Source organism: Meiothermus sp. Pnk-1, assembly GCF_003226535.1.
GTDB lineage: Bacteria > Deinococcota > Deinococci > Deinococcales > Thermaceae > Allomeiothermus.
In genome coordinates this window covers 219346-445472 of sequence record NZ_QKOB01000001.1, presented here as the reverse complement: position 1 = coordinate 445472, position 226127 = coordinate 219346, and the positions used below count along the sequence as shown (strand labels likewise).

Below are 226127 nucleotides of genomic sequence, written 5' to 3'. Positions count from 1 at the left end.
CAACGAGTATTACGTGCGGGTAGCCACCGTGGAGCCGGGTGGCGAGATCCTCACCCTGGACCTTTCCGTAGAGGACAACCACACCTACCTGGCCAATGGCCTGGTAAGCCACAACACCCGCCGCGGGGCTGGGATGGCCACCCTTTCCATCGACCATCCCGACCTCCTCGACTTCCTCACCGCCAAGGACCTCGACCGCGAGGCCGCCGAGGGGGACATCTCCACCTTCAACATCTCCATCCTGGTCACCGAGGCCTTCTGGAACACCCTCCAGGCCGACGGCCTGTGGAGCGTGGAGCCGGTGGAGGTGCCCGGCAAGTACTACCCCGTGCCGGTGGAAGGGGAGTACACGGGCGTCATCCCCGACCTTCCCGAGCGCGAGGCGGATGGGGCGCGGCCCATCCCCGTCTACGAGGGTAAGGTCCCGGCCAAGTGGCTGTGGCACGAGATTGCCTGGCACGCCTGGGCCACCGGTGAGCCGGGCCTGATCTTCGTCGACCGCATCAACGAGCTTTCAGCCTTGAAGAACCTAGGGGAAAGGTACGTGATAAAAAGCACAAACCCGTGCGGCGAAATTCCCCTCACCGTGGGCGAGCCCTGCGACCTGGGGGCGATCAACCTGGCCGCTTACGTCGAGGGCGGCCGGTTCGACTTGGCCGAGTTCCGCAAGGACGTGCATACCTGCGTGCGCTTCCTGGATAACGTCCTCGACGTGAATGTTTTCGCCCTCGAGGACAACCGCGTCGCCAGCCAGACCCTGCGCCGCCTCGGCCTGGGGGTGATGGGCCTGGCCGACGCGCTGATCAAGCTGGGTCTGCCCTACTCCTCGGAGGCTGGGCGCCAGGCGGTGGCCGAGATCATGAACGCCCTGCGCGAGGAGGCCATCAAAGCTTCCGAGCAGCTTGGCGAGGAGCGGGGGGTGTTCCCCCTCTACCGCGAGAACCCCGCGGCCTTCGAGGCGCTGGGCATCCACCCGCGCCGCAACGTGGCGGTGCTCACCGTGGCCCCCACCGGCACCACCAGCATGCTGATGGGTGTCTCCAGCGGCATCGAGCCGGTGTTCTCCCCCTTCATGTGGCGGCGCATCGGCGGGCAGTACAAGGCCCTGCTGCACCCGCTGTTCGTCGAACTGATGGAGCAGCACCCCGCCCGCGAGGCCTTCGCCACCCCGGAGGGCAAGTGGGACTGGGACAAGCTCGTCGAGGCCATCCAGGCCAACCACGGCAGCGTGAAGGGCATCAAAGGCATCCCCGAAGCCATCCAGGCCGTCTTCGAAGGTGCTCACGACGTGCCGCCCTTGGACCACGTGCGTATGCAGGGGGTGGTGCAGCGGGCCTTCGACGCCGAAGGCTACGCGTCCAACTCGTTGTCAAAAACTATCAACCTGCCCAACGAGGCCACGGTGGAGGACGTGGAGGCCGCCTACACCGAGGCCTACCTCACCGGCTGCAAGGGCATCACCGTCTACCGCGACGGCAGCCGTGAGCTCCAGGTGCTCTCGGTGAGCAAAAGCGAAAAGAAAGAGGCCAAAGAGGATACCCATACCGTGGTACAGCCTGCGCTTCTCGAGCCTCCTACCCCGCCCTCCCAGCCCAAACCCGGCCAACCCGTCTTCGAACGCACCGGACGTCTGGTCGGCTATACCGACATGGTCAAGCTCACCGCCGCCGACGGCACCCGCCGGGGATTCTTGGTGACGGTAAACATGCAAGGCGAGCACCCGGTGGAAGTGATCCTGACCAGCGGCAAGGCAGGCGACGAGGCCAATGCCGATAGCGAAGCTTTGGGCCGCATCGTCTCGATTGCTCTGCAATACGGCGTGCCCGCCGAAGCCCTGATCAAGACCCTGCGCGGCATCAACGGCGGCCTCTATGGCAACTACCAGGGCCGCTTCGTGACCTCCAAGGCCGATCTGATCGCGGTGGCCCTGGAGACGCTTTTTTCTCCGGCACCCTCCCCCTCCAAGGAAGAGAAGCAGGCCGTGGCTGCCCCTTTTGTCCAAACCGCCCAACACCTCGACGGCGACAACTTTTCCATCCACATCCCAGCTCAGCCCAAGGCCAAGGCGGGCACCTGCCCGGAGTGCGGAGAAGCGAATTTGGTGCGAGAAGAGGGCTGTGTAAAGTGCTATAGCTGCGGGTATAGCAAATGCGGGTGAGGTAAGCCAGCGCCTAAACCCCCAGGCCAAGGCTTGGGGGTTTTTCCTGTGCTGGTGGCGGGGGGGAGGGCTCGAGCTCGCTTTCTGGTTGGCCTTACCACGGGGGCTTGCTGGCACCCCACTACAATTGGGCCATGCGAGCGACATTCCGAGAACTTTGGAAAAATCCCTGGGTCCGCGCCGCCGTTTATCTGGGAATCGGCCTGTTAATGCTCTATTTGCTCCTCCATCTGCTGAGTCAGGCCCGCGCGGCGATCGTCACCCTGGCCCTCGGCTTCGGCTTCGCCTACCTGGCTAGCCCGATAGTGCGCTGGTTCGAGCGGCGCAAGCTACCCCGCTGGCTGGGGGTTTTGGCGGTGTACGCGGGGCTTCTGGTCTTCCTGGCGCTGGCTTCGGCCTTGCTGGCGGAGATGGTGGGGCGCTTCTCGCAGATAGTGGGCAAACTCCCCGCTACCATGGGTATGGCCTTACAGTGGCTGCACGATACCCCGGCCAACCTAGGGGCCATTCCCCTGCCGGAGGAGGTGCGCTCGTTGCTCTCCGAGTTCGGGTTGAACCTGCAACGCATCCTCGAGGGGTTTGGCCAAAGCCTCTTGGGCACCCTACAAAACCTCCTCTCGCAAGGCGGGCGGCTGGTCGATTTTCTCATCGGTCTGGTAGGTGGGGTAGCCCAGGCGTTGGTGGCGCTGGTAATTTCCATTTATCTGCTCTACGATCTACCCAGGATCGCTAGCGCGCTGTTGCGCCTCGTTCCCAAACCCTACCAATCCCGCACCCTGGAAATCGCCCGTAAAGCCGACGTGGCCTTCGGGGGTTATATCCGGGGCCAGCTGCAGGTAGCGTTCTGGGTGGGGCTCACCATAGGGGTGGGCCTCGCCCTGGTAGGAGTCCCGCTGGCGGGGGGGCTGGGCTTGCTGGCGGGGGTATTCAACCTCATCCCCTATGTGGGGGTGATCGTCTCCACGGTCCCAGCCTTGCTTCTAGCCGCTACGGTAGGCTGGCCGACGGTGCTGCTCACGTTGCTGGTAGTGTGGCTGACCAACCAGCTCGAAGGGCACCTGCTCTCTCCGCGCATCCTGGGTTCGACCACCAACTTGCATCCGGTTACGGTGATCGCGGCGATCCTGATAGGAGCCAGCCTATTCGGCCTGCTGGGGGCCTTGCTGATGGTGCCCACAGCGGCCTTTGCCAAAATCCTGATCCAAGACTACTACCTCAAAAGCCGCCTATACGAGGAAGGGTAAAAAGTAGCGCCAGGTAAATTTCCTGCATGGTGTCGTACGTCGAACGCAATACGCAAAACGCCAGACGCTAAACGCGGGGGACGATCCCCTACGGGACGGGCGGTGCCCGTACACCCGAGGTAGATTCCCTTTGGGACGGGCTACGCCCGTACACCTTGGGGACGATCCCCTTCGTATGACGTATGACCTCCTCTAGCCGAGAAGGGTAGGCAAATCTTGCTACCAGAGCCCATCGGGAAGGGCTAGCGCAGCCTTAGGCTACCTTACGCACGTCGCTGCCATCAGGGTTGAGGAGGATGACTTCAGGTAGGCGCACGCCTTTGGCAACGGCCGCGGGTAGGCCCTCGAGCCGCTTCAGCACATCGAAGGGGACGAACTTATGCTCGCCGGTGATATAGACCTTGGGGTAGCGGTAGAGTTCCCGCCCTACCCCCCATTGGGTCGCGGCCCGTTTCATGGCCCCGGAGATGCCCCCTTTCACCGGCTCGATGTCGGAGACGCTGGAACCGTCCCACTTCCAAATCCACTCGCCGCTCTCATCTCTGACCCCAATGCCGCACAGCCAGGCCATGCCCTCACCGCTGCCTATTTCCTTGAGGGCGTTCTGCCAGCCAAACGGTCCAAAGGCTGCGTCAAAGCGGCCCATCACCGCGCGGTTGTCGATGTAGGGAGCAATCAGGGTCTTACCGCTCTTGACAGCCTGCACCTTCCACTCAATCTCGTCAGGGCGGAGGGGGGAGGTCAGGATCTCGAGGGGGTTCTTGGCCACATTTTCTGTTTCAGACATATTCATGCCATTATTTTACTACAAAAACTAATAACCGCCTAGCTGCCCTGACCCGGGAGCAGCCTTGATGTTCGCTGTGGACTAGAGCACCAAAAAAGCCCGCAGAAGATCTGCGGGCTCGAGGCTAGCAGCTTGGTTATTGCTCGAAAGTGCGGGCGTAGTTAGCTTGGTCAAGGCGCTTTTGAGCGCCGCGCGAGGCCCAGCCGATCTCCCAGGAGTTCCAGCCCGGGTAGCCATAGCCGCCCGAGTAGGTCGAGGCGACGTAGTTCACCAGGCCCTCACGCACCACGAAGGCGTTGGAGCGGAAATACAGCGGAATGGCGGCCACGTCCTTGGCCCAGATCTCCTGGGCTTGTCCGTAGAGCTGTTTGCGCTTGGCGGCGTCGAACTCCACCTTGCCCTGCGAAACCAGCCGGTCGTACTCGTCGTTGTGCCAGCCCGCCATGTTCTGGCCGGTGTAGTTGTTGTCTTTGGTAGGGGCGAAGATCGCGCCGGTGTTGGCATCTTTGTACTGGTAGCCGCTGCCGTCTTCGGCCAAACTAAAGTTCCAGGCAAACATGAATAGGCCGGTCCAGCGCCCTTCGGAGGCCCGCTGGCTGTAGTCATCGGCGAAGACCACGGCTGAAGGCGCATTGTTGATGCGTACCGCAATGCCCACCTGCTTGAGGTTGTTGGCGATGAACTGCTGCACCCGCTCGCGCACCGCGTTGCCGGCGGTGGTCACGAACTCGATCTCGAAGCGCTTACCGTTACGCACCAGGATGCCGTCGGGACCGGGCTTCCAGCCCAGGTCGGCCAACAGTTGCTTGGCCTTGGCGGGATTGTAGGGGTACTTGGTGACATTGGGGTTGTACAGGGGGTTCGCCGGCACCATCCAGGCGTTCGCCACCGGTTGCAGCCCGTTGAAGAGCGCCTTGACCAGCTCGTCGCGGTTGATCGCGTAGAGGATGGCCTGACGGGTCCGAGGGTCGTCGAGGCCCAAGTCCTTCACCTGCTGCACGTTATCAAACTGGTTGACCTCGATGTGCTCGAAGACCGGTCCAGGTACAAACCAGATATTGAAACGGCCCTTGGCGCGGCTGGCGAGCTGGGGCGAGCGAGCCTGATCGAAGGAGAGCGCGACTGAGGAGGTCGCGTCGATGCTCCCGCCTAGGATCGAGACCAAAAGGGTATTGGTGTTCTGGATGAAACGGTAGGTGACCCGCTGGACGTACTTGTCCGCCCCACCCGGCACCGAGACCGCGGTGAAGTTGGGGTTGCGCTGCATCTGCACGCTATTTCCGGGAACCCAGCGGGTGACCCGGAAAGGCCCCATCCAGGGCATCTTGCCCGCATTGATGGCCTGCGGGGTGGAGAAGCTATTGAAAAAAGCCCGGTAAAGGTCGCTGATCTTCTCAGCGTCCTTATCCACGTTGAGCTTCTTGGCCTGCGCCAGGGTCTTCTCCCACTCCGCGCGCATGGCGTGAGCGGGGGCGTAGCCTATAGGGGCTCCGATCAGGTCGGTAAAGTACGCAGGCTCAAAGGTAACCGTGAAGTTGCGATCGTCGGCCACCTGGAGGCTCACCCGCTCCCAGTAATCGGGCACCGGGGTAGGCATCCCGGGGGCCTTGCCCATCTCGTAATAGAGCTTGATGTCATCGGTGGTAAAGGGTTTGCCATCCGACCACTTGAGCCCATCTTTGAGGGTCAGGCGGATGGAAACCTTGCGCTTGCCCTTCCCAAGGTCGCTAAAGGTAATCCGCCCGTTCTGGGGGGTGGGCACTTCGGTCACCAGCACCGCCTGGTTATCGCTCTCCTCGTTGATCACGATCAAGGGAGGCAATAGGTAGTTCTGGATCTCGGTCTTGATGCTCTGGGTAGAGATTACGTTGAGCACATCCCCGCCTAGCACCTTGGGCTCTTGCGAAGCCCCCACTACCAAGCTGTTGTCCTGGGGACCGGCCAAAGCCATGGCCCCGAACGCGGCAGCCACGGCGAGGTACTGGATGGACTTCATCTACCAAACCTCCTCGTTGCCCTAAATCGGCCCTTCATCGAGTAGCACAGCGCCGATGGGCTGATTCTTAACAGTGACAGAGCGAGCTCGGCTCGTCATCGTTTGGGAGATGGGGGAACCATCCTCCGTTGAGGGGAAAGCGGCGCTCCACCTTTTGGTGGATACCTTCAGCTTCGGCAACGGGAGCCACAAAGCCCTTACTCTTTTCAGGATAGTCTCAGCCCTGCAACAGGGCGAACTCAGGCGGCCTCCCTAGGCTAGGGGACAGAGGCTAAACCCGTCCAGGGTTTAGCCCAAACCTCAACAAGGAGAACCACATGAAGCACACCCTGACCCGATGGATTCTCGCCAGCGTAGCAGCAGTGGGGATCAGCTCTTCCGCCTTGGCCGCAAACGCTCTAGACCCAGCCCGCCTTAAGTTTGGGGTCGACCTCGCCTTATCTCCCGCCTTTGGAGCTGGAATCGTCGCAGGGGCCTCCTATAACTACCTCGCCAACCTGGCGACCGGGGTGAACCTGGGGGCTCGAGCCAGCCTTGATCTGGCCTTCGCCGGAACCGCGGTGGGCCAACTGAGCGCAGCGCCGGTCGCCACGTTTGACATCACCAACGGGGGAATTTTTGTAGGGCCCTCCATCGGTATCGGCTTCGGGGGCGGGGCAGCCTCTTTTGGGTTTGGCGTGCTGGGGGGCATCGAGTACAACGTAAGCCCGGAGTTGATGCTCTACGGGCAGACCTCCCTTAACATCGCCCCCGGCTTTGCCGGGAACCTGGTAGCCGGTGCCGACTTCGAGATCAGCAGCCCGGTCTCGGTATTCGGCGAGGCACGGGTGGTCTTTGGCGGTACAACCTCGGCCTTCGGCCTGGCGGCGGGCATCAACTACCGGCTGTAAGCCCTCCGCTGAGCGCTACCCCCGGCCAGGCGGCCGGGGGTGTGTTATCTACGATGAAGCTCCCTCTTAAGCCCCCATCATCCGCTTGCGTCCCATATCCCAGAGCTTCTGCACGAAAGCCAAGACCGGGTGGGTCCACTCCCCCATCACGGTGCCTTCGCGTAACGCCGCCAGGAGATCTGCGGGGGTGTGGATCGGGCGCTGGGGGGCTTGCACCCAAGCTGCCCCGACTTGGGCTAGGGTATGAGCATCAGAACCTGCGCTCTTAGGCAAACCCCGCTCGTCCGCCCATTGGGCGGCGGCACGGTTCCAAGTAGGGCGGGAGATGCGGGCGTTGAAGCTCTCTACGATGTCGATTTGTCCTGCGATGCGCTCGAGCGCCGAGGGCGTAAGCCGGTAGCGCTTGAGCGGATCGAATCCGTGAGGCAGCAGCACCAGCCCGCCCTGGGCCTTGATGCGCTCTACGGTTTCTTCTGCGCTCAAGCCTGCCGGGATCTTCTCGCGGAGGAACAGCCCGATGATCTCGCCGTCGCGGCTCGAGACCTCCTCCCCCACGATCACCGTGAGTTCGCTTCCTAAGGTCATCTCGCGCAGTCGCTGGGCTCCCCAAATTTCGTTATGGTCGGTAATGGCCTGTACGGTAATGCCCCGGGCCTTACAGCGCCCAGGGAAAGCCGCCAACGGGGTACGGCAATCCGCCGAAGCCTCGCTGTGGCAGTGGAGGTCTATGCGCATCATCCCCTCCCGCACCATCCCCACCGCCGCTACTTCTTCGGCGGTGGGTTCAGGAGGGAGCTTCGGCTGATCCATGCGCTCACCTCAGGTAGCCTGGGGAGTGGCCCCAGGCGGAAGCTTTCCGAGCTGCGCCGGGGTCTCCTCCGGGGGCTGGACCCCAGCGGGTAACCAAAGCTCGAGCGCTGCAGGCCGGAGCTCGAGTTCCACCAGCGCGGGACGTTCCGCCGTGCGGATCTCGGCGTCCAGGTGGAAGGGTGAACCGTCCCACTCAAGCTGCAAGCGCTTACACCGATGTACGGTCACATTGGGTAGCTCCTCCAACCGGTTTTGGAGTAGACCGGAGAGATAACGGGTAAGGCCTACCCGACCATCCTCGCGGATCAGCACCACATCGAACCAGCCGTCGCAAGGACTGGCCTCGGGGGCCAGGCGCAGCCGGGGCCCCAGCGCCGGGGTATTCATCACCTCCAACAAGAGCACCGCTGGTTCATCCACTTCTTCGCCGTCGAGGGATATCCGCAAAGGGCAAGGCTGGAAGCTCGAAACGGCCTGGACGAAAGACGTAAGGGCGCGAAGTGGGCTTTTCCCGGCCTCGGGGTCATAAGCAGCCATAGTGGCGGCGAAGAGGCCCCAGCCAGCCCCTTCCAAAAAGAAGTCTTCCCCCCAGGGTCCACGCACCCATCCCAAGTCATAGGTTTTGCGCTGCGGTTCCGCCAACCCGCCAATCAGCTCGGCGGGGCTCCCCACCAACCCTAAGGCCCCGCCGATGTTGTTAGCGGTGCCCATCGGCAGGATGGCCAGCGGGACGCCCCGCCCGGCCAGCCGCCCCGCCACGGCCCGCACCGTGCCATCTCCACCCGCTACCACCACCAAGTCGCCGGGGTCCAAAAGCGCCCGCTCTAGATCCTCCGGGCTCTCGGTAGGTACGTGCTGGGCTGCATACCCAGCCCCGATCAACAACGCCTCGAGCTCGGCGCTCGAGATGGCCCCCGCCCCTCCGGCGTTAGGGTTATGGATCAGGGTAGCCTTGAGCGGTCTTTTTTTTTCACCAACTCCGACTCGAGCGGGTTAGGGGTGGAGGAGGCGGTGGGGGGAGCGGGTGCGTCGGTGTCGGAAGAGGCATCCAGTTCAGCCTCCGGGTCGGGCGGAACAGCTTCGTGCGCAGGCCAGCTCGCGATGATCTGGCGCAGGTTCTCCAGGTCCTGCTCGAGCATCTTTTGCGGATTCTTGAACAAGCTGGCGAACGCCTCTCCCACTGCCCCACCGGGTGGGGTGTATTCGACATAAACTTCTATACGGGTTTGCTCTCCCTCCGGCTCGACGCGGATGTGGCCCTGGGTTTTTATCGAGCCCTCCACCGATTGCCAGGCCAACTCCCGGGCCGGGTTCATGACCGTGGTCACCGCCTTCCAAGTGACCGGGATGCCCAGCGGGCCACGCAAACGCCACTCAGAGGTGCGATCCCCTAGCATGGTCACCTTTTCTACATGCGACATGAACTGGTCAAAGTTTTGGTAATTAGAGATGTAACTCCAAACTGTGCCGACGTCGGCAGGAACTACCGTGGTAGCCTCGGCCTTGTACATCCATTCCTCCTCGTGCTTTACTCCAGCATTTTAGCTCCCTTGAGGGGAGCCAATGCTACACGCCGCAAGCGGGCTAAAGTATCCGCACTGCCCGCAGGATAAAGATCAGTACGATCGCCCCTAACACCCCCCAGAGGATGCCGATGAGGCTGAAGCTACCCGCCGCCGCCGCGCCACCGATTCCTAACACATCCGCAAATAGCCAACGACCCAACGCCGAACCTACGATACCGATAACGATATTGGCCAAAGCGCCTTGTCGGGCGTCCGTGCCCATGATCAAGCTGGCCAGCCAGCCGATGAGCGCACCCACCAAAATGGCAACAATCCAGTCCATATCCTACCTCCTTTTAGCGACGCTTGACGGTCGCTTAGCCATCACGCTAAGGAGGGGCTTTGAACCCCCCCTGTGGCTTGGCTGAGCCGGTGCTGAGTGGCCACAACCGACGACTGGGTCGAAATCTCGAGCGCGGTAGATCATCTAGTAAAGCCGTTTCGAAAAGTGGTTTGCGTTTCGTTGGCGGGTTATATATAACAAACATATGCAGCGCATCCTGGTGATCGATGACGACCCGAGCGTGGGAAACTTTCTCAAGCGCGGTCTGTCCTACGAGGGCTTCGCGGTGGAGGTGGCCGAGTCGGGGGAAGTGGGGCTTTCCAAAGCCCGTGAAAGATACCCCGATTTGGTGATCTTGGACGTGATGATGCCGGGAATCGATGGCCTCGAGGTCCTGAAGCGCCTACGCAGCGCCGACGAAAAACTGCCGGTGATCATGCTTACCGCCAAGGATGCCCCCGGGGACCAGATCAAAGGCCTCGACACCGGAGCCGATGACTACGTGATCAAGCCGATTAGCTTCGAGGTATTGTTAGCCCGTATCCGCAGCCTTTTGCGCCGCCATAAAGCCGAGGCTCCTAGCGTACTGCGCTTTGCCGATTTGGAGATGAACACCGAGGCTTTCACAGTACGGCGTGGCCCGCGGGATATCACCCTCACCAGCCTGGAGTTTCGGCTTTTGCAAACCTTCATGGAAAACCCGGACCGGGTGATGCATAAACACCTTTTATTGGATAAAGTTTGGGGAACCGACTTTTTCGGCGACGCCAACGTGGTGGAAGTCTATGTGAAACAGCTCCGCCAGAAACTCGAGGCTGGCGGAGAGCCCCGCCTAATTCAGACCATCCGCGGAGCTGGTTACGTGTTGCGCGAAAAGTAGCCAACCCTTGACTACCGCCTCCAGGGGCATCCCCGACCCACGTCCAGGGTCGAATGCCGAACGAGGCGGACGTGGTGCGGCATCAGCGGGACGCGGCGGCCTTGCGGCGGCGGGTTTCCCAACCCTTCTTGGCCGCCTCGCTACGGGTTCGGGAGACCTCGCCCTTGGATTTTGGGTCACCTGCTGGGGAGCTCGAGCGGGCGCTGCGGCCCCGCCCCGCCCCCGACTTCTTACCGCCTCCATCCTGCTTGTTCACCGTGGCCCAGGCGATCTGCTCGGCTCGGCCCTCGCTCACCCCACGTTCGCGGTAGCTTTCCTCGATGTGCTGCGCCTTACGCTTTTGTTTGTCGGTGTAGGCAGACTTATCCCCGCGCGGCATACCAAACCTCCTTTTCTTTTTCGCAACTAAGGTATCCCTCGTACCTGAGGCCTGACTGACCGAAGGCTGAGCCCGAGGTGTCGAGCTTCGGTTCGTCCTTGCGCGTACAACCTGGGCGCGAGCCCCTGATCTTGTAGGGCTCGGCCAAAACTGCACCCGGTAACGCTCGGGGTGGCAGCGGAAATCCACCCCCAGTGCAGCTTGGCCTAGCCCGTGCGGCTCATCTGAAGCCGGGTTATGCCGTCGGCGGCGCTGGCAGCGGCTCGGTACGGGTGCTGCCCTCGAGGTGAGTCTGCAAGTCCTGGAGGATCAGCTTTAGGTTTTTATCGGGTTCCACGAACGCGCTAGCCCACCAGTCGGCGAGCTTTTGGGCCAGGCCGGAGCCCAGATCTCCGGCAGCCCGTACCTCCAGGGCGACCCGGGTGCCTTCGTCGGTCTCCGCAAACTCCACCCGGCCCGTGGCCTCAGCGGTATGGGCAGAGCCTTCTACGGTGGCAAACTCGAGGCAACGCTGCGGCTCCAGCCGGGTAGCCTTCAGCACGAACACCAAATCTAGGTCCTGGGCTCCGCGGTAGACAAAACGCCAACCTCCGTCCTGGCGCACCACCTGTTTGAAGTTGGAGGACCACAAGGGCCACTCGTGGAAACGGGTGAAAGTATCCCAGACGACCCCTAGCGGGGCTCGAATCAAGACGCTGACTTTGCTCTGAAGTTTCATCTAACCTCCTCTAGGCCCCCGCCACGACCGGGAGCGCCCGAGGGTTGGCTTGGGCCTCCACCCACAAAGCGACCGGAGTGCCTTGAAGATGGGGTTTGCAGGCCACCCAGCCGGATACCTCGAGGTCGTGAGGGGGGCAAACTCCAGCCGGTGCGGGGGCTCGAGGCAGGTCACGCGAAGATCGGGACCCCGCTCGCCCCGGCAAATCAAGCACCAACCTGCCACACCGCGGCGAACCCCGCGGCAACCTCCAGCCCGGGTGGGCCAGCGCTGGAAATCCCTAAAGAACTCCCAGACCCGCTCCAGGGAGGCCGGAATCCACAGCCCCACTTCGTTCTGGATCTTCAAGACACACCCATGGGATCGGAATTGGCTCCGCATAGTCAGCAGGTGGACCGAGCGGGCTGATGCTGGGCTTTGAGGCGGTGGTATTCGGGGTCTTCGATCACCCGCAGGTAGGCCTGGTAGAACATCTGCCCGATCTCCGGCTTGACCCGGTAGGCCAGGTAGGGCCGCAGCGAAAAGCGCCGCTCGCGAAAGCGGCGCGGGGGGTCGCCGCTAGGCGTACGAACCCAGCCCAGCTGCAAACATTTGCAAGCCAGCGCCATGAAGCGAAAGTCGCCCTCGGCCCTGGCCACCCGGTAAAGCTCGAGAAAAACCTCGATGGCCTGCTGGGCAAACACCCGGTCGCAGAAAGGCCAACGCAAGAGAAGTTGTCCCATCTCCAGGGTACGCTCGACCTGCTCCTCGAGGGAGGGATAAAAGCGGTAGGCAGAGGCGAGCGAGAAGGGTTGTAGCATATGGGTCTCCTGGAAGCTCACAAAGGGATGGCCCACTCCTCAGAGGCGAGGTTCCTCGCCGCGCACAGGCAACGCGGAGGTAAGGCCCGTGGCGAGGTTATCTAGCCGCTCAAGAAGCTGTTGGGTGCGCTGCTCCTGGCGCTCGAGCGCCGAGCGTAGCTCCTCCAGGTGGCGCAGGTAGCGGGCGGCCTCGGCTTTAGCCTGGTTGACCTGCCAGCTCGCCACCAAGGCGAAAATAGCCCCTACCGCCAAGATGGCCAACAACCCTACCAACCGCGTAGGAAACACATAGTCACCCCAAAAGAACAGGTCGGCGGTGCCGGGGCGCAACAAGGTAGCCCAGTTGGCCGCGGCGAAAGTCGCCACCAGCACCACCAGGATCCAAAAGATTACCCATTGCCCACGCATCGTATTCTCCTTGGCCTAAAGCGCTTACAGGCGTACCTGGACATCCCTGCTCCTGTACCCTAGGCCGGAGCACTGACCAGCGCTTGAGGTCTGCCTGAGGCTTGGCTGAAAGCCGAAGCTCACCATCCCGCCCAGGGTTTATCGAACAGGACCGCTTTGGGGGCAGTTTTTTAGAGCCGGACGTGACAACGGATGTCTCATGTTATATGGCGTACGTCGTACGCTGTACGCAATACGCGACTTAGGTCATACGTCGTACGTCGTACGCAAAACGCTAAACGCGGAGGACGATCCCCTGTCGGGACGAGCAAAGCTCGTACACCTAGGGGACGGTCCCCTATCTGGACGGAGCAAGCTCCGTACACCCGAGGGACCGATCCCCTTCGTATGACGTTTGACGTACGACGTCTGAGTCAGCACCCATCAAGTTACCAGCGCACTTAGCCACGCCGGGTGTAGATCTTCGCCGAAGAGGCCGGGAGGGAATCGCTGAGCTGGGCACCGCTAACCTCGAGGTCGTAGCCGAAAGTTAGCTCGCGCCAGGCCCCGTCGGGAAAGGGCAGGGTGAGGTTTTGGTCGGTGTCGCGCAGGTTCGCCACCACGATTACCCCGTCGCCGCGCCGGTAGGCGATCACCCCGGCCTGGGTGTCCAGGTGAAGAGGCTCGAGCTCCTCGCTCCTCAGCTCGGGGATCTCGCGCCGCAGCCGAGCCAAAAAGGCGTAGTGCTCCTTGAGGTGTAGGCCGTAGTCGCCCTCCAGCAGTTCCCACTGCAATGGCCGGACCTCCAGGTCGCGCGGGCGGTGCCCGCCGAACTCCTGGCCTTGGTGGAGCATGGGGTTGCCCACCGCGGTAAAGAGCAAGGTGGCCCCCAGCTTGTTTTTGCGAAAGGCCTTATCACCGGTGATCCCGGCTTCGGCCAGGACTTGCATGAGGGTGTATTCGTCGTGGGACTCGAGGTAGTTGACCACCCGCGCAGGCGAGACATAGCCGTGGTTGCGCGGCTGCAGGGCCTCGAGCAGCGCAGCCGGTTCGCCTATCTCGCATAAGGCGGGCACCACCTGCAGCTCAAAGGCTTGATGCCAAGCCCCATCGGCGGGGCCAGTGGGGGTCGCGATGGCCGGGTTTTCCGGGAGATGCTCGGCCACCACGTAAAAAGGCTTACCTCCAGCTTTGTCCTTGCACAGGTCGCGCACGGCCTGGATGAACTCGAAGTTGTCCAGCACTGCGGTGGCGTCGAGCCGATAACCGTCGATATGGTACTCCTGTACCCAATAGGCCGCTACCTCGAGGCCGAAGCGGAACGCAGGCCGTACCCCCAAGGTATCGTCGAAGCGCTCATAGTCGAACTTAGCCCCGTAAGAAGGTTCTCCCCCACGGGGGTCACGATACCAGTAGTAGAAGTCGATGTGGTTGAGCGGGGCCTCGGGGTCGGAGTGGTTGAAGACCATGTCCAAGATGACCCGCATCCCTCTGGCGTGGCACTCGTCCACCAAGCGCTTGAAATCCTCAGGGGTGCCGTAGCCGGGCTCGAGGGCGAAGAAGTGGCGGGGTAGGTAACCCCAGGAGCGTTCTCCCGGGAAAGCCTGGATTGGCATCAGTTCTACCGCGTTCACTCCCAGGTCGCGCAGGTAGTCGAGCCTGTGTAGCAAGCCCTGGAAAGTGCCCGGCCTATCCCCCTCCCAGGCGAACTCACCCACATGCAGCTCGTAGATGACCAGCTCGTCGTCCTGGGGCAGTGGCACCGGGTCGTGCTGCCAGGGGTAATCGGGGGCGGTGGTCAGGTCTCGACCATCGCGGAGGATAATCACCGAAGCTTCGCCGTTCTGGGGGTCTATCCTTCGGGCCTGAGGATCGGTGACCTCCACCACCCGGCCTTCCATGAAGGGAGATAGGGACTTTAGGCGGAACTTGTAGCTGTGTTGCCCGTCCGGTAAATCCACCTCAGCCCGCCAGGTGCCGCTTTCGTCCTTGTACATCGCGGTCGGCTCCTCACTCCACGAGCCGACCAACTCAACTTTTTCCAGATACGGTGCGAACAGTCTGAATTCCATGGTCTCCCCCGGAGCCACCCCTACAGCTCAATTCTAGCCTGGGGCTGTGGCCCCCTCGAGCCGCTCCTGCCACCGCGCTAGCTCCTCGGCCAAAGGGCGGTACACGGGGCGCCCCTGGGGGCTGGGATATCCCAAAAGCCCCGCCCGACAGCATCGCTTATCGTCCCAAGCGGGGTAATCGGTCACCGGGTAGAGGCAGATGCCTTCCACCGGGATCCCGGCCTGGATTGCGGCCTGCACCTCGCCCGCCACGTAGGCCAGCCAGGGAGCCCGCGCTTCCCCTTCGGCGCCGGTCTCCGCCACGAACAAAGGCCGCCGGTAGCGCCTGTAGACCTCGCCCAAGATCTCCCGAAAGGGCCGGTAGAGGGCGTCGCCGGGGCGCAGGGGGCGCAGCGCCTCCCCCTTCTCGACGTGGATCCACTGGTTAGCCGGGTAAAAGTTGAGCCCCAACACGTCCAAGAAGCGCTCGTGTCCGCCCAGCTCGGGGCATAGCCGCCCGGCAATCATATCCCAAGCCTGGAACATCGAGCGGCGGTAGGCTTCGGCTGCCGGGGCATCCCAGGGGCGCTCGGGGGCCGGGGCGATGTGGATGACCGGCTCCGGGCTCACGATGCGGGCCTGGGGGAGCACCTCCCACACTGCCTGGGTCGCGGCGATAAAAGCCCGCACCAGTTGGCGCTTGAGTTCATCCCCTCGGCCCACCGCGAAGGGGTTGAACACTCCCTCGTCCCCGCCCGCCCAGGCCAGGAAGGAGATCTCGTTAACCGGGCTCAGCATCACCGGCCCCCTGGACTCCCGCGCCAGCAAAAGGGCGAAGGCTCGAGCCAGCCCGGCGAAGTGCTCCACGAAAGCCGGAGAGAACACCTCCAGAAAATCCGGCCAGCCGTAGTGGAACAGATCCCAGATGACCTGGGTGCGGGTTTCGCGGGCAGCCTGGACCACCGGCAGCTCCGCGCTGAAGTCGTAGACCCCCGGCTCCCGCTCGACGCGGTGCCAGCGGATACCGCTGCGTACGGTGCGGATTCCCAGGCCGTGCAGCTGGCGGAAATCCGCGGCGGCCTGGCGGTCGTGGCCAGTCTCGGCCAAAAGATCGCGCCGTTCGCCTTCTCGAGTACGGAACGAAGAACACTCGAAACCGCCCAAGAAAAAACTGGCAAACAAGGAACGTGACCTGATCATGAGCGCACCTAACTCCTGAAACCTCGAGCGAGGCCTGAGGGTCCGCTTAGGATGGAACGGTAGCCAAATCTTCTTGCAGCTCGAGCTTGATCTTTCCGAAGGTCGCCAGGGCTTGCCCCACGATCTGGTCCATGTTGTAGTACTGGTACGTGGCCAGCCGCCCCACGAAGCGCACCTTGGTCTCGCGCCTGGCCTCCTCCTCGTACCTCTTGTAGATGGCCTTGGGTTCGCTGGCGGGGATCGGGTAGTAGGGGTCGCCCTCGGCGCGGGGGTATTCGTAGACGATGCTGGTGAATTCGTGGCGCTGCCCGGTGAGGTGCTTGAACTCGGTGATGCGGGTGTAGGGCTGCTCGTTGGGGTAGTTGACCGTGCCTACCGGTTGGAACCACTCCTGCGGCAGGGTTTGGTGGACGAACTCCAGGCTACGGTAGGGCAGCCTGCCGTGTTTAAAATTGTAAAAAGCGTCGATCGGGCCGGTGTAGATCATCCGCCGCCAGGGAACCAGGTTCACGATCTCGCGGTAATCGGTGCCTAGCAGAACCTTGATGTTCGGGTGGCGCAACATGTTCTCGAACATCCGGGTGTAGCCGTAGAGGGGCATGGCCTGGTACTTGTCGGTGAAGTAGCGATCGTCGCGGTTGGTGCGGGTGGGCACTCGGGCGGTCACGGTGGCGTCGAGCTGAGAGGGGTCCAAGCCCCACTGTTTGCGGGTGTAACCGCGGAAGAACTTCTCGTAAAGTTCGCGCCCAACCTTGGCGACGACCACGTCCTCGCTGGTGAGGATGCGCTCTTTCTTCTCGGCCCGGCGGGCGAACCAGCCCTCGAGCTCCTCCGAGGTGAGGTTTAGATTGTAGAGCTTGTTCACCGTATCGAGGTTGATGGGGATGGGCACCAGTTGCCCATCCACGCTGGCCAGAACCCGATGCTCGTAGGGCCGCCACTTGGTGAAGCGCGAGAGGTACTCGAAGATCTCCCGCGAGTTGGTGTGAAAGATGTGCGGCCCGTAGGGGTGGATCAGGATGCCCTGCTCGTTATAGGTGTCGTAGGCGTTGCCGCCGATGTGGTGGCGCTTGTCCACCACCAGCACCTTGAGCCCCAGCTCGCTGGCGATCCGCTCGGCCAGCACGCTCCCTGCATATCCTGCTCCAACGATGAGGTAGTCGAACATCAGCTTCCTCCTCTCAGTGCGGTTAGGGTTTACGGGCCCCTGTATGCGGCGAAAGAAGCGTCTCGGCGGTCAGCGAGATCCCTACCGGGGCCTGGGCGGTGCGCTGGGGGATCGGGCTGGCTTTGGGGAGGTCGGCCAGTTGCTTACGCTCGAGCGCCTCTTCGATGAGCTGTTCCATCTTGGTCCAGGTATGGTCCCAGGACATCGCCGCTAAGAAGGCGTCGGCCCGGCGTTGGCGATGGGTATGGTCTTCCAGCAAAGCCCGCCTTATGGCCTCGGCAAAGCCCTCGGCGTCGTCAGCGATGTAGACCAGGTCTTTTTCGCCATAAGGCCGCACCACGTCGCGGATCGGCGTGGAGACCACCGGCTTGCCCGCGGCGAGGTACTCTGGGGTCTTGGTAGGAGAGATAAAGCGGGTAGAGTCGTTGAGCGCGAAGGGCAACATCGCCACGTCCCAGTGGGCCAGGTAGTAGGGCAACTCAGCGTAGCTCTTCATGCCCAAGAAGTGCAGGTTTGCGAGCCGCGGCATCTCGGCAGGGTCCACTTTGGCGAAAGGCCCCACCATCACGAACTCACAGCCGGGGAGCCGCCGGGCTACCGCCTCGAGCAACCCGGTGTCCATGCGCTCGTCGATGACCCCGTAAAAACCCACCCGCGGGCGGCCCAGCGGGACCAGGTCGGGGGGCTCGGGCAGGGGATGGCGGGCTTGGGCGAAGTGGGCTACGTCCACCGCGGAGGGGAAACAGTGGCAGTTGGGGTGTTGCCGCCGCTTGGCTTCGTAGAGGCTCTGACCGCCGGTGAACACCACATCGGCCCAGCGGAAAAGCTGCTGCTCGCGCTCGCGCAACACCGGCGGGGCGAAGCGGAAGTTGGCCAGCTCGTCCATGCAGTCGTAGACCGTGGCCTTGGGCTCGAGCCCGCGCAGGTAGGGCAGGAACATCGGGCTATACAACCACAGCACGAAATCGTGAACCCCCAGCTCCTCCAAAAAATCCTTCACCAGCGCGTGCAGCGAGCTACCTACTCGATCCTCGCCGAGGCCTGCCGGCAGGTGAGGGGTGGCCACGTGGACCCCCCCGTCTCGGTAGGTCTCCAGGCGGGGCTCGCTTTCGCTGCCAAAGATCGGCTCTTCTACGAACACCACCCGGTGGCGCTGGGCCGCGCGGCCCATAAGGTGCTGGGGGCGCTGGTAGACGAAGTTCCAACGAAGATGGGAGAAACAGACGATATCGTAGCTGCTTTGGGCTTGGCTCATCCGGTATTCCTTTCTGTATAGGGGTGGCCGCGGGAGACCCTAAGGCGTCACCCGGTAGGGGGTTTACTGCCGAGCTGAACTGGGTACTTGGAAACTATTCACCCGGGGGTGAAGGATCTTGCCTTTGCCACGCTGCCTAGGATGCCTCCGGCGCTTGACCCTTTCCTGAGTTGCGTCTGAGAGCTAGCTGAATACTGTACTGAACGGTAAAAAACGGGAGGCCAGGCCAGCCTCCCGCTGCTCGAGCGGAGATTTTCTGGTTTGGTTACATGTTTACCGCCAGCCTCGAGGGGACCGCCACCGGAAGGTGGGGGGCGGGCTTGGGGGCCTTGGGGCAGCCGTAAGAAGCCCCCTCGCTCTCCAGGAAGCGCGGCATTCGTTCCACATCCACCACCACGTCCTTGCCGGTGCGCTGGATCACCCCCTCGCCCTCGAGTTCAGCGAGGCTCAAGCTTACCGTCTCACGCCGCACCCCCAGCAAGAGCGCCAGGTCGTACTGGGTGAAGGGCATCCGGATGTAAAGCCCTTTGCCGCTGGGCTGGCCCTCCTCGAGCGCATAGAGGTAGATAATGCGGGCCAGCCGGGCGGGAACCCGGGTGGACTGGTTGAGAAAGCGCAGGTTGCTCTCCTCCTCGATCTGGTCGGCCAGCAGGTGCAAGAAGCAGCGGGTGAGCTCGAGCTCGCGCTCTATCAGGCTCTGTACGAGCTCGAAGGGCCACACTGTGATCTCGCCGGGGGCGATGGCTACTACCTCGGGGGCGGCATCGCGGGGGTGAGTGAGGGTCTCCAGGCCGATAAAAGATCCTTTGCGCCGCACCGCCATCAGCTGCTCATCGCCGTACTCGGTAAAGCGCATCAGCTTGAACCAGCCCCGGTGTACATAGGCCACCATCGGTTCGCCCATCGGGCTAGCGACCTCACCGGTGCGCAAGGTTTTGCTCCGCCCCTGGGTTCTCAGGGTCTCCCGGGCGCTGGGCAAGAGGCACTCCAGCAGGCGCTGGATATCAATCGTGTAGGAACTCCAGATTTGTGCGGTGGGGTTCCAGGAGCTCTGCGGTTTCATGGGGTTTAGGCTAGAGCGGGCGTCTGACCTCAAACTGACGCGAAGCTGAGGCGGGGCTGAGCCAGGGGGTCGGGCCCCATCCCATGCGGGAAGCGATGCCCTCACTTCTCCCAGGTGCTGAAAAGGCCGAGGGCCGCCAGCCCCATAACCAGGGTGGCCAGCCAGCCCAGGATCCTGAGCCGGGGCGAGAGGGTGAACTCGCCCATCACTTTAGGGCTCGAGCTTAGCAGCATCATCAGTACCATCACCGGCACCGCCACCAGCCCGTTGATCACCGCCGACCAGATCAGAGCTTCGATGGGGTTGATGGGGGTGTAGTTGATCGCCAGCCCGACCAGGGTGGCCAAGGCGATGAGGCCATAAAAACCTTTGGCCTCGAGGGGTTTGCGCTCGAGGCCGGTGGGCCAGCGCAAGGCTTCGCCTAGCCCGTAAGCAGCGGAGCCGGCCAGCACCGGCACCGCCAAGAGCCCGGTTCCGATCACACCCGCCGCGAAGAGAAACTTGGCGAAAGGCCCGGCGACCGGCTCGAGCGCCGCCGCGGCCTCAGCAGCCGAGCGGATCTCGGTCTTTCCGGCGGCGTGCAGGGTGGCGGCGGTGGTGAGCATGATGAACCAAGCGATCAGGTTGGAGACCCCCATGCCCAAGTAGGTGTCGGCCTTGATCCGCCAGAACTGCGCCGGCGCCTGCCGTGGGGCGTGCTTGAGGGGTTGCTCGGCGGGCGCTTGGCGCAACTCCTCGACCTCGGTGGAGGCCTGCCAGAAGAACAGGTAGGGGCTGATGGTGGTTCCCAGCACCGCCACGATCATGGCCAGATAGCCAGGATTCCAGCGCAGCGAGGGCAGCAACGCGTTTTTGAGGGCCTCCCCCCAAGGAACCTGCGCGGTGAAGGCCGCCGCCACGTAGACGAACAGCGCCAGGGTAAGCCACTTGAGTATCCCCGCGTAGCGGCGGTAGGAGACGAAAACCTCCAAGACTAGCGAGACTAAGGCCAAGGCGGCGGTATAAAGCAGCGCTGGACCGCCCAGCAGGAGCTTAGCCGCCGCGCCCATCGCGCCCAGGTCGGCCCCGATGTTGATGGTATTGGCGACGAGCAAGAGCCCCACCACCGGGTACAAGAGCCAGGGGGGGTAGAAGCGGCGCAGGTTCCCGGCGATCCCCCGCCCGGTCACCCGCCCGATCCGGGCGGCGATCTCCTGGATGGCCCCCATCAGCGGATAGGTGAAGAGCAGGGTCCACAACAGCCCGTAGCCAAACGCTGCCCCCGCTTGCGAGTAGGTGGCGATCCCGCTGGGGTCATCGTCGGAGGCCCCGGTGACCAGGCCCGGCCCCAGGGCGTTGAGAAGATTTTGGGGCTTGTTTTCCTTGGCTTCCACGTGCTGGGCCATCCTTTCCGCCAGGCTCGAGCGCAGCCTGCTCCCCTTGGCTGAAGAGGGATTGAGCCGTGGCTGAGCCGGGGCTGAAGGGATGGCCTGTGTAATCGCCCTAACACGCCCCTGATAATCCCGCCGCAAGATCTTACTAGGGTAACGTTCGCACAATTCCGGGGACCAGGCACTGGAAAGGCAGGGTGGCGCGATGTTGATGCGAGGTATGCGACCTCCGGTGTTTAAAGTCAAGGATTGTCAAGGCCGGTGGTTGGACCTGTGGGAGCACTTGGGCTTTAAGCGGATGCTGATTGTATTCGAGCCGGACCTCAACTATCTCAAGCGGTTCCAAGCTCACCTGCTGAGCCTGGCCGAGCGGGACTGGTTGGTGATCGTGGTGCTTTCCCCGGGAAGCCCCCTGAGGCTCGAGGGAGCGCTCAGGGAGAGGGTATGCGTGCTGGTGGATCATGATGGTACCTTGCGGCTGCGTTACCAAGCCGCGCCGGGAACCAGCTACGCGGTGGAAAAGAACGGCCGCGTCAAGCAGATTTGGTCCTCTCCGCCTACCCCGGCGGATATCCTCGAGTGTTCCGCTTAGGACGGCCCAAGCCCTCTTGAAGGAGCCCGCATCGCTTCTCGGGCCAGCTCGAGGGTTTGCCTCCCGCCCGAGGAAGGCCACTCAGCCAGAGTTCAAAAATGCCACAGGCCACGGTCAGTTTCCTCTCCTAGGGTGAGCGCAGAAAGGGGGAAGCACATGTACAAAGCCGAAGCTAGCATCAAGGTGCCTGCTGACCAACAGCGGGTTTGGGAGTACATCTCCAATTACGAAAACTTCGACCAGTTTATGTCCCACGTGGAGAAAGTGGAGATGGAGGATGGCCGCACCTCGGTGTGGCGCCTGCGCGGCCCGCTGGGCATCCCGGTCACCTGGAAGGCGGTGACCACCCGCATCGAACCTCCTCGTCACCTGGGTTGGCAGAGCTTGGAGGGATCGCTTAAGACCCAGGGCTATATCCAGGTCGTGCCGGAGGGTGACGGCTCGAGGGTAACCGTGCACGTCGAGTACACCCCCCCGGGTGGAGCCATAGGGGAAGCGTTCGCCAGCCTCTTCAAAGACCCCCAGAAAATGCTCGAGCAGGATTTGGAAAAGCTGGGGGAGATCATCTCTGGCTGGCCCACCGAGGCCTCGCCTGGCCCCTCGGTTACCCGCAAAGACTAGGCGGAATCTTCACTTTTCGGCACGAGCTCTCCGGGGGCGGTACGCCACAACCCGCGTCTGACGTACGGCGTAAGTAAAGTTCAGGGCCCCACTTACCAGAGCCCCGAGGCTCTGGTAAGTTGCTTGTACCGAAGGTCGTAGGGCGCGAAACGCGCGGGCTCGCCCTCTGCTGGCGATCACCAAGCCCCTAAGCTCAGCCGGAACTCAGAAGCCGATCAGGACGGCTTCAGCGCTCTCGGAGAGGCTTAGTCTACGAGGAGTGCCCATGAATAAACTCGCGAACCCGGTGTGGTCGGTGCACGAGGCGTCCATTGGGCGGCACGAAGGCAGGGAGAGGCTGGTTTTCGAGCCCCCTGACCCTAGCCTGCCCGAGGCCGAGCAGCGGCGGCAGCTAGCCCGCTCCCTCTCGCAGCAGCTCGCCGGGAGCGTCCGGCTCCAGGCCCGGACCCAGCGGCTTTGCGTTTTGCTGCATGGCCTGTCAGGGCAGCCCGAGGGACGGGCGGTGGAACGGCTGGTGCGGGTGCTGGAAGTGATCGGCAAGCGGCGTAAGCTCGAGCTGGAAAAGCTAGTGCAGCAGATGAGCCTGCTCTTGGGTCCGACCTTCGTGCCGGTGCTCAGGGAGCCGGCCCTGAATCCCACCGCCCCCTCGGCTCACCCGCTGGCCTTGCTGGGCGAGGCCCAGGATCTGCTCCATGAATACCAGGATCAACAAAAGCTAGCGCAGTGCAGCGCTTGGCAGAGCGAAGCTTACGCCGCGGAGGATCTCGCCAGGTGGCTGTATGAGTGCTGCCAGCGGCTCCAGCAGGACACCTACTTCCTCGAGTCCGCCTTGAGCAAGACCCGCGCCGCGCTCGAGGCCGAGCACAAAGTACGGGCGGCCTACTGACCGCCCGTACTCTTTGCCGATCCATCAGCGGCGAGCTTTTTGGGCCGCATCTTTGCTGGCCTCCTCGTGGGCTTTGGCCTTAGCCCGATCTACGGCGGCCTTGCCCTTCTCGATCACCTTCTCTACCGGGTTATCGGTGGTCTCGGCCTTGCCCTCGTGGATCTCTGCCCGCACCCGGTCAGCCACCTCATTAACCTTGGAGCGGACGGCCTTTACGGCTTCTTTGATCTTGTCTGCCATGGCTCACCTCCAGCAGGAAGTGTAGAGGCGTTGCCTAAAGTTTGGCTGTAAAGCGCCTGAGTTCAAGCTGAGGGGGGTTTTGTAGGGAGGCGGGCCCTCGAGCCCCGACGGTGCGCATAGACCTGGGTAAATTCAGCCCCTAAGAGGACGATCTGTGCGGAGTAGTAAATCCACAGCAACAAAACCACCAGCGACCCGGCTGCCCCGTACACCGAGGCGGTGACGCTGTTGCCGAGATAAAAGCCGATAGCAAAGCGCCCTAGATCAAAAAGAAGCGCGGTGACCAGGGCCCCGATCCAAACGTCTCGCCAGGCGATGAACGTATCGGGCAGGAACTTGTAGATCAGCGCGAACAGCAAGGTAATGATTCCCAGCGAGACCACGAAGTCCAGCCCACGCCACAACCAGCCTGTCCCCAGTACCCCTGTCACGCTGTTGCCGATGGCGCTCAGCAAGGCGTTAGCCACCAGCGAGACCAGGAGCAAAAACCCCACCGCCAGGATCATGCCAAAGGAGATCAGGCGCAGCCGGATTTGCTGCCAGAAGCTCAGCGGCTTGGGTTTCACCTTCCAGATCAGGTTCAGGGCCTGTTGCAGATGGAGGAATACCCCGGTAGCTCCCACAAACAAGGTCATCAGGCCCACCGCCGTGGCCACCACCCCGGTGCCCCGCTTGTTGGCGGCCTCGAGCATATTGCTGATGAGGTCGGCCCCCTCTGCCCCCAACAGCTTGCGCAGTTCCTCGAGGAGGTAGCGCCGGGCCTCGCCCTGATCGTAGACGAGACCTAGCACGGCGAGCACGATGACCAAAAGCGGCGCCAGCGAGAACACCGCAAAGTAGGCCAGTGCCGCGGCCTGGGAGGGAATATTGTCGCTGCGCCAGTCTTGCAGGGTTTGCCGGAGCAAGCTCCACATGCGCTACCCACACAACCACCCCATTCTGAGGAGGTCCTGACCCCTAGCTGAGCCAAACTGCCTACTCCTCCCACAGCTTGCGCTCGATCTCGCTGTTCTCTCGGTGCAGCTTGAGGATTTGCTCGTTGCCTTGCACTTTTCTCTTCTCGATGAGCCGGGCGGTGGCGCTCTCGAGGTAGCTGAGCCGGAGCAGTTCAGCGGCGCTCATGCCGTCACGGGTGTTTTTGACCCGGCGCTTTCTGCGGAAATCGGCAGCGCTCATCTTGAGCACGCTGCGGTTAGAGAGCGAGCTTACCTGCCGGAAAATATCTCCCTGTCCGCCATGCTTGGCTATAGTAGCCATGAAGCGTTTCCGCGACTCGATGCTCTCCAGCCGCGCCGAGAGCCAGCGGCGGTGCTCGGCTGATGGGCTACGTTCGGCAATCTCGGCGGCAAGTCCGACATCGCCCTCCAGATAGCGGCGGAAGAGGTCGCGGGCTTTGCTCCGCAAACGCTGCGCCTGTGGAGTCTCTAAGGCGAAAACTAGCTGGACAAACTCGGCGTAGGAGAAGGCTGGCTCGCGCCCGTGGCCAAAGTCATGTTGGCCCATCGGCAAGCTATGTTCGCGCACCAGCAGGTCAAGCTGTTTGAGATCGGGCTTTAGCCCCAGCGCGGCCAGGCTATCGAGGGCGCTCAGGCGACCGTCTGGGCTGGTGCGGATGCTGGCCGGGCCTAACCGGATGGCGCTTTTGGGGTTTTCGACAAGCGCGTTTTTCACAAAATCATTGTGCCAAATTATGATGAAAACATAATGACTCGCTTTACTTTCTGCCTTGCCGGGGTCCACTCATGCCAATCCCAGCCCAGACTCAGCCCACCATCAGGGTGGCTGCTTAGCCTCTTGAACAGGAGGTAAACGATGGCCAACCGTATAGAGGACAAACTTGCCGAGGCGAAAGAGGCCGCCGAGGGAGCGGTGGACCGGGTAAAGCATGAAGCAAAGCGGGCGCTGGATGACTCCGGGGCTGCTGACGATCTCCAGGCCTTGAAAGACGATCTGCGCTCGCTGCGCGAGGACGTGCGTAGCCTGATGGAAAGCCTCAAGGGGGCGGCCTCTTCCAAAGCCAAAGAGCTCGGTCATGCCCTCAAGGAGACCGGGGATCAGCTTGGCAGCCAGGTCAAAGACGCACTGGATGCGGCGCGCGAGAAGGGGGAGCGGGCGGCTTCGGATCTCGAGTCCCGGGTTCAAGAACGCCCCCTGCTGAGTCTGCTGGTGGCTTTTGGGTTGGGGCTGGTGTTGTCGCGGATCCTCGACCGTCGGTAGACCATGTCCGCGCTGGCCGATGTCGTCATCGGGGTCGTCGAGTTGCTCGAAGCCGAGGCCCATAGGCTTCGTACCAGCGTCAAGGGCCTGTTGCTAGCGGTCTTTCTGGTCCTGGCAGCGGGCCTTTTGATGTTGGGGGCAGTGGGCTGGTTGGTAGCGGCCGCCTACCTTCAGCTTCTGACCTGGTTGCCCCCTGCCGGGGCTGCTGCGCTGATCGGGGTGGTGACCCTGCTTATAGCGGGAGGGATCCTGTGGTACGCGATGCGTCTCAGATGAGGGCCAAACCCCGCCCGAGCGCTGATCAGGAGGTTGAAGCCGCCAAAGAGCGGTTGAGGTTGGCTTTCCAGCGGGCGGGGGAGGAGCTGGGCCAAACCGCTGACCAGCTACAAGGTAAGCTTCTCCAGACCGCCGACGGGCTCAAAGAGCGGGTACAGGATACGGTGCACCAGCTGCAAGCCCAAGTGACCAGCCTTCCGCGAGAGGTGGGGGCCCAACTTGGTGAGGTCGTACACAAGCCCATCCAAGCGGTGCGCGAGCGGCCGCTCGAGGCGCTCGGGGTGGCCCTTTTAGCAGGCTTTATCGTGGGGCGGCTGGGAAGCGGAGGAGCCAAGCCCACCCCCGCCAACGAGGACACAGAGGCGTACGGGGAAGCTACAGGGTATATTCCCACCCCCACCGCGCCGCACTTGAAGAAGCCCTCGAGCAGCCTCGGTAGATGGATCGAGGCTTTAGGGCTGGGCGCTTTGGGCAAGGCGGCGATGGATATCATCCGGGAAGAATATCTGACCCCGGAAAACCTTCGCCACTGGATGAATGAATTGCTCTCCCGGCGCAAGCCATGAGGGTGCAGATTTTGGCCGTCATAGCGCTCGCTGTGACCTTGGCGGTCAACTATTTGCCAACCCTCGGCCCCTCGCCGGGCGCTGACAGCTTCGGTTGTTTATGCCCGCGGGGCTTGCCGGATGTCTTCTGGGCCGTTGCCCGGGGAAGATAGCTTACCCCGCCGATTCCCTAGCCTAGATCGCTCGAGTGGGCTTATTTCTTCCAACCGCCAGATCGTAGTTCTGCGCGGCGGTTTTTCAGGCACGCCGGCTAAGCCAGTGGGTCTTTGCCGGCTGGGTTTTGGCGCTAGCCGCGCTTGGATTTTGTCGGCTTGGAGCTTGCAGGGTATCCTAAGCCTCGAGCTTAGGCTTTTCTTCTTTTTGGCCCTGTCCGGCGGCCACCACCTGAGCAACCTGCTCATCTGACACTTCGGGGCGGTTGAGCGAGGTTAGATACACCTCTTCGTAAAGCGCCTTGAGGATAATTGCAATGGGCACGGTGAGGAAAATCCCGGCAAAACCCAAAAAGGTGCCGAAGACCAGTACCCCCAGCAGCATAGAGGCCGGATGCAGCTCTATGGTGCGCCCCAGGATCATCGGGGAGAGCACGCTGTTATCGAGCTGTTCGGAGATCAGCAGCACTACAATAGCTAGCGCCGCCATCCCCCAGTGGCCATCGGCAACGGCGGTCAATACCGGAAGGCTAATCCCAATCCAGGGCCCTAGGAAGGGAATGGGGTTGGTAAATCCCGCTACCAATCCAAACAGCAGGGCGTTTTCAAAGCCGACCAGTTTGAGTCCGATCCCTACCAACGCCCCCTTGATGGCCGAGGTGATCAGGATGGCAAAGAGCCACTTGCCGAGTTGGGATCCGATACGAATCAGGGTTTTTTCCAGGAGTGGACGGTTACGCGGGGGGATGCCGCTCAAGAGCCCTTTAACAATAGGCTCGGGGCTCATCAGCAAGAACAGCACCACGATCAGTAGGGCCGCAGCGGAGGCGATTAGGCCAACCAGGGAAGAGGCAAAGGTGAGCACCCCTCCCAAGAGGCCCTCATTCCCAACGAACTTGCCAAGATCCGGCTTAGGTAGGTTATGGCTGAGCGGGGCCAAGAGCGGGTGTTCCTCAGCCAGCGAGCGGAAGTTGTGTTGCAGGGTGCTGAGAAGCTTGGGCAGGGTCTCGGAGAAATGGGCACCCTGGGCGATAAATAGCGGCAGTATAATCGCTAGAAATCCCATCACAATCAGCAGTATGCCCGCTACTACGAGCAAAGCCCCCCATTTGCGTGGGATGCGCCAGCGGCTTTCCAGGGCTACCACGATGGGATTCAAGCCCATGGCCAGTACCGACGCCAGCAGGATAAAGATGAGGGGGCCAGCGACCTCACCGGCCACCCGGCTGAGGAAAATCAGGAAAAAGACCAGAAAGACTACGTTGAAAAGCACCCGTTGCAGCGAGCGGGCATCGAGCTCGATTGGAACTTTGGCCTCAGGCTGTGAGGGTTCCCTGGGCATCTACGGCCTCCTGGGAAATCGGCGATGTGGAACGTACCCCTTGATCGTAACGATCGGTCCCCCCGGTCTGCCATCAGCCCTGCCCCGCCCATGGAGCTTGGGGCAGATCGGGTTCTGCTGGGCCAGTGCCGAAGCGCCCGAAGCCAATCCAAGAGGGCACCCCCTTGGCTTTGTTCGAATTCCTCCCGATCATACGCTTCCTTTTCACGGCATTTCGGGCCGTATGCGTGCCCTTTGGAATAACCCTGTAAGGTCAGCGCGACCAACGTACCCGTACTAAGGCTGACCACCTCGGCTGACAAAGCCCTGAGCCATAGCTGAGCCCAAGCTGAGCTACCCTTAGGGGCTACGACGTCACAGCCCTACCTTCGGGATGTGGGGTCGCCCACACCCCAGAGCGGCCAACCCCCTACCCTGGCAGATGGACCGGGTCGGTACCGGAAATGAGGTGTTGGATGTCCGTGTTGTACTACATCGCTGGCATTTTGGTCTTCATATGGCTGCTGGGGCTGATCCTCAAAATCGGCGGAACTCTGATCTACTGGGCGCTTATCGCCGGGGTGGTACTCTTTATCGTCGGGCTATTTACCGGTCGCCGCCAGGTTTAGGATCGCCCACCCCAACGTCTAGGCTTTTTGGAGCGCACATCGCAAGCGCAGCGCCCAGGAGATCCGCACACTGGGGGGTCCAAGCCCCGCCCAGCAAGCGGCCTCGCTTTCGTTTAAAAGCCCGGGGTGTATGCTGCGCATATACGTATGGGCACCTCCGTAGCCGCAAAACGCATGGTCAACCCCAATTTCATCAGCGAGATCATCGAGAATGACCTCAAAACCGGGCGCTATAGCCAGATCGTAACCCGCTTTCCCCCCGAGCCCAATGGGTTCGCCCACCTGGGCCACGCCATCGCTAGCTACATCGACTTCGGCCTCGCCCACGACTACGGCGGGGTGTGCCGGCTGCGCTTCGACGATACCAATCCCGAGACCGAAAGCCAGGAGTACGTGGACTCGATCGTAGAGGATATGCGCTGGCTGGGCTGGGAGTGGGACCGGATCAGCTTCGCCTCGGACTACTTCGAACAGCTCTACGAGATGGCCGTTCGCCTCATCAAGATGGGCAAGGCCTACGTAGACAGCGTTTCCCCCGAGGAGATGGCCCGGCTGCGCGGCAGTGTGGACAAGCCCGGCACGCCCAGCCCCTACCGCGAGCGCAGCGTGGAGGAGAACCTCGAGCTCTTCGAGCGCATGCGCGCGGGGGAGTTCCCCAATGGGGCCCACGTGCTCAGGGCCAAGATCGACCTTTCGAGCCCCAACATGAAGCTGCGCGACCCGGTGCTTTACCGCATCGTCCACGCCGAGCATTACCGCACCGGCAGGAAGTGGTGCATCTACCCCTCCTACGATTTTGCCCAAGCCACCTCCGACGCCCTCGACGGCGTGACCCACAGCCTGTGCTCTTTAGAGTTCGTGGACAACCGGGCCATCTACGACTGGCTGATGGACCACCTCTGGGGTCACCCCCCTCTGGACAAGACTCCACGCCCTCACCAGTACGAGTTCGGGCGGCGCAGCCTCGAGTACACCGTGGTCTCCAAGCGCAAGCTGAAGAAGCTCGTCGCAGGTGGCTACGTGCGCGGCTGGGACGACCCGCGCATGCCCACCCTGGCCGGGCAGCGCCGCCGGGGCGTGACCCCCGAGGCCATCCGCAGCTTTGCCTCGCAGGTGGGCATCTCGCGTACCAACCGCACCGTGGACATCGGTCTGCTCGAGCACGCTATCCGTGACGACCTCAACCACCGTGCCCCGCGGGTGATGGCCGTGGCTCGCCCCCTGAAGGTGGTGCTGGAGAACCTGCCCGAGGGTTACGAGCAGACCCTGCACCTGGCCTACTGGCCTCACGACGTAGTGCAGGAGTCGCCCGACGGCCTGGTGGCCCTGCCCGGCGGGCGGCGGGTCAGGCCCGAGGAGGCCACCCGGCCCGTACCTTTTACCCGCGAGCTCTACATCGAGCAAGATGATTTCGCCGTGGATCCGCCCCCTGGCTTCAAGCGGCTTACCCACGGCGGGACGGTGCGGCTGCGCGGCGCGGGGGTCATCCGCTGCGAGCGTTTCATCACCAGCGAAACCGGAGAGGTCGTCGAACTGCGCTGCACACTGCTGGACGAGGGCGCCAGCGCCAAGGGGGTGATCCACTGGGTCAGCGCCTCACGCGCCCTGCCGGCAGAGTTCCGGCTCTACGACCGGCTCTTCAGCGTGCCCCACCCCGAAGCCGAGGCCAAGGAGCAGGAGGAGGAAGAGGAAACCCACGAAGACCGGGATTTCCTCCGCTTTGTCAACCCGCGTAGCCTCGAGGTCACCCACGGCTACGTCGAGCCCAGCATAGCGGGCGACCCCGCCGACACCCGCTACCAGTTCGAGCGCAGCGGCTATTTCTGGCGCGACCCGGTGGACTCGAGGCCCGAGGCGCTGGTGTTCAACCGCATCGTGACCCTGAAGGACACCTGGGGCAAAGAGGCTGAACGCAAGACGCCAGACGCAAAACGCAAGACGCCAGACGCCCGGCGCCAAGCGCCAAGCGCCGAAGGCCAGAAAGAGCTGCCGGACCTCACCGCCGAGCAGCAGGACAGGCTCGAGCGCCTCAAATCCCAGGGCGTGGGGGAGGCCGAAGCCCTGGTGCTGGCCCGCGACGAAAAGCTCGCGGCTTACCTGTCCGAAGCCGCCCGGCATGGCGAGGTTTCGGCGCTGGCCAGTTGGGTAGTCAACGACCTGGGCGCGCCCATCCGCGAGGAGCGGATCCGGATTGCCCCGGCTGCCCTAGCGAGGTTGGTGCGCTTGCTCGAGGACGGCACCATCAACACCCGCATCGCCAAGGATGTGCTGGCCGAGGCCCAGCAGAGCGGGGCCGACCCGGTAGAGATCGTCGAAGCCAAAGGCCTACGCCAGGTTTCTGAGGCAGGGGCGCTCGAGCCGATCCTGGAGCGCCTGATGGCTGAGTACCCCGACAAGGTGGCGGCGTATCGAAGCGGAAAAACCGGGCTGATGGGCTTCTTCGTAGGCCAGGTGATGCGCGCAACCCAGGGGCGGGCCAACCCGCAGCTCGTGCAGGAGTTGGTGGCGAAAAAGCTGGGCCGGTAGCATAGGATGGCTATGGTCGAGGTTCAAGGCCGCTACGTGACCTTCATTCCCCCCGCCCAGGCCCGTTTTCTCATCGGCGACTTTACCGACTGGGACAAAAAACCCATACCGATCTCGAAGCCGATCACGCTCGAGTTCCCCGCTGGGGCCTACCTCGAGTACGCCTTCATGGATGCATCGGGGCAGCCCTTCCCCGACCCGGACAATGCCCATAAGGCGCAGAACCCTTGGTGGACGTACCCCCGAGCCATAGAGCTACCGGGTTTCCAATTCGAAGCCCCTCCCCTACCGCACGGCGAGGGCAAGGGGGTACACCGCCACCGGCTCGAGTCCAAGGTGTACCAAAGCCCCAGGCGTTACTACGTCTACGAACCCTCCCGCGCACCATCGGCCACCCTATATGTGCAGGACGGGGTAGCCTACTACCGCACGGCCCAGTTTGCCGATGTGGCCGAGGCTCTATGCCAGCGGGGCGAGATCCAGCCGGTGCGGATGGTATTTGTCGAGCCGGAAGACCGCGCCCGCGAGTACACCTTTGACGAACGCTACGAGAGGTTTTTGCTCGAGGAGATACTCCCTGCGGTGGAAGCCCAGTACGGCCCAACCCCCGAGCGAGCCCTGTGGGGCGCCTCGCTGGGGGGGCTGGTCTCGGCCTGGATCGCTTGGCGCAACCCCGACAAGTTCCAAAAAGTCGGTACCCAGTCGGCCTGCCTTACCGCCGAGCCGGGAAGTGAGAACCGCTACACCGCCCCCGAATGGCTTACTGGGCGGTACGCCCAATCCGAGCGCTTGCCGCTACGCTTTTATTGCGAAACCGGGCAGATCGAGTGGCTGTTGGCCCCAAACCGGCGCTTCGCGGCTATGCTGGCCGACAAGGGGTACCCCCACGCCTACCACGAGCGCAAGAGCGGACACAACTGGATGACCTGGCGGCAGGGGCTGGCTCCGGGGCTGCGCTTCTTGTTCGGATATTAGGCGACGAGGTCGCTTTTTTCTCGTATAGTGAGGCGCTATGGACTTGGCGGTGGCCATCCCTATCCTCCTCACCATCGTTGCGCTCGAGGCCTTGCTGTCTGCCGACAACGCCATGGTGCTGGCGGTGATCGTGCGACCTCTCCCCGTGCAGCAGCGGCCTCGGGCGATGTTCTGGGGTTTGATCGGAGCGCTTTTCCTGCGGGCGGTGGCCATCGCATTGGCGGTGTACCTGATCCGGCTGTGGTGGGTGGAGGTGCTGGGAGGGCTGTACCTGATGTACCTGACCCTCAACCATTTCCTCCGACTCAGGCCAAAGGCGGAGGAGGCCGGGCCAACTTCGGCACCCCTAGCGGCAGGGTTTTGGCCGGTGGTGCTGCAACTCAACCTGGTCAACCTGGCTTTTTCCATTGACTCGATCTTGGTAGTGGTGGCGGTGACCCGAGAGTACCTGTTGGTGGTAGGGGGGGCTTTCATCGGAATGGCCCTGATCTGGTTGGCCGCAAGCTGGCTGGTGCGGCTTTTGGACCGCTACCCGGCGATGGAGTCGGTGGCCTTTTTGCTGGTGGGCTGGGCTGGGCTCAAACTGGCCCTGGAGGGCTGGGACGGCTTTGTTGAGCAGATTGCCCACCACGGAGAGTGGGGGATTCACCTCAGTCAAGCTTTTTTCCTAGGGGTCACCGGGATCCTCTTTCTCCTAGGGAGCTTTTATGCTATCGGCAAGGGTGCCTCCGACCCCGAGAAGCCTTCAAAATAGGAAAGGACCAACACGGCGCCAAGCCTGTCTTTTGTCACCTCAAGGAGAGCCTTACCTGTGGAACTCACCGAAGCGATCTTAGCCATCTTGGTCATCGTGGCGCTCGAGGCCATCCTCTCCGTAGATAACGCTATGGTGCTGGCGGTGATGGTGCGGCCCCTGCCCGAGCAGCTGCGGCAGCGGGCTTTGCTGTATGGGCTGATCGGAGCCTATGGGCTGCGGGGGCTAGCGCTGTTGTTCGCCACGGTAATTATCCAGATCTGGTGGATCCAGCTCTTGGGTGGGCTTTACCTGATCTACCTGGCGTTCAACCACTTCCGCAAGCTCCCAAACCCCCAAGCGCCGCCCGATACCCCTGCAGCAGTCCAGGCCGCAGCAACGTCGTTTTGGCGCATTGTGGTGATGATCAACGTGATAGACCTGGCCTTCGCGGTGGACTCGGTGCTGGTAGTGATCGCTTTCAGCGAAAACTTCTGGGTGATCTTCACCGGAGTAGCGGTGGGCATCTTGCTCATCCGTCTGGCCGCCGGGTGGATGGTGCAGGTGATGGAGCGCTACCCCAGGCTCGAACAGGTGGCCTATGCGGTGGTAGGTTGGGCTGGGCTTAAGCTGAGCCTAGAGGGTTGGGATCACGGCAGCGAAGCCTGGCTGCAGCGCCCTGAGCTGGCGCTACACCTGCCGCAAGAGCTCTTTTTGGGCGTGACTCTGGCCATCTTGGTGTTGGGTGGTCTCTGGGCGCTGCGCTATGCGGCGCCGCCCAAGGGCTAGTGCACGGGGGAGTTTCGGAGCCTCAGGGTGTACGAAAAAGACGACTTACGTCGTACGCAATACGCAAAACGCCAGACGCTAAACGCGGGGGTTTTTTCCGTACACCTAGGGGACGATCCCCTATCGGGACGGAGCAAGCTCCGTGCACCTGGGGGACGACCCCTTCGTATGACGTATGACGTATGACGTATGACGTTTGACGTTTGACGTACGACGTAGGACCTTACGCCTGCCCCATCAGCACCCGCCACACGGCCTCCGGGTAGGCCCGGTGCTCCTCGGCTAGGATGCGGGCGGAGAGGGTTTCCTCGGTATCGTCAGGGAACACCGGAACCCGGCGCTGGAGGACGATCGGGCCGGTGTCCATCCCGGTGTCCACGAAGTGCACTGTACAGCCTGACTCCTGGACGCCGGCCTCGAGGGCCTGTTTTTGCGCACGTAGGCCAGGAAAATTCGGCAAGAGCGAGGGGTGGATGTTGAGGATCCGGCCCATCCAGGGTTCCACGAACGCTGGAGACAACAACCGCATGAAGCCCGCCAACAACACCAGATCCACGCGCCTTTCAGCCAGGAGGTGCAAGGCCGCCCGCTCGAACTGCTCCCGCCCACCTTTGGGCCAGGGGATGTGCACGGCTTCGACCCCGGCCCGCACCGCCTTTTCCAGCGCCTTCGCCTCGGCCTTGTCGGAGACCACCAGCACGATATGCCCCAAGGGGTTCTCGGGGGGGAAAGCCTCGAGCAAGGCCTCCAGGTTAGACCCCCGCCCCGAGGCGAAGACCGCGATCCGGGCTGGGCGACCTAAGGGAAAGCCGCTCATCGCAGCGCTTCGGGGTGATGCTTCTGCCAGTAGCGCGAAAGGCCCGCCACGCTCATCCAAGCCGGGTCGGCCTTCTCGTAATCGGCCAGGCCCTCCTCGTCGAGCCCGTAGCGCTCGAGGTCGCCCCCCAGCATCCGCTCGAAAAGGGGAACTATCTGCTCCTGACTAAGTCCCTGCCGCAGCTTGTCTTTGATCCACTCGGCGTACTCGAGCAGCTTGGCCTCGAGCCGGTCGAGGTGCTCCCACGCGTCGGTGTACTCGCCGAAGTGGGTGAGGTAGAGCCGAGCGGGGTTCAGGCCGCGGAGGCGGGCGATGGACTGCCGCCACCGCTCGACGTGGATATCCGGCGGTGGGCAGGGCGGCAGCACCGGTCCCTGCCCGATCCGCACACCCCCCACGTCCCCGGTGAACACCGCATCCCCCACCCGGTAGGCGAAGTGGTGAGGGGCATGGCCGGGGGTCTCGAGGGCTTGGATCTCGAGCGGGCCGAACTTTACCGTCTGGCCATCCTCGAGCACTACCACCTGCTCGGGCGCGATCGGTTCGGCCCGGCCCCACAAAGGCTCGGTCTGATCCCCGTAGATGCGGGTGGCGCTGGCCCAAAGCTTGCTGGGATCGATGAGGTGGGGGGCTCCTAGGGGGTGCACGTAGATCTTGGCCCCGTGCCGGGCGAAGTGCCATGCCGCCCCGGCGTGATCGAGGTGAATGTGGGTCACGAAGACCCGCCGCACCTCGGCGGGCTCATAACCGAGGCGGGCTAAGCCTTCTACCAGGCGGGGGTAGCAGGAATCCGGGCCGGTCTCTATGATCACCGGGCCGTCGGAGCCCTCGAGCACGTACGAAGCGATGGTGCGCGGCCTGCCGTAGCGCAGATCGATGAGCTGAACCATGACCGGATTCTACCCGTAAGCATCACACGATGCGGGTGTGTAGGGTTCCCACCCCCTCGATCGCCACCTCTACCCGGTCCCCCCGCTGCAGGGGTCCCACCCCTTCGGGGGTTCCGGTGATGAGCACGTCCCCGGGTTCCAGCGTCATGAACTCCGAGACATAGGCCAGCACCTTCGCCACCGGGAAGATCATCAGGCTGGTGTGGGCCTCCTGGCGCAGCTCCCCGTTGACGTAGGTGCGCAACACGGTATTTTGGGGATCCAGGTGGGTCTCGATCCAAGGTCCCAGGGGCAGAAACTTGTCGGCAGCCTTGGCCCGCACCCATTGCAAGTCGGTCTTTTGACGGTCCCGGGCGGTGAGATCGAGGGCGCAGGTATAGCCCAGCACACCCTCCAGGGCCTCGGCCTCGGAAACGTTTTTCATCCGCCGCCCGATGATCGCCGCTAGCTCGCCCTCATAGTGCAGGTTTTCGGTGAAGTGGGGGTAGGGCACCGCCTCGTCGGGGTCAGCCAGGGTATTGGGCCCTTTGAGAAAGATGCCCGGCTCCTTGGGCAGATCCCCAAAGTCGTTTCCCATCTCCCGGATGTGGTCGAGGTAGTTCCGCCCTACACAGACGATCTTGCTGGGGGTGGCAGGGGCCCGCAGGCGGACGCTTTGCAGTTCGAATTGCCGCCCGGTGGGGTTGCCCCCGGGCCCATCGGTCTCGATTACGTGCTCACCCTCGAGCACCCCCCAATTTCCCTGGTCAAAGCGCACGATCCGCATGGCCCGAGTATACCGAAGGCGGCTAGCCCTCTTCCAGCTCGAGGCTCAGCGCCTCCCAACGGGCGTATCGGGCCTCGAGTTCGGACTCGAGCCGGGTTTGCTCTTGGGCGATCTCGGCGTACTCCCGATGCCCCAGCCCCGGCGTGTTGGCCCGCAGGTGGAGGGCCTGGAGGCTGGCCTCGAGTTCGGCGATCACGGCCTCTAACCCCTCGCGTTCACGCTCCTTGTGCCAACGCCCTTTGACCTTTCTGGAACTATCCCGGCCCGGTTCAGGGGGCTTGGGCTTTGCGGGCTCGGTCGCCGGTCGCTCCAGGCGGGCCAGCAAAGCGCTGGGCGTGTCGGGGTAGTCGGTGAAAACCCCCTCCCGCAGATGCCAAGTGCGGCCCACCAGCCGGTCGAGGAAAAACAGATCGTGCGAGACCAGGATCAAGGTTCCCTCGTAACGCCCCAGGGCTTCTTCCAAAGCTTCCACGGTCTCGAGGTCGAGGTGGTTGGTGGGCTCGTCCAGCACCAGCAGGTTGGCCTCCTGCAAGGAGAGTGAAAGCAAGGCCAGCCGGGCTCGCTCCCCGCCGGAGAGGTGGGCGATTTTCTTGTACTGGGCTTCAAAGGGAAAGCGCCAGGCCCCCAGCGCAGCGTGGGCCTCTTCCCCCAACATCCGGTAGAGGGTTTCGTAGAGGGTGAGGTTGGGGTCGAAACCGGAGAGTTGCTGGTCGTAGTAGCCGACCTTGACCCCCACCCCGGTACGCACCCGCCCCGCCGGGTCATCCGAGGGGAGTAGGCCCAGCAGCACCTTGAGCAGGGTGGTCTTGCCCGCCCCGTTAGGGCCGATCAAGGCGATGCGCTCGCGGCGGCGGACCACCAGGCTCTCCAGGCGGAAGAGCCTCCGCCCGGCGAGGCTTTTCTCCAGACAGAGCGCCTCGAGCACCCGCTCCGGGCTCGGCAGGGAAGTAAAGCGCATCCCCAAGGCCTTGGTGTCGCGCTCGGGGGGCGCGGCCCGGGTCTCGAGGAACTTCTCGTAGCGCTTCTCCACCGCGAGCTTGCGCACGGCGTGCTTCTCGGAGGAGTGCGCCCAGGCTTTGGCCTGCTCGAGGATGGCCTTGAGCCTTTTCTCCTCGTCCAGCCAGGCTTGGTAGCGGCGCTGCTCCTCCTCGCGCTCGAGCTGGCGCTTTTGCCGGAAGGCCGAGTAGTTGCCCTCGTAAAGCCGCAGCTTGCCATCCTTGAGGAACGCTACTTTTTGGGCCAGCTTGTCGAGGAAGTGCCGATCGTGGGAGACCAGCACCAAGGCCCCGCCGTAGCCGCGTAGGTACTCGGCCAGCCACGCGCGCATCTCCAGGTCAAGGTGGTTGGTGGGTTCGTCCAAAAGCAGGGCATCGGCCCCAGAGAGCAAAACCGCCCCCAACGCCAGGCGGCGGGCTTCCCCGCCCGACAACACCCTGGCCTCCTCTTTCTCTCGCCCGGCGAAGTTCAACCCCTTCAGCACGGCTTCGTAGCGCGAGCGGCGGGTATACCCTCCCAAGGCCTCGAAGCGGGCGTGGAGTTCCTCCCAGCGGTGGTAGGTTTCCGGATCGGCCAAACCCTGCTCGAGCGCGGCCAGTTCTCTCTCGAGCCACTCTAGCCGCGCGAAGCCAGATTTGAGCACGGCGGCGATGGTCACCCCTGGTCCATACTGAGGGTCTTGCGGAAGCAGCGCCAGATAGGCGTCCTGAACACGGTGAATACGGCCCGCGCTGGGCTCGAGTTCCCCCGCAAAGAGCCGGAGCAAGGTGGTCTTCCCTGCCCCGTTGGCCCCCACCAAAGCCACCCGTTCGCCCAGGCGAAGCTCGAGCGAGGCTTTATCTAGCAGGTCACGCCCACCCAGGTGGTATTCGAGGTTTTCCGCGTAGAGTACCCGCACAAACAGTAGTGTACCCGCTATCCGGAGCGCGCCATGCGCAATCCCCGCACCCCCACCAACACGCTAATGGCCAAGAGGGTCCAAAAGCTGGGCTGAGGCCACAAGGCGAATAAACCAAAGACATAGCCCACCCCTGCCCCTACCGGAATCGGGTACCAGCTACCGCGGTGCTTGCGCCAGTAAAGCCGCCAGTAGATCCCCGCCACCGCCAACCCGAGGGTGATGGCCAGCGCGGTCAAGCCAGGGTGAAGCCACAGGAAAAACCCCACGGTGGGGGCGATCCCGCCGCCGCCGCGAAAACGAAAGTAAAGCGGCCAGAGGTGCCCTGCCACTAGCGCTGCTCCCATCAGCCCTGGGGTCCAGGGACTGGAGGCGAAATGGGTTAGGTAGCCGGCCCCGACCCCCTTGGCGATGTCGGCCAGGGCAACAGAAAATCCCCAGATAGGCCCCAACTGGCGGAATGTCCCTGAAGCCCCGGGTGTGTCGCGCTCGGCCAGGTCGATGCCGCGCAATCTCCCCGCGATGATTCCAAACACCAGCGAGCCAATTAGATACGCCCCTAGCACCAGCAAGCAGTCCAAGGCCTTTCTCCCTATAAAGATTTTAGCCTCAAAAAACCATGCCCCCAATAGGCTGCGGCCTAGGGTAAAATCGTTGGAAGGTCCAAGGCGTTGTGCAACCCGAGGGTCCTGCTGAGCGTATATCCCTGTGAGAGGGCGGAGGTCAAGGTGGTACGTAAACGCAAGCCCACCATTCACGAGGTGGCCCGTATGGCCGAAGTGGGCATCGGCACGGTGAGCCGGGTGCTTAACAACCATCCCTCGGTGCGGGAAGAGACCCGCTCGAGGGTGCTGGCGGCGATGGAAAACCTGGGCTATAGCCCCAACCCCCACGCCCGGCGGGTAGCGGGGGGCAAGAGCTATACGGTCTCGATCATGCTGCCCTTCGTGGCCACCGAGTTCTACACCCGGCTTTTGGAAGGCATCGAGGGGGTGCTTTTGGAGGAGCGCTACGACGTGGCGGTTTTCCCGCTGCTCTCGCAAAGCCGGCTCGAGCGCTACCTCAAAAGCCACACCCTGGCCTATCAGACCGACGGGCTGATCATGGCCTCGTTCGACCTCTCGGAGTTGTATCCGGGCGGCCAGCTCCCCACCGACCGTCCGGTGGTGCTGGTGGACGCCAAAAGCCCTCGCTATGACTCGGTGTATATGGACAACCGGCTGGGGGGTCGCCTGGCAGCGGAGTACCTGGCGCGCTTCCCCGGAGGGCTTTACGCCATCAAGGTCGAGGAGGAGATCGACCTGGCCCTCTCCCAGACGGTATTCGCCGAGCGGCTCGAGGGGTTTTGCGCCGCCGCCGCCGAGGCCGGGCGGCCCTTGAGGCGTGAGCAGGTGTTCAAGACGCGCTTTTCCGCCGAGGGAGGCCGGTTGGCCTTGCAGCACTTCATGGCCCAGGCCGAGCCACCTTACAACATCTTCGCCGGGGCGGACCTGATCGCGTTGGGGGTGCTCGAGGAGGCCGAAGCCCACAGCCTGCGCATCGGCCAGGAGGTGCGGGTGCTGGGCTTCGACGGGCAGCCCTGGACCGCCACCCGGGGGCTCTCGAGCCTCACCCAGCCGGTGGAAGCGATGGGCGCCCAGGCGGCCCGGATGCTGATGGAGCGCATCCACGGCTACCGGGGTACGCCCAGGGCCGTCCGCTTCGAGCCAACGCTGCTCGAGCGGGCCTCAACCGGCCTTCCCACCCCGGCCTATATTCCATAAAACTACCATTGGCGCTCTAGATGTCCGCTAGGAGAGGATGATCCTTCGTTTAGTTTTTGCATGTGCACCGGTACCCAAGCGCTTTAGGATCCCCTGCGGTTGTTCCTGTAACCCAAGTTCCAAGCCTCACATGAGGCAGGTGTTAGGATTGGGCTGATGAAATGGGTTCGCGATCCCGCCCTGCTGCCCATCGTAGAAAAGGTCGAGGCCGGAGAGCGGCTCTCCTTCGACGAGGGCATGGTGCTCTACCGCACCCCGGATATCCCTAGCCTGATGCGCCTGGCGAACCTGGTGCGCGAGCGTAAACACGGCCAGGACACCTACTTCGTGCACTCCTTGCGCTTTTCGCAGACCAACATCTGTTACGTGGGCTGCACCTTCTGCGCCTTCCAGCGCCGCTTCGGTGAGGAAGGGGCCTGGGACTGGGAGGTGGACGAGGCCATCGAGTGGGTGCGGAGCAAGTACCAGCCCGGCCTCACCGAGATCCATATCTCCTCCGGCCACCACCCCAAGAAGCCCTTTAGCTATTACCTGGAGCTGGTCGCGGCGCTCAAGAAGAACTTCCCCGGCGTTCAGGTCAAAGCCTGGACCGCCGCGGAGATCCACCACTTCAGCAAAATCGCCAAGATGGGTTACCGGGAGGTGCTCACCGCGCTCAAAGAGGCGGGGCTGGATGCGATGCCGGGGGGTGGGGCGGAGATCTTCGCCGAGCGGGTACGCCGGCAGATCGCCCGGGCCAAGGTGAGGGCGGAAGGCTGGCTCGAGGTACACCGCATCGCCCACGAACTGGGTATCCCCACCAACGCCACCATGCTCTACGGGCACATCGAGACCCTGGAGGAGCGCCTCGACCACATGACCCGCCTGCGCGAGTTGCAGGATGAGTCGCTGGCCAAAGGGGCTAAGGGCTTCATGAGCTTTATCCCGCTGGCTTTTCAGCCCGACGGCAACCGCCTCGCGGATCAGCTCGGCAAACACGAGTTCACCACCGGCCTCGACGACCTGCGCAACCTGGCCGTGGCCCGCGTCTACCTCGACAACATCCCCCACATCAAGGGCTACTGGGCCACCCTGACCCCCGAGGTGAGCCAAGTCTCGCTAGACTGGGGCGTGACCGACGTGGACGGCACCCTGATCGAAGAGCGCATCGTCCACGCGGCGGGAAGCCCGACCCCGCAGGGCCTCACCAAAGAGGCGCTAGCGGCTTTCATCCAGGCGGCGGGCCGTACCCCTATCGAGCGCGACGCGGTCTACAACGTGGTCAAGGTCTGGGCCCCACCCGCTCCGCTCATGTCCCATCAACGGGCGATGCTCTCGCGGCCCTCCAGCCGGGGTTAAATGTCCTCCCTGGAAAGAAAAGGGGGTGTAAGATGAATTACGTCCTGGGGGTCCCCCGCTACGCCAACACCGCCCCGCTGTACCACTTCTTGCAGGAGGGGGAAGGGCTGCGGTTTCGCTACGGCGTGCCCACCGAGCTGAACCAATGGCTGCTCGAGGGCAGCGTTGACCTCTCCTTGGTCTCGTCGTACTTCTATCTGGCCAACGCCCACCGGCTCAAACCCTTGCCGGATTTCTCCATCGCCGACCTGGGGCCGGTGTACTCGGTGAATCTGTTCCACAAGGTTCCCTGGGGCCAGCTCAAGCGGATCGCGCTGACCACCGAGAGCGCGACCTCGGTGGAGCTGCTGCGATGGCTGCTCGAGGCAGAAGGAATACGCCCCGAGTACACCCCACAAGCGGGGGGGCTCGAGCTTCTAGACGACTACGACGGGGTGCTCCTGATCGGGGACCGGGCGATTCAAACTTACGCCGGACTACTTCCTGCCCTGCCCGAGTCAGTACACCGAGTTCCCTGGCAGGTGGGTGGGGTGCAGGTCACGGACCTTTCCATGAAGTGGTACCAGCGTACCCGGTTGCCCTTCGTATTCGCCGTCTGGGCCACCCGCAAGGATGAACCCCCGCCCCCGGCGGTGGTGCGCAAGCTGCGGGCCGCCCGGCAGAAGGGGCTGGGTAATCTGGAGACCGTTTCGCAGGCCGAGGCCCGACGGCTCGGCGTTCCCCAGCCTTTGATGCAGCACTATTTGTGGAATTTCCGCTACCAGCTCGAGGCCCCCGACCGCCTGGGGCTGCAAGCCTTTGCGCAGGCTGTCGGCCTAGCCTACCCGGACGATTACTGGGACATCTAAGCCCATAACGCGGTGGGTCATCCCCTACCGGTAGAGAAGCGAGAAGGGCAGCCCAAGGGCTGCCCTTCGACCACCATCCGCCTCAACGCTGTTGGACCTGAGGGGTGACTTGAAGGGTGATCTCCTTGCCCTCCCGCCAGAGCTTCAGGGTCACCGGCTGACCAAGCTTGGAGTTGAGCACCGCCCGCAGGTCAAAGATGTCCTGGATCGGCTGGCCGTCAGCTTCGATGATCACGTCCCCGTTGATGCCTAGGTCTATGGTCTCCCCGGTTTGCAACTGCAAGGTGACGCTGCGGGTCGCCGCCCGCAGGCCGGCCTTGGCGGCTGGGCTGTTCGGCTCTACGCTCATGACCATCAAGCCCTGCTCCGGCAGGCGGTTACGCTGGATGATGCTGTCGGGGTAGTCGCTCAGCGTGGCCACCGTGACCCCCAGGCGCGGCTGGCGACGGGAGATCTCGGCAGCGGTAAGCTTTTTCCCCGCCTTCAGATCAGGGAGGTACTGCTTGGCCAAGTTGATGGGGATAGCGAAACCAACCCCGGCGAACTGCCCCTCGCCGGTAACCGCCCCGGAAGGGCTCAGGATGGCGGTGTTGATCCCGATGACCTCACCCCTCGAGTTGAGCAGCGGCCCCCCTGAGTTGCCAGGGTTGATGGCGGCGTCGGTCTGGATGATGGTGGGCACCAAGCCCGAGGAGTCGCCTACCGCCCCGGCCACCGCACCGCGGTTCTGCCGTACCGCCGATACCACCCCTTCGGTCACGGTGAACTCTAGGCCGAAAGGGTTGCCCATGGCGATGGCCTTTTGTCCTACGCGTACCTGATCGGAGTTGCCCAGGACGAGCGGGACCAGGCGTTGCGGCGGCACGCCCTGCACCCGGATCAGGGCCAAATCCAGCGGTTCAGCGGTACCGACCACGGTGGCCTTGTACTGCTTGGGGTCGTTGTGGAAGCGAACCGTGATCTGGGTGTTGCTGCCTTGAACGACATGGAAGTTCGTGAGGATATACCCTTCCTTGTCGATGACGAAACCCGAACCCAGACCCTCCCGCGGTTGAGGCTGACCGAAGAAAAAGTCAAAGCCGGGAAAGGGAGAGCGTTGCGCTTGGGTCTGCGGAACCGAGCGCACCGCCACATACACCACCCCGTCCCCAAAACGCTGCACCAAATCCACGGTGTTGCGCTCGTTCTCGAGCAGGGCGCGTTGGTCCTGGGCTGTCTGGGTCTGCGCCTGAACCTGAGGGGTCTCGGTCTGGCTGCTGCTGATCCCCCACCACAGCACCCCGCCCGAAAGGGCGGCTACCGCGATCACAGCTACCGAGGATGCTTTTAGCGACATCTCTAACCTCCTAGCCTTCAGTCTGAGAGTTTGGAGTTAACCCCGCATGAAGGGGCTAACAAAAGCTTAGGGCCGGTCTGTGGAGTTCTCATGAAGGCCCTTAGCTGAAGACCACCGTTTTGTTCCCGTGAACGATGATGCGCTCTTCCAGGTGCCAGCGCACCGCGCGGGCCAGAACCTGGCGCTCGAGGTCCCTCCCTAAGGCCACCAAATCCTCGACCGAGTGGCGGTGTGAAACCCGCACCACATCCTGTTCGATAATCGGCCCCTGATCCAGTTCGTCGGTCACGTAGTGGGCGGTAGCCCCGATGAGTTTGACCCCCCGCTCGTAGGCCTGACGGTAGGGAGAAGCCCCCACGAAGGCCGGAAGAAAGGAGTGGTGGATGTTGATGATCCGGTTGGGGTAGCGGGCGACGAAGCCAGGAGAGAGGATCTGCATGTAGCGGGCCAGCACTATCAGATCGGCCTGGCCCTCGAGCAGGTCCAGAATTCTCGCCTCCGCCTGCGCCTTGTCCTCCTTGCTCACGGGAACGTAATGGTAGGGCAGGCCAAAGGCTTCCACCGCCGGCCTGAGGTCAGGATGGTTGGAGATGACCATGCTGACCTCAGCGGGCAGCTCGCCCCGGCTCCAGCGCCACAGCACCTCCAGCAGGGCATGATCGTACTTGGAGACCAAAAGGGCCATCTTCTTGCGCTCGGCGGCGTAGGCGAATCGCCACGCCATCGCAAAGCGCTCGGCCACGGTCTCGGCAAAAGCCCGCTCGAGCACCCCGCGCGAGACGTCAAGGTGGGGGGTCTGGAATTCGAGGCGCATAAAGAACGTGCCTCCCTCGGGGTCGGTAGAGTGCTGCTGCAGATCGGTGATGTTGGCCCCGTGGTTGAAGAGGAAGGCCGACACCGCCGCCACAATGCCGGGGCGGTCGGGGCAGGTGATGAGGAGTCGGGCTAGGGTATCGTAGCTCATTCCTCCAAGCCTAGCATTTAAGCGCCCCCCTAATCGCCCCTGTGGGCGGGATCGCCTAGCCGGGCTAGCGCCCGAGCACTCCGCCGCCCAAAGCGCCGGGCCAGCTCGAGCTCGCTCAGGACCAGGGCGGTAGGCCGTCCATGAGGGCAGACCCAAGGCAGCTCACAAGCGGCCAGGCTGTCCAGAAGGGCCTGGGCTGAGGCCTGGGAGAGGGAGTGCCCGGCCTTGATCGCGGGCAAGCAGGCCAGCCGGGCCAGCACAGCGCGCCAAGCTTCGCCGAACCCGCCGCCCCCCAGAGCCCCTCTGACCACCTCAGCCACCAGGCCGGGATAGCCCGCCAGAAAGGCCGGAACGGCGCGCACCCGATAACGCCCAGGGCCGAAGGGCTCGAGGATCAGTCCCGCCCGCTCGAGCTCGCTCGAGCGCTCGAGGTAGCTCACCTCCTCGTCCGGGCTCAAGGTGAGCAGCTCGGGGTGGGCGAGTTCGACGGGGGCCTCCTCGCGGTAGCGCTGCGAGAGCTCCTCGTAGATCACCCGCTCGTGGGCGGCGTGCTGGTCCACCACATATAGCCGGTCGTCGGCCTCGGCCAAGAGATACAGCTCGCGAAAGACCCCTAGGTAGCGAAGCTTCGGGAAAGCGCCCGAAGCCGGGGCCGGGCCCAGGAGGGGGCGGGGCTCGGGGAGGGCCCGGGCTAGCGGGTGGGACGCCAGCAAGCCCTGTACGGCTCGAGCCATAACCTCGAGCACCGGCTCCGGGCGCAACAGCCGGGGGCGGGACTTGTCCGGGGCGGTGTTAACCAGCACCTCCTCGGGCGGAAGCTCCAGGTTCACGACGCCCACCGGGTACTGCCCCGCCGGAAGGAGTTCGCGGTACGCCTCCAGAAGGGCTCTGGCAAGCGCCTCCGGCCACTCTACGGGCCGTCCATTGATGGCCAGGAAGAGCCGGTCCCGCCGGGGGCGCGAGAGCTCGGGGCGAGAGAGCAGCCCCGAGAGCTGGTAGGGGGGCTGGGTGAACTCCAGGCGGAGCAAGCGGTTGGCGGTCACGCTGCCCCACACCAGCCGGGCCGCCTCGGCAAAGCCCCCGCCCGCATAGGCAAGCCTCTCTTCTCCGTCCACGATGAGCTTGAGCCAAAGCCCGGGATGGTGAAGCAGGTAGCGGGAGAGAAGATGAGTTACCTTGCGGGCCTCCTGAGCAGGGGCCTCGAGGCTTTGCCGCCGCGCCGGAAGGTGTTCGAATAGGCCCCTCACCTCCACCCGCGTTCCCGCCGGGGCGGGGTGTTCGCAAAGGGAAAGCTGCTCGCCAAACGCCTCCAGGGTCGCCCCACCGAGTTGACCCGAGGGTCTGGAGGTAATCTTGAGCCGACCGGCCTGGCGAATCGCATACAGCCCCTCGCCACGAAAACCCAGGGTGGCGATGCGGGCCAAGTCGAAGAGTTTGCTGCTGGCGTGGGCTTCCACGGCTAGGGACAGCTCGTCTTTGGGGATGCCCGCGCCGTTGTCAAGGAGGGCGATGCGGGAGAGGCCGCCCTCCTCGAGCTCGACCTGGATCCGGGTAGCCCCGGCGTCCAAGGCGTTCTCCAGCAGCTCCCGTACCACGTCGGCGACCCCGGTGACCACTTCACCGGCGGCGATCTCGCGCACGAGTTCGGGGGGCAACTTGCGAATCATGGCCGCTTCGAGTCCTTGGGCGAGAGCCAAAACACCAAGGGCAGAGCGAGCACGCACGCCCCATAGAAGGCCCAGCAGCACAGGGCCAGAATCGGCGGGCGTTCGGGCTCAGTTGCGTGAAGTCTCCCCCAGTCCATGTGGCCCTTAGTCCGCGGCTTCCCAGACCGCCAGCGGGCGCAGCCTCTCCCGCAGTTGCTGGAGCTTGAGCAAAGCCTCCAGGGGGGTGAGGCGGGTGAGGTCGAGGGCCAGCAATTCCTCGACCAGGGCCTGGCCCAGGTCGTCGCGGCGGGCCTCGAGCCCCACCAAGAGTTGCCCAGCCCGCCTCAAAACCTCGGCCGGCAACCCGGCCAGGCGGGCCACCTCGAGGCCATAGCTCTTGGAGGCCGCCCCCGGCAGCACCTGGTGGTAGAAGGTGAGCCCTCCGGCCTCCTCACGCGCCGCCACGTGATAGTTGCGGGCCGCGGGGAGGGTATCGGGGAGGGCGGTGAGTTCAAAGTAATGGGTGGCGAAGAGGGTCAGGGCCTTCACGTTGTCGTGCAGGTACTCGCTGGCCGCCCAGGCCAGGCTGAGCCCGTCGTAGGTGCTGGTGCCCCGCCCGATCTCATCGAGCAGCACCAGGCTCCTGGCGGTGGCCCCTTGGAGGATCTGGGCGAGCTCTTCCATCTCCACCATGAAGGTGCTGCGTCCTCCGGCGATGTCGTCGGCAGCCCCGATGCGGGTGTAGATGCGGTCGAATAGGGGTAGGATGGCCTCCTCGGCCGGCACAAAAGAGCCGATCTGGCCCAAGAGAGCAATGAGCGCGGTCTGGCGCAGGTAGGTAGACTTACCGCTCATGTTGGGGCCGGTGAGGATCAGCAGCCGAGCCTCGGGACCCATCTCAAGGTCGTTGGCGATAAAGCCCCCCTCCAACTGCTGCTCCACCACCGGATGCCGCCCCGCGCGGATGGAAAGGCGGTTGGGATGGAAGCGGGGCCGAACATAGCCACGGCACGCCGCCACCTCGGCCAGCGCCGCATACACATCCAGTTCGGCCAACACCAAAGCGGCTTCGCGAACCTCCTCCGCCTGACGGCTCACCTCCAGCCGAAGTTCCTGGAAGACCTCGTATTCGCGTTTGCGCGCGGCCTCCTCGGCCAGCAAGATCTCCCGCTCCTTTTCGCGCAGGTCAGGCCGGGTATAGCGCTGGCGGTCCTTGAGGGTGGCGACGATGCGCCAATCCGGGGGCACCTGAGCATAGTAGGGGCGGGTGACCTCGAGGTAGTAGCCGAATACCTGGTTGTAGCCCACCTTGAGGCTTTGGATGCCAGTGCGCTCACGCTCGGTAGCCTCGAGCCTGGCGATCCAAGCCCGAGCCGCCTCGGCCCGCTCCCGGTGCGCATCCAGGGTGGCATCGAAGCCGTCCTTGATCAACCCCCCCTCGGTCAGCTTGAGCGGGGGCTCCTCGACCAGGGCAGTGCTGATGCGCTCCGCCACCTCATCCAACCGCGGCAGGCGTTCTCCCAGCCCCCGCAGGGCCTCGGAGGCCAGCAGCTGGCTTTTTAGCTCGGGCAAAAGCCCCAGGCTACGGGCCAGAGCGGCCAGATCGCGGGCGCTGGAGCGGCCTGCGGCCATCCTGGCCGCAAGGCGCTCGAGGTCGTGGATGCGGTATAGCAGCCGCCGCACCCCCTCGCGCAGCACGCCGTCGCGCACCAGGGCCTCCACCGCGTCGAGTCGGGCCTGGATGGGGCCTTCGTCGAGGAGGGGTTGGCGCAGCCAGGCCCGCAGAAGCCTGCGCCCCGGCGCGGTACGGGTTAGGCCCAGCACCCCCATCAGGGTGCGCTCCTCGGCTGGCACGGCCGAGCCGACCGGGCTGGGATCATAGACCTCGAGGGTGCGCAAGGTGGCCTCGGAGAGCTGCATATAGCTGCCGGGGTCATAGCGCACGAACGAGCGCACCTGGGGCAAGGCTCCATCCTGGGTGGCGCGGGCATAGGCCAGCACCGCCCCAGCCGCGCGCTCCAGGGCCAGGTGGTTAAGCCCAGGGGGGATGGCCCCAAACTGCTGTACCAAAGCGGAACGCGCCACGTCCGGCTCGAATCCCGCCGAGGAGAGCATCAGGGGGAAGCGGCGCTGGAACTCCTCACGAAACGCGGTGTGGGTGTAGAGCTCCGGGGCCAGCAACACCTCGGCGGGGCGGTTGCGGAAAAGTTCATCGTACAGGGCGCTCTTGCTATAGAGCACCACCCCGCGAAACTCGCCCGTGGATACCTCTAAAAACACCACCCCGTACCCCTCTCCGGTGGCGATGGCGGCCAGGTAGTTGGCGTCGGGGCGGAGCAGGTTTTCCCGGGTGAGGGTGCCGGGGGTAAGGAGCTGAGTGACCTCGCGCTTGACCAACCCCTCGGCGGCTTCTACCGGCTCGGTCTGCTCAGCCAGCGCGACCCGAAATCCCAGCTTGAGCAAGCGCTCGAGGTGGCCGTCGGCGGAGCGGATGGGGATGCCCGCCATAGGGGTGGTGAAGTCCTTGCTGGTCTTGTGGGTAAGGGCGATGCCTAAGGCACGGGAAAGCCGCTCGGCGTCCTCGCCGAAGGCCTCATAAAAGTCACCGACCTGAAACAGCAAGAGGTAGTCTGGGTAGGCGTCTCGCAGCTCAACATACTGCTGGAGCAACGGCGGCAACGGACCGCTGCCTTGGCCCTTGAGGGTCATAGGGCCATCATACCTGAGCCCCCGAGCTACGATGGGGACATGAGGGTATTCACAGCCAGCGAGACCACTCAACTCCTCCCTTACCTGCCCCTGGCTCGGGCCATCGAAGCGGTCCTGGGCGACCAGAGGGCCGGGTTGGTGCAAGCTCCCGGACGGCTGGTCATGCCGCTGGCCGGCGGGGGCACCCTCCTTTTGATGCCCGCCACCGATTCCCAGGTGACCGTGACCAAGCTGGTCACCGTCCACCCTGGCCAAACCCCCAGCGTGCGGGCCGAGGTCTGGGTGATACGCACCCCCTCCGGCGAACGGGTGGCGCTGCTGGAGGGCTCGGTGGTCACCGCCAGGCGCACCGCGGCGGTCTCGTTGTTGGCTGCGCACAAGCTGGCCCCTAACCCTCGAGGCCCTTTGTTGATCGTAGGCGCAGGGGTCCAGGCCCGGTCGCACCTGGAAGCCTTTCATCAAGGGCTGGGGGTGAACGAAGTGTATGTCTATTCGCGTACCCCCGAACGTTCACGAGCCCTAGCCGAATACGCCCAGAGCTTAGGCATCACGGCTCGAACGATCGAAAATCCCCTGGGGGTGGTAGAGCAGGTGAGCCTGATCGTCACCGCCACCACCAGCCCTACCCCGGTGCTCCCGGACGAGGTGCAGGAGGAGGCTTTCGTAGCCGCAGTAGGAGCTTACCGGCCTGACATGGCCGAGTTGCCCGCTTCGCTGGTTCGGCGGGCCCGCCTCTTCGTGGACACGCTCGAGGGAGCTCGCAGCGAGGCCGGAGACCTGATCCAAGCCGGGATAGACTGGAGCCAAGTACGGTCCCTCAGCGACGTGCTGGAGGAGGCTCCGCCCTCCGCAGGCCCGGTGGTATTCAAAAGCGTGGGCCACGCCCTGTGGGACCTGGCCGCCTGCCGACTGGCCCTAGAGCAGCTCTAAGGAAGGAGCTGGAAAGCGATCTCTGGGGTCTCAGTGGAGTAGAGGGTATTGATCGCCACCACCCCTACCCGCACCACCCCACGCAGGGGGGCGAGCTGATCCATAAAGCTCAACAAGGCCTCCGGGGGAATGCTACCTTGGGCCAGCTTCTCGGGAACCCAGCCCGCCTGCGCCAGCTTATCCTCGGCTTCGCGCTTCAGCCGTTCGAGGCGGCGACGAATGTCCGCTGAGTTGGCCGGGAGGCTAAGCGCGCTGACCGACAGCACCTCCCCGGGCGCAAAAAGCCGCTCTCTGGCCCGGAACTCTACCCGCGCCAACACCTTCCCATCAGCGCTCACCCCCGCCGGCCGGACCAAGAGCAATCCCTGGCGGGCGGGATCACCAAATACCGGGTTCTCTACCACCAGCACCCCTCGCAACCCTAGCCGACGGGCCCGCAGATCAGCCCGCCGCACGGCCTCCTCCAGGGCTTGCTTCTCCTGCCCCGGCACCAGCTGCTGCTCGGCCAGCAGGATCTCCCCCACCAAGTTGCTGAGACCGCTTTGCAAGCGGGAGCGGCTCTCCTCGAGGCCTTTGACGATCTGCTGCAACTCCGCCACGCGGGAGCGCAGGTTCATCTCCTCTTGACGGGCAGCCTCGAGTTGCTCGGCGAGCTGATTGCGGGCGGCGTCCAGGTTTTTCCGGTCCTTGGTTTGGCTGGCTAAAAAGGCCACATCCCCTTCCAGCCGCCGCTTCTCCTGATCGAGCCAGCGGGTACGCTCTTGCAAAGCCACAAGCTTGGCCTCAGCGCTTTTGCGAACCTGCTCAAGCGCAGCCAACTTGGTTCGCGAGGCCTTGGCCTGGGCCTGGAGAGCTTTTTGGGTGGCCTCGAGCCGGGTGCGCTGTTCGGCCAGGATCTGCACCGCCCGGACCGCCTGGTCGAGGGCCGCCTTCTGGGTGCTGAGGTTGTCTCTGAGCTGCGCGATCTCGCTTTTCAGACGGTCCCGCTCAGCCTGCGCCGCCTCGACGCTCTGCCGGGCCTCGACCAACTCGCGGTTAGCCGATTGCAGACGGTTTTCTGCTCGGGTTAGGGTCTCCTCTAGCCGGGCGCGGTCCCGGGCTAATTCCTGCCGGGCCATATCCACCCGCAGCACCTCATTTTTAAGGGTAGATATCTGCGCGTGCAGTTCCTCCAGCTGCCCCCCTAGGCGTTTCACTTCCTCGCGCAAGCGGTTGCGCTCATAACGCACCTGCTCGGCTTGCAGGATGGTCTCCCGGGCATCCCTTACCAACAGCATGAAAGCAGCAAAAGCTCCCAAGGCGATCAAGACCCCGGTCAGCATCGCTACCAAGGTCGCGGTGGTCCTGGGGCGCAGCCCAAAAAATCGCCAGTGGCGCTTGCCCACCCGTTTCGCCACGAGATCGCCCGTATAGGCCACCAAGGCGGAGACCGCCACAAGCAGGGCAAGGATGAGCCAGAAGGTCATAAGCGCAACTTTCAAAGCTCGTACTCATCCCCCAAGTAGTGGGTGCGCACCCCGGAGTCGCGGGCAAACTCCTGGGCGCTGCCCTCAAACTGTACCTGGCCGTCGTACATCAGATATACCCGATCGGCGATGGCTAGGGTTTCCCGCACCGAGTGGTCGGTGATGAAAATGCCCACCCCTCGCCTCGAGCGTAGCTCCTCGATGAGCCGCTGGATGTCGTGCACGTTCTTGGGGTCTACCCCGGTGAAGGGCTCATCCAGCAGGATGAAGTCGGGGTTGGTGCACAGCGCCCGGGCGATCTCCAGCCGACGGCGCTCCCCACCCGAGAGGGTGTAGGCGTACTTGTCTTTGAGGTGGAGGATGCCCAGCTCCGCCAGGAGTTCACGGGCTCGCTCGCCCCGCTCGGATTTGGAGATGGGTTGGAACTCGAGCACCGCCAGCAAGTTCTCCAGGGCCGTCATGCGACGGAACGCCGAGGGTTCTTGAGGCAGATAGCCCAACCCCAGCCGGGCCCGGCGGTACATGGGCAACCGGGTCACGTCCTGATCCTTGAGCAAGATGCTCCCCCCATTAGGCCGGATAAACCCTACCATCATGTAGAAGGTGGTAGTTTTGCCTGCTCCGTTGGGGCCAAAAAGCGCCACGATCTCTCCACGGGAGAGCTCTAGGCTGACCCCCCGCACCACCTCGCGTCGCCCGTAGCGCTTGACCAGGTTCCGCGTTTGCAGGCGCGCCTGGGTGGGGGTAACTAAGGGCGCGGGAGGATGAGAAACACCTTCGGGTACGGTTTCCATTGCTTCTAGCGTACCATTGGCACTTAAGCCGAGGTGAGAATACGAACCGGGCCGGAAGATCCCCAGCCACCCGGCCCGGGCCCTCTGCTAATCTAGTAAGGCTATGGTGGTTACCCGCATCGCCCCCTCCCCAACCGGCGACCCTCACGTGGGCACGGCTTACCAGGCGCTGTTCAACTACGTCTTCGCCAAACAGAACGGAGGGAAGTTTATCGTGCGGATTGAGGACACCGACCGCACCCGCTATAACCCCACCTCACAACAGCGCATTTTGGAGATGCTTGAGTGGATCGGGCTTTCTCCCGACGAATCCCCCATCAAAGGCGGTCCCAACGGCCCCTATATCCAGTCCGAGCGCCTGCCCATCTACCAGCGGTACGCCCAGATACTCCTGGACTCAGGGGCCGCTTACCGGGCTTTCGATACCCCCGAGGAGCTGGCCGCCATGCGCGAGGAAGCCCGCAAGGCAGGCAAGCAGGAACAAGGGTACAACCGACGCTACCGCGACTACCCCAAGGAGGAGTCCGACCGCCGCGCAGCAGCAGGAGAACCCTTCGTCATCCGGCTCAAGGTGCCGCTCGAGGGCAAGACCGTCGTCCACGATCTGCTACGCGGCCCGATAGAGTTTGAGAATAGCCAGCTCGACGACAAGGTGATTCTGAAAGCTGACGGCTACCCCACCTACCACCTCGCGGCTATGGTGGATGACCATCTGATGGGCGTCACCCACGTCATCCGGGCCGAGGAGTGGCTCACCAGCACCCCTTTCCACGTGCTACTCCTGCGGGCCTTCGGCTGGGAGGAGCCGGTATGGTGCCACACCCCCCTCCTGCGCAACCCCGACAAGTCCAAGCTCTCCAAGCGCAAGTCCGATACCAGCGTGGACAGCTACAAAGCGCAGGGCTTCCTGCCCGAGGCCCTGCTCAACTACCTGGGCATGATGGCCTGGAGCATGCCCGACGGGCGTGAGATCTTCAGCGTGCAGGACATGATCCAGCACTTCCGCCTGGAAGACATCCGCCTTGGAGCCCCGGTATTCGACCTCGAAAAGCTCAAGTGGCTCAACGGCAAGTACATCCGCGAGGTGCTCACGCTGGACGAGCTGGCCCTTCGGGTTCAGCCCTTTCTCGAGCGCGCCGGGCTCAGTTGGCCTTCGGAAACCTATTTGAAGCAGGTGCTCGAGGCCATGCGGGCCCGCTTCGAGACCCTGCAGGAGTTCGTGGAAAAATCGCGCTACTTCTTCACCGAGGATTACCCCTTCGACGACAAGGCCAGGGCCAAGCTCGAGGAGGCCCGCCCTCTGCTCCCCGAACTGCGCGCACGCCTCGCTAGCCTCCCTGCGATGGCCCAGGAACACGCCGAGCCCGCGTTGCGGGAGCTTGCCGCCGAGAAGGGGGTCAAGGCCGGGGCGGTGATGCAACCCCTGCGGGCGGCCCTCACCGGGATGCTCGAGAGCCCCGGGATGTTTGAGGTGCTGTACCTTTTGGGCAAGGAGCGGGTGCTTAGCCGGTTAGACAGGGCCATAAATACCTAGCTAAGCGCCCGTCGCGCGGTGGACCAGACCAATCGCGCCACCAGACCGCCAGCGGTTAGACTTGAACTATGAGCTGGTTGCAACGGCTTCGCGAGGGCCTCAGCAAAACCCGCGAGAATATTGCCAAATCGGTCCCCTGGAACCGCGACCCCGAGGAGGTGCTGGAGGAGCTCGAGTATGCTCTGATCTCCGCCGACGTGGGGGTGGAGGCCACTCAGGAGGTCATCGAGGAGGTGCGCGCTTCGGGCAAGAAAGACTTGCGCGAAGCCCTGAAGCAAGCCCTGGTGGTACAGCTCGAGCCCGACTTGCTGCGGGCCAAGCTGCGCAAGGTGGGGCTTTTCAACCGGGGAAACATCCAGAAGACTACCATCGAACCCGCGGGAAAGGTGATCCTGATGGTGGGGGTGAACGGCGTGGGCAAGACCACCACCATCGCCAAGCTGGGGCAGTACTACCAAAGCCGTGGCAAAAAGGTGATGTTCTGCGCCGGGGACACCTTCCGGGCAGCAGGGGGGGCGCAGCTTGGCATCTGGGGGGATCGCCTCGGGGTCCCGGTAATCCAGGGGCCAGAGGGCTCCGACCCCGCCGCCTTGGCCTACGACGCGGCCATGGCCCGCAAAGCCCGGGGAATGGACCTCCTGCTGGTAGATACCGCCGGGCGGCTCCACACCAAGCACAACCTGATGGAAGAGCTGGTCAAGGTCAAGCGTTCCATCGCCAAGGCCGACCCTGGTGAGCCCGGTGAGGTCTGGCTGGTGCTGGATGCGGTAACCGGACAAAACGGGCTCGAGCAGGCCAAGCGATTCAATGAGGCGGTAGGGCTTACCGGGGTCATCGTCACCAAGCTGGATGGCACCGCCAAGGGCGGGGTATTGGTGTCCATCGTGCGCGAGCTGGGCGTTCCCATCAAGTTCATCGGGGTGGGCGAGGCCGCCAGCGACCTTCAGCCCTTCGACTCGGGGGAGTTCGTCGAGGCGCTCTTGGGCTGAGGGCGATGATTGACCTGCCCTCCCTCTACCGACCCCTGGCCGCCGAAGCCGGGGCGGTGAGGGGCGTGCGCTACCTGCTCCAACCGGAGTTTCCGCTATTGCTGGCAAACGCCGCTTTCGACTTCGATCCTGCGGCCGTGGAAGAGTTGGACAGGCGGTTTGCCTCCACCGGGGCTCCCCTAGCCTTCATCCTCCCTGAAGATCATCCCCGGCTCGAGGAGGTGCGAGGGGCGGGGTTCATTCCCCAGGAAGCCTTTGAGCTGTGCACAACCCAGCCCAGCGCCCGGGCTACCTGGGCCGAGCACGTGCCCTGGTCGGAGGCTTGGACGCTGAGCAGGATCCTCACCGAGGCCTACGGCGCCCCCCAGTGGCGCTACCCCTTCGCGCAAGCTTTGGGAAAGGCCCTCCGCAAAGGAGCTGGCCAAGCTTTCATCGCCTACTTGTACCATCAGCCCGCAGGAGCGGCGATCGTTCACCAGGGGGTCGGTCTTTTGCTAGGGGTCGAACCCAAACAGCGAGGAAAGGGGATCGGGGATAGCCTCACCGGGCGGATCCATCCCGCGCGCTTTTTGCGCTTAGGTACCACGGCTACCGAGTTCCCCGGCGAGGTGCTCACAACTTACCGCCGTCACACCAGGCATGCGTAAAATACCGGCATGACCGCGGAGCAATCCTCCAACACGGCGCGCAATAACCTGCTACTGGCCTTCGCTTGGCTGGTAGCTTTAGTCGCTACCTTGGGAAGCCTGTACTATTCAGAAATCCGCCTCTTCTTGCCCTGCGAACTCTGCTGGTACCAGCGCATCTTCATGTACCCGCTGGCGGTGATCTTGGGCATCGCCGCCTGGCGGGGCGACTACAACGTGCGCCTGTACGCCTTGCCGCTTGCGGGGATCGGCTGGCTGGTGAGCCTGCGCCACAACCTCGAGCAGCGCTTCCCCGACCATTTCCCCGCCGCCTGCAAGGGCCCCATCTCCTGCACCAATGAGTACATCCCTAGCTTTCCCATTCCCTTGCAAGCCTTTATCGCCTTTACCCTCATCATCTTGGCCCTATTGCTGATCCGCAGCCCGAAGCGATAAACTTGCCCCTAACCTGGAAAATTATTCTTCGCTGGCTTCCAGGTTAGGGAGGTAGGTATGTGCGCACCTTACGTGATGGAGCAGGTGAGGCAAGCCCTCTCCAGGCGTGGCTTCTTGGGCATGGCAGCGGGCCTCGCTGCAACGGCGGCCATCTCGGCTCGAGCCCAGACCCAAGTGCAAGGGCGCAGTTTCAGCCACGTAGCCGACCTGACCCATGTCTACGGCCCGGACTTCCCGATGTTTCCCGGAGCCGCCCAGATGAAGATTGACCTCTTGGTAACCGTTAAAAACAACGGGTTTTACAAGAATACCCTCACCCTCGACGAGCACACCGGCACCCACATGGACGCCCCGGCCCACTTCGCCGAGGGAGGGCCCACTGCCGAGCTGCTACCGGTGAGCCGGTTCGTCGCCCCGTTGGCGGTGATCAACATCCAGGCCAAAGCCGAGCGCGACGCAGATGCCGAGGTAACCCCGGACGACCTTCTAGCCTGGGAGCGCCGGAACGGACGGCTGCCGGCTGGGGCCTTCGTGGCCATGTACTCCGGCTGGGAATCCCGGGTGGGCGATCCCAAGCGCTATATCAACCTGGATGCTGCCGGCGTGCAGCACTATCCCGGTTTCAGCCCTGCTGCAGCGGAATTCCTGGTGCGGGAGCGGGAAGTCGTGGGCATTGGAGTAGATACCCTTTCCCTGGATTTCGGGGCTTCCAAGGATTTCAAAACCCATCTCACGGTGCTCCCGGCTGGCAAATACGGCCTGGAGAACCTGGCCAATCTGGGCAATGTCCCTCCCAGCGGGGCTACCATCATCGTAGGCGGACCTAAACACAAAGGGGCTTCGGGTGGGCCCGCGCGGGTGATGGCCGTCTGGTAAACCCCGCGGGCGGCTAAAAGTGCGCCGGTAGCTTGGCGCCCAACGCAGTCCCGCGCAAATCCTGCCCTCGGGGCTATCCCCCTGCTTGGTGGTGGGGGGTCGCAAGCTCGAGCGGCCCCTCGACCTAGAAAGTTTACGAACGAAGCCCCCTGGCCTCGCGAGCCCGATCTGCCAAGCGGTACAGCTTAGCCTTGTCGAGCGGGAGCTTCCCCCCCAACACCAGCCCGCGTTCGTCTTCCCAGTGGGCGTGCCAATGCAGCATCGCCCCCGGCACCCGCAACGCGATATGCTTCATCTCGGCATGGCGCGGGGAAACCGAGGCGATCAAGAACGGTTCGCCAGCCTCGTCTGACAGGGAAGCCACCATAATCGTGGTAGGCACCTCATACGGGCGCTCCATGCGGTAGATGAAGTCGGGAAAGTCGGACTCTTTCTCGAAGCGCACGCCTTTCTCCGCAGCGTACTCGCGCATCCACTCGAGCAGCTGAACCCAAGACTTATACAGCATCTCGTCGTGGTGATGGCGGGTCGGGTGAGCGACACTCATGTGAATAGTCTAGCAGGGAAAGGATGTTTAGCGATCGGTGATGGGCGACCGGCGTAAGTTCGACCTACTTCCTCCCCCGATTGGGCGTTATGTGGTTGCCGGAGCCCTGAGATTCCTCTAGGATTAAGCGTTATGCGCCTGGCGGATTTGCCCCCCTTGCCCGAGGCTCCGGGGGTTTACCAATGGTGGAAGGGAGAAGAGGTCATCTACGTGGGCAAGGCTAAAAACCTTAAAGCCCGGGTGGGCAGCTACTTCCACGGCGAGGGTAAAGCCCTTGCCATCTCGAGCGAGGCCGACCGTCTCGAGTTCATCGTCACCCGCGACGAGGTAGAAGCCCTCCTGCTCGAGGCCAACCTGATCAAGCGGCACCGCCCGCGCTACAACGTCCTGATGAAGGACGATAAGCACTACCCCTTCCTCAAGTTGACCCATGAACCCTATCCGATGCTGCTCATCGTACGCCGGGTGGAGGGCGACGGGGCCCGCTACTGGGGGCCTTTTCCCGATGGGGGGGCGGTGCGGCGGATCAAACGCCTCATCGACCGCATCTTTCCCATCCGCAAAAACTCTGGATTCCCCCTCAAAAAAAGGCGCTCCCCCTGTCTCAACTACTCGATGGGTCGCTGTATGGCCCCCTGCATCGGCCAGGCCGACCCGGCGGCCTACCGGGAGATGGTGCGGCAAGTCGAGCAGGTGCTAGACGGCAAGGTGGGCGAGCTGCTGGGGGACCTCGAGGGCAAGATGCGCCAAGCCGCCCGCAACCAGGACTTTGAACGGGCCGCCGAGATCCGCGATCAGATCGAGTCCTTGCGCTCATTCTTCGGCACCGCCCAGCAAGCCTACGACCCCGAGTTAGGCGACCTAGACTTTTTGGGGTTGGCCCGGGCCGGGCGCTACGCCATCGTGCAGCTTTACCAGGTGCGCGGTGGGCAGATGCTAGGCCGCAACAGCCGCTTCATCGAGGGCGTAGACGGGGCCAGCGACCAGGAACTTCTGTGGGCGTTTCTGCGCGACTACTACCTCGAGGCTACCCCTCTCCCCCCGCTGGTGCTGCTGCCCAGCGAGGTCGAGGACATGGGCGCTCTGTCACAGTTTCTCAGCAGCCGAGCGGGGAGAAAGGTCGAGGTGCGGGTTCCCCAGCGCGGCGACAAAACCCGGCTCCTGGAGCTGGCCGAGAAGAACGCCCGCACCGCCCTCGAGGCCGAGATGCGCCTGCTCGAGCGCAAGGGAGATCATCCCGGCCTGGCTGCCCTCAAGGACGTACTGGGCCTCTCCGCCCGGCCCTACCGCATCGAAGGGTACGACATCAGCAACCTCTTTGGAGAAAGCCCGGTGGCCTCGATCACGGTCTTCGAGGGGGGCCGGCCCAAAAAGGCCGAGTACCGGCGGATGAAGATCAAGACCGATTCGCAAAGCCCCGATGATTACTTCGCCATGGAACAAGCCATCTACCGGCGCTTTACCGGCTCGCTCTCGACGAGCATGGCCGTGCCGGACCTGCTGCTCATCGACGGGGGCTTGGGACAGGTGCGGGCCGCACAGAAGGGGCTCGAGCGGGCCGGAATGCATATCCCGCTGGTGGGCTTGGCCAAACGCGAGGAGACCCTGATCCTGCCCAACGGGAAATCCATCGAGCTCCCCCTCACCCACCCAGCCTTGCAACTGCTCATCTTTCAGCGCGACGAGACCCACAACAACGGCCTCCAGTTCCACCGCAAGCTAAGGAGCCAAAAAGCCCTCAAAAGCGTCTTCGACGACATCCCCGGCATCGGTCCCAAGCGCAAGGAAGCCTTGCTGGCGCAGTTCTCTACGCTCGAGGAACTCAAGGCGATGGACGCGGAGCGGCTGGCCAAGCTGCCGGGGATGGACAAGCGCAGCGCCGAGGCTGTACTGAGGGCGCTCAACCAGGTCGGATAAGCATTGGGTTCAGTACCCGTGCTCAACTACGTTCAAAAGCGGCTCCCCGGCCAGGTAACGCCGGACTTGCTCCCGCACCAGCGCGTAGGCCCGCTCAAAAAGCCGGGGCGAGGCCCCGGCAATGTGCGGGGTAATGAACACCTCCGGCAAAGCCCATAGCGGGTGGCCTTCCGGCAGCGGTTCGGGGTCGGTCACGTCGAGGGCCGCCCGAATGCGCCGCGCGGTGAGGGCTTCGATAAGGGCCGGGGTATCCACCAACCCACCCCGCCCGGCGTTGACGAGCAGGGCGCCCGGCTTCATCCGGTCCAGGAAATCCCGTCCCACGACGCCCTTGGTCTCACTGGTGAGGGGCAATAACAGCACCACGCTGTCGGCTTGGGGGAGTAGGTGGGGGAGGGCCGAGAGGTCATAGACGCCCTCGCGGGGGGTTCTGGCCACGCGCAGCAGGCGCACCCCAAAACCTTCCAGACGCTTTTCCACCGCTTGCCCAATCGAGCCGTAGCCGAGGATGAGCACGGTAGAGCCCTCCAGGTCTCCCACAGCCTGCGCTTTCCATAAGCCCTCCCTTTGCAAGTCGCGGAAGTCGGGGAAGCGCTTGGCAAGGGCCAGCAGCGCAGCCACCACCCACTCCGCCACCGGGGTATCGTGGACCCCGCTGCCGTTGCAGAGGGTGACGCCTCGGGGGATGAGCGGAAGAATCCAATCCACCCCCGCCGAGATGGTCTGAACCACCCGCAGCCGGGGCAGCCGGGGGATCAGCTCGGCAATCCGGCTTTGGCTATATCCGGCCACCAAAAACTCGGCCTCGAGCGCCCGGGGCGGCAGATCGCCCTCTTGGCCCACATACACCACCTCCACCGAGCCGGGCAGGGTTCCCAGGTGCTTTGCCGCCCGCTCAGGCACAAGCAAAACCAGCGAATCCGGCCTCATAGCTTGCGCTCCCGCTCCTCACACGCCTGCTGCTCCTGTGCCAGCCACTCCTCGCGGGTAATCTCCATCAGCACGTCCTCCAGGCGGGGGGCGCCAAAGTTGAAGCCCAGCCGTACCCCTGCCGGAACCACCGCGACGGTACGGAAGCCGGCTTTTTGGAAGGCGCGCTGGGCGCGCAGGTTGTGGCGGAAGGTTTTGAGCTTGACGCGGCTCAGGCCCAACCGGGTGAAGGCGTACTCGAGCACCGCCCGCACGGCCTCGGTGCCGTACCCCTTCCCCCAGCGGTCCTTGGCCCCGATCAGGATACCCAAGGTGGCCTCGCTGCGGCTCATCTCGTACAGCTCGACGGTGCCCAACCACTCCCCCCGCTCGTCGAGGATGCCGTAGCCGACCCGATCCCCCCGGCTCACTTCGCCCATCACCACCCGCTTGAACAACCACAGGGGCATCTTGATCGGCTTGCTGCCGTTCCACTCGGCGATCTCCGGGTCACGAAAACACTCGTAAAAACGCCGCCACTCCTCTTCGGTGAGCCCCTCCGTGAAGGGCTTGAGCAACACCCTGCCGCAGGAGGGCCAGTCCTTGACCATGCCCTTAGCTTAATGCCAAAGGCAAAACATCGAACGCTATGGGGCACACAGGGCGTTCGCAAACGCTGGGCGTTTAAGGGTAGAGCCCGCGCAGCGCTCGAGCCTCCAGCACCCGGGTGGCCGCCACGATATAGGCGGCGGTGCGCAGCGAGACCTTTTTGTCTTGGGCCACCTGCCAGATCGCCTCGAAGGCCTGGCGCATGATACGCTCGAGCTTCTGGTTGATCTCGGCCTCGGTCCAGAAGTAGGAGTTGAAATCCTGCACCCACTCAAAGTACGAGACCGTGACCCCACCGGCGTTGGCCACTACATCCGGCACCACCAGGATGCCGCGTTCGTTCAGGATGTCATCAGCCGCCGGGGTGGTGGGGCCGTTGGCCCCTTCGGCGATGATCTTGGCCTGAATCTTCCAAGCGTTGTGTTCGGTGATCTGCTTCTCGAGCGCCGCCGGGACGAGGAATTCGGTAGGCACCTCGAAAAGTTCGGCGCTTGGGATGGCTTCCGCCTTGGGGTAGCCGCGCACCCCCCCATGTAGCGAGACCCACTTGAGCACATCATAAGGATCGATTCCTGCATCGTTGCGCACCGCTCCGGTCACGTCGGAGAGGGCCACCACCTTAGCCCCGGCGTCGTAGAAGATGCGGGCCGCCGCGTTCCCTACATTGCCGAAGCCCTGCACCACCACCCGGCTCCCCTCCACCGGCAGTCCAATCTTCTCCGCCGCCGCGGCCGCGGTTACGAACACCCCGCGCCCCGTGGCGTCCTGGCGGCCCAGGGAACCGCCTACCGAGATCGGCTTGCCCGTGACCACGCCGGGGGCAGTGCGGCCCACGTTCATGGAGTAGGTGTCCATCATCCAGGCCATCTCGCGTGGCCCGGTGCCCATGTCGGGGGCCGGGATGTCTTTATCAGGCCCGATGATGATGCCGATCTCAGAGGTGTAGCGCCGGGTCAGGCGCTCGATTTCGGCAGGGGAAAGCTTGCGCGGGTCCACCCGGATCCCGCCCTTACCCCCACCATAGGGCAGGTTCACCGCCGCATTCTTGATGGTCATCCAGGCCGCCAGGGCCATCACCTCGGAGAGGGTCACGTCGGGGTGGTAGCGCACCCCACCCTTAGCCGGGCCCCGCGCGGTGTTGTGATGTACGCGGTAGCCCTCAAAGTAGGCTACGCTGCCGTCGTCGAGGTGGATGGGCACGTCCACGATCAAGCAGCGTTTGGGCCGCTTGAGGTGGTCCACCAGCACCGCCAGCTTGCCCAAGTAGGGCGTCACCCGATCCACCTGCTCGAGGTAGATCTCCCAAGGGCCGATGTTCTCGCTCGATAGATAGGAAAGGGGTTCGCTCTTCATGGTGACTCCAAAACTTGCCTCACGGGTACACGCCCCGCAGGCGGCTGGCTTCGTTTACCCGTTCGACGGCGACGCTGTACGCCCCCAAGCGCAGGTCGCCGCCTAACCTCTCGCTGCGCTCCAAAACACTCTCCAAGGCCACCACTGCCGACTCGCGCAGACGCTCGCGCACCTCGGACTCTTCCCAGAAGAACATGGTGAGGTCCTGCACCCACTCCAAGTAGCTGGCTACCAGGCCACCGCCTCCGGCCAGGATGTCCGGCACCACGGGAATCCCCCGTCCTCGCAGGATGGCTTCGGCCTCGGGGGTGACCGCCCCGTTAGCCCCTTCGACGATAACCTTGGCCTTTACGTGGGCGGCATTCCCCGCATGAATGCTCATCTCTATAGCCGCCGGCACCAAGTAGTCTACCGGCAAGGCCAGGAGTTCGTCGTTGCTGATGGAGCGTCCTAGCTCCAGGGTAGCGGGGGGCTCGATGCCGGTTTGCCCTAGGGGCCAAGCGGCCAGCGCGGCTATATCGAGGCCATCTGGGTTGTACACGCCACCCCGACTAGTAGTGACCGCCACTACCTTGAGCCCGGCCCGAACCGCCGCCATCGCCACAGCCTGGCCAACCTGTCCAAACCCCTGGAGGGCCAGCGTGGCCCCCTGAAGTGGCCAGCCCTGGCGCCGGGCTAGCTCGGCGAGCAAAATCACCAGCCCCTGCCCTCCGGCGTCGTCTATGACCAAAGTACCCCCAAGGGTGGCGGGCTTGCCGGTGACCACTCCCGGCACGGTCTGACCGGTGTTCATGGAATAGGTATCCATGAACCAGGCCATCACCTGGGCGTCGGTACCCACATCGGGGCCCAGCACGTCCTCCTCCGGGCCGATCAGCTCGACCAGCTCGGAGGCATACCGCCGGCTGAGGCGCTCGAGCTCCCGGCGGGAGAGGGCACGGGGGTTCACGATAATCCCTCCCGCCGAGCCACCGAAGGGAAGGTTGTACACCGCCGCCTTGAGGGTCATCAGGGCGGCCAAGCCCGCGGTCTGCCCCATACTGACCCCGGGGTGATAACGCACCCCGCCGCAAGCGGTGCCCTTGCTGATGTTGTGGACCACCCGGTAGCCGGTGAAGAAGCTCACCTTGCCATCGTCCATCTTGACCGGCAAGGACACCTCTACGGTTCTTCGGGGGTGGGTAAGGTACTCGACGGTCTCGGGGTGGATCCGGCTCACCCGCAGGGTGCGCTCGAGGCGCTCCAGGAAGTGATCCCACAACCCGGATTCACCGGGGGGACGGTAAGCATTTCTCAGCATGGCATCACCGCAGGGCATTATATCCCCGGGCTTGCCTGGCGGGTGCGGAGCGGTGCTTGATCCGGTCGCCTGCCCCTGACAGGCTCCCTCAGGCCAGGCGCGAGGCCTCCCGCTTGGCTAGGACCTCGAGGGCTTCTCGGCTGGGGCTAGGCGGCAGCAGCGCAAGGGCAGCAATGGCTCGCTCTACCCGCTCCTGGATGGCCCGCACCACCTCCCGATCGGCCCCCGAAGCCACCGCCAGCTTGCGCAAGGTCTCGATGTCCTCGGGGTTCACCCCTCGGCGGTGGACGATCTCTAGGGTCTGCTGCGGATAGATGTCCAGCAACCGTAGGGTGATGGCAGTGAGTTTACCCTCACGCACATCGCCGCCGACGGGTTTGCCCAGAGTTTCCGGCGTCCCCATGAGGTCTAGATAGTCGTCGCGCATCTGGAAAGCCTGTCCATAGAAAAGGCCAAAGTCCGCCAGGGCCCGCCGCCACTCCTCCGGGGCATCGCCCAGCACCGCCGCCCCCTCGCAGGCCAGGCGCATCAGCGAGGCGGTCTTGCCGGTGATGATGCGTTCGTAGGCCTCCCAAGAGTACTCGCCCAGGGCGGCGATCTGGAACTGGAGCACCTCTCCTTCGGCCAGTTCGCGGGCCACCTCGGAGAACATGTACACCAGTTCCATCCGCCCAGTCCTGGAAAGCAGATACAGGAGCCTGGAGAGCAGATAATCTCCGGCCAGCACCGAGACGGCGTTGCCGTACTTGCGAAAAGCAGCCACGTGACCGCGGCGGGTCTCGGCGTCATCTACCAGGTCGTCGTGAAGAAGCGCCGTAGAGTGCAACAGCTCCACCGCCAGGGCCAATTCCATCTCGTAGGGAACCCCCCCAAGCGCACGCGAGGCCAAGAAGGCGAGCCGGGGCCGAATCCGCTTGCCCCCTGCCGTCACCAGGTCGTCCTCGATCAGGCGGATAAACTCCACATCCGAGTACACCAGCTCGCGCAGGCGCTCCTCGAATGGGGCCAGGAGGGGCTCGAGGTCGCTGGTGACAGCCTTCACACTCATCGCCCCAAGTATACCCCAGGCGGCCTGAAAGACCGTGGCCTGGGGCGAGAGATCAGTAAACCGGCTGAGGCTCGGGCAAAATAATGGTTCTAGAATTGCCGGTTAGGCCTTTTACCAAAAACGATTCGATCTTGATGCTCCCTCGTTGTGGTGGGGTGGTCCCAAAGTTGATAGTTGTGCTCAAGGAGTAAGGGCCGCAATTTTTGGTGGAGCTGGTCGGACAAGCCTCCGCAATGGCAATCCCTGCAGGTAGCTGATCTCCCCCCACCAGGTTGATGGCGACGACCGTACCACCCGGGGAACCCGGAAGGGTATAGGCATCTATGGTGAGGTTGAGGGCATAGGTAGTGGTTTGTTGCCCCGTAGTTGTGTCGGTAACGGTATTGGAGGTCAAATCCGACCGAGAAATGCCCAACTCAACCGTTGGAATGGAGGTTTCCCAGCGGAAGTTGTTGCATCCGACCAGGGCCAGAGCGGTTACGACGGCCCCTAGCATCAACCACTTTTTCATCCAACCATCTCCTCTCGCCATTTGGGATTCAAGGCAAAAAAGCTCAACCTCGACAAACCGGCCAGAAAGTCTACGTTCTCCACCGCCACGTCTTTGGGCACCTCCAGCACCACCGGGGCGAAGTTGAGGATCCCCCTGATGCCAGATTCTACTAGCTGATCCGCCACACTCTGGGCCATTTGACCCGGCACGGCGATGAGGCCGAGTTCAATGTGGCGCTCGGCTACGGCACGCGGCAATTCTTCCATCCCCTGCACCGGGATCCCGCCGAAGCTAAGGTGGTGCTTGGCCGGGTCAATATCGAAAAATCCCTTGAGTTCGAAGGTCGAACTAAAACCGGGATAATCGGCCAGCGCCTGACCGATGCGGCCCATGCCCACGATGCAAAGCCCCCAGCGGCGGTTGAGCCCCAGGATCTGGCGCAGCTCGCGGCGCAAAACCTGGACTGTGTAGCCCACTCCTCGCGTGCCGTAGCTGCCGAAGTAGGAGAGGTCCTTACGCACCTGAAAAGCCGTGACCTGGGCTTCCTCGGCCAGCTGCTCGCTCGAGGTGCGGTTGACGCCCGCCGCCTCCAGGTCTTCCAGAATACGCAAATACGTCACCAAGCGCGAAATCGCAGCACTAGGAACCTTAGCCATCAGCGAACCTCCAACGGAGACAGGCCCAACCCGCGCAGGTCAGATTTGGTCAGCTCGAGCCGGTCCTCGCTCACAGGCCCTACCCGGACCCGAATCAACTCGCCCTCGCGGGCCAGCACCACCGGGTAACCGGCGGCTTTAAGTTGTGACACCAGCGCCTCGGCGCTGGCGCTGTTGCGAAAAGCCCCCACCTGTAAATAACGGCCAGGGTTGGTCGGCGAAGATGGGGCGGCGCTGGTCGGGGTAGCCCCTCGGTAAACCCGCGTCTCGTACTGGGATAGCTCCTGAGCCACCGCTCGAGCCCGCTCCTCGCTGGGGAACGGTCCCAGCACGACCCGAGTCACGCTACCCGCGGGCTCCAGCTGTACCGCATAACCCTGGGCGCGCAACGAGTCGGCCAGGCGGTTAGCATTCACGGCATCGGAGAAAGCCCCCACCGCTACCCGCCAGCCCCCAGTAGCCGGGGCAGGGCGCGGGGTCGGGGTGGCCGCAGGGCTGGGTCTGGCCGGAGCGGGCTGGGTCGGCGCGGGCGCGGGGGTGGGCGAAGGGGTTTCGCTAGGGGCCTTCGGCAACACCGGAATAACCTGGACCGGAGGATTGACGGCGGCGGGAGCCTGGGAGGGAGGCTGTGAAGCTGGGGGAGGGGTCTGGACAGGAGTAGCCTGAGCCGGGCTGGCCGGCGGTCGGGCGAAGGGGTTCACCCCGGTTAGAAACAGCACCACCCCAGCCACCACCAGCGCAAACAGCACGAAGATCAGCGCATCGAGCCAATTATCTCGCAACCAACCCATAGTTTTCCCCTATGTGCGTCTCGGCAAGGCGCCCAGCGGGAGAGAGGCTACCCCTCTGATCCAGCCTGCGTTGCTCTGCAAAGCAAACACCTTGAGATTTCATCGTAATAAACTTCCCTTGGCCCAGCTTAACCGAGTTTAACGGACAAACGTGAGGACGAATGCACCTTAAACCCGCATCCGCAGGGGTTACGGGTGGGTTTTGCCAACCTCAGGAACGGCGCTGGCGCCGATGCCACCTAACCCCGGGCCTCAGGTCGTCCCGGACCGCCCAATTCCTGGCTCTGGGCATCAGCGCAACAAGGCTCGAGCCGGTTCGTAGCCGAGCTCGAGCGAACGCTGCCAGGCTCGCTTGGCCTCGTTCTCTCGCGCCAAAGAGCGCAACGCCCAACCTAAGTTGTACCAAGCCAGCGCGTTGCGGGCGTCCTGGCTGACCACCTGGCGCAGCACCCGCTCGGCGTCGGAGTAGCGGCCCGCCGCCAGGTAGGCCGCTCCCAGGTTGACCGCCACATTCGCATCGTTGGCCTGCAAACTTTGGGCGCGCTCGAGCGAGGCGATGGCCCCGCCGTAATCCTTGAGCGCGTACTGGCTGAGGCCCAGGTAGAGCCAGGCCGTGGCGCTGTCCGCCTTGAGTTGGGTGGCCTGGGTCAACGCCTCCTGGGCTTCGTTATAGCGGCCTTGCTGGTAGGCGGCTTTGCCTTGAATCAGCAGCGCCTCGAACTTGTCGGCACCCTGAGACAACCGCGCCGCCAAGGCCGCGAACCGGGCTGCGTCGGCAGGGCGCTTGACCTGGTCGTACGCCGAGGCCAGGGCCAGGAGTACCTTGGGTTCCTCGGGAACCTGGTTGTACGCGGCCTGCAAAGGGCCTAGGGCCTGCTGGGGCTGAGCCGCCTGCAGGCGCAGAAGACCCAGGTTAAACTGGGCCTGCCACAGCTTGGGGTCGAGCTGGACGGCTTGCCGTAACGCGGCCTCACGGGCTGCGCCGGTGGAGAGTTCGGCCTTCTTGAACAGCAGCAAAGCCTTCTGGCGCGGATCCTGGACAGCCTCGAGGCTGCGGTCGAGTTCACGCACCGCCCGATCCCGCAACTCTTGAGCTACGTAGATGTCCACCAGCAGGGTGGTGGCGATGACGTTGCCCCGGTCGGCGCTTAGGATTTTGTAAAGGTAGGGGATGGCCTCAAGCGGCCTGCCGGAGCGGGTGAGGCTATCGGCGAGCTGCAGGTTGACCTCCTGATCGTTAGGGAGCTTTTGAACGGCGCTCTCCAGGGCGCTGGCCGCTTCGGCGTACTTTTGCTGATCGCGGAGGGATTTGGCCAAGCCCAAGTAGGCAGGCCGCAGCGACGCGGGCGCAAGCCCAGCCTGCTCTCCGATCTGCACAGCGCGGGCAAAAGCCTGGGAGGCCTCAGCGTCCTGGCCCAAACGGTCCAGGGTCACGCCCAGATTGAACCAGCCGTCATAGCGCTCGGGGGCTAGCACGGTGAGCTGCTGGAACTCGAAACGCGCCCCCCGCAGATCACCCTTGCGGTAGAGGGCTAAACCGAGTCCGAAATGGGCGGGGTAGTTGCTATAGTCCTGGGCGATGACCAGCTCGAAGCCCCGGACCGCCTCGTCCAGACGGTTCGCCTCGAGGTCGGCCTGGGCTTTCTGCAGCGCCGGGTTGGCCGGTTGGGTCTGCTGCGGTGGAGTTTGTTCTGGTTGGGGTTGCGCCGGTGGGGCTGGTTGCTGGGTCAGCCCTACGGAGAGGGCTACACATGCTGCGACCCAGTATCGTTTCATATCGTGTCCTCCACGGATATCCTCATTTCAGCTCTCGCTCTCAAACGCCTTCCGTGTCCATGCTAACATGCGCTTTCCCTGCTTTCGGTGATATTTGACAGAAGCCACCCGGCTTTGCTAGATTAGCGGTTGCCTTCTGGGCGAAGGCGCGACGCGGGGTGGAGCAGTCTGGTAGCTCGTCGGGCTCATAACCCGAAGGTCGAAGGTTCAAATCCTTCCCCCGCAACCAGCAAGGGGGGTTAGGGGTTTCCCTAATCCCCTAGTTTTTCGATTCTGCCCAGCGCCTCTTCGGGCCGCCTCGCGCCAAGGGCGAACAAAGCCACCCGCAGTTCCCACAGGAAGTCTTCGATCCAGGCGGCTACCGCTTCTGGCCCCTCGAGCGCAGGCCGGAGTAGCGGCCGGGCCACCGCCACCACCCGCGCCCCCAGGGCCAAGGCTTTGGCAGCATCGCTGCCGCTACGGATGCCACCCGAAGCCACTAGGGGCAGGCGGGGCAGCACCTCCCGGCACTCGGTCAAGGCCTGGGCGGTCGGCAAACCCACCTCGACCAATTCGGGGTGGAGCACCCTGCCGTAGCGCACGTACTGCTCAACCTTGGCCCAGCTGGTACCCCCCGCTCCGGCCACGTCCAAAGCCGCGATGGGCAACCCCTGGAGCCGCTGGGCCACCTCGCGCCCGATCCCGTGCCCCACTTCCTTGAGCAGCACGGGAAAGTCCAGCTGTGGAAGTATGGCCTCGAGCTTTTCCAGCAGCCCGGAAAAATCGGTGTCGCCGTGCTGGGCAGCTTCTTGTAAAGGGTTGGTGTGCAGGGCCAAGGCGTCGGCCCCCACCAGCGAGACGGCCTGCTCGAGGTGTCCCGGCCCATATCCCTTGTTGAGCTGCACCAACCCCAGGTTGCCCACCAGCAAAGCGCTCGGGGCTACCTCTCGCACCTGGAAGCTGGAGAGGGCCCGGGGGTTCTCGAGCATCACCCGCTGGCTTCCTAGCATCATCCCCACCCCCAAGCGCTCCGCCGCCTGGGCCAAAGCCCGGTTGATCTGCCCACCCCGCTCTTCACCCCCGGTCATAGCGCCGATCAGAAAGGGGGCACGGAGCGTTTTACCCAAAAACTCGGTGCTGAGGTCTACCTCCTCTAAGGCGAGTTCAGGAAGGGCGCGGTAGCGCAGCCGATAGCGCTCGAGCCCGGTGCGCACCCGCTCGAAATCCACCGGCTCGTTCAGGCAGACCTCGAGGTGTTTGCGCTTGCGCTCAGGGATCTCCACGTTCACCCTGTCAGTCTATCTACAAGTCCGGGTTAGGATTTGAAGCATGGAGAGCGAAGCGCGAACCCTAGAACTGGTCTTTCCCGAACACGCCAACCCCGGCGGGAACGCCTTCGGCGGGTTTGTCCTGGGCCTGATGGACAAGGTGGGGTCGTATGCCGCCATCCGGCGGTCCCACAAGCGCTGCGTGACGGTGCGGGTGGGCGAGGTGGTCTTCGAGGTACCGATCAGGGTGGGAGACCTGCTCGAGGTGATCGCCCGGGTGGTGCGGGTCGGGCGCACCTCCATCACCGTAGAGGTCGAGGTGTACCGGGAGAACCTGAAAGAGCCCAAAATGCTCGCCACCCGGGGCAACCTGACCTACGTGGCGGTGGACGAGCAGGGCAAACCAACCCCGGTAGATCAGTAGCTCGTGAGCCACAAGGGCCCCCGCGGGGCCAGGGTCAGCAAGGGCCTGGGGGTAGGATCGCCCCCAATCGGCTTTAGCCCGGCGGGAAACACCGCCAGGGCCTGCTCGAGCACCAGCTGGGCGAAGTGCATTCCCAGACAGATGCGCTCCCCGCCCCCGAAGGGCAGGTAGCCCCACGCAGGGATCTTCCCCGCGAAGCGCCCAGGGTCGAAGCGAAGGGGCTCTGGCCAGAGGTCGGGATGGCGGTGGGTGAGGTAAGGGCTGTAGAGGACCAGCCATCCTGAGGGAAACTCCTGCCCGCCGAAGGCAAAAACTCGCCGTGCGACCCGGCTGCCGACGTACCCCGGGGGAAAGAGCCGCAGGGTTTCCTTGAGGAGCAGAGGAACCCCCTGCGGGGTATGCCATTCGGGATAGTTGGCCGCATACCACAAGGCCCAAGCCAGGGTGTGGGCGGTGGTGTCGTATCCCGCCGCCAGGCCGATCAACACCTCCTCTAGGGGCAGGTGGGCAGCTATTCCATGCCCTTCGGCCTGCATTTGGGCAACCCTTCGGCGCATTCGGGAGAAAAGCAGGGGGCGAGGAAGCAGCGCGGCGGGAAAGGGGCGCTTCAGCGGGGCAAGAAAGGCCGCGAGTTCCAGCGGGGGAAGCTGCGAGGCAAAATACGCCGCGTTCAGGCTAGCCTGTACCACCTGCGCAGCCCAGCTCCCCGCTTCGAAATCGCCTCGAGGACGGATCGCTTCGATGACCGCGCGAAGCCTATCCGCCAAGCCCCGGACCGCCCCGGCGTGGAACTCCCGGTTGAGCACGGTCTTCCTGGGGCGGTGCTGGGGGGCGTCGGTGGTGATGATCCCCCCGTTCAAGTAAGGGCTGAGGCTGGAAAAACTCCCTCGAGAGCGAAAGGTCTCCAAGTCCGAGAGCAGCATGCGGTTCCACTCTGGAGTAAATCCCACCACTGCTTTTCGCCCTAGCCGTAAAGCGAACGGAGAACCTAAAGCGGCCCCCTCGGTGAGCAGCCTGAGCGGCTCCCCGGCCCAACGGGGCAGATGGCCAAAGCGGGTGGGATACCCACGGGGTTCAGGAAGCGGCACGCTACCTCCCTTCTCCCCCATTACGCAACAGCCACGCCGCTCCGTTCCAACCCGAAAGCATCGCCAGGGGCACCCCTCCGCCGGGATGGGCGGTCCCTCCCACCTGAACCAGATTTTGCAGCTTCCCCAGCCGCCAACCTGGGCGGAGGGCTCCCAGCAAGCCGTGGGGGGCCTTACCGTAGAGAGCCCCCTGATAGGCAGTAAAAGCGTAGTCATGAGGACTCAGGGCCTTCCAGTCGCGAACCGGGAGGGGGTGAATGGCCTGTAGCCTCCTCAGCAGGAAGCGCGCGTACTCCTCGAGGCTCACCCCCTTGAGCCGCCTCAGGTTGGGTGCATTCACCAGCAAGAACGCCGCCTCCCCATCGGTGTACAGGTAAAGGGTGGGGTCTTGGGAAAGGTAGCCGGCCTCGAGTTCGCGCCACTCCGAGCGGTAATCCGCCGAGAAATAGATGCGGTGGGCGAGCGGCTGGGCTTCAGAGAGCCTCATCAGGAGGGCCATGGCGGAGGTGCCCAGTTCGTAAGGGGGAACCGGCCAACCGAGCATCCCCAGCGTGAAGTGGCGGTCCACCGCCGAGACGAAGACATCCGCAAAGTAGCGGGCGTCCTTGGCACGGGCGGCCACCACCTGATGTTTTCGCAGCTCCAAGCCCCCCACGCACACCCCGAACTCGAAGCGCACCCCCCGAAGGAGCGCAAGGCGATACAGCGCATCGGCCAGCGCCCGCATCCCCCCCTCGAGGTGATAGACCCCCAGCCCTAGCTCCACCCAGGCGATGTTGTGCAGCACCGCCGGAGCCCGGTACGGGTTAGCCCCCAAGTAGGTGGCAAAGCGCAGGAAAAAAGGCGTGAGGTACGGCCCCGAAGCGACCAGCCGGGGCAGGGGGTCGAGCGGATGGGCCGCGAGGCCGTGCCGTAGACCGTACCCCAAGATGGCCGAAAGCGTCGGCGGCGGGCCCTGGATAAAGGCGGTCCGGACCCCCTCATAGAGCTGGCGGGCCTTCTCCAGCAGGTGGCGGTAGCGGTGGGCCTCTTCCCGAGAAAGCTGGACCAGGGTGGCCTCGAGGTCGCGCTGAGGAGCGAAGGTGCGCCCATCCGGCCAGACGTAGCGGGTAAGCGGCGAAACCGGTCGCAGCTCGGGCGCTTCGGCCCCCAGAGCTTGAAAGATCATCCAGGGAACCTCAGGCAGGGTGAGGACGGTGGGGCCGGTAGGCCCCCCGTTCCAGCCGACGGCTTTGCCGCCGGGGGCTTCCTGTTTGTCCAGCACGGTGACCTCGAGCCCCGCCAAGCGCAGCCGCAGCGCCGCGGCCAGCCCGGCAAACCCCGCCCCAATCACCACCGCCTTCATCGGGTGTATCTTCTCCCCTTCCAGGTATACGTTTTGCGCCAAGCCCGCAGATAAATCGGCAAGCTCATTAGGGGGGCGAGGGGAACCAGTACCGCCTCCCAGAGCTCCCGCCCGGTTTTGCGGTTGACCAACAGGCGCTCAAGCATCCCCAGCCCCCCCACCAAAAGCCAGCGGGTATCTACGAACGACAGCAGCCAAGGCGCGGTGTAGGCGAACAGGTGAAACAGGGCGGAAAGGGCCAACAAAAAGGGGTTCTCGCCGTGAAAAGCCCCCAGGTTCTTGCCGAAGCCCTCCAAGATTTCCGCATAGCTGCGGTACATCCGCACCTCGAGCAAATCGCCGCCCAGGGCGACGCGAAGGGGCTGTCTGGCCTGTTTGACCCGCTGAGCTAGGCGCACGTCCTCGAGCACCTCTTCCCGCACCGCCCGGTGCCCTCCACAGGCTTGGTAGGCCGAGCGGGTGAACGCCATCACCTGACCGCTGGCCGCCGAGGCCAAAGGAAAGCGGGTCCGCACCAGCGGGTACGGCAGCAGCGTCAGCAGCACCACGTCGATGAGCGGCACCAGCACCCGCTCGGCCAGGCTGCCCACCTGCTGACGGGGGTAGACGCTGAGGAGGCCCGGGGCGCGCTCGAGCTGGGCCAACACCGCCTCCAAAGCCCCCGGCCTCCAGATCACATCCGCATCGGTAAATATGAGCACCTCCCCCGAAGCCGCCTGGGCCAGCTGGTGACAGGCCCAGCTCTTGCCTTTCCAGCCCTCGGGCAGCTCCTGGCCCCGCAGCAGCCGAAAGCGGGGGTCCTGCCCGGCGAGCCGGCAGGCGACCGCGGCGGTGGGGTCGCTGGAGCGGTCATCGAGCAAAAGGATTTCCTGGGCGGGCTGGGCCAGCAGCCGCGGCAGGGTTTGGGGGAGGTTATGCGCCTCGTTGCGGGCCGGAAGCAAGATCGAGACCCGGGCCTTCCCACGGGGAACCGAAGGCCGCAACCGGGGGAAACTCCCCAGGTTGACCAGCAGCACGGCGAGCCTGAGCCCCACCGCCACCAAAGCAGCGTACAGCAGGCTCATCGCCCCCCCATGAGCCGGGCCAGGGCCAGCCCCCAAAAAGCCATGCGCTCGTGGGTGCTTTTTCGCCCCGGCAATACCAGCCGAAAACCCGGCAGCGGCTCCTCTGGCGGGGCCGTCGAGAGCTGCCCATCCAGATCGGATAGCATCCGGTTTAGGCTACGCTCGAGCCCCCCCGGCTCAGCCCCCAGCGGTTCGCCAAACACCACGTACGCCTCGGGCAACTCCTGGCCGCGCAGCACCACCCGCACCGCCACCGGCAAAAGCGGGACCCCCGCCCTTTCGGCCAACCAAACCGCCCCCCGCTGTAGTGGCCCCACCCTCCCGGGAGGACGGAGTTCGCCCTCCGGGAAGATGATCAGGGCCTCCTTTCGCCGCAGGGCATAGAGGGCTTGGCGCACTCGGGAGGCCTCGAGCGCTCCCAAGCTGCGAAAAAAGCCAAACTCACCCAAGCGCCGATCGCTCACCACAATCCGAAACCGCACCCGCCAGCGGTCGAGGAGCACCGGAAGCACATAGGCATCCCACCAGGAGTGGTGGTTGGCGGCCAGCACCCAAGGCCCCGCCGGGGGTTCGCCCCGCACCCAGACCCCCCGCAACCCTCGGCGCACGGCGCGCCGAAACAGCGCGGCCAATAGGCCAGCGAGGAGGACTTCCCGGGGGCGTTGGCGAAAGGCGGCGCTCAAGGGACAACCTCCCGACCATCACGCGAGAACCAGGTAGCCCGGCGCACCCCCCGCCAGGCCAGCGCGTTCATGGCCACCCCACACACCAAAGCGGCGGGCCAAAGCCCAAACAGCGCCAAGCCCATAGGCAGAAACAGCCCTTCGAGGCGGTAAGCCCAGGCCAACCCCGATTCGTGCGGCAGCTCCGGCGCGAGGTTCCGGTAGATCCAGGACAAAAAGGCCCCCATAGCGAACCAGGAGAGGTAGTTCTGCAGCGGCGCCCCATACCACAGCGGATGGGGATCCTGCCAGACCCAGTACCCCTGGGAGGGCATCAGGGCCTCGAGGCCCAGGTCCCAGGCCACGACCAGCCAGCCCGTGAGCCAGGGGCGCCCCCCGGCCAGCACGTGCGCCGCCAGCACCATGCCGAACCACCCCAGCAGGACGATGAGGGGGACGCCCAGCAGGGTGGGGGGCGGCGCAGAGGCGTAGCTGTAGAGGCCAAAGGGAAAGCCGCTGCGGCTCCCCAGCAGTTCTACCCCCAGCCCCAGAACAAAGGCCGCTCCGCCCATCAGCAAGATGCGTGGCCCCACCTTTTCCCAGGCCCACAGGACGGCGGCCAAGGTGACCAGGCTCATCTGGAGGAGGCTCATCAGAGCGAAGCCTTCGGGCCAGAGCGGAACCGGGACGCGCACCAAGGCGGAAAGGGCCAACGGCACCATCCACAACCGGGTTCGCCGCAACAACCGGGAAAGGCGGGCTCGAGCTTCCCGGTTCTCCATCAACCAGACCGCCTGGGCCAGGAATGCCCCTAGCAGACCGGCCAGCGCCAAGGCTGAAGGGGGCAAGGCCAGGAGGGATGTGGCCCCACCCCCGACCAGCAGGGCCAGCGCAATCGTCCAACCGATCTGGACCCGAGCCGTCCACAGCAGGTCTCCGCCCCAAAACGCCAGCAAGGCCAACAGCGATCCGAAGAGGGCCAGGGAACCGGCCAGCACCCGCTCCGAGCCGCCCACCCACAGCACCGCCCCCACCAGCGCCAGCCCTAGCCAAACACCCCCCCCCAACCAGCGCAGCCTGGAAGGCCCCGGCGCCGCCAGACCTACACCGGCCCAGCACCGCAAAAACCAGGGGGGCAAAGCCACCAGCAGGGCTAGTAGAAGCCAGCTCATGCGTACTTCAGGCTACGCCGCGGGCAAGCCTTAGAAATAGCTCGCCTCACAAATCCTCGGGGCGCCGCCGGGCCCTGAGCCTCGAGGTCAGCACATCCCAGCCCGAGGCGAGAAAAGCCGGGATGTCAACGGCCGACATGAGCTTGAGGTCGTCCATTAGCGAGGTCTCCTCATCGAGGAAACGCAGCACCTGGGCCGCCGGGCACCTTTGGAACAGGCGGCTAAAAAAGCGCTTGCCCTCTACCCGCCCCCGGCTCAGGGCATTGAGGAAGAGGCTATCCATCCAGCGATGGCGGTCAAAGCCGGGCTTGCCTGCCAGGGGCTGTCCGTAGCGGACCAGGCTCGCGGCGATCTGCCGCGAGTGGCGCTGAATGCGCTGAAAGGTATACCCGGTAGAGGCCTTGGCCCGCCCACCTGCTATGCCGATGCGGATGATGCGGGAGTCACCGGCAGAGACCACCGGTACATCGGTCATTGGGATGATGCCAAATTCCTCGTGCTGAACTGTGTATTCCCGGATATGTAGCAGGCGCTCGAGGTAGTCCTTGAGCCCCAGGTCGTACTCTTCAGGCTGGAGAAGTGTGGGCGAGAACAGGGTGTACTCGACCAAGGCCGTCCGCTCGTCGTAGGGCAGCACGTAGGCAAAGCGCACCGCTCCTCGCTGCTCGAGGCGAAAGTCCATCAGGGTGGCCGCGGTGGGATCAAACGCCGGGGAGGCAGCGCACACCACCCATCCCTTGAAGTGCTGCAGCAGGTAATGGTAGCCAGGTAGCCGAGGGATGGAGCGGTGGATACTGTCGAAGATCCACCTGGCCTCGTACGGCCGCCCCTCTACCCAAACCCGCCCCTCCTCCACCCGGTCTACCTCACCGTAAAGCCGGGTAATCTGCGGCTGGGTCTCGAGCCAGCGGTCCATGAAGGCATAGAAATCGATGCCGCGGATCATCTTGTAGCGGTAGGGCGAAAGGTTCAAGCGCGCGGAGATCCCCTCGCCGTGGAACCAGACCCTCGACCAGCGGCGGAAAACCAGCCCTTCGAAAGGCCCCTCCCCTACTTCCCAAAAGCACCAGGTGCGGTCGTTGCGGCGCTTGCGCTCGCGGTCGATGAGCAGCACGCGCTTGTCCCGCAGCCCGGCCTGGACCAAGTGGTAGGCCAGGCTGAGCCCGGCAGCCCCCGCCCCGGCGATGATGTAGTCATAGCTATCGTTCATCGGTCTTCCATAGCCGCCTCACCCCCCTACCCTGCGGCGGCTCAAATCCCTGAGGATAATCCGCGCCGCGTTCCGCCCGCTAGCCCCCATGATCCCCCCGCCGGGGTGGGTGCTGGCCCCGCACAGGTAGAGGCTTTTGAGCGTGGGCCATCTGTAGTTGGCCGCCCCCAGCCAAGGGCGCAGCATGAACATCTGGTCGAGGCTCATCTCCAGGTGCATCACGTTCCCGCTCGGCATGGCAAACTCGGACTCGAGCCAGGCCGGAGTCTGCAGGAGTTCGCCCACGATCTTGCTGCGGATGTCCGGATCCCAGCGCTCGAAGCTGCGAAGGATCGCCTCTCGCACCTCCTGCGCGCGTTCCTCCCAGGTCCCCCGGGCCAGCCGGTAGGGGTAGTACTGCGCCCACAGCCATAGCACCTCCCCACCGGGCGGGGCCAGGCTGGGGTCCACCGCGCTGAAGCTCATGGCGACGAGGGGGGGGTTGGAGGTGGGTTCGCCCGCCAGGTACTCCCCGTACGCGCGGTAAAGCTCGCGCTCACCCCCGATCAGAAGCCCCAGCCCGATCCGGGCCTCGTCCCCCGCATGGGTCCGGTAGCGCAGCTTTTCCTTGAGGGCTAGCCGCAAGATCGCACCGAATCCGTTGCCAACCCGCACCCTTCGCGCCTCCTCCGGGACGTAGGCCGCAGGGAGCATCTGCGCGGTTTTGAGCACGTGGCTTCCGGCCAGCACCGCTCCGCCCAGGATGCGCTCGCCGCCCGCTTGAATGCCGACGGCTTTGCCGTTTTCGATCAGGATCTGTTCCACCGGGGTGGAGAGGTGCACCTCGCCGCCGTGGGCCTCGATCAGCCGCACCAGGGCTTGGGCGAGTTCGCCCGAGCCCCCCCGCGGGCGGGCCACCCCGCCCACGTGGTAAAGCGGGTGCCATAGCAGAAAGGGGGCCGAAAGGGGGTCGCTAGGGGGCGGGCCGGACTGGGCCGCCATCCAGACCAGGGGGGCGCGGACCCGCTCCTCGCGGAAATACTCGGCGGCGACCTCGCCGTAGGGCCTTAGGATCCGCGGCAGGCGACGCTGCCAGTCTTTGCCGAGCCCGGAACCCCACACCATCTTGCGCCCTAGCTCGAGGGGGCTCGGCACGCTCAAGAAAGCCTCCTTGACCGCCGTGCTGAAGGGCAGCCAGTCGCCAATGAAGCGCCGGTAGGCCTCGCCCTGCCCGGGAAATCGCCCCTCGAGCTCGTGGGCGGTGCGCTCCGCGTCGCGCCAGACAAACCAGCTCCCCTCGCCATCCGAGGCGTGAAAAAGGGGGTCCAGCTCGAGGTACTCCAGCCCGTAGCGAGGCAGCTCGAGCTCCTCCACGATGGGGGTCAGGCGGATGAGGATGTGGGCGCTGCCGCCCAAGTCGAAGCGGTAACCGGGCACCATCTCCACGGTCGAGACCGCTCCTCCCGCCAGCGCTCGCCGTTCGAACACCCCTACCTTATACCCCGCTCGGGCCACGTAGGCAGCGGCGACCAGGGCGTTGTGTCCGGCTCCGATAACCACGAGGTCAAACAATCTCGCCGCCTCCCCCACCAGCGTAGGGTAAAAACGCCGCTACGACGAGCCGGTCCGCATCCAAAGCGCCCGCGGGACCAGCAACAGCCGCTCATAGGCGCGCAGCGAGGCCCGGCCCGAGAGGTTGTTCCATCCTGAACGCTCGAGCTTGTCCAGAATGCCCTCGTATTGCAAGGCGGCCAGGGCGATGGCGGCCCGGCCCTGGCGCAGATAGGGAAGCCCCTTCAACCCCTCGCGGTACAGCCTTCGCGCCGCCGCGGCCAACTCCTGCATCAAGCCGATGTAGGGTTGGCGAATACGGCCGCTGTAGAGGTCTTCCAGGCTCACCCCATGACGGTCCATGAGATCGGCAGGGAGGTATACCCGCCCTATGGCTAAGTCTTCTCCCACGTCGCGCAAGCAGTTGGTCAGCTGCATCGCTTGGCCCAGCTTGACGGCGGCCTCCTCCGCCCCTCCTGCTCCCGGCCACACCCCGGCGATGGGGGCGATCATGCGGCCCACTGTCCCCGCCACCCGGTAGCAGTAGAGCAAAAGCTCCTCCAGGTTTTGCGGTCGCATAGGCCGGAGGTCGTCCAAAAACCCTCGGTGCATATCGGCGAAGGCGGCTTGGGGAATGGGCCAGCGCTCGAAGGCCCAGGCCAACCCCTTCTCCCACTCCTCTTGGGGCTGCGCCCGGTAGGCCCGTTCGATCCCCTCCCACCAACGCTCGAGCTCGCCCTCGGGATCAGAGGATTCATCCACCGCGTCGTCCCCGGTGCGGCAGGCGGCGTAGACCGCCCAAACACCCTTGCGGGCGGCTCCCCGGAACAGGAGGCTACCGTAGTAGAAAGTGGCGGAGTGGTGACGGATAGTCGCCGCTATAGCCTTCCAATCCGGTTCCATATTGGGGTCTCCTTACCAAAGACTGTAGCTAGACCGCCTCCACAACCTTAGCTCCGCTCACAAAGCCAACCCCGCCTTCCCGCCAGGCTCTTCCCCTCAGCCCAAATTTTTCCAGGATGGCCTGCACTTCTGCGCTGCTGGAAAACCGCAGCCCACTCAACTCCAAGAGCCTCTGCAGGGGACTTTGGCCAGCGTGGGCGAACATCACAAAGTAGCGCCCTCCCGGCTTCAGTACCCGCGCCATCTCGGCGGCGACTCGCTCAGGCTGCGGAAACTCATTCCAGCTCCCTCCCACCGCTACCCCGTCGCAGCTTTGGGGAGGCAGCGGCAGGCTCTCTGCCCACGCCCGCATGGGTACAAACCCCGGCAGACCCCGCGCTTTACGCACCGCCACCCGCAACATGGCGGAAGAGAGATCCACGGCATATACCCTAGCTGCTCCGCGGCACAACAAAGCCCGGGCGTAGAGCCCGGTGGAGGTTCCCAGATCCGCGAAGACGCCACCCCGTACGGGCTCGAGGGCCGCAACCAGCTGGGCGAATTCCTCCTCTAAGGGGAACCTCCGCCCCGATAGCAAGGTAAGCGCTCGCGCCCGCCACAGCTCGTATCCCCAGGCCACAGGGGGGAGCAGGTTGGTGGCCACCGCTAGGCTAAGGCGGGGCCGGGGCGGGGACTCAGGGAGGGACATCTCCACCCATCTCACCATGTTGTTCAATTTTTGTAAAGGTGCGACCCATTTTATTGACAAAACCTAGACAGTAAGCTAAGCTAAACCTCGAGCGGAGCGGTAGGATGCGACGGGATTTAGGGGTCTACACCATCGCCGAAGTCGAGGAGCGCACCGGGCTGAGTTCCGCCCTGCTGCGCCAATGGGAGCGGCGCTACGGCTTCCCCCAGCCCGAGCGCTCCCCCGGCGGCCACCGCCTGTACTCCGAAGCCGACCTGGCCGCGCTGCGGCAGATCAAGGCTTGGATCGGCGAGGGAATTGCCCCCTCCCAGGCAGTACGCCGCTACCTGGACAGCCTGACCCAGGAGGGTCCGCGGGCCCCTGAAACCCTTTCGGCCGAGCTCGAGGAGGCCCTGGTGCGCGCCGATACCGAGTCCGCCGAGCGCGTTATGGCCGAGGCACACCGGCTCTACCCGCTCGAGACCGTAGTGCTGCAGATCATCTCCCCCACCCTGCAGAGGATCGGGGACGGCTGGCACCTAGGAAGGATTACTACCGCCCAAGAACACCTGGCCAGCACCTATCTACGAGGGCGGCTACAAGAGCTTCTGCGCCTCATGGGGGGCTCGCTGGGGCCTGGGGTGGTGGTCTCTACCCTCCCCGGGGAGCAGCACGAGCTGGGCAGCTTGGTCACTGCCCTCTTTTTGCGCCGGGCGGGATATACCGTGCACTACCTGGGTCCCAACACCCCTCTTGGCGACCTCAAAAGCTTCGTGGAAAGGACTGGAGCCAAGGCCGCGGTTCTCTCGGCCATGCAACCTATCAGCCTTGAATCGCTCCCCCGCGGGGCCTTAGAGGGCCTTGCCCCGGTGGTGGTGGTCGGAGGCCGGGCGGCCAAGAACCACCCCGAGTTGGTCGAGCGACTGGGGGGACGATACCTGGGCAACGATCCCCGGCTGCTGGCGGAAACTTTGGGCCCGCTATTGAAGGAGATGGGCGTATGGTAAAGCTGTACCCAAGCTACCCGAGCATTTTCCTCGCCGAATCCATAGTCCGGCTCGATGCCCGACCGGTCTGTGGTGGGGCGGTTTTTCGCAGGGAGGAGGCTCTATGAAAAAGGTACGCCGCAAGGAGGTCATCTACCGGGCAGGTGACCGCGCCGAAGCCCTCTACCACCTAGAGCGGGGACTGGTACGGATCGTAGAGATCCTGCCCGATGGTCGCCAGCTCACCCTCAGGCATGTCCTGCCCGGGGACTACTTTGGCGAGGAAGCCCTCTCCAATACCCACTACCGCTACACCGCCGAAGCCCTCACCGACGCGGGCGCCGTGGGTATTGACGTAGCCAGCCTGTCCGCCGAGGACTTGCGGGCGGTGGCGGGTAACCTGGCCACCCAGATGGCCCAGGTGCAGGCTTACGAAACCCACCTACAGTGGGGCGAACTGCGCAGCCGGATCTGCCGCTACCTGATCTACCTCGCCGAGACGGCCGCTTGTGGCCGGGACGAGCGGGGTACTTACATCACCGCCTCGCACGAGGAGATAGCCGACGCCACCGCCTCCACCCGCGAGTCGGTATCCAAGCTGCTCTCCGATTTGCGCCGGGAGGGCCTTTTGGATACCGGCTACCGCAAAATCTACCTGATGGACCGGCATTCCCTCGAGCTGGAGGCCGACACCCCGATGCTCGAGGCGGTATGAGGCGGAAGGCCCAAGCGCTCATGCCGGCAGGCGGGTGAGGGCCTCCGATAGGGTGTGGATATGCGCGTCTTGGTCGTCGGGGGAACCGGCTTTGTGGGAAGCCATCTGACCCGCTGCCTCCTGCGGCATGGTCACCAGGTTCAGGTCATGTCGAGGCGGGCTACCGGCGCAACCGAGGGCGTGCGCCACGTCCAGGGCAACGCGGCCACGGGCGAGGGGTTGGCGGCGGCCATGCAGGGCGTTGCGGCGGTGATCTATCTGGTCGCCATCATTCGCGAGCGAGGCGACCAGACCTTTCAGCAAGCCATCGTGGAGGGGACCCGCAATACGCTCGAGGCCGCCCGCGCCGCTGGAATCCGGCGCTACTTGCACATGTCCGCCCTGGGGACCACCCGAGGGAGCGGGAGCCGCTACTTCGAGGCCAAGGCCGAGGCCGAGGGGCTGGTGCGCGCCTCCGGACTGGAGTGGACCATCTTCCGGCCCAGCCTGATCTTCGGCCAGGGAGACGACTTCTTCGGCGGGGTACTCCGGGGCTTGATCCAAGGGGGCGTTCACAAGGGGCTATGGTACCCGCCCGCTCCGGTGATTCCCCTCATCGGGGATGGATGCTTTCCTTTCCGCCCAGTCTGGGTCGGGGATGTGACGGAAGCTTTCGCCCAGGCGCTAGAAAAACCTCAGACCATCGGCCAGACCTACGCGCTGGTGGGCCCCCAGGAGTACACCTTCCGCGAGCTGATCTTGCTGGTGCGGGATGCGCTGGGATCGCGCAAACCCCTTCTGCCCATCCCCTTGTCTTTGATGGACTTCGCAGTGCCCTTGCTCTCGCGCATCCCCGGTTTTCCCCTCACCCTCGACCAATACCGAATGCTCAAAATGGGCAACACCGCCGATCCCACAGCCATGCGAAAAGATTTCGATCTGGAGTGGCGCAGCCTCGAGCACGAGTTGCCCACAATCCTCGCGAAGGATCAAAGTGCGCCCGCCTGAATACCCTCTTACCAACTGGTTGGTAAGTGCTTAGCCTAGGCTACGATGCCCCATCTTGCGAATGCTAGGCTTAGGTCGTGTTCAAAGCGGCTCCCCGTTATGCCTATGTCCACCGTATGGACCTCCCCCCCCTGGAGCGCCTTGTCGAAGCCTCTCCGCTGACGCGACAGCTGTTGCAGCAAGTCTGGGAAGAGCTCTCGCCGCGCATCAAGGCCCTCTGCCCCGAACGCCACCAGGCCCTATGCCAGGCCTTTGCCCTGCGGGATCTACCGCTCGAGGTGCTCGCCTCGTACTTTTTGCGCGAAGCACGGCGGGCTCTAGAAAGACTCCCGGCGGAAAAAGCCCCCCGCTGAACCCTTGGCCCCACCGGCCTTCCCCTTCACCCCGGCTCTGGGCGTTGGCCCAAGGCCCGGGCGTATATCCCGCGCCAAATACGGGCCTCGGCCAGGTGAGGTCCTGGATGATCCACCGCGTCTAGCCGAGGCCCGCTTACAGGGCTACCATGCCCTGGGCTGATGTAATCTATGCCCTGTGCCCGAACTACCCGAAGTCGAGACCACCCGGCGCATCCTCGAACCCTATCTGCTGGGGCAGACCATCCGACAGCTCAGCCACTCCGACCCCGCCCGCTACCGCCACACCGAACTGGCCCATGGACGGAGGGTGCTCGGCACCGCCCGGCGCGGCAAGTACATCCTCTGGCAGCTCGAGGGTGGGCTCGAGGCGGTCATTCACCTGGGCATGACCGGCGGCTTTCGTTTTGAGCCCCACAGCCATACCCGGCTGACCGTCGAGCTGTCCGGGCGGAGCCTGTACTACACCGATCCGCGCCGCTTTGGAAAGTGGTGGGTGGTAGAAGCCGGAAACTACCGGGGGATAGATCTACTGGGCCGGATGGGGCCCGAACCGCTCTCTGAAGCGTTCACCCTCTCGCGGTTTCAACAAGCCCTGGCCAGAACCCGCCGCCGGATCAAGGAAGTCCTGCTAGGGCAAGAAGCCGTGGCCGGCATCGGAAATATCTATGCCGACGAGTCCTTGTGGCAAAGCAGAATCCACCCTGAGCGCCCGGCCAACACCCTCAGCCCCGCCGAGGTCAAGCGGCTTCATAGAGCTATCCGAGACGTGATAGGCCGGGCCGTGGCAGCCGGGGGTTCTACCCTCTCCGACAATTCCTATCAACAACCCACCGGTGAACCCGGTTACTTCCAGCTCGAGCATAACGCCTATGGCCGAGCGGGGGAGCGTTGCAAACGCTCCGGTTGCACGGGAAAAATCATCCGAATCGTGGTGGGAGGCCGGGGAAGCCACCTTTGCCCCAACTGTCAGCGCTTGGCCCGTGCCCCTTGAGTTGACCGGCGGCGAGTAGTAGACTACTGGTGTCAATCTCTCCTGTGTCGGAGGGTGGGTGCAAGCCCACCCTCTGTTCATGCGAGGAGATGCGGAAGGCGGGTGAAGGCAAGTGGATCTGATGGCAGTAGCCCAAGATTTGCTAGGGCCGATGGGCTACGACGTGTTGGAGGTAAGCCTCAAAGGCGCAGGGAATAACAAAGTCCTCACGGTGCGCCTCGAGCGCAAAGACGAGGTGCCGATCTCGGTGGAGGAACTCGAGCGGGCCAGCCGGGTGCTCGAAGGCGAGCTAGACCGGCTCGACTTGATCCAAGGCACCTATCGGCTCGAGGTGGAGTCTCCCGGCCCGGACCGGCCCCTCCTCACCCCTCGCCACTTCGAACGCTTTGCCGGGCTCAAGGCCAAGGTACGCAGCCCGAAGGGCAACTTCACCGGGCGGATCGAAGAGGTCGGCCAGGACAGCGTGACTTTCCTGGTGGACAAAGAACTCCGCACCCTCAAGATCGGAGAGTTCAAGGCCAATCTGGCCGAGTGGCCAGAAACCCCAAGGTGAAACCTCTCAAGCGCCGTCCGCTACATCTATAGCCCGGCGCTTTTGAGTTCGGCGTGAGACCTAGCACAAAGGAGGAAGCGTGAACAAGGATTTCGTAGAAGCTTTGCAGCAGGTCGCCCTCGAGCGGGGGGTGACGGCTGAGGAACTGATCACCGCCTTCGAGGAATCGTTGCGGCTGGCTTACCTGCGACAAAAGGGGTACAAACCCAAGGACGTGGAGGAGGGGCTGGGGCCGGTGGTCGAGGTGCACCTGGACCCCCAGGGTGGGGGGCTCGAGGTGTTGGAGATCAAGACCGTAGTAGAAAAGGTCGAAGACCCCGCCAAGGAGATCTCGCTGGCAGACGCCCTGGCCTACGATGCTGAGGTGCAGCTCGGCGAGGAGATGGAATTCCCGGTAGATCCCGAAGAGTTCTCCCGCATCGCCGTGCAGATCGCCAAACAGGTGCTCACCCAGCGCCTCAAGGAGGCGGAGCGCAACCGGGTACATAGCGAGTACAAAGACAAAGAGGGCGAGGTCGTCACCGGCCAAGTTACCCGGGTGGACAATCGCGGCAACGTCTACGTGGACCTAGGCCGCGGCGAAGCCCTGATGCCCCCTAAGGAACAGATCCCCTCCGAGCGGTATCACCCCGGCCAGCGGGTCAAGGTCTACCTCAAGCAGGTGCAGCGCTCGTCCAAGGGGCCCAGCCTGATCGTCAGCCGGGCCAACGAGGAGCTTCTCAGGTACCTTTTGCGCCAGGAAGTCCCCGAGATCAACGAGGGAATCGTAGAGGTCAAAGCCGTGGCCCGCGAGCCTGGCAGCCGCAGCAAGGTCGCGGTGACGAGCCATAACCCTAACGTGGACCCTATCGGGGCCTGCATCGGGCACAAGGGCCAGCGCATTCAGGCGGTTTCGGCGGAGTTGGGCCGCGAGCGGGTAGATATCATCCAGTGGTCATCCAACCCTCGCGAGTTTATCCGCAACGCCCTCTCTCCTGCTCAGGTGGGCAGCATCGAGACCGATAGCGAGGCTAAGCGGGCCAAGGTGGTGGTCTCCAAAGACCAGCACTCCCTCGCCATCGGCAAGGCCGGGCAGAATGTGCGGCTGGCCAGCAAGCTCACCGGCTACGAGATCGATTTCGAAGAGGCCGAAGAGATCACCGACCTCGACACGGCGCTAGCCAAAGCCGCCAGCAAAGAAGAGCGCTCCTCGATCAGCCAAGACGCCAAGAGCCGCTTCGAGAGCCTGTTCGCCGACGAAGGAAAAGACGAGGAGCGGTGATGCCATACGCCTTACGCCCTACGCCTCGCGCTTGGCTTTGGTTGAGCCCGGTGCATGGCGCAAGGCGTGTGGCATCGGGCGGGAGGCGTTCATGCCGGTAAAACATGTTCCCCAGCGCATGTGCGTAGCCTGTCGTACCCGCAGGCCCAAGCGCGAGCTGCTGCGCATCGTGCTCACCGAGCAGGGAGCGGTGATCGACCCCAGCGGCAGGAGGCCGGGCCGGGGGGCCTATGTCTGCCCAGATAAGCCCGAGTGCTGGGCCGAGAAAAAGCTCCGCCGCTTTGCCGGGGCGGGAGCTGGGGTGCTCTCCCAGGCGCTCCAGACGTTGCTTGGATCGCAAGAAACCGGGGCAAACCCGAGCGACCTCACCGCGCGGGAGGCCCGGGGCGGATAGACTACAGCCAAGTCGACGGCGTGAAGCGCTTTGTGCAGAGCGCCCAGGGTTTTAGGAGGTTTGGATGGCGAAAGTTCGTATTTATCAGCTCGCTAAAGAGCTGGGCATGGAAAACGCGGAACTCCTCGAGATCCTCGACGAGATGGGGGTGAGCTACAAGTCTCACGCCAGCACCCTCGAGGACGAGACCGCCCAAGCCGTCAAGGAGATCATCGCCGAGCAACGCGGGCTCGAGGAGCAACGGCGGCGAGAAGAAGAAGCCAGGCGGGCCGAGGAAGCCCGCAAGGCCCTGCCCCACCGCCCCCCCGTGGTGGTCATCATGGGTCACGTGGACCACGGCAAGACCACCTTGCTCGACTATCTGCGCAAAAGCCGCATCGCCGAGCGGGAAGCAGGCGGGATCACCCAGCACGTGGGGGCGTTCGAGGTCAAGACCGCGGCACGGGGTGGAGCCGATAGCGGGACGGTGGTCTTCATCGACACCCCCGGCCACGAGGCCTTCACCAGCATCCGCGCGCGGGGAGCCCGGGTAGCCGACATCGCAGTCATCGTAATCGCCGCCGATGATGGCATTATGCCCCAGACCAAGGAGGCCATCGCCCACGCCAAGGCCGCCGGGGCGAAGATCATCTTCGCCGCCAACAAAATGGACTTGCCCCAGGCCAACCTGGACAAGGTCTACCAGGACCTCATGCGCGAGCAGTTCGTGCCGGAAGCTTACGGCGGCGACGCCATCGTGGTGCCGATCAGCGCCAAGACCGGCCAGGGGGTGGCCGACCTGCTGGAGATGATCCTGCTGGTCGCGGAGCTCGAGGACCTGCGCGCCGATCCTGAGGCCGAGCCCAAGGGGGTGATCCTCGAAGCTCGGGTGGACAAGCAAGCCGGGGTGCTGGCCAACCTGCTAGTGCAGGAGGGGACCTTCCGGGTAGGGGATTACCTGGTGGCGGGCGAGGTCTGGGGCAAGATCCGGGCCATGCGCGACTCCGACGATAAGCAGCGCAAGGAGGCCCCTCCCGGAAGCGCCGTACAGGTGCTGGGCTTCAGCGAACTGCCGCACGCCGGGGAGGTAGCCCACTGGGTTCCCGACCAAATAGCCGCCAAGGAGATCGCCGAGGAGCGCATCCTCGAGCGCAAAGCCCGCGAGGCCGGGGCCGAGGCCGCTCCCCGGGTGCGCAACATAGCCGACCTGCTGCGCAGCATGAAGGAGGCCGAGCAAAAGGAGATCCACCTCATCCTACGCGCCGATACCCAGGGCTCTTTGGAAGCCATCCAGCAAATTCTGGCGAAGGAGTCCACCGACGAGGTCAAGATCAACGTGATGTTTGCCGCGGTGGGCGCCCCGGCGGAATCGGATGTGCTGTTGGCGAGCACCGCGGGCGCTGCGATTCTCACCTTCGGGGTCAACCCAGCGGGTTCGGTGAAGAAGATGGCCGAGCAAAAGGGCGTCCCGCTACAGAGTTTTCGCATCATCTACGAACTCATCGACGAGGTGCGCAAGATGGTGCGCAACCAAAAGGAACCGGTCTTCAAGGAAGAAGTGCTGGGGACGGCCGAGGTACGGGCGGTGTTCAAGCTCAGCCGGGGCATCATCGCGGGTTGCCTGGTCACCTCGGGCAAGATCCTCCGCAATGCCGATATCCGCGTTCTGCGCAAGGGTAAGGAGATCTGGAAAGGCAAGATCGCCAGCCTCAAGCGCCTCAAGGACGACGTGCGCGAGGTGGCCCAGGGCTTCGAATGCGGCATCCAGCTCGAGGGGTTCACCGAATTCCAGGAAGGCGATGTCTTTGAGGCTAGCCAGCAGGTCGAGATCGTGCAGGGCTAGAGCTTGCTAACACCGTCGCGACCGGTGGAGACGCGCGGCCTAAGCACGGTGTAATCTGGTTTACGATCATGCGCAGCCTCGAGCGCCTGCTCACGGCCCTGGCCCTGATGCTCCTGACCCTGGGGCCGGGGCCCGCCCTCGCTCATCCCGGCCCGACCCGCAAAGAGAAGGTGGGGGCTTGGTCGGTCACCCCGCCGCCCCAACTCGGCGAAGCGAGCGGCAAGCTGGCCGGGCTGCAATCGGCGGGGGCGATCCCTGCCTTGAGCGAAAGCGCGCGACAGGCGGCGGCTTTGGTGCTGGCCCTCGCCCCTGCCCAGTCGGCTCGGGGGTTTTTCGCTTCCAGGCTCTACCTGCATTACTGCCACCTACAGCTAGAAGGGGGCTAATCACCCGTAGCGTACCGTCGGCGGTCGTTGATGGCGATCAGCTTCTAGCTTTTGGAGGTAAACGTGTCGCGCAAATGGGTAACCGGAATTTTCTTACTCTTGCTGTTTTTGGCTTCTTTGCTCGTGCTATGGAAGCCCTGGGCTCCGGGTGAGCCCAAGATCAAGCTAGGCCTGGACTTGCAAGGGGGTCTACGCATCGTCCTCGAGCCCACCACCCCCTCGTTCACCCGCCAAGACCTGGACGTGGCCCGCACGGTGATCGAAAACCGGGTGAACGCCCTCGGGGTGGCGGAGCCTTTGGTGCAGATCCAAGGCAACCGCCGCATCGTGGTGGAGCTGCCGGGGCTGTCCAAGGCGGACGAGGACCGGGCCATCCGGCTCATCGGCCAGACCGCGGTGCTGGAGTTCCGCATCCTCAATGAGAACGCCCAGGGGCTCACCGTCGCCGATATCAACCAGCAGAAACGGGCCAACCCCAACCTGGATACCAAGCCGCTCGAACAGCAGCTGTTCAAACAGAGCGATTTAGGCCCGGTGCTACTTACCGGTAAAGACCTGGCCAACGCCCAGGCCACCTTCGACCAGTTCGGTCGCCCTCAGGTCTCGCTCACCTTCACCGGCGAAGGGGCCAAGAAGTTTGAGGAGGTCACGCGGCAAAACATAGGCCGCCGGCTGGCGGTGGTGCTCGACGGCAAGGTCTTCACCGCCCCCACCATCCGCAGCGCCATCAGCGGCGGCCAGGCGGTGATCGAGGGGCTCTCGGGGCTCGAGGAGGCCAGTGAGATCGCCCTGGTGCTGCGCTCTGGCTCGCTACCGATCAGCCTGCGCGAAGCCGAGACCCGCGCCATCGGGCCCACGCTGGGCCAGGATGCTATCCGCTCAGGCATCTACGCGGGCATCGTCGGAACGGCGCTGATCTTCGTGCTGATCTTCGCCTACTACGGCTTCTGGTTGGGGCTGGTGGCAGCCTTGGGCCTGATCTATACCAGCGTGCTGATCCTGGGCATCATCTCTGGGCTCAGCGCCACCCTGACCTTACCGGGCATCGCCGGCCTGATCCTGACCCTGGGCGCGGCTGTAGACGGCAACGTGCTCTCCTTCGAGCGCATCAAGGAGGAGCTCAAGCACGGCAAGCGGTTCCGCCAGGCCATTCCCGGGGGTTTCCAGCACTCGATCATCACCATCTTGGACGTGAACGCCTGCCACCTCCTGGCGGCGGCGGCTTTGTACCAGTATTCTACCGGCCCGGTCAAGGGCTTTGCGGTGATGCTGGCGGTGGGCGTGGTGGCCTCGGTGTTCTCCAACCTGGTGTTCAGCCGGTGGCTCTTGGACCGCATCGCCGAGCGCCGCGAGGTCAAACCGCTGTACTGGGTCTGGGGCTCGCGCTTCCAGTTCATGAAGTGGGCCCGGTACATCACCACGTTTAGCCTGATCCTCGCCGCCATCGGTGGCGGCATCGCCCTGGTCAAAGGCTTCAACCTCGGCATCGACTTCACCGGGGGCACGGCCTTTACCGTGCGCACCGGAGACAAGACCACCACCGAGGATATCCGCAGCTTCCTCAACCAAGCGGGTATCCCCGGGGCTGCCGGAAACGAGGCCATCATCACCGCCCTCGCCACCCAGCAAGGCCGGGAGTACACCGTGCGGGTGCGACAGCTCACCGAGGAGAACCGCATCCAGCTCGAGCGCCTCTTCCAACAGCGCCTCTCCGCCCAGGTATTGCAGTCCGAAACGGTAGGCCCCTCGGTCGGGTCGGAGCTGAAGCGCAACACCATCTACGCGGTGCTGATCGGGCTGGCGCTGATCCTGGTCTACGTGGCCTTCCGCTTTGACTGGATGTTCGGCCTCGCCAGCATCATCGCGGTGGCCCACGACGTGGCCATCGTGGCCGGGATGTATAGCCTGTTCAGGCTCGAGTTCACCATCCCCACGGTGGCGGCCCTGCTCACCATCATCGGCTACTCCCTCAACGACTCGATCATCATCTCCGACCGGATTCGCGAGAACCTCAAAGATCCGCAGAACCGGGGCAAGAGCTACCGGGAGATCTTCGACTTGGCCATCAACCAGACCCTCTCCCGCACCGTCATGACCACCCTCACCACCTTGCTCCCGGTGATCGCCTTGCTGTTCTTAGGCGGCTCGGTGCTGCGCGACTTCTCGTTGGCCATCACGGTGGGAATCTTCGTAGGCACCTACTCCTCGATCTACGTGGTCTCGGCCCTGGTGGTGGCCTGGAAAACCCGCCAAGCCCAGCGGCAACAACCAGCCAAGGCCCGCTAGGAAGCCCCCTCTCCACCACCCCTCCCCCGGCGGGAGGGGTTTTGGTTTACGCGTCGGGCGCCCTCCCCCACACCTCGGGGGCAGATAACGCCCAGGCAGGGTACTCTTCCCCTTGCAGAAACCGGCCTGCGTACAGCTCGGCGAGCTTGGCATAGCGCTCGCCCGAGGTTTTCGCCAGCTCGTACAAAAGAGCGGTGGCGGCCACGTCCGCAAGGGTTCTGAGGGAAGCCTTGGCCAGCCACTGGGCCTCTTCCGGGCTGGCCTGGCGCAGCCGGCCCAAAGCCTTCCCAAGGACAGCCAAGGCGGCTTGGCCCGAGGGGGTTCCCACCTGCCCAAGGGTGGAGGCCACCTCGTCCAGGAAGGGCTCGAGCACCCCCTTGCGGATCACCTCCAGGGTGTCGAGGGCCTGTACGTTGGCCGGACCCTCCCAGATGGGGGTGATGAGGGCCTCGCGCGCCAGCCGGGCGATAGCGAAATCCTCGACGAAGCCTACCCCACCGAAGAGTTCCATGGCCAGCTGGGTGCAATGCGTACCGTGCTCGGCGGTGCGGGCCTTGGCCAGGTGGGTAAGCAAACGGGCGTAATGGTAGCGGGGCGAATAGGGCGGGCGCTCCTGCCAAACCCCCTCCCAAGCCTGCACCGCGCGAAAGGTGAGGGCCAGCCCCCCGGCGATGCGCACAGCCAAATCGGTGAGGTCACGGCGGATCAGCGGGTGCGCCTCTAAACTCTTGCCAAAGGCTTTGCGCCGCTTTGCGCGGGCCAGGGCCTCGAGCTGGGCCTTGCGGGCCAGCCCCATGGCTCCGGCGGCGTTGGCCAGGCGCGAGAGGGTGAGCACCTCGAGGGTGTAATAAATCCCCTCCTCGGCCTTTCCGATCAGGTATGCCTCGCTGCCAGTCAGCTCGACCTCGCCGGAGGGTACCGCCCGCGTGGCCAGCTTCTGCTTCAACCGCCGCACCCGGTAGTTGAGCCTCCCCGCCCGATCCAACCGGGGCAGCAAAAACAGCGCCAGCCCCTTGGGCCCCGCCGGGGCTCCCTCGGGCCGAGCCGATACCAGCGCGTAATCGGTGAGGCCCGCCCCGCTGGCAAAGTACTTTTCCCCATCCAGGCGCCATACCTCACCGTCTGGGCGAGCTTGGGTCAGGTTCGCCCCCAAGTCGCTGCCGCCCTGCACCTCGGTCATCCAGGTAGCCCCCCAGGCCCGGCCGGAAAGCAATTCTTCCTTCCACGGCGAAAACTGGGGGGCATATTTATGAATGGTGTAAATTACGCAGTTGGTGATGGTCAGAATACAGTATAGGCCGGGGTCGGCCAGCAGATACCCCTGGGCGAAGTGGTGATGCCAGCTCCCCCCTTGGTAAGGGGGAGCATTCACCGTAGCCAGCTCGCCGAGGAGCGCCTCCTGGGCCGGAGATAGCCGCGCCCGGTCGATGCGGCTGCCGTCCAGGTCGTGCATGACCAGCACCGGCGGAGCTTCCCGGTCCACGTGGTCGGCCACCCGGTAAGCCGCTCCGCCCGCCAACTCCCCAAAGCGCCGCAGATCCTCGCGCCAGGTGTCGGCTTGGGGGCAAAAGTGCCGCAGCACAGGCCATAGATCGGGGTCTAGGTCAAAGTGGTTGCCGCCCAAGATGTACGACTGAAACCGCATCGTGGCCTCCCGCTTGGCCTCGAGTATACCCGCTGGCGCTTACAAGCGGTCGCTGGAGCGGGCCAGTTCCCGCAGCTGCTGGGCCAACTCTGGGGTAAGGTCCCCGGGGGCATAGCGCCAGCTCCAATTGCCGCCCAGCTTGCTGGGAAAGTTCATGCGCGCCTCAGGGCCCAGCCGCAGCACGTCTTGCAAGGGCAGGATCACCAGCTTGGCCCTCGAGCGGAAGCCCAGCTCGGCCAGCGCCCAGGGGGCATCCTCGGGCTTTTGGATCTTCAAGCCATGCCGCTCGAGGTACTTGTCCATGAACGCGAGCTCTTCCTTGGGGGCGGTCTGGTACCACCCGATGGTGGTGTCGTTGTCGTGGGTACCGGTGTAGACGACCACGTTCCCGGACTCGGGGTAGTTGTGGGGCAAAAACGGGTTGGTCTCGTCAGAGAAAGCGAACTGAAGGATTTTCATGCCCGGGAAGCCATGGGAATCGCGGAGTTCCTCCACCTCCGGGGTGATGACTCCTAAATCCTCCGCGATGATCGCCGCATCGCCCAAGGCCAGGCGCACCGCCTGAAACAGTTCCTTCCCCGGAGCCTTGACCCAGCGCCCCTTGACCGCGGTGGCCTCGCCAAAGGGAACTTCCCAGTAGGCCTCAAAGCCGCGGAAGTGGTCGATGCGCACCAGGTCACAGGCCTCGAGCGCCTTCTGGATGCGCCGGATCCACCAAGCAAACCCCTCCGCCTGCATCACCTCCCAGCGGTAGAGCGGGTTGCCCCACAGCTGGCCGGTCTCGGAGAAATAGTCGGGCGGGACCCCCGCCACCACGGTCGGAAGCCCTTGGGGGTCTAAGTGGAAGTACTGCGGGCTTGCCCATACGTCGGCAGAGTCGTAAGCCACGAAGATAGGCATGTCCCCGATCAGCTTGATCCCCCGGGCACGGGCGTAGTCGTGCAGGGCGCTCCACTGCTGGTAGAACACCCACTGGGTCCACGCGTGAAAACCAAGCTCATCGGCGTACTCCTGGCGGGCCTGCTCGAGCGCCGCCGCCTCACGGCTGCGCAGGGGGGCGGTCCACTCGTTCCAGGGCTTGCCGCCGAACTTGTGTTTGAGGGTCATGAAAAGGGCGTAGTCCTCGAGCCAGCCTCCCTCCTGCTGGCGGTAGCGGGCAAAAGCCTCGAGCTCCTCCGGTTTACCCCGCTCCACAAAACCGTCGTAGGCCCGCCGCAGCAAGTCCCAACGGGTGGTGTACAACCAGCCGTAGTCCACCCTTTCGGCGGGGTAAGCCGGGGGCTCCTGAGGCTCGAGCCAGCCCTGCTCGATGAGGGTATCGGGGTCGATCAGGTAGGGGTTTCCGGCGAAGGCCGAGAAGGACTGGTAGGGGGAATCGCCGTAACCGGTCGGGCCCAGGGGCAACACCTGCCACCAATGGGCCCCGGCAGAGGCCAACCAGTCCACGAAGCGCCGGGCTTCGTTACCCAAGGTGCCGATCCCCCAACGGCCAGGGAGGCTCGTCGGGTGCAGCAGGATCCCAAATGAACGGGGTAGGTCCATGGCTTTAGCTTACCGTCTAACTGGAAGCGTTTCTATACGCCGTCGCCCCCGAGCCTGGGATCTTGTTGCCCCGTTCATCGTAGCGGTAAAACCCCCGCCCGCTCTTGCGCCCCAGAAGGCCCGCTTGCACCATCTTGCGCAGGAGGGGTGAGGGGCGGTACTTGTCGTCGCCCAAGCCCTGGTGCAGCACTTCCATGATCGAAAGACAGGTGTCCAGCCCGATAAAGTCGGCCAGGGTCAGAGGTCCCATGGGATGGTTCATGCCGAGCTTCATCACCTGATCGATAGCCTCTGGGGTAGCTACCCCTTCCATCACGCACTGGATGGCCTCGTTGAGCATGGGCAATAGCACCCGGTTGGAGACAAAGCCGGGAAAGTCATTGACCTCCACCGGGGTTTTGCCCATCCGGCGGGCGATCTCCATCACAATCCGGGCGGTCTCGTCGGAGGTCAGGAAGCCGCGGATCACCTCGACCAGCTCCATCAGCGGAACCGGGTTCATAAAATGCATCCCGATGAAGCGCTCGGGACGCTGGGTATAGGCGGCGAGCTTGGTGATAGGGATGGAGGAGGTGTTGGAGGCCAGGATAGCTCCCGGCTTGACGATCCGGTCGAGTTCCTGGAAGAGTTCGGCCTTGAGCGCTTCGTTCTCCACGATGGCCTCGACCACCAAGTCGCAATCCTCAAAGGCCTCGAGGGTGAGGGTCGCCTTCAGGTTGGCCAGGGCCGAATCGTGCTGCTCTTGGGTCAATCTCCCCTTTTCCAAAAGCTTCCCCAGCGAGCGCTGGATCCCCGCCAAACCCCGCTCCAAAAAACGCTGCTCCACATCCCGCAGCACTACCTCGTACCCGGCCTGGGCCGCGACCTGCGCAATCCCTGAGCCCATCTGTCCCGCGCCGACAACGCCGATTTTGCGAATTTCCATACACCGCTATTCTACGCCTGTTTGAGGGAGTGTCTTTGCGCGGTGGAGACCTTGCCCAAGGTATTCACCACCACCACCCCGGCCAAGGCCATGACCCCTCCAATTATGCTCAAGGAGGTAGGAACCTCCCCTAACCAAAAGTAAGCGATGGCGGCGGCGATCACCGGGTTGACGTAGAGAAAGCTGGTCACCTGGCTGGCCGGGGCCCGCGAGAGGGCGTAGGTCCAAGTGAGGTAGGCCAGCGCACCCGGAAACACCCCCAGGTAGATGACGCTCAGGGTAGCGTTGGCTTTCGCCGTATGGAGTTCCTGCCAAAAGCCAGGCAGAAAGATCAACATCGGAAAAGTTCCAGCCCAGAGGGTGTAGGCGGTGAAGTGCAGGGGGTTATATTTCCTCAGCAGCAGTCTTTGAAAGACGAAGTATACCGAGGTGGAAAATGCGGCCAGCAGGATCAGCAGCGCCCCTGGAGCTAGCTTCAAGCGCCCTTCCTGCCCCAGCGCGATCAGGGCGACCCCGGTAAAAGCGATTGCGATCCCCAGCCAGCCCCAGGGGGAGATGCGCTCTTTGGCAAAGCGGGAAGAGAGGAGCGCAGTGAACACCGGGCCGCAGGCGATGAGCAAGGCCGCTGGGCCAGAGGCTACGGTGACCTCGCCGTAGTTGAGCGCGGTATGGTAAAGGAATATCCCCAGCAGGCCTAGGCCGAAGATGGCGGGCCAGTCTTTGCGCTCGGGCAGGGGCATCCGCACCACCAAGGCATACCCCGCGAGCATGATCGAGGCCACCAAAAAGCGCAACAGGGTGAGGTGGCCAGGGGAGTAACCCTCGAGCCCGGCGCGGATGGCGGGAAAGGCCGAGGCCCAGGGGATCAGGGTGAGCAGCGTAGCGATCAAGGCTCTTGCGTCCACCCAAGGATTTTACGCCCTACGACGGGGGGCCCGGCTATCCGCTTTTCGCTGCTTAGGGTGCAGTGACGTAAGCACGAGGAGTGGCCGCGCTCGGCTCCAGGTCCAGGGGGATCCGAAAAGCGTAGTCGATCCAATCCCCTTGCCGGCGGCCTACCCAGAGCGACCCCAAACCAGCGGGCAGCGGAAGTTCGAGCGTGGCAGGACCATCCACGCTACGCCAAAAGCGAGGCTCTTTCCCCACGGCCAGGGCGTACTGGCCTGCAGGCAGCACCAACTGCAGCCGGTAACCGAAGACTTGGGCTTTCTCCTGGCGAACTTCGAAGTCAAAGCCCGGCTGCCCCGGTGCAACTTCCAGCCAGCGCGACCCACTGCGCCATCCAAAGCGCGGGTTGGTCCCCGGAGGAAGCTCGAGCGTGGTATCAAAGCGACGGCCGAGTTCGGCGTATAGATTCCCCTCTATAAACACCCCCACCGAAGCGAGCGCCTCGCCCCGCAGCGAGAGGGAATTTTCCTCCACCCAAGACGCCTGGCGGGTAAAGCGCAGGGAAAAGGGCCGGGCCAAAAAGTTCTGCACCACCACCACCCGGTTACCTTGCCGCACCAAGCCCACTCCCAGGTGGGTGTAACTGGGCTTGAGCAGGTTATCGCGGTGGTGGGGGCTATTCATCCAGCCCCGTACGGCCTCGGCCGGGATTTTGGCATCAGGGTAGTTCTCGTATAGGGCCAGGTTTTCCCCCACCTCTACCTCCGCCAGTCCGGCCTTGCGTAACCGATCGGCAGCGCTTTCCCCCTCGGGGTTGAGGTGGGCGAAGTAGCCCCGCCGCAGCATGTCCAAGCCGTGCGCACGGGCCACCTGAGCAGCCGAGTTGTCCCACTCCAGGGGCCTTAAACCCTGGGCCACGCGCTCCTGGTTGGTACGGGCCAGCACCTCCAGCTCGAGCGCGCTAGGGGCGCTCTGGGCTAGGGCAAGAGAGAAGAGCATCCACGCCCAAATCCATCGCACGTGCCTTATTCTCCAACTTTGACGGGCGACCCCCGGTGAGATTTGAAGCCCTCTACTGCGGTACCATCCGGTACAAGAATCCCCGGCTGAAGGGTTTGGCCTCGAGCAGGGCATTGACCTGCCCAGGCGTGATGGCCTCGACCTTGCGGGCCATCTCCGAAAGCGGTTCATACACCCCGCTGTACTGGTAGCTCAGACCCAGGCTGAACAGCCGGTTCATGGGGGTCTCCCCGGCAAAAACGATTCCCGTAGCGAGCTTGTTCTTGGCCCGGCGTACCTCTTCTGCGCTCACCCCATGGACCTCGAGCCGGTTCAGTTCCTCGCGTAAGACATCCACCACCTGGGCCTCGTTCTGCGGATCGGTCTGGGCGTAAATGTAAAAAAGCCCGGCCCGGTCGGAGTCATCGTGGCCAGCGCTGGCCGATTCCACCAAGCCCCGGTGGGTAAGCGCCCAGTAGAGGCGGCTATTCCCCTCCTCCCCCAAAAGGCTCGCCAGCACCGCCGCAGCGTAGCGACGCTCATCCTGGGCAGAGAAGCCGGGGGCTAGCAGGGCTATGTAGGTCTGGGTGGCTTTGGGGTAGGACTCGCGGACATCCCCGGGCAAGGCCTCAAACGGGGGATACTCCCGATGGACGGCGTAGGGTTGCCAGTCAGCGGTGAGCTGCGCGACCCGCTCGAGCGCGGCCTCCCAATCCACCCTTCCGGCCATCGCCAGCACCATGTTCGTCGGGGCGTAGCGGCGGGCGTGGTAGGCGATCATCTGCTCGCGGGTCATGGCGGTGATGGACCCAGGCGTGCCGAGCACGCTGTTGCCCAACGGATGGGTGCGGAAGAACCTGGAGCGGGCATAGTCGAAGAGCATCGCATTGGGGCGGTCGGCGTAGAGGGCGATCTCCTCGAGGATTACCCTCTTTTCGGTATCGAAGTCCTCCTGGCGCAAAGCCGGGCGCATGAGGTCGGTAAACAGCTCTAGCAGCCGCCCGCCGAACTCAGGCAGCACTGCCCCGTAGTAGACCGTGTTCTCCTCCGAGGTGAAGGCGTTGTACTGCGCCCCCATGCGGTCAAACTCGAGGTTGACCTCTAAGGCATCGCGGCGGGCCGTCCCCTTGAAGACCATGTGCTCGAGAAAGTGCGAAATCCCCGACTCTTGGGGAGTCTCGTCGCGGCTGCCGGTCTTGACGAAGTACCCCAGGGCCAGGCTCTTGGCTTCGGGGTTGACCTCGGCGATCACGGTGAGGCCGTTGGACAGGGTAGCCTCTTTGAATTCCAGGGCTGTGGCGGTTTGGGTCATGAGCTCCTCACAAATGCGGCGCTAGGCGCTTTGGGCTTGATGTTTGGTCAGGTTAGGCCCCAGCATCCCCACCCAAGGGTTTTGGTAGGGGTGCTCGGCCAAGAAGCGGTTGATACGCTCCAAATCCACGGCGGCGATCTCGGCCTCGATCTCGGAGAGCGGGCGGATCCGGCCCAACATGAAAAGATCGCGGGCCATGCTACTTACCCGGCTGCGGGCGGACTCCTCCTGCATCACCAGGGCCGTGCGCAGGCCGATCTTGGCCCGCTCGAGCTCCTCCATGCTGACCCCTTGCTGCATGCGCTCGATCTCGGCCCGGAGGACTTCCAGGGTAACCGAGGCGCGTTCGGGGGTAGTTCCGGCGTAGGCGAGCAAATAGCTGAACCCCTTCACCCCTTGAGGGCTAGCCGAGACCGAGTAGACCAGGCCGCGCTTCTCGCGCACCTCGGTGAATAGCCTCGAGCCCATCCCCCCCGAGAGCACCTCGGCGGCCAGGCGGGCCGAGTAAAACTCGGGGTGAGCGGGCCCCACATCCGGGTAGATGAGGCCGATCTGCACCTGAGCGGTATCTTGCTCAAGGCAAAGCGTCCGCGGCACGGTCAACACCGGCTCAGGGGCAGCCGGCGTCTTTCCACCCCACGCGCCCAGATACCGCTCTACCGCAGCGCGCACCTCGGCAAAGCTCACCCCACCCGCCACCGCCAAGATCGAGCCTTTGGCCCCGTAGCGGTTTTCGAAGTCTCGCCGCAGCGCCTCGGCGGTCGCCGAGATGAGCCCCTCTTTGCTCCCCCCCGCGTAGCGCCCGTGGGTACTGGCGAACACCGCCCGGCGCAGCGCCGCCCCCATCTTGCGCGGGGGCTGGTCCTCCAGGGCGGCCAGCTCCTGCAGGGCCACCTGGCGCACCGGCTCGAGCAAAGCTTCCTCGAAACGCGGCTTTTGCAGTATCAGGGCGTAGAGTTCCAACACCGAACCGAGGTGCTCGGGCAAGAACGAAGCCGCGAAGGTGGTGTACTCGAGCCCCACCCCGCTCCCCCGGCGCACCCCGAGTTCGTCGAAGGCCTCCGCCAGCGCCCGGGCATCGAGGTCTCCGGCCCCTTTCCAAAGCCAGCCCTCGAGCAGATTGGCCGCACCTTCTAGCTCTTGGGGATCGGTGGTAGCCCCCACCGGAACCAACAATTGAAGGGCTATTCCAGGGTTCCAAGGCTGCTCCTCGACCGCGAGGGTGAGGCCGTTGGCTAGGGTTTCCACTTGGGCAAAAGCCATACCTCCCGAGTATACGGATTGCCTCGAGCGGGCATTGTATACGCAAGCCCATCCCCATTGGCCTAGTAAGCAACCCGACCATCACCCGGGAAAAAGGTCTTGCAGCTCGAGCCGCACCCGGTCCGCCTCGAGCTTGAGTTCTACCGCCGATGAACCCTCGGCGGGATCGGGGTAGGCCACCAGGTGCTCGAGCCGACGGCGCACCTCCAGGGGATATCGGGTAGTATCGCTGGCCCAGAGCGTGCGCAAATGGGCCTGAAACACGTCGGCGGGGAGCCTATCCGCGATGAACTCTTCGAGCAGCTCGAGGTAGGGGGTCAGGCGGGTGGGATGAAACATCCCCCTCAGCATAGCCGTCCCGTGGCATGATGGAGTTGTGGCGGCCACGCGGGATGAACTCAAAGAACGCCTGCTCAGACCACTTCGGCGAGAACTCGCCGACGGAGCGCGAGACCGGGTGGTGGCGGGAGGGCTGGAGAGGCTAGCACAAAACTTGGCCGGAGCGTTCCCCGAGGTCAGGAGGCTGCTCACAGGCTACCGGGACCTCTCGCCAGAAGAACGGCTGGGGCGGCTGCACAAGGCAATCGCCCTGCTCGACGGGCAACCCCCGGTCCCCGCCCACGAGCCCGCTTTCCCAGCGCAGCTCGCTGCTGCCCTCCAGCCCAAGCCCCCGCCAGAAGGGCTTACGCTCGACTCCCCGGTGGAATCCATCGCCCTTGGGCTCGGGGGCAAGAAAAAAATGAGCGAATTGGGCATCCGCACGCTGCGCGATCTTTTGCACAACTATCCCCGCCGCTATGAGGACCGCCGCGCCCTGGTGAGCATCCGTGACGTGCAAGCAGGGGAAAAAGCCACCGTGGTGGCTAAGGTGCTCGCCAAGGAAATGGTCAAGACCCCGCGCAAGGGCATCACCCTGGTGCAGGTGCGGCTAATGGACGCTTGGGGCTGGAGGTTCACCGCGGTGTGGTTCAACCAGCCGTGGGTGCTGAAGTCCATTCAAGAGGGCTCGAGCGTGATCATCTCGGGCAAGGTGCAAAAGCGCGGCAGCCAGATCAGCCTGCTGGTCGAGTACTTCGAGAACGAAGAGGGGGAATCGCTCTCCACCGGGCGAATCGTGCCGGTGTACCCGGCCAAGGAGGGAATCGGCCAGGCCTTCCTTAGGCGCTCGGTGTGGCGGGGGCTCGAGGCCTTCCCCTTCCTGTCCGATCCCTTGGAGCCGTACCTCAACACGCCCCCCCTGGACCTTCCCCCTTTGCGCTGGTCGCTCCAGCAAGCCCATTTCCCTGACTCGGAGGAAAGCTTGGCGCGGGCGCTCGAGCGCCTGAAGTTTGACGAGTATGTGCTGCTCGAGCTAAAGGTCATGATCCAGTCGGGCGGATCGGGGCTATTGGGGCGTGTGTTCCGGGTCGAACCGGAAATGATCCAGAAGTTCCGCTCTTCCCTCCCCTTCCAGCTCACCCGGGCCCAAGAGCGCGTTTTGGGCGAGATCTTAGCCGATATGCAATCCGAGCGGCAGATGGCCAGGCTGGTGCAGGGCGACGTGGGCTCGGGGAAGACCGCAGTAGCAGCTGCGGCCCTGTACGTAGCCGCTCAGAACGGAGCCCAGGGCGCCCTGATGGCCCCCACCGAGATCCTGGCCAAACAGCACTACGCGAACCTGCAAAAATACCTCTTCCCCTTAGGGGTGACGGTGGACTTGCTGGTGGGCTCGATGAGCGCCGGGGAAAAGCGCGAAGCCCTGGAACGCCTCCGTTCGGCGCACACCGATGTGGTGGTGGGAACCCACGCGCTTATCCAGGAGGGGGTGGAGTTCAAGGACTTGGGTCTGGCGGTCATCGACGAAGAGCACCGCTTCGGGGTGATGCAGCGGCGCAAGCTGCTCAAAAGCCGCCCGGACGTGCTGGTGATGTCGGCTACGCCGATCCCGCGCTCGCTGGCCCTGACCATGTACGGCGACCTCGAGGTCTCACAGATCGATGAACTTCCGCCGGGCCGCACCCCGGTCAAAACCAAGGTGCTCCCCCATAAGCTACGCCACCAGGCCTACGCCTTCGCCCGGCAGGAGATCGCCAAGGGGCATCAGGTCTTCGTGGTCACGCCGATGATCGAAGAAGGCGATTCGGAGGCCACTGCCGAGCTCCAGGCCGCCACCCGGCTCGCCCAGGAGCTGCAAGCACTCCTGCCCGATGTACGGATCGACCTCCTCCACGGCAAGATGCGCCCTGAGGAAAAAGACGCAGTGATGGAGCGCTTCCGCTACCGGCACTTCGACCTGCTGGTCTCCACCACGGTGATCGAGGTGGGGGTGGACATCCCTCAGGCCACGGTGATGGTCATCGAGAACGCCGAGCGTTTCGGGCTGTCCCAGCTCCACCAGCTGCGCGGGCGGGTGGGGCGGGGCGGCCTCGAGGCCTACTGCATCCTCATCGCAGGCGAGACCAGCAAAAAAACCATGAGCCGCCTGCGGGTAATCGAGGAGAGCACCGATGGCTTTTACATCGCCGAGAAAGACCTGGAACTGCGCGGCCCCGGCGAGCTGCGCGGGGTGCGCCAGTCGGGGATGCCCGACCTCAAGCTGGGCGACCTCGCTTCCGATAGCGAGATCATCGAGCGGGCGCGGGAGTTGGCCAAACGCATCCTCGAGGCCGACCCTTACCTGGAACATCCCAAGCACACCCTGTTGAAGCGCGAACTCCAGGCCCGGGCAGAGGCCATCGGGTTTAGGGAAGTGATCTAGCCGCATACCCAGGTCTTGGCGTGTAGAGCAGGGCTTTCCGGCTGTAACGCTGGGGTAACGCCCCTTTGGCTACTCTAAGTTGGCCCTACCAGTAGGATGAGCGTAGCCACGCTCAAGGGCAATCTCCCCAAGAGACCGCTCTGGACGCCTCCCCGGAGCGGTCTCTTGACACCCGACTGACCACTCCCGGCTAGGCTGAAGCCATGGAGGTCTTGTTGCTGCTGCTGATCAGCCTGGTGCTGATCGTACCGATCGCCGGGCTGTGGCGGGCAGGGCTGCGCTCAGGCGAGGCCACCGAGGTAGACGAATGGGCCTGGGACTGACCCTTTTCCTGTTGGCCGTGCTGCTGGCCCTGCTTTTCTGGGTCGCCACTCCACGGGCCCCACGGGGCTAGATTCCCCCCGGGCCGGACAAGTCCCAGCAGCAGATGGCCTAGCGGAAACTCTAACAAGCAGCGCGTACACTAAGGGCGTGCAACCCCTCCCCCATCCCGCCGTGCCCGCCTGGGCCTCCAGCGGGGCGGTTTTGCGGGCCAGGGCTTTGCAGGAGTATCTGGCCGACCTCGAGCGAACGCTCAAAACCTACCAACCCATCCCGGCGGTCACGGTGATGGTGCTGGGCGAAGCGGATTGGCGCGCCCGCACCCGCCACCCCTATGGTTTTCCCTTTCAGCGCACCAGCCTCAAGGAGGGGCTTTACCTGTTCATCCCCGCCCGCTACCCCGAACGCTTGGTCTGGCGGCTGCGCGAGGCGTTGGTGCCCGCCGTCAAACGGACGAGGCCACTCCCCGGACGGGTGGAGCACTTCCTGGATCTCAACTTAGGGCATGAGTACGCCCACGCGGTGCAAGTAGCCTGGGGCCTACGTACCCGGGTGCGCTGGGTGGACGAATTCGTCGCCAACTATTTGTATCTGCTGGCCCTCTGTCAAGCCCGCCCCGAGTTATACGAACAGGCGGTGGCCTGGGGAGCCTTGATCGCCGGGCTGACCCCGCAGAAACCCAGCCTGGGCGGTTATGGCCGCAAACCGCACAACCTCTCCGATCAGCTGTGGTTCCAGGGGCAGTTCACCACCCAGGCCGCCCGTTTGGTGGAGTCAGGCAGGGATCAGCTGCTCACCGGCCTCTTACGGGCCGCCCCGCTCAAGAGATCTACCGTGCACAAGGTGCTGGTGGGCCTCGAGCCCTCCTTACGCGAGTGGTTTACCAAGTTCGCGCCGAAGAAACAACCCCCACCCATCCAAGGGGAGCACGTCACCTGGGAGAATTTGGGGTAGATACGGCGACCCGCCCCAGGCATAGCACGCCTCACGGGAGCCAGCCCTCCTCACCATCGGGCGAATGACCAAGCCGGGGTCGGAGGCCTAACGCGGGGCCACATCGCCGGGGTTTCCCGTCTTGATCAGTTTATTTACCCAATCTAAAAGCGAGGTGTCTCCCACCTTGAGGGTGTAAAACTCCGGGCGCGGGATCACGCAATGCTGCCCACCGGGAGCCACAAAGCTGAAAAAGTTGGGGCTGGATTGCTTGATCGCGGCCAGGTTGGCCAAGGCCCCTTGCACCCACTCCACCGCCGTGGCCTGGCTGGGCTGCCGCTCGCCCTTCATCAAGCCGTAAAAGAAGATCTGGGTGTTGTCCTGGGCGGTGGTGTACTGCGCCAGCACGTCCTTGGGGTAAGCCTTGGCGATGGCCGCATAGATGGTGGGTAGGCGAATCTTCGAGGCATCGGCCTTGGCTGCGGCCAGATCGGGGATCCAGTCGGGTAGGGCTCCTTCCGCTTTCCAGTTTTTGAAGCCGCTATTGGCGAAAGCCTCGTTGACTACACCCACCCCGGCATCCCCCAGCTGAATCACCTTGGCGTCGGGGTAATGCCGCATCACGTAGGGAGCCCACATCACCGCGCCGTAAGCCCCTGCGCTACAGCCGGTCACGAACACCACCTCGGGGTTAGGCCGGTTGGCAAACAGCCACTCCAGGGCCGCTTTAGCATTCACCGCGCCCTTGTGCTGGATGGTGGTCTGGCCGTACTGTACGCTCGCGTCCCCCCAGTGAACGTCCGCCGTACAGTAGGGCACGAAGATGTGCGTCCAGCCATAGAAGGGGTTGGCGATGCTGAGGCGGTTGTAGATCCCCTGCGCCAAAAAGAGCTCGTTCGCCTGCACGGTGCGGGTATAGGTCGCGGTCTGGGGGTTACAGGTGCCCTCGTTCCAGCAGGCCCCGCCCCCTTGGAAGTCCAGCACCACCTTGTTGGCGGCCCCAGGGCTCACGTAGAACTTCCACGGTGAGCCATCCGAGCACATCGTTCCCTCGGGGCCAGGAACCTCCAACCAACCAGGGGGTACGCGGTTGGGGGATTGAGCTAAACCGAGGAGAAAAAATCCAAAGAGCATCAAGAGCAGCCGTCGCTTCATGTTTTCGCCTCCTCGAAAATCGCCTACAGTTTACCGTAGGTAGCGCAAGACAAAAACCCCCGCCTAGCGGCGGGGAAAAGCCTAAGGATGCGCTTACAACCCAGCGCCAACCTCGAGGTCCGCCCGCACCTCCCCGCGCTCGGTGGCGTTGCGCATCTCGATCTTCTTCTTGATGCGCTTGAGGGTGGTGACCTCCTCCAAGGCCCGCTGGTCGAGGGTGTCCGAGATAAACTTGATCTGCTCGTTGATCTCGGGGATGGTGATCTGCTCGAGGGCGTTCACCCGGCGGGAAGTTCGTTTGATCTCCTCCCCAATCTTGCGCAAGCGGTTCTCGGTGTTGGCGACCTGCAGGATAGCCTCGGCCAGGGCGCGGAACTGACGGGCCGCCTCGAGGGTGGAGGGGCCCACCCCGATGGGGCTGAAGCCCAACTCCCCGCCGCTTTGCGGCGGGTTGATCCGAGGGACCTTGACCCCATACAAGCTCTCCACCTGTAGCCCCACCTCGATGTGGCCGCCGGAGAGCGAGAGCGACTCCACCGCCTCGGGGCCGTCAAAGGACTTGGCCAGCAGGATACGGAAATAGGCTTCCTTGGCCGCGTTTTGCAAAGCCTCGCGGGCCGAGAGCGAGTCCTTGACCAAGGAGAAAAACTCCGCGATGAGGGCGTCCCGCTTGTTCTTCAGGAGGTCTACTCCCTGCAGGGCCAGGCGCTTTTGGTCGCGCTTGGCCAGGAGCGTAGAGCGGGTAGGACTGACTTGCTCAGCCATTGGCACCTCCGGTGCGTCGTACGTCATACGCCCCAGGGCTTACGCCTCCGGCTTTTGCGTACGACGTACTACCTGCGACGTATGGCCGCATCCCTATGCTCCCACCAGCTCCTCGAGCTTCCCGGTCTTCTGGTAGTACTGGTCGATGTACTCTCGACGGATGCGCTTGAGCTCCGAGGGCGGGAAATCAGAGAGCAAAGCCCAACCTATATTGAGAGTCTCTTCGATGCTGCGCTCTTTCTGGCCCTGGTTGATAAACTTTCGCTCGAAGTTCTCGGCAAAGCGCAGGTATTTTTTGTCGATCTCGGTGAGGGCGTCCTCTCCGGTGATGGCTACCAGGCGACGCAGGTTTACGCCGCGGGCATAGCTCGAGAAAAGCTGATCGGCCAGCTCCTTGTGGTCAGCGCGGGTCTTGCCCTTGCCGATGCCGTTGTTCATCAAGCGCGAAAGGCTGGGCTGTACGTTGATGGGGGGATAGATACCCTGCTGGGCCAGCTCGCGCGCGATGAAAATCTGCCCCTCGGTGATGTAGCCGGTGAGGTCGGGGATGGGGTGGGTGATGTCGTCACCGGGCATGGAGAGGATGGGGATCTGGGTGACCGAACCCTTTTTGCCGTGCACCACCCCCGCGCGCTCGTAGATCGAGGCCAGGTCGGTGTACATGTAGCCGGGGTAACCGCGGCGACCGGGGATCTCCTCGCGGGCCCCGCCGATCTCGCGCAGCGCCTCGCAGTAGTTGGTCATGTCGGTAAGGATGACCAGCACGTGGTAGTCGTGCTCGAAGGCCAGGTACTCGGCGGCGGTGAGGGCCATGCGGGGGGTGAGCAGGCGCTCGACCGTGGGGTCGTCGGCCTTGTTGAGGAAGAGCACGCTGCGGGAGAGAGCCCCGGTGCGCTCGAACTCCTGCAAAAAGTAGCTCACCTCGCGCTGGGTAATACCCATCGCGGCGAACACTACCGCAAAGCCCTCGCCCTCGCCCAGCACCTTGGCCTGGCGGGCGATCTGGGCGGCCAGCTCGTTGTGGGGCAGACCCGAGCCGGAGAAGATGGGTAGCTTCTGCCCGCGCACCAAGGTCATGTTCATGTCGATAGCCGAAACGCCGGTCTGGATGAACTCCTCGGGCTTCTCGCGCGAGACCGGGTTGATGGGGGAGCCGTTGATGGGCAGGCGCTTCTCGGCCACCACCGGGGGCAGGCCGTCAATAGGGCGCCCGATCCCGTTGAAAGCCCGGCCTACCATCTCCTTGGAGACACCCAGGCGGGCTACGTCTTCCACCAAGCTCACCTTGGTGTTGGCCAGGTCGAGCCCACTGGTCTCCTCAAACACCTGGAGCACCGTGTACTGGTCGGATACCTCGATCACCTGGCCGCCCCGCACCCGGCCCGAGCCATCGGTGATGTTGACGATGGCTCCGTAAGCCAGGTCCTGGGCCCCCTCGAGGAACAGAAGCGGCCCTGAGACATAGGTGACGGCGCTATACTCTTTCTTCAGCATGCCTTACCTCCTTAGGCCCTCACCTTGAACGCGCCCTCGAGCGCTTTGTCAAACTCGGCTTTGTAGGCGGGGAACTCGGCCTCGGGGACGTAGCGGGCCCGGCCGATCTTTTCGATCACCGGGTCGGAGAGGAAATCGGCGATGGTGGCCCCGCGCTGCAAGGCCGCTTCAGCCGCCTTGTGCAGGCTCACGATCATCTGCATCATGCCGTAGGCCTTGCTCATCGAGCAGCTGGCGTCCACCGGATCGAAACCGTTTTGTTGCAGGAAGTCCTCACGGGCAATGCGGCCTATCTCGAGGGTGAGGCGCTCGGCGTCTTGCAGGGCGTCCGGCCCCACCAGCTGCACCACCTGCTGTAAGTCGGCTTCCCGCTGAAGGAGGGTGATGAGCTGGGTGCGCAGCTCGGGGTAGTCAGGGGCCACGTTCTGGCGGTACCAGGGCTCGAGGATGTTCAAGAACAAGGAATACGAGCGGGCCCAGTTGATAGCGGGAAAGTGCCGGGCGCGCGCGAGCTGGGCATCGAGGGCCCAGAACCCTCCGGTGATGCGCAACGTGGCCTGGGTGACCGGCTCGGAGAAGTCTCCGCCCGCCGGGCTTACCGCGCCGATCACCGAAACCGCCCCCTGCTCCCCTGAAAGGGTGACGACCTTGCCGCTGCGCTCGTAGAAGGCCGAGAGGCGGCTGGCGAGGTAAGGGGGGTAACCCTCCTCCGCCGGCATCTCCTCCAGGCGGCTGGCGATCTCGCGCAACGCCTCGGCCCAGCGGCTGGTGCTGTCGGCCATCAGGGAAACCTTATAGCCCTGGTCGCGGAAGTACTCGGCCACGGTGATCCCGGTGTAGAGCGAGGCTTCGCGGGCCGCCACCGGCATGTTGGAGGTGTTGGCGATGAGGATGGTGCGGTGCATGAGCGGGCCCCCAGTCTTGGGGTCCTCGAGCTCAGGGAACTCCACCAACACGTCGGTCATCTCGTTGCCGCGCTCGCCGCAACCCACATAGACCACGATGTCGGCGTCGCCGTACTTGGCGATGGACTGCTGCGTCACGGTCTTCCCCGAACCAAAGGGGCCGGGAATGGCCGCAGTACCGCCCGCCGCCAGCGGAAAGAGCACGTCGAGAATGCGCATCCCCGTCAAGAAGGGCTCGTCGGGGTCGAGTTTGCGTTGAATAGGCCGAGCCTTGCGCACCGGCCAGCGATGGCTCAGGCGCAGCACGGTGCCGTCCTCGAGCTCGGCGATAGGGTCATCAATGGTGTACTCGCCCGGCCCCACGATGCGCTTGATCCGGCCCGCCTTGTCCGGCGGGACCAGGATCTTGTGGGTGAAGGAGAACTCCGGCACCGTACCCAGTACGTCTCCCCCCTTCACCTCATCGCCCACCTTTTTCATGGGGGTAAAGGGCCACTTTTTGCTGCGGTCGAGAGGGCTTACCTCGATCCCCCGGCTGATGTACATGCCGGAGGCCTCCTGGATCTTGTCCAGGGGGCGCTGGATACCGTCGAAGATGCCGTTGAGCATCCCCGGCCCCAGCTCTACGGCCAGCGGAAGCCCAGTGGTGATGACCTCTTCGCCCACTTGGAGCCCGTTGGTATCTTCGTAGACCTGCACAAAAGCGGTCTCGCCGTCCAGGCGGATGATCTCCCCCACCAGCTTCTCCTTGCCGACGCGTACGATGTCATACATCTTGGCGCCCTCAAGGTTTTCGGCGATCACCGCAGGTCCTGCGATTTTTTTGATGGTTCCCACTTTCTTATCCTCCTCGTGTGGGGTTTCCCAAAAGTCCAAGCCGAAGTTCCGAGATACAGGATTGTAACGGTTTGCGGCGCGCTGCGCTGGGGGTCCCCTTACAGCTTGATGTCAAAGCCGATGGTATCCCGCACCAACCGGCGCATATAGAGCTTGGCGTCGGTCGCCCCGCTAAAGGCCGAGAGCAAGTTGGGCAAGGACAAGAGTACCGGCACCTCGCGAGCGCGCATGACCCGCTCGACGGCGCGGTTGGGATCAGGGAGCAGCCCCTCGTCCACCGCGATCAACGCATAACGGTTGGAGGTGATCATCTCGGTAAGCTTGGCCACCGCATCAGCCGGGCTGGCCGAGACCGCCTCGAGCCCCGCCAAGCGGAAACCGGTGGCGGTATCGGGGTCGGTAAGCACGGCAATCTTCACAGGAAGACCTCCTTTTCGATAGCCGCGACCGGCAAGTTGTAAAAGGCCCGCCGGGCCAGAAGCCGCACCCGGGCTGCCTCCCACTCTTTCTCGCGGATATAGGCCAGCGCCATCCCCGCCCCCAGGGTGTCGCGCCCACCCTGCAGGGCCTTGTTCAAAAGCGCCCGGCGCAGCCCGCGCTCCAAAGCCGCCAGGTCGCGGGCCGAAGCCGCCGGGGCCAAAGGCGTCGCGGCCAAGCTCTCCATAGCGCCCAGGTCCCCCGAGGCCACCCGGCTAAAGAGCACCGGGGTGACCAGGCTCCCCCCCGGCACAAAATAGCGCTCGGGCTCCGCCGACACCCCCAAAGCCTGCAGCTTGAAAGCGGTGGAGAGGTTGATCGCGTCCACCTCGAGCGTGAAGTACGAGGCCAAAAAGGCCTGACCCAGCCGCCGAGCCTTTTCCAGCGAATAGGCGAAGAAATCCCGGTCTAGGGCCACTTCGATCTCGAGGAGGTCTTGGGTTCGAGCGGCGGCGGCGCGCAGCGCCTTGGCCAGGGGGTGGGTGGGCAGCTGCAGCACCTGGGCCACCGAGGGTACATCCGGGGCTTGCAGCATGGCGCCTACCAACACCTCCGGCAAGGTGCCGCCGGAGAGCCGGGCCTTGATCTCCTCGGGGCTTTGCCCCATAGCCTTGCCGCGCAGGATGGCCTTGAGGTTGGTGAGGTCAGCCCTGAGGAGGGCCAGCGCCACCGCCTCGCGCTCGCTCCCGGTGACCATCTCGGGAAGATCGGCCACGGTGCGGGCCAGGTGGCTGGAGACCGCCCGGTCCACGTCGGTTAGCCCATCCCCTACCAGGTCGGGGCCGTAGATGGAGTCCCCCAGGGCGCGCACGAACTCCGGGAACGACTGGTTCAGCGCCTGCTGGAAAAAGCTCTCCGGAAGAACCTGGCTCCGGCGGTTGCGCACCCGGGCGTTGAGGTAGGCAAAGGACACCATCTACCCCCAAATCGCCTTGACGGCTTTGGCCGATAAAGCCTCCCAGCTCCGCTCGAGGCGCTCGGCGAGGGTGTTTTCCACGTAGAACTTCTCCCCCGCCGAGGTCAGGCGCACCCCCAAGCGAACCGAGGGGTCGGTCCTGAGCTCGAGCCCCTTGTCCTTGGCCCAGCTCTCCAAATGCGGAGCATCGGCGGGGTTGACCACCAGGGCCTCGGGCTTATCCACCCCACGCAAAGCCTCCTCGGCGAGCTTGGCAAGAATGGCGGGGTAGTCGGGCTGCGAGGGCAGGGCCGCCAAGGCCTGCCTCACCCCGGCCTTTACCTGGTCTACGATCTGTCCACGCGAGCGAATCCGGGCCTGGTTCACCACCAGTTCAGCCGCGCTTTCGGCCCGCCGCAGGGCTGCCTGACGTTCGACCTCGAGGGCTTTTAGGCGGCTGGCCTTGAGGGCTTCAGCCCGGCCCTGGGCCTCCTCCACAATAGCCCGGGCCTTGGCCTCGGCCTCTGCGGTGATGGAGGCGATTTCCGAGCTTACTTCTTGTTTGAGGATGTCCTCGAGTTTGGACATTCAAATGCCTCTCCGTTCCCCTAATTCACAGACCACGCAGCAAGAAGAAGCCTACGAAGCCGAAGATCACCAGCGTTTCGGGCAGCAGGAAGAAGATGAAAGCAAAACCGATGTTGCGACGGTCTTCTACTACACTTCCCAAAGCCGCCGCCCCGATGGCCGACTGGGCCACGCCGGTACCCAGGGCGCCTAAGCCCAGCGCCAAGCCCATGCCGATGGCCTTCAGGCCGTCCTTCATCGCCGCCGAAGCGCCCCCGGCAGCCTCCTGCGCCAAAGCCAACGCCGCAACCAGAACAAACGCCAACACCGTGAGAACTTTCTTTGCCATATCTTTTGCTCCTTCTCTCATCTGGATAACCATGGACTAAGAGGATTCGCTCCCCACCGACCGGAAAGGCCGGTAGGGTTTGCCGCTCTCATCGTAGAAACCGAAGTTGGAAGCAAACTCGATCCACAGCAAACGGATCGGCTGGAGCACGTGCCCCAACAGCGTGACCGCGGTGATGAGGATCACCATCAACCCGCCCAACAGCAAGCCGAGCAGGACGCCCAGGATGCCAATGCTGTGGGCCAAGCCAAAGCCCACCTGGTTGGCCAGGTCGTAGAGCACCGCCCCTGCTACCCCTACCGCGTAGATACGAATGTAACTGAGGATCTGCCCACCCTTACCGGGAAGCTCCGCGATCATCAGCGGGATGCGGGCCAGGAACACCGACACCAGGAAGATGGCTAGACCCACGGCGAGCAGGATGTAGGTGAGGGGCGCCCCCTTCCCGGTTTGGAAGGTGTAGGCAAAAGCCACCAACCCTACCAACCCTGCCAGGTAGCCCAACCCCTCCCAGAAATGGGACATGTGCCGGTGCTTGTAGGCGTAATAAGCCCGTATACCGAAGGCGTAAAGCACCTGGAACACCCCGAAGGCCAAGCTGATCACGATCAGGAAGTTGGCGGTGCGCTCGAAATCGAGGCGGTTGATAAGGATTGGGATCAGCCCCTTGGCCGCCTCGCCAGCTTCGCCGTGGTGGTGAGGATCGTAGAAGACGTGGAGCTTCTCGAGGAAAGTCCCGAAGAACTCGCCGTACAAGAACCCCCACACCACCGCCCAGAAAGCCATCCAGCTGAGCACTTTGGAGAGCTGACCGAGCACCCCCGGCCCCATTTTTGCTCCCAGGAAGCCGATCTCGAGGGTCTCACCGCGACGGGCGTACCCGGCGAAAAGCCGCGCCAGGAGGAAGAACAACAGCCCAAAGGCGATATCGCCCACTACCATGCCGAAGAAGAAGGGGAAGGTCAAGGCGATCATCACCGTGGGGTCATAGCCGCCGTAGCGAGGGGTGTTAAGGAAGCCGTGCAACAGCTCGAAAGGCTTGGCCCAGGCGGGATTTTTGAGCGTCACGGGAACCTGGTGAGCCTCGTGATGCTCATCTACCGGCTCAAAGCTATAGATGATCTGGTCCTTGAGCCGACCCAAAGCGGCCTCCACCTGCCCCTTGGCATCCTGGGGCACCCATCCCATCAGGACGAAGCCGTACTTGCCCGCGGCCATATCCGCAAGCGAACGCAGGCGGGCCGCCTCGTCCTTGGCACGGGTCCATAGCGCCTCTAAAGCCCCCTGGGACTCCTTGGCGAGCTTGGCCAGCTCCTCGCGGATGCCCATCAGCTCCTCGGGAGCCAGCTGGCTACGCTCGCGCATCCGGGCCGCGGCCTGGGTCAGCGGGAGGTTCCCGTAGACCCCGGGGAAGCGCAGCTCCGCCAGCCCTTGCCGCGAAAGTGCCGCGCGAGCCGCCTCGAGGTCGCGGCGGAGCACCACCACCACCGCCGCCACCTGGTTGGGCAGGGCTTCCGCCTCGAGCAAAAAGCGCTCCCCCAAGCTAGCCTGTAAAGCGGCCCGCAGCGGCTCGAGCTCCTCGAGCTTGCTCACCAGGAAGGGGATCACCGCCAGGCGCTGGCTCTGATCCAGGCCGTGGGTGAGCCCAGCCAACCGCTCGGCCACCGAGCCGAAGAGCTGGATGGCCTGGAGTTCTTCCTCCAAAGCGGCCCGCTCGCGGCCCAGCACCTCCGCCCGCTCCGACCATGGCTTGAGGATGGCCTCGGCGTCGGAGAGGCCGCCGGAAAAGGGCCTGGTGGGGGTGGGGGCTTTGCCCAAGATCCCCAGGGCATGTTCGGCGCCCGCCGCCACTGCCTCCCAGCGCCGCAGCTCGCCATCCTCGTCGGCGTTGAGGCGGTATTCGCCCAGCTCCTCGGTGCGCAAGGGTTCGATATGCACCACCCCAGCCCTCTGGAGTTCGGCCAGCAGCTCTTTGGCCAGCCGCTTGGGTCCGGCCACCATCAGTTTTTCCATCGTTGCAATCAGGGGATACCTCCTTGCTTAGGGTAGAACCTCCTTGAGCACCTCTTGAATCGCCCCCGCGATCTTAGAAGCCGCAGCAGAGTTGATCGCCTGGGCTTCGGCCTCGGCCTTTTGCCGGGCTTCAGCTTCGATTCTGGCCACCATCTCGGCGGTCTCGGCGCGGTACCGACTCTCCAGCTCGCGCAAGCTCTGCTGGGCTGCTTGCTCGATGCGGGCCGCTTCCGCTTCGGCCTCGCTGAGCTTGGCTTGAGCCGTGCGGCGGGCCTCTTCCAACCGCCGGGCCAGCTCCTGTTCCTGCTCAGCAAGGCTTTTGATCAGTCCTTGGCTAGCCACCATGCCTCCTCTCGTGCAACCTGCGCGGTGAACCGCTACTTTCGTGAAAACCTGCGCAATTTAGCGCCCGTGGTATTGTATCGGGCAGCAAACGCTAGTGTCAACGCGAACCGCAGGGATGGATGAGGAGCCTGTCAAGGGAGAGTTTACCCCGTAGGCTCCGCTATTAATTGGAGGCAATCCAAAACCCCTGTTGCCGCCCCCCAGTTTTGCCCCCCGCTGTTCCCTCGAGGTCATTTGTGTAACAATCGTTACATGCATTCGCGGGAGAGTTTGTGCGCTTTTACTCAATCGAGGGGGCGGGACTCGCGCGCTCTCACAGGCCGCCGCTCCGGGGACAACGGGTTTCCTTGGCTTGCAAACCGCGAAGACCGCTGCTTAGACTCGCTAGAGTGGAGCTGTCCGCCAAAGCGAAGATCCGCGTGAGCCCCAAGGGGGCCAGCCGCCTGTTAGCCCGGCACCCTTGGGTCTACAAGAGCGACGTTCAAGATGGCCCCCCAGAACCGGGGCTGTTCCCCGTATACGGCCCTAAGGGCCTCCTGGCCTGGGCCTTGTGGAACCCGACCTCGGAGATCGCGGTGCGGGCGTTCTGCTTTGGCGAGGTAGAGGATGCCGAAGCGGCCCTGTTGACCAACCTCCGGCTGGCCCTCGAGCGCCGTAGGGGAGCGCTGGAGCAAAACCCCGCCGGGGGCTACCGGCTGGTCCATGCCGAGGGGGATTTCCTTCCCGCACTGGTGCTCGATATCTACGCCCAGCACGCGGTGATGCAGGTGGGCTCGGCCGCCTTGGAGCCGCTGAGCGATAAGCTGCTGAAGGCGCTGCTCGAGACCCTCCCGGTGCAGAGCGTGCTGGCCAAGAACGATCAAAGGAGCCGGAGGCTCGAGGGGCTCCCTCAAGAGGTAAAGCCGCTCTATGGAGATGTGCCGGATCACGTCTGGGTCGAGGAGGGTCCGGTGCGTTATCGGGTAGACCTTCGCGAGGGGCAGAAAACCGGAGCTTTCCTCGACCAGCGCGATAACCGGCTGCGGCTGGCGGCCTTCCGCGGAGAATCGGCCCTCGATGTGTTCAGCTACCACGGCTCCTTCGCCCTGCACCTGGCCACAAACTTCAGCCGGGTGGTGGCGGTGGATTCCTCCGCGGAGGCGCTCAGGCGGGCCCAGGAGAATGCCGCGGCCAACCGATTAGGGCTCGAGACGCGGGAGGCCAACGCTTTTGAGTTTTTGCGCGAGCAGGAAAAACAGCGCCACCGCTACGACCTGATCGTGCTGGATCCCCCAGCTTTCGCCAAAAGCCGGCGCGACCTCGAGCGCGCCTACGCCGCCTACAAGGAGGTCAACCTGCGGGCTATGAAACTCCTCAAGCCGGGCGGCATCCTGGCTACGGCCTCGTGCAGCCATCACCTGAGCGAGGCGATGTTCTACCAAATGCTCTCCGACGCAGCCGCCGACGCCCATAAAAGCCTGCGGGTCGTCGAGAAGCGCACCCAAGGCTGGGATCACCCGATCCTGCTGAACGTACCGGAGACTTTTTACTTGAAATTCGCCCTGCTCGAGGTGCAACCCTAAGGCTACCCTTGCCCTTTTACCCAAGACCCCGAACACTATGGGCTTATGGAAGCTGCGCTCGACGACCTTTTAGGAAAACTGGGCAACCATCTGGTCTGGCGAATCGGCAAGGCCGAGGGCGAAGAGGTCTTGGTGGTGCGGGTAGGCCTGGCCACCGCGACCCCACACTTCGCTCATTTGCCGCGGCTGCGCAACATACAAGACCAGGAGGTTGAAGAGCTGCTAAAGTCGGGCGCGGTGCGGGTGGAGTGGGTGGACTGAGGAGAACGGCGAGGGCCTCTCTCCCCGCTCCTTGTGTGATTGGGGGCGCAGCCTGGCCCCACCTGGGGGTGTTAAGATGCTTCGGCCATATGACCCTGGAGCGGACCTTCGAATTGCGCATTCCTGGCAGCCCCGCTGAGCTTCTGGCTCCCGAACGGGTGTTCGGCGAACGCCCTCCCTTCCAGGGCTTACACCGCGAGGGTGAGCACCTGGTGGGCGAACTCGTCGCGTATACCCCGTTGATGGGGGAACTGCGCTTCCCCTTCCGCAGCCACTTGCAGGCCGAAGACGCAGAGCATGCCTCTTTAACGGCGCTACCCCTCGATGAAGGTGCGCCCCCGGCATTTTGGGCGGAACTCTCCGGGGAGGGGACGGCGGTAGGAGGCGCGCTCGCTTATACCATCACCGTGCGGCTGCACGCCCGGCTCCCGGAGGGAGAAAAATGGGGCGGTAAGGCCCTCAGGCGCATGGCCGAAGCCGCTTTTCAGCGCACCATCAGCCGGGCGCTGGAGGCCCTCAACCAAAGATAGTTCGTCGGTAACCCCACGCTCGGCACGAGCCTCGATATACTGGGAATAGCCTAGACCCCCCAAGAACGCTGCAAGGAGAAAAGGAGGTAGACCGTGTTGGAACTTCGTTACCTGGGACACTCGGCGGTTTACTTGAGCGACGGCACCACCCGAATCGTGGTCGATCCCTTCTTGAGCGGCAACCCCACCGCCAGCCTCAAAGCCGAGGAGCTCGAGGTCGACTATGTCCTGGTTACCCACGCCCACGGCGACCACTGGGGCGATAGCTTAGCGCTGGCACAAAAAGGCGCCACCATCATCGGCACCGCCGAGATCGGCTACTACGCCGAGAGAAAAGGGGCCAAAGCTATCCCCATGAACATCGGGGGGAAGTTCAGGGCCGAGTGGGGTTCGCTCAAGCTCACCCCAGCCTGGCACTCTTCCTCTTTCCCCGACGGAACTTATGGCGGGATGCCCACCGGGATAATCCTGGAGTTGGGCGGGAAGAGGATCTACCACGCCGGGGACACCGCGCTCTTCAGCGACATGAGCCTTATCGGCAAACACGGAATTGACTTGGCTTGCCTCCCCATCGGGGACCACTTCACCATGGGTCCCGACGAGGCCCTCCAGGCCCTCGAGCTGATCCGACCCAAGGCGGTGTTGCCCATCCACTACAATACCTTCCCTCCCATCGTGCAAGACGGGGAGGCCTTCGTGGCCCGAGCCCGGCTTTTGGGAATAGAAGGGCGCGCGCTGAAACCAGGGGAGGTTTGGTCGCTAGGATGAGTTTTCGCCACCTCTCGCGCAAGGACTTCAAGCTCGAGATGCTCTTGGGGTTGGGGCGCTTCTCCCAGGTGTACCTGGCCAAGGCCCCCGATGACACCCCGGTGGCGATGAAAATTCCCCGCAAAGAAGTACGCGGCGACCCCAAGCTGGCCGAGCGCTTCGCCCAGGAGGTGGGCCTCTCGCTGGCCCTCTCCCACAAATACCTGGTGCGGGGTCTGGCCGGGAGACCTTTTGGAGAGGAAGCGTTCTTGGCCCTCGAGTACATGTCCGAGGGCAGTCTGGAAGACCGCCTTGGCCACGGAACCCTGCCGGCGGACGAGGCCAAAACCTGCCTACAACAGATTGCCGCGGCCTTGATCTTTTTGCACGATCAGGGAGTGATCCACCAAGACGTCAAGCCCTCCAACATCTACCGCAACCAGGGCGTCTACAAGCTGGGCGACCTGGGCGTAGCCCGCACCCGCGAGAACTACCGCCCAGGCGAGCGGGCCGGGAGCCCTTTTTACATGGCCCCCGAACTTTTTGCCGGGGGTGACCCTACCCCAGCCTCCGACACCTACTCGTTTGGGGTACTGGCCTACGAACTCCTCACCGGCAGGCGACCTTTCAAGGGCGAGACCTATGAACAGCTCGAATACGCCCACCTCCACTTGCCCGCCGCCCCCACCAACCTCCCGCAACCGCTAGACCGTGTTTTACGGGGCTTGCTCGACAAGGACCCCGAGCGGCGCAAGACCCTTAAGGACTTCCTGGCCACGCTCGCCCACCCCGAGGTTCCGCCTCGAGCCAAGGAAAAACCGCCCGAACCTCCGGCCAAAGGCAAGGGGCTGTTCGGGCTGTTTCGTAAAAAGGGGTAGCCCCGCGCGGGCGGGTCAAGACGAAAAGAGCGCCGCAGGGTTATGCTCTTCGACAAGCGGAGGTCACGGATGTCCGAACCCATCTGGTATCCCTCGGCGGCCTATACCCAAGGCAGCCATCTCGAGCGGCTTATGCAACGGCTGGGGCTTTCCACCTACCAAGCCCTCTACGAGTACAGCGTCCAAGACCTCGAGGGGTTTTGGGAGGCCACCTTGCAGGAGCTAGGCCTCGAGTGGATGCAGCCCTACCGGCGGGTCCTGGATACCTCCCAAGGCCCGGAGTGGCCCCACTGGTTCCCCGGCAGCAAGCTCAACCTGGCCTATAACGCGCTAGCCCGGCACCTCCCTCACCGGGCCGAGGAGACCGCCATCATCTGGGAAGGTGAGGACGGGCAAGTCGTTCGCCTCAGCTATCAAACGCTCGAGGCCGCCGTAGCCCAAACAGCCAACGGGCTCCGAAGCCTAGGCATCGCCAAGGGAGACCGGGTGGGGATCTTTCTTCCCATGCTCCCCGAAACCGCCATCAGCGCCTTGGCAATAGCCCGCGTGGGGGCCATCTTGGTGCCGATTTTTTCCGGCTACGCCGCTGAGGCCGCCGCGACGCGACTCAACGACGCCGAGGCCAAACTGCTCATCACGGCGGACGGATTTTACCGGCGCGGCGGAAAGGTAAACCTGCTCCAAACAGCGCGAAAAGCAGCCCAAGCTTCTCCTTCCGTGGAGAGGATCCTGGTCGTGCAGCGCTTCGGGGAAGCGACGCTCCAACCGGGCGAGCTCGCCTGGAACGACCTGATCGACGAACAAAGCCCAGCAGCCCCCTACGAGGCGATGGACAGCATGGATCCCTTCATGCTGATCTACACCTCGGGCACCACCGGCAAGCCTAAAGGAACTGTGCATTACCACGCCGGTTTTCCCATCAAAGCCGCCCAGGACATTGCCCATCTCTTTGACCTACGCGCGGGCGAAACCCTCTTCTGGTTCACCGACATGGGGTGGATGATGGGGCCGTGGGCCATCCTGGGCGGGCTCACGGTGGGCGGGGCGGTGTTTCTCTACGAGGGGGCTCCTGACTTTCCCGACGCCAGCCGGTTGTGGGCCATGTGCGCCCGCCATGGAATCACCCACCTGGGCCTCTCCCCTACCCTGGTTCGCGCGCTGATCCCCTACGGCGAAGGGGCGGTGACCCGGCACGACCTCTCGAGGTTGAGAATGCTCGGCTCCACCGGCGAACCCTGGAACGAAGAACCCTACCGGTGGTTTTTCCGGGTGGTGGGCGGAAGCCGCTGCCCTATCATCAACTACTCGGGTGGCACGGAGGTCGGTGGGGGCATCCTGGGTTGCACCGCCTGGCGCCCTATCAAGCCCGCGGGGTTCAACACCGCAGTTCCTGGCATTAAGGCCGCGGTCCTCGACGAGAACGGCCAAGCCATCACCGACCGGGTAGGCGAACTCGCAGTGCTGGGGCCTTGGCCGGGGATGACCAAAGGGTTCTGGCGTGACCCCGACCGCTACCTCGCCACCTACTGGTCGCGCTTTCCTGGGGTCTGGGTGCACGGTGACTGGGCCGTGGTGGACAACGAAGGGCACTGGACTATCCACGGGCGGAGCGACGACACCCTCAAGATCGCAGGCAAACGGGTAGGCCCTGCCGAGATCGAGAGCGCCGCCGTGGCGCATCCGGCGGTGAAAGAGGCCGCAGCCATCGGGGTTCCGCACGAGGTCAAAGGCGAGGTGGCGGTGGTCTTCATCGTGCTGAAGCCCGGCTATGAGCCGAGCCCGGAGCTGACCAAGTCCGTCGAGGATCAGATCGCCGCGGGGCTTGGGAAAGCCCTCAAGCCCGAGAAGATCCTCTTCGTGCCCGACCTGCCCAAAACCCGCAACGCCAAGGTGATGCGTCGGGTGATCCGCGCAGCGTACTTGGGGCAAGAACCGGGGGATCTGTCGGCGCTCGAGAACCCCAAAGCGGTCGAGGCGATCCAACAAAGCCACCAATGATACGGCGGCGCTTGGACCGATTCCGCCTTCCGCCCCAGCCGCTATGAGGTAAACAGGCCCCAGACCAATAATCCCTGGTGGCGATGGGGGGCAACTTTTCGGACATTACGGGGTAGCCCAAGCCGCCCCCGTACCCGATTTGCAGCGGCTGCACCGCGTATGTCTACTTGGCCATGGAGAGGGCAAGAACGCTCAGGCCTTTTGCATTTAGACCGCCGGGCAAGCGCTCGAATAATTATCGGCCCCTCTCGAGGCCGATGTTTTCCTTTGCCGCCGACTACTTCTTGGCGGTCGCTTTCTTGGTGGTGGTCTTCTTCGCGGCAGGCTTGGCGGCGGGTTTGGCCGCTGCCTTTGCTGGGGCCTTCTTCGCGGCGGGTTTGGCCGCAGCCGCCTTGGCAGCGGGCTTAGCGGCTGCTTCCGCAGCCGGTTTTGCCTCGGCCTTGGCAGTGGCTTTAGCCGGAGCTTTGGCCGCGGGCTTGGCGGCAGCCTTTGCCGGGGCTTTGGCAGCGGCAGGCTTCTTGGCTGCAGTCTTCGTCTCAGCCATGAAGTCACCTCCTTTCCGAATGGAGTGGGATAATTTTCATGATCCCTGAAGGACAATATACCACATATTGTGGATTTTGCACCCGCCAATACCATCTATAGGCGTCGACCCCCGGATTGCCTAACCCACACGCCACAGCGTTCCGGCATGTAAACTGCACTCATGCTAGACGCCAAAACGCTTGCTCTGGCACAGGATGTCCGCGCCCTTCTGGCCAGAGCTCTCGAGGCCATCTCGCGTACCGCGATTGATCCGATGCCCATTCGTCAAGCGCTTTCTGACCTCGAGGGGCCATTTATGCTGGTGGTTACCGGGGAGTTCAACAGCGGGAAGTCGAGCCTTATCAACGCGCTTTTGGGCGCGGAGCTGCTCAAAGAAGGGGTCACGCCGACCACGGATCGGATCCATCTCCTCACCTACGGGGAACAAGCCAAGCTCGAACCGCAAGGCCCGGATCTCACGCTGATCTACCTGCCGCACGAGCTTCTCAAGGATCTGCGGATGGTGGATACCCCCGGCACCAACGCCATCCTCAAGCACCATCAGGTGCTCACCGAACGCTTTTTGCCCCGCGCCGACCTGATCCTCTTTGTCACCAGCGCGGATCGCCCCTTCACCCAGTCCGAGGCGGAGTTTTTGCAGCTGATCAAGGCTTGGGGCAAGAAAATCGTGCTGCTCGTCAACAAGCTCGATCTGCTCTCCCCCCACGAGCAGAAAGAGGTGCTCGAGTACGTGCGCCAGAGCGCGGGGCAAACCCTGGGCCAGAGCGTCCCGGTCTTTGGCCTTTCTGCGCGGCGGGCCAAGCAAGGGGAAAAGCAAGGCAGCGGTCTGGCCGACCTCGAGGCCCATATCCGCAAGGTGCTCACCAACGAATCGGCCAAGATCAAGCTGGGTTCGCCGCTGGGGGTGCTGCTCAAGCTGGTGGGTGAGGCCAAGCCGGAGCTCGAGCAAAAGTTGGCGGAAAATCGCAAGCAGCTTGCGACCTGCAGCGAACTCGAGGCCCTTTTAGCGCGCCATGTGGAGCGCACCCGGCGAGATTTTGACGGGCAGATCGCGCTCGCCCTACAAGTCCTCGACGAGGTGCGCGAACGCGGGGAACGCTGGCTCGACGAGACCGTGCGGCTTTCGCGCATCCTCGAGCTGATAAACGCCAGCCGCATCCAGGACTCCTTCATGCGCGAGGTGGCGCAAAACAGCAACCAGGTTTTGGAGCGCAGCGTGCAGCAATCCCTGCACTGGCTGGCCAGGAAAAATCAGGAACTGCTCGAGGACGCCTTGGCGCTCCTGCGCGAAGCACCGGGAATCCTGCCGGGTCGCGAAAACGGCGAGGCGAGCGTGGAACAAGCCATTCACAAGGCACTCGAGCGTTACCGCCCGGACGACGAGGCGGTAGCGCTGCGTGAAGAGATCCAGCTGGCCCTGCAACAAACCGCCCTGGCCAGCCTGGGCGGGGTCGGGCTAGGCGCGGGGCTGGTGCTCGTTCTGCAAAGCCTAGCCGCCGACATCACCGGGATAGTGGCTGGCTTGGTGGCGGCTATCCTTGGCCTGTCGATACTGCCTCGCCGTAAGGACCGGGCCAAAAGCCGCTTGCGCGAGCGGCTCGGTGAGGTGGGCTCGAGCCTGGAAGCCGCGCTCGAGCAGGCCCTGCGGGTGGAACTCGAGCGCTCCGCCGAACGTTTCCGGGCCCTCTACCGCCCCGTTTGCAGCGGGCTCGAGGCGACCCGGGAACGGCTAAATCGGCAGATCCAAGAACTCGAGGAGCTCGAGCGCGAAGCCCTACGCCTGCGCGAACGCTTGTAGGTAGGCTCCTCCGACCCCACCGGCAGTCAAAACTTGTCGAAGAGAATCGCCCGCTTCACCTCTTCGATGGCTTGAGTTACCGGGATCTCGCGCGGACAGGCCTCGGTGCAGTTGTAGGCGGTGCGGCAGCGCCATACCCCGGTGCTGGCCCCTAGCGCTTGAAAGCGCTCGCGGGCGCCCCTGTCCCGGCTATCGAAGATAAAGCGGTGGGCCTGCACGATGGCCGCCGGGCCGATGTAGGTGCCGTTGACCCAGAACACCGGACAGCTAGTGGTACAGGCCGCACAGAGAATGCACTTGGTGGAGGCGTCGAAAATCTCGCGCTCGGCAGGGCTTTGCAGCCGCTCCCGCTCAGGCGGAGGCTCATCGTTGATGAGGTAAGGCTTCACCGCCCGGTACGCGGCAAAGAAAGGATCCATGTCCACTACCAGATCCTTCTCCACCGGCAACCCGCGAATTGGTTCCACGCTGATGCTGGGCCCCAAGTCTTTGACCAGGGATTTACAGGCCAGACGGTTCTTGCCATTGATCACCATCGCGTCCGAGCCGCAGATGCCGTGACCACAGCTACGGCGGAAAGCCAAGCTGCCGTCGGTGAAGTACTTGACCTTGTGCAGCAAGTCCAGCACCCGGTCCATGGGCTCAGATTCGACCTGGTAGGTCTCCCAGTGCGGCTTGGCATCCTTGTTGGGGTCGTAGCGCAGGATTCTGAGGGTTACTTGCATTGTTTCTCCGTCGTACGCAGTGGGCCTGGGGCGTTCGAGGTATGACCTTAGTATGTCCTCGCCTTGGGCTCGAACTTGCCCAACACCACCGGTTTGTAGCGGAAGCAGACCTTTCCGTCGCCCTGTTTGAAAACCAAAGTGTGCTTGAGCCAGTTCTTATCGTCGCGCTCAGGGTAGTCCTCGCGGGCATGAGCCCCCCGGCTCTCCCGGCGGTTGAGGGCGGAGTGAACGGTGGCTTCGCTGACCTCGAGCAGGTACCCGAGCTCGATGGCCTCGACCAGCTCGGTATTGTACCGCTCCCCTTTGTCCTGCACCCCGATGTGCTGATAGCGCTCGAACAGCTCCTTGAGCTCCTCGACCCCCTTGGCCAGCAACTCTTCCGTGCGGAACACCGAAGCGTAATCCTGCATGGTTTGCTGCAGCGCAGCGCGCAGCGAAGCCACCGACTCCTTGCCGTTTTGGTTGCGCAGCCGCTCCAGCCGCTCCCTAGCGGGCCCGGAAACATCGGGCGATAGGTCGTAGAACTCGGCGGTCTTGGCGAACTTGGCCGCCGCCGTCCCCGCTCGCCGCCCGAACACCACCAGGTCGCCCAAGGAGTTGGTGCCCAAGCGGTTGGCGCCGTGCAGGCTTACGCAGGCCACCTCCCCCGCCGCATACAGACCGGGGATAACGGTGTTGCGCTCGTCGGCGATGACTTCACCCCATAGCGTGGTGGGGATACCCCCCATCGCGTAGTGGGCGGTAGGCATCACCGGCACGGGTTCTTTAGTGGGGTCCACCCCGAGATAGATCTGGGCGAACTCGGAGATGTCGGGGAGCTTTTTGTGGATGGTCTCCGGGGGCAGGTGGGTGAGGTCTAAGAGCACGTGGTCTTTGCGGGGGCCGACTCCACGCCCCTCGCGTACCTCGAGGTACATGGCCCGGGCCACCATGTCCCGCGGGGCCAAGTCCTTGATGGTGGGGGCATAACGCTCCATAAAGCGCTCGCCGGAGGCGTTGCGCAAGATGCCTCCCTCGCCGCGGGCCCCCTCGGTGAGGAGAATACCCAGAGGGAAGAGACCGGTGGGGTGGAACTGGTAGAACTCCATGTCCTCCAAGGGCAGCCCTTTGCGGTAGAGGATCGCCTGTAGGTCCCCGGTGAGGGTGTACGCGTTGCTGGTGACCTTCCAAGCCCGTCCGTAGCCGCCTGAGGCGATCACGATGGCCTTGGCTTTGAAGGTGTGGACCTCCCCGGTGGCCAGTTCGTAGGCGATCAGGCCCTTGGCCACCCCATCCTCGAGGATCACGTCCAGCACGTGGAATTCGTTGTAGAAGGTGATGTTGTGTTTGACGCACTGCTGGTAAAGGGTCTGGAGGATCATGTGCCCGGTGCGGTCAGCGGCGTGAGCGGCGCGGTGCACGGCGGCCTTGCCGTACTCCTTGGTGTGCCCGCCGAAGCGCCGCTGGGCGATCTTGCCCGAGGGCAGGCGGTCAAAGGGCAAGCCCATGTGCTCGAGCTCGATCACCGCCTCGATCACCTCCTTGGCAAAGATCTCCGCGGCGTCCTGGTCGGTGAGGTAGTCGCCACCCTTGATGGTGTCGAACATGTGCCATTCCCAATGGTCCTCCTCGACGTTGCCTAAGGCCGCGCCGATTCCGCCTTGGGCTGCCCCGGTATGCGAACGGGTTGGGTAAAGCTTGGTGACGACGGCCACATCCACCCCCCCCTGGGCCGCGTACAAAGCCGAGGTGAGGCCCGATCCACCCGCCCCCACTACAATCACGTCATGTTGGTGCGCCATAGATTACCTCGAAAAATCGTGATTGAGGAGCGAGATGCTCCCGACCAGGAAGACCAACACCCCCAGGCTGTAGACGACCGCCTTGGTAAGAAACCGCCACCTCGGATCTTTGATCCAGTCGTCCATCACGTACCGGGTGCCGTTGAGCCCATGGAGCAGGGCCAGGCCTAAAATCACCAGATCGTAGATCTTCCAGGTGGTGTTGGACAATCTTCGGGCCACGTAGTCATAGTTGATGGTGTTGACATCGACCAGCACGAAGTTCATGTAGATGTGCCCAAGGACCAAGAACACCAGCACCAGCCCCGAAAGGCGCATGAAGACCCACCAGGCCAGCTCGAGGTTGGTTCCGGCTTGTGCCTTGGCCTCCTGATAACGGCGAGCGCGGATGGCCATGTTTACCCTCCGTGTTTGGTTGCGGCGGCGATGATGCGCGGCACGGTGATGATGAGACCCGGAATAGCAGCGGCTATGCACAGAAAGAGCACCCCGTACCACAGCTCTTTCTGGTACTTGACCCCCCAGCTGGTGAAGTCCATCAGGATGATGCGCAGCCCATTAAAAGCGTGATAGAGGGCCGCCGCCGTCACCAGCAAGAGCCCGACTTGAAAAATCGGAATATGAAAAAACCGCATCAGGCGGTTCGATACCTCCGGCCCCCACATCGCCGAGGAGATGTTCAGGGTATGCAGCAGCAGCCAAAACATCAGCGCGATGCCCGAGAGCCGGTGGAGAAAAAAAGCCCACTGCCCTTCCCTACCACGATACATGGTTCCTCCCGTGTTCGTTCACGCCCATTATGATAACACCGTCTAGATGGGCCACTGTAGCCGGGCCGGCGCTCGAGCGCCCCACCCCCTAAAATCGCTCGAAAAACCGGTTGCCGCAGGGCGCCAAAGTCTTGACACCCCTACCCCCCCTCCCCATAATTGGGGCGTGGCATCTGGGGGGTAATGCCGGGCGAAGCACGGCCAACCCAGGGACAACCCCTTGGAGGATCATGCGTTGGAACTCTTTGGCTTTGGCCCTCATCTGATGATTGATGGCTACAACGCCAACCCCGAAAAACTAGCCGATGCCGAGCTCGTCCGACGTGTTTTGGACGAGCTCCCGGTGGAGATGGAGATGACCAAGGTGCTGCCGCCTTTTATCTATCGCTACGGGGGCAAGCCCGGTCAGGCCGAGGGCGTCACCGGGGTAGTGATCATCGCCGAAAGCCACCTCGCCATTCACACCTTTCCCGACAAGAGGTTCATCAGTGTGGATATCTTCTCCTGCAAGCCCTTCGACCTCGGGAAAGCCGTGCGTTCGGTGATCGAGCGTTTCGAGATCGGTCGCTACGAAACCTACTTGATCAACCGGGGCAAGGAGTTCCCCAAAGATCCCGAACTAGCCCGGCAGATCGTGATGGGAGAACGGGAGTATCTTCAGGCCCGGCTGGGCTAAGTTAGCGTACGGCGTACAACGAGCCTCGAGCCCTCAAGACCTCTCCATACCGGAGAGGTCTTTTGCGCAAAGGCGGGCGCGGTGTACGAGCCCTTTGCTACACCACATTGACAAGGCTACACCACCTTCCATACCCTTACGACAGAGAGGTGAGCATGAAAAGCATCGAAATCCGGGGCCCGGAAGTCCCGGCGCTGAAGGAGATTCTGACCCCCCAGGCTCTGGCTTTTGTGGCCGGACTACAGCGCGAGTTCGGCGCGGTGCGCAAGGGACTGTTGCAGCGCCGGGCCGAGGTGGCCCAGCGGATCGCAGCGGGCGAGAAACCGGGCTTCCTCGAGCACACCCGCTTCATCCGCGAGGGCGAATGGAAGGTGGCCCCGGCTCCCCCCGACCTCGACGACCGGCGGGTGGAGATCACCGGGCCCGTCGAGCGCAAGATGATGATCAACGCGCTCAACTCCGGGGCCAAGGTCTTCATGGCCGACTGCGAGGACGCCCTCTCCCCCACCTGGGAGAACATCGTGCAGGGGCAGAAAAACCTCATGGACGCGGTGCGCCGCACCATCCGCTTCACCTCGCCGGAGGGCAAGGAGTACCGCCTGGCCGAGAAGACCGCCACCTTGGTGGTGCGGCCCAGGGGCTGGCACCTCAGCGAGCGCCACGTGCTGGTGGACGGCGAGCCGGTTTCGGGCTCGCTCTTCGACTTCGGGCTGTACTTCTTCCACAACGCCCGCGAGCTGCTCGAGCGCGGCTCGGGCCCCTACTTCTACCTGCCCAAGCTGGAGAGCCACCTCGAGGCCCGCCTCTGGAACGACGTGTTCAACTTCGCCCAGGACTACCTGGGCCTCCCGCGCGGCACCATCCGCGCCACCGTGCTCATCGAGACCATCCTGGCGGCCTTCGAGATGGAGGAGATCCTCTACGAGCTGAAGGACCACGCCGCCGGGCTCAACGCGGGAAGATGGGACTATATCTTCAGTTGCATCAAGAAATTCGCCGCCGCGGACGGCGGGGTGATCTTCCCCGACCGGGCCCAGATCACCATGACCGTGCCCTTCATGCGGGCCTACACCGAGCTGCTGGTGCGCACCTGCCACAAGCGCGGCGCCCACGCCATCGGGGGTATGGCCGCCTTCATCCCCAGCCGCAAGGACCCCGAGGTCAATGAGCGGGCCATCGCCGCCGTGACCAAGGACAAAGAGCGCGAGTCCGGCGACGGCTTCGACGGCACCTGGGTGGCCCACCCCGACCTGGTGCCGGTGGCCATGGGCGTCTTCGACAAGGTGCTGGGCGAGAAGCCCCACCAGAAAGACCGCCTGCGCGAGGACCTCGAGGGCAAGATCCGCCCCGAGCAGCTCATCGATTTCCGGGTGCCCGAGGGCAAGGTGACCGAGGCCGGGGTGCGCAACAACATCAGCGTAGGGTTGCAGTACATGGCCGCCTGGCTCGGCGGCTCGGGCGCGGTGGCCATCTTCAACCTGATGGAAGACGCCGCCACCGCCGAGATCTCCCGCGCCCAGCTCTGGCAGTGGCTGCGCAAGGGGGCCACGCTCGAGGACGGCCGTCCCTTCACCCGCGAGCTCTACGAAAAGCTCAAAGCCGAGGAGATGGCCAAACTGAGCGGGCTCAAGAACCTCGAGGCCGCCGCCCAATTGCTCGACGAGCTGGTGCTGCAACCCGAGTTCCGCGAGTTCCTGACCCTGCCCGCCTACGAGCGCTTGCCCTGAAGGCCCCCGCAGGAGCGCCCCGCGTCTTGCGCTAAGCTTAGAACACAAGACCGCGTGGGTCTTGCGCAGGAGAACCCTATGAATCCCGCTTTGAGCGAGTTGGGGCGCATCTACCCGCCCGAACGGCTGCTGGTGCAGCCCGGTCAGCTCGTGCCCTACGAGTCGGACGCCCTTACCGCCTTCCGGGCCCGCCCCCTGGCGGTGGTGCTGCCCGAGACCACCGACGAGGTGGTACAGACGGTGGCCTGGTGCGCCCGACACCAGGTCCCCTTCGTGGCCCGGGGTTCGGGCACCAGCCTCTCGGGTGGATCGCTGCCCATCGAGGGCGGTCTGGTGATCGGGCTCAACCGCATGAACCGGCTGCTCAGGCTCGAGCCCAAAGAGCGCCTCGCGGTGGTGCAGCCCGGCTTCATCAACCTGGACGTGAGCCGAGCCGCCGAACCCTACGGGCTCTACTACGCCCCCGACCCCTCCAGCCAGCCCGTGAGCACCATCGGCGGCAACCTGGCCTTCAACTCCGGCGGGGCGCACTGCTTGAAGTACGGCATGACCTCCAACCACGTGCTCGCGGCCAAGGTGGTGCTGCCCGATGCCGAGGTGGTGGAGCTGGGCGGGGAGAGCTTGGAATCGGTCGGCCCCGACTGGCTGGGGCTCTTCGTGGGCTCGGAGGGACTGTTGGGTATCGCGGTGGAGATTACCCTGCGCCTGCTGCCCAAGCCGGAGAAGTACCACACCGTCCTGGCGGCCTACGACAGCCTCGAGCGGGCCGGAAACGCGGTGGCCGCGGTGGTGGCCAGCGGCCTCTTGCCGGGGGCGATGGAGATCATGGACCACCTGGCCATCGAGGCTGCTGAGGCCGCGGTGCGGGCGGGTTACCCCATGGACGCGCGGGCCCTCTTGATCGTGGAGCTCGAGGGCGAGGCCCCCCAGGTCGAGGCCGAAGCAAAGCACCTGGAGGCCGTCATCGCCGCCTCCGGGGCCTACGAGGTGCGGGTGGCGCGGGACGCCGACGAGCGGGCGAAGATCTGGAAGGGCCGCAAGGCCGCCTTCTCGGCGGTGGGCCGCCTCTCCCCGGACTACCTGGTGCAAGACGGGGTGGTGCCCCGCAGCAAGCTGGGGGAGGCCCTGGGGGCGATCGAAGGGCTTTCGGAGAGGTACGGGCTGCGGGTAGCCAACGTCTTCCACGCCGGCGACGGCAACCTCCACCCCCTCATCCTCTACGACGGCAAGGTGGAGGGGCAGCTCGAGCGGGCCGAGGCGCTGGCCGGGGAGATCCTCAGGCTGTGCGTGGGGCTGGGCGGCTCCATCACCGGCGAGCACGGGGTGGGCATGGAGAAAAGGGCCTACATGCCCACCATGTTCAGCCAGGACGACCTCGAGTGCATGCGGCGCATCCGCCTCTCCGTAGACCCCCACGAGCTCGCCAACCGGGGCAAGATGTTCCCCGGCGACGAGGCCCCGGCCCCCAGGCATTCCGGACCCCACCCGCTCGAGCGAGCGGGGGTGATCTCACGTGAGTGAACCTGCCCTGTGCCCGACCAACCCGGCCGAGCTGCAGGAGGCGGTGCGAACCACTCCCAAGCTGCTGCCAAGGGGCGGCGGAACCAAGACCGCGCTCTCGAGCCCCCGGGAGGGCCGGACCGTACTTGACATGACCGGCTTGCGCGGGGTGAAGGAGTACGACCCCGCCGAGTACGTGCTGGTGGCCCTGGCCGGGACCCCTCTGGCCGAGGTCGAGGCCCTGCTGGCCCGGCACGGCCAGTACCTGCCCTTCGACCCGCCCTTCGCCCCGCAGGGGGCCACCCTGGGCGGGACGGTGGCCGCCGGGCTCTCCGGGCCCATGCGCCAGCGCTACGGCGGGGTGCGCGACTTCATCCTGGGTGTGCAGTTCGTGGACGGGGAGGGCAACCTGGTGCGCGGGGGCGGCAAGGTGGTCAAGAACGCGGCGGGCTTCGACCTGCCCAAGCTGATGGTGGGCAGCCTGGGGCGGCTGGGGGTGCTGGTGGAGCTGGCCTTCAAGGTCTTCCCCTTCCCCAGGGCTACCGCCACGCTCAAGGTGAGCTTGGGCCGCCTCGAGGAGGCCCTGGAAGCTATGTACAAGCTGGCCGCCTCCCCCCTCGAGTTCTACGCCCTGGACCTCGAGCCTCCAGCCACCCTCACCCTGCGCATCGGCGGCCTGCCGGAAGCGCTGCCGGCTCGTCTCGAGCGCCTGCGGGCCTTCCTGGGCCACCCCCCCGGCACCCACTTGCTGGAAGGCGAAGAGGAACGGGGCTACTGGCGCTCGGTAGGCCGGCTCGAGTGGGGGCACGGCTACTTGGTCAAGGTGCCCATCCAGCCGGGCAAGATCGCCGGGCTCGAGCGCGAACTCCCTGCGGGAATGCGCCGCTATATTGGCACGGGAAACCTGCTGTACCTCCACTGGCCCGACCCCATCGAAGACCTGGACGGCCTGCTCAAGCGCCAGGGGCTCCGCGGCCTGGTGCTGCGGGGCGAGGCCAAACCCACGCTGAAGTCTCCTCTGATCGGGGTAGACTGGGAGCAGGCCTTCGCGCGCCGAGTCACCGCGGCCCTCGACCCCCACCACCGCTTCTCCTGAAAACTATGCAGCACAAGATCGACACCCAATCCATCGGCCCGCAGGGCGAGGTGATGGCCCACGCCGTCGAGGCCTGCGTCCACTGCGGATTCTGCCTGCCGGCCTGCCCCACCTATCAGGTGCTGGGCGAGGAAATGGACTCTCCCCGCGGGCGCATCTTTCTGATGAAGGAGGTGCTCGAGGGCCACCTGCAGCTCGAGGAAGCCGCCCCCTACCTCGACAGGTGCCTGGGTTGCCTGGGCTGCGTCACGGCCTGCCCCTCTGGAGTGCCTTACGGCGAGCTCATCACCACCTTCCGCGGCTGGAGCGAGCCCAAGCGCCACCGCTCGCCCTTTCGGCGGGTCTTCCGGTTGGCTATCCAAGAAACCCTACCCTACCCCCCCCGCTTCCGCATGGCCGCGGCGCTGGGCAGGCTGGGTAAGCTGCTCAGGCCGCTGTTGCCCCGGGTACTGCAAGCCCCGCTCGACCTCCTGCCGGACCAGCTTCCCATGGCCGAGCCGCTGCCCGAGGTCGTCCCGGCGGTGGGAACCCGCCGGGCACGGGTCGCCTTTTTGGCGGGGTGCGTGCAGCAGGTGCTCGAGCCCGGCTTCAACGCCGCCACCCTGCGGGTGCTGGCCCAAAACGGGGTGGAGGTGGTCATCCCCAAGGGCCAGGGCTGTTGCGGGGCGCTGGCTATGCATACCGGAGAGCGGGAGCGGGCTTTGGGCTTCGCACGGAACAACCTGCGGGCATTTCCTAAAGACGTGGACGCGATCGTCTCCAACGCCGCGGGCTGCGGTTCGGGATTGAAAGAATACCCCCTCCTCTTTCACGGCGAGCCCGAGGAAGCCGAGGCCCAGGCCTTCGCCGGGCGGGTCCGGGACGTCTCGGTCTTCCTGGCCGAACTGGGGATCACCCCCCCGCCTCCCCTCAAAAACCCTCTCCGGGTGGCTTACCACGACGCCTGCCACCTGGCCCACGCCCAGGGGGTGCGCGCCGAACCGCGCAAGCTGCTGCGCTCGGTGCCGGGCCTCGAGCTGGTCGAGATCCCCGAGGGCGAGCTGTGCTGCGGCAGCGCCGGAACCTACAACCTCGAGCAGCCCGCCATCGCCGCCGCTTTGGGCGAACGCAAGGCCAAAAACATCCTCGCTACCGGGGCCCAAATGGTGGCCACCGGCAACATCGGCTGCTTCACCCAGATCCAGACCCACCTCAAGCGGCTGGGCCGGGAGCTGCCCGTGCTGCACACGCTGGAGGTGCTGGACCGGGCGTACCGGGGCGAGCTGTGAACCCAGGTGTGACCTCGGCGTTTCGCCTCCAAAGTAGGGCCGGCGAACCATAACGCAGCGAGGAAATGCCGCATCTCCGCCCACCCTCAGGGCTTTACTGCGAAGTAACGCGGGGGTTTTTAGGCTTGTTAGGGTATGCGCACAACCCTCCTCCCGCCCAGGCTGATCGGCGCGCTGGTGGTGATGAGCCTTTTGGCCGCTTGTAGCTCTCCCAAGTCAGGGGGCACGCCCCCTCCCGACGAGTCGGTGTACACCACCGCCCAGGGACCGGACCTGAGTACGGTCTGGGGGGCGCAGGGTTGTGACGGCACCCCCAACGACACCCCAAGCGAGCGGCACGAGAAGGGCTGCTTCGGGAAAGTCCTAGCGTGGCCAGAGGGGCACTACGCGTGGAATCGTTTCACCGGCAATAAGCGGATCATTCCCATCAACAACGTCTTGCTGCCCAACGGCAAGGTGTTCACCTTCGGGGCCGGGGACGATACCTTCCGCTATTACCCTGATGAGGCGGATATCGTAAACAGCGGGAAGATCTCCGCCGACGTCTGGGATCCCATAACAGGGGAACACGAGGTCATAGACAATACCTCCACCGAGCTCTTCTGCTCGGGGCAATCGGCTTTGCCCGACGGGCGCATCCTGATCGCCGGGGGACACGAGGGGCGGCTATATACGCTCACTGGCCCCTACCTAGGCTCCAAGGACATCAACCTCTTCGATCACCAGAGCAACGGCTGGCTTACGCTTTCGGGGCGGATGGCCGCCTTTCGCTGGTACCCCTCTTCCCTGGCCCTGCCCAGCGGGGAGGTGCTCATCATCGGGGGCATCGACGCGCGGACTAGCTCCCACCTCCCCGACCCCAGCCTGGGGAACAACGAACCGCTGGACGTCATCGAGATCTGGAAGGTTGAGGGCGACACCCCCAGCCAGCGCCTCCTCCTCAACGCCCCCAAGCGGGCCTACGCCCACGACCAGTACCCCTGGCTATTCGTGGCCTCCAACGGCAAGGTCTTCGTGGCCGGGCAGGATAACCGCCTGGTCTACCTGAACACCGACGGCCGCGGCGCGTGGGAGGATCTCGCAGACGGGGGGATGCCCCGCGAAAGCCCTCCTCCTGGTTACGACACCTTCACCCGCAACAGCGGCACCGCCACCCTCTACGCCCCGGACAAGATCCTGGTGGCCGGGGGTAGCCCCGGGGACGGGGCGGAGGATTACCCGGTGGCCTCCGCCCTCACCATAGACCTCAACCTGCCTGGCAAGCCCATCGTAAAAAGTATCTCCCCCATGCATTTTCCCCGCCGCCACCACAACGCCACCATCCTGCCGGACGGCACGGTCTGGATCAACGGCGGCACCAAGGGCCCCGGGGTAAATAACCAGGAACTCGCGAACCGCGTCTACGACTCCGAGCTGTGGAACCCCGACACCCAGGGGTGGAAGCTTACGGCCAAGGCCCAGAAGTTCCGCAGCTACCACTCCACCTCGCTGCTGCTGCCCGATGGCCGGGTGATGACCGGAGGGGGAGGCCGCTGCGACGGCTGCGCCCCGGAGGACGACAACGCCGACGTGGAGATCTACTGGCCACCCTACCTCTTCAACCCCGACGGCAGCCTCGCCCGGCGCCCGGATATCACCCGCTACCCCACCCGGGTGCGCTACAACCAGCGCTTCTCGGTGCAGGTGAATGGCGACCAACCCATCGTCAAGATGACCTGGCTGCGCCTGGGCTCGGTGACCCACTCGGTGAACTTCGACCAGCGCATCAACTACCTGGAATTCACCGGCGCCGGGGGAAACTCCCTTTACGTCAGGACCCCAGCCAGCCCCAACCTGGCCCCTCCCGGCTTTTACCTGCTGTTTGCGGTGGACCAAAGCGGGGTCCCCTCCACCGGCAGGATCATCCAGATCGCTCCCTAGTGGTCCGGCGATACCCTTGGGACGGCGTAGACCCCACCACAACCCTCCCCTGCTAGGGGAGGGGGTATTTAGCTTTCCTGGCCCTCAGCCTGGAGGGTACAGCATAAAGGGGGATGACAAGACTGGTGTACTCTTCGGAGCGACCCCGATAATCCACCGCGTTTAACGCTCTGCGTACGGTGCGAGTAAAGCCCGATGCCCCAAAATCAACTTATGGACATGCGCGCGCTTCTGGAAGCCAGCTTCCGCCACGCCCTGGCCGCCACCCACCCCACCGACCTCACCCGAGCCGCCCTGCCCGAGGAGCGGCCCGCCCTCATCCTGGCGGTGGGGAAGGCTGCCCTGACCATGCTCGAGGCGTGTGTTTCGCCCCGCGGGGGCAGCGAGCGCTACCCCGGCGTCCCTTACCTGGCCACCCCCAAAGCCGACCCCGCCCTTAAACCCTCGAACAGCGGAGCCATCCTCCCTGCCGCCCACCCCATCCCCGACGAGCGGAGCGTGCGGGCCGCCGAGAGGGCGCTCGAGCTGGCCTCCCGGCTGCGGCCCCAAGATCTCCTGCTGGTCCTGGTCTCGGGGGGCGGGAGCGCTTTGTGGTGCCTCCCGGAGGGCATCTCGCTGGCCGAAAAGCAAGCCCTGAACCAGGCCCTGCTGCGCTCGGGGGCCAGCATCCAAGAGATCAACGCGGTGCGCAAGCACCTCTCGCGCATCAAGGGCGGGGGGCTGGTACGGGCCACCCAGGCCAGGGTTCTGGCCCTGCTCCTCTCCGACGTGCCGGGCGACGACCCCGCGGTGATCGCCTCGGGGCCGACGGTGCCCGACCCCACCACCTTCGCCGAAGCGCTGGAGGTGCTCGAGCGCTATCGGATCGAAGCCCCCGCCGCCCGGGCTCACCTCGAGCGCGGCCTGCGGGGGGAGATTCCCGAGACCCTCAAACCCGGCGACCCGGCCTTCGCGCGGGTAGAAAATCGCCTGGTGGGGGGAAATCAGACCTTCCTGGAGGCGGCCCGGGCCTACTGGGAAGCCCGCGGTTACCGGACCCTGCTCCTCTCCGACCGCTTCGGCGGGGAGGCGCGGGAGCTGGCCGGGTTTCACGCTGCCCTGGTGCAGAGCATCCGCACGCACGGGACCCCGGTGCGCCCCCCGGTGGTGCTCCTCTCGGGGGGCGAGGCCACCGTGACGGTGCGGGGAGGAGGCCGGGGCGGGCGCAACCAGGAGTTCTTGCTGGGCTTGCTCCAGCGGCTGGGGCCGGAAGGGGTCTGGGCCTTGGCCGCCGATACCGACGGCCTGGACGGCAACACCGAAGCCGCCGGGGCATTCCTCGCCCCCGACTCCTGGAGCAGGGCCCAAGCGCAGGGGCTAAGCCTCAAGGCATACCTCGAGCGCAACGACGCCTATGGCTTTTTCTCCCGCCTGGGCGACCTGCTGGTTACCGGCCCCACCCAGAACAACCTCAACGACTACCGGGTGATCGTGCTCGAATAGCCCTCACGCATCTGACCCCAGACCCCGTAGAATCAAGGGCGTGTACGCTTTTCTCCAGGCTTTGCGGGCGCTGCGGCAGCACACCACCAGCAGCCTCGCCACCTTTACCACTTCCCTAGTTTCGTTCACCCTGCTTTTCCTGCTCGGCCTGGTGCTATGGAACTTGGACCGGGTAGTAAGTTCGCTCGAGCGCAACGTGGAGATCGCCGCAGCACTCAAACCCACCGCCGACGCCGAAGCCATCCTGACCCAGATCCAGACCTGGAATGAGGTCGCCGAGGCCCGGCTGGAGACCAAAGAGCAGGCCCTCGCCGCGCTTCAGCTTTCCTACCCCTATCTTTCCCAGGCCAATGAGCTCATCCAAAATCCTCTGCCCGACACGCTGCGGCTCAAACTCGTAACCCCCCAAAAGGTAAAGCAGGTAGCAGAGCGGCTGGAAAAGCTCGAGGGGATCGCCTGGGTGGAGTACGGCGGGACCATCACCGAACAGCTGGTGCGGGTGCTGGGGGGCTTGCGCGTCGCGGCCAACGTGCTGATCGCGCTGCTGATGGCCGACACCCTCTTCAGCGTGATGGGCACCATCCGCCTCTCGATCCAAAGCCGCCGCGACGAGCTGCGGGTGATGTTGTTGGTGGGGGCTACCCGGCGCTTCGCCCGGGCTCCTTTCGTCTGGGAAGGGCTGCTGCTGACCTTGCTGGCGGCGGGGGTCGCGTTGGGATTGGGAACGTTGGCCTACCGCTTCGTCTCTGGTGCCCTGCAAAAGCTCCTGCCCTTTGTGCCGGTGCTGGGTGGACAAGACCTCCTCAAAGCGGGAGCGGCGCTGGCCCTGTTGGCCCTGGTTTTAGGCGCAGGCGGGGCCTTTTTAGCTACCCGCAGCCATCTGCGAGAGACGGCGTTATGAAAGGCAACCCCCTAGCCCCCCACCGCCGCCAAGCGCGGAAGGCCCTCACCTCTCATCCCAAGGCCGCTGCGCTCGGCGCCCTGCGCTGGGCGCTGGGCTTATTGCTTCTTTGCGCGCTTCCCGCCTTCTCGCAAAACCTCACCCAGCTACAGCAACAGCTGCGCGAGGCCGAGCGGCTGCAGAATGTGCAGCAGCAACGCATCCAGAGTCTCAACCGCGAGCTAGCGCAGCTCGACGCCGCCACCCAGGCCCGCACGGCCGAGTTGCGCGCGCTCGAGGGGGAGATCACCCGGCTCGAGCGGGAGCGGGCTGAGCTCTCCCGCCAGATCAAGCTCCTGCAAGCTCAGGTGAGCCAAACCGAAGCCAAGATCAAGGCCCTCGAGGCCGAGCTGGCCGGGCTCAAGGAGCGCCTGGCCGCCCTCATCAACAGCCTGCACCGTGAACAGGCCAGCCGTTACTTGCCCCTGTTGCGGGCCGAGTCCTTCACCGATTTGGCCGTGCGGGTGCGCTGGACCAACGCCCTAGGCACCCGCCAGACCGACCTGATCGACCGCATCCAAGCCACCGTGGCCTCTTTGCAAGACGAGCGCACCCGGCTCACCCTGTTGGTCAAAGACCTCAACGAGAAGCAAGCCGAGCGAGAAAAGCGCATCCAGGCGCTCTCGGCCCGCCGCCAGGCCCTCCAGGGGGTGCTGGCGGATTTACGGCAGCAGCAGACAGGCCGCCGGGTTCTCCTGCGCGAAACGCTGGTCTCACAACAACAGCTGCGGCAGGAATTGAACCGCATCAGTGCCGCCATCCTAGCCGAGGAGCGCCGCCAGGCCGAGATCCGCCGCCAGCAAGAGGAGGCCCGCCGCCGCCAGGAAGAAGCCCGCCGCCAACAATCCCAACCACGGGCTGAGCAGACCCCCGCTACCAACACCGGGCCGGTGGTGGATCTCTCGAGCATCCCCCGCGAACTGGTAGGAAGCCTGCTCTTCCCCGTGCCGAGCGGGCGGATCTCGGCCCCGTATGGGCAAGATGGCAACGACTTCCAGGAGATCTCCGGCCCCTCCCCTGGCAGCCCGGTGCAAGCCGCCGCCGACGGGGTGGTGATCCCTCCCATCCTCTACGTGGCCAATATCGGCTACACCGTCACCCTCCAGCACAGCCAAAACCTGATCACCCTCTATACCAACCTGCAAGGCCTCCAGGTCGAGGAGGGCCAGCGGGTGCGCCGCGGGCAGTTGTTGGGCTATACCGGCGGAGGGGCGCTCATCGCCCCTGAGCAGGTGTGGTTTAGGGTGGGGATCATCAGCGGGGGAAGTATCCGCTACGTAGACCCCTCGGCGTTCTACTGACCCACGGCAGCCCGGAGCGGCCAGCTCGCTCAGGAGATGGGTTCGATCAGGCCGTAATTGCCGTCGCGCCGACGGTAAATAACGTTGATCTCCTCTGTCTCGGCGTTGCGGAAAACGAAGAAGTCGTGGCCCAACGCCTCCATCTCGAAAGCGGCATCCTCGGGGGTCATGGGTTTCATGGCAAAACGCTTGGTGCGTACGATCTGGGGCCCTTCTTCAGCTTCCGGCTCGGGTAGGGCAGAAACCCCGGCCGCAACCGGGACGTTGCTGCGGTGTCCTTGGAAGTGGCGCTCCTTGTAGCGTTTGAGCTGCAGCTCGAGGCGGTCTACCATGCGGTCGATGGCCGCGTACATGTCGGCATCCGCCTCCTCCACCCGGACCAGCCCCTTGGGCAGGTTGACCTGGATCTCGGCCTTGGCCCGCTCACCGATGCGGGGGCTCTGGGCCATTGACAAGACGACTCGAGCCTCCATGAGCCCCACCCCCTCGGCCAGGCGATCCAAGCGGGCCAGCTTCCTATCGAGATAGTTCTTGAGGGCCTCGGTGATCTCGATGTTGCGTCCCACCAACTGGTAGATGTTCATTGTTCGCCCTCCTTAGGGAGCTTTAGCATACTACGAAGGCCAAGGGGTCGAATGTCCGCGGTCGCCCGAGCGATGCCTCTATAGCGCTTGGCGAGCTACGCCAGGCTGTACGTCCCTGCCTTCTCGTCCCGCACGAGCTGCCCGGCCTTGAGCACCACCACCCGCTGGGGGTAGGCCTCCACCAGCTCGCGGGAGTGGGTGGCCATCAGCACCGTAGCGCCCCGGGCATGCACGGCCTTGAAGATCTCGAGCACCGCTAGGGCGTTGGCCGGGTCGAGGTTGCCGGTGGGCTCGTCGGCCAAAATCACCTGGGGATCGCCCACCAACGCGCGAGCAATGGCCACCCGCTGCGACTCCCCCACCGAGAGTTCCTCCGGATAAGCCCGCCTCTTGTGCACCAGCCCGACCAGCCGCAAACTGCGCGTGACCCGGTTCTCCCACTCGCTCTGAGGCGTCCCCAGCACGCGCAGTACGAAGGTCAGGTTCTCCTCCACGGTGTAGTGCTGCAACAGTTGGTGGTCCTGGAACACCGCCCCGATGCGGCGGCGGTGCAGGGCCACTTTGTCCCCGCGCACCCCCTTGAGGTTCTCTCCTCCGAAATACACCGCCCCGCTGGTGGGTTCGAGCCGTTTGAGGATGAGCGCCAGCAAGCTCGACTTCCCCGCCCCGGAGTGCCCCACCAGGAAGACGAACTCGCCCCTTTTGATCTCCAGGTTGATCTCGTACAGTGCCTTGGTCTTGGTGCGCGGGTACTCGAGGGTGACCCGGTGAAAGTGAATCATGCCTCCCCTAGTCTTGCACATTCCCACGGACGTGGGGTTCGCCCGGAGCAATCCCCCGCTCTCTGAAGAGCGTAATCTGCCACCACCCTCTTCTCATCCACTACCGCTACCCTAAGAGGCAGGTGACGAACGAGATGAAAAAAAGAGCCTGGATCATCATCGGCGGAGCGGTAGCGGCAGCCCTGGTATATGCTCAGCTCAACCGCGGAGGGGCCGAGAGCTTCTCCCGCAACCCTAACGGTCAGGCCCTGATCGAGACCTACTCGCTCATCCAAGATCAGTACCTGAAGCCCCTCGACCAAACCCAGCTCAACAAGGTGCTCGAGGGGGGGATCCGGGGCATGCTGAACGCCCTGGGCGATGAGTTCACCAGCTACTCGCCCCCGGCCAGAGCCGCGCAGCGGCAGGAGGACCTGCGCGGGGAGTTCTTCGGCATCGGGGCCACCCTGGTCCCGGCCCAGCAGGGAGGCACCGGGGCCCAAATCCAGGGCCTCATCCGCGGCCTGCCCGCTTTCAACGCGGGCCTGCGGGTAGGCGATGAGATCGTCGAGGTCAACGGCGAGGACGTGACCAAACTGGACCTCGAGGAGATCGTCGCCAAGATCCGTGGCCCGCAAGGAACCAAGGTCACCATCGGGGTCAAGCGCGAAGGCAGCAACGCCACCCTTCGCTACGAGCTGGTGCGCGAGCTGGTGAAGATCGTCGAGGTGAACAAAGCCCTGCTCCCGGGCAATATCGGCTACATCGAGCTGCGCTCGTTCGCCAATATCAACGTCGCCTCCCAGCTCAGCGCGGCCATCAGCGACCTGCGCAAGCAGGGGATGCAAAAGCTCATCTTTGACCTGCGCGACAACGGCGGGGGCCTTTTGGACCAGGGCTGCGCCGTGGCCCGGGCCTTCATCAAGGAGGGGCCCATCGTCTACACCAGGACCCGCAACGAGACCCGCTTGTACTGCGAGGCCAACGGGCAGGTGCAGTGGAGCGGGCCGATGGTGGTGCTGGTCAACGGCAACTCGGCCTCGGCCTCGGAGATCGTGGCGGGGGCTCTGCAGGACACCGGCCGGGCCAAGCTCGTGGGGGAGAAGACCTTCGGTAAAGGGGTAGGCCAGAACGTGATTGACCTGGCCAACGGCGGCGACCTGACCCTGGTGACCTTCCAGTGGCTCACCCCCAAGAAGCGGGCCATCACCCGCGACCAGGGCATCCAGCCCGACGTGGTGGTGCGCGACAACCGCTTCCCGGTGCCGCTTGCGTTCGAGGGCACCGGCGCCAAGCCAGGGGCCACGGTAACGCTCAGCGTAGACGGGAAAACCTATACCACCAAGGCCGACGAAACCGGCAAATACACCTTCAGCCAACCCATGCCGGCCCGCCCGGCCAACGATAACTCCGGGAACGCTACGGTAGATCCGCAAAACGACGCCATCCTGGCTCGAGCCCTGCAGGAGCTAAAGTAACCCCCCTAGGCCCATCCCCTCTCCGGCCGGAGAGGGGATTTTCAGCGCCTCGAGGTCACCTGAACCCATACCCGGCCGCGGTTGGCTATAGATTGGTGGCGATGATCCGGCTCGAGCACCTGGCCAAGCAGTACGGAAAATTCTGGGCCCTTGAGGACCTGAGCCTGGAGGTAAACCCCGGCGAGACCCTGGCCCTTTTGGGCCCCAACGGAGCCGGGAAAAGCACCAGCATCAAAGCGCTGGTGGGGCTTTTGAAGCCCAGCCGGGGCCGGGTGCTATTGGGCGGGGTGGACGTGTGGAAGGAGCCGGTGCGGGCCAAGCGGCTCTTCGGCTACGTACCCGATCGGCCTTACCTGTACGGGAAGCTCTCCGGGCTCGAGCTTCTGCGCTTCGCCGCCGGGATCTACCGAATACCCAAGGAAAAAGCGGAAAGGCGCATCGAGCAACTGCTGGCGGAATTCCGGCTGGAGCGCTTTGCTTCCAGCCTGATCGAGACCTATTCCCACGGGATGCGGCAAAAGCTCTCCTTGGCCATGGCCTTGCTGCATGAACCCCCGGCGCTGATCCTCGACGAGCCGATGGTGGGCCTGGACCCCCACGCAGCGCGCCTGGTCAAGGATCTGCTGCGCAGTTACTCCAAAGCCTCCCGGGCAGTGCTCTACGCCACCCACCAGCTCCACCTGGCCGAGCAGGTGGCCGATAGGGTCGCACTCGTGCACCGGGGGCGGCTCTTGGCTTTAGGCGCTCCCCAGGACCTGCTGCGGCAGCACGGAAGTACCGACCTCGAGGAGTTCTTCTTGCGGCTGACCGAAGACGCCCAAGCCGACCTTCCGGCCAACCCTTAGCCCATGCTCATCCTGCGCTACCGCATCCTCCTAAACTCCCTCCGGCAATCCCCGGGAACAGCTCTGATGGGATTTTTTCTGGCGCTGGGCCTGGGCTATTTGGTCTGGAGCGGGACCGGGTGGTTTTTGGGCTACCTCGAGGGCACCCTTCGCTCCAACCCGGTGACCGCGCTGGTGGCCCGCTTCCAGTTCCAGGTGATCGCCGAGCGGATGCTGGGCAGCCTGCTGCTGATCCTATCTTCTTCGGTGGTCCTCTCGGCGTTGCCTAACGCGGTGGCGGTGCTTTTCGCCTCGGAGGACTTACCCCTGCAACTGGCCCTGCCGCAGCCTGCCCGGAGGGTCTTTTTCTTCAAGGTCGGGGAAGTCTTCGCCACCACCGCCCTCATCCCGACCCTCTTCGTGCTGCCAATCCTCTTTGCCTTTGGCCAACACTTCGGCGCGCCCCCGCTCTACCTGGTAGGGGCACCCCTGGTGGCCGTAGCGCTCTTCGCCTTTCCGGTGGTGGGGGGGGTGGCGCTGGCCTTGCCGCTGGTGCGCTATGCCCCGGCGGGTCGGGCCAAGGAGTGGGCGGCGGCCATCGGGGCGGTGCTGGGCGGGCTGTTGATCCTGCTGTTGCGGGCGCTGCGGCCTGAGGTCTTGCTAAAGACCAACTTCGCCGATCCCGCCGAACTCGACCGCTTTCTCCAAAGCTTCCGTGACGTGGCCGCACCCCTTTTACCCTCGGCCCTGGCCCAAGAGGCCCTGATGGGGCTCGCCCAGGGGCGGCTGGAGGGCGAGTTGTGGGCGTTGGCCGGGCTTTCCCTGACGTTGCTGGCAATGGCCGGATGGGTTGCAGGGTATGCCTACCAGCAAGGCTGGGTACGCGCCCTCGAGGGCACCGTGCGCGAGCGGGGCATGGTGAGGCCTGGCTTTTTCGACCGGCTCGCGAGGAGAGGCCTGGCCTGGGCCTTGTGGGTGCGCGATCTGCGGCTATTCTTCCGCGACGCCAACCAGGCCGCCCAGCTCATCCTGGTGGGGGTGCTGGTGTTGCTCTACACCAGCAGCTTGCAGTTCATCCCACTGCCTGACGACAATCCCTTGCTCAAGGAGCGGATCAGGAGCGTGATCGGTTTTCTCCACCTGGCCTTTCAGGGGTTCGTGATCTCGGGGGTGGGGGTTCGCCTGGCCTATCCCCTCTACTCGCTCGAGGGCCAGGGCTACTGGATGGTGCAGACCGCTCCGGTCTCGCGGGCGGCCATCTTGCTCACCCGCTTCGGCCTGGCCCTGTTCTTCCTGCTGCCGCTAGGGGTTCTGCTCGGCTACTTCTCTCCCCGGGTGATCGGCCTGGGCGGGGGCCTGACCGAGATCTCAGTGCTGATCGGCGTAGCCGCGGCGGTGGTGGCGGCGGGGCTAGGGGTAGGGCTGGGCACGGCCTTCCCCCGCTTCGACGCAGCGAACCCGGCAGAGGTCCCGATCGGCACGGGCGGGTTCTTGTACATGGGCCTCTCGCTCTTGCACTCAGCAGGCCTGGTGGCCTTGGCTGCGAGACCGGTGTACTTGTCCCTCACCCAGCCGGGCCTCAATTACCTGGGTTCGCTCGAGGGCGGACTGTGGCTATTGCTCCTGCTGGCTTTTACCCTCCTCCCCGCGGGGCTGGCGTTGCTTTACGGCTATAGCCGAATGGGTCGCTCGAGCTGACTTCCAAGGTCGGATTTGCGCCTTGGCTTTCTCTTTCCTGATCTATATCGGGTATCCTTATGGGGATGAACCTCGATCTACCCCGGGTGCTGGTGCTCAATGCAGGCTATGAAGCCTTGGGCCTGGCCAGCGTCAAGCGTGCGGTGATCCTGGTGATGAACGGCACCGCCGACGTGGTGGAAGAGTCCGGCGACTACCTGCGCACCCCCAGCAGGCCCTACCCGATACCCAGCGTGATCCGCCTCAAGCGTTTAGTCCGCCGCCCGCCTGGGCGGCTCGCGCTTAACCGGCGCAACGTGCTGCGGCGGGACGCCTATACCTGCCAGTACTGCGGCCGGCGGGGCGGCGAACTCACGGTGGACCACGTGGTGCCCAAGAGCCGGGGGGGGCGCAGCAGTTGGGATAACCTGGTGACGGCCTGCCGCCCCTGCAACCTCAAGAAGAAAAACCGCACCCCTGAGGAGGCCGGGATGCGCCTCATGAAACGCCCGGTTCCCCCTCGGCATTCGATTTTGCTGGTCGCCGACCTGCCCCACCTGCCCGAAGTCTGGCGTACCTACCTGCCGGATATCGAACGTACCTGATAATCCCCCCATACTGCACGGGTAACTTGACGTTCGCGCCCTCCGGGGAAGCTTATGCTATAGCCTGCCCCTAGCGGAACACTTCGGGGGAGCTCGTACGGCCCGCCGCTTACTTGGACAAAACTGCCTGCAGTCCCCACAACACCAGCATCCCCACCACCGTCGTCCAGAGGACGTTCTTGGTGCGGTAAGCGACCCCCGCCGCGACTAGCCCCGCCAACAAACGCTCGTTGGTGAGGTTGAGCTGGTAGCGGTCTCCGTAAAATACCAGCGCTTTGCACACCAACGCCGTCAGCACTGCCGCCGGCACGAAGCGCAGGGCCCGGCGAAACCAGGTAGGGGTTTGCAGCCGGTGGGCAAAGCCAATGAACGAGTAGCGCAGGGCAAAAGTCACCAGGCCGGAGACAACAATCGTACCCCAGAGGATCAGTTCATCCATGCTGTCTCCGCTCGAGCCCCATCCCCACCCCGATCCCCACCAGCGCAGCCACGATCAATCCCAGGTTGTACGGTAGGGTCGCGGCAACCATCGCCACCACCCCACTCGCTAGGGCCGCCAGCGCGGTAGGGCGATCCCGGATAGCCGCGAAGACCATCGCCATGAAGGAAAGCGGGATGGCGAAGTCTAGCGACCAGGAGGGGGGCACCTTAGCCCCCAGCCAAGCCCCCATCAACACCGCGAGCTGCCAGACCAGCCAGGTCAGCGCTGAGCCGGTGATGTAGTAGACCCAGCGGGGCAGGGGCCTCGAGAAGTGCCCTTCGCGAAAGCGGTGAAGCGCCAAGGCATACATCTGATCCACCAGGATATACGCCCCTAGGATCTTCCACCAGGGTTTCCAGCCCACCAGGTACTGGGCCAACGAAGCGCTGTACATCACGTACCGCAGGTTGACCACGGCCACCGTCAAAACGATCACCAGCCCAGGAGCCCCCGCCCCCATGAGCTGATAGGCCGCGAGTTGCGAGGCTCCGGCAAAAAGCAACACCGAGGAAGTCACCGTTTGCAACACGCTGAGCCCCGCCCCAGTTCCCGCCGCCCCGGCGATAAGGCCAAATGGCACCACTCCTAACAAGCTCGGCCAGACGTCCTTAACCCCTTCGGAAGCGGCTTTTGGGGATTCATCGGGAGAGAGCTCCATAAGCAGAAGTGTACCAAGCCCCCGATGGCCTAGGCCAGGGAGAAACGGCCATTCGTGGCCATGTTCGCGCGAGCAGCGCTGCTACGGCGTGGCCCTTACGAGATAGCGAAAACCAATCGCTGGGAGTTCTGCTTGGCTTTGGAAGGTCTGGCCGCTCAGGACATCGCGCCAGGTGCCACCGGGAAGGGCCAGGTTGGCTGGTTCGCCGCCCTTGTTGAAAGCTGCCAACACCACCTCCTGCCCCGGCTCGCCGCGCAGAAAAGCCAGAACTGCCCCTTCCCCCATATAAGCCCGAAAGGCCGGACCCTGCAGGGCGGCTAGGCTGTTCCGAACCTTGCCGAGCCGTTGGTAAAAAGCCAGCACCTCCGGGTTGCATCGGTCCCACTGGAGCGGGTAGCGGTACAGCTCGTTGACCGGGTACTGCCCGGCCTCTCCGGTAAACCCGCACTCATCCCCCTGGAAAAAGATCGGCATCCCGGGGAGGGCGTAGAGCAAGCCCATCGCCAAGCGCAGCCGGGCCAGGGACTCGGGCGATGGGGTATCGCCCAGGGCGCCCCCACCCAAATCGGTGAGCACCCTGGGAGTATCGTGCGAGCCGATGAGGTTCCACCCCTGGCCCACCACCGCCTCGGGGTAGTCGGCGTAGATGCGCCCCAGATCGGCCAAGGCCCGCCGCCCGCTGTATAAGGCCACCCCACCACCCCGGGCAAAGCGCAGCACGATCTCCCGCCCGAGGGCGTAATTCATCAGGCTATCGGCCTGGTCGCCTTGCAGCCAGCTGGGGTCCCGCGCCCAGATCTCGGCCACGATGTAGGCATCGGGTTTGACCCCTTTCACCACCCGGCGCAGGTCGCGGTAGAAGTCCTCGCGGTTGACGATGCCCTGCGGGTAGTCGATGCGCAAACCGTCGAAGCCGAAGCGCATCCAGTGCTCGGCCACCTCGAGCAGATACTTTTTCACCTCGGGGTTGGCGGTGTTGAGCTTGGGTAGACTTCCCACCCCCGAAAAGGTCTCGTAGGCCGAGGCATCGCCGGGACGGAACGGCCATCGCCCAATCGTGTACCAGTTCCAGTACTGGGAGGCCCGCCCGTTTTTCCCCACATCCTGGAAGGCAAAGAAGCCCAGGCCGGTGTGGTTGGGTACGAAGTCGAACACCACCCGCATCCCTCTGGCGTGGGCTTGGTCCAAAACTCGTCGCAAAAGGGCCTCGTCGCCAAACTTGGGGGAGATCCGGTAGTAATCGTGGGTGTCGTAGCCGTGGACCGAGCCGGAGTCGAAAAGCGGGTTGAAGTAGATGAGCTTAACCCCCAAAGCCTCGAGGTGGGGGAGCTTCTCCAGGAACCCGGCCAGGTCGCCGCCGAAATACTGGTGGCAGCAGTGCAGCTCGCCGGGTGGGTCGTTCCAGTTCGATAGGTAGGGCTTAGTCGCCTGGGGGTTCTGGTTCCAGGTCTCGTTGAAGCGGTACTCGTCGGTCTCGAGCGCCCGCGCGTCGTTAGTCCGGTCGCCGTTCCAGAAGCGCTCGGGAAAGACCTGGTAGCCGATGCTCTTCCCTACCCAGTCCAGGCCCACCAACGGATGATTCACGTCAAAGGGACCGATCACGGCGGGCTTATTCCGGGCGGTCTCGAGGCGGATGCGGTAGCGCTTTACGCCAGCGGGAAGGACCACCCGCCAGACCTCGTTGCCCTCGTACTCAAGCTGTCGGTGCATGGGGTAATTTTTACCCTCAGCCTGGACAAGGGCCCATTTGATCGAGTTCTCTTCGGCTTGAAAGCGCACCGATAGCCCATCCGCTGCCACCGAAACAAATCTGGGCAGCCTGGGATCGTGCTCGATATTCAGGCCAGCGACCCGAACGACCTCTCCTTGCGCAGCCGCGAGCCACACGCCCCAACCGACGAGGAGCCATCCTACCCATAACAAGCGCATCCACTCCACAATACTTCATCCCGCCCGGCGGAGGCCGAGCCGTCTTGGTATAATCCCGGAGTTCAGGTGCCTCTATGCGTGCGCGCAATACCATCTTGCTTCTGATCATCGTGCTGATGGGCCTGTTTGCCGGGTTTAACTGGCCCTTGTTCACCAAGCGCGAAAGCCTCTCGCTCCTGGTGACCCGGGTAGAGGCCCCCTTTGGGCTGGTCCTGCTCGTCCTGATGGGGATCTTCGTGATCGGATACTTCCTCTACAGCATCGGCCTGGAGCAGTCGGCCCTGCTCGAGGTCAAGAAATACGCCCGCGAACTCCTGGCCCAGCGCAAGCTGGCCGACGACGCCGAGGCCAGCCGTTTTAGCGAACTCAAGAAGTACCTCGAGGCCGAATTTGAGGCCATGAAGCAGGTAGATAACCGCCAGTTGCTCGCGCGGCTCGAACAGCTCGAGGCGAGCCTGCGCGAGGCCATTGAGAAAGCCGGGAACACCCTGGCCGCATACATCGGGGAGCTCGAGGACCAGATCACCGGGCAAGACCGCCACCCTCCCTTCGAACCTCCTCACAAGCCCTGAGTGGTCTGGCAACAAGGGGCGTAGGCTTCCCCGCTAGGTTGGTTGCGTTTGGCGTACGACCCCAGGACATGGCAAATTACCGGATTGAGCCCGGCGCCATCTCCTGCTAAAGTAGTCTGCGCGTGGGCCGTTAGCTCAGCTGGTCAGAGCGGGGGACTCATAATCTCTTGGTCGCAGGTTCAAGTCCTGCACGGCCCACCAAACCCAGGCCCCTTCCCTACAAGGGAAGGGGTTTTTCGTATGCTTTAGCCGTGCAACGGGCCGTCGCCAAAGCAGGCAAAGACAAAAAAGTACGCAATTTCTATCCGGGGCTTTTTGCCGACGAACTCCAGGAAGTTCCCCCCCAGGCCGGAATGGCCGAGGTCTACAGCGCCGAAGGTCAGTTTCTGGCCGTGGGCTACTACGACCCCCAAAGCCGGGTGGCCTTGAGAGTGTATCGCTGGGATAAAGGCCCTTTGGACAAATCCCTCTTCGCCCACCGGTTCCGCCGGGCCCTCGAGCGGCGCGCCGGCCTGGGCAGCTTCTACCGCTTGGTCCACGCCGAGGCCGACGGATTGCCGGGGCTGGTGGTGGACCGGTTCGGGGAGGTGATGGTGCTCCAGGTGCGCAACCGGGCGATGGAGGCTTTGCGGGAGGTGTGGCTTGCGGCCTTGCTCGAGGTCACCCATCCCCAGGGCATCTACGAGCGCAGCGATGTGGACTCGAGGCGACAGGAAGGCCTTCCGGACAAGACCGGGGTGATCTACGGAGAGGTGCCGGAGGTGCTCGAGGTGGAGGAGGACGGCCTGGTCTTTCCTATCCCGCTGGCCCTGGCCCAGAAAACCGGTTTCTACCTCGACCAGCGGGAGAACCGCCGCCTCTTCGAGCGCCTGGTCAACCCCGGGGAGCGGGTACTGGACGTGTACAGCTACGTGGGGGGCTTCGCCCTGCGGGCCGCTCGGAAGGGGGCGCCGGCGCTGGCGGTAGACAAGGACTTAGAAGCCCTGGGCGTGCTGGATCGAGCGGCCACCAAGGCCGGGCTGCGGGTAGACATCCGCGCCGGGGAAGCCCTCAGCGTGCTGGGCGAACTCGCCACCCAGGGTCAGCGCTTTCACCACGTCCTGCTCGACCCGCCCACCCTGGTCAAAAGGCCAGATGAATTACCCCGGGTCAAGCGCCATCTGGTGGAGCTGATCCGCCCAGCCCTGCGGATGCTCGAGCGGAGGGGCTGGCTGTGGCTGTCGAGCTGCGCCTACTACCTGGGGGTGGAGGAACTGCTCGAGGTCGCCCGCCGGGCGGCTGCCGACGAGGGCCGCCGCCTACGGGTAGACACGATTACCTACCAGCCTCCCGATCACCCCTGGAGCCTGCACGTCCCCGAGTCGCTGTACCTGAAGACGCTGGTGTTGCAGGATAATCCGCTTTAACGCTGGGCAAAGGCCCCGTTGGCCAAAAATTTGGTGATGGCCTGGGCCATGGCTTGGGCGAGTTTTTCCCGATAGTTGGGATCGGCAAGCCGGGGGCCTTCTTGGGGGTGGTTGGCGAAACCGATCTCGGTCAGGATAGCCGGGATACGGGCGTTGCGGATTACGTAGAAAGGTGCCGACTGTACCCCCCGATCCACCGCCCCGGTGACCCCTATCATCGCGTCGTGCACCATCTGGGCTAACCGCCGGGAAAACTGCAGGTTAGCTTGCGCCACCACGTCGCGGGCCGCCTGCTGGGCCACGCTGCGGGCCTCGCGGGTGAGCTGGAGGCCAAGGTCTCCCCCGCCGTTTTCCTGGATTACCTGGGCCAGCAAACTCGGGCTCATGGTCTCCCCGAAATAGTACACTTCGATCCCCTGCGCCGGGCGCACCGCCGAGTTGACGTGGATAGAGACGAAGAGGTTGCGCTTGCTGCTGTCGGTCATGGCGGCCCGCATCCCCAAGTCGGTGCGTTTATCGGGGGAGAGGTGCATATCGCGCGAGCGGGTCATCACCACCTGGATACCCTGGGCTTCCAAGAGCCGCTTGAGCCGCAGCCCCACGTCCAGGGTGACGGCCTTCTCGATCACATACCCCACCGCTCCGGGGTCAATCCCGCCGTGGCCGGGGTCGATCACCACCACCGGGGGTTTTTTATTCACCGTCGGCTTGAGCGCGGGTACCGAGGCTTTAGGAGGCGGCGCTTGGGCGGCGGGGGCCCGAACCACATCCACCACCAGCCGCTTCGCCTCACCGTCGTCGAGGAGCTGGGTCTTGGCTGTAGCGCCGGGTTTGAGGCGCACGTAGACCACTGTTCCGCCCGCGCTAGGCACCACCTGGTAAGAGGCGACCAGGTCGGAGCCCACCTCTTCGTCGGCCGGGGCCTGCCGCACCCCCTGAAAGCGCAGGGTGAGGGTCTCCTTGTCGCTCGAGAGCGTGTAGGTGGCGGCTTTGGGCAGATCAAAGACCAAGCGGGTAAAGCCATCGTGCAACCCCACCCGAGGAAACGCCATAGCCGGAAGCAGCAAAAACCAGACCAACGCCCAAAAACGCATCTGGAGCCATTATAAGCAGGTAAACCTCTTCTAAACGTTCATCCTCGGCTCATCCCGGCCAAGCGCCAGCGGTGATGGTGGGGCATTTATCGCTTCTGAGACAACACCGTGCAAACCGGCGGAACCGTAACGGTGTTGTAACGCCAGGATATTTACACTCCGGGCAGGCCAGTCGGAGGGATGATGACCCAAACGGTCACAGACTATGTCACGGTTCGCAGGCTGCGGGTTCCCGCCGCCCGCCGGGGGATCACCCGGCTCGAGGTCATCCTCCCGGACAACCGCCCTTCCCGCATCGCGGCCCGGTTCAACCAAGCCCTGCGGCTATCAGGTTACTGTAGGCTGGGAGCGAGGATAGCCGGGATGGTCTGCTTGGGGTTGGCCCTAGGCGGGGACGGGGGGTTTTTAGGGGGCCCGCCGAGGCAGTTCCTCTACGGGCTGCTCGTGCTAGGGGGGTTGGGGCTCACCCACGGAATAATTTGGGCCTGGCAGGGAGTGCTGTGGTGGCGAGTATTGCGCCAGCTCGAGCGCCAGTTTGACCGGCGCAAACGCTCCCGAAGGGGCTCCAGGGCTTCCCTCAGGTCCTCGCTCGAGGCCACGCCCAGCGGCACCCCTATCCCGGGCAATCGCTAAAGAGCCCGAGCCGATAGGCTCACCCCCTTCACAGCCGGGCCGGTAGGATAAACCCCATGAAAGGTGTATTCCCGTCCCGCACCGTGGGGCTCTTCTCGGTCCTTATCGCCGTGCTGCTGCTGGGGGCGCGTTTCGCCGCGTTCAGCGTCGAGGCCAACGGGGACCAGCAAGTAGACCTCGCCACCGGCGTGACCACCTTGCCCCAAGGCGGCACCCTCACCGACAACCAGAACGGGCTCCGCCTGGTGGCCCCTTACATCCAGTACAAGGAAGGGGAGTTTATCCGGGCCCGGCAAGCCCAGCTCAGTACCGGCGAGGCCCGGTTCATAGCGCTCGAGCTGGACTACCAGTTCAAGGGTGAAATCCTGCGGCTCAAAGAAGCGACGGTGAACTCGCCGGACTTTGGCAACATCAGCGCGCAGGACGGCCTGGCCCTGCTAGGAGAAAACCGCCTGGTGCTCTCGGGCAACATCCGCTCACAAACCCCTCAGCTCAAAGCGGGCAAGATGGTGGTCGATACCCAGTCCCGCCAGGCCCTGGTGATCGGGGCCTATACCTTCCAGGACGGGGCCAGCCGGCTGAGCGGCAACCGGCCAGACAGCCTGCTATTGCTCTCGTTCCAGGGGGGCAAAACCCACGTCACCACCCGAGTCCCCCCCGAGGTCTTGGCCCGGTTGCGGCCCTACGCGGATAAACTGTAGCGGTGCGCGGAGCAGTAACGAAGGCCCTGCTTCTGGGCTTGATCCTAGCGGGGTGGGCCCACGCCCAGGAAAGCTCCCCCAGTATCCCCCTCTGCGCCCAGCAACCGGTGGTGCTCGAGACCCCGCAAGGGCTGATCGGCGGAGGTAGCCTCGACTACGACGGAGATACCGCCGTGTTCGGCGATGGGGCCTGCCTCGAGACCAACGGGCTATCGGTGCGGGCCCCGGAGATCCGCTACTTCCAGGCCGAGGGCAGGCTCGAGCTCAAGGACCTCGAGGCCCAGACCGCCCGCTATCGCTTCCGGGCACGGGAGGGCGTGGTCAAGGGAAAGACCTTTGAGGCGAGGGGGATCTGGCTCACCCCCTGCCGCTGCGGCGAGGATTTGCTGACGGTATCGGAAACCGCCCGCTTCGACCTCGAGACCGGAGACCTCTTATTGGGCGAGGCCAAGGTCGAACTCTTTCACCTCACCGTGCTGCGCTCCGAAGAGCTCCTGCTGGACCGCCAAGCCCTCTCTGGATCAGGAGGACTGGCCTCGATCTTCGGGCCGAGCACTACCGCACAGGGCATGCTCTCTCCACTCCGGATCGGTTACGACCAAGGGCTGATCGTAGGCGTCGAGGAACTTCCCCTTCCCCTGGCACCGGGCGACCTCCGCCGGGGCACCTTCAACCTGACCCTGGTCGCCAGCGGCTTGGGAGGAGGATTTTCCGCCGAGAAACTCGCCTTTGGGGTAGGGGTAATCCGCGACGGCCAAAGCGGCAGCTTTCGCATGGAGGCCGGCCGGGACAGCTTTCACTTCCGCAGCCGGGTCCAGGACGGCCCGTTCTTTTTCACCAGCGATACCGACAAGCAGCTGGCCGAGGCCGGGATGCGCTTTGGGCTGGCTTGGGGTGGACTCTCGTTGAGCCCCTTTGCGCGCATCGCCCAAGAGGACGTGGATATGGACAATCCCGATCCCAGCCACCCGGTGGTCACCGGGTTGACCCTGGGGGCCGAGGCCCGCTACCCGCTGATCTACCGGCAGGGGGCCTTTCGCCTGCGGCTCGAGCCCTGGGCCACAGGGGCCGTCTACGACCGGGAATCGCCCCCCTACCTGGCCTTGGGGGCAGAGGTAGAGGGGCGCTACGACGGGGAGTTCTCGCTACAGCTGGCCTACCGTCATAGCTGGGAAGCGCGCCCCAGCCGTTTCGCCTACGAGCGGCGCGGGAGCACCCGATTGGTCTCGGTGGGCGTGGTGACGCCCAAGTCTCCGCTGGGGAGCCTTGACCTCCGAGCCAGCTATGACTTTGCCGCGACCGAAGCCCAGGCCAGCCTCCGCTACGGCTTCCCTACCCAAGCCGGGGAACTCTGGCTCGAGGGCCGCTCGCGCATCGAGTCGGGGCTCAGCTGGCAACAGAGGGAGTTGCTGGTGGGGTTCATCCCTAACCCCCCCGACTGTGCCTATGCCTTTAGCCTCTCCCCTACCCTGGGATATGATTTCCTCCGCCAGGGCTTTAGCCGGGCGGGCCTCGAGGTGCGCTACGCAGACTGCTGCTTCATCTGGAAAGTGGGTTATCAGGCCGTGTTCATCCCGCAAAACGACGACGAAACGGCGGGCGGGCGGCTCTCCTTCGGGCTCGAGCTGCGCTAGCCAAGGCACAAGCGTATGACCCGTATCGATCGCTACTTGCTGCGCGAGGTCCTCCCGCCCTTTCTCTTTGGGATCTTCCTCTACATCGCCCTGGTCGCGTTTTCTAACCTGCTGGCCCGCGCCCAATGGGTGGGCGGGGTTCCGGTGACCAGCCTCCTCCAGTGGATCGGGCTGCAAATCCCCTTTATTTTCACCCAGACCCTCCCCCTGGCCACCTTGCTTGGGGTACTGATCGGCTATAGCCGCCTCTCCCGCGAGAACGAGCTGCTGGTGATGCAGGCCGGGGGCATCTCGGTGTTGCGCACGGCTCGCTGGCTTTTGCTGGGGGCGGCGGCTTTGGCGCTGTTTTCCTTGTACCTGAGCGAACGGGTGGTGCCTTGGGCCAACCAGCAAACCGCCGTGGTGTGGTGGGACCAGGTGGCCAGAGGCACCCGCGGGTTGGGTTGGCTCACCGGGCGAGACCTAAAGGTTGGAGATTACCTGCTCTTCTTTGACGGCTACGACAACGCCCGCCAGGAAATCGTAAACGTTCGCCTCCAGCAGTGGAAGGGCCAGAGCTTGAGCGTGGTGTTTGCCAACCGGGGGCGGCTCGAGGGCTACCGGCTCGAGCTGGAGGACTTCCGGCTCTACACCCTCGACCTGGCCAAGCTGCCCCTTCCCGATTTCCAAAGCCTGGAGGAAGTGGAGAAATACCTTCCCCAACTCGTCCGGGCGCAAAACGTGAGCCGAGACCCCCAGGCCAGCCTGGTGATCACCCTGCCGCAAAACCGTGATCAGCTGGTGGCCAACTTCGCCGGGGGCGGTTTCGAGAGTCCCTACCCCCCCTCGTACTGGTGGCACCGCCTGCAAAACCCCACCCTGACCCCCGCCGAAGCCCGGGAGGCCCAGGTCAACCTGCATTCGGCCCTGGCGGTCTCGCTGGCCAACCTGGTGATCCTCTTCTTGGCCTTGCCGGTGGCCGCTCGGCGGGCCAGCAGCCCGGCGGTGGCGCTGGGGCTGGCCCTGGGGCTCACCATCGCCTACTACGCCGTGCTCAGCCTGGGCAAGCTGATGGCGCTATCGGGGCTGCTCCCGGCAGAGCTAGGGGTATGGGGGGCCAACCTGCTGGCCCTGGCGGTGGCCTTCTGGCTAGGGAAAGGAGTATACAGGTAGAGCTTTTATGATTCCGATTATCGATCTTCAGCGCGAATACCAAGCCCTCAAGACCCAGATTGACCAAGCGGTGGGCCGGGTGCTGGCCTCGGGCAGTTACATCGGCGGGCCGGAAGTAAGCGCCCTCGAGGCCGAACTCTCCAGTTACCTAGGCACCCCCCACGTGATCACCGTGGCCTCGGGGACCGATGCCCTCTGCATCGCCCTGCGGGCCATGGGGGTGGGGCCGGGGGATGAGGTCATCACCACCCCCTTCACCTTTATCGCCACCGTGGAAGCCATTCAGCACGCCGGGGCCAGGCCGGTGCTGGTGGATATTGACCCCCAAACCTTCAACCTCGAGCCCGCCCACCTGGCGTCTGCCCTCAGCGAGCGCACAAGGGCCATCCTCCCCGTACACCTCTACGGCCAGCCCGCCCCTATGCGGGAGATCCGGGCCTTCGCCCAGCAGCACGGCCTGCTGATCCTGGAGGATGCCGCCCAGGCCATCGGGGCGCGCTACTGCGATGGCGAAGCGGACAGGATGGCCGGGAACCTGGGCGACGCGGCAGGGTTTAGCCTCTACCCTACCAAGAACCTGGGCGCTTACGGGGATGCCGGGTTCATCACCACCTCGAGCCCCCAGATCGCCGAGGAAGCCCGGCTGCTCGCAGCGCACGGCTCGAAGACGCGCTACCACCATATACGCCCTGCGGGTTACACCAGCCGCCTCGATGCTTTGCAGGCGGCCATCCTGCGGGTCAAACTCCCCCACCTGGAAAGCTGGAACGCCCGCCGCCGCCAGATCGCCCGCCTGTACGACGAGGGGCTGAAAAACGTAGTAGAAACCCCCTACCAAGCCCCCTACGCCCACCACATCTACCACCAATACACGCTGCGCACCCCCGAGCGCGACCGGCTTTTGGCCTTTCTCAAGGAAAACGGGGTGGGGAGCAGTGTTCACTACCCTCTGCCGGCCCACCTGCAACCCGCTTACCGCGACCTGGCCCCCCAAGGCAGCCTACCCGAGAGCGAAAAGGCCGCTCGAGAGGTTCTCTCGCTTCCCATGCACCCCTTCCTGGAGGACGCCCACATCGAGCAGGTGATCGGGGCCGTACGCCGCTTTTTCGGCGCTTGAATCCCAGGTGACATTCCGCCCTGGGTAGAGAGGTAAGCTCCTACTATGGCGACGAAACGTGTAGTCGTGCATCAGCTGGTAGGTCACCGGTTTTTGGGCATCAACGAGCAGGGCGATAAGGTGCTGATTGACGGCGATCAACCCGCTAGCGGGATGCGCCCGATGGAATTGCTGCTCGCAGCCCTGGCAGGCTGCACCGCCTACGACGTGGTCGACATCATGGCCAAAAAGCGCCAACCCCTCTCGCGCTACCGGGTAGAGACGGTGGGCGAGCGGGCCGAGGAGCACCCCAAGCGCTACACCCGTATCGTGGTCACCCACATCGCCTCGGGGCCTAACGTGACCCAGGAGGCCCTCGAGCGGGCGGTAGAGCTCTCCCACACCAAGTACTGCTCGGTTTCGGCCACCCTCAACGCCCAGATCGAGACCCGAGTGGTGGTCGAACCCTGGGTGGATGAGAGTCCTCGCGCGACAGGAGAAGTCCCCGCCTGAATCCACGCACGGGCAATCCAAACAGGCTTGGGGCTTCACCTATCCCCATAGCCACAACCCGGGATGTCTTGCCACAAGGCCCGCTCGAGCACCCCCGGCTCCAACTCCACCACCTGAGCCCAGCGCAAGAAGACCAGCCGCACTCGAGGATTCACCCTCCAGACCTCGCGCACGGCTTTGTAGTAAAGCGCCAATTGGAAGTGGTAGCGCTCTGGCACGGCTTCATGGTCGGTCTTATAGTCCTCCAGATACCATTCCTCTCCCACCCGGTAAAGCCGGTCAATCACCCCCTGCCAAACCGTAGGGCCATCGGGCAGGGCCAGGGGCAGTTCCGGGTAATCCTCATCGCGGGGCCAAGGAAGCTCCTTACCCAGCAGAGCCTGGTAGCCCCGGAGCAGTTCCCGCGCCTCGGTCAAGATGCTCGTGCGCTCCGCCGGATCGAAGGGAAACATCACCTCCTGGGCCTCGAGCGTCGCCAGGTGATCCGGGTGGTCAGGATTCCAGCCCTGGGCGATCGCGGTGTGGACCAAGGTACCCAGCGCTCGAGCGCGCCCCGGCACCTCCTCGCCTTCCTCCAGGTCAGGCAGGGGCAGCGGTTCCGCCTGGCGCTTCAAGGCCGAGGGGGAGAAGAGCGGGGGTAGGGGGAGGGGCTCGAAGACCCGCTCGAGCCAAGGGGGAGCCACCGGGGCGGACTTGGGCGCCGGCGGCGCGGAGGGCGGCACTGGGCGGTAGTTCCAGCTGCGCTGCACGTAGTCGGGGCGGTCGAAAAAACGGGCTGTAGGACCGAAGCCGACCTTCGCCAGCACCTCGGCCCAGCCCTCGGGCTTGCCCGCCCTGACCGAGCCGGTGAGGATCAAGACGTCTTTAGCACGGGAGGCGGCCACGTAGAGCAGCCGGTAGCTCTCCGCTTCTTCTCGAGCCTTAGCCCGCGCACGCAGTTCGTCGCAAACGGGGGTCTCGGGCAACGCCACCGCCCCGTCCGGCCCCAGATAGGCGGGTTGGGGGAGGTGGGAGTTCCGCCGCCCCAGGTCGAAGACCGCCACCACCGGCCACTCCAACCCCTTCGCAGCGTGGACGGTCAGCAACTGCACCCCCTCCCCCGACTGCGGTACGTCTCCGGCTTCGGCCTGCTGGGAGAGGAGCCGCAAGCGCTCCAAGAGCACCTCGAGGCTGCTCGGCGGTCGCGCGGCTACCTGAAACAACAGCGCATCCACGTTTTCGCGGGAGCGGGCCTCCAGGTGATCGAAGTAAGCCCGACCCTCGAGGATCGGCGCCCGCACCAGAAACTTGAGGGCCTCCAGCGGCTTCGACTGCGACACCGTCTGTTGGATCAGCCGCAGCCGCGCGTAGACCTCGGGAAACTCGGCTTGCAAGAGGGTTAGGGGGTCAGCCGAGCGCAGCACCTGCTCGACCTCCGCCAACCCCAACCCACCAAACGGGCTGCGCAGCCAGGCCGCCAGCGAGAGCCCGCGCGGGTCGAGGGCCACGGTGATGGCATGGTAGAGGTCGCGCACCTCAAGCCGCCCGTAATAGCCCCGGCCTTGGAGCAGCACATAGGGCAGCCCTAAGCGCCCAAGGGCCTCCTCCAGGAAGGCGAAGCTGTTCCTTGAGCGCACCAGCACCGCCATCTCCGAAGGGTCTACCCGCTCGGACAGCGCCTGGAGCCGCTGGGCCAGGATCTGGGCCTCGAGGGTGCGGAGTTCGTCGAGGGTGACCTCCCCTTCCACCCAGTGCACCTCCAGCCGCCCGCGCACCGGGCGGGCTCCCTGGACGGGCGGAGCCTCCTCCGGGCCGAATCCCAGCCCCAAAGCCGCGAGCTTCCCGGTGAGCCGGTTGAGGAAGCGCACCAGGACCTGGCTGTGGCGGTAGGTGGTGGTGAGGGGGGGCAGCACCTCCCCTTCGGCCAAGGCCCGGCGAAAGACCTCCACGTCGGCGTCGCGAAAAGCATAGATGCTCTGCTTGGGATCACCCACCGCTTCAACAGGTAGCCCGGCCGCCTCCAAAGCCCGGAAGAACTGGCCTTGCAAAGGGTTCACATCCTGAAACTCGTCCACCAGCACTATCCGGTAGCGCGCCAAAATCCGCTTCAACGCCCGAGGATTGGCGGTAAGCTCGAGCGCCTTGCGTTCGACTTCAGAGGAGGAAAGGACCCCTGAGCCCAGCCGGCGGCTATAGTTAGCGAAAACCGCCTCGTACGCCTTTACCAGCGTTGCGTTCTCCTCTCCGGGCGAGGGGGTATAGGCAGCCGCCAGCGAGCGCTTGGCGAAGAGGTGCAAAACGGCATCGCCCATCTCGGGCTTGAGCAGGCCGAACAGGGGGTGGGCTGGATCGGCAGAGAGGTACAGCAGCGAGCGCCACTCCTCCTCGAAGAGGGCCCGCGCCTCCCAGTCCCCTATCAGGGAAAAATCCGGGTCGAGCGACAAGAGGGGCGCGGTACGCCGCAAGCACTCGATCATGAAGCCGTGGATGGTGGCCAGGGTGGCTCCGGGAAGCTCGCGCCAGGCCTCTTCAAGGCGCGGACGGGAGGCCGGGGCACAGACAAAATCCAGGTGGCGGCCCCTGGCCAGCACGTCCTCGAGCGCTTCCCCTACCCGCACCCGCAGCTCATCCGCGGCCTTGCGGGTGAAGGTCACCCCGGCGATGCGGCGCAAGGGCGTGCCCGAGGCGACGAGCTCGAGGTAGCGCAGCACCAGGCTGGCGGTTTTACCGGTTCCGGCAGAGGCTACGCGAATCTTCACAGCTGTTCGTCCATTTAGCTCTAGTCGCAAACACCTGGCAGCCGGCGATGGCCAAGTGCCCCACCGCCCCCGTCGGCGGGATGACCCGGATAATGACTGCTCCTGCGCTCACCCCGGCGGTTCGCTCGCCAGCGTCGCACAAACCGAAGCTTCCTGAAGGCATTCTGCTGCGCTCGTGGAGTACCTCTACTTATAGTCGTTGGACGAGGCCACGCAATACCTCGGCGTTTCCCCCAACTGCCCGACCCCTTCCGGTAGAGGCCGCGAAGGCTCTGCATCCCGACGCACCTTGATCTTGGTCGCGGTGGTTTCCATCGCTACGGCCATTGTAGCTCAACCGACCTTTCCCTCGCGGCACACGTCGCGCACCCCGCACGCTCGACAGCGAAAGCCCGGGTTCGGGCTTACGTCCCCCTTGCCAAAGCGCTCCCAGACTTCTTGCACCTTTATCGCCCGGTGCTCTATCTGCCGTTTGACCGGCTTGTTCTCCGGGGTGATGGGGGTCTCGTAGACTTCCATCGGCTCGCCCAGCACCGGCCACACAAAAATCCGCACCGACCTCACCTGGCGGGGGTTGCGCTCGAGCAGATACCCGGCGAGCCAGAGCTCGCTCCAGCGGCCCCGCAAGAACTCCTTGGGCTCCACGGCCCCCGGTGCGGTGAAGGTGTAGAGGCTCACCTCGCCGCCCCGGTTGAGCCCGGCGTCAATGCGGGCCTGAAGCTCGCCCTGGGCAGGCAAGACGAGGCCAAAGGTGAGGGCAAAGAGGCGTTCTCGGAAGCGCTCGAGCCAGCCCGCCGCCTCCGCGAAGCGGGCCTTGAGGACCTCGAGGCGGGCCTCGTTCAAGCGCTGAACTTGCCCCAGCTCGCGCACCAGGCCCCGCCACCACGGGGGAGGGTCGTGGGTTCCCAGACGGCGCTCGATCCAAAAGCGAAAGGGGCAGTCTTCGTAATAGCGAAGCTCTTCCACCGTGGCGTTGCCCAGGGGGAGGCTGGAGAGCTTAGCCCGGTAAGGGATACCCTCCCCCACCTCGAGCGCACTCCCCGGAGGGACCTCGCCCAGGCGCGAGGCCCGGCCGCGCACCAGGGCGGGTTCGGGGACATTCTGCCGCTCCTGGTCGGCCTCGGGGTAGGTGATGATCACCTCCTCGGCCCGCGTGCGCAGCTCAGCCAAGAGCAAGCGGTCCCGCCCCTGGAAACGCCGGGGCAGGCCGATCCGGCCAAAGAGGGCCTCGAGGGCGATGCGGTCTTCCTCGGGGATGAAATAGTCCTCCTGCTCTCCCACCCGGTAGGCCCCCTCCACGGCGTAGGTCAGGTAGAGCCGCTTATACCGGGTTCCGCTCGCCAGGGTGGGGGTGAGCAGGGCCACCCCGCCGGGCGGGCGGGCGGGCTCGTAGGTCTCGGCGATGAGGGCCGCCCACCAGGGGCGGAAAGCGGGGCCGCTGGCGATGCGCCCTGCTTCCTTGGCCCGCTCGAGCAATAGTTCTCGCCGCGCTCCGCGGATCTGCGGCAGGCTGTCGAGGAGGCCCCTGGCCCAGCGCAAGGTGTCCGATCCAGGTTCCAAGCGGTCCATCCAGCCCTGCCAGAAATCAACCAGGCCCAGCTCGGCGGCCAGACGCCCGATCGGCTCGCGCCCGGCCAGACCCCGCTCCAAAGCCGCCCGCCCCAGCGGAAGGAGTTCGGGAACGGCAAGGAGCTTGCTCGGGGTAGGGTAGTCGGGCAGCTCGAGGAGAGAGAGCAGCAGGCGGCCCTCGGGGGTATCGGCGGCGGTCTTGGGGGTCTGTTCGATCAAGGGTACGCCATACTCATCGGCCAAGGTGAGCAGCGCCGCCTGGCGGTTCTCGGGAGCCACCACGGCGAGGTCGAGGGGGTTCATCCCTTCGGCCAGATCGCGCTTGAGCGAACGCAGCACCCAGCGGGCCTCGCTCACCGGGTTGGGGGCGCGATACGTTTGCACCTGGGGATCCCGCGCGGGCAGGGTCTCGCTGGCCTCGAGGTTCCCCCAAACCTCGGGCAAGGCCACCCAGACCTGGATTCTCCGAGCCAAGGCCTCCAGAAAGCGAACTTCGACCGGGGTCAGCTCGCGGAAGCCATCTACCACTAGGAGTTCCAAGCCGTCCTCGAGCGCGTATTTCCCCGACTCCACCAGGCGCAGTGCCTCGAGCCGGAAATCGTCGTAGTCCCAGCGGCCCCAGGTGGTCTTGAGCTCCTCGTAGCGCCGGTAAACCTGCACAAAGCGGCGGGCCTCAAAGTCGGAGGCGGGGATCTGCTCGGGGCGCAGGCCAAAACGCTTAGCCTCGGCCACCGCCCGGGCGAACAGCCGGGCCTCACCGGGGCCGGGTAGCGCGCGATCCTCGCTGTCGCGGAGGGCTTCCCCTACCAGCGCGACCCGGCCCGACCCGGTGAGGATCGGCTTGAGGCCATAGTTGCTGGTGAGCAGGCGGTAATAGGCCCGCTGAAAGGACATCACCTCGAGCCCTATCACCCCACCCCTCTCGGTAGCCCGCCGGTACACGTAAGCCCGCTGGTGAGGTAGCCCAATCCACCAGACCCGCTTGCGCTGGGCCAGGGTCTCCTGCGCCCGCTCGAGAAGCCGGGTGGTCTTCCCCGAGGCCGGTGGCCCCACCAGCAGTTTCATCAAGGGCAATTCTACTGACCATCCATAAACTACTGCACCCCTGGGGTTGCTCCGGGCTCAGGAAAACGAAAAGCGGAGCGCAGGTATGCCTCGCGCCACCGGGGCTCGGGGCGAGGAAGGTTGTTTTGTGTAAAGCGCAAAATCCCCACCACCCGCCCCAGGTAGGTAAGGAGGCAGCGGTAACCCCTCGGCTCGAGCACTACGTAATTGGCCAGGTTCAGCTCGCGCTGGAGCCGCTGGAGCCGGTTGGTAAACCGGCGCAGGAGCTGCGGGTCGGGGGGGCCGTCCTGCCGGGTGAGGGCTTGGGCCAGGTCTTCCAGCCCTATCTGTACGGGCTCGGCCAGGGCATCCAGCGTAAGGCGGGTGAGGGCGAGGCCAGCCCGGCCCAGCACCACCCGCACCAGCCAGCGATTTGCCGAGACCCGCTCGAGGTACATGAACTGAAAGCGCAGGTTGTCGGCCACCTCCTGACAGCGGCTCAGGTACTCGGCGCCCCAATCCTGGGCCCACCCCGACCCCAAGACCAGGCTCAGCAGCACGGCAAAAACTCGGCGCACGCTCTCCCTCTAGGGTCTCACCCAGCTCAAAAAGCCCAGGCACATCTCGTCGGTGGTGCCCTCGCCCCAGACCATATAGCGGGGCTCGAGGGGCTCGCCGCCGGGGCCTGGGATGGGGCCGGAGTTGTCGTAGACACAGGTGATCCGCACGGTATCCCCCTGGCTGGTGCGGATGGGCTCTTGGAACCAGTACTGGCCCTGCCAGCGGAAATCCCAGCGGGGTATCTCGAGCAGGGTCCGGGCACGGGGGGTGCCGGGGTTCAGCTCGAGCTTGACCCTGACCCCCCGCAAGTGCATATGGGCGGTTACCCCCAGGAGAACCCGGTCTCCTGGCACCGGGCGCTCGCAGGTAGTGGTCTGGCTCGAGCCGTCGCCGACATCGCGGGCTTGGTAAAGAGCCGGGCTGGTGTTGCAAAGAAGGTGCGAGCCCTCGGCCACAAAGCGCATCCCGGTGTGGGCCAGGGCGTATTCGCGGGTGCAGCGTTCGCCGGTGACCCCCGTTGGGCAGCGGATCTCCACCGGGGCTACGACGGCGTTCCCCAGCAACGGCTTTAGGTTGGCGCTACCCGGGGCGGTGGCCAGCTCCAAGCGGGTCTGGTCGGGGGCCGCTGGGCCGGCCGCCAGGTTGTAGTGCACCTGCATGACGATCCTCGAGCCTGATCGCAACAGGAAGCCGGTGCCCGGGGGGAAATCGGTGCCCTGGGTACCGGGAACCCAAAAGCCCAGCGGGGTTCCGATGTCGGCAGGGTTCCCGGAGAGCCCCGGACCACCGAAACAAGGCCAGCCCGGCCTGCCGTCGCGCCCATCGCGGGACTGGGCTAAGGCCAGCTGTTTCCGCCCGATGACGAAGAGGATCACGTGGTGTACCAGCCGGGGCTGGCCGGGCCGGATGCGGTAGCCGGTCACGAAGGTGTCGCTGCCCATAGCGGGGTCGATCAGGAAGCAGCGGTAGTCGTCGCTCAGCCTTGGGTCCGGGGTGTAGGCTTGGGCGGGTTGCAAGCGATAGGGCAGCGCAGCAGCGCCCGCATCCGAGGAGGGCAGGGGCAAGTAGCGCAGCTTTCCCAGCGGGGCTCCGGCCTCAGCCCAGCGGACCAGGGTTCGGATAGTCTCATCGGAGAGGCGGCGGTCCCCCTGCAGGGGTGGGGTATCGCCTCCCGGGGGCCAGGGCGGCATCTGCCCAGACTGCACTGCCGCCGCTATGGCAGGGGCCATCCGCACCGCCCACTGGGGGTCGTCGAGGGGAAAGGGGGCGATCCCCCCTTCGCGGTGGCAGCCCGTGCAGTGGGTCTGCAGAATCGGCCCTACCGTGCCGTAGTAGGTAGGGATGGCATCCCCAGCTTGGGCCGAAACCGATCCCCGCAAAGCCGCACACAACGGCAGGGCACAAAGCGAAAGCAGAAGAAAGCGCTTCATGGCAGGCTCCCCAGGTGCTCGAGCTCCTCAGCAAGGCGGGTGGCCGAAAGGCGGCTGGCCCCGAAGATCATCCGCACCAACCTGCCTTTCTCGTCCAGCAAGGCGATGGCGTCGGTGTGGTAGAGCCGGGTTCCGCCGGGGCCGGGATTGTAGCGCACCTCGAGCCCCTCGGCCAGCCGCGCGATGGCTTCCGGCTTCCCGGTAAAGCCCTCCACCGGCGGGAAGCCGCGCAGGTAGCGGCCCATCACGAGGGGGGTGTCGTTGGCCGGGTCCAGGCTCACGAAGCCCAATCGCAGGGTCTTGGGGCTACCTAGGCTGGCGTAGGCCTGGCGCAACCGCTCGAGGGTCATCGGGCACAAGTCGGGGCAACCGGTGTAACCCAGGTAGATAGCCCAGGCGGTGCCCTTCGGGGGGAAACTCACGGCCTTGGTCCAGGTATCCTGCAATTCTACCGGGGGTAGGGGCTTGGCCGGTTGAAAAACCTTCCCCCCCGGCCCCGAGGCGGGCAGGTAGTGGGTGCCGTGGGCCAATCCCCCCCCGGCAGCCCAAAGCCCACCGGCCAGCAAAACCCAACCAATCCTGTGCATGCATCCCATCCTAAGCCGCTCCGGCTCGAGAATATAGAGCTAGGGTAGGAGGGTTGGCTTAAGGCGTCCGGGGGCGTTGGCTGAACTGGGGCTGAAGAAACGGCCTGCTTTTCGGAGGATCCACCGTGTTTAGCGCTTTGCGCTGGAAAGGCCTTCCGCAGGGGAGTGAGCCCCCAGCCCGGCCCCGATCAGCCAAATCCCGACCCTGGCCCCGCCCTCGGCGAGGTTCTGGGCTTCAACCCGCCCTCCGTGAACCCGGGCCACCGCGGCTACGATGGCCAACCCCAACCCGGTGCCGTCCCCAAACTTGATGAAGGGTTCGAAGGCGCGGGGCAGGATCTCCGGCGCGAACCCCGGCCCCTGGTCCTCGATCCACAGCCAAAAGCCCGGGCCGTCGGGCTCGAGCCGGGCTCGCACCCGGCCCCCTCCGTGCCGGTGCGCATTCTTGAGCAGATTCTCCACCGCCAGGGTGAGCAGGGTAGGCTCAGCCTGCACCTGGGCCTCACCGATCACTTCAGACAAGCGTTCGGGGACATAGGCCCTTAGAAAGGCGGCCAAGTCCTGGGGCGTCCCTTCCACCCGGCCCCGTCCCTCGAGCCGGGCCAAGGTGAGCAGGCCCTCGAGCAGGCCCTCCATCCGCTGCGCCTCACGTAAAGCCCCCTCGATAGCCCGCCGCTCGCCGGGGCGGCGGGCCAGCACCTCCAGATAGCCCTTGAGGGCGGCCAGGGGGTTGCGCAGCTCGTGCGAAGCGCCGTAGGCGAAACGCTTGGCAGATTTCTCTTGCGCCTTGAGCCGAGCAAAAGCCCGCGAAAGCTCGTCCATCAAGCGGTTGAGCGACGCCACCGCCGGGCGCAGCTCGGCCAAGCGGGGCTCGCTCAGCGGCTCGAGAAAATCCGGGTTGCGCCGGGAGAGCTCCTCCGACATCTCCAGGGTTGGCCGCAGCGAGCGGGAAAGCCCCCAGGCTCCTACCGACCAAGCCAGGACCAGTAGCCCCACCCCCAAGCCGGTATACAGCTGGAAGAGCCTCGAGGGTAGAGCCGCCACCTCGGAAACGCGCACCCCCAGGCCTATCCCTCCGGCCTCGGTGGGCAGGGCCAGCCACAACGTATCGCCGATCAAATGGCGGTAGCTTTGCCCCTCGGCGAGGGCTTCGATGAGGCCCTCGGGAAGTCGGTATTCCCCCCGGTCCGTCCAGCTTATGCGGGGCTCGAGCAGACCGGGCGCACCCCGCCTCCCGGGAAGCCACACCACGTAGCCCACCCCTCCGCCAAAGCGCTGTACCAGCGAGAACAGCTCACGCACCCCGGCATTCTCGGCCACCAAGACTCCCAGGCCCGACAAGGCCGCCCGCTCGAGCCCGGCCTGGGCGGCGCGCTGGGCTTCGCGCACGGTGAGCACCCCCAGCGGCACCAGGAGCAGGCTCAGGGCGATCAACAACCAGAGAAAGAGGCGGGCGCGGAGGCTGAGATAGGGCTTCGTGGTGAGGGCCATGGCTTACACCGCCGGCTTTTCCCAGGGCAAGGCGCACCGGGGACGATCCGACCTCACTTCCTGAGGACATATCCGTGCCCGCGCAGGGTGTGGAGCAAGGGGGGCTCGCCCAGGGCCCGGCGCAACGCGGAGAGGTGGACCTCGAGCGTGTTGGGCTCGATCTCCTCCCCCCAAACCCGCTGCATCAAGGCCTCTTTGGGCAGGATGCGCTCGGCGTGCTCGACCAGGCATTTCAGCAGCAAAAAGGCCTTGGGGGAAAGCTCCAGCACCCGCTCCGCCCGGCGGGCTTCCATCTTGGCCGGGTACAGGGTGAGGTCGGCGTAGGAGAGGATCGCGTCTTCCCTGCGCGTGCGGCGCAGCACGGCCTCGAGGCGAGCGACCAACTCGGGCAGGGCATACGGTTTGACCAGATAGTCGTCAGCCCCCTCCTTGAGCCCCTTGACCCGCCATTCCACCTCGTCCAAAGCGGTGAGCATCAGCACCGGTACGCTGCTTTTGCGCCGGATCTCCCGCAGTACCCCAAACCCGTCGCCCCCCGGCATCAGCACGTCTAGAATCACCGCGTCGGGGCCCTCCTCCAGCTTGCGCAGGCACTCTGGGCCATTCGAAGCCTCTAGCACGGTGTAGCCTTCCAATTCGAGACCTAGCTTGAGGGCCTCCCGCACCCCCCGGTCGTCCTCGACCAGCAGCACCCGAACGCTCACGGCCTCCATTGTTGCATACCCCCGCTTAACTGGGGCTGAGCCATGCGCAAGGGGCGAGGCTGCGGCTCCCGATCAGGGCAGGCCCCCTACGAAGACCCGCACCCCTTCGCGCAGCAGAGCTTCGACCTCGTACCCCGGCAAGTGCCGCCCTATCATGTAGGCCCCGTGTACGATGGACGAAAAAATCGCCGCCATCACCCTTCCCCTGCCCGGGACTACCGCCTCGAGCGCTCCGGCCAGGAGGTCCATCCCCTGCTGCATGGCCGCCAGCGAGATCTTGACCGCCTCCTGGTCTCCCCCCCGCCTCCCGGAGTGGGCCGTCATGAGGGCCGTCAGGGGCTCGACCTGCCCGCGGTAGGCTAGGGCGTAGCCGAGTAGCCGCTGCTCGAGGCCTGCTGGCTGGTCCAGGGCCTGGCGGGTCTCCTCCAGGGCCTCTTCCAACAGCGCTTTCAGCAAGGCCCGCTTGGAGGGGAAGTGGTGGTAGACGGCGGCTTTAGACAGGCCTAGGCCGCGCGCCAGCACCTCCAGGCTGGTGGCGGCGTAGCCCCGTTCGGCAAATGCCGCCTTGGCGCGCTCGAGGAGGGCTTCACGGGTATTCACGGATGGCTACCTCGTCCAAACCGGCTCCACCCGGGCCTCCAGGCGCACCTGCACAGGATCGTCCACCCTCACGAAGATCAGGCTGGGGCGCTCGAGGTTCCACTCCGAAAACCTGGTCTCAAAGACGCCACGAAAACGGTAAGCCGCACCTTCTTGGCTCAAGCTCCCCGCGATGCGGATCTCCCTGCTCACCCCGTGCAGCTCGAGGATCCCCACCACGCTCACCGCTTCCCCTTGGCGGAGCAGGCGGATGGGCTGGAAACAGCTTTGGGGGTACTTGTTCACCTCGAATACCCCGCGGGAATCGGCGTCGCGCAAGGGGTTGCCGGAGTTGAAAGCGCGCAGGTCCACGCAGATCCGCCCCTCCAACGCCCCGCTTTCCATCTCCCAGCGTACCTGTCCGCTGGCGGTGGTGTTGGTTCCCTCCCACCGGCCCAGGGGGTAGCTGGCGGCGTAGGTCACCCGCCCCTCTACCGCGAACTGGGGGGCTTGGGCGTAGGCCAGTCCCACCAGCGCGACCAGCAACCAAGGTCGGGGCATGTTCACCTCGAACACGGGCATGGCACCTTTCATGGGCCCGGAGTCCGCTTTCGGATGCAGGGCGGAGAGAAGGGGGAGCTTACACAAAAGTTTAGCTCGAGCCGATGGCTATGACTGTAGTCCCGGCGTATAACCCCCGCGGGTGGGCAAGCCTTACAAACCCCGCAGGAAAACCAAACCCGACATCGGCCTCTTCTTCCGCCTGAACGCCGAGCCCACCCTGGAGGGGGTCAGGAAAAAGATCCGCACCGTGGCCGCGGCGGTCGGACGGGTGCAGCGTGGGGAGGAACTGGTGCAGGGCCTCGAGCCTTGCGCTCCAAGCTCTCCCAGCGCACGGGCCAGCCCAAGCAGCGGGTGCTCTACCTCTACCCCCGCAACCCCCTCATCAGTGGGGGGGCTTATCGCCTTGGCAGGGGCTGAGAGGAAGCGCGCGGGAGCGGGCTGCGTAAACATCCAACATCCCCGCCGAGGCGGTGGTGGCGGCCAAACCGGACGGGATCGTGGTGCCCTACTTCGGTCTATGGGCGAAGCGCCTGTAGATACCGGGCGATCGGCCCCACCGCAGGCCCATCCCGCCCGGTAAGGAGGTCTAGGTGGGTGAGCCCCGGCAGGATCCGCACGTCGAAGCTCGAGCCGGGGAACACGCTCGAGAGCCCGGCGAAATCCTCCGCGTGGGGCAGCAACCCGCGCCCGGCCCCGAGCGCCAACACCGGGTAAGGGAGCGTGCGCGGCTTGAGTTGGGGCACCGCGACCTCCCAGGCTCCGATATCCAGGATGAGCCGGTAGGGGAAGAACCACTCGGAGAAGCCGGTAGTGGGGTTGGCGTAGAGCCGTAAAAACTCCAGCGGGTCGGTGGCTTCCCCGGTATCCTGCCACTCGACCCGGTTCCCCCGCGGCCCCCGCACGGTGTAGGTCAAATTGCCGAAAAGGAAGCCCAAGAGGTTGAAGCCCTCGCGCCCCACCGCACGGCCCAGCGAGACCGAGAACGCCGGGAAGGGCTGATAGCGGTCGTCCACCCGGTACAAGGCGGCCGCGATACGGCTGGCCCGCCAGGGCGCCCAACCGGGAGGGGCGTCGGCCTGCGGGGCCTGGGCAGCCATGAAGGCCTGCGCCTCGGCTTGGGCAAAGCCGATAGGGTCGAGCCCGAAGAGGGTGATGTAGGGCGGGGCCTTCCCCGCGAGCAGTTCGTCCAAGCCCGGCGTGTGGCCAAACTGGCTGAGGCCGCCGCTGTGGTACTGCTCCTGGCCGACTCGGATCAGGTTGGGCAAGCCGTCCAGCAGGATCAGCCCGGCGAGATCCTCGTGGTACAGAGCAAAGAGCGCGGCCAGGCTGGCCCCCAGGCTATGCCCGGCCAGCACCACCGGGCCACGGGAGCGAGCTTGCTCCACCAGGCGCTCGAGGTCGCCCAGGTGCACCTGGAGGCCCCAGTCCTTGAGAAAGGGAAACTCCGGGAGCTGGTAGCGCTGGTAATAGGCCCAGGGGTCGGCAGTGGCGAAACCGCGGCGGTCCTCGAGGCCGTTGGCGCGGCGGTCCCAGGCCCACACCTCCCAGCCCGGGGCGGCCAAAACCAACCGCCGGGCCAAGGCGTCGAAGTTGGTGGCCCCGCCCAAAAACCCTGGCACGAAGAGGACCGTACCCCTGAACTCCCCCTGAGCCGGGTAGACGAGGGCGTAGCTTTTGTCCAAGGTCGGCCCGGCAGCGGTCGGCGTGCCGGGAAAGGTGCGGTACTCGGGGTCGCCCGCCCACCTCGGGCTTTGCGCCCCGGCCAGGCCCAGCGCCGCCAGCAGCAACAGAATCCCCCGCACAAGACGATTCTGGCGCTTCGCCCGTAAGGGAACCGAGGCCCCGCCTACAACCCACACAGCAGCCGGGGCGGGCAGGAACGCCCGCCCTGGCCGAAGAGCGGATCTACTCGCCGTAGTTGTCCTCGGCAAACACCGCCTCGAGGGTAGTATCCGCCGCGTTACCCACCACGAAAACGGTGTAGACCCGCCCCGCTTGCAGGCTGATCCCCGGCAAGGAGAGAACCACCTCAGCCTTGCCCGCCGGGCGCACCTCGAGGTCGTAGATCATAGCCCGCACCGGGGTGTACGCTGAACCCTGGCCGTAAGCCAGCCCTTTGAACAGCAGCGGCCCGCCCTTCACCGCCACGTCCACCGCCGGGACGTCAGCGGAGGCCTGGACGACCCGCACCAGGGCCTGGCCCTGTACCGCCTTGAAGGCGTCGTCGAAAACCTGGGCCTTGGGCTGTTTGGCCGAACCCAGGAGCGCGATGGTGTAACGCCTCCCTTTCTCGAGCTTGGCCTTGAGCTCGAGGAGCTTTGCTCCGGGCTGGGGGTTGCCTTTGTCGTCGGTTTTGGCGACCTCGCTCACCACGAAGCTCGGCTCTCCCGCCGCCACCGGCAAGTAGGTGGCGGTATCCTTATAGGCAAGCTCTTCAAATATCTTCTTGCTCCCCGCCGATATGTCGATTTTGGGCCCGTCCGGCACCAGGTGTACGAAGCGCACCAGGGCATCGTTGGGACCGGGCTGGGGAAATGCGTCCTGGGCAAAGGCCATAACGAATCCAAACAAGGCTGAAGCTAGAAGCACGACGCGTTTACTCATCAGCGTTCTCCTTTCGCGTTCCACCCTATAGTCTCGAGCCCGTCCAAATTTTTAGACCACTTTCACCCCCCTTCTCCTGACCCGCCGGTCAGTATACACGGCCAGCGGGGTGGAAAAGAGACACCCCCGCCCAGGCGGGGGTGTCTTGAAGGGGGCGATTATTTGGGCAGCAACACGGTGTCGATCACGTGGATCACGCCGTTACTAGCGGGGATATCCACCGCCGTCACCTTGGAGTATCCGTTGAGGATGACGCTGCCGCCCGATACCGCGATGGTTATGGCCTGGCCCTGGACGGTCTTGGCTTCCTTCAGCTTGACCACCTCGCTGGAGGGCACCCGTCCCGCCACCACGTGGTAGGTGAGCACCTTGGTGAGGGCCGCCTTATCCGCCAGAAGCTTGTCCAGGTCGGCTTTGGGGATCTTGGCAAAGGCCTCGTTGGTGGGCGCGAAGACCGTGAAGGGGCCGGGGCCGGAGAGGGTCTCTACCAACCCCGCCGCCTTCACCGCCGCCAGCAGGGTGCTGAAGTTGGGGTTGGAGGCCACGATCTGGGCGATGGTCTGCTTGCTGGTGTCGGGCGTGTTTTGCATGTTCTGGGCCACGGTGAGGCCGAGGGCGGCCAGGGCCAAGCCTCCGGCGACGAACAAAGCCTTGATCTTCATCTCTATCCCTCCCGGATCGGCAAGGGATGGGCCCCTGGCTTCGGGGTTGCAGTCCCCTTGCCTCTCCTGCCACGAGCCTATCTGTTCAGTTTACGTACAATATTTGTCTATATTACGTTCAGCCTCGAGGCCCCCCTCGGGCGATCCGTGCGGCCGCCTCGAGGTAGCGCCGGCGGGCGGCCTCGAGGTCGAGCACGGGTCGCCCGTAAGGCTCGAGCCTACCCTCAGACTCGGGTACCCAGCGGCGTAGCCAATCGCCGCCGGGGTCGTGGGTCTGGGCCTGGGCCGCGAGGTTGAACACCCGGAAGTAGGGGGCCGCGTCCACCCCCAGCCCCCCTGCCCACTGCCAGCCCTGTAGGTTGGAGGCGTTGTCCCCGTCGAGCAGCAGGTCGCGGAAGGCCCGCTCGCACTTCTGCCAGGGCAGCAGGGCCAGCTTCACCGCGAACTGCGCCACCACCATCCGCGCGCGGTTCGAGAGGAAGCCGGTGGCCCGCAGCTCGCGCATGGCGGCGTCCACCACCGGAATACCGGTGCGGCCCTCGAGCCAGGCCCCGAAGAGCTCGGGGTCGTCCTGCCAGGGTAGCCCGTCCCAGCGCGGGTCGAAGGCCGAGCGCGCCATGTGGGGGAAGTTGTGGAGCAGCTCTCCGCTGAAGTCGCGCCAGGCCAGCTCGCTCACCCACTTGCGGGCCCCCTCCCCCCCCACCCGCAGGGCCCGCCGCACTGCCAGCCGGGGCGAGAGCACCCCCAGGGTGAAGTAGTAGGACAGGCGCGAGCCCCCGCTGCCGTCGAGCCGGTCACGGGTCTGGTGATACAGCGGCAGCCTGTCCGAGAGGAAGGCCTCGAGCGCCCCTAGCGCGGCCTCCTCCCCCGCGGGCGGCAAGGGCACGTCGGAGGACTCCTCTGGGAGCGAACCCGGATCGTATTCGGGGGGGAGGGCCGCCGGGGGAAAGCGAGCGGGCACCTCGAGCGGCTCCCCTTCCAAAGCGGCCCACCACCGGCGGAAATAGGGGGTGAACACGGTGTAGGGGCCCCCATCCGGTTTGAGGATCTCTCCCGGCTTCTGGACGTACTGGCCGTGGAACCATGCCACCCGGCCCGGCAGGGCCTCCTCCACCTTCCGGTCGCGGAAGCGGGCGTAGGGAGTCGAGTTGCGCACCGCGAAGACCCGGCGAAGGCCCAGCTCGGCCACCACCCGGGGCAGCACCTCCCAGGGCAACCCGCTTCGCACCAACAAGGTGCCCCCGCACCGGGCATAGGCCTCGCGCAGCGCGGCGACATTGCGGCAAAACCAAGCCCGCCGCCGGGCGGAGGTGTTGCTTAGGATGTTAGGGTCGAGGACCACCAGGCCCAGCGCGGGGCCGCTGCGCAAGGCAGCAGCCAGGGCCGGGTTGTCGTGGAGGCGCAGGTCGGCTCGGTGCCAGACGAGGTTCATGCCCTTCTTTTACCCGCAGAGCCGAAGGGCGCCCTTAGCCCGACCTACAAAGCCAGGGTCGGTACACCGGTAACCGGATTGTTGGGGCATTGGGCCGATCGCACGTCCCCCACGGCGTACGCCGAACGAAGGGGATCGGTCCCTAGGTGTACGGGCCCTGCCCGTCCCGATAGGGGATCGTCCCCTAGGTGTACAGCCATAGGCTGTCCCGAAGGGAATCTACCCCAGGTGTACGAGCTTTGCTCGTCCCGACAGGGAATCTACCTCCGGGTGTACGGGCGTAGCCCGTCCTGAAGGGGATCGTCCCCTTACCAGACCACTAGCTCCCGACTCCCTGGGGGCACCCGTCTGGCCCGCCGACTCGGACCCCCAGCCTGCGCAGCACCAACCCGGCTACCCGAACGCCTCCCATGGCCACCGCCGGAACCGACTGGCCGGGAAAGACCGTCTCCCCCACCCGCCACAGGTTGGCCAACGGGGTGCGCGGCGAGGGCGTGCGCAAGGGGTGGACCTGGGGGTAGCCCCCCACCCAGCCCTCCTGGCGCGAGGTATAGCGGGCGTAGGTGCGCGGGGAACCCGCCAGGAGCAGGATGGCCGCCTCCCGGAAGCCCGGGATCAACCGCTCGACCTGCCGCATCACCCGATCTTGCCAGGCCCTCTTTCGGGCAGCGTACTCCTCCTCCGAGAGGCCGCGCCAGGCCTCGAGGGGGGTGTGCACCGAGGCCGAGAGCACCCGCACTCCGGGGGGGCCGCGCAGGGGGTCCTCCGGCTCGGACAGGCTGACGAAAACCCACTCGCCCTCCCCGGCCCACTGCCGGTAGGGCGGCCCCGGTGGGACCGCGGCCGCGGGGAGGGCCGCGTGGAGCACGAAGGCGCCCCAACCATCGGCGGGCGGGCGGCCCGGCCGGCCCAGCAGGCGGCCCAGGTCACCGGGGGTCAGGTTGGCCACGAAGAGGTCGGCCTCGAGCCGCTCCCGCTGCCCCCGGCGCCGCCCGCCCAGCCCCACCTCCACGGCCCGCACCCGGCCGCCCTGGGTCAGGAGCCGCTCGGCCCGGTGGCGGTAGAGCACGCGTCCACCGTGGCGCTCGACGGCCTGGGCCAGCGTCTGGGCCACCGCCCCCATCCCGCCCCGCGGCATGGCCGGGCCCCGGTGCGGCAGGTCCAGGGCCGCCGCGCCGAAGAGGGCGTAGGTGTGCTGGGCGTCGGCCTGGGAGGCGATGAGCAGCTGGGCGTCGAGGAAGCGCCGGAAGGCCGGGTCTTGGGGGGTATGGGCCGCGACCGGACGCAGCAGGTCCAGCAGGCCAAGGGGATGGCGCAGGGCCCAGGGCAGGCCCAGGCCCACCAGCCGGGCGAGCTCGAGGAGGTCGGCGGGCGGGAACGGCAGGGCCTCCGCCAGCGGCCAAAGCGCCGCGGCCTGCCGGCCCTGCCACTCCCAAAAGGGCCGCACCCGGGGGCCGAAGGCCTCGAGCTGTGCCTCCAGTTCATACGCCCGCCCCACTGGGCGGTCCACGCTCCGGCCGTCCGGCAGCCAGACCCGCATCAGGGGCTCACCGGCCTCGAGCCGCCGCACCGGGAACTCCACCCCCAGCCTATGGCCCAGCCGCTCGAACACCCCGCCGGGGTCGAAGCCCGCCAGCAGCGTGGCCCCGGCGTCGAAGCGGTAGCCTTGGTGAAAAAAGGTCCCCGCCGAGCCGCCGGGGTAGGTGTGGGCCTCGAGCACGGTGACCTCGAGGCCCGCTTGGGCCAGCAGCGCAGCCGTGGTCAGGCCGCCCACCCCGGCCCCGATGACCATGACCCGCATCCGGCCCCGCCTACTTGCCGAGCTTCTCCTTGAGGTAGGCCAGCACGGTGTCGGGGTCCTTGAAGGGGTTGACGTTGCGCCAGACCTTCTCGATGCGGCCCTGGGGGTTGATCAGGAAGGTATCGCGGGCGTAGAAGCCGAGGAGGCTGCCCACCTTGTAGGCCTTGGCGAGAACGCCGTCTCGGTCGGGGATCATGGCCCCTTTGAGGGCCAGCTTCTCGATGAACTCGCACTGCTCGGCCGCCGGGTCGTGGCTCACCCCGAAGATCTCCACGTTGTACCGCGCGAACTCCTCGTACAGCTCGGCGTAGCGCTTGCCCTGCGCCGAGCATCCCGGCGAGGAGGCCTTGGGGTAGAACCACAGCACCACATACTTCCCCGACTTGGTGATCTGGGCTAGGTCCACCGGCTTGCCGTACGAGTCGCTGACCTTGGGCAGCGGCGCGGGATCGCCCGGCGCGATGGCCCTGGCGCCGAAGATGGAGAGGATCAAAACCCACAGCAGGCTTCTCATACCTCGAGTGTGCCACCCAATCGGTGCCTCGGGTGTAGGCCAGCACGCTCTTCTAGGGCAGGAGTATCCGCGTGGGGGCGTAGCAGAGGGACGTGACCTCTATAGGGACCTCCCGGAATTCCCCTGAAGCCGCGGCGACGGTAAGTCGGTAGCTTCCCGGGGCGATCTCTAGGAAACGGGCTGCTCCCCTCATCCATCTGGACCCAGTAACCTCGTTTGCTACCTGAAGTCAGGCCAGCACACCTGAGAGGTTGTGAGCCGCGATCTTGAGATTGACCCTGGCCCTGAGTGAGCAGAAGGTCTTGGCCTGTCCCACGGGCAGGTGGAGGGAGCGGACCAGGGAACTGAAACTGGTCTCGATGCGCTTACGCATCCTGGCGCTTCATGTTCTTGCAGCTGGGACGATCCCCTATTGGGACGACGTGCCGCCGTGCACCGGGACAAAGGCCCAGCGCCGGAACGATCCCCCCCGGGCTCGCCGCCGCGTGCGGCTTGAGGCCCCAACCCTTGCTGGCCTCGGGTTACCCTGGGCGATGGGAAGGGGCTTGGTATCAATGACCTCAATCCCCCAATCCTCCCTGATGGTTTCTCATAGCAACCATCCCCTTTGAGGCGCAGCGCCCCTCCGGGACAGCAACTCCCTCGTTTATGGGCCCAGGAGCTGCTTCCTGGGGAGGTACCCGTCGGTCTCTATAGATACCGTAGCTACGACCCCCTCGACGGCAAGCTCAGTTTTTGTGTTTGGCGTGGTTCATCCAAAGCGCGAGCGAGCGCAGCGGGGCGTAGATGTCTATCGGCGACAGGACCTCACCGGAAAGCCGTATCCGGTGAATTTTGGTACCGCCCCGTCGGGCGGCGTAGAGGATGTCTCCTCGAACCGCCATCTCCACGATGCTGTTAGGGTCTTCTCCCTCCAAAAGTTGCAGCGGGGTCGAGCTGACGATCTGCCCATCTTGAGCTACCTGGCGGATCTTCTGGGCGTCGGCATCGTAGACGTAGAGCTGATCCTCGGGGCCCAACCCCAAGCCGGCGAGCACCCGCAACTCCTGGGTCTCGCGGTTTTTACGGAAGGCATAGCGCGAAAGATACTGGCCCTCCAGGCTGAGGCGTTGCACCTGGCGGTTGCCGTAGTCGAGCACGTAGAGGAAGTGGCGACCTACCGCCAAGCTTTTGGGGGCATCGAAGGTGCCTCGGCCTGGCCCAGCCCCGCCGAAGCGGCCCAGCAGGTTACCCTCGAGGTCGAAGCGGCTGATGGTGCTGGTTTCGCTGTCGAGCACGTAGAGGTCGTTGCCCCCCGCTGCGATCGAGGCCGGATACAAAAACTCTCCCGGCTTCATGCCATAGGGGCCCATGCTGAACTCGAGCTCCCCCTCCGCCGAAAAACGGTGCACCAGCCGTACCCCGCTCCCGCCGTACTCGAAGAGGGTGATCCAGAAGCGGCCCTGCGGATCTATCGCCAGCGAGAGGGGGGGCGAGGGGAACTGGCCGCGCCCGCTGCCCACCCCGCTCCACATCCGGGCCAGCACCCCGCTGGGCTCCACCAGCCGCAGGGTACCCTTTTTGGCCTCCACCGCGAGGGCCAGGTAGTACTCGGCCTGCAAGCCCTGGTCCTCCTGCCAGTTGCCCTTGAGCGTCGCGATCACCTGGTCTAAGCCGGGGCGTTTCTCGGGGTCTTTGTCGAGCATCCGGTAGACCAGGTCGGAGAGGGCCTGGGGGATCTCAGGGTTGTGCTGGCGGGGTGGGGTGGGCATCTGGAAAATCTGCTGGTGGATCACCGCCTCGTAGCCTCCCTGAAACGGGGGCTGCCCGGTGAGGGCCTCGTAGAAGACCACCCCCAGGCTGTAGACGTCGGACTTGTGGTCGATGCGTTGGCCCTTGGCTTGCTCGGGGCTCATGTACACCGGGGTGCCGATGCGGGCCCCGGTGATGGTGAGCCGGGTCAGCACCTTTCCCGCGGCGATGCCGAAGTCCATCAGGCGCACCCCCCTGGGGTCCACCCGGCCATCCTCGCGGATGGCCCCTTTGAGCACCATGATGTTGCCCGGCTTGATGTCGCGGTGGATGATGCCCTGGGCGTGGATATGTTGTAGCGCCTCCGCTACCCGTTGCATGATCTCCACGCTCGAACGAATGCTGAGCTTACGGCCTTCGATCAGCCGGTCCAGCCCCTCGCCGTCCAGGAACTCCATGGCGATGTAGTGGGTATCGCCCACGTTGCCGTGATCAAATACCTTGACGATACCGGGATGATCGAGATGGGCCAGCACCTCGGCCTCGCGGTGGAAGCGACGCACAAAGCGCGCGTCGCCCACGAACTTCTCCTGGGGAATTTTGAGGGCCAACATCCGCCCAGAGCGGTCGCGGGCCTTGTAGACGGTGGCCATTCCACCGATTCCCACCTTTTCGAGGATTTCGTACTTATCTTCCAAGCCCCCCGGAGCATTGGTCAGACCGCTCAGGGTGGCTCGAGGGTTGGTGGGGGTTTTGGTAGGCCGGGTTTTGCCGTTTTTGGGACCTTTGGCGTTCTTGCCCGCAGGGGCGCGAGAGGTCGGGGCCCTGGAGAACGTCAGCCGCGGACCCCACACCCCCGCCAGGCCTAGCGCCGCCAACGGCAGCCAAGACGCGGGCTGAGCCCCTAGCCCCCAGGCCACCCCCAGCAGGAGGGCCATCCCCCCCAGCATCACCCAAGTGCCGGCCAAGCGCAACGCCAGGGCCACCGAGAGCCCCACCAGCAGCACCGCCAACAGGACGCTCATCGCCACCTCGCCGCTACCGCCGTGATGTTGTCGGTGCCGCCCCGCTCAAGGGCCAAGCGCACCCAGTGTTCCACGGAGGACTGCAAATCCAACGTGGTCTGCCACTCTTCGGGTAAAACCAAGTTATAAAGCCCATCGGTGGCGAGCACCAGGGTCTCGTCGGGGGCCAGGCTGATGCTCAGCAGGTCGTAGTGCACCTCAGCAAGCCCCAACGCCTGGGTCAGCATGTGCCGCCAGGGGTGGGTCTCGGCCTGGTGCGGGGTTAGGAGGCCTTCCCGGACCTGTTGGGCCACCCAGGAGTGGTCGGCGGTGAGTTGTTGCCAGCGGCCTTTGCTGCGGCAGTAGGCCCGGGTATCGCCCACATGGCCGATCACCCCGCTTTTGTTCCACTCGGTCAGCAACATGGCGGTGAGCGTAGTTCCCATGCCCTTGCGCTCGGGCACGCGTTCTCCTTCTTGCAGGATACGATGCTGGGCCAAGCGAAAAGCCTTATCCATCACACGCTCGAGCGGGACCGCCGGCCTGCCGCTGTCGAGCTGGGCCGCATAGGCCCGCACCGCCTCGGTGAGCCCCTCGATGGCCAGCTTGCTGGCCCACTCTCCAGCCTCCGAGCCGCCCATCCCATCCGCCACAGCCGCCAACACCAAGTTGCCCCGAGGTGTCGGATACACCGCCACCCGGTGGAAGTCCTCGTTGTTGCGCCGCCGCCGTCCGACGTTGGAAACGGTGGCGATTTCCAGGTGTGATAACCGCATGACTTCGCCTATCATAGCTCCCGCCCCCCACCCCAGGATTGGAAAATAACCGGGAATACTGCCTGGAGGGGCCCTCGATGAATCGCCCATCACAAGCTCGGCGGGAAAGGTTTGGTAGGCTCGAGGAGTGTTTTGGAGGGGCAATGAGCGAAGGATTGGCCGAACTGGTCGAACTGTACGAGTACAAGGTCGATGACCTGACCGCCGGGCGCGAACCCAAGGGGGGGCGGGCCAGCGTGATCCGGTTGCGTCAGTTGCTGATCAAGCTGGCCCATCAAGGCCCTTACGCCAAGCGTTTTCGCCAGGCGGACGCCCGCTTCCGCAGCCTAAACCAGATTCAGCACAACCTGAGCGAAGTGTTCGCTGAACCACCCCCCGCTGAACTGAGCAGCGTTTTCGTGGAGGAGGAGCCTCAGCTGGTCCCGGACGGGCCCAGCCCCGAGCGCCAGGCCCTCGAGGCCCTTACCCAGTCGGTGTACTGGGTGCGGCTCGAGCGCGACCTGGAGCGACAGGTCAAACACCTGCTCTCGGGTAAACGGGAGGAATTGCGCCTCGTTTACGCGCTGTTACAAAACCTCGAGGCCTACTCCAAAACCCCTCAGTTCGCCCAGGACTACAACCTCTCCCGTTTTACCCTCTCTCAGGCCATACCTGCCCTTTCCGATCCGCTGGTAAGCTTCGACGACCCTGGGGTCGCCAAAGCTTTACTGCTGGAGTTCTTCAAGGAAGCCTACCGCCTGCCGGACCGGCTGCGCCTGCCCCCCGAGGAGACCGTGGCCTACCTGCGCCGCTTCATGCGCCGGGTGATCGAGAGCGAAGGGGCCCTGAGGCCCCAGGGAGCGGGGCGGCGCACCTCGGTGGAGAGCCTGCGGCGGGCGCTGGAAGAAGCCCAGCGCATGCAGCTGCCGCTACCCGAGATCCGCGCCCTGGAGGAGCGCTTGCAAGCGGTGGCGGCGGAGGAGCGGCGCCTGTCGCTGGTGCTGGAAGAGGACCGCCAGCGCTTCCACCAGGCCTCGGAGCGGCTGGCCGCCCTGCTCTACCGCTACCTGCCAACCCCCCGCGGCGAGGCCCCTCTGCCCCAGATCCCGGCTAAAATCCTCTGGGGACAAGACCCCGATCTTCGGCAGGAGGCGATCGGCCCCGAAGACGCAGCCGTCACCCTGCGGCTGTTGCCGGCCCGGCTTAGCCTGGGTGGGCTCGAGGTCCTCCTCAGCGAGACCGCTGGGGAGTTCACGCTAAGCCTCGAAGGCACCGATTACCCACTGGATCCGGCGAAACCCCTGACCATCAAAGTAGGGGGCTTTGAGGTGTGGGCGATCCGCCATGGCCATTACCTTCACCTGCGCCTCGAGCCCCGCGTAGGGGCCCACATCTCCACCTTGTTGGCCGAGGGGCGGGTATTGGCCCACCTGCTGCGCCCTGATGAACACTTCGCCTACCTGCGGCTCCTGCGGGCCTTCTCGGCTCGGCTCAAGGGGCCGGTGGATTACTCCAATTTCGCCCCGGAATCCGCCCAGCGCTATGGCGAGGCCTCGCCGGATGCCCTCCAGGAGTTCGCCCGCAAAGGGCTCGAGGTGGTGCGCGGGCGGATCAGCAGCAGCTCCAACTGGCCGCTTTTGATGGAAGAGGTGGCCTCTCAGCTGGGGCTCGAGCGCCAAGGGCGGGCTTTGGCGACTGCCCTCTCCGAATGGGCGGGCCACCGCCCCCCCACCCGCGACACCCTGGGAGGGGTTGGGGCCTCCACCTTGAGCGAGGCCCCGGTCAGCGTGCGGCTGGGCTCGGTGGTGCTCTCGCTGCGCTACCAAGAAGACACCGTTTACGTGGCCACTGCCGCTCAGATGCCGCGCCGGCTCGACGACCTGCTGGTGTGGAGCGTCCCGGAGGGGATGGGGGTGCTGGCCAGGGAAGGATTGCGGGTGGCTTGCCTGCTGCTGCCCAACTCCCAGTTCGAAAGTGCCTAAGTGCGCCGGTAAGCCGGCAATTTTCGGGACGGCGTACCGCCGTACACCCAAGGGACGATCCCCTATCGGGACCGGCAAAGCCGGTACACCTAGGGGACGATCCCCTATCGGGACGGAGCAAGCTCCGTACACCCGGAGGTAGATTCCCTTTGGGACCGGCGGAGCCGGTACACCTAGGGGACCAATCCCCTTCGTACGACGTGGGACGTGCTGAGGGTTGAGGTAAGGCTGGTACGCAAAACGCGGGGGATCTTGCCGCTGAGCTCCCCTCGGCGGCTTCCCCGCCGAGCGGCCATCCCAAACCCACCTCAGCCCCAACGACGATATCCATCCACCAATCGGTGGATGTAGAATCTGCCTAACATGGTGGGGATTTTCCAGCAACCGGCCTTTTTGCGCCTGTTTTTATCCAACCTGGTTTCCCAGGTGGGCAATAAAGTACACCGTATTGCTCTTTTAGCCCTGGTTAACGAGACGTACGGGTTGGTCTGGACGGGGGTCCTCATCTCTGCCCAGCTGTTCTCCCGGGTCATCCTGGGACCGCTGTTGGGTCCTTTCGTCGACCGCAACGACCGCCGCCTGATCATGCTGTACTCGGACCTCCTCTGCATGGCTCTGGTGGCACTGATTCCGCTGCTAGGGATTCGCTCGCTGGGGGCTTTGATCGCGCTGACCGTGCTGGTTGCGGCCACCGATGCCCTGCGCTACCCGGCCCTCAACAGCGCAGTGGCCGACCTAGTTCCCGAAGCTTCGCTGGATCAGGCCAATAGTCTCCTGCTCCTGACCAACCGCGTGGCGGAGATCGGCTTCGTGGCCCTGGGGGGGCTGCTGGTGGCGGGGGTGGGCTTCGCCCCGGCCTTTTATATCGACGCCTTCTCCTACCTGGTCTCGGCTTTATACTTGCTGCGGCTTCCGGCCCTCAAACCCAAACCAAGCCCCCGCCGCCGCTACCTCACCGCTCTGCTCGAGGGCTTCCGGCCCCTCTGGCACAACCGCACCTTGCGCTATAGCGTGCTCAGCATCACCATAGCGGCCCTCTTTGGCTCCGCCGAAGCCGTGCTGGGCTACGTGCTGGCGGTCAGGGTACTGGGGATCGGGGTGCAGGGGTTTGGGGTGATAGAAGCCCTGACCGCCGCCGGGGCCTTGGTGGGCTTCTTATGGGTGCCGCACATCACCCGCCGGATGGCTCGAGAGCGGCTGTTCCTACTGGCCTTGATGGTCTTTGGTTTCGTCTATGCCTCCATGGGGGCTTTCCCCTACCCCATCTGGGTGGGGATGGCCAGCTTTCTCTTTGGGGTGGCGAACGCCGGGTTTATCGTCCCGATGCGAAGCATCTTGCAGATTGCTGCCCCCCCAGATCAGCGTGGGCGCATCTTGGGCACCTTTATCAGCCTGACAGACGCAGCCCAGATCGGGGGGGCTACCCTGGGCGCGACCCTAGCCGCCATGTTGGGCATCACGGAGGCCATAGTATTTTGCGGCCTGGCCGTGACCGCGTTGGCGCTAACGGTCACGCTGCTGGGGGGGATTCCCGAAGCCAGCACCGCTCCGACCGCAGCAAAAACGTGAAACTCCTCCGACGACACGCCGCTCCCTCGCGGGTGCACCGCCTATAATGGGTGCGGGAGACACGGACCCATGAACCTACAGAAGTTGATGAAAGAGGCCCAGAAGGCCCAACGAAAAGCCGCCGAGGTGCAGGAAAGGCTCGCAACGATGACCGTGGTAGGAAGCGCCGCAGGCTTAGTGGAAGTCACCGCCAACGGCCACGGCCAGATCCAAGCGGTGAAGCTCAAACCCGAAGCGGTGGATCCATCGGATCTCGAGGCCCTCGAGGATCTCCTCCTGGTAGCGATTCAAGACGCCCAACAAAAAGCTCACGAACTTTCCGAAAAAGAGATGGGCCGCGAGCTGGGAGGGATCGGCTCGATGTTAGGGGGAATGCTCTAAAGCCCGGCCTGATCGCCCTTGGGCTTCAGCGTTGGGCGTCGAGCAGTAGGCGGCGATGCGCTACCCTGAACGGTTACTCAAATTGGTGCGGGCCCTGGCGGTATTGCCCGGCGTAGGTCCCAAGACCGCGCAAAAGCTGGGGCTACACCTGGTGATGCAGCCAGACGCAGCCCAGGAACTCCTGGCGGCCCTAGATGCGGCTCGAGCGTTGCACCCCTGTCCGATCTGCGGCAACCTGGCCGAAGACGAGCTCTGCCCGATCTGCGCCGACGAGCACCGCGAGCGCAGTCTGGTCTGTGTGGTAGAGAGCGTAGGGGACCTGATGGCCCTCGAGCGGAGCGGGGAGTACGGCGGGCTCTACCACGTCCTGGGCGGGGCCCTGAACCCCCTCGAGGGTATTGGCCCCGAACAGCTCAACCTGGGAAGTTTGTACAAGCGGCTCGAGCCGGAGAACCCTGAAGCCCTGGGGGCTAAGGTCGAAGAGGTCATCCTCGCCACTTCAATGACCGTGGAGGGCGAGGCCACCGCCGCCTACCTGGCTGATGCGCTCAAGGAACGGGGAATCAAAGCCACCCGGCTGGCCTACGGCTTGCCAGCGGGGGGAAGCCTCGAGTATGCCGACGAGGTGACGCTGGCTCGAGCCCTGGAAAACCGCCGGGGCCTTGGCGAGTAAACAAACCTTTGATGATCGATCTTCTGCTGTGGCTGTTACTTGCCGGGACGGGAGCCTTGGCCGTTCGCCGCGCCCGGCTTCCGTGGGCCGCGGCTGGAGCTTGGCTCAACCTGCTGTGGTTTATATACCAAAACGAGATCGGATCGGGCTGGATCGGATACATGCGGGGGCTGGGGCTGGCTTTTATGTTGGCCGCCACCGGTCGGCAGTACGGCCTGTCCTGGGTGCTCACCCCATGGCCGCTGCTCATTGGGCTAGGCTTCAACCTGAGCGCTTTTGGGCCGTACTTGCCCCCCTTGGGCGACGGGCTGATGGCAGGAGCGCTAGTCTACTTGCTGGCAGGCTGGGTGCGCCGCCAGTGAGCCATCGGTCAAGCTATCGCGCGCTAGGGACATTTCTTCCTCGCCACCAAGCCTCTTGCGTTTCCCGTATGGCCAATTAAGTGCGTGAAATCAGCCCTAGAGCTTGTACAAATCCGGGCGGCGCTGGGAGAAGAGCGGGAACTCCTGGCGCAGGCGGTGAGGGTAAGTAGGGTCCAGTTCGACCACCCTAACCCCTTCTACCTCAAGCCGCGCCAGCTCCATCCCTAGTGGGTCAACGGCCAGGCTGGCCGCCCCGAAGGGCTCCTCGGCGTGGTTGACCGCGAGCAGGTAGGCCTGGTTCTCGGCAGCCCTGGCTTTGCAGAAAAGTTCCCAGGCGTAGCTGCGGCTCATGGGCCAGGCGGAGGGGACGAGGAAGAGGGTCACCCCGCCCACCGCGTAGGTGCGAAACAGCTCGGGAAAGCGCAGGTCGAAGCAGATCGCCACCCCGGCTTGGAAACCCTCGAGCCCTAGCCGCACCAGCGCTTGGCCGGGGATCATGGTCTCGGGCTCGCCAAAGGCCGGGATGAGGTGGGTTTTGGTGTAGCAGCCCAGTTCGCCCTGCGGACCGAGGATGCGCACCCGGTTGGCGTAGCGCTCCCCGGCCTGCTCCAGCACCCCGGCCAGGATTACCATTTGGTGCTGGCGGGCCGAGGTTTGCAGGGCCTCGAGCACCTGGGGCGTCGCTGCGGCGTCGGGGTAGCGGTACCCGCTGGGGAAGAGTTCGGGCAAAAGGACCAGTTGAGCCCCTTCCTGGGCGGCCTGCTCGATCAGGGGCAAGGCGGCTTTGAGGGTAGCTACAGGCGTCTCTCGGGTAGCGAGGTGAATGAGGGCAGCTTTCATGCGCTCTCCCGAAGGGTTCGGTAGTACAGATAGGGTAGTCCCAGGCCCAACAAGATGCCTAGCAGCGCGGCCAGAAACTCCCCCCAAAAGGCCTGCAACGCCAGCAAGATCCCCGCCAGCCAGGCGTAAAAGGGCAGGATGAAGGGCCTATCGCCGCCATACTGCACGATGCCGCTGGCGACCATCAGGGCGACCGAGAACACCGCCCCGGGGTTGCTGGGCCTCAAAAGCCAAAAGTATACCAACCCGGCTACCCCTGCGAGGGCGAGCCCCTGGGCTAGCTGCTGGGCTTTCACGACCTGACGAATCGCCAGACGATGAGCTGGGACAAGACCAGTCCGATCCCGCCCCAGGTCACCTGCTCTTCGCGGCCAAGAAAGCCCATAAGGGCCGAAAATACCCCCGCGATAAGGAACCAGCGGGCGTATTTGGGGCTCACCGTGAGCCCCAGGCCAAAGGCCACCACAAAGCCAGACACCGCCGGGGGCATCCCCGCGCCTACCGCTACCACGCCGATGAGGAGGGCTAGGGTAATCGCCAAGCCCACGAAATAGGCCCCGGCGAAGGGTTCCTTGTTGGGTTTGATTTCCTTGCTGCGCATACACTTCCTTATAGCCTAACATACGCCAAGTGCCCCGGTAACTTGATTGTTGGGGCAGGGTGTGGCCCTAACACGCCGTACCCTAAACGCAAAACGCGGCGGATTATTTAGCAAGGTCTTCCGGGCGGCAGGCCGCCCGGATCACCGCGGCTCGAGCGCCCGGAATCCTTCCGGGGTACCCATTACCCGCCAGTTGACCCGCCACTGACCACTTTCGTCGCGCCGGATGGGGGGCCAGAGTACGAAATTGGCCTTTCCACCGATCTGGTCGAGTGCAACCGGCCCGAAGGCCCTCGAGTCCTCCGAGCCGCCGTAGGAGCGATTATCCCCCATCACGAAGTACATCCCCTGGGGGACCACGTACTCCCCCGTTTGGCCCTGGCGGAAGGGCCAGGCGTCGGAGTTGGCCCGATCTGAGATAGTATCCAGTTGTCCCAAGGATCGCCAATACGGGAGGGTGTGGCTTTCATTCACCGCTACCCCGTTGATGAAAAGCTCCCCCTGCTCCATGCGGATGCGATCTCCGGGCAGGGCGACGATCCGCTTGATGAAAAAGGGTCGGAAGTTGAAGCCCAGCTGCCCCAAAAGCGGCAGGGGTTGGATGGCGTAGGGATCGGTAAGGGGCGGCTTGACCACCACCAAGTCGCCCCGTTTGAAGCTGCCGATGCCGAAGCGGTGCAGCCAGGTCTGGTATTTGAGAACTACCACCCGCTCGCCTGGATGGAGGTTGGGCAGATCGCTGGTGCCTACTATGCCTACTGCGGTAAACGCGAAGGTGGTGATGAGCAGGGCCAGCAGCAGCGCTTCAGCGGTGGGGCGAAGCCACGCTTGCCAAAGGTAGCGCGCAAAGCTGGGTTTGCCTGCAGGTGGGTTGTTTGCTATGGGCTGCTGCATGGAGATACTCCCCGAACGAGTTTCACTAAAGCCGCAAGCCGATGGATTCAAGTCGGGACAGGGGGGGCTCGAGGGGAGAGCCGGCCAATCTGCTGGTTGGGGAATCCGCGAACCCCCCTCGCGCCTGATCCCTTTGCCCGCCGCCTTGGGTCGTAACAGCGCTGGTGCAGCGGGCGGTACCGCCGCAATCGAATAAGGCAGCACCAGGGGGGGCGCAAAAGCGGTTGGTGCAGGGCTCGAGGCTTGGGAGCAACGCTGGATGCACGTGCTTTGTGCCGTGAGCGCGTAGAGGGTGTCGCCCGGGAAGCGGCGGGCCTCGCTGCTCGAGGCGGCCAACAACACCACCAAAGGCAACCACCGGGTCAGAGAACACCAGACCAACACCCAAGCCTCAGGATAGCGCCCAAGATGACAGGGGCCTGAGGCCAGGGCGGGGGTTATAGCAGGTGCTGTTTGAGCGCCTCCACCGTTGGGGGGATCGTTTCCACCGCGACCTCGCGCCCCCACAGCTCCTCGAGCGCGGCTTCCTTGGGGGCCGCGAGGCCGAGAGCCTGGGCGACGGCGTGCGGGAACTTGGCGGGGTGCGCGGTGGAGAGGGTGATGATAGGGGTGGGGTCGGCGCCGGCGGCGCGGTAGCGGGCCACGGCCTCGAGCCCTACCGCGGTGTGGGGGCAGGCTACATAGCCATGCTGCGCATGGGTTTGCCGCATCCGGCCTAGCGTCGCGTCATCCAAGACCACCGTCCCCCAGACCCACGCGCGCAGCCTGTCCGCTCCCAACAGGGTGTAAAGGCGCTCGAAGTTGCTGGGCGCGCCCACGTCCATGGCGTTGGAGAGGGTGGCGAGGGTGGGATGGAATTGGTAGGCCTCTGCCCGGCCCGCCAGGAAGTCGGGAAAGAAGTGGTTGGCGTTATGCGCGGCGAGGAAGCGGGGGACCGGCTGCCCCATCAAAGCGGCCAGAACGCCCCCCGTGAGGTTGCCGAGGTTGCCGCTAGGAACGCAAAAGTTGACCGCGCCGCCCCCCAGTTGTCGGGCCGCCCACAGGTAGTAGAGCGTTTGCGGTAGGAGCCGCCCGATGTTGATAGAGTTGGCGCTCGAGAGCGGCAGGTGCGAGAGCTGGGGGTCTACGAAGGCTTCTTTCACCATGCGCTGGCAGTCGTCAAAGCTGCCCTCCACCGCGAAGCTCCGCACTCCCCTTCGCCGCACGATGAGCTGGCGCTCCTGCACCTCGCTCACTTTGCCCTTGGGGTAGAGCAGGACCACCTCGATGTTGTCCTGGCCGGCAAAGCCATCCGCCACGGCGCTGCCGGTGTCGCCCGAGGTGGCGACCAGGATGATCCGCCGCTCGCCCCGGCGGGCCAGGAAGTACTGCATCAGCCGGGCCATGGTGCGCGCCCCGAAGTCTTTGAAGGAGAGGGTGGGGCCGTGGAACAGCTCGAGCACGTACACCCCATCCGAGAGCGGGACGAGCGGGCAAGGGAAGTTTAGCGCGTCACGGACGATGGGCTCGAGGTCCGCCGCAGGGATCTCTTCTTCCAGCCACGCTCCCAGCACCTTCACCCCGACTTCTGCGAGGGAGCTCGCCTCGAGCCAGGTGCTCGGGCTGAGGGTGGGAATCCGGTCCGGGAGGTACAGCCCCCCGTCCGGCGCGAGCCCTTTGAGCAGGGCCTCGGCGAAGGAGAGGGGGGTTTTGTGGGGGTCACGGGTGCTGAAGTAGCGAACCATAAAGAAAGTGGCCGCCCACAGTGTATCAGGCTCAGACTTCCTCGAGCCGTTCTGCCGGGTAATCGGGAACCGGGGCTTTAGCCGAGATGGGGGCGTGGCCGGGAACGCCCATCAAAAGTTGGTATAGATCCCCCAACACGGCGCTGGCGGTGGCGGCTCCTCCGGCTCCGGCCCCGCTAAAGACCAGCTCACCGCAAGCGTCCCCCCGGAAGACCAGGCCGTTGCGGGCACTCCCGGCGCGGGCCAGGGGGTGCTCGAGCGGCAGCCGCACCGGGCGCACCACCGCTTTCCACCTTCCGTTTTCGGGGTAGAGGCTTCCGACCAAGCGTATGGTCTGCCCCTGCTGACGGGCGTTTTCCAGGTCGGTGGGGGTGAGGTGGGTGATGCCCCGCGTATGGGCTCGCACCTCTTCCCAGGGGTAGTCGGGGTCGGCGCAGAGCCGGGCCAGCACAGTAAGCTTGTGCGCCGCGTCGAGGCCCTCCACGTCTAGGGTGGGATCGGCTTCGGCGTAGCCCTTGGCCTGGGCCTCGGCCAGGGCCTCAGCATAGGTGGCGCCCCCCTCGAGCCGGCCCAGGATGTAGTTGGTGGTGCCGTTCAATATGGCGTGCAGCTCGAGCAAATGGCTTCCCCACAAGACCCCTGAGAGGGCCGAGACCACCGGGGTGGCGGCCATCACGCTAGCTTCGTAGTACAGCAGCCCCTCGTCGGCGTAGGGGCGGAGTTCCCCCCAGGCCTCGGCGAGCAAGGCTTTGTTGGCGGTGATCACCGGGATGCCCTGCTCCAGGGCTTGTAACACCAAGCGCCGGGCGAGGCCGGTACCGCCCATCACCTCCACCAGCACATCGGCTTCCTCGAGGAGGCCCTCCGGTCGGTCGGTGAGGCGTTCCGAAGGGATCCCCTCTCGCCTCCTGGAAGCATCGCGCACCAACACCCGGCTGAGCCTTGGCTCGACCCCCAAGCCCTTAAACCGCTCGTGGTGCCGGGCCAAAAGCTGCGCGAAGGCGCTGCCCACGGTGCCCGCGCCGAGCAAGACGATGTTTACCCGTTCCATTCTTTAGAGTATAAGGCCCTGCGCTTGGGTAGCATGCGGAGGATGGAGGCGCGAGAGCGAATCGAAGCTGAAGCTCGGGAGCGGGGGTTTCTCACCGCCTGGGCAGCGGTGGATTTGCCGGAAGGGGTGCGCTCGCGCTACCGGGAGTGGCTGGTGGCAGGGTATCAGGCCGGTATGGCCTACCTCGAGGCCCGCATAGAGGATCGCCTCGAGCCCACCCGCCGCTTTGCTTGGGCTAAAAGCGCCCTGGTGCTGGCGGCTTCCCATGCCTACCCCGACCCCGGCTTGCCGGAAGGGGGAGTCCGCATCGGGCGGGTGGCCCGCTACGCCTGGGTGCGCGACTACCACGCGCTGCTGCAGCCCCATATCGAAAGCTTGGAGAACCTAGCCCGGCGGCTTGGCCTCGAGGCCAAGGGGTATGTAGACCATGGCCCGCTTTCCGAGCGCAGCTACGCGGTGTGGGGTGGCCTGGGCTGGATCGGCAAAAACGCCATGCTGATGCGGATGGAAGAGGGCAGTTACCTCACCTTGGCGGTGTTGCTGACCTCGCTCGCGCTCGAGGAAAGGCCCAAGAAGCTTTATGAGAATCGCTGTGGACGCTGCACGCGTTGTTTTACCGGTTGCCCTACCCAGGCGCTACCCGGCGATGGCACCCTCGATGCGAGGCGCTGCATCAGCTACTGGACCATCGAGCACCGCGGGTGGATCCCCACCGAGCTGTGGCCTGGTCTGGGGGATTGGATTCTGGGCTGCGATATCTGCCAGCACGTCTGCCCTTGGAACCGCAAAGCCCGGGAGTTCTGGCGGGGTTTCACCCCCGAAGCGGAATTGGCCCATCCGGATATCCAGGATTTTTTCTTTCTCTCCGGCCACGCGTTTGCTCGCAAGTATGCCGGGACGGTTTTTTTACGTCCGGGGCGCACCCGCCTGGCCCGCAACGCCTTGATCGCGCTCGCCAACGCCCAAGATGAGCGGTACCTGCCCCTGGTGCGCCGGGCCGCAGAAGATGTCAGCCCGCTCGTGCGAGCCACCGCGGCCCACGCTCTGGTCCGGTTGGGGGATCTGGCCAGTGCCCGGAAGCTCCTCTTCGACCCCGACGCGGAGGTGGTGCGGCAGGCGCGTTCCGCGCTAGATTGAGCTCTGGTACCCGTTACCCCGGAAACCGCCCCTGCCGGATCACATCGCTGAGGACTGGAGGCAGCTCCCAGGCAGCCAAATCGAAGAGTACCTGGCCGAAATCGTAAGGCACCTTGAGAAATCGCACCTTGAGGGCAGGGTAACCCTCTTGGGGTTCGGGGTCTTCTTCCAAAAGAAGCACGTCCGCGCCCGGCTCCCCCCCAAGGGTGAGCCCAACCGAGCCAGGATCCACCAGAATTCCCTGCCCCACCCGGCGCTCATAGGGGATGTGTCGGCCTGCCGCTACCATGTAGCGGGCCCGTGAACGCTCGAATATCCGTACCAACTCGGTGACCGGGAGGTCGAAGTCGATCTTGACCTCGGGGTCATCAGGGGTGCCGTGAAAAGCTAACAGCCGCCCTTCTCCGATGTCCATGCGGTGGCGCAGACGGAGATGGCGCAAAAAATTCAACTCGCGTTTACCTAGCTGGGTAAGGGTCCACTGCAAAACGGTCTCCGCGACCCCTGAACGGGTCTCGCCAGGGAGGTTGAAGGCCACCCGAATGTCGGCGGAGCCTAGCACGCAGGCGATCCCCTCGCGCTCGAGCAACCTCAGCACCTGACGAGGATGGGGACCATACCCTACCGTGTCCCCGATAGCCAGAACCTGATCCACCCCTTCTTCCCGGAGCGCGGTGAGGGCGGCTTCTAAGGCAGGAAGGTTAGCGTGAATGTCGGCGATAATTCCAATCCGCATGTACGCTTCTATTCTGACATGAAAATCTGGTGAGCCATGGCAATCTCACCGCCCCCCGCTATGCTAGGGGCGTGCGGGGTCGTGCGCGCGCTCCCTTCGTCTCTTTGTTGTTGGGCTTGGCCTTGGCGGCCACGCTGCCGCCTTCTCCCTTAGGGATCCTGGCCCCCCTCCCGCTGGCCCTGCTCTTGCGGGAGGGGGGGTTTCGGGCGGGGATGTGGGCCGGCTTGGGTTTTTGGGGTATGCACCTGGTTTGGCTCCCCTGGAGCTTCGCCGACTTGTTTGGGCCTTGGGGGGTGGTTCCCTTTGTTCCGCTGATCTTGGCCAAGGCAGCGACGTGGGGCATACTCTTTGGCCTCACCCTGAGGCGGCCCTTGGCGCGGGCAGGGGGGTGGGTAGTACTGGAGTACCTCACCTCGCTGGGGGAACTGGCCTTCCCCTGGGGATTTGTGGGCTACAGCTTAGTGGAGGCGCCGGGCCGCTGGCTGGCCGCCCTGGGGGGGGTGTACTTGCTCTCGCTGGTGGTGCTGCTGGTGGCCTACGGGTTGGGCCAGCGGCGGTACTGGGTGGCGATTCCTTGGGCACTGCTATGGGTGTTGCCGCTTCCCCCCGCCCAACCCACACAGACTGCGCTGCTGGTGCAAGGCAACGTGAACCCGCTGCGCAAAGCAGCGGGAGACGTCCCTGACGAGCAGGTATACATAAACCTGACCCGGCAGGGCCTGGCCGAGCACCCTGAGGCGCGGTTGGTGGTCTGGCCCGAGACCGCGGTGTCGGCGTTTCCTCCCGCACTCCCTGCGGTCTTGGGAGAGCGGGAGCTGGTGAGCGGGTTCAACGCCGAGGGCGGATATAACCGGGCGGTGCGCTATGCCAACGGGCGGATTCTCGAGGTCTACGACAAAAACCGCCTGGCTCCTTTCGGGGAATTCTTCCCCTGGAAGCGTTACATCGGCCCGGTCTATAGCTTTTTTTTCCGGGCTTTTGGCTTCGGCTACGACCTTGCCAGCCGCCCCTTCGGCAGCGGCTACCGCACGTTGGGGCCTTACGGGGCCTATATCTGCTACGAGTCGGTATTCCCGCAGGTGGCTCGAGCCCTCACCCTGCGGGGGGCGGAGGTCTTGGTACTCGGCTCCAACGACGCATGGTTTGGCCCCAGTTTTGGGGCCCTTCAGCACTTCGAGATGGGCCGCTTGCGGGCGGTGGAGAATGGTCGCTGGGTGTTGCGGGCGGGCAACGACGGGGTGACGGCCTCGATTGACCCCTATGGGCGGGTAGTGGCACGCATACCGCAGCATGTGGCGGGTTACCTGGCCGCCCCCTACGCCCCCGCTCCCGGACAGACTCTCTACACCCGGCTGGGAGACTGGGCGGTGCTCATCGGGCTGGGGTTGCTGGTGTTGGCACGCGCTTCCCGACTGGGCCACTTGACCTGGCGCGAGCGCAACTGGGGAGATATCCCAGGGCCGCGCTAGGGCCAACGGTCATTGACAAGGCCTTAGAAGCTGCGTAAGCTATCAGGCGACCTCGGCCTGAGGTCGCTAGAGGGGTTGCGCAGCAAGCCGGGATGGCGGAATTGGTAGACGCACTCGACTCAAAATCGAGCGGTTAGCAGCCATGGGGGTTCGAGTCCCCCTCCCGGCACCAAGGCGCACCAGAGCGCAAAAAATCGCTCTGGTGCTTTTGTCGTTCATGCGACTTGAGCTTTCGACCGTCCAGGACACGCCTATGGCGTTGCAACAGCGGGGGGTGGAGGGGGTCGAAAATGCGCAAGTCGAGCGGGCTAAAACGTCAGAAGGTCAGAACTTCCCCAACAATCCGGCGGTACTTCGAGGCTTTTCTGTTGGACGGCCAATCGCGGGGCTTGAGCCCGAAAACTATCGCGTTTTACCGGGATACCCTTATCGTATTCCTGCGCAATTTTGGGGATTGGCCCCCGGAAGAACTGACGGCGGATGACCTGAAGAACTTCCTGCGTCATCAGTTTGAGCGGGGGATGTCCCACGGCGGTGTTCACGCCGTGTGGCGGGCGGTGCGGGCCTTCCTGAACTGGTTGCGCGCCGAGGGGGTGGAGGCCCTGGACCCCAAGAGTGTCAAAGGTCCACGGCTCGTCGTGGGCGAAGTGCCGGTGATCGGCGAGGCCGAAGTACGGCGCTTGCTGGAGGCCGCCGAGACTTCCAGTACCCCCCTGCGGGATCGTGCCCTGATCTTAGCCCTATGGGACACCGCCAGCCGGGCCAGCGAGGTCTTGGGGCTGAGGCTGGACGATGTTCAGCCCGAAGGGTTACGGGTCAGACGCAAGGGGGGGATGTGGCAGGTGTTGCCGGTGAGCAGCGTAACCCGCCGGGCGATTCGTGTCTACGTCCAGGCCGAGCGACCGATGTCGGATAGCGACCGGCTGTTTCTGACCCGGCGGGGTGACCCCATGAGCTACGAGGCCCTACGCTCCATGCTGTGGCGGCTCTCCAGGGCGGCAGGGCAGGCCTACAAGCCGCCACACAGCTTTCGGAGGGGGGCTGCAACGACGATGGTCAGGGACGGGCTGAACCCCTTCGCCCTGCAAACGCTGATGGGGCACCGAACACCGGCAATGACGCAGCGGTACGTTCGACTGGCCCAGGCCGACCTTAGCGTCCTCCACGCTGAGCACTCGCCTGTCAGCCGCCTGCTACGCCGAAAGTAGCCGATAGGCAAACTTCCTCGAAAAACTGCCACCCCAATACCCCGGAAAATAGGAGACTATCGGGGGTATATAATGGTAACTGGAGGGGGTCTATGGAAACTCCACAACGCGCAGCTTATCGGATAAAGGAGGCTTCAAAGATGCTCGGCCTGAGCTATCGATCAGTGTGGAAAGCGATCAAGCGGGGGGATATTCCATCTTTTCGTCTAGGGAAGCGGGTTTATGTGCCAAAGGCCTTCCTGGAGCGGCTGCAGCGGGGTGGGGAATAATGAAGACACAGCCCCAATTCCGCCCCTGGCGGATTCTGGAACACTATTTGGGTGACGTTGCCCCCCTCCTGGCGGGGGCCGAGGTCGCGCACTTCGTGAAAGACGGGGGCTTTTTCGACGTGCTGCCCCTAGGAAAACAAGACCCCGCCGAGATCGAGGGCATTCTCCGGGAAGCCCTTCCGACACTGCGCCGGAACGGCACGTACTCCTTGCGGCTGATGCGGGGAAAAGACCACAGTTTCGAGGAGGTCTTCAGCCTCCGTGGCCCCACCCTGATCCTTGGGGGGCAGAGAATCCCTCTGGTGGACGAAAGTCTGTTCAAGAGGGCCAGAGAGAGCCTGGACTTCCCGCCGGAGTTCGCCCATTACGTCGTGAAGCACGACGCCTGGGGACTCCCGGAGGTGGGCGTCTTTGGGCACGCTTGGGACCTGAGAGACTTTCTGGGCTCCATGTCTAACAGCCTGTGCTGGGGGCTCAAAATAACCCGCAACGATCAGGTTCTGTTTGATGAGAACCTAGGGTAAAACATTCCCCTCCACAGGGCTGGCGGGCTCTGTGGAGGGGCACAACTAGGGGGAAAGTATTTGTGAGGTATTTGCATTCGCCATTCTATTTCCGTGTCGCCAATTTGCCAAGCCGCCCCAAAGAATACGGGGCCTCGAAGCACGTCGAGCTAGACTTGCTGCCCGGAATCTACAGGGTCTATTCCAGGGCCTTTCACCAGCCTGTGGACCTGATCAGGGTCGAGCTGTCCAGGTCGGACCAGGCTACGCCTTACGATTACAGCATCACTTTGCCAAACGAGAAGCGCTATTGCGACCTGAAGCTTTGCTACCAGGCGGAGGAGTTTGGGGGCCTTTCTCCACAGACGAGCCGAGAGATTGCCAACTTGTTGGCCCACGGTACGGATGTGTTGGTCATCAGCGCCGAGAAAGCCTATCTTCTCCTGGCCGGAGAGTATAGCCCCCCGGTACGGTGGCCCCTGAGAGATTTGGAGAGACGGGCCAGGGTGTGTGTGTCGGTACACAGGCTGTGGGGGTATCTGGCCGAGGGGTACTTGGCCAAGGCCTATGAGGCCGTTCGACCAAACTGAGAGCTTTACCTATACTGTATAGGTAACATGAACCCGAACCTGACCGACGAGGAGCGCTGGAAGCTGTACGAATACTACTCCTGGCGAGTGTATGCCAATGCCTCCCCGGAGCTGGCCCTGAAAAAGATCACGGAGGAGTGGGAGCCTCCCCGGGAGAAGTACCTTCGTGAGCCTACTCCCCTGGAGAACGGGGGGACGTACTTCCACACCCTCGAAGAGGCGGAAGCTGCCGCACAGGCGGCTCTAGCCCGCATAGGCAAGCGCCTGAAGGGCATGGGGCCTAGGGTCAAGCCGGTGGGGAAGAGGGAAGCGCAGAGCCTGTATACGGAGATTGTGGACGGCGCTTCGAAGAAGGGGAAGTGACCCGGCTGGTAATTTCCCCTAAGTAAAGTTAGCGGCTATTTTCTAACCGTACAAAGCCCCTGATAATCTGTCCTCGACATAACAAACCCCACCACAGCCGGGGCAGAGTGCACGACTTGTGTCCTGGGGTGACCAATCTTCCACACACCCGCCACAAGTCCCACAGCTTCGGGCTGTGGGGGGGGTTAGAGATTCCGGAGAGAGATGAAAAACATGAAAAACGAGATTAGAGGAGGGGTTCTTTGAGAAAACCCGTCCAGGACGGGGGTCGGAGATTTCCGGAGATTCCGGAGATGAGAAAAAGAATCTCCGGAGAAAAAAACACGTCCAGGACGGGTTCTCCGGAGGTCCGGAGATTCTGGAGATTCTCCCCCCTTAGTGCGCAGAAGAAGAGAAAGGGGGTACGGGGGGGGTAACACCCCCCCGTGTATATGTTGCGCGAAAAGTACCGGAAAAACCTCCAGAACCTCCGAAACTCCGGAAACAGCGTTCCAGACGGCAAAAACTTTCCGGAGATTCCGATTCTCATCTCCAGTTCATCTCCGGAACCTCCGGAGCCCAACAGCCTAGCTGTGGGGATTGCGGAGGGTGTAGGTACCCCAACTGTAATCCCGTGAACGGTTACCTATACAGTGTAGGTAAAACACACCCCGCCTCTTTTGGCGGGGTCTCTGTACCGTTCAGATCAAAGGGGCTTCCACCCCTCAGGGGTTTCCGCCCAAACCTCAACCCTCTTGGCCTGTGGCCACTCCTTCCTCCCCATTACGATCTGATCCCGCAGCAGTTCCTCCCAGCTTCGAGGGCCTATTCCCCTCTTCGCCAGCTCCTCTTCCGGTTTGAGGATCATGGGGTAACTCTCCCCCTGCTCGCTTTTGAGGCGTAGCAATCTCGGCTTCTCTGCCCGTAGGGCCTCCAGTATCCGGGGGATATTCCTTTCCAGCCGCTCCCACCCGTCTTCCCCCTCCTCCGGGGTTTGGGCGGGATTATCGGATAGGGCCTCCTGAGAGGGTAGGGCAGCCGGGGGGCTTTCCACCTCCGGGGCACGTTCGGCCTGTGCCCGAACCTCTAGGCTCCATATAAAAGAGTTGGTGTAAGAGTCGCGCTGGCCTGTCAGGATAACCCCGGCCCGGCGTAGGGCCTCCTGCAAGCGCGGCAGAGCTTTGCCCAGGGCCACAGGGGATCGCGGCCAGCCCGGAGGGGGGCTGCCCACTATCCGCCCCAGCTCGTCGAGCAATTCCCTGGAAGTGTAGACTTGACGGTTACCCTCCGGCCAATCGCTCACCAGATCGAGCACAGCCTGGGCCAGGGGGTTCCCCTCCAGCAAATCGGCGCTCAAAGCCTGTTGCGCGCTGTTGAAGGCCCGCACGATCTCACCCGGAGCACAGCCCAGGGCGGGGCTGGCGGCCTCGGCCCAGATCGCCCAGTCGGCCATCCGGGGTAGCGGTTTGAGGGTTACCTCCGCTTTTCGGGCCAGGGCGGTGCTCACGGCGTCCAGCAGGGCGGCCAGGATGCGGGGGTGCGCTGCCTCGAAGCGCTGCCACAGCTCCCCTTCGGTCAACCGTTGTTCGTCCCGAATACGAGCTACCTCTATTCGCAGCGTCCGGTCGGCCAGGTCATCGCGCAGCAGGCCAAAGCCGATCCCGGTCAGGATCACCGGGCGGCACACCGATAACACGACCTCCCCGCTGTCGGTGTATAGCTGCCGCCTCGATAAAGCCCCACCGGTGGCGACCACACACAGAATGTCGGATAACCAGGGCGGGACACCCGACAGGTTGTCGAAGGCCACGATCAGATCGTTTAGCGCGGCAATGATCACCGGCTCGTCGCTGCGCGGCTCGGTGCGCAGCATCCCCTCGCTGGGGTCCACCAGGGCCTTCAGCATACGGGCCAGCGTAGACTTCCCCGCACCCTTTTCCCCGGCCAGGAGCAGCAGCGGGTATGCTCCTGGCCCAGGGTTCAGCGTTCCGATGATCCACCCCAGGAGCAGAGGCCAGTCCTTTGTGGGGGCAAGCCTCTTCAGCGGTTCCAGGTCACCGGGCCGCTCAGGTATCGGCAAAGGCTTCTGGTGCGGGGTACGCCGGAATCGCACCGGTGCACCGGCGGCGGGTACAATCCGCCAATCGTGGGCGTCTATCTCCACCACACTCCAATCGGGGCGGCTCAGGTCGAGGTAGATTCGCCCATCGTGCTCGGCCAGCCGGGTAAACACCGGGCATGAAACACCATCGTGAAGCGCCTTAGCCTCCAGGACAGCAAGGGCATCCTTCAGCCCCTGGTGGTGAGGGGTTTTGCCCTCTGTGCGATAAAAGCGCCCGGATAACCAAAGCCGGAAGGGGCGGCTGTCCACCGGCCAGTGCTCGATGTGACCCTCGACGGGAATACTCGCCCAAGCCGTCCCGTCGGGGCTGTGCCAGAATTGCGCGTCTGCCGCCAGGGATACCAGGCGGGTGGATTCCTTTTCCTTTTTCCGCTCCGGTTGCGCCTCCAGTCCCCGGTAAGGGCTACTACTCCGGGCCTTCTCCAGGGTCATCTCGCCGTAGGTCTTGCCGCTCCCAGCGTGTTGCTCATCCCACTTCGGTCTGTACAGGCCCGACTGCCGGAACAGCCGATCTGCACGCCCGTCATCGTTGTTCGTCCACCACAGTAGGTGCGAGCACAGGGCCAAATCGGCCTCGGACTGGGACGAGTAGCCGCTGGTGTCACCCTGCCACAAGCGGCGTATGTTGGCCCCGTTCTCGGCTTGGAACATCTTTTCTAGCAGGGCCTGGTCGTCCAGCGCCACAGGGTGGGGTGCTGGTGTTGTGGACAACACCCCCAAGTCGGCTAGCAAAGCCTCTAGCTCGGCCTGGCACTCCTGGAGATCGTCGGGGTAGCCTTCCCAGTGCTCGGCTGTGAAGGTAAAAAACCTGCCCTTGTCATAAACTTCCAACTCCACACCGGGGGCTAGCTTTTTTCGGTTGCGGCACCCTTCGGGCAGCTTGCCGTGCAACAGGATGTGGCAGCCCTTGCCGGAGGGTGACCACTCCACGTAAGAGTCGAGCCGGTCCACGATGGTCCGGGCTTCGGTCGGGACACCCTCACCGGGATATTCCTTCCAATCGAGGTCGATTCCGGTGATACCGTCCCCCAGCACAAAGCCCAAGCCGTCGAACCGGCCACCCTGGAGGGCCTTCCGGCACTCCTCCAGGGTGTGCCAGGTGGTGGGGTCGTTGCTCCTGGCGGGCTTTTCGTCGGGCTGGAAAGGGACCTTGGTCTGCTTGCCGTCCCGCTCCACGTAGCGCCATACCACCCAGCGGCGCTTTTGCGCTAGACTGGAGGGGCAGTTGCTCACCTCCATCACCTCTGGTAGAGTCTGCCCCACGTTAGCCCACCTCCTCGGCCTGGGGGGTGGGCACCTTTTTGGCCTTGTCGAGAAGCTCCTCGATCACCTCAGCAGAAACCCTGAACCTATCGCCGATCTGCACGGCAGGAATCCACCCCTGCCGAATCCAGCGAGCAAGAGTTTGCCGGGAAACCCCCAACTGCTTGGCCGCCTCTGTGACCTTTATCAGTTTTTTATGATCCTGATCCTTGTTCATGTTTTTGCTCTCCGAACACCCCCGGCCATAGCCGGGGTCCAGTAAGCCCGAAAGCCGAAAAGCCTACCGACCCCGAACGGCATTCGGAGCTGACGGAAAAACTACGCTCAGAAACCCCGGAGGGGCACGGCTGAGGGGTCTCTCATCGACGGGTGTGGAGGGGGTGGGCTTTATCTGAAAAAGGGCTGCCAGAAAAAGTAAAAACAGCTCCAGGGCTACCCCCCGAACCGCCTCTGCCACGGTGCGCCAAAACCACCGGTGAATGGAGTGCAAAGCCCGCTCGGCCACCGTGGCCAGCCCTCGCCGGGCTAGGTGGGCTTGCACGGCCTTGTGCTGATCAAGGGCCTTCTTATACTCGCCCCAAATCGGTCCGCGAAGGTGTGGGGGTAAGGGTGGCAGGAAGGGAATCCTCTCCCGGGTTTTCCCCACCCTTTGCTGGCGGCGGAATAGCCGCCGTGCCCGCTCAGGCGGGCCTTGATGACCCCTTTGGTCGCCCCGGACCGTCATGGCCCAATTTTATCACACCGAGCGCTTAGAAACATCGTCCTGGACGGTGTTTCTGACAACTTAGCAAACGCTTGCTATTGTGCTAAGACAGACCTTCAGGGTATGATGGTCGCACCACCCGGTGCCGTGGAGTGAACCGGTTGTGTCCTGGACGGGTTTTTTATGGTCTTCGGCTCTGGAGATGGTCTCAAAATCGAGCGGTTAGCAGCCATGGGGGTTCGAGTCCCCCTCCCGGCACCAAGGCGCATAAGCCGGGCCGGTGGCCCGGGTTCGGAGGATCGATGGAAATTGTCTACAACCTTCTCCTGGTTCTTTACCTGCTGATAGCGGCGGGTTTGGTGTATTTCGTGCTCGCCCAGGAGCCCAAACAGACCGGGGGCGACCTTCTGGGGGGCGCGAGCGACCTGTTCCAGGCGCGCGGGGTTACCGGCGGCCTATACCGCATCACCGCGGGGCTGGGAATCGCCTTCGTGGTGCTGGCCTGGCTGTTGGGCCGTCTGCCGCGCTAAAGTCGGGGTGCTGAGGTTCAGCCGGTGCCTTGAAGGGCACCGGCTTTTTTTCCCAGGCTTCGGCCCATAGTCCACCATTAGGTGGATGCAAGCCCAACGAATGGCGGCTGGCCAACCCTTGACAACAGCATGGATAGCTCGATACCTTGAACCGGAGTCCAAAGCTAGCTGCGCGAATGTCCCATTCCCAAGCCGCTAGACTTGTTGGATAAAAATGCAGGAGGAGTGCATGAAAAAACTTTTTGTTCTGGGCATGCTGGCGCTGGCGGGGTTAGCCCTGGCGCAGCCTAAGGTGTTCAAGGGCACCGAGGTGGGAAAGCAGGGTGGATCGCTCCGCATCTCTTCGATCTCCGACCCCCGCACCTTCAACCCCTTCGTGGCGCGGGAGACTTCGTCCACTGACATCATCAACAACTTCTTCCCTTACCTCACCGGCTACAATCCCTATACCCTACAGCCAGAGGGGTACCTGGCCACCTCCTGGGAGGTACGCAACAACGGGCTCACGGTGATCTTCAAGCTGCGCCAGGGGGCCAAGTGGTCGGATGGACAGCCCATCGATGCCGACGATGTAATTTTTAGCGCCACCGTCCACGCCGACCCCAAGGTGAACTCCAACAGCCGCTCGAGCTTCGTCCTCGACGGCCAGCCGATCAAGTGGAGCAAGGTGGACCAGTACACGGTGCGCGCGGACTTCCCCAAGCCCTACGCCCCGGCTTTGATCCAGGGCTGGCTCATCGCCCCCGAGCACATCTTCGGCCCGGCTTACCGCCAGGGGCCGGAGAAGCTGCAAGCGCTCTACAACCTGGATACCCCGCCTGCCCAGATCGTGGTGGGTGGCCCCTTTACCCTCGACCAGTACGCCAAGGGCGAGCGGGTGGTGCTGAAGCGTAACCCCAACTACTGGGGCACCGACGAGAAGGCTAACCCGGTAGCCTACCTCGAGCGCTGGACCTTCCAGATCGTCTCCAACACCGAAGCCCAATTGGCCCGCTTCCTGGGTGGGGACACCGACCTCTACGCCGCCCCCGACGGCGACAAGGTGGCCCAGGTGCTCGAGCGCATCCGCTCAGGCCGCCTCAATGGCCAGATCTTCCCCAACGCCGACGTGACCACTGGCACCAACTTCATCGTCTTCAACTGGAACAACAAGGACTCCTTCAAGGCCAACCTCTTCCGCCAGGTGAAGTTCAGAAGGGCCATGGCTTACCTGATGGACAAGAAGTCCATGATCGAAGTGGCCCAGGGCGGGCTGGGTAAGCCGCAGTGGGGCCCCATCTCGATCCCCGTCAAGCAGTTCTTCACCGACGACGTGGCCAAGTACGAGTTCAGCCCGCAAAAGGCCACCCAACTCCTGGCCGAGCTCGGCTTCCGCACCAAGAACAAGGACGGCTTCCTGGTGAATGCCCAGGGGCAGGTGCTCGAGTTCAACCTGGCCACCAACCAGGGCAACACCCTGCGCGAGCGGATCGCCCAGATCTTCGCCGATGAGGCCAGGAAGGTCGGGGTCAAGGTTAACTACCGCCCCATCGACTTCAACGAGCTGGTGCGCCAGCTCACCAGCCCCGCAGCCGACGGTACCCGCGACTTCGATGCCATCCTCATCGGCCTCACCGGCGGCATCGAGCCCGCTTTCAGCCGCAACGTGTGGGAACTCAACGGCTCGCTCCACGCTTGGAACCAGGGGGTAAACGGCAAGAACCCAGCCCGCACCGAGCCGTTTGAAGTCCTCATCGACAAGCTGATGAAGCAAGGGGCCACCACCCTCGATCCGGCCAAGCGGCGCGAGATCTACGTGCAGTTCCAGAAGGTGGTAGCGGAGAACTTGCCGCTCATCTACACCGTGGCTCCGGCCTATAACCCGGCCCGCCTCAACCGCGTCGGCGGCCTCTTCCCCAAGGAAGAGATCAACGCCATCGTCGGGCAGTACCCCTACATCGAAACGGTCTTCACCAAAGACTAAAGCGCTCCGTTGCAGGGGGCGGGCTGGCCGCTCGCCCCCTTCGGCTTGGAAGTCACTATGTGGAGCTATATCGTTCGACGCTTGCTTCAGCTCGTTCCGACCTTTTTCGGGGCTACGCTGCTGGCGTTTATCATCATCCAGCTGGCGCCGGGGGATTTCGTCACCCGCCTCGAGCTAGACCCCACCCAAACCCGGGAATCCATCGCCTCCTTGCGGCGGGAGTTCGCCCTCGACCAGCCCTGGATGGTGCAGTACGCCAAGTGGGTCTCAGGGATACTGCAAGGAAAACTGGGGCTCTCGCTTTCCTACAAGGCCGATGTCTGGAAGGTAATCTGGCCCCGTATCCTCAACTCGATGGTGCTGGTGGTGCTCTCCACCTTGCTCATCTATCTGGTCGCCGTCCCGGTGGGGGTATACTCGGCCGTGCGGCAGTATTCGATCGGGGATCGCATCCTCACGGTGCTGGCCTTTATCGGGGTGGCCATCCCCAACTTTTTCTTCGCCTTGATTATGCTTTTTGTCGCCGTATGGCTCAACGACACCACCGGGATGAAGATCTTGCCCATCGGCGGCATGACCTCGGAGTTCGTGGGCGGGGTGCCGTACTTGCAGGCCCCCTGGTGGCAGCGCACCCTGGATGTGCTGTGGCACGCTCTACCGGTGGTACTGGTGCTGGCCACCACCGGAACGGCTGGGCTCATACGGGTGATGCGCGGGCAGATGCTCGAGGTGCTCTCCCAAGACTACATCCGCACCGCCCGGGCCAAGGGGGTGACCGAGCGGGTCGCTATCTACAAGCACGCCCTGCGCAATGCGGTGATTCCGATCGTGGCGGGGATCGGGTTCCTGCTCCCGGCCCTCATCGGCGGGGCCGGGTTGATCGAGGTGGTGATGGCCTGGCCGGGGATCACGCCAATGCTGCTCGATGCCATCTCAGCGGTAGACCTTTACCTGGTTATGGGGTTTATCACTGTCACCACCATCTTACTGATGCTGGGCAACTTGCTCTCTGACCTCCTCTTGGCCTGGGTGGACCCCAGGATTCGCTACAACTAGGAGCGCCCATGACCGGAAAAATCGAGCTTCGCGAAGGCATGGGGAAGAGCGAGAGCTTTTTCCAGATGGCCTGGCGGCGTTTCCGCCGCCACCCTCTGGCCCGGCTGGGAGGGGTGGTGCTCTTGCTGCTGTATTTGGGGGCCCTATTCGCGGATTTTCTCGCCCCTTACCCGGAGAGCAAGAGCTTCCGCCAGTTCAGCTATGCGCCTCCAACCCACATTTTTTGGCGCGATACCGATGGCAGGCTAACCCGCCCCTACGTCTGCCCCAGCGAGCGCAGGAGGAACCTCGAGACCTTCCGGGTGGAGGTGATTACCGACTGTAGCAAGGGCCGCTATCCGATCTACTTCTTTGTACGCGGGGAGCCGTACAAATTCCTGGGCTTCATCCCGGCCAACTTACGGCTCATGGGGGGCGACTGGCTGGTGAGCGAACAAGCCCACCTGTTCCTCTGGGGTACCGATGATTTTGGCCGGGATCTGTGGGGGCGCATCTGGTTTGGAGCACGGGTCTCCCTCACGGTGGGGATTTTCGCCACCGGCTTGGCCCTCATCATCGGGGTGTTTTTCGGGGGGATCGCCGGGCTCTACGCCGGAAAGCCGATCACCCTCAGCATAGGCTTGGCTAGCCCAGAGTTTCGCCGCTATCTCAGGCGAGGACCTCCGCTTGTGGCCTGGCTCAAGGCCCTAGGTTGGACGTTGGTCTGGCTGGGATTGGCCTGGCTGTTGTGGATCACCCTGCAGGGATTTTTGCAGACCAGCCAAGGGCTCGAGGCCATCCTGGCGGGGGCTGCTGGGGTAATTCTGCTAGTAGCCATCGGCTACTTCCTCATCTGGCAGACGGTGAAGCTGGATTTGGACACCCTGATCATGCGCACTACCGAGGTGCTGGCGGCCATCCCTGACCTCTTCTTGCTCATCACCCTCTCGGTGCTGATTCCGCAGGACATTCCCCCCGCCACCCGCTTCATGCTGGTGGTTTCGATCCTCTCCTTTGTCAACTGGGGTGGCTTGGCCCGCACGGTGCGCAGCCAGGTGTTGCAGCTACGGGAGATGGAGTATGCCCAAGCCGCTCAGGCCCTGGGGGCTTCCGATGCCCGTACGCTAACCCGGCACATCCTGCCCGGAACCTTCACCTACCTCATCGTGATCGTTACCCTCTCGATTCCCAGCTTCATCCTGGGGGAGTCGGGGCTTTCCTTCTTGGGGCTGGGCATCCAAGAACCCGCCTCTTCTTGGGGATTGCTGCTGTCCAAAGCCCAGCAGACCGGGATCATCGCTTTTACCGAGCGGCCCTGGCTTTTGATCCCCGGCCTCTTTATCCTGGTCGCGGTTTTGGCGTATAACTTGTTGGGTGACGGGCTGCGCGACGCCCTGGACCCGCGCTCGAGGCGCTAGCGAATACGCCGAGGTGCGGATTAGTATAGAAGCCGGAGTAGAACGAATGGACGAAAAACGCCTCCTCGAGGTCAAAGACCTCAAAGTTCACTTCTTCACCGACGATGGTGTGGTGAAGGCGGTAGACGGAGTCTCCTTCCACATCGACAAGGGGGAGACCTTGGCCGTGGTGGGCGAGAGTGGCTCAGGCAAGAGCGTGACCAGCTTGGCCACGATGCGCTTGATCCCGATGCCTCCGGGTAAGATCGTAGGCGGAGAGATCCTCTTCCGGGGCAAGGACAAGGTGGTCAAGGACCTCACCAAGCTCTCCGAGGCGGAGATGCGCAAGATCCGCGGCAATGACATCGCCATGATCTTCCAGGAGCCCATGACCTCTTTGAACCCGGTCTACACGGTGGGCGACCAGATCGCCGAGGCCATCGTGCTGCACCAGGGCAAGAGCAAAAAAGAGGCCTTGGAGATGGCGGCGGATATGCTCGATCTGGTGGGCATCCCCGAACCCAAAAAACGCCTTTCCAACTACCCCCACCAGATGTCGGGGGGGATGCGCCAGCGGGTCATGATCGCCATGGCGCTTTCCTGCAACCCCTCGTTGCTGATCGCCGACGAGCCCACCACCGCGCTCGATGTGACCATCCAAGCGCAGATCCTGGAACTCATGAAAAAGCTCCAGGACGAGATCGGCATGAGCATCCTGTTCATCACCCATAACTTGGGGGTGGTGGCCGAGATGGCCGACCGGGTGGTGGTGATGTACGGAGGCCGGGCGGTGGAAGAGGCCGACGTGGTCACTACCTTCAAGAAGCCGCTGATGCCCTATACGATGGGCCTGTTGAACTCCATCCCCCGCTTGGACCGCGCCGCCGAGCATAAGGAGCGCCTCGAGGCCATCCCCGGCAACGTGCCTAACCCCCTCCATATGCCCGCTGGGTGCGCCTTCCACCCCCGCTGCAAGTACTTTCAGGCTGGTCGCTGCGACCAGCAGATCCCTCCCCTCGAAGACGCCGGGGGCGGGCACATGGTGCGCTGCGTACGCTGGGCCGAGATTCAACAGGAGGTGCTGGCGTGAACCCTAGCCCTGCTCCTAGCGCTCCTCGTACCGAAGGCAAAAGTACCAACCTGCTCGAGGTCAAGGACTTAAAAAAGTGGTTCCCCATCCGGGGCGGCATCCTCTCGCGGGTGGTGGCCAACGTCAAGGCCATCAACGGGGTGAGCTTCAGCGTCAAAAAGGGCGAGGTGTTGGGCCTGGTGGGGGAGTCCGGTTCCGGCAAGACCACGGTAGGCCGCACCATTTTGCGCCTGATCGAACCCACCGAGGGCTCGATCAAGTTCAACGGCCAAGAGATCACCACCCTTTCCAAAGCGCAGCTGCGGCCCTACCGCCGCAAGATGCAAATCGTCTTCCAGGATCCCTTCGCCTCCTTAAACCCCCGCATGACCGTGGGCGACATCATCGCCGAGCCTTTGGTGATTCACGGGATCGGCACCCCGCAAGAGCGGCAGGAGCGGGTCGCCAACTTGCTCCGCACCGTGGGCCTCTCGCCCGATCACGTGCGCCGCTACCCCCACGAGTTCTCCGGCGGCCAGCGCCAGCGCATCGGCATCGCCCGGGCCCTAGCCGTAGAGCCGGAGTTCGTCGTGGCTGACGAGCCGGTTTCGGCGTTGGACGTCTCGATTCAGGCCCAGGTGGTCAACCTGCTGCAGGACCTGAAGGAGCAGTTCGGCCTCACCGTGCTCTTCATCGCTCACGACCTGGCGGTGGTGGAGTACATCTCCGACCGCATCGCGGTGATGTACCTGGGCCGCATCATGGAGCTGGCCACGTCCAAGCAGCTATACGCCAATCCCAAGCACCCCTACACCGAGGCCTTGCTCTCGGCCATCCCCATGCCCGATCCCACCATCAAGCGCGAGCGCATCGTGCTGCAAGGGGATATCCCCAGCCCCATCAACCCGCCCTCGGGCTGCGTGTTCCGCACCCGCTGCCGCTACGCCGTTGCGGAGTGCGCCACCGTCGTGCCGGAATTGCGCGAGGTCGAACCTGGGCACTTCAAGGCTTGCATCCGGGACGACATCCTGTAGGCGGCTTTGCCCGACGACCCCGGCCCCCCCGGCTGGGGTTTTTTGGGCAATCGCGTTCGTGGCAGGAGGACCAAGGCGCTGCCGGGTAGCCTAAACCAGCCGCGATGGCGCAAGCAAAGGGCGCTCGAGGTTTGTAAACCTTTAGTGAAGCCCCTCTCACCCAGCTCTACGCGGCGGGTGATGTACTACTCCCGTGAACAAAGCCCTTCTCACCCTGGGAATTGCCACTTTGATCGGAGCGGTTCAAGCTCAGGAGGCTGCTTTTTATCGGGGCTTTGCCGAGGTCAAGACCCCGGTGACCCTACCCGCGGGGGAGTGGCGCTGGCAGCCTGGAGAAAGCCTCTTTGAGACCTTGGTGCCCGGAACCCTCAAGCTCCTTGGCCTGAGCGAGCAATCCCGCCAGGTTATTTTGCAGGATGCTCCCAACCCACTGGCAGCCTACAAAGGCAAGGCGATCTCTTTTTACTGGGAGGGAAAGTGGCGCGAGGCAGTAGTGGTGGATCCGGATAGACCCCTCTTCCAGTTCGAGGGGCACTACCTCACCAGCCTGCCGGGTTTGGTGGCCTACCCCGACCCTTCGGGCTTCCAAAATCCCCGCCTCGAGGTGGTCTTCCGTTACCAAGGCCAAGGGCCGACTACCCTCAGCTACCTGACCCGGGGGCTCTCCTGGAGCCTGCGTTACACCCTGGAAGGAGGCGACCTCACCGGTTGGGCCAGCCTGCACAACTCCTTGGGAACGCCCCAGCGCTTCCGCCAGGTGGAGTTGGTGGCGGGAACGGTTCCCCTCTTGGAAGGCGGCATTCCCGTACCCAAGGCGGCTACAGCCCCGGCGCCCGAGGTGCGCTCGATGGCCGCCGACGCAGAGTTTTCCGGAGAGTCAGGCGGCACCTTCCGCTACCGCCTGCCGGGGGAGGTAAACCTCGAGCCCGGCCTCACCGAGCTACCCTTTATCCGCGCTCGAGTCCAGCCCACCTACACCTGGAGCTACGCGGGCGGCTTCACTACCGCTAGCGAGATCCGTTTCCAACGCGGTTACCGCTTCGCTGCTACAGAGAACCTGGCCGCGGGCATCGTGAGCATCCGCGACCAGGGGGTCTTCGTGGGACAAGCCGCCCTGCCCGATACCGCCAAGGGCAACCCGGTGCGCCTCTCGCTGGGCCCCGATCCCGACGGACAGGCTGAGCGCAAGATCGAGCAGCTGGCGCAAAACAGCTTCCGCGTGACCACCACGGTGAAGAACCCCAAGGCTTATCCCCTCGAGGTCGAGATCAGCGAGTTCTTCCCCCGGCCTTTCACGCTCGAAGGGCAAGGGCTGGAGAAGACCCCTGAGGGGTATCGGGTGCGCTTCAACCTAAACCCCGGACAAGCCCGCGTCCTGGTGTATACGGTGACGCTACCTCGGTGAAATCGGGATTGAGGCCATCCCGCGTTTCCCACCGGGCTGACCAGTGGGTCAGTTTTCGGGTAAAGTATCGGCGTGAAACCTGAGATCCTCTACCGGTTGCGTTTCCTCTCCGATCTCACCGAAGGCCCTCACGCCAAGCCCCTCTTCGTCCTGACCGACATCGAGAACCCCAATACCAGCAGCGAGCCCCCCAGATACCGCCCCCGGCTGGCCATTTGGGATAATGGGCTTCGCCTGCTCACCCAAAGCGAGGCGCGCAGCCCGCAGTGGGCTGGGGAGTTCATCTACTTCACCCGCAAAGTGGAGAAGGTGGCCCAACTCTTTCGGCTACCGCTCAAGGGTGGGGAGCCAGAGCAGATCACCCACTTCAAGGCCGGGCTCGAGGGCTATAAGGTGAGCCCGGATGGTTCTAAGATCGCCCTTCTCAGCCGGGGCGATTATGAAGCCCCCAAACCCGACCAGCCGCGCGCCTACCAGACCTGGCCGTTCAAGTTCGAGCAGCGGGGCCTTCTGCCCCAAGCACCCCGGGCGCTCTACTTGTGGCAGGGCGGGGAAACCCGGTTGCTGGCGCAACACCCCGAAGACATCGAAGAGATCGCTTGGAGCCCAGGGGGAGACTTTCTGGTGTTCACGGCCTCGGGCACGCCCCGGGAGCGGTGGGCCTGGAAGCAGCGGTGTTACCGGGTCAGCTTAGCCGGAGAGGTACAGGAGCTATTCGGCGGTGTTGGTCCCATCTCGGGCTTAGCGGTGACCCCGGACGAAAGCGGCCTGGTCTACCTGGCCCACGCCTGGGAATTTGGCGGCGCCACCGAGCCTCGGCTCTACCACCGCGCTTTTGGGGGAGAACCGGTCCTATTGGCTGAGGGGGCGTTCGGCAACACGATCAACTCGGATTGCCGGTACGGGGGTTATTTCCAAGCTCCCCGTTTCGGCCCCGATGGGGCTATCTATCTGGTGGAGACCCATAAGGGCTCGGCCCGGTTGTTGCGAGTCTCCTTGGCTGGGGAGGTCAGCGAAGCGCAAGGGGACTCGGAAAGCGTGGTGGCGTATGCCTTTTGTGGAGGTGAGCTATATACGCTCACCGAGTCCTTCACCCATCCGGCCCGCCTCACCCGAGGCGACGAGGTACTCTTTGATCCCAATGCCGAAGGGCTGGGTACCCTACCGACCCCTACACCCATTGCCTGGCAGAGCCCAGAGGGGCATAGCGTGCCGGGCTGGGTCTTGCTCCCCGAAGGAGCAGGCCCGCACCCCACCATCCTCTACATCCACGGTGGGCCACACACCGCCTTCGGCAATGCCCCGATGCTCCAGCTTCAGATCTTCCGGGCTGCAGGTTACGCCGTCGTCTACGGCAACCCCCGGGGTTCGACCGGCTACGGCCAGGACTACACCCGGCTGGACGGGCGCTGGGGCGAGATCGACGAGGCAGATTTGTTGGGGCTTTTGGAAGAGGCCCTCTCCCGCTTTCCCTTGGACCGCGGGCGGGTCGGGGTGGCTGGGGGCAGCTACGGCGGCTACATGACCAACTGGCTCACCGCCCGCCAGCCGGAGCGCTTCAAAGCCGCCGTCACCGACCGCAGCATCTGCAACTGGACCAGCTTCTTCGGGGCCTCTGATATCGGGCCGCGCTTCACCTGGTTGCAGCTGGGGGCTACCCCGTGGGAGCGCCCCGAGGTGCTCTGGCAGAAAAGCCCGCTGCGCCTGGTGCACCAGGTCAAGACCCCCACCCTGGTGGTCCACTCGGAGCAAGACCACCGCTGCCCCATCGACCAGGGGGAGACCTGGTACACCGCCTTGTTGCACCTGGGGATCCCAACCCGCTTCTTCCGGGTTCCCGAGGAGGGTCACGAGCTTTCCCGCTCGGGCCGCCCAGACCGGCGGGTGGCCCGGCTCGAGGCCTACCTGGAGTGGTGGGGGAGCTATTTGCGCTGAAGCCCCCATGCGCCTTCCCCCTTTTGTCTACCCCCTTTTCTCCGTTTTAGCCTGGGGCTCGAATGCCGCCGCACTCAAGGTGTTGGCGGCATATCTGCCGCCCCATGCCATGAACAGCCTGCGGGTGCTGCTGGCCTCGCTGGCTTACGCGGTGCTGTGGTCGCTATTCAGCCGGGAGCGGCTGGGTTGGCGGGACTGGGCGGTAATTGCGGGCCTCGGGCTCATCGGTAACAGCCTCTACCAATGGCTTTTCCTGGAGGGGATTCCTCGCCTCCCAGCTTCCTACACTTCCATCGTGAGCTCCACCAACCCCATCTGGGTAGCTCTGCTCAGCGTGGTTTGGCTCCGCGAGCCGCTATCCAAAATGGCCTACCTGGGCCTGGCCCTTTCGCTGACCGGGGTCGTGATCTTGAGCGGGGAAACCCTCGGACAGGGCGGAGGCCAAGGGCTAGGGGTCGTGTTCGTACTGCTTTCCGCGCTGAGCTGGGCGGTCTACACGGTGGGGGCCCGCCGCCTGGCTGGGGGTTACCGGCTGCTCACCTGGACCGGCGGGAGCTTCGTGCTAGGCATGGTTCCCTACTGGCTCCTGCACACCCCCCAGATGCTGCGGCTGGCCGGCGCCGCGGTGCCGATGTGGGTCTGGGTTTTGCTGATAGCGAGTGGGCTGCTGGCCAACACCCTGGCCTTTCTGACCTGGATGTACGGAGTACGCCAGCTCGGCCCGGTGCGGGTAGCGGTGTTCTCCAACCTTACCCCGGTGGTAGGGGTGTTGGCGGGGGTGGTGTTTCTGGGGGAACACTTGCCGCTACAGGCTTTGCTGGGGGGGCTGCTGACCCTCTGGGGTATCCTGATTGCCCAAAAAGCCCAAAGGATGTGATAAAAGGCGCGTTTGTCCCGTTCCCATTGGTCTGGCAGCGAGATTTATCCACCCCGCCTAGCGGCAGGCAGCGGAACGACTCGAGGGCATACGAAGCGCGAGCCCAGGTGCTTTGCGCCATGCCGGGCTCGCGCTAGGGGGCGATGCAGTTTAGGCCTGGCTCCCCAAGCCTTCGGCCACGGGCTCGGGGATCAACCCGTAGGTTTCCTCGTAGCGCTGGATATTTTCCGCCAGGCTGCGCAAGAGGGCCTTGGCGTGTTGAGGGCTGGTGATCAGGCGAGAGACCACTATGGCCCCACCCTGGGGCTGAATCAGGGCGAAATCCAGCACGAATTCGTTCTTGGTGTGGGAAAAGAGCGCCAGGTTGGTGTAGCGCCCATACGCGGTCTCCTTGTCGATATCCAGGCGAAGCTCGTTCACAAGTTCCTCCTAAGCTCGAGAATACCCCGAGCGCGACAGCAGTCTAACCTCTTTTTGGGGATGAGGCGAGCGGGGCGAACTAAGTCAGCGCCTCCTTGAGCCGGGGGATGCTCTTCTTGAGCTGGAAGCGGGCCCGGCCCAGGCTCTGCACCGAGTCGAGCAGCACCACCAACAAGTAGCCCCCCTCGAGCGGCACCAGCAGCAGCGGGCCTTCGGGATACTCGACCATGACCTCTTCGACCTCCCCCCGGTTGATCTCCTGCGAGAGGGCCTTGGCCGAGGCCAGGGCGGTCGCTGCGGCCCCACCCAGGAAGTCCACATCGGGGGCGCCAGGGGCCTGCTGGCTTTCCACGATGAACCCGTCCTCAGCGACCAGTGCAGAACCCAGCACCCCACGCACCGCTTGTAGCTCGGAGAGTACCTCTTGTACCATGCTGTGCTCCTGTTGCTAGAGCTGTTCGGAGAGGCGGCTGGCTAGCCTAGAAAGCTCGGCCCCCACCGCCCGCCGATCCCCGCTGCGCTCAACCACCGCGCCTAGGCAGTAATCCCTTACCACCACCACCAACACTTCGCGTTCCTCGGTAGCCAGAGTAAAACGGCGGACCCCTCCTCCCATCCCCTCGGCTAGCCGCCGCATGTTGCGGTGGAGCGAGGCCAGTTCGGCGGCCAATAGCTCGGCCGAGGGGGCCCCCGAGCCTATGCTCTCGATCACCAGGCCATCGCTGGCGGTAAGCACCGCCCGCCGGACTCCCAGGGGGGCCAGGCTGTCCAGAAACCTCACGCCCGCCCCTCCGGGGTAAGGGGCGAAAAAACAGTGTGGAGGCAGACCGGCATACTACGAGTTAGCTTAACATAGTCCTGCCTGAGATTGCCGAGCATTCGCACACGCCCACCCCGTCCGGCGGAACGGAAGCGTTCCCCTCAGCGCGCGCCCTACGCGTTTACTGACACCAGCCCGACAGGCGAGCCGATTGACGCTAGGGAGGCCTAGCAGTACACTCACCTACAAGATGATCTGGCCCGTCACTACCAGACCCCGGGGGAACTTCTAGGGATTCGCTAGAGGTTCTCCCGGCTCGTGTGGTAAAACGAGCCGGGTCTTTTTTTCTGGCCATAGCAGCCCCTGCACGGGGAACAGCGAGGAAGAACATGAATGTCTACCTACCCGACGGACGCGAACTAAACCTACCGGATGGCGCAACGGCCGCCGAGGCTGCCAAAGCGATCGGCCCTGGGCTGGCCAAGGCCGCCATCGGCGCGATCGTGGACGGCGAACTGTACGACTTGATGAAACCCCTGCCTCAGGGGGCTAAGCTCAAGCTCCTCACCGAGAAAGACCCCGAATACCAGCAGCTTTTCCGCCACACCCTGGCCCACGTGCTGGCCCAGGCCGTGCGCGAGTTTTTTGCCGCCAAGGGCTATGATCCCGACGCGGTAAAGCTGGCCATCGGGCCGGTGATCGAAAACGGCTTCTATTACGACATCGACCCACCAGAACCGCTGGGCGAGGGCGACCTGCCCGAGATCGAAGCGCGGATGCGCCGTATCGTGAAGGAGAACCTCGAGCTGCGCCGCTTCGTCCTGCCGCGCGAGGAAGCCCTGCGGCGCTTCGAGGGCAAAGATCCCTACAAAACCGAACTGATTCAAGACCTCCCGGAAGGGGTAGAGATCAGCTTTTATGCCCAGGGCGAAGGAACCCACGGCTTCACCGACCTCTGCCGCGGGCCCCACGTTCCCAGCACGGGCCGCATTCCGCCCTACTTCAAGCTCACCCACATCGCCGGGGCTTACTGGCGGGGCGATTCCAGGCGTCCCATGCTCCAGCGCATCTACGGCATCGCCTTCCGCAGCAAGGAAGAACTCGACGACTACCTATGGCGGCAAGAGGAGGCCAAGAAGCGCGACCACCGCAAGCTGGGGGCCGAGCTCGAGCTCTTCACCATCAGCGAGGAAGTGGGCAAGGGCCTACCGCTATGGCTGCCCAAGGGGGCTTTCATCCGGCGGCAGCTCGAGCAGTACATGTACGAGAAGGAGCAGGAGCACGGCTATCGCTACGTCATCACCCCGCACATCGCCAACGCCAAGCTCTACTACACCTCCGGGCACCTCCCCTACTACAAAGACGACATGTACGCTCCCATCGAGATCGAGGGCGAGGAATACTACCTCAAGCCCATGAACTGCCCGCACCACCACATGATCTACAAGGCTCGGCCGAAAAGCTACCGCGACCTGCCCCTGCGCCTGGCCGAGTTCGGCACCGTCTACCGCTTCGAGCTCTCCGGCACCCTCTCGGGGCTCTCGCGGGTGCGCGGCTTCACCCAGAACGACGCCCACATCTACTGCTCCAAGGCCCAGGTCAAGGAGGAGTTCATCCGGGTGATCGGGCTTTTTGACGAGGTCTACAAGGACTTCGGCCTCCGCGACTACTGGTTCCGCCTCTCCCTGCCCGACTTCGAGAACAACCCCGAGAAGTTCGGCGAGCCCGGCCCCCACTGGGACGAGGCCATCGCCGCCATCCGCTCAGCGCTGGAGGAGACCGGCGCCCAGTACGTCGAGGGCATCGGCGAGGCCACCTTCTACGGACCCAAGCTCGACGTGCAGCTTCGCACCGTGCTGGGCAAAGAGGAATCCATCGCCACCAACCAGCTCGACTTCATCAGCGGCAGGCGCTTCGGCCTGGAGTTCACCAACGAGAAGGGTGAAAAAGAGACCCCGGTCATCATCCACCGGGCCATCATGGGCTCCTTCGACCGGTTTTTTGCCTTCTACCTCGAGCACACCGCCGGAAACTTCCCCCTGTGGCTCTCCCCCATCCAGGCCGTGATCGTCCCCATCGCCGACCGGCACCTAGAATACGCCCGACGGATCGCCCAGGCTATGCAGGCGGCCAAGCTGCGCGTAGAGGTGGACGACCGCCCGGAGCGCATGAACGCCAAGATCCGCGACGCCGAACTTCAGAAAATTCCCCTCATTCTGGTAGTGGGCGACAAGGAGCAGGAACAGGGCACGGTAAACCTGCGCGAACGGCAGGTAAAAGAGCAGCGAACGCTAAAGCTGGAGGAGCTAATCGAGGAGATGCAAAAGCGGGTCAGGGAAAAGAAGTAGTTCCCTCCCCAGGCGAGGAAAACCCCTCCGCACCTTCACTTCAAAGGAGCCCTTGATGATCACCGACATCGGCCACATCGCCTTTGCGGCGCACGATTTAGACCGAACGCTCGATTTTTACGCGCTGCTCGGCATTCGTGAATCTTTCCGCCTGTATCGTGAGGATGGCTCCTTGATGCTGGTCTACTTGCACGTTGGGGGGGACCGCTTCCTCGAAGTGTTCCCGGGTGGCCCCGCCCCCGACCCATCCCGAAACAGCAGCTTCATGCACTTGTGTTTGGTCACCGATGATCTACACCGCACGGTTGAAGAGCTAAAAGCCAAGGGGATAAGCATCGAACGCGGTCCCAGCCTAGGCCTTGACCACAACTGGCAAGCCTGGATCAAGGACCCGGACGGAAACGATATCGAGTTGATGCAATTGGCCGAGCACTCCCCTCAGCGCAAAGTCGCCAGGGGGGAGCCTCTGGGTGGGAGGGCACAGGAAACCTCGGGCAATCGCTAAAGACGCGCCCTCATGGTACTCTGACCAGACGAAGCTCGAGGTAACCCCCATACCGCGGTAGCGTAAACTAACCCATATGCGGGCCCGCTCCACCCTCTTCACGCTCTACATGGAGTACCTCTACCCCGGCAACCGGGCCTGGGTGGGCGACCTGATCCGCTGGATGGAGGCTTTGGGCTTCTCCGAACCGGCGGTGCGGGCCGCGGTGTCGCGCAGCGTCAAGAGCGGTTGGATCCTCCCCGAGAAGGACGGGCGCAAGGCCTACTACCGGCTCTCCGAACGGGTGGCCTGGCAGGTCGAGCAGGTGCGAAGCCGCCTCTACCGAAACGTAGACCGATGGGATGGAGGATGGCGCATCCTGATCCACGCCGTGCCGGAAGCCAAGCGCACCATGCGGGACCGCTTTCGCAACGAGTTGGTGCTGCTGGGGTTCGGAACCCCCACCCCGGGGGTGTGGATAAGCCCTACCGCGAGCCTCGAGGCCGCCCGGGATCTGGTGCGCTTTTACGAACTGGAGAGCTACGTCGAGCTGTTTCAGGCGCAGCGCTTCACGGCGAGCGACCCGCTCGAGCTGATCCGCAAAGCCTACAACCTGGAAGCCGCCCAGCAGCGCTACCGGGAGTTCGTGCGGCTCCATCCCTTCCATCCTAAAACCCCCGAGGAGGCCTTCGTGCGGCTCACCCGCCTGGTGCACGAGGCGCGGAAGTTGCTCTTCTTGGATCCTGGGCTGCCACCGGAACTCACCCCACCGGGGTTCTTAGGGCCTGAGGCCCACCAGAGGTTCCTCGAGCTTCACGCTTATTTCGGCCAGAAGGCCCGGCCCATGCTCGAGGGAGAGAGCGCCGCAGCGGATTGACCGCTAGCCTTCGCCGGGCCGGGCCTGGCGAAAACGTCTACGCAGCGCCCCCAACCGCTCCCTAACCCGCTCTTCCCATCCCTCTCCGGTCGCCTCATAAAGGGTGAGGCCCTCCAAAGCCTCCGGTAGATAGGCTTGAGCGAAGCTCCCTTGGGGGTCATCGTGGTAGTAGGCGTAGGTCTGCCCATAGCCCAGGCTTTTCATCAAGGCGGTGGGGGCATTGCGCAGATGTAGCGGCACGGGGGCGTCCGGATAGCGGCGGGCAGCCTCCTGAGCGGCCTTCCAGGCAGTGTAGGCGCTATTGGACTTGGGGGCCAGCGCCAGGTAGATGGTGAGTTCGGCCAAGGCCAGCTCCCCCTCGGGGCTGCCCAGAAACTCATAGGCCTGCTGGGCCGCCACCGCCAGCCGCAGCGCCAGCGGATCGGCCAGACCGACGTCCTCTACTGCCATCCGCACCAGGCGGCGGGCCAGGTAGAGAGGGTCAGCTCCACCCTCGAGCATCCGGGCCAAGTAGTAAAGCGCCGCGTCCACGTGGTTGCCGCGCACGCTCTTGTGCAGGGCCGAGATCAGGTCATAAAAGTGCTCGCCGCCCTTATCGAAGCCCAGCGTGCCCGCCCCCAAAGCCTCTTTGGCCGATTCCAGGGTGACCTTCCCCTCGAGGGTCACGGCCAGCTCGAGGGCCGAGAGGGCCCGCCGCACATCCCCCAGCGAGGACTGGGCTAACAGCTCCAGCGCCGGCGGCTCGGCCTCTACGCCCGGGAGGCCCTCGGGGTGCTGCAGGGCCCGCTCGAGCAGCCGGCGGATCTCCGCGGGCTCGAGGGGGCGCAGTACGTACACCCGCGCCCGCGAGCGCAGGGCTGGGTTCACCTCAAAGGAGGGGTTCTCGGTGGTGGCCCCGATCAAGGTCAGCAGCCCCGATTCGACGTGCGGCAGCAAGGCATCCTGCTGCGACTTGTTGAAGCGGTGGATCTCGTCGAGGAACAGCACCAGCCCCCCTACCTCCCTCGCCCGCGCCACGGCTTCCTTGATCTCTTTAACCCCGGCGTCAACCGCCGAAAGGGCGAGCATCTCCTGGCCCACCCCCTCGGCCAGCAAACGGGCCAGGGTGGTCTTGCCGCTCCCCGGCGGCCCCCACAGGATTAGCGAGCGCAACCGCCCCGACTCGAGCATCCGCCTAAGGGGCTTTCCCGGCCCAGTGAGGTGGGGCTGCCCTAGCACTTCCTCCAAGGACCTGGGGCGCATGCGTTCGGCCAAGGGCTTCTTCGAATCATCTGGCCTGCGTTCCATAGGTCTATTGTGGGGCCGCGAGGATAGATTTTGGGCTATGCTGGTAGCGATGTCTTGGTTGTCCTTGTTGCCCTGGGCCTTGCTCGTCCTGGGGCTGTTGCCGCTGGGGAGCTACCCCGCCCGCTCGAGCCTCTATCCTGGGGTGGTCTTCCTGGTGGCGGCGCTCACCCTGGCAGGGGCAGCCAGCCTCTATAGCCGCGCCCCGGTCGGTCCGAGGGTGCGGGTGCTGTGGGTGCTGGGCCTGGGCTTTCTGGCCTACAGCCTGGCCTGCCAAAGCGCTTTCGCCCTGGCTTTTCTCCCCAGCGGGCTCTATGCCCTGGGGGGCTGGGTCGCGCTGGGGAGCGGGGTCACCCTCCTCACTGCGCTGTATCAAAGCCTCCGGCGCGAACCCTTCTGGGTGCCCCGGCTCGAAGGCAGCCAGTACCGCGACCCCAGCGGAGCCATGAACCGCAACGCCCTTCACGCGCTGGCCCCCAGCCTCGAGGCCGCGGCCACCCGCCGACCCCTGGTGCTGCTGCTGATGCAAACCCCCCCCAACCAGGATCCCACCCCTATCCTGCGCAGCTTACGCGGCCCTGACTTGCTCTTCCAGATGGGCGAAGGGGTTTTTTTGGTGATCTTGCAAAACGGCGGGCCCGAAGCCGCGGGCCCGGTCTTCCGCCGCCTCAAGGCCGCAGTGCCGCTGCAAGCCTACACCGCCCTGCCCTTCAAGGGCGGCAGCCTGAAGAAAGCCCTGGAACAGCTCGAGGCCGAGCTATCCCAGATCTACCTCACCCAGCCCGACCTCACCGAGCCCTAGACGAGCAGTTCCTCAGCGCGTTCTGTGAAGGCTTCCTCCAGCCCTCGCTTGCCCAACACCTCTCCCAAAGCCCGGAAGAAGACCCGGTAAAGCTCCGCCCGGGCCCCTTCGCCCATCAGCCCCAGCCGGAGCACCTTCCCCGCGGTAGGGCCGATACCGCCTGCCACCGTCACCCCTCTGGCCTGGAGCCCCTTGCGGATCTCCCCCTCGCTGTAGCCCTCGGGCGGGCGCACCACCAACACCGTGGGCAACCGCGCTCCCGCGGCGGCGTAGGCGCTGAAGCCCAGCTCCTCCAGCAGCGAGAGCACACCGCCGTAAAGGCGTTCCGCCCGCCGCCGGCGAGCCTCTAACCCCTCCTCCAGGGCCAGCTTGAGGGCTTCTTCCAGGGCGAAGTGGAGCAAGACCGGCGAGGTGCAGAAATACCCCTCCTGCTCCCAGTAGACGGCCAGCCTGGAGAGGTCGGAATACCAGCCCCGCACCCGCCCCAGCCTCTCCCGCCCCCGCGGCGAGAGGGCAAACGGGGCCAGCCCCGGTGGAGCCGAGAGGCACTTCTGCGAACCGGTGAAGGCGTAATCCACCCCCATCGTTCGCATGGAAAACGGCATCATCGCGGCAGTAGTCACCGCGTCCAGCATGAACAGTGCCCCGTGCTCGGCCACCAGCCGAGCGATCTCGCGGGCGGGGTTGAGAACCCCGGTACTGGTCTCGCCGTGGACCAGGGCCACCAGCTTGTACGTCCGTTGGCCGAGCGCTTTTTCGACTTGGGCGGGGTCAATCGGATATCCAGGCTCGGCGCGCAGCACCGTGTAGTCTAAGTTGTAGGCGTGAGCGATCTCTACCATCCGCTCGCCGAAGGTTCCGTTGACCAAAAGCAGCACCGCATCTCCCTCCCCGGCAAGGTTGGTGAGCCCGGCTTCCATCCCCAGGCTCCCCGAACCGGGGATCGCTGCCAGCAGCGCCCCCTCGCCGGGGTCGAAGAGCAACTTCAGGTACTCGCGGATGCGCCGGTTGGTCTGGAGCACCTCCGGGTCGAGGTGGCCGCGCATCGGCTGGGCAAGCGCGGCCTGCACGCGGGGGTGAATCGGGGTGGGGCCAGGGGTCAAGAGCACCATCGCTTCCTCCACGAAAAAAGATTCTCCGCCCGGCATATCCGAACGACCCCTTCCAGCAAAGGAAAGGAGCCGCTAGCGGATAGCTCGAGCGGAGGGTCGCATCTGAGGGGCAGTCTATCAGGGCATCGCTGAGTATGTAAAGGCTTTTGACCCGCTTTCGCGCCGTTTGGACAGTCTGCCCCTTCGCAAAAAGGCAGGTCGAGGCTATCCTTTGGTGTAGATGTACCTGCCTCGGCATTACCAGGTCACCGATCAAGCCGTGCTCTACGACCTCATGCGCCGGTTCAGCTTCGCCACGCTGGTCTCCATCTATCAAGAAGTACCCTTCGCCACCCATCTGCCTTTCGTGGTAAAGGAAGGGGTCCTCTCCTCGCACTTAGCTCGAGCCAACCCACAGTGGACCGGCTTCGATCCGAACCGGGAGGTGCTGGTCATCTTCCAGGGCGAGCACAGCTTCATCTCGCCCACTTGGTACGAGAAGCACCCTAGCGTGCCGACCTGGAACTACATGACCGTCCACGCCTACGGCAAGCCGCGCATCGTAGAGGAGCCCCAGGCGGTCAAGCGGCTATTGCACGAGCTGGTCGTGCAGCACGAGCAGGAGTGGGATATGGCGCAGCTCCCGCCCGACTACCTGCAGGGGATGATGCAGGGCATCGTGGCTTTCGAGATCGAAATCACCCGGCTCGAGGGCAAGTTCAAGCTCTCGCAAAACCGCTCACGGGCCGACCAAACGCGGGTTATCCGGGCGCTCTCGGCAAGCGACAACCCTTTTGACCGGGCCGTGGCGGAGCAGATGCGGAAAAACTTGGCAGAAGACTGACGTACCGACGACGCTACGCCAAACGCGGCTATGAACCTGACCGAACCGCTGACCCTAGAAGGCCAAATCGTCCGCCTCGAGCCCCTCACCATGGAGCACCTCTCGGTGCTGCTCGAGCTGGCCAGTCTGGAAGACTATCCCTTTACCAGCGTCCCCCATAGCGAACACGGGATGCGCCGCTACATTCAAACCGCCTTGGAAGAGCAAGCCCAGGGCAAGACCGTGCCGTTTGTGACGGTGGACAAGCGTTCGGAGAAGATCGTGGGAAGCACCCGTCTGGCGCACCTCGAGTTCTGGAACTGGCCGGAGGGCTCCCCCCTGGCCCGCCCGGGCCAACCCGACGCCGTGGAGATCGGCTGGACCTGGCTGGCCCCCTTCGCCCAGCGCAGCGGCATCAACACCGAGGCCAAGCTACTGATGCTCACCCACGCCTTCGAGGTCTGGCAAGTACGGCGGGTAACCCTCAAAACCGACGAGCGGAACATGCGTTCGCGTAACGCGATCCTACGGCTGGGGGCCAAGTTCGAGGGGGTTCTCCGGGCGCATATGCCCGCTTCGGACGGGGGGATCCGCAACAGCGCGATGTTCAGCATCCTGGCCGAGGAGTGGCCTGCGGTCAAGGCCAACCTGCAAGCCAAGCTAGCAATTTGATCCCCTGTAGCGATACCCTACGCCGTACGCCAAACGCGGTGGATCGTCCTCTCCTAGCGGACATTACCAGACCACTCAGGAGCGGATTGGCCTAGAACCTGCGAATCTTCATCGACTGCACCTGGGCCGTCTCGGCGTTCACCCGAAACACCTTGTACTCGCGGGTCTTGGCCGCTTCCCCCAGGCTCAGGTAGGGGGAGGACTCGCGGCTTACAAAGCTCAAGGTGACATCCCAGAACTTGCCATCGGGGCTCAGCTCTACCTCCTCGAGCCGCAGGTCGGGGATCTGCTTTTCGGTGAAGAGGGTCTGGATGTACTCGGTGGCCACCTTGACCGCTTCCTTGACATCGAGCATGGTCTTTCCTCCAGGCAAACCGTAGGCATCTCCCGCGGCCTCGGGGGCCATCCCCGCGCGAGCCGCGCCGCCCGAAAGCTCCAACACTTCGATGGCTCTCGACCACGTAACGCTAGTTTAGCCCTCCCCCTGGGTCAGCCACAAACGGGCCAACGGCTCCAGCTGCACCAACCCCCCGGAAACCGTGATGTGGCTAGCACGGATGCGGTCAAAGGGGTGGGTCAGGCCGTGCTCGGCGAGCTGGCCGAGTGGGTAGTACTGCGGCGCTTCGCTGAAGTTGTACAGGGCAACCAAGTTCCCCAGGGGGTGACGGCGGACGTAACCGAAGACGTGGGGGTTTTTGGGCTCGAGGATCTCCGCCTCTATCGAAGCGTGGAAGTGCGGGGTAGCCTTTCTCACCTCGATGAGGCGCCGCAGACCGTGGTACATCCGCCCTTCGATGGAGTGGGGGTCGGATTGCGCCCGGTGGGCCTTGGCCCAGTCCATGCGGGGCCGGTGGACCCAGCGGTTATCCATGGCGTGTTCAGGCTCTTCCAGATAGCGGTAGTCGTTGAGGAGGGCCAGCTCGTCGCCCATGTACAAAAGGGGGATCCCGCCGAAGCCCAGCACGATAGCGTGGCCCAGCAGCAGGCGCTCGAGCGCCAAATTCGCCCCCTGCAAGTCATCGTTCTCCAGGGCTTGCTCGAGCCCAGCCAAGCTCACCCCCGATCCGGAAATGCGCCGGTCGCCGGTGCGCGGGTTTTCCTGGAAGACCAACCCCCGCGCGTGCGACCCCGGGAAGCGGCCCGAGTAGTAATCGGAGAGGAAGCGCCGATGGGCCTCCCCCGACAGCCCCACCGCCGCCGCGTCGTCATCGGCGATGGCCCAACCGATGTCGTCGTGGCAGCGCAAGTAGGTGTTCCAGGCCGTGGTGTAGGGCTTGGAAGGAAACCCCCTGAGGGCCTGGGCCATCAGACGGACGTCCCGGCTCGCCAAGCTAGACCAGATCTGCACCATCAGGCTGTTATGGTAGGCGGTGTCGGAGAGCAAGCCGAAGTGCCGGCCCTGGCCCAGGTATTGGATGAGGTCATCGGGGGCGACGATAGCCTCGGCCTTGAAGAGCACCGCCGGGGCCACGATGCGGGCCACCGCCCGGAGCGCCTGGGTGATGGCGTGGACTTCGGGCTGATTCTGGCAGTGGGTGCCCATCCGCTTCCAGATAAAGGCGATGGCGTCAAGACGAAATACTTCGATGCCCTTGTTGGCCAGCCAGAGGATGAGGTCGGCGAACTCGAGGAATACCTCTGGGTTGGCCCAGTTGAGGTCCCACTGCCAGGCGTTAAAGGTGGTCCAGACCCAGCGCTTAGCCTGCGCGTCCCAGGTGAAGTTGCCGGGGGCGAAATCGGGGAAAACCTCCGGCAGGGTGCGCTCGTACTGGTCGGGGAGGGTGCGGTCTTCGAACATGTAGAAGTAGCGCTGGTACTTGGGGTCGCCCAAGCGGGCTTTCACCGCCCACTCGTGCTCCTGGGCCACGTGGTTCAGCACCAAGTCGCAGCAGAGGGAAATCCCCGCCTGGCGCAGCTTGGTGGCCAGGGCCTGGAGGTCGTCCATGGTCCCCAGGTCTTCGCGGACGCTGCGGTAATCCATCACCGCGTAGCCGCCGTCGTTGGGGGCCGGGCGGGGCTTCAGAAAGGGCATCAGGTGGAGGTAGGTGACGCCCAAAGATCGCAGGTAATCAAGCTTCTCTTCCACCCCCTTGAAGCTCCCGGCAAAGCGCTCGGTGTAGCAGACGTAGCCGATCATCTCCGGACGTTGAAACCAGTCCTTGGCCAATATCCGCTCCAGATCAAGCCGCTTGAGATCGGCAGGGCGCTCGCGGTAGTGCCGCTGCATGACCTCGAGCAAAGGGCCTAGCATCTCCCGGGGATCGGGGTAGACCGCCGCCAGCCCCTCGTACAGCTCGCCGAAGTAGCGCTCGAGGCGGACGGCAAACCCCTCGTCCATCGGCTCCGCCACAGCTTTCAGCTCGTCCAGGATGCGCCGTTGGTCGGGGGTGAGGGGGGAAGAGAACATCAGCTTATAGCTTATCGCGCCTGGCCGATGGCAAAAAAGAGGGTAGGGACGGAGCCTGCCCCCAGTTTCCCCCTGGAGACAAGCGCGGACAGGTGCGCTCCTCGCCCCGGCGGGAGGGCCCCTGTATATGAAACCCAGACTTTATAAACTTTAGTCTGCTAGACTAAAGCTCAGCGCTATGAAGGACTACTACGCCATCCTGGGAGTAAGCAAAGACGCCAGCAGCGAGGAGATCAAGAGGGCCTACCGCAAGCTCGCGCTGCAGTACCACCCCGACCGGAACCCCGGCGACAAGGCGGCTGAGGAGCGGTTCAAGGAGATCAATGAGGCTTACGCGGTGCTCTCGGACCCCGAAAAGCGGGCCAACTACGACCGTTACGGCCACGAGGCCCCTCAGGTGGGCGGCTTCCCCGGAGGCGGGTTTGGGGATATCTTTGACCTGTTTGAGCAAGTATTCGGCTTTCGCAGTCCGGCGGGGGCGCGCAGCCCGGCACCCCGCGGCGAAGACCTCGAGGTAGAGCTCGAGCTAACCCTCGAGGAAGCCTTTTCGGGCAAGGAAGCGGAGATCACCTATCGCCGCCTGGTGCCTTGCGAAACCTGCTCGGGCTCTGGAGGGAAGCGCGAGGTCTGCCCGGCCTGCCGTGGGCGCGGGGTACAAGAGCAGCTCCAGCAGAGCTTTTTCGGCACCATGCGCACCCAGGTGTCCTGCGCGGCCTGCCGGGGCCGAGGTTACCGCATCAGCGAGGCCTGTCCCAGCTGTCGGGGCCAAGGCCGCAGGGAGCGCCAAGAGAAAATCAGCCTGGAGGTGCCCGCGGGCATCGACGAGAACCAGATGCTGCGGGTCTCGGGAATGGGCAACGTTCACGCTGGAGGACCGGGCGACCTCTTTGTGCGGCTCCGCCTACGCCCTCATCCTCACCTCGAGCGCGAAGGGGCAAACCTCCTCTATCGGTTGCGGCTAGGGCTGGCCCAGGCCGCCCTAGGAACCCGCGTGGAGATCCCTGGCGTCGATGGGCCGATTCCCCTGGATATCCCGCCGGGGACCGGACACGGAGAGGTCTTTGCGATGGAGGGCAAAGGGATGCCCTACCCCGGGCGCCGGGGCCGGGGCGAGTTGCGGGTAATAACCGAAATTGCCGTACCCCAACACCTTTCCAAAAGAGCCCGGCAACTTTTAGAGGAGTACGCCCAAGAGGTAGGCGAAGAGGTCCACCCGGAGGGGTTTTGGGATCGGATCAAGCGGGTATTTAAAGGTTGAATCCCCCCTCTGGCACGGGTTTGTCACCCGGTCGTGAAGGTTAGCCAATGAGGGGTGTGTTAGAATAGGGGCACTCGGGACTTACGGGGGTGGCCCACTGGGCATTTCAGCGCCTCGTACCTGGGTAGGGCTGTTACTGTCTATGGCGCTGTATAAGGGACTCAAGCCGGGGTTGGTCGCCAACCTCGAGGGTGCTTTCTTGGCGCGTGGGCGGGGCTCTGTTTCGAAGGAGCAGTATGGCAAAGGGTAAGGTAAAGTGGTTCAACGCGGAAAAGGGGTTCGGTTTCATCGAGCGCGAGGGGGACACCGACGTCTTCGTCCATTACAGCGCCATCCAGGCCAAGGGCTTCCGCACCCTCAACGAGGGGGATGTGGTGGAGTTCGATGTAGAGCCGGGTAAGAATGGTAAGGGGCCGCAGGCCGCTAACGTGAGCGTTGTCGAGCCCGCCAAGCGGTTTTAATCTACCCTCTAGCACCCTTCCCTCTGGCTAAACGCCAGAGGGTTTTTTACGCTTCAGCATGAAGCCCTGCCGTGATTTAGGCGTTGCCTACCTCACCTGCCTTCTCCGGTAGCGTTACGATAATGAGCCTGGCCTTGGGTTTAGACCGTACTCATCGTTTTGGCCAAACATCACGTTAGGGTTACGGGGTCATGCCTAGACTTTACTTACGCTTGTGCCATGCGCTAAAAGGAGGGGATCTGTGGCCGTCTTTCAACGCGATGCTTGGCTACCCGCTCTTGTACAATCTGAACAGGCCATGAAGACCGCTGCGCGTCCGGAGCTGATCGCGGTAGATTCCGATTCCGCCTCTATAATTCACGAGCTATACCAAAAAAGCCCTACCTATTTCCAGCTCATCGGCATGGAGATCCCTACCTTGAGCGACGTAGAACGCGAGGTCGAGGCCCTAGCCCACGATCCCCAGCGCCGCTGCTGCTTGATCGCGACGCCCACGCCCAAAGAAGGGCGCCAAGTCGTCGGTTACCTCGATTACAAGCTGCACTATCCGGAGGCGATGGCCGCCACCATCAGCCTGCTCCTGATCGCCGAAGAGCACCAGGGTCAGGGGTTCGGCTCGCTGGCCCTCGAGCATCTGGAGGGTCTCCTACGGGGAGAGGTGCGCAAGCTCTACGCGGTCGTCTACGGCAACAACCCGGTTGCCCAGCGGTTCTGGGAAGCCCGGGGGTTCCGCCACCTCAAAGACGGCGGACCGAGCCTGCGCTGGTACGTGAAAGACCTGCCCCAGGCTTGACTTTGAATCCGCGTCCCCCGAGACTCTCCACATGGAGCTGGGCATCCGAGGGAAGCTGGCGCTGGTTACCGGGGCTTCGCAGGGGATTGGGAAAGCCGTCGCGCTCGCGCTGGCGCGGGAAGGAGCCAAGGTGCTGGCGGTGGCCCGCAGCCAGGACAAGCTGCGGGCGCTGGTTTCGGAGGTCGAAGAGCTCGGCGGTGAAGCCTACGCGCTCCCTGCCGACTTGGAGCAGTCGGGCGCAGCTGAGGGGGTGTTGCGTGAGGCGGCCAAGGTCGGGACCGTCGAGATTTTTTTGGGCAATACCGGCGGCCCCAAGCCGATGCAAGCCCAGGAGATGGGCGCCGGGGAGGTCCTCGAGGCGGTTCATTCCCTTCTTCTTCCCATGCTCGAGCTGACCCGCGGGCTGCTGCCGGGTATGCAAAAAGCCCGCTTCGGGCGCATCCTCTACATCACCTCGCTGGCGGTAAAAGAGCCCATCGAGAATTTAGCCCTCTCCAACACCGTGCGCTCGGGGCTTACCGGTTACGCCAAAACCCTGGCCCGCGAGGTGGCCCCCTATGGCATCACCGTCAACACCCTGGGGCCGGGCTACACCCGCACCGAGCGGGTAGAAGAGGTTTTCCAGTTTCGCGCTCAGCAGCAAGGCATCTCGTTGGAAGAAGCCTATTACCAGCAGGCCAAGCAGATCCCCGCCGGCCGCTTGGGCACGCCGCAGGAGATCGCCGATGTGGCGGTGTTTGTGCTGTCGGCCAGAGCCAGCTACCTCACCGGGCAGACCCTGGTAGTGGATGGGGGGGCCACTCGGGGGCTGTTGTGAGCACGCTCGGGTACAATTTTCCAATGGAACGCGACACCCTCCAACGGTTGCTGGCGGTAGCCCGAGGAGATGCCCCCGCCGACCTGGTGCTCAAAAACACCCAGGTAGTCAACGTCTTCAGCGGCGAGATCTACCCGGCGGAGGTAGCCGTCTTCGCCGGATACATCGCCGGGGTAGGCGAGGGCTACCGGGGGGTGGAGGAGCACGACCTGAAGGGGGGCTACCTGGTTCCGGGGCTGATCGATACGCATATCCACATCGAGTCCACGCTCGCCTTGCCCTTTGAGCTGGCCCGGGTCATCGTGCCCAAGGGGACCACCACCCTCGTCGCCGACCCCCACGAAATCGCCAACGTATGCGGCCTGGACGGGATCCGCTTCATGCTCGAGGCCAGCGAAGGGCTTCCCCTGGACGTGCGGATCATGCTGCCCTCCTGCGTGCCCGCGAGCCCGCTCTCTACGGCGGGGGCGGTGCTGGAAGCGGCGGACTTGCTCGAGCTGTGGGGCCGGCATCCGCGGATTTTGGGCCTAGCCGAGTTCATGAACGTACCCGGCGCTGTGCTGGGCGATGCGAAAAGCCTGGACAAGCTCATGGCCTTCCGCGGCGAGCGGATCGACGGGCACGCCCCCAGGATCGGCGGGAAGTGGCTCCAGGCCTATGCCGCGGCAGGCCCCGCCACCGACCACGAGTGCACCACGGCGGAGGAAGCGCTCGAGAAGCTGCGGGCCGGGCTCTTTGTGCTGGTGCGCGAAGGAACCGTGACCCGCGATCTGGAAGCCCTACTTCCCATCATCAACGAGAAGACCGCCCCCCGGATGGCCTTCTGCACCGACGACCGCCACCCCGAGGATTTGCTCGAGGAGGGCCACCTGGACTTTCTCATTCGCAAGGCAGTGCAACGCGGGCTTTCTCCCCTCACAGCCCTCCAAATGGCCACCCTGAACGCCGCCAACGCCCACCGGCTCTACGACCGGGGGGCTATCGCTCCGGGCCGGAGGGCGGATCTGGTGGTGGTGCGTTCGCTCGAGGACTTCCGCGCCGAGCGGGTCTATGCCCGTGGCCGCTGGGTGGGCGAGGCGGGGGCTCCGGTGGGCGATTGGGTAGGCCCCGAGGCTGACCAGAGCCGGGTGCGCCACACCGTGCGGGTAGACCTGGACCGCCTCTCGCTGGATATCCCGGTCCAGGGAAATCAACTTCGGGCCATCGGGGTGGTGCCCCACCAGGTGGTGACCGAGGAGCGGATCATGTCTCCCAAGGTGGTGGGCGGGCTGGCTCAGGCCGATCCGGAGCGCGACCTGCTCAAGGTAGCGGTGGTGAACCGTTACGGGAAAGCCGGGGTCGGTTTGGGCTTCGTCCACGGGCTGGGGTTGCGGAAAGGAGCTATCGCGGGGACCGTCGGCCACGACAGCCACAACCTGACCTGCGCGGGAGCCGACGACGAATCCATGCGCACGGCGATGCGGGCCCTGGCCGAGGCGGGCGGGGGGTACGCAGTGGCGTTAGGTCAGGAAGTGTTGGCCCTTACCCCCTTGCCCATCGCCGGGCTGATGAGCGACCAGCCTCTACCCAAGATCCGCGAGCAGATGGATACGCTGCTCGCCGCCACCCAACAGCTCGGCTCTACCCTCCATGACCCGGTGATGCACGTGGCGTTTTTGCCCCTCGAGGTCATTCCCAAGCTCAAGCTCACCGATCGGGGGCTGGTAGACGTGGAGAAGTTCCGCTTCGTGAGCCTATGGGTCTGATGCTCGAGGCGCTGCCCCAAGCGGTATCTCGCTGGCTCCAAGGGTACGAGGCTGAGCCGGTCACGGTGGGAATGTCCGGCGCGGGCGTCTACCGGTGGCGCAAAGCGGGGGAACCCGGTCTGATCCTTAAGATTCGCCCCGATTCCCACGACCCTGATCCGGGGTTTCGGTTGGCTCCAGAGGCCGAGAAGATGCGCTGGCTCTCGGCCTGGGTTCCAGCGCCGGAGGTGCTCGAGTATAGCCAACAGGACGGCTGCGAGTACCTGCTGATGACCGAGATCGCGGGACGGAGTGGGGCCGAGAACTGGCCACCGGAGGAGCGGCCTCGAGTGGTCGTAGCGATTGCCGAAGCGCTCAAACGGCTTCACTCGATCCCCCTCGAGCGCTGCCCTTTCGACCAACGGCTCGAGGCCAAGCTCGCCCAGGTGCGGCGGCGCACCGAACTCGGGTTGGTGGACCCCGCAGGCTTCGATGAACGCTGGCAAGGAAAGTCGGCAGAGGAACTGCTCGAGGTGCTCCTCCAGACGCGCCCCACCGATGAGGATTTAGTGGTCTGCCACGGGGACTACTGCCTGCCCAACGTCCTGCTGCAGGAGGGGAAGCTCAGCGGGTTCGTCGACCTGGGGCGCCTCGGCGTGGCCGACCGCTACCAAGACCTAGCCCTCATGACCCGCAGCCTCACCTCTGATCACAACCCGCAGTTCGGGGAGGGCTGGGACAGGGTTTTTCTCGAAGCTTACGGCCTCGGGGAGCCGGATTGGGAGAGGCTCGAGTTTTTCTAGGGGATGAGGTAGATCCACTCCCGCGTGGCAAATTTGGTCCGCACCAGGTTCCAGGCCGCCTCGAGCTCCTCGGGCTTTAGCTCATCCCGGTTTAGGCCGTACAGGTCATCGAAGGTCTCGATCATCCGGTCAATCACTGCCGCTCGGGGCAGGCCGGTCTGCGAGCGCAGGGGTCCACCCGCTTCTGGGCGCTGGTCTGGCCCTTGTCGGAGAGCTTTTCCCGCCCGATCCTGAGCACCTGCACCATTTTGGCCGCGTCGATGTCGTAGGCCATCGTGACGTGGTGGAGCACCGCCCCGCCACGCCGGGTCTGGGCGGCTCCGGCGATCTTGCCGCCCTCGCTGGTGATGTCGTTGATGGGCTGGTACCAGGCCTTGATCCCCAGGGTTTTGAGGGCCTCGAGCACCCACGCGTCCATCCGGGCGTACGACTCCTGAAAGCTCATCCCCGCCACCAACTCCTGCGGGGCGTAGACCGAGTAGGTGATGGTGTTGCCGGGCTCGATGAACATGGCCCCGCCCCCGCTGATGCGGCGCACCACCTCGAAGCCGTAGCGCTCCAGGTTCTCCAGGTCCACCTCGTTCTTCACCGACTGATAGCGCCCGATCACCACCGCCGGAGCCCCCCACTCCCAGATGCGCAGGGTCGGTTTGCGCCGTCCGGCCCCCACCTCGTAGGTCAGCACCTCGTCCAGGGCCATGTGCAGGTTGGGGCTCAGGGGGCCATCCCGCAAAAGTTGCCACTCGTAGTCATGCCAGTTCGTCCGCATAGGCTAGCTCCGCTAACCCGAAAGCGCCCGCTTGACCGCCACCGCGACGGCCTCCGGCGAGAACCCGATCATCTCGGCGTGTGCAGCCGCCTGCCGAACGGCTTGGGCGATCTCGGTCTCGTCGCTTGTAACCGGTAGGCCCTCGAGCGCGGCGTTGATCCGATCCAGGGCCTCTTCCGGCTCGAGGAAGAAATCCCCGCTCACCCGGACCTGGGCCAACCGCCCGGTGTAGACCTCGAGATCCACCACCACCACCAGCTTTCCACCGGGGGCCTTGTACTCTCCGTGCATGGGTCCCTCCACCAGGCCCAAGTTAGTCGTAAAAGTTCTTGGAAAATGTGAGTGGGAGCCCGGCCCGCCTCAGGTCCAGTAGGGCTTAACCAGTTCGAGCAGCCGCACCACCTGCCCCCAGTTGTGCCGGACGATCTCGGGGCGGCGGGGGATCTTTGGGATGGAGTCCGCGGCGTCGTGGAGGGTAGGGGTGAGCGCTTTGTGAAGCTGGCCCTCCCAGTGCTGCCGCCAGGCCTCGGGCAGGCGGTCGGGGAGGGGGTGGCCCTGTAGGAGCAAATACAGCATGGCCCAGACACGGGTGGTGGCGTCCAGGCTATAGCCCCCTCCCAGGGTGTACACGGCCTTCCCCCCGGAGAACTCCCGGACATATTCGCGCATCCGGAGGAAGAGCTTCTGGTAAGCCCGGGTGCTCAGTACCAGATCGGCCAGCGGGTCGAGGAAGTGCGCGTCGGCCCCGCACTGGATGACCATGACATCGGGGCGGAACCAGGCCAGGGCGGGCTCGAGCACCGCCTCGAACA

The 226127-nt window shown here is 64.4% G+C and carries 217 protein-coding genes, 3 tRNA genes and 1 pseudogene (2 of these 221 only partly in view); 104 read left to right on the top strand and 117 right to left on the bottom strand.

Going from position 1 to position 226127, the window contains the following annotated elements; genetic code table 11:
- Both DNA98_RS02290 and DNA98_RS02285 read left to right on the top strand, forming a co-directional pair.
- Window positions 1-2158, top strand: the 3' portion of a protein-coding gene (locus DNA98_RS02290) for an adenosylcobalamin-dependent ribonucleoside-diphosphate reductase (RefSeq protein ID WP_110525172.1). 2099 nt of this gene lie to the left of the window's left edge; the window shows 2158 of its 4257 coding nt (coding positions 2100-4257); its start codon lies off the left edge, out of view; it ends in the stop codon at window positions 2156-2158.
- Between the two features lie 134 nt (window positions 2159-2292).
- The gene (locus tag DNA98_RS02285) at window positions 2293-3402 is read left to right on the top strand and encodes an AI-2E family transporter (RefSeq protein ID WP_110525170.1); all 1110 of its coding nucleotides are present in this window, start codon (window positions 2293-2295) and stop codon (window positions 3400-3402) included.
- Window positions 3403-3655: 253 nt separating this feature from the next.
- Here DNA98_RS02285 and DNA98_RS02280 read toward each other — a convergent pair whose 3' ends face one another.
- Both DNA98_RS02280 and DNA98_RS02275 read right to left on the bottom strand, forming a co-directional pair.
- A complete protein-coding gene (locus DNA98_RS02280) occupies window positions 3656-4195 on the bottom strand; it encodes a Rad52/Rad22 family DNA repair protein (protein WP_110525168.1) in 540 nt (179 codons plus the stop codon).
- Window positions 4196-4325: 130 nt separating this feature from the next.
- Window positions 4326-6185, bottom strand: coding sequence for a peptide ABC transporter substrate-binding protein (locus DNA98_RS02275; RefSeq protein ID WP_110525166.1), 1860 nt, complete (start codon window positions 6183-6185; stop codon window positions 4326-4328).
- A 317-nt stretch (window positions 6186-6502) separates the two neighbouring features.
- On the opposite strand from DNA98_RS02275, the gene DNA98_RS02270 reads away from it, so the two are divergent.
- Window positions 6503-7075, top strand: coding sequence for a hypothetical protein (locus tag DNA98_RS02270; protein ID WP_110525164.1), 573 nt, complete (start codon window positions 6503-6505; stop codon window positions 7073-7075).
- 66 nt (window positions 7076-7141) lie between these two features.
- On the opposite strand, the gene DNA98_RS02265 is transcribed toward DNA98_RS02270, so the two are convergent.
- The 4 genes from DNA98_RS02265 to DNA98_RS02250 all read right to left on the bottom strand — a co-directional run bounded on the left by DNA98_RS02265 (window position 7142) and on the right by DNA98_RS02250 (window position 9733).
- Window positions 7142-7885 carry a PHP domain-containing protein gene (locus tag DNA98_RS02265; protein WP_110525162.1) on the bottom strand — a complete coding sequence of 248 codons (744 nt, stop codon included), beginning with the start codon at window positions 7883-7885 and terminating at the stop codon, window positions 7142-7144.
- Window positions 7886-7894: 9 nt separating this feature from the next.
- Window positions 7895-8794 carry a diacylglycerol kinase family protein gene (locus DNA98_RS02260; RefSeq protein ID WP_233493033.1) on the bottom strand — a complete coding sequence of 300 codons (900 nt, stop codon included), beginning with the start codon at window positions 8792-8794 and terminating at the stop codon, window positions 7895-7897.
- A gap of 32 nt (window positions 8795-8826) precedes the next feature.
- Window positions 8827-9396, bottom strand: coding sequence for an SRPBCC family protein (locus DNA98_RS02255; protein WP_110525158.1), 570 nt, complete (start codon window positions 9394-9396; stop codon window positions 8827-8829).
- 73 nt (window positions 9397-9469) lie between these two features.
- Entirely contained in the window at window positions 9470-9733 is a 264-nt protein-coding gene (locus DNA98_RS02250; protein ID WP_110525156.1) for a GlsB/YeaQ/YmgE family stress response membrane protein, read from the bottom strand.
- A 205-nt stretch (window positions 9734-9938) separates the two neighbouring features.
- Here DNA98_RS02250 and DNA98_RS02245 point away from each other — a divergent pair, with 205 nt between their 5' ends.
- Complete coding sequence (locus DNA98_RS02245; protein ID WP_110525154.1) at window positions 9939-10613, top strand: response regulator transcription factor; 675 nt, start codon at window positions 9939-9941, stop codon at window positions 10611-10613.
- A gap of 82 nt (window positions 10614-10695) precedes the next feature.
- Here the strand turns inward: DNA98_RS02245 and DNA98_RS02240 are convergent, their stop codons facing one another.
- The 10 genes from DNA98_RS02240 to DNA98_RS02195 form a co-directional block, all read right to left on the bottom strand.
- Complete coding sequence (locus tag DNA98_RS02240) at window positions 10696-10992, bottom strand: plasmid stabilization protein (RefSeq protein WP_110525152.1); 297 nt, start codon at window positions 10990-10992, stop codon at window positions 10696-10698.
- 235 nt (window positions 10993-11227) lie between these two features.
- A complete protein-coding gene (locus DNA98_RS02235) occupies window positions 11228-11710 on the bottom strand; it encodes an SRPBCC family protein (protein ID WP_110525150.1) in 483 nt (160 codons plus the stop codon).
- Between the two features lie 383 nt (window positions 11711-12093).
- On the bottom strand, window positions 12094-12510 hold the full coding sequence (locus tag DNA98_RS02230; protein ID WP_129865690.1) for a DUF4385 family protein: 417 nt from the start codon (window positions 12508-12510) through the stop codon (window positions 12094-12096).
- A 39-nt stretch (window positions 12511-12549) separates the two neighbouring features.
- On the bottom strand, window positions 12550-12918 hold the full coding sequence (locus DNA98_RS02225) for a hypothetical protein (RefSeq protein ID WP_110525146.1): 369 nt from the start codon (window positions 12916-12918) through the stop codon (window positions 12550-12552).
- Between the two features lie 440 nt (window positions 12919-13358).
- On the bottom strand, window positions 13359-14969 hold the full coding sequence (locus DNA98_RS02220; RefSeq protein WP_110525144.1) for an alpha-amylase family glycosyl hydrolase: 1611 nt from the start codon (window positions 14967-14969) through the stop codon (window positions 13359-13361).
- Window positions 14970-15002: 33 nt separating this feature from the next.
- Window positions 15003-16148 carry a beta-glucosidase gene (locus DNA98_RS02215; RefSeq protein WP_174720034.1) on the bottom strand — a complete coding sequence of 382 codons (1146 nt, stop codon included), beginning with the start codon at window positions 16146-16148 and terminating at the stop codon, window positions 15003-15005.
- Window positions 16149-16194: 46 nt separating this feature from the next.
- Entirely contained in the window at window positions 16195-17316 is a 1122-nt protein-coding gene (gene glf / locus DNA98_RS02210; RefSeq protein WP_110525142.1) for a UDP-galactopyranose mutase, read from the bottom strand.
- A gap of 22 nt (window positions 17317-17338) precedes the next feature.
- Window positions 17339-18571, bottom strand: coding sequence for a glycosyltransferase family 1 protein (locus tag DNA98_RS02205; protein WP_110525140.1), 1233 nt, complete (start codon window positions 18569-18571; stop codon window positions 17339-17341).
- 265 nt (window positions 18572-18836) lie between these two features.
- The gene (locus DNA98_RS02200) at window positions 18837-19634 is read right to left on the bottom strand and encodes a Crp/Fnr family transcriptional regulator (RefSeq protein WP_110525138.1); all 798 of its coding nucleotides are present in this window, start codon (window positions 19632-19634) and stop codon (window positions 18837-18839) included.
- Between the two features lie 101 nt (window positions 19635-19735).
- Window positions 19736-21019 carry an Nramp family divalent metal transporter gene (locus tag DNA98_RS02195; RefSeq protein WP_110525135.1) on the bottom strand — a complete coding sequence of 428 codons (1284 nt, stop codon included), beginning with the start codon at window positions 21017-21019 and terminating at the stop codon, window positions 19736-19738.
- A gap of 283 nt (window positions 21020-21302) precedes the next feature.
- On the opposite strand from DNA98_RS02195, the gene DNA98_RS02190 reads away from it, so the two are divergent.
- The 3 genes from DNA98_RS02190 to DNA98_RS02180 all read left to right on the top strand — a co-directional run bounded on the left by DNA98_RS02190 (window position 21303) and on the right by DNA98_RS02180 (window position 23103).
- On the top strand, window positions 21303-21596 hold the full coding sequence (locus DNA98_RS02190; protein ID WP_129865666.1) for a hypothetical protein: 294 nt from the start codon (window positions 21303-21305) through the stop codon (window positions 21594-21596).
- Between the two features lie 156 nt (window positions 21597-21752).
- Complete coding sequence (locus DNA98_RS02185) at window positions 21753-22217, top strand: SRPBCC family protein (protein ID WP_110525130.1); 465 nt, start codon at window positions 21753-21755, stop codon at window positions 22215-22217.
- 265 nt (window positions 22218-22482) lie between these two features.
- Window positions 22483-23103 (top strand): hypothetical protein, encoded by a 621-nt coding sequence (locus tag DNA98_RS02180; RefSeq protein WP_129865665.1) that lies wholly within the window; start codon window positions 22483-22485, stop codon window positions 23101-23103.
- A gap of 24 nt (window positions 23104-23127) precedes the next feature.
- Here DNA98_RS02180 and DNA98_RS02175 read toward each other — a convergent pair whose 3' ends face one another.
- The 3 genes from DNA98_RS02175 to ddrC all read right to left on the bottom strand — a co-directional run bounded on the left by DNA98_RS02175 (window position 23128) and on the right by ddrC (window position 25014).
- Window positions 23128-23343 (bottom strand): hypothetical protein, encoded by a 216-nt coding sequence (locus DNA98_RS02175; RefSeq protein WP_110525126.1) that lies wholly within the window; start codon window positions 23341-23343, stop codon window positions 23128-23130.
- Between the two features lie 62 nt (window positions 23344-23405).
- Window positions 23406-24257, bottom strand: a complete 852-nt coding sequence (locus DNA98_RS02170; protein ID WP_110525124.1) for a YihY/virulence factor BrkB family protein — start codon at window positions 24255-24257, stop codon at window positions 23406-23408.
- Between the two features lie 61 nt (window positions 24258-24318).
- Complete coding sequence (gene ddrC / locus DNA98_RS02165; RefSeq protein ID WP_199489345.1) at window positions 24319-25014, bottom strand: DNA damage response protein DdrC; 696 nt, start codon at window positions 25012-25014, stop codon at window positions 24319-24321.
- 141 nt (window positions 25015-25155) lie between these two features.
- Between ddrC and DNA98_RS02160 the strand changes: the two genes are divergently transcribed.
- The 3 genes from DNA98_RS02160 to DNA98_RS02150 are packed head-to-tail and all read left to right on the top strand — an operon-like array spanning window position 25156 to window position 26402.
- On the top strand, window positions 25156-25560 hold the full coding sequence (locus tag DNA98_RS02160) for a YqjD family protein (protein ID WP_110525122.1): 405 nt from the start codon (window positions 25156-25158) through the stop codon (window positions 25558-25560).
- A gap of 3 nt (window positions 25561-25563) precedes the next feature.
- Window positions 25564-25836: a hypothetical protein gene (locus tag DNA98_RS02155; RefSeq protein WP_110525120.1), complete on the top strand. Its 273-nt coding sequence runs from the start codon at window positions 25564-25566 to the stop codon at window positions 25834-25836.
- Window positions 25833-26402, top strand: coding sequence for a YqjD family protein (locus DNA98_RS02150; RefSeq protein WP_110525118.1), 570 nt, complete (start codon window positions 25833-25835; stop codon window positions 26400-26402). The genes DNA98_RS02155 and DNA98_RS02150 overlap by 4 nt, the downstream gene beginning before the upstream one ends.
- A gap of 330 nt (window positions 26403-26732) precedes the next feature.
- Here DNA98_RS02150 and DNA98_RS02145 read toward each other — a convergent pair whose 3' ends face one another.
- Entirely contained in the window at window positions 26733-27896 is a 1164-nt protein-coding gene (locus tag DNA98_RS02145; RefSeq protein ID WP_110525116.1) for an AI-2E family transporter, read from the bottom strand.
- A 455-nt stretch (window positions 27897-28351) separates the two neighbouring features.
- On the opposite strand from DNA98_RS02145, the gene DNA98_RS17880 reads away from it, so the two are divergent.
- From DNA98_RS17880 to DNA98_RS02125, 5 genes are all read left to right on the top strand, one after another.
- Entirely contained in the window at window positions 28352-28504 is a 153-nt protein-coding gene (locus DNA98_RS17880) for a DUF5670 family protein (protein WP_165363994.1), read from the top strand.
- Window positions 28505-28651: 147 nt separating this feature from the next.
- A complete protein-coding gene (locus tag DNA98_RS02140; RefSeq protein ID WP_110525114.1) occupies window positions 28652-31030 on the top strand; it encodes a glutamine--tRNA ligase/YqeY domain fusion protein in 2379 nt (792 codons plus the stop codon).
- A 12-nt stretch (window positions 31031-31042) separates the two neighbouring features.
- Entirely contained in the window at window positions 31043-32005 is a 963-nt protein-coding gene (locus DNA98_RS02135; protein WP_110525112.1) for an alpha/beta hydrolase-fold protein, read from the top strand.
- A gap of 37 nt (window positions 32006-32042) precedes the next feature.
- The gene (locus tag DNA98_RS02130; RefSeq protein WP_165363992.1) at window positions 32043-32759 is read left to right on the top strand and encodes a hypothetical protein; all 717 of its coding nucleotides are present in this window, start codon (window positions 32043-32045) and stop codon (window positions 32757-32759) included.
- 57 nt (window positions 32760-32816) lie between these two features.
- Window positions 32817-33527, top strand: a complete 711-nt coding sequence (locus DNA98_RS02125; protein ID WP_110525110.1) for a DUF475 domain-containing protein — start codon at window positions 32817-32819, stop codon at window positions 33525-33527.
- A 226-nt stretch (window positions 33528-33753) separates the two neighbouring features.
- On the opposite strand, the pseudogene purN reads toward DNA98_RS02125, so the two are convergent.
- From purN to DNA98_RS02100, 5 genes and pseudogenes are all read right to left on the bottom strand, one after another.
- A pseudogene (gene purN / locus DNA98_RS02120) lies at window positions 33754-34344 on the bottom strand (phosphoribosylglycinamide formyltransferase); the annotation flags it as partial.
- Window positions 34341-35234 (bottom strand): MBL fold metallo-hydrolase, encoded by an 894-nt coding sequence (locus DNA98_RS02115; protein WP_110525106.1) that lies wholly within the window; start codon window positions 35232-35234, stop codon window positions 34341-34343. The gene DNA98_RS02115 and the pseudogene purN, both read right to left, overlap by 4 nt.
- A 22-nt stretch (window positions 35235-35256) precedes the next feature.
- The gene (locus DNA98_RS02110; RefSeq protein ID WP_110525104.1) at window positions 35257-36000 is read right to left on the bottom strand and encodes a fumarylacetoacetate hydrolase family protein; all 744 of its coding nucleotides are present in this window, start codon (window positions 35998-36000) and stop codon (window positions 35257-35259) included.
- 22 nt (window positions 36001-36022) lie between these two features.
- Entirely contained in the window at window positions 36023-37894 is a 1872-nt protein-coding gene (locus tag DNA98_RS02105; protein WP_110525102.1) for an ABC-F family ATP-binding cassette domain-containing protein, read from the bottom strand.
- Window positions 37895-37911: 17 nt separating this feature from the next.
- On the bottom strand, window positions 37912-38475 hold the full coding sequence (locus DNA98_RS02100) for a glycerol-3-phosphate acyltransferase (RefSeq protein WP_110525100.1): 564 nt from the start codon (window positions 38473-38475) through the stop codon (window positions 37912-37914).
- A gap of 147 nt (window positions 38476-38622) precedes the next feature.
- Between DNA98_RS02100 and DNA98_RS02095 the strand changes: the two genes are divergently transcribed.
- The 3 genes from DNA98_RS02095 (at window position 38623) to DNA98_RS02085 (ending at window position 41843) form a co-directional block, all read left to right on the top strand.
- On the top strand, window positions 38623-39657 hold the full coding sequence (locus DNA98_RS02095; protein ID WP_110525407.1) for a LacI family DNA-binding transcriptional regulator: 1035 nt from the start codon (window positions 38623-38625) through the stop codon (window positions 39655-39657).
- A gap of 156 nt (window positions 39658-39813) precedes the next feature.
- Window positions 39814-40995, top strand: coding sequence for an aminofutalosine synthase MqnE (mqnE, locus tag DNA98_RS02090; protein WP_110525098.1), 1182 nt, complete (start codon window positions 39814-39816; stop codon window positions 40993-40995).
- A gap of 32 nt (window positions 40996-41027) precedes the next feature.
- Window positions 41028-41843: a menaquinone biosynthetic enzyme MqnA/MqnD family protein gene (locus tag DNA98_RS02085; protein WP_110525096.1), complete on the top strand. Its 816-nt coding sequence runs from the start codon at window positions 41028-41030 to the stop codon at window positions 41841-41843.
- An 82-nt stretch (window positions 41844-41925) separates the two neighbouring features.
- Here the strand turns inward: DNA98_RS02085 and DNA98_RS02080 are convergent, their stop codons facing one another.
- The 4 genes from DNA98_RS02080 to mutS form a co-directional block, all read right to left on the bottom strand.
- The gene (locus DNA98_RS02080; protein ID WP_110525094.1) at window positions 41926-43179 is read right to left on the bottom strand and encodes a S1C family serine protease; all 1254 of its coding nucleotides are present in this window, start codon (window positions 43177-43179) and stop codon (window positions 41926-41928) included.
- A 100-nt stretch (window positions 43180-43279) separates the two neighbouring features.
- A complete protein-coding gene (purU, locus tag DNA98_RS02075; RefSeq protein ID WP_110525092.1) occupies window positions 43280-44143 on the bottom strand; it encodes a formyltetrahydrofolate deformylase in 864 nt (287 codons plus the stop codon).
- A gap of 29 nt (window positions 44144-44172) precedes the next feature.
- On the bottom strand, window positions 44173-45810 hold the full coding sequence (gene mutL, locus DNA98_RS02070; RefSeq protein ID WP_110525090.1) for a DNA mismatch repair endonuclease MutL: 1638 nt from the start codon (window positions 45808-45810) through the stop codon (window positions 44173-44175).
- Between the two features lie 144 nt (window positions 45811-45954).
- Window positions 45955-48498 carry a DNA mismatch repair protein MutS gene (gene mutS, locus DNA98_RS02065; RefSeq protein ID WP_110525087.1) on the bottom strand — a complete coding sequence of 848 codons (2544 nt, stop codon included), beginning with the start codon at window positions 48496-48498 and terminating at the stop codon, window positions 45955-45957.
- A gap of 39 nt (window positions 48499-48537) precedes the next feature.
- Between mutS and DNA98_RS02060 the strand changes: the two genes are divergently transcribed.
- Window positions 48538-49428 (top strand): delta(1)-pyrroline-2-carboxylate reductase family protein, encoded by an 891-nt coding sequence (locus DNA98_RS02060; protein WP_110525085.1) that lies wholly within the window; start codon window positions 48538-48540, stop codon window positions 49426-49428.
- Here the strand turns inward: DNA98_RS02060 and DNA98_RS02055 are convergent.
- A complete protein-coding gene (locus DNA98_RS02055) occupies window positions 49425-50909 on the bottom strand; it encodes a DUF3084 domain-containing protein (RefSeq protein ID WP_129865663.1) in 1485 nt (494 codons plus the stop codon). The genes DNA98_RS02060 and DNA98_RS02055 overlap by 4 nt on opposite strands.
- Complete coding sequence (gene lptB, locus DNA98_RS02050; RefSeq protein ID WP_233493008.1) at window positions 50906-51688, bottom strand: LPS export ABC transporter ATP-binding protein; 783 nt, start codon at window positions 51686-51688, stop codon at window positions 50906-50908. Before lptB ends, DNA98_RS02055 begins: the two co-directional genes overlap by 4 nt.
- 103 nt (window positions 51689-51791) lie before the next feature.
- Between lptB and gltX the strand changes: the two genes are divergently transcribed.
- From gltX to DNA98_RS02025, 5 genes are all read left to right on the top strand, one after another.
- The gene (gltX, locus tag DNA98_RS02045) at window positions 51792-53222 is read left to right on the top strand and encodes a glutamate--tRNA ligase (protein WP_110525081.1); all 1431 of its coding nucleotides are present in this window, start codon (window positions 51792-51794) and stop codon (window positions 53220-53222) included.
- Window positions 53223-53290: 68 nt separating this feature from the next.
- A complete protein-coding gene (gene ftsY, locus DNA98_RS02040; RefSeq protein ID WP_110525079.1) occupies window positions 53291-54211 on the top strand; it encodes a signal recognition particle-docking protein FtsY in 921 nt (306 codons plus the stop codon).
- Window positions 54212-54216: 5 nt separating this feature from the next.
- Window positions 54217-54858, top strand: coding sequence for a hypothetical protein (locus tag DNA98_RS02035; protein WP_110525077.1), 642 nt, complete (start codon window positions 54217-54219; stop codon window positions 54856-54858).
- 9 nt (window positions 54859-54867) lie between these two features.
- Entirely contained in the window at window positions 54868-55293 is a 426-nt protein-coding gene (locus tag DNA98_RS02030; RefSeq protein WP_110525075.1) for a disulfide oxidoreductase, read from the top strand.
- A gap of 57 nt (window positions 55294-55350) precedes the next feature.
- Window positions 55351-56169 (top strand): cyclase family protein, encoded by an 819-nt coding sequence (locus DNA98_RS02025; RefSeq protein WP_110525073.1) that lies wholly within the window; start codon window positions 55351-55353, stop codon window positions 56167-56169.
- Between the two features lie 133 nt (window positions 56170-56302).
- On the opposite strand, the gene DNA98_RS02020 is transcribed toward DNA98_RS02025, so the two are convergent.
- The gene (locus DNA98_RS02020) at window positions 56303-56716 is read right to left on the bottom strand and encodes an NADH-quinone oxidoreductase subunit 15 (protein ID WP_110525071.1); all 414 of its coding nucleotides are present in this window, start codon (window positions 56714-56716) and stop codon (window positions 56303-56305) included.
- A 132-nt stretch (window positions 56717-56848) separates the two neighbouring features.
- Here DNA98_RS02020 and uvrC point away from each other — a divergent pair, with 132 nt between their 5' ends.
- The gene (gene uvrC / locus DNA98_RS02015) at window positions 56849-58633 is read left to right on the top strand and encodes an excinuclease ABC subunit UvrC (protein ID WP_110525069.1); all 1785 of its coding nucleotides are present in this window, start codon (window positions 56849-56851) and stop codon (window positions 58631-58633) included.
- 9 nt (window positions 58634-58642) lie between these two features.
- On the opposite strand, the gene DNA98_RS02010 is transcribed toward uvrC, so the two are convergent.
- The 9 genes from DNA98_RS02010 to DNA98_RS01975 form a co-directional block, all read right to left on the bottom strand.
- Window positions 58643-59563, bottom strand: coding sequence for a 2-hydroxyacid dehydrogenase (locus tag DNA98_RS02010; RefSeq protein ID WP_174720023.1), 921 nt, complete (start codon window positions 59561-59563; stop codon window positions 58643-58645).
- Window positions 59560-60153 (bottom strand): GNAT family N-acetyltransferase, encoded by a 594-nt coding sequence (locus tag DNA98_RS02005; protein WP_110525067.1) that lies wholly within the window; start codon window positions 60151-60153, stop codon window positions 59560-59562. Before DNA98_RS02005 ends, DNA98_RS02010 begins: the two co-directional genes overlap by 4 nt.
- A gap of 73 nt (window positions 60154-60226) precedes the next feature.
- Complete coding sequence (locus tag DNA98_RS02000; protein WP_110525065.1) at window positions 60227-61504, bottom strand: Glu/Leu/Phe/Val dehydrogenase; 1278 nt, start codon at window positions 61502-61504, stop codon at window positions 60227-60229.
- Window positions 61505-61523: 19 nt separating this feature from the next.
- A complete protein-coding gene (locus tag DNA98_RS01995; RefSeq protein WP_110525062.1) occupies window positions 61524-62804 on the bottom strand; it encodes a Glu/Leu/Phe/Val dehydrogenase in 1281 nt (426 codons plus the stop codon).
- Between the two features lie 88 nt (window positions 62805-62892).
- Complete coding sequence (locus DNA98_RS01990; RefSeq protein ID WP_110525059.1) at window positions 62893-63852, bottom strand: polyprenyl synthetase family protein; 960 nt, start codon at window positions 63850-63852, stop codon at window positions 62893-62895.
- Between the two features lie 52 nt (window positions 63853-63904).
- Window positions 63905-64363, bottom strand: a complete 459-nt coding sequence (locus DNA98_RS17590; protein WP_129865662.1) for a hypothetical protein — start codon at window positions 64361-64363, stop codon at window positions 63905-63907.
- A complete protein-coding gene (locus DNA98_RS01985) occupies window positions 64360-65001 on the bottom strand; it encodes a redox-sensing transcriptional repressor Rex (protein WP_110525056.1) in 642 nt (213 codons plus the stop codon). Before DNA98_RS01985 ends, DNA98_RS17590 begins: the two co-directional genes overlap by 4 nt.
- Complete coding sequence (locus DNA98_RS01980; RefSeq protein WP_110525054.1) at window positions 65001-65792, bottom strand: SPOR domain-containing protein; 792 nt, start codon at window positions 65790-65792, stop codon at window positions 65001-65003. Before DNA98_RS01980 ends, DNA98_RS01985 begins: the two co-directional genes overlap by 1 nt.
- A 291-nt stretch (window positions 65793-66083) precedes the next feature.
- A complete protein-coding gene (locus DNA98_RS01975) occupies window positions 66084-67568 on the bottom strand; it encodes a tetratricopeptide repeat protein (protein WP_110525052.1) in 1485 nt (494 codons plus the stop codon).
- Window positions 67569-67720: 152 nt separating this feature from the next.
- On the opposite strand from DNA98_RS01975, the gene DNA98_RS01970 reads away from it, so the two are divergent.
- Window positions 67721-67797 (top strand) — tRNA-Met (locus tag DNA98_RS01970).
- A 22-nt stretch (window positions 67798-67819) separates the two neighbouring features.
- Here DNA98_RS01970 and fni read toward each other — a convergent pair.
- On the bottom strand, window positions 67820-68830 hold the full coding sequence (fni, locus tag DNA98_RS01965; RefSeq protein WP_110525399.1) for a type 2 isopentenyl-diphosphate Delta-isomerase: 1011 nt from the start codon (window positions 68828-68830) through the stop codon (window positions 67820-67822).
- A 46-nt stretch (window positions 68831-68876) separates the two neighbouring features.
- Here fni and DNA98_RS01960 point away from each other — a divergent pair, with 46 nt between their 5' ends.
- Window positions 68877-69239 carry an acyl-CoA thioesterase gene (locus DNA98_RS01960; protein WP_110525050.1) on the top strand — a complete coding sequence of 121 codons (363 nt, stop codon included), beginning with the start codon at window positions 68877-68879 and terminating at the stop codon, window positions 69237-69239.
- Here the strand turns inward: DNA98_RS01960 and DNA98_RS01955 are convergent.
- The 9 genes from DNA98_RS01955 to DNA98_RS01915 are packed head-to-tail and all read right to left on the bottom strand — an operon-like array spanning window position 69233 to window position 78919.
- Window positions 69233-70327 carry a cytochrome P450 gene (locus DNA98_RS01955; RefSeq protein WP_110525048.1) on the bottom strand — a complete coding sequence of 365 codons (1095 nt, stop codon included), beginning with the start codon at window positions 70325-70327 and terminating at the stop codon, window positions 69233-69235. The two genes, DNA98_RS01960 and DNA98_RS01955, sit on opposite strands and share 7 nt — an antisense overlap.
- A gap of 1 nt (window position 70328) precedes the next feature.
- Window positions 70329-71672: an NAD(P)/FAD-dependent oxidoreductase gene (locus DNA98_RS01950; RefSeq protein WP_110525046.1), complete on the bottom strand. Its 1344-nt coding sequence runs from the start codon at window positions 71670-71672 to the stop codon at window positions 70329-70331.
- Window positions 71669-72736, bottom strand: coding sequence for a glycosyltransferase family 2 protein (locus DNA98_RS01945; protein WP_110525043.1), 1068 nt, complete (start codon window positions 72734-72736; stop codon window positions 71669-71671). Before DNA98_RS01945 ends, DNA98_RS01950 begins: the two co-directional genes overlap by 4 nt.
- The gene (locus tag DNA98_RS01940; RefSeq protein ID WP_110525041.1) at window positions 72733-73419 is read right to left on the bottom strand and encodes a lysophospholipid acyltransferase family protein; all 687 of its coding nucleotides are present in this window, start codon (window positions 73417-73419) and stop codon (window positions 72733-72735) included. Before DNA98_RS01940 ends, DNA98_RS01945 begins: the two co-directional genes overlap by 4 nt.
- Window positions 73416-74570 carry a carotenoid biosynthesis protein gene (locus tag DNA98_RS01935; RefSeq protein WP_110525039.1) on the bottom strand — a complete coding sequence of 385 codons (1155 nt, stop codon included), beginning with the start codon at window positions 74568-74570 and terminating at the stop codon, window positions 73416-73418. Before DNA98_RS01935 ends, DNA98_RS01940 begins: the two co-directional genes overlap by 4 nt.
- A gap of 46 nt (window positions 74571-74616) precedes the next feature.
- On the bottom strand, window positions 74617-75780 hold the full coding sequence (locus tag DNA98_RS01930; RefSeq protein ID WP_110525037.1) for a lycopene cyclase family protein: 1164 nt from the start codon (window positions 75778-75780) through the stop codon (window positions 74617-74619).
- Between the two features lie 18 nt (window positions 75781-75798).
- Entirely contained in the window at window positions 75799-77331 is a 1533-nt protein-coding gene (locus DNA98_RS01925; protein ID WP_110525397.1) for an NAD(P)/FAD-dependent oxidoreductase, read from the bottom strand.
- Between the two features lie 39 nt (window positions 77332-77370).
- Complete coding sequence (locus DNA98_RS01920) at window positions 77371-78213, bottom strand: phytoene/squalene synthase family protein (protein WP_110525035.1); 843 nt, start codon at window positions 78211-78213, stop codon at window positions 77371-77373.
- A 28-nt stretch (window positions 78214-78241) separates the two neighbouring features.
- Window positions 78242-78919 (bottom strand): class I SAM-dependent methyltransferase, encoded by a 678-nt coding sequence (locus DNA98_RS01915; RefSeq protein ID WP_233493007.1) that lies wholly within the window; start codon window positions 78917-78919, stop codon window positions 78242-78244.
- Between the two features lie 86 nt (window positions 78920-79005).
- Between DNA98_RS01915 and DNA98_RS01910 the strand changes: the two genes are divergently transcribed.
- The 11 genes from DNA98_RS01910 to secD all read left to right on the top strand — a co-directional run bounded on the left by DNA98_RS01910 (window position 79006) and on the right by secD (window position 89617).
- Window positions 79006-79887, top strand: coding sequence for a MerR family transcriptional regulator (locus DNA98_RS01910; RefSeq protein WP_110525033.1), 882 nt, complete (start codon window positions 79006-79008; stop codon window positions 79885-79887).
- A gap of 103 nt (window positions 79888-79990) precedes the next feature.
- A complete protein-coding gene (locus DNA98_RS01905; protein ID WP_110525031.1) occupies window positions 79991-80581 on the top strand; it encodes a Crp/Fnr family transcriptional regulator in 591 nt (196 codons plus the stop codon).
- 60 nt (window positions 80582-80641) lie between these two features.
- Window positions 80642-81568 carry a complex I NDUFA9 subunit family protein gene (locus tag DNA98_RS01900; RefSeq protein WP_110525029.1) on the top strand — a complete coding sequence of 309 codons (927 nt, stop codon included), beginning with the start codon at window positions 80642-80644 and terminating at the stop codon, window positions 81566-81568.
- 77 nt (window positions 81569-81645) lie between these two features.
- Window positions 81646-81921, top strand: coding sequence for a hypothetical protein (locus DNA98_RS01895; protein WP_110525027.1), 276 nt, complete (start codon window positions 81646-81648; stop codon window positions 81919-81921).
- A gap of 178 nt (window positions 81922-82099) precedes the next feature.
- The gene (locus DNA98_RS01890) at window positions 82100-82915 is read left to right on the top strand and encodes a DNA-formamidopyrimidine glycosylase (RefSeq protein ID WP_110525023.1); all 816 of its coding nucleotides are present in this window, start codon (window positions 82100-82102) and stop codon (window positions 82913-82915) included.
- Window positions 82916-83036: 121 nt separating this feature from the next.
- Complete coding sequence (gene rimP / locus DNA98_RS01885) at window positions 83037-83468, top strand: ribosome maturation factor RimP (protein ID WP_110525021.1); 432 nt, start codon at window positions 83037-83039, stop codon at window positions 83466-83468.
- A 79-nt stretch (window positions 83469-83547) separates the two neighbouring features.
- The gene (gene nusA, locus DNA98_RS01880) at window positions 83548-84729 is read left to right on the top strand and encodes a transcription termination factor NusA (RefSeq protein WP_110525018.1); all 1182 of its coding nucleotides are present in this window, start codon (window positions 83548-83550) and stop codon (window positions 84727-84729) included.
- A 91-nt stretch (window positions 84730-84820) separates the two neighbouring features.
- Entirely contained in the window at window positions 84821-85123 is a 303-nt protein-coding gene (locus tag DNA98_RS01875) for a YlxR family protein (protein ID WP_110525016.1), read from the top strand.
- A 64-nt stretch (window positions 85124-85187) separates the two neighbouring features.
- A complete protein-coding gene (gene infB, locus DNA98_RS01870; RefSeq protein ID WP_110525015.1) occupies window positions 85188-86945 on the top strand; it encodes a translation initiation factor IF-2 in 1758 nt (585 codons plus the stop codon).
- 68 nt (window positions 86946-87013) lie between these two features.
- Complete coding sequence (locus DNA98_RS01865; RefSeq protein ID WP_110525013.1) at window positions 87014-87331, top strand: hypothetical protein; 318 nt, start codon at window positions 87014-87016, stop codon at window positions 87329-87331.
- Between the two features lie 63 nt (window positions 87332-87394).
- The gene (secD, locus tag DNA98_RS01860) at window positions 87395-89617 is read left to right on the top strand and encodes a protein translocase subunit SecD (RefSeq protein WP_110525393.1); all 2223 of its coding nucleotides are present in this window, start codon (window positions 87395-87397) and stop codon (window positions 89615-89617) included.
- Between the two features lie 46 nt (window positions 89618-89663).
- Here the strand turns inward: secD and DNA98_RS01855 are convergent, their stop codons facing one another.
- The 8 genes from DNA98_RS01855 to DNA98_RS01820 all read right to left on the bottom strand — a co-directional run bounded on the left by DNA98_RS01855 (window position 89664) and on the right by DNA98_RS01820 (window position 98530).
- Window positions 89664-91262: an acyl-CoA dehydrogenase family protein gene (locus DNA98_RS01855; RefSeq protein WP_110525011.1), complete on the bottom strand. Its 1599-nt coding sequence runs from the start codon at window positions 91260-91262 to the stop codon at window positions 89664-89666.
- Window positions 91263-91301: 39 nt separating this feature from the next.
- A complete protein-coding gene (gene malQ / locus DNA98_RS01850) occupies window positions 91302-92804 on the bottom strand; it encodes a 4-alpha-glucanotransferase (protein WP_110525010.1) in 1503 nt (500 codons plus the stop codon).
- 16 nt (window positions 92805-92820) lie between these two features.
- Entirely contained in the window at window positions 92821-93729 is a 909-nt protein-coding gene (locus tag DNA98_RS01845; RefSeq protein WP_110525008.1) for a 3-hydroxybutyryl-CoA dehydrogenase, read from the bottom strand.
- 11 nt (window positions 93730-93740) lie between these two features.
- A complete protein-coding gene (locus DNA98_RS01840) occupies window positions 93741-94634 on the bottom strand; it encodes a DMT family transporter (protein WP_110525005.1) in 894 nt (297 codons plus the stop codon).
- Between the two features lie 52 nt (window positions 94635-94686).
- Complete coding sequence (locus tag DNA98_RS01835; RefSeq protein ID WP_233493005.1) at window positions 94687-95637, bottom strand: CAP domain-containing protein; 951 nt, start codon at window positions 95635-95637, stop codon at window positions 94687-94689.
- A 52-nt stretch (window positions 95638-95689) separates the two neighbouring features.
- Window positions 95690-96928, bottom strand: coding sequence for a pitrilysin family protein (locus DNA98_RS01830; RefSeq protein ID WP_110525000.1), 1239 nt, complete (start codon window positions 96926-96928; stop codon window positions 95690-95692).
- A gap of 21 nt (window positions 96929-96949) precedes the next feature.
- Window positions 96950-98191 (bottom strand): pitrilysin family protein, encoded by a 1242-nt coding sequence (locus DNA98_RS01825; RefSeq protein WP_110524998.1) that lies wholly within the window; start codon window positions 98189-98191, stop codon window positions 96950-96952.
- A gap of 81 nt (window positions 98192-98272) precedes the next feature.
- Window positions 98273-98530: a hypothetical protein gene (locus DNA98_RS01820; RefSeq protein ID WP_110524994.1), complete on the bottom strand. Its 258-nt coding sequence runs from the start codon at window positions 98528-98530 to the stop codon at window positions 98273-98275.
- 37 nt (window positions 98531-98567) lie between these two features.
- Here DNA98_RS01820 and recG point away from each other — a divergent pair, with 37 nt between their 5' ends.
- Together recG and DNA98_RS01810 are read left to right on the top strand one after the other, a co-directional pair.
- Window positions 98568-100928, top strand: coding sequence for an ATP-dependent DNA helicase RecG (recG, locus tag DNA98_RS01815; protein ID WP_110524991.1), 2361 nt, complete (start codon window positions 98568-98570; stop codon window positions 100926-100928).
- 471 nt (window positions 100929-101399) lie between these two features.
- Complete coding sequence (locus DNA98_RS01810) at window positions 101400-102203, top strand: hypothetical protein (RefSeq protein WP_110524988.1); 804 nt, start codon at window positions 101400-101402, stop codon at window positions 102201-102203.
- Between the two features lie 87 nt (window positions 102204-102290).
- On the opposite strand, the gene DNA98_RS01805 is transcribed toward DNA98_RS01810, so the two are convergent.
- The 10 genes from DNA98_RS01805 to DNA98_RS01760 form a co-directional block, all read right to left on the bottom strand.
- Entirely contained in the window at window positions 102291-103337 is a 1047-nt protein-coding gene (locus DNA98_RS01805; protein ID WP_110524985.1) for a pectin acetylesterase-family hydrolase, read from the bottom strand.
- A 93-nt stretch (window positions 103338-103430) separates the two neighbouring features.
- Window positions 103431-104102 carry a V-type ATP synthase subunit D gene (locus tag DNA98_RS01800; RefSeq protein WP_110524982.1) on the bottom strand — a complete coding sequence of 224 codons (672 nt, stop codon included), beginning with the start codon at window positions 104100-104102 and terminating at the stop codon, window positions 103431-103433.
- 93 nt (window positions 104103-104195) lie between these two features.
- The gene (locus DNA98_RS01795) at window positions 104196-105596 is read right to left on the bottom strand and encodes a V-type ATP synthase subunit B (protein WP_110524980.1); all 1401 of its coding nucleotides are present in this window, start codon (window positions 105594-105596) and stop codon (window positions 104196-104198) included.
- 11 nt (window positions 105597-105607) lie between these two features.
- Window positions 105608-107338 (bottom strand): V-type ATP synthase subunit A, encoded by a 1731-nt coding sequence (locus DNA98_RS01790; protein WP_110525390.1) that lies wholly within the window; start codon window positions 107336-107338, stop codon window positions 105608-105610.
- Between the two features lie 98 nt (window positions 107339-107436).
- On the bottom strand, window positions 107437-107757 hold the full coding sequence (locus DNA98_RS01785) for a V-type ATP synthase subunit F (RefSeq protein WP_110524977.1): 321 nt from the start codon (window positions 107755-107757) through the stop codon (window positions 107437-107439).
- The gene (locus DNA98_RS01780; protein WP_110524974.1) at window positions 107754-108731 is read right to left on the bottom strand and encodes a V-type ATPase subunit; all 978 of its coding nucleotides are present in this window, start codon (window positions 108729-108731) and stop codon (window positions 107754-107756) included. Before DNA98_RS01780 ends, DNA98_RS01785 begins: the two co-directional genes overlap by 4 nt.
- Window positions 108732-109298, bottom strand: coding sequence for a V-type ATP synthase subunit E (locus DNA98_RS01775; protein ID WP_110524971.1), 567 nt, complete (start codon window positions 109296-109298; stop codon window positions 108732-108734).
- 25 nt (window positions 109299-109323) lie between these two features.
- Window positions 109324-109626 (bottom strand): F0F1 ATP synthase subunit C, encoded by a 303-nt coding sequence (locus DNA98_RS01770; protein WP_110524968.1) that lies wholly within the window; start codon window positions 109624-109626, stop codon window positions 109324-109326.
- A 36-nt stretch (window positions 109627-109662) separates the two neighbouring features.
- Entirely contained in the window at window positions 109663-111639 is a 1977-nt protein-coding gene (locus DNA98_RS01765) for a V-type ATP synthase subunit I (RefSeq protein WP_110524966.1), read from the bottom strand.
- A 27-nt stretch (window positions 111640-111666) separates the two neighbouring features.
- Entirely contained in the window at window positions 111667-111984 is a 318-nt protein-coding gene (locus tag DNA98_RS01760; RefSeq protein ID WP_233493003.1) for a V-type ATPase subunit subunit G family protein, read from the bottom strand.
- 389 nt (window positions 111985-112373) lie between these two features.
- Between DNA98_RS01760 and DNA98_RS01755 the strand changes: the two genes are divergently transcribed.
- From DNA98_RS01755 to DNA98_RS01720, 8 genes are all read left to right on the top strand, one after another.
- Entirely contained in the window at window positions 112374-113546 is a 1173-nt protein-coding gene (locus DNA98_RS01755; RefSeq protein ID WP_110524964.1) for a class I SAM-dependent rRNA methyltransferase, read from the top strand.
- Window positions 113547-113591: 45 nt separating this feature from the next.
- On the top strand, window positions 113592-113807 hold the full coding sequence (locus DNA98_RS01750; protein ID WP_110524962.1) for a DUF3248 domain-containing protein: 216 nt from the start codon (window positions 113592-113594) through the stop codon (window positions 113805-113807).
- An 89-nt stretch (window positions 113808-113896) separates the two neighbouring features.
- On the top strand, window positions 113897-114337 hold the full coding sequence (locus tag DNA98_RS01745; RefSeq protein ID WP_110524960.1) for a DUF3809 domain-containing protein: 441 nt from the start codon (window positions 113897-113899) through the stop codon (window positions 114335-114337).
- A gap of 93 nt (window positions 114338-114430) precedes the next feature.
- Window positions 114431-115105 carry a metal-dependent hydrolase gene (locus DNA98_RS01740; protein ID WP_110524958.1) on the top strand — a complete coding sequence of 225 codons (675 nt, stop codon included), beginning with the start codon at window positions 114431-114433 and terminating at the stop codon, window positions 115103-115105.
- On the top strand, window positions 115102-115962 hold the full coding sequence (locus DNA98_RS01735; protein ID WP_110524956.1) for a serine/threonine-protein kinase: 861 nt from the start codon (window positions 115102-115104) through the stop codon (window positions 115960-115962). Before DNA98_RS01740 ends, DNA98_RS01735 begins: the two co-directional genes overlap by 4 nt.
- A gap of 69 nt (window positions 115963-116031) precedes the next feature.
- Window positions 116032-117960, top strand: a complete 1929-nt coding sequence (locus tag DNA98_RS01730) for an AMP-binding protein (protein ID WP_110524955.1) — start codon at window positions 116032-116034, stop codon at window positions 117958-117960.
- 257 nt (window positions 117961-118217) lie between these two features.
- The gene (locus tag DNA98_RS17725; protein WP_158531589.1) at window positions 118218-118553 is read left to right on the top strand and encodes a hypothetical protein; all 336 of its coding nucleotides are present in this window, start codon (window positions 118218-118220) and stop codon (window positions 118551-118553) included.
- Window positions 118554-118666: 113 nt separating this feature from the next.
- Entirely contained in the window at window positions 118667-120304 is a 1638-nt protein-coding gene (locus DNA98_RS01720; RefSeq protein ID WP_110524953.1) for a dynamin family protein, read from the top strand.
- 26 nt (window positions 120305-120330) lie between these two features.
- On the opposite strand, the gene DNA98_RS01715 is transcribed toward DNA98_RS01720, so the two are convergent.
- Genes DNA98_RS01715 through sdhC form a run of 4 tightly spaced genes read right to left on the bottom strand, consistent with a single transcriptional unit; the run spans window position 120331 to window position 123580 of the window.
- Window positions 120331-121029, bottom strand: a complete 699-nt coding sequence (locus DNA98_RS01715) for a succinate dehydrogenase iron-sulfur subunit (protein ID WP_110524951.1) — start codon at window positions 121027-121029, stop codon at window positions 120331-120333.
- Window positions 121030-121076: 47 nt separating this feature from the next.
- The gene (gene sdhA / locus DNA98_RS01710; protein ID WP_110524949.1) at window positions 121077-122810 is read right to left on the bottom strand and encodes a succinate dehydrogenase flavoprotein subunit; all 1734 of its coding nucleotides are present in this window, start codon (window positions 122808-122810) and stop codon (window positions 121077-121079) included.
- A gap of 3 nt (window positions 122811-122813) precedes the next feature.
- Window positions 122814-123206, bottom strand: a complete 393-nt coding sequence (locus DNA98_RS01705) for a succinate dehydrogenase hydrophobic membrane anchor subunit (RefSeq protein WP_110524947.1) — start codon at window positions 123204-123206, stop codon at window positions 122814-122816.
- A gap of 2 nt (window positions 123207-123208) precedes the next feature.
- On the bottom strand, window positions 123209-123580 hold the full coding sequence (gene sdhC, locus DNA98_RS01700; RefSeq protein ID WP_110524945.1) for a succinate dehydrogenase, cytochrome b556 subunit: 372 nt from the start codon (window positions 123578-123580) through the stop codon (window positions 123209-123211).
- A 235-nt stretch (window positions 123581-123815) separates the two neighbouring features.
- On the opposite strand from sdhC, the gene speD reads away from it, so the two are divergent.
- The 9 genes from speD to DNA98_RS01655 all read left to right on the top strand — a co-directional run bounded on the left by speD (window position 123816) and on the right by DNA98_RS01655 (window position 135490).
- Window positions 123816-124256, top strand: coding sequence for an S-adenosylmethionine decarboxylase (gene speD, locus DNA98_RS01695; RefSeq protein ID WP_165363873.1), 441 nt, complete (start codon window positions 123816-123818; stop codon window positions 124254-124256).
- Between the two features lie 155 nt (window positions 124257-124411).
- The gene (gene aceB, locus DNA98_RS01690) at window positions 124412-125983 is read left to right on the top strand and encodes a malate synthase A (RefSeq protein WP_110524943.1); all 1572 of its coding nucleotides are present in this window, start codon (window positions 124412-124414) and stop codon (window positions 125981-125983) included.
- A 78-nt stretch (window positions 125984-126061) separates the two neighbouring features.
- Window positions 126062-127504 carry an FAD-linked oxidase C-terminal domain-containing protein gene (locus tag DNA98_RS01685; protein ID WP_110524941.1) on the top strand — a complete coding sequence of 481 codons (1443 nt, stop codon included), beginning with the start codon at window positions 126062-126064 and terminating at the stop codon, window positions 127502-127504.
- Window positions 127497-128579, top strand: a complete 1083-nt coding sequence (locus tag DNA98_RS01680; RefSeq protein WP_110524938.1) for an FAD-binding protein — start codon at window positions 127497-127499, stop codon at window positions 128577-128579. The genes DNA98_RS01685 and DNA98_RS01680 overlap by 8 nt, the downstream gene beginning before the upstream one ends.
- Before the next feature lie 5 nt (window positions 128580-128584).
- Window positions 128585-129847, top strand: coding sequence for a glycolate oxidase subunit GlcF (glcF, locus tag DNA98_RS01675; protein WP_110524936.1), 1263 nt, complete (start codon window positions 128585-128587; stop codon window positions 129845-129847).
- 135 nt (window positions 129848-129982) lie between these two features.
- Window positions 129983-131767, top strand: a complete 1785-nt coding sequence (locus tag DNA98_RS01670; protein WP_110524934.1) for a glyoxal oxidase — start codon at window positions 129983-129985, stop codon at window positions 131765-131767.
- Window positions 131768-131986: 219 nt separating this feature from the next.
- The gene (locus DNA98_RS01665; protein ID WP_110525384.1) at window positions 131987-133249 is read left to right on the top strand and encodes a glycerate kinase; all 1263 of its coding nucleotides are present in this window, start codon (window positions 131987-131989) and stop codon (window positions 133247-133249) included.
- A gap of 40 nt (window positions 133250-133289) precedes the next feature.
- The gene (locus DNA98_RS01660; protein WP_110524932.1) at window positions 133290-134150 is read left to right on the top strand and encodes an ABC transporter permease; all 861 of its coding nucleotides are present in this window, start codon (window positions 133290-133292) and stop codon (window positions 134148-134150) included.
- Window positions 134147-135490, top strand: coding sequence for a murein hydrolase activator EnvC (locus DNA98_RS01655; protein ID WP_233493001.1), 1344 nt, complete (start codon window positions 134147-134149; stop codon window positions 135488-135490). The genes DNA98_RS01660 and DNA98_RS01655 overlap by 4 nt, the downstream gene beginning before the upstream one ends.
- A gap of 29 nt (window positions 135491-135519) precedes the next feature.
- Here DNA98_RS01655 and hpf read toward each other — a convergent pair whose 3' ends face one another.
- Both hpf and ftsE read right to left on the bottom strand, forming a co-directional pair.
- A complete protein-coding gene (hpf, locus tag DNA98_RS01650; RefSeq protein WP_110524930.1) occupies window positions 135520-136074 on the bottom strand; it encodes a ribosome hibernation-promoting factor, HPF/YfiA family in 555 nt (184 codons plus the stop codon).
- Between the two features lie 95 nt (window positions 136075-136169).
- Complete coding sequence (gene ftsE, locus DNA98_RS01645) at window positions 136170-136856, bottom strand: cell division ATP-binding protein FtsE (protein WP_110524927.1); 687 nt, start codon at window positions 136854-136856, stop codon at window positions 136170-136172.
- Between the two features lie 134 nt (window positions 136857-136990).
- On the opposite strand from ftsE, the gene DNA98_RS01640 reads away from it, so the two are divergent.
- The 4 genes from DNA98_RS01640 (at window position 136991) to DNA98_RS01625 (ending at window position 141419) form a co-directional block, all read left to right on the top strand.
- Entirely contained in the window at window positions 136991-138313 is a 1323-nt protein-coding gene (locus DNA98_RS01640) for a S41 family peptidase (protein WP_110524925.1), read from the top strand.
- A 101-nt stretch (window positions 138314-138414) separates the two neighbouring features.
- Entirely contained in the window at window positions 138415-139158 is a 744-nt protein-coding gene (locus tag DNA98_RS01635) for an ABC transporter ATP-binding protein (RefSeq protein ID WP_110524923.1), read from the top strand.
- A gap of 3 nt (window positions 139159-139161) precedes the next feature.
- Window positions 139162-140835 carry a hypothetical protein gene (locus tag DNA98_RS01630; protein ID WP_110524921.1) on the top strand — a complete coding sequence of 558 codons (1674 nt, stop codon included), beginning with the start codon at window positions 139162-139164 and terminating at the stop codon, window positions 140833-140835.
- Window positions 140836-140900: 65 nt separating this feature from the next.
- On the top strand, window positions 140901-141419 hold the full coding sequence (locus DNA98_RS01625; RefSeq protein ID WP_110524919.1) for an HNH endonuclease: 519 nt from the start codon (window positions 140901-140903) through the stop codon (window positions 141417-141419).
- A gap of 109 nt (window positions 141420-141528) precedes the next feature.
- Here DNA98_RS01625 and DNA98_RS01620 read toward each other — a convergent pair whose 3' ends face one another.
- The 3 genes from DNA98_RS01620 to DNA98_RS01610 form a co-directional block, all read right to left on the bottom strand.
- Window positions 141529-141858 (bottom strand): AzlD domain-containing protein, encoded by a 330-nt coding sequence (locus DNA98_RS01620; protein WP_110524917.1) that lies wholly within the window; start codon window positions 141856-141858, stop codon window positions 141529-141531.
- On the bottom strand, window positions 141851-142558 hold the full coding sequence (locus DNA98_RS01615; protein ID WP_110524915.1) for an AzlC family ABC transporter permease: 708 nt from the start codon (window positions 142556-142558) through the stop codon (window positions 141851-141853). Before DNA98_RS01615 ends, DNA98_RS01620 begins: the two co-directional genes overlap by 8 nt.
- A gap of 81 nt (window positions 142559-142639) precedes the next feature.
- The gene (locus DNA98_RS01610; protein ID WP_233492999.1) at window positions 142640-144487 is read right to left on the bottom strand and encodes an alpha-amylase family glycosyl hydrolase; all 1848 of its coding nucleotides are present in this window, start codon (window positions 144485-144487) and stop codon (window positions 142640-142642) included.
- Between the two features lie 74 nt (window positions 144488-144561).
- On the opposite strand from DNA98_RS01610, the gene DNA98_RS01605 reads away from it, so the two are divergent.
- From DNA98_RS01605 to DNA98_RS01595, 3 genes are all read left to right on the top strand, one after another.
- On the top strand, window positions 144562-145059 hold the full coding sequence (locus tag DNA98_RS01605) for a DNA cytosine methyltransferase (RefSeq protein WP_110524913.1): 498 nt from the start codon (window positions 144562-144564) through the stop codon (window positions 145057-145059).
- 124 nt (window positions 145060-145183) lie between these two features.
- Window positions 145184-145260: transfer RNA gene (locus DNA98_RS01600), tRNA-Ile, on the top strand.
- Between the two features lie 50 nt (window positions 145261-145310).
- Entirely contained in the window at window positions 145311-146465 is a 1155-nt protein-coding gene (locus tag DNA98_RS01595; RefSeq protein ID WP_110524911.1) for a class I SAM-dependent rRNA methyltransferase, read from the top strand.
- On the opposite strand, the gene DNA98_RS01590 is transcribed toward DNA98_RS01595, so the two are convergent.
- Window positions 146462-147559 carry an N-acetylmuramoyl-L-alanine amidase gene (locus tag DNA98_RS01590; RefSeq protein WP_110524909.1) on the bottom strand — a complete coding sequence of 366 codons (1098 nt, stop codon included), beginning with the start codon at window positions 147557-147559 and terminating at the stop codon, window positions 146462-146464. The genes DNA98_RS01595 and DNA98_RS01590 overlap by 4 nt on opposite strands.
- A gap of 183 nt (window positions 147560-147742) precedes the next feature.
- On the opposite strand from DNA98_RS01590, the gene DNA98_RS01585 reads away from it, so the two are divergent.
- The 6 genes from DNA98_RS01585 to DNA98_RS01560 are packed head-to-tail and all read left to right on the top strand — an operon-like array spanning window position 147743 to window position 153288.
- Window positions 147743-148192, top strand: coding sequence for a hypothetical protein (locus DNA98_RS01585; protein WP_129865513.1), 450 nt, complete (start codon window positions 147743-147745; stop codon window positions 148190-148192).
- Window positions 148193-148248: 56 nt separating this feature from the next.
- Window positions 148249-148893: a hypothetical protein gene (locus DNA98_RS01580; protein ID WP_110524907.1), complete on the top strand. Its 645-nt coding sequence runs from the start codon at window positions 148249-148251 to the stop codon at window positions 148891-148893.
- A gap of 2 nt (window positions 148894-148895) precedes the next feature.
- Window positions 148896-150527: a hypothetical protein gene (locus DNA98_RS01575; protein WP_110524906.1), complete on the top strand. Its 1632-nt coding sequence runs from the start codon at window positions 148896-148898 to the stop codon at window positions 150525-150527.
- Between the two features lie 15 nt (window positions 150528-150542).
- Window positions 150543-151679 (top strand): LptF/LptG family permease, encoded by a 1137-nt coding sequence (locus DNA98_RS01570; RefSeq protein WP_110524905.1) that lies wholly within the window; start codon window positions 150543-150545, stop codon window positions 151677-151679.
- Between the two features lie 7 nt (window positions 151680-151686).
- Complete coding sequence (locus DNA98_RS01565; RefSeq protein WP_110524904.1) at window positions 151687-152796, top strand: DegT/DnrJ/EryC1/StrS aminotransferase family protein; 1110 nt, start codon at window positions 151687-151689, stop codon at window positions 152794-152796.
- Between the two features lie 45 nt (window positions 152797-152841).
- The gene (locus tag DNA98_RS01560; protein ID WP_110524902.1) at window positions 152842-153288 is read left to right on the top strand and encodes an OsmC family protein; all 447 of its coding nucleotides are present in this window, start codon (window positions 152842-152844) and stop codon (window positions 153286-153288) included.
- A 35-nt stretch (window positions 153289-153323) separates the two neighbouring features.
- Here DNA98_RS01560 and DNA98_RS01555 read toward each other — a convergent pair whose 3' ends face one another.
- The 18 genes from DNA98_RS01555 to DNA98_RS01465 form a co-directional block, all read right to left on the bottom strand.
- A complete protein-coding gene (locus DNA98_RS01555; RefSeq protein WP_110524901.1) occupies window positions 153324-156026 on the bottom strand; it encodes an exodeoxyribonuclease V subunit beta in 2703 nt (900 codons plus the stop codon).
- Between the two features lie 333 nt (window positions 156027-156359).
- Window positions 156360-158660, bottom strand: a complete 2301-nt coding sequence (locus DNA98_RS01550; protein WP_110524899.1) for an ATP-dependent nuclease subunit B — start codon at window positions 158658-158660, stop codon at window positions 156360-156362.
- Window positions 158661-158689: 29 nt separating this feature from the next.
- A complete protein-coding gene (locus DNA98_RS01545; RefSeq protein WP_110524897.1) occupies window positions 158690-159217 on the bottom strand; it encodes a hypothetical protein in 528 nt (175 codons plus the stop codon).
- Window positions 159218-159226: 9 nt separating this feature from the next.
- Window positions 159227-160630, bottom strand: a complete 1404-nt coding sequence (locus DNA98_RS01540; RefSeq protein WP_110524895.1) for a monooxygenase — start codon at window positions 160628-160630, stop codon at window positions 159227-159229.
- Window positions 160627-161217: an SCO family protein gene (locus DNA98_RS01535; RefSeq protein WP_158531588.1), complete on the bottom strand. Its 591-nt coding sequence runs from the start codon at window positions 161215-161217 to the stop codon at window positions 160627-160629. Before DNA98_RS01535 ends, DNA98_RS01540 begins: the two co-directional genes overlap by 4 nt.
- Window positions 161218-161346: 129 nt before the next feature.
- Entirely contained in the window at window positions 161347-162708 is a 1362-nt protein-coding gene (locus DNA98_RS01530) for a HAMP domain-containing sensor histidine kinase (RefSeq protein WP_110524891.1), read from the bottom strand.
- A gap of 53 nt (window positions 162709-162761) precedes the next feature.
- The gene (locus DNA98_RS01525) at window positions 162762-163421 is read right to left on the bottom strand and encodes a response regulator transcription factor (protein ID WP_110524889.1); all 660 of its coding nucleotides are present in this window, start codon (window positions 163419-163421) and stop codon (window positions 162762-162764) included.
- Window positions 163422-163484: 63 nt separating this feature from the next.
- Complete coding sequence (locus DNA98_RS01520) at window positions 163485-164012, bottom strand: TetR/AcrR family transcriptional regulator (protein ID WP_110524887.1); 528 nt, start codon at window positions 164010-164012, stop codon at window positions 163485-163487.
- A gap of 6 nt (window positions 164013-164018) precedes the next feature.
- Window positions 164019-164552: a YceI family protein gene (locus DNA98_RS01515; protein WP_110525380.1), complete on the bottom strand. Its 534-nt coding sequence runs from the start codon at window positions 164550-164552 to the stop codon at window positions 164019-164021.
- Between the two features lie 518 nt (window positions 164553-165070).
- Window positions 165071-166357, bottom strand: coding sequence for an alpha/beta hydrolase (locus DNA98_RS01505; RefSeq protein WP_110524885.1), 1287 nt, complete (start codon window positions 166355-166357; stop codon window positions 165071-165073).
- A gap of 103 nt (window positions 166358-166460) precedes the next feature.
- On the bottom strand, window positions 166461-167159 hold the full coding sequence (locus DNA98_RS01500) for a DUF4397 domain-containing protein (RefSeq protein ID WP_110524883.1): 699 nt from the start codon (window positions 167157-167159) through the stop codon (window positions 166461-166463).
- Between the two features lie 158 nt (window positions 167160-167317).
- On the bottom strand, window positions 167318-167821 hold the full coding sequence (locus DNA98_RS01495; protein ID WP_110524881.1) for a fasciclin domain-containing protein: 504 nt from the start codon (window positions 167819-167821) through the stop codon (window positions 167318-167320).
- A 118-nt stretch (window positions 167822-167939) separates the two neighbouring features.
- Complete coding sequence (locus DNA98_RS01490) at window positions 167940-169253, bottom strand: deoxyribodipyrimidine photo-lyase (protein WP_110524879.1); 1314 nt, start codon at window positions 169251-169253, stop codon at window positions 167940-167942.
- A gap of 319 nt (window positions 169254-169572) precedes the next feature.
- Entirely contained in the window at window positions 169573-171054 is a 1482-nt protein-coding gene (locus DNA98_RS01485; RefSeq protein WP_110524877.1) for an NAD(P)/FAD-dependent oxidoreductase, read from the bottom strand.
- 10 nt (window positions 171055-171064) lie between these two features.
- A complete protein-coding gene (locus tag DNA98_RS01480) occupies window positions 171065-171568 on the bottom strand; it encodes a peroxiredoxin (protein WP_110524875.1) in 504 nt (167 codons plus the stop codon).
- 229 nt (window positions 171569-171797) lie between these two features.
- The gene (locus DNA98_RS17985) at window positions 171798-171941 is read right to left on the bottom strand and encodes a hypothetical protein (protein WP_233492998.1); all 144 of its coding nucleotides are present in this window, start codon (window positions 171939-171941) and stop codon (window positions 171798-171800) included.
- 355 nt (window positions 171942-172296) lie between these two features.
- Window positions 172297-174324: a protein kinase gene (locus tag DNA98_RS01470; RefSeq protein ID WP_110524873.1), complete on the bottom strand. Its 2028-nt coding sequence runs from the start codon at window positions 174322-174324 to the stop codon at window positions 172297-172299.
- Window positions 174321-175079, bottom strand: coding sequence for a PP2C family serine/threonine-protein phosphatase (locus tag DNA98_RS01465; protein ID WP_165363875.1), 759 nt, complete (start codon window positions 175077-175079; stop codon window positions 174321-174323). Before DNA98_RS01465 ends, DNA98_RS01470 begins: the two co-directional genes overlap by 4 nt.
- 143 nt (window positions 175080-175222) lie before the next feature.
- Here DNA98_RS01465 and DNA98_RS01460 point away from each other — a divergent pair, with 143 nt between their 5' ends.
- The 5 genes from DNA98_RS01460 to DNA98_RS01440 all read left to right on the top strand — a co-directional run bounded on the left by DNA98_RS01460 (window position 175223) and on the right by DNA98_RS01440 (window position 180025).
- Window positions 175223-177040, top strand: coding sequence for a hypothetical protein (locus DNA98_RS01460; RefSeq protein ID WP_110524868.1), 1818 nt, complete (start codon window positions 175223-175225; stop codon window positions 177038-177040).
- Window positions 177041-177403: 363 nt separating this feature from the next.
- On the top strand, window positions 177404-178609 hold the full coding sequence (locus DNA98_RS01455) for an MFS transporter (protein ID WP_110524866.1): 1206 nt from the start codon (window positions 177404-177406) through the stop codon (window positions 178607-178609).
- Between the two features lie 69 nt (window positions 178610-178678).
- On the top strand, window positions 178679-178990 hold the full coding sequence (locus DNA98_RS01450; protein ID WP_110524864.1) for a YbaB/EbfC family nucleoid-associated protein: 312 nt from the start codon (window positions 178679-178681) through the stop codon (window positions 178988-178990).
- Window positions 178991-179045: 55 nt separating this feature from the next.
- Window positions 179046-179663 carry a recombination mediator RecR gene (gene recR / locus DNA98_RS01445; RefSeq protein WP_110524862.1) on the top strand — a complete coding sequence of 206 codons (618 nt, stop codon included), beginning with the start codon at window positions 179046-179048 and terminating at the stop codon, window positions 179661-179663.
- A gap of 11 nt (window positions 179664-179674) precedes the next feature.
- Window positions 179675-180025: a hypothetical protein gene (locus DNA98_RS01440; protein ID WP_110524860.1), complete on the top strand. Its 351-nt coding sequence runs from the start codon at window positions 179675-179677 to the stop codon at window positions 180023-180025.
- Between the two features lie 96 nt (window positions 180026-180121).
- Here DNA98_RS01440 and DNA98_RS01435 read toward each other — a convergent pair whose 3' ends face one another.
- The 6 genes from DNA98_RS01435 to DNA98_RS01410 form a co-directional block, all read right to left on the bottom strand.
- Complete coding sequence (locus tag DNA98_RS01435; RefSeq protein ID WP_110524858.1) at window positions 180122-180865, bottom strand: nitrilase-related carbon-nitrogen hydrolase; 744 nt, start codon at window positions 180863-180865, stop codon at window positions 180122-180124.
- Window positions 180862-181092, bottom strand: a complete 231-nt coding sequence (locus DNA98_RS01430; RefSeq protein ID WP_129865516.1) for a hypothetical protein — start codon at window positions 181090-181092, stop codon at window positions 180862-180864. Before DNA98_RS01430 ends, DNA98_RS01435 begins: the two co-directional genes overlap by 4 nt.
- A 65-nt stretch (window positions 181093-181157) precedes the next feature.
- Entirely contained in the window at window positions 181158-181466 is a 309-nt protein-coding gene (locus tag DNA98_RS01425) for a hypothetical protein (protein ID WP_110524854.1), read from the bottom strand.
- A gap of 141 nt (window positions 181467-181607) precedes the next feature.
- Window positions 181608-182360, bottom strand: coding sequence for a signal peptidase I (gene lepB, locus DNA98_RS01420; RefSeq protein ID WP_110524852.1), 753 nt, complete (start codon window positions 182358-182360; stop codon window positions 181608-181610).
- A gap of 437 nt (window positions 182361-182797) precedes the next feature.
- A complete protein-coding gene (gene thrC / locus DNA98_RS01415) occupies window positions 182798-184084 on the bottom strand; it encodes a threonine synthase (protein ID WP_110524850.1) in 1287 nt (428 codons plus the stop codon).
- A gap of 31 nt (window positions 184085-184115) precedes the next feature.
- Complete coding sequence (locus DNA98_RS01410; protein ID WP_110524848.1) at window positions 184116-185135, bottom strand: homoserine dehydrogenase; 1020 nt, start codon at window positions 185133-185135, stop codon at window positions 184116-184118.
- Between the two features lie 42 nt (window positions 185136-185177).
- Between DNA98_RS01410 and queG the strand changes: the two genes are divergently transcribed.
- Window positions 185178-186272 (top strand): tRNA epoxyqueuosine(34) reductase QueG, encoded by a 1095-nt coding sequence (gene queG, locus DNA98_RS01405; RefSeq protein ID WP_110524846.1) that lies wholly within the window; start codon window positions 185178-185180, stop codon window positions 186270-186272.
- A 13-nt stretch (window positions 186273-186285) separates the two neighbouring features.
- Here the strand turns inward: queG and DNA98_RS01400 are convergent, their stop codons facing one another.
- Window positions 186286-187008 carry a metallophosphoesterase gene (locus DNA98_RS01400; protein WP_110524844.1) on the bottom strand — a complete coding sequence of 241 codons (723 nt, stop codon included), beginning with the start codon at window positions 187006-187008 and terminating at the stop codon, window positions 186286-186288.
- 71 nt (window positions 187009-187079) lie between these two features.
- Between DNA98_RS01400 and lnt the strand changes: the two genes are divergently transcribed.
- From lnt to DNA98_RS01365, 7 genes are all read left to right on the top strand, one after another.
- Window positions 187080-188477, top strand: coding sequence for an apolipoprotein N-acyltransferase (gene lnt / locus DNA98_RS01395; RefSeq protein WP_110524842.1), 1398 nt, complete (start codon window positions 187080-187082; stop codon window positions 188475-188477).
- Window positions 188478-188563: 86 nt separating this feature from the next.
- Window positions 188564-188649, top strand: a tRNA-Leu gene (locus DNA98_RS01390).
- Window positions 188650-188767: 118 nt separating this feature from the next.
- A complete protein-coding gene (locus tag DNA98_RS01385) occupies window positions 188768-189685 on the top strand; it encodes a tyrosine-type recombinase/integrase (RefSeq protein ID WP_110524840.1) in 918 nt (305 codons plus the stop codon).
- Between the two features lie 92 nt (window positions 189686-189777).
- On the top strand, window positions 189778-189954 hold the full coding sequence (locus DNA98_RS18460) for a helix-turn-helix domain-containing protein (protein WP_110524838.1): 177 nt from the start codon (window positions 189778-189780) through the stop codon (window positions 189952-189954).
- Entirely contained in the window at window positions 189954-190478 is a 525-nt protein-coding gene (locus DNA98_RS01375; RefSeq protein ID WP_110524836.1) for a hypothetical protein, read from the top strand. Before DNA98_RS18460 ends, DNA98_RS01375 begins: the two co-directional genes overlap by 1 nt.
- A gap of 203 nt (window positions 190479-190681) precedes the next feature.
- Entirely contained in the window at window positions 190682-191047 is a 366-nt protein-coding gene (locus DNA98_RS01370) for a hypothetical protein (RefSeq protein ID WP_129865517.1), read from the top strand.
- Window positions 191048-191074: 27 nt separating this feature from the next.
- Window positions 191075-191410 (top strand): hypothetical protein, encoded by a 336-nt coding sequence (locus DNA98_RS01365; RefSeq protein ID WP_110524832.1) that lies wholly within the window; start codon window positions 191075-191077, stop codon window positions 191408-191410.
- Between the two features lie 685 nt (window positions 191411-192095).
- Here the strand turns inward: DNA98_RS01365 and DNA98_RS01355 are convergent.
- Together DNA98_RS01355 and DNA98_RS01350 are read right to left on the bottom strand one after the other, a co-directional pair.
- Window positions 192096-194774, bottom strand: a complete 2679-nt coding sequence (locus DNA98_RS01355; protein WP_129865518.1) for a hypothetical protein — start codon at window positions 194772-194774, stop codon at window positions 192096-192098.
- 1 nt (window position 194775) lies between these two features.
- Window positions 194776-194991, bottom strand: a complete 216-nt coding sequence (locus DNA98_RS01350; RefSeq protein ID WP_110524826.1) for a helix-turn-helix domain-containing protein — start codon at window positions 194989-194991, stop codon at window positions 194776-194778.
- Window positions 194992-195779: 788 nt separating this feature from the next.
- Between DNA98_RS01350 and secG the strand changes: the two genes are divergently transcribed.
- From secG to DNA98_RS01300, 9 genes are all read left to right on the top strand, one after another.
- On the top strand, window positions 195780-196007 hold the full coding sequence (gene secG, locus DNA98_RS01340) for a preprotein translocase subunit SecG (protein ID WP_110524822.1): 228 nt from the start codon (window positions 195780-195782) through the stop codon (window positions 196005-196007).
- A gap of 229 nt (window positions 196008-196236) precedes the next feature.
- Entirely contained in the window at window positions 196237-197970 is a 1734-nt protein-coding gene (locus DNA98_RS01335; RefSeq protein ID WP_110525378.1) for an ABC transporter substrate-binding protein, read from the top strand.
- A 57-nt stretch (window positions 197971-198027) separates the two neighbouring features.
- Complete coding sequence (locus DNA98_RS01330) at window positions 198028-199026, top strand: ABC transporter permease (protein WP_110525376.1); 999 nt, start codon at window positions 198028-198030, stop codon at window positions 199024-199026.
- Between the two features lie 8 nt (window positions 199027-199034).
- Window positions 199035-200423 carry an ABC transporter permease gene (locus DNA98_RS01325; RefSeq protein ID WP_110524820.1) on the top strand — a complete coding sequence of 463 codons (1389 nt, stop codon included), beginning with the start codon at window positions 199035-199037 and terminating at the stop codon, window positions 200421-200423.
- A 46-nt stretch (window positions 200424-200469) separates the two neighbouring features.
- The gene (locus tag DNA98_RS01320) at window positions 200470-201492 is read left to right on the top strand and encodes an ABC transporter ATP-binding protein (RefSeq protein ID WP_110524818.1); all 1023 of its coding nucleotides are present in this window, start codon (window positions 200470-200472) and stop codon (window positions 201490-201492) included.
- Window positions 201489-202505, top strand: coding sequence for an ABC transporter ATP-binding protein (locus DNA98_RS01315; RefSeq protein WP_110524816.1), 1017 nt, complete (start codon window positions 201489-201491; stop codon window positions 202503-202505). Before DNA98_RS01320 ends, DNA98_RS01315 begins: the two co-directional genes overlap by 4 nt.
- A gap of 193 nt (window positions 202506-202698) precedes the next feature.
- Entirely contained in the window at window positions 202699-203910 is a 1212-nt protein-coding gene (locus DNA98_RS01310; RefSeq protein ID WP_110524814.1) for a DUF4139 domain-containing protein, read from the top strand.
- 72 nt (window positions 203911-203982) lie between these two features.
- A complete protein-coding gene (locus tag DNA98_RS01305; RefSeq protein WP_110524812.1) occupies window positions 203983-205845 on the top strand; it encodes a S9 family peptidase in 1863 nt (620 codons plus the stop codon).
- Between the two features lie 7 nt (window positions 205846-205852).
- Window positions 205853-206722 carry a DMT family transporter gene (locus DNA98_RS01300; protein ID WP_110524810.1) on the top strand — a complete coding sequence of 290 codons (870 nt, stop codon included), beginning with the start codon at window positions 205853-205855 and terminating at the stop codon, window positions 206720-206722.
- Window positions 206723-206872: 150 nt separating this feature from the next.
- Here DNA98_RS01300 and DNA98_RS01295 read toward each other — a convergent pair whose 3' ends face one another.
- The 3 genes from DNA98_RS01295 to DNA98_RS01285 form a co-directional block, all read right to left on the bottom strand.
- The gene (locus DNA98_RS01295; RefSeq protein WP_110524808.1) at window positions 206873-207142 is read right to left on the bottom strand and encodes a DUF3467 domain-containing protein; all 270 of its coding nucleotides are present in this window, start codon (window positions 207140-207142) and stop codon (window positions 206873-206875) included.
- Window positions 207143-207221: 79 nt separating this feature from the next.
- Window positions 207222-207575, bottom strand: coding sequence for a roadblock/LC7 domain-containing protein (locus tag DNA98_RS01290; protein ID WP_110524806.1), 354 nt, complete (start codon window positions 207573-207575; stop codon window positions 207222-207224).
- 15 nt (window positions 207576-207590) lie between these two features.
- On the bottom strand, window positions 207591-207923 hold the full coding sequence (locus DNA98_RS01285; protein WP_110524804.1) for a roadblock/LC7 domain-containing protein: 333 nt from the start codon (window positions 207921-207923) through the stop codon (window positions 207591-207593).
- A 368-nt stretch (window positions 207924-208291) separates the two neighbouring features.
- On the opposite strand from DNA98_RS01285, the gene thrS reads away from it, so the two are divergent.
- The 3 genes from thrS (at window position 208292) to DNA98_RS01270 (ending at window position 211611) form a co-directional block, all read left to right on the top strand.
- Entirely contained in the window at window positions 208292-210250 is a 1959-nt protein-coding gene (thrS, locus tag DNA98_RS01280) for a threonine--tRNA ligase (protein WP_110524802.1), read from the top strand.
- 55 nt (window positions 210251-210305) lie between these two features.
- Window positions 210306-210755 carry a VOC family protein gene (locus tag DNA98_RS01275; RefSeq protein WP_110524800.1) on the top strand — a complete coding sequence of 150 codons (450 nt, stop codon included), beginning with the start codon at window positions 210306-210308 and terminating at the stop codon, window positions 210753-210755.
- A gap of 76 nt (window positions 210756-210831) precedes the next feature.
- The gene (locus tag DNA98_RS01270; protein ID WP_110524798.1) at window positions 210832-211611 is read left to right on the top strand and encodes a PaaX family transcriptional regulator C-terminal domain-containing protein; all 780 of its coding nucleotides are present in this window, start codon (window positions 210832-210834) and stop codon (window positions 211609-211611) included.
- 3 nt (window positions 211612-211614) lie between these two features.
- On the opposite strand, the gene DNA98_RS01265 is transcribed toward DNA98_RS01270, so the two are convergent.
- Complete coding sequence (locus DNA98_RS01265) at window positions 211615-212898, bottom strand: replication-associated recombination protein A (RefSeq protein WP_110524796.1); 1284 nt, start codon at window positions 212896-212898, stop codon at window positions 211615-211617.
- Window positions 212899-212947: 49 nt separating this feature from the next.
- Between DNA98_RS01265 and DNA98_RS01260 the strand changes: the two genes are divergently transcribed.
- Window positions 212948-213697: a hypothetical protein gene (locus DNA98_RS01260; protein WP_233492993.1), complete on the top strand. Its 750-nt coding sequence runs from the start codon at window positions 212948-212950 to the stop codon at window positions 213695-213697.
- Here the strand turns inward: DNA98_RS01260 and DNA98_RS01255 are convergent.
- Window positions 213694-214809: an alanine--glyoxylate aminotransferase family protein gene (locus DNA98_RS01255; RefSeq protein WP_110525374.1), complete on the bottom strand. Its 1116-nt coding sequence runs from the start codon at window positions 214807-214809 to the stop codon at window positions 213694-213696. The genes DNA98_RS01260 and DNA98_RS01255 overlap by 4 nt on opposite strands.
- 220 nt (window positions 214810-215029) lie before the next feature.
- Here DNA98_RS01255 and DNA98_RS01250 point away from each other — a divergent pair, with 220 nt between their 5' ends.
- A complete protein-coding gene (locus tag DNA98_RS01250; RefSeq protein ID WP_110524792.1) occupies window positions 215030-215632 on the top strand; it encodes an FMN-binding negative transcriptional regulator in 603 nt (200 codons plus the stop codon).
- 30 nt (window positions 215633-215662) lie between these two features.
- On the top strand, window positions 215663-216283 hold the full coding sequence (locus tag DNA98_RS01245; RefSeq protein ID WP_110524790.1) for a GNAT family N-acetyltransferase: 621 nt from the start codon (window positions 215663-215665) through the stop codon (window positions 216281-216283).
- A gap of 91 nt (window positions 216284-216374) precedes the next feature.
- Here the strand turns inward: DNA98_RS01245 and DNA98_RS01240 are convergent, their stop codons facing one another.
- A complete protein-coding gene (locus DNA98_RS01240; RefSeq protein ID WP_233492992.1) occupies window positions 216375-216725 on the bottom strand; it encodes a hypothetical protein in 351 nt (116 codons plus the stop codon).
- A gap of 30 nt (window positions 216726-216755) precedes the next feature.
- A complete protein-coding gene (locus DNA98_RS01235; protein WP_110524788.1) occupies window positions 216756-218690 on the bottom strand; it encodes an alpha-amylase family protein in 1935 nt (644 codons plus the stop codon).
- A gap of 178 nt (window positions 218691-218868) precedes the next feature.
- Between DNA98_RS01235 and dnaJ the strand changes: the two genes are divergently transcribed.
- From dnaJ to DNA98_RS01205, 6 genes are all read left to right on the top strand, one after another.
- Window positions 218869-219948, top strand: coding sequence for a molecular chaperone DnaJ (dnaJ, locus tag DNA98_RS01230; RefSeq protein ID WP_110524786.1), 1080 nt, complete (start codon window positions 218869-218871; stop codon window positions 219946-219948).
- Window positions 219949-220184: 236 nt separating this feature from the next.
- Window positions 220185-220409: a cold-shock protein gene (locus DNA98_RS01225; protein ID WP_110524784.1), complete on the top strand. Its 225-nt coding sequence runs from the start codon at window positions 220185-220187 to the stop codon at window positions 220407-220409.
- 298 nt (window positions 220410-220707) lie between these two features.
- On the top strand, window positions 220708-221202 hold the full coding sequence (locus DNA98_RS01220) for a GNAT family N-acetyltransferase (protein WP_110524782.1): 495 nt from the start codon (window positions 220708-220710) through the stop codon (window positions 221200-221202).
- A gap of 31 nt (window positions 221203-221233) precedes the next feature.
- Window positions 221234-222019 carry an SDR family oxidoreductase gene (locus DNA98_RS01215; RefSeq protein ID WP_110524780.1) on the top strand — a complete coding sequence of 262 codons (786 nt, stop codon included), beginning with the start codon at window positions 221234-221236 and terminating at the stop codon, window positions 222017-222019.
- Window positions 222020-222042: 23 nt separating this feature from the next.
- A complete protein-coding gene (gene ade, locus DNA98_RS01210; protein WP_110524778.1) occupies window positions 222043-223764 on the top strand; it encodes an adenine deaminase in 1722 nt (573 codons plus the stop codon).
- Window positions 223755-224546 (top strand): APH(3') family aminoglycoside O-phosphotransferase, encoded by a 792-nt coding sequence (locus DNA98_RS01205; protein WP_110524776.1) that lies wholly within the window; start codon window positions 223755-223757, stop codon window positions 224544-224546. The genes ade and DNA98_RS01205 overlap by 10 nt, the downstream gene beginning before the upstream one ends.
- Here DNA98_RS01205 and DNA98_RS18320 read toward each other — a convergent pair.
- From DNA98_RS18320 to DNA98_RS01190, 4 genes are all read right to left on the bottom strand, one after another.
- A complete protein-coding gene (locus tag DNA98_RS18320) occupies window positions 224543-224671 on the bottom strand; it encodes a hypothetical protein (protein ID WP_255418275.1) in 129 nt (42 codons plus the stop codon). The two genes, DNA98_RS01205 and DNA98_RS18320, sit on opposite strands and share 4 nt — an antisense overlap.
- An 8-nt stretch (window positions 224672-224679) precedes the next feature.
- Window positions 224680-225315 carry a biotin/lipoate A/B protein ligase family protein gene (locus DNA98_RS01200; RefSeq protein ID WP_233492991.1) on the bottom strand — a complete coding sequence of 212 codons (636 nt, stop codon included), beginning with the start codon at window positions 225313-225315 and terminating at the stop codon, window positions 224680-224682.
- 12 nt (window positions 225316-225327) lie between these two features.
- Window positions 225328-225606, bottom strand: a complete 279-nt coding sequence (locus DNA98_RS01195; protein ID WP_110524774.1) for a biotin--protein ligase — start codon at window positions 225604-225606, stop codon at window positions 225328-225330.
- A gap of 69 nt (window positions 225607-225675) precedes the next feature.
- Window positions 225676-226127, bottom strand: partial view of an acetoin utilization protein AcuC gene (locus tag DNA98_RS01190; protein ID WP_110524772.1) — the 3' end only. The gene runs 685 nt beyond the window's last position; 452 of the gene's 1137 nt are visible here — the last part of the coding sequence; its start codon lies off the right edge, out of view; its stop codon occupies window positions 225676-225678.

Coding starts and splice junctions, on each gene's coding strand:
- DNA98_RS02255 (WP_110525158.1), bottom strand. CDS start 9,396: ATGTACAAGGCCGAGGCTACCACGGTAGTTCCTGCCGACGTCGGCACA.
- DNA98_RS02280 (WP_110525168.1), bottom strand. CDS start 4,195: ATGAATATGTCTGAAACAGAAAATGTGGCCAAGAACCCCCTCGAGATC.
- DNA98_RS01550 (WP_110524899.1), bottom strand. CDS start 158,660: ATGAAACTGCTGGTGGGGCCACCGGCCTCGGGGAAGACCACCCGGCTT.
- DNA98_RS02225 (WP_110525146.1), bottom strand. CDS start 12,918: ATGCGTGGGCAATGGGTAATCTTTTGGATCCTGGTGGTGCTGGTGGCG.
- lepB (WP_110524852.1), bottom strand. CDS start 182,360: ATGCAGCAGCCCATAGCAAACAACCCACCTGCAGGCAAACCCAGCTTT.
- DNA98_RS01460 (WP_110524868.1), top strand. CDS start 175,223: ATGAGCGAAGGATTGGCCGAACTGGTCGAACTGTACGAGTACAAGGTC.
- DNA98_RS01760 (WP_233493003.1), bottom strand. CDS start 111,984: ATGGTGGCTAGCCAAGGACTGATCAAAAGCCTTGCTGAGCAGGAACAG.
- DNA98_RS01425 (WP_110524854.1), bottom strand. CDS start 181,466: ATGCGCAGCAAGGAAATCAAACCCAACAAGGAACCCTTCGCCGGGGCC.
- DNA98_RS01980 (WP_110525054.1), bottom strand. CDS start 65,792: ATGGGTTGGTTGCGAGATAATTGGCTCGATGCGCTGATCTTCGTGCTG.
- DNA98_RS01335 (WP_110525378.1), top strand. CDS start 196,237: ATGAAAAAACTTTTTGTTCTGGGCATGCTGGCGCTGGCGGGGTTAGCC.
- DNA98_RS02240 (WP_110525152.1), bottom strand. CDS start 10,992: ATGCCGCGCGGGGATAAGTCTGCCTACACCGACAAACAAAAGCGTAAG.
- DNA98_RS01260 (WP_233492993.1), top strand. CDS start 212,948: ATGTCTTGGTTGTCCTTGTTGCCCTGGGCCTTGCTCGTCCTGGGGCTG.
- DNA98_RS17590 (WP_129865662.1), bottom strand. CDS start 64,363: ATGAAAAAGTGGTTGATGCTAGGGGCCGTCGTAACCGCTCTGGCCCTG.
- DNA98_RS01365 (WP_110524832.1), top strand. CDS start 191,075: ATGAACCCGAACCTGACCGACGAGGAGCGCTGGAAGCTGTACGAATAC.
- DNA98_RS01935 (WP_110525039.1), bottom strand. CDS start 74,570: ATGAGCTGGCTTCTACTAGCCCTGCTGGTGGCTTTGCCCCCCTGGTTT.
- DNA98_RS01270 (WP_110524798.1), top strand. CDS start 210,832: ATGCGGGCCCGCTCCACCCTCTTCACGCTCTACATGGAGTACCTCTAC.
- DNA98_RS02265 (WP_110525162.1), bottom strand. CDS start 7,885: ATGGATCAGCCGAAGCTCCCTCCTGAACCCACCGCCGAAGAAGTAGCG.
- hpf (WP_110524930.1), bottom strand. CDS start 136,074: ATGAACATCTACCAGTTGGTGGGACGCAACATCGAGATCACCGAGGCC.
- DNA98_RS01470 (WP_110524873.1), bottom strand. CDS start 174,324: ATGAGCGTCCTGTTGGCGGTGCTGCTGGTGGGGCTCTCGGTGGCCCTG.
- DNA98_RS01990 (WP_110525059.1), bottom strand. CDS start 63,852: ATGAGTGTGAAGGCTGTCACCAGCGACCTCGAGCCCCTCCTGGCCCCA.
- DNA98_RS01440 (WP_110524860.1), top strand. CDS start 179,675: ATGATCGATCTTCTGCTGTGGCTGTTACTTGCCGGGACGGGAGCCTTG.
- DNA98_RS01245 (WP_110524790.1), top strand. CDS start 215,663: ATGAACCTGACCGAACCGCTGACCCTAGAAGGCCAAATCGTCCGCCTC.
- DNA98_RS01205 (WP_110524776.1), top strand. CDS start 223,755: ATGGGTCTGATGCTCGAGGCGCTGCCCCAAGCGGTATCTCGCTGGCTC.
- DNA98_RS01805 (WP_110524985.1), bottom strand. CDS start 103,337: ATGAAGCGACGGCTGCTCTTGATGCTCTTTGGATTTTTTCTCCTCGGT.
- DNA98_RS01905 (WP_110525031.1), top strand. CDS start 79,991: ATGAAAAAGGTACGCCGCAAGGAGGTCATCTACCGGGCAGGTGACCGC.
- DNA98_RS17725 (WP_158531589.1), top strand. CDS start 118,218: ATGTTTTCCTTTGCCGCCGACTACTTCTTGGCGGTCGCTTTCTTGGTG.
- DNA98_RS01500 (WP_110524883.1), bottom strand. CDS start 167,159: ATGAGTAAACGCGTCGTGCTTCTAGCTTCAGCCTTGTTTGGATTCGTT.
- DNA98_RS01450 (WP_110524864.1), top strand. CDS start 178,679: ATGAACCTACAGAAGTTGATGAAAGAGGCCCAGAAGGCCCAACGAAAA.
- DNA98_RS01320 (WP_110524818.1), top strand. CDS start 200,470: ATGGACGAAAAACGCCTCCTCGAGGTCAAAGACCTCAAAGTTCACTTC.
- mqnE (WP_110525098.1), top strand. CDS start 39,814: ATGAAATGGGTTCGCGATCCCGCCCTGCTGCCCATCGTAGAAAAGGTC.
- DNA98_RS02115 (WP_110525106.1), bottom strand. CDS start 35,234: ATGGTTCAGCTCATCGATCTGCGCTACGGCAGGCCGCGCACCATCGCT.
- DNA98_RS01975 (WP_110525052.1), bottom strand. CDS start 67,568: ATGAAACGATACTGGGTCGCAGCATGTGTAGCCCTCTCCGTAGGGCTG.
- DNA98_RS01820 (WP_110524994.1), bottom strand. CDS start 98,530: ATGTTTCATCCCACCCGCCTGACCCCCTACCTCGAGCTGCTCGAAGAG.
- DNA98_RS01950 (WP_110525046.1), bottom strand. CDS start 71,672: ATGAAGGCGGTGGTGATTGGGGCGGGGTTTGCCGGGCTGGCCGCGGCG.
- DNA98_RS01930 (WP_110525037.1), bottom strand. CDS start 75,780: ATGAACGATAGCTATGACTACATCATCGCCGGGGCGGGGGCTGCCGGG.
- DNA98_RS01900 (WP_110525029.1), top strand. CDS start 80,642: ATGCGCGTCTTGGTCGTCGGGGGAACCGGCTTTGTGGGAAGCCATCTG.
- DNA98_RS02285 (WP_110525170.1), top strand. CDS start 2,293: ATGCGAGCGACATTCCGAGAACTTTGGAAAAATCCCTGGGTCCGCGCC.
- DNA98_RS01200 (WP_233492991.1), bottom strand. CDS start 225,315: ATGCGGACGAACTGGCATGACTACGAGTGGCAACTTTTGCGGGATGGC.
- DNA98_RS02270 (WP_110525164.1), top strand. CDS start 6,503: ATGAAGCACACCCTGACCCGATGGATTCTCGCCAGCGTAGCAGCAGTG.
- DNA98_RS01275 (WP_110524800.1), top strand. CDS start 210,306: ATGATCACCGACATCGGCCACATCGCCTTTGCGGCGCACGATTTAGAC.
- mutL (WP_110525090.1), bottom strand. CDS start 45,810: ATGATTCGCAAGTTGCCCCCCGAACTCGTGCGCGAGATCGCCGCCGGT.
- infB (WP_110525015.1), top strand. CDS start 85,188: ATGGCGAAAGTTCGTATTTATCAGCTCGCTAAAGAGCTGGGCATGGAA.
- DNA98_RS02080 (WP_110525094.1), bottom strand. CDS start 43,179: ATGTCGCTAAAAGCATCCTCGGTAGCTGTGATCGCGGTAGCCGCCCTT.
- uvrC (WP_110525069.1), top strand. CDS start 56,849: ATGCGCCTGGCGGATTTGCCCCCCTTGCCCGAGGCTCCGGGGGTTTAC.
- ade (WP_110524778.1), top strand. CDS start 222,043: ATGGAACGCGACACCCTCCAACGGTTGCTGGCGGTAGCCCGAGGAGAT.
- DNA98_RS01590 (WP_110524909.1), bottom strand. CDS start 147,559: ATGCGTTTTTGGGCGTTGGTCTGGTTTTTGCTGCTTCCGGCTATGGCG.
- DNA98_RS02000 (WP_110525065.1), bottom strand. CDS start 61,504: ATGAAGAGCGAACCCCTTTCCTATCTATCGAGCGAGAACATCGGCCCT.
- glcF (WP_110524936.1), top strand. CDS start 128,585: ATGCAGCACAAGATCGACACCCAATCCATCGGCCCGCAGGGCGAGGTG.
- DNA98_RS02245 (WP_110525154.1), top strand. CDS start 9,939: ATGCAGCGCATCCTGGTGATCGATGACGACCCGAGCGTGGGAAACTTT.
- DNA98_RS02170 (WP_110525124.1), bottom strand. CDS start 24,257: ATGTGGAGCTTGCTCCGGCAAACCCTGCAAGACTGGCGCAGCGACAAT.
- DNA98_RS01400 (WP_110524844.1), bottom strand. CDS start 187,008: ATGCGGATTGGAATTATCGCCGACATTCACGCTAACCTTCCTGCCTTA.
- ftsY (WP_110525079.1), top strand. CDS start 53,291: ATGAGCTGGTTGCAACGGCTTCGCGAGGGCCTCAGCAAAACCCGCGAG.
- DNA98_RS01745 (WP_110524960.1), top strand. CDS start 113,897: ATGACCCTGGAGCGGACCTTCGAATTGCGCATTCCTGGCAGCCCCGCT.
- DNA98_RS01540 (WP_110524895.1), bottom strand. CDS start 160,630: ATGAAGCGCTTTCTTCTGCTTTCGCTTTGTGCCCTGCCGTTGTGTGCG.
- aceB (WP_110524943.1), top strand. CDS start 124,412: ATGAAAAGCATCGAAATCCGGGGCCCGGAAGTCCCGGCGCTGAAGGAG.
- DNA98_RS01570 (WP_110524905.1), top strand. CDS start 150,543: ATGACCCGTATCGATCGCTACTTGCTGCGCGAGGTCCTCCCGCCCTTT.
- DNA98_RS01630 (WP_110524921.1), top strand. CDS start 139,162: ATGCTCATCCTGCGCTACCGCATCCTCCTAAACTCCCTCCGGCAATCC.
- DNA98_RS01560 (WP_110524902.1), top strand. CDS start 152,842: ATGGCGACGAAACGTGTAGTCGTGCATCAGCTGGTAGGTCACCGGTTT.
- DNA98_RS01300 (WP_110524810.1), top strand. CDS start 205,853: ATGCGCCTTCCCCCTTTTGTCTACCCCCTTTTCTCCGTTTTAGCCTGG.
- DNA98_RS01495 (WP_110524881.1), bottom strand. CDS start 167,821: ATGAAGATCAAGGCTTTGTTCGTCGCCGGAGGCTTGGCCCTGGCCGCC.
- DNA98_RS01480 (WP_110524875.1), bottom strand. CDS start 171,568: ATGAGAAGCCTGCTGTGGGTTTTGATCCTCTCCATCTTCGGCGCCAGG.
- DNA98_RS02085 (WP_110525096.1), top strand. CDS start 41,028: ATGAATTACGTCCTGGGGGTCCCCCGCTACGCCAACACCGCCCCGCTG.
- DNA98_RS18320 (WP_255418275.1), bottom strand. CDS start 224,671: ATGATCGAGACCTTCGATGACCTGTACGGCCTAAACCGGGATGAGCTA.
- DNA98_RS01195 (WP_110524774.1), bottom strand. CDS start 225,606: ATGCACGGAGAGTACAAGGCCCCCGGTGGAAAGCTGGTGGTGGTGGTG.
- DNA98_RS02155 (WP_110525120.1), top strand. CDS start 25,564: ATGTCCGCGCTGGCCGATGTCGTCATCGGGGTCGTCGAGTTGCTCGAA.
- dnaJ (WP_110524786.1), top strand. CDS start 218,869: ATGAAGGACTACTACGCCATCCTGGGAGTAAGCAAAGACGCCAGCAGC.
- DNA98_RS01765 (WP_110524966.1), bottom strand. CDS start 111,639: ATGGAAAAACTGATGGTGGCCGGACCCAAGCGGCTGGCCAAAGAGCTG.
- DNA98_RS01435 (WP_110524858.1), bottom strand. CDS start 180,865: ATGAAAGCTGCCCTCATTCACCTCGCTACCCGAGAGACGCCTGTAGCT.
- DNA98_RS01290 (WP_110524806.1), bottom strand. CDS start 207,575: ATGGTACAAGAGGTACTCTCCGAGCTACAAGCGGTGCGTGGGGTGCTG.
- DNA98_RS02195 (WP_110525135.1), bottom strand. CDS start 21,019: ATGGCCCAGCACGTGGAAGCCAAGGAAAACAAGCCCCAAAATCTTCTC.
- sdhC (WP_110524945.1), bottom strand. CDS start 123,580: ATGTATCGTGGTAGGGAAGGGCAGTGGGCTTTTTTTCTCCACCGGCTC.
- DNA98_RS02190 (WP_129865666.1), top strand. CDS start 21,303: ATGCTGATTGTATTCGAGCCGGACCTCAACTATCTCAAGCGGTTCCAA.
- rimP (WP_110525021.1), top strand. CDS start 83,037: ATGGCAGTAGCCCAAGATTTGCTAGGGCCGATGGGCTACGACGTGTTG.
- purU (WP_110525092.1), bottom strand. CDS start 44,143: ATGAGCTACGATACCCTAGCCCGACTCCTCATCACCTGCCCCGACCGC.
- DNA98_RS02160 (WP_110525122.1), top strand. CDS start 25,156: ATGGCCAACCGTATAGAGGACAAACTTGCCGAGGCGAAAGAGGCCGCC.
- DNA98_RS01330 (WP_110525376.1), top strand. CDS start 198,028: ATGTGGAGCTATATCGTTCGACGCTTGCTTCAGCTCGTTCCGACCTTT.
- DNA98_RS01670 (WP_110524934.1), top strand. CDS start 129,983: ATGCGCACAACCCTCCTCCCGCCCAGGCTGATCGGCGCGCTGGTGGTG.
- DNA98_RS01715 (WP_110524951.1), bottom strand. CDS start 121,029: ATGCAAGTAACCCTCAGAATCCTGCGCTACGACCCCAACAAGGATGCC.
- DNA98_RS02130 (WP_165363992.1), top strand. CDS start 32,043: ATGGACTTGGCGGTGGCCATCCCTATCCTCCTCACCATCGTTGCGCTC.
- DNA98_RS01410 (WP_110524848.1), bottom strand. CDS start 185,135: ATGGAACGGGTAAACATCGTCTTGCTCGGCGCGGGCACCGTGGGCAGC.
- DNA98_RS01265 (WP_110524796.1), bottom strand. CDS start 212,898: ATGGAACGCAGGCCAGATGATTCGAAGAAGCCCTTGGCCGAACGCATG.
- DNA98_RS01465 (WP_165363875.1), bottom strand. CDS start 175,079: ATGCGGTTATCACACCTGGAAATCGCCACCGTTTCCAACGTCGGACGG.
- DNA98_RS01875 (WP_110525016.1), top strand. CDS start 84,821: ATGCCGGTAAAACATGTTCCCCAGCGCATGTGCGTAGCCTGTCGTACC.
- DNA98_RS01780 (WP_110524974.1), bottom strand. CDS start 108,731: ATGGTGTCCTTTGCCTACCTCAACGCCCGGGTGCGCAACCGCCGGAGC.
- DNA98_RS01775 (WP_110524971.1), bottom strand. CDS start 109,298: ATGTCCAAACTCGAGGACATCCTCAAACAAGAAGTAAGCTCGGAAATC.
- DNA98_RS01720 (WP_110524953.1), top strand. CDS start 118,667: ATGCTAGACGCCAAAACGCTTGCTCTGGCACAGGATGTCCGCGCCCTT.
- sdhA (WP_110524949.1), bottom strand. CDS start 122,810: ATGGCGCACCAACATGACGTGATTGTAGTGGGGGCGGGTGGATCGGGC.
- DNA98_RS01770 (WP_110524968.1), bottom strand. CDS start 109,626: ATGGCAAAGAAAGTTCTCACGGTGTTGGCGTTTGTTCTGGTTGCGGCG.
- DNA98_RS02275 (WP_110525166.1), bottom strand. CDS start 6,185: ATGAAGTCCATCCAGTACCTCGCCGTGGCTGCCGCGTTCGGGGCCATG.
- DNA98_RS01830 (WP_110525000.1), bottom strand. CDS start 96,928: ATGACCCAAACCGCCACAGCCCTGGAATTCAAAGAGGCTACCCTGTCC.
- DNA98_RS01685 (WP_110524941.1), top strand. CDS start 126,062: ATGAATCCCGCTTTGAGCGAGTTGGGGCGCATCTACCCGCCCGAACGG.
- DNA98_RS01255 (WP_110525374.1), bottom strand. CDS start 214,809: ATGGTGCTCTTGACCCCTGGCCCCACCCCGATTCACCCCCGCGTGCAG.
- DNA98_RS02110 (WP_110525104.1), bottom strand. CDS start 36,000: ATGCGGATCGTGCGCTTTGACCAGGGAAATTGGGGGGTGCTCGAGGGT.
- DNA98_RS02250 (WP_110525156.1), bottom strand. CDS start 9,733: ATGGACTGGATTGTTGCCATTTTGGTGGGTGCGCTCATCGGCTGGCTG.
- DNA98_RS17985 (WP_233492998.1), bottom strand. CDS start 171,941: ATGCGTAAGCGCATCGAGACCAGTTTCAGTTCCCTGGTCCGCTCCCTC.
- DNA98_RS01635 (WP_110524923.1), top strand. CDS start 138,415: ATGATCCGGCTCGAGCACCTGGCCAAGCAGTACGGAAAATTCTGGGCC.
- DNA98_RS01910 (WP_110525033.1), top strand. CDS start 79,006: ATGCGACGGGATTTAGGGGTCTACACCATCGCCGAAGTCGAGGAGCGC.
- DNA98_RS18460 (WP_110524838.1), top strand. CDS start 189,778: ATGGAAACTCCACAACGCGCAGCTTATCGGATAAAGGAGGCTTCAAAG.
- DNA98_RS02025 (WP_110525073.1), top strand. CDS start 55,351: ATGTGCGCACCTTACGTGATGGAGCAGGTGAGGCAAGCCCTCTCCAGG.
- ftsE (WP_110524927.1), bottom strand. CDS start 136,856: ATGATTCACTTTCACCGGGTCACCCTCGAGTACCCGCGCACCAAGACC.
- DNA98_RS17880 (WP_165363994.1), top strand. CDS start 28,352: ATGTCCGTGTTGTACTACATCGCTGGCATTTTGGTCTTCATATGGCTG.
- DNA98_RS01490 (WP_110524879.1), bottom strand. CDS start 169,253: ATGAACCTCGTCTGGCACCGAGCCGACCTGCGCCTCCACGACAACCCG.
- DNA98_RS01235 (WP_110524788.1), bottom strand. CDS start 218,690: ATGTTCTCTTCCCCCCTCACCCCCGACCAACGGCGCATCCTGGACGAG.
- DNA98_RS01515 (WP_110525380.1), bottom strand. CDS start 164,552: ATGCCCCGACCTTGGTTGCTGGTCGCGCTGGTGGGACTGGCCTACGCC.
- DNA98_RS01945 (WP_110525043.1), bottom strand. CDS start 72,736: ATGAGCCTGCTGTACGCTGCTTTGGTGGCGGTGGGGCTCAGGCTCGCC.
- DNA98_RS02030 (WP_110525075.1), top strand. CDS start 54,868: ATGACCGCGGAGCAATCCTCCAACACGGCGCGCAATAACCTGCTACTG.
- DNA98_RS01225 (WP_110524784.1), top strand. CDS start 220,185: ATGGCAAAGGGTAAGGTAAAGTGGTTCAACGCGGAAAAGGGGTTCGGT.
- DNA98_RS01250 (WP_110524792.1), top strand. CDS start 215,030: ATGTACCTGCCTCGGCATTACCAGGTCACCGATCAAGCCGTGCTCTAC.
- DNA98_RS02035 (WP_110525077.1), top strand. CDS start 54,217: ATGATTGACCTGCCCTCCCTCTACCGACCCCTGGCCGCCGAAGCCGGG.
- DNA98_RS01625 (WP_110524919.1), top strand. CDS start 140,901: ATGAACCTCGATCTACCCCGGGTGCTGGTGCTCAATGCAGGCTATGAA.
- DNA98_RS02235 (WP_110525150.1), bottom strand. CDS start 11,710: ATGAAACTTCAGAGCAAAGTCAGCGTCTTGATTCGAGCCCCGCTAGGG.
- recR (WP_110524862.1), top strand. CDS start 179,046: ATGCGCTACCCTGAACGGTTACTCAAATTGGTGCGGGCCCTGGCGGTA.
- DNA98_RS01585 (WP_129865513.1), top strand. CDS start 147,743: ATGACCCAAACGGTCACAGACTATGTCACGGTTCGCAGGCTGCGGGTT.
- mutS (WP_110525087.1), bottom strand. CDS start 48,498: ATGACCCTCAAGGGCCAAGGCAGCGGTCCGTTGCCGCCGTTGCTCCAG.
- DNA98_RS02205 (WP_110525140.1), bottom strand. CDS start 18,571: ATGAGCCAAGCCCAAAGCAGCTACGATATCGTCTGTTTCTCCCATCTT.
- malQ (WP_110525010.1), bottom strand. CDS start 92,804: ATGGACCTACCCCGTTCATTTGGGATCCTGCTGCACCCGACGAGCCTC.
- DNA98_RS01580 (WP_110524907.1), top strand. CDS start 148,249: ATGAAAGGTGTATTCCCGTCCCGCACCGTGGGGCTCTTCTCGGTCCTT.
- DNA98_RS01215 (WP_110524780.1), top strand. CDS start 221,234: ATGGAGCTGGGCATCCGAGGGAAGCTGGCGCTGGTTACCGGGGCTTCG.
- DNA98_RS01325 (WP_110524820.1), top strand. CDS start 199,035: ATGACCGGAAAAATCGAGCTTCGCGAAGGCATGGGGAAGAGCGAGAGC.
- DNA98_RS01605 (WP_110524913.1), top strand. CDS start 144,562: ATGCGTGCGCGCAATACCATCTTGCTTCTGATCATCGTGCTGATGGGC.
- DNA98_RS02010 (WP_174720023.1), bottom strand. CDS start 59,563: ATGAGGCCGGATTCGCTGGTTTTGCTTGTGCCTGAGCGGGCGGCAAAG.
- DNA98_RS02145 (WP_110525116.1), bottom strand. CDS start 27,896: ATGCCCAGGGAACCCTCACAGCCTGAGGCCAAAGTTCCAATCGAGCTC.
- DNA98_RS02220 (WP_110525144.1), bottom strand. CDS start 14,969: ATGGAATTCAGACTGTTCGCACCGTATCTGGAAAAAGTTGAGTTGGTC.
- DNA98_RS02215 (WP_174720034.1), bottom strand. CDS start 16,148: ATGATCAGGTCACGTTCCTTGTTTGCCAGTTTTTTCTTGGGCGGTTTC.
- DNA98_RS01795 (WP_110524980.1), bottom strand. CDS start 105,596: ATGCTGAAGAAAGAGTATAGCGCCGTCACCTATGTCTCAGGGCCGCTT.
- DNA98_RS01455 (WP_110524866.1), top strand. CDS start 177,404: ATGGTGGGGATTTTCCAGCAACCGGCCTTTTTGCGCCTGTTTTTATCC.
- DNA98_RS01640 (WP_110524925.1), top strand. CDS start 136,991: ATGAAAAAAAGAGCCTGGATCATCATCGGCGGAGCGGTAGCGGCAGCC.
- DNA98_RS01535 (WP_158531588.1), bottom strand. CDS start 161,217: ATGCACAGGATTGGTTGGGTTTTGCTGGCCGGTGGGCTTTGGGCTGCC.
- DNA98_RS01800 (WP_110524982.1), bottom strand. CDS start 104,102: ATGGCTGAGCAAGTCAGTCCTACCCGCTCTACGCTCCTGGCCAAGCGC.
- DNA98_RS01985 (WP_110525056.1), bottom strand. CDS start 65,001: ATGGCTAAGGTTCCTAGTGCTGCGATTTCGCGCTTGGTGACGTATTTG.
- DNA98_RS01920 (WP_110525035.1), bottom strand. CDS start 78,213: ATGGAACCGGATTGGAAGGCTATAGCGGCGACTATCCGTCACCACTCC.
- DNA98_RS01655 (WP_233493001.1), top strand. CDS start 134,147: ATGAAAGGCAACCCCCTAGCCCCCCACCGCCGCCAAGCGCGGAAGGCC.
- DNA98_RS01485 (WP_110524877.1), bottom strand. CDS start 171,054: ATGCGGGTCATGGTCATCGGGGCCGGGGTGGGCGGCCTGACCACGGCT.
- DNA98_RS01565 (WP_110524904.1), top strand. CDS start 151,687: ATGATTCCGATTATCGATCTTCAGCGCGAATACCAAGCCCTCAAGACC.
- DNA98_RS02140 (WP_110525114.1), top strand. CDS start 28,652: ATGGGCACCTCCGTAGCCGCAAAACGCATGGTCAACCCCAATTTCATC.
- DNA98_RS01730 (WP_110524955.1), top strand. CDS start 116,032: ATGTCCGAACCCATCTGGTATCCCTCGGCGGCCTATACCCAAGGCAGC.
- DNA98_RS02005 (WP_110525067.1), bottom strand. CDS start 60,153: ATGGTCAAGGACTGGCCCTCCTGCGGCAGGGTGTTGCTCAAGCCCTTC.
- DNA98_RS01705 (WP_110524947.1), bottom strand. CDS start 123,206: ATGGCCATCCGCGCTCGCCGTTATCAGGAGGCCAAGGCACAAGCCGGA.
- DNA98_RS01825 (WP_110524998.1), bottom strand. CDS start 98,191: ATGGCTTTTGCCCAAGTGGAAACCCTAGCCAACGGCCTCACCCTCGCG.
- DNA98_RS01615 (WP_110524915.1), bottom strand. CDS start 142,558: ATGGAGCTCTCTCCCGATGAATCCCCAAAAGCCGCTTCCGAAGGGGTT.
- lptB (WP_233493008.1), bottom strand. CDS start 51,688: ATGGAAACCGTACCCGAAGGTGTTTCTCATCCTCCCGCGCCCTTAGTT.
- DNA98_RS01960 (WP_110525050.1), top strand. CDS start 68,877: ATGGAGAGCGAAGCGCGAACCCTAGAACTGGTCTTTCCCGAACACGCC.
- DNA98_RS01220 (WP_110524782.1), top strand. CDS start 220,708: ATGAAGACCGCTGCGCGTCCGGAGCTGATCGCGGTAGATTCCGATTCC.
- DNA98_RS01620 (WP_110524917.1), bottom strand. CDS start 141,858: ATGGATGAACTGATCCTCTGGGGTACGATTGTTGTCTCCGGCCTGGTG.
- DNA98_RS01610 (WP_233492999.1), bottom strand. CDS start 144,487: ATGCGCTTGTTATGGGTAGGATGGCTCCTCGTCGGTTGGGGCGTGTGG.
- DNA98_RS02180 (WP_129865665.1), top strand. CDS start 22,483: ATGAATAAACTCGCGAACCCGGTGTGGTCGGTGCACGAGGCGTCCATT.
- DNA98_RS01665 (WP_110525384.1), top strand. CDS start 131,987: ATGCGCGCGCTTCTGGAAGCCAGCTTCCGCCACGCCCTGGCCGCCACC.
- DNA98_RS01845 (WP_110525008.1), bottom strand. CDS start 93,729: ATGGAAATTCGCAAAATCGGCGTTGTCGGCGCGGGACAGATGGGCTCA.
- queG (WP_110524846.1), top strand. CDS start 185,178: ATGGAGGCGCGAGAGCGAATCGAAGCTGAAGCTCGGGAGCGGGGGTTT.
- DNA98_RS01735 (WP_110524956.1), top strand. CDS start 115,102: ATGAGTTTTCGCCACCTCTCGCGCAAGGACTTCAAGCTCGAGATGCTC.
- DNA98_RS02185 (WP_110525130.1), top strand. CDS start 21,753: ATGTACAAAGCCGAAGCTAGCATCAAGGTGCCTGCTGACCAACAGCGG.
- glf (WP_110525142.1), bottom strand. CDS start 17,316: ATGTTCGACTACCTCATCGTTGGAGCAGGATATGCAGGGAGCGTGCTG.
- DNA98_RS01855 (WP_110525011.1), bottom strand. CDS start 91,262: ATGCGGTTTCAGTCGTACATCTTGGGCGGCAACCACTTTGACCTAGAC.
- DNA98_RS02150 (WP_110525118.1), top strand. CDS start 25,833: ATGAGGGCCAAACCCCGCCCGAGCGCTGATCAGGAGGTTGAAGCCGCC.
- DNA98_RS01865 (WP_110525013.1), top strand. CDS start 87,014: ATGCGCAGCCTCGAGCGCCTGCTCACGGCCCTGGCCCTGATGCTCCTG.
- DNA98_RS01350 (WP_110524826.1), bottom strand. CDS start 194,991: ATGAACAAGGATCAGGATCATAAAAAACTGATAAAGGTCACAGAGGCG.
- thrC (WP_110524850.1), bottom strand. CDS start 184,084: ATGGTTCGCTACTTCAGCACCCGTGACCCCCACAAAACCCCCCTCTCC.
- DNA98_RS02230 (WP_129865690.1), bottom strand. CDS start 12,510: ATGCTACAACCCTTCTCGCTCGCCTCTGCCTACCGCTTTTATCCCTCC.
- gltX (WP_110525081.1), top strand. CDS start 51,792: ATGGTGGTTACCCGCATCGCCCCCTCCCCAACCGGCGACCCTCACGTG.
- DNA98_RS01375 (WP_110524836.1), top strand. CDS start 189,954: ATGAAGACACAGCCCCAATTCCGCCCCTGGCGGATTCTGGAACACTAT.
- DNA98_RS02135 (WP_110525112.1), top strand. CDS start 31,043: ATGGTCGAGGTTCAAGGCCGCTACGTGACCTTCATTCCCCCCGCCCAG.
- DNA98_RS02175 (WP_110525126.1), bottom strand. CDS start 23,343: ATGGCAGACAAGATCAAAGAAGCCGTAAAGGCCGTCCGCTCCAAGGTT.
- DNA98_RS02060 (WP_110525085.1), top strand. CDS start 48,538: ATGAGGGTATTCACAGCCAGCGAGACCACTCAACTCCTCCCTTACCTG.
- DNA98_RS02200 (WP_110525138.1), bottom strand. CDS start 19,634: ATGAAACCGCAGAGCTCCTGGAACCCCACCGCACAAATCTGGAGTTCC.
- DNA98_RS02020 (WP_110525071.1), bottom strand. CDS start 56,716: ATGAGTGTCGCTCACCCGACCCGCCATCACCACGACGAGATGCTGTAT.
- DNA98_RS01385 (WP_110524840.1), top strand. CDS start 188,768: ATGCGCAAGTCGAGCGGGCTAAAACGTCAGAAGGTCAGAACTTCCCCA.
- DNA98_RS01995 (WP_110525062.1), bottom strand. CDS start 62,804: ATGCTGAGAAATGCTTACCGTCCCCCCGGTGAATCCGGGTTGTGGGAT.
- DNA98_RS01525 (WP_110524889.1), bottom strand. CDS start 163,421: ATGGAGGCCGTGAGCGTTCGGGTGCTGCTGGTCGAGGACGACCGGGGG.
- secG (WP_110524822.1), top strand. CDS start 195,780: ATGGAAATTGTCTACAACCTTCTCCTGGTTCTTTACCTGCTGATAGCG.
- thrS (WP_110524802.1), top strand. CDS start 208,292: ATGAATGTCTACCTACCCGACGGACGCGAACTAAACCTACCGGATGGC.
- DNA98_RS01915 (WP_233493007.1), bottom strand. CDS start 78,919: ATGGTGAGATGGGTGGAGATGTCCCTCCCTGAGTCCCCGCCCCGGCCC.
- DNA98_RS01750 (WP_110524962.1), top strand. CDS start 113,592: ATGGAAGCTGCGCTCGACGACCTTTTAGGAAAACTGGGCAACCATCTG.
- DNA98_RS01530 (WP_110524891.1), bottom strand. CDS start 162,708: ATGGCCCTCACCACGAAGCCCTATCTCAGCCTCCGCGCCCGCCTCTTT.